This window comes from Bifidobacterium erythrocebi, assembly GCF_012932675.1.
Lineage (GTDB): Bacteria > Actinomycetota > Actinomycetes > Actinomycetales > Bifidobacteriaceae > Bifidobacterium > Bifidobacterium erythrocebi.
The window spans coordinates 287,379-515,067 of sequence record NZ_JAAIIF010000008.1 but is presented as its reverse complement, the minus strand read 5'-3'; the positions used below and the strand labels follow the sequence as shown (position 1 = coordinate 515,067).

The 227,689-nt window shown below is 61.5% G+C and carries 204 protein-coding genes, 8 tRNA genes and 4 pseudogenes (1 of these 216 running past the window's edge); 141 read left to right on the top strand and 75 right to left on the bottom strand.

The window, feature by feature from the left end; translation table 11 throughout:
* Positions 1-757: 757 nt before the first annotated feature.
* The 7 genes from G1C98_RS05875 to G1C98_RS05845 form a co-directional block, all read right to left on the bottom strand.
* Positions 758-1,774 (bottom strand): hypothetical protein, encoded by a 1,017-nt coding sequence (locus tag G1C98_RS05875; protein WP_240944918.1) that lies wholly within the window; start codon positions 1,772-1,774, stop codon positions 758-760.
* 10 nt (positions 1,775-1,784) lie between these two features.
* Positions 1,785-2,438: an RloB family protein gene (locus tag G1C98_RS05870; RefSeq protein WP_169080116.1), complete on the bottom strand. Its 654-nt coding sequence runs from the start codon at positions 2,436-2,438 to the stop codon at positions 1,785-1,787.
* Entirely contained in the window at positions 2,438-3,754 is a 1,317-nt protein-coding gene (locus G1C98_RS05865; protein WP_169080114.1) for an AAA family ATPase, read from the bottom strand. Before G1C98_RS05865 ends, G1C98_RS05870 begins: the two co-directional genes overlap by 1 nt.
* 1,522 nt (positions 3,755-5,276) lie before the next feature.
* On the bottom strand, positions 5,277-6,602 hold the full coding sequence (locus G1C98_RS05860; RefSeq protein WP_169080112.1) for an ABC transporter substrate-binding protein: 1,326 nt from the start codon (positions 6,600-6,602) through the stop codon (positions 5,277-5,279).
* Positions 6,603-7,110: 508 nt separating this feature from the next.
* Positions 7,111-9,027 (bottom strand): ferrous iron transport protein B, encoded by a 1,917-nt coding sequence (feoB, locus tag G1C98_RS05855; RefSeq protein WP_240944931.1) that lies wholly within the window; start codon positions 9,025-9,027, stop codon positions 7,111-7,113.
* Between the two features lie 152 nt (positions 9,028-9,179).
* Entirely contained in the window at positions 9,180-9,500 is a 321-nt protein-coding gene (locus G1C98_RS05850) for a FeoA family protein (RefSeq protein WP_169080108.1), read from the bottom strand.
* Between the two features lie 83 nt (positions 9,501-9,583).
* Positions 9,584-9,952, bottom strand: coding sequence for a YccF domain-containing protein (locus G1C98_RS05845; protein WP_169080106.1), 369 nt, complete (start codon positions 9,950-9,952; stop codon positions 9,584-9,586).
* A 122-nt stretch (positions 9,953-10,074) separates the two neighbouring features.
* On the opposite strand from G1C98_RS05845, the gene G1C98_RS05840 reads away from it, so the two are divergent.
* From G1C98_RS05840 to G1C98_RS09475, 4 genes are all read left to right on the top strand, one after another.
* Entirely contained in the window at positions 10,075-11,436 is a 1,362-nt protein-coding gene (locus G1C98_RS05840; RefSeq protein ID WP_169080104.1) for an MATE family efflux transporter, read from the top strand.
* A 96-nt stretch (positions 11,437-11,532) separates the two neighbouring features.
* Positions 11,533-12,453 carry a hypothetical protein gene (locus G1C98_RS05835; protein ID WP_205831898.1) on the top strand — a complete coding sequence of 307 codons (921 nt, stop codon included), beginning with the start codon at positions 11,533-11,535 and terminating at the stop codon, positions 12,451-12,453.
* 330 nt (positions 12,454-12,783) lie between these two features.
* Positions 12,784-14,238 carry a tyrosine-protein kinase domain-containing protein gene (locus tag G1C98_RS05830; protein ID WP_417852298.1) on the top strand — a complete coding sequence of 485 codons (1,455 nt, stop codon included), beginning with the start codon at positions 12,784-12,786 and terminating at the stop codon, positions 14,236-14,238.
* 257 nt (positions 14,239-14,495) lie between these two features.
* Positions 14,496-16,427 (top strand): DUF4012 domain-containing protein, encoded by a 1,932-nt coding sequence (locus tag G1C98_RS09475; protein ID WP_169080100.1) that lies wholly within the window; start codon positions 14,496-14,498, stop codon positions 16,425-16,427.
* Positions 16,428-16,443: 16 nt separating this feature from the next.
* Here the strand turns inward: G1C98_RS09475 and G1C98_RS05820 are convergent, their stop codons facing one another.
* The gene (locus G1C98_RS05820) at positions 16,444-16,710 is read right to left on the bottom strand and encodes a hypothetical protein (protein WP_169080098.1); all 267 of its coding nucleotides are present in this window, start codon (positions 16,708-16,710) and stop codon (positions 16,444-16,446) included.
* A 217-nt stretch (positions 16,711-16,927) separates the two neighbouring features.
* Here G1C98_RS05820 and G1C98_RS05815 point away from each other — a divergent pair, with 217 nt between their 5' ends.
* A complete protein-coding gene (locus G1C98_RS05815) occupies positions 16,928-17,494 on the top strand; it encodes a hypothetical protein (protein WP_169080096.1) in 567 nt (188 codons plus the stop codon).
* A 386-nt stretch (positions 17,495-17,880) separates the two neighbouring features.
* Here the strand turns inward: G1C98_RS05815 and G1C98_RS05810 are convergent, their stop codons facing one another.
* From G1C98_RS05810 to glgB, 3 genes are all read right to left on the bottom strand, one after another.
* Positions 17,881-18,867: a sensor histidine kinase gene (locus tag G1C98_RS05810; RefSeq protein ID WP_417852295.1), complete on the bottom strand. Its 987-nt coding sequence runs from the start codon at positions 18,865-18,867 to the stop codon at positions 17,881-17,883.
* An 83-nt stretch (positions 18,868-18,950) separates the two neighbouring features.
* Entirely contained in the window at positions 18,951-19,700 is a 750-nt protein-coding gene (locus G1C98_RS05805) for a response regulator transcription factor (protein WP_169080092.1), read from the bottom strand.
* Positions 19,701-19,729: 29 nt separating this feature from the next.
* A complete protein-coding gene (glgB, locus tag G1C98_RS05800) occupies positions 19,730-21,988 on the bottom strand; it encodes a 1,4-alpha-glucan branching protein GlgB (RefSeq protein WP_169080090.1) in 2,259 nt (752 codons plus the stop codon).
* Between the two features lie 146 nt (positions 21,989-22,134).
* On the opposite strand from glgB, the gene G1C98_RS05795 reads away from it, so the two are divergent.
* The gene (locus G1C98_RS05795) at positions 22,135-22,728 is read left to right on the top strand and encodes a CarD family transcriptional regulator (RefSeq protein WP_169080088.1); all 594 of its coding nucleotides are present in this window, start codon (positions 22,135-22,137) and stop codon (positions 22,726-22,728) included.
* 176 nt (positions 22,729-22,904) lie between these two features.
* On the top strand, positions 22,905-23,417 hold the full coding sequence (gene ispF, locus G1C98_RS05790) for a 2-C-methyl-D-erythritol 2,4-cyclodiphosphate synthase (protein WP_169080086.1): 513 nt from the start codon (positions 22,905-22,907) through the stop codon (positions 23,415-23,417).
* A 155-nt stretch (positions 23,418-23,572) separates the two neighbouring features.
* Here ispF and G1C98_RS05785 read toward each other — a convergent pair whose 3' ends face one another.
* The 4 genes from G1C98_RS05785 to G1C98_RS05770 all read right to left on the bottom strand — a co-directional run bounded on the left by G1C98_RS05785 (position 23,573) and on the right by G1C98_RS05770 (position 27,347).
* Positions 23,573-24,049 (bottom strand): hypothetical protein, encoded by a 477-nt coding sequence (locus G1C98_RS05785; RefSeq protein ID WP_169080084.1) that lies wholly within the window; start codon positions 24,047-24,049, stop codon positions 23,573-23,575.
* A 138-nt stretch (positions 24,050-24,187) separates the two neighbouring features.
* The gene (locus tag G1C98_RS05780) at positions 24,188-25,024 is read right to left on the bottom strand and encodes a metal ABC transporter permease (RefSeq protein WP_169080082.1); all 837 of its coding nucleotides are present in this window, start codon (positions 25,022-25,024) and stop codon (positions 24,188-24,190) included.
* Between the two features lie 84 nt (positions 25,025-25,108).
* On the bottom strand, positions 25,109-25,957 hold the full coding sequence (locus G1C98_RS05775) for an ABC transporter ATP-binding protein (RefSeq protein WP_169080080.1): 849 nt from the start codon (positions 25,955-25,957) through the stop codon (positions 25,109-25,111).
* 214 nt (positions 25,958-26,171) lie between these two features.
* The gene (locus G1C98_RS05770) at positions 26,172-27,347 is read right to left on the bottom strand and encodes a metal ABC transporter solute-binding protein, Zn/Mn family (RefSeq protein ID WP_169080078.1); all 1,176 of its coding nucleotides are present in this window, start codon (positions 27,345-27,347) and stop codon (positions 26,172-26,174) included.
* A 105-nt stretch (positions 27,348-27,452) separates the two neighbouring features.
* Here G1C98_RS05770 and G1C98_RS05765 point away from each other — a divergent pair, with 105 nt between their 5' ends.
* The 7 genes from G1C98_RS05765 to pyk all read left to right on the top strand — a co-directional run bounded on the left by G1C98_RS05765 (position 27,453) and on the right by pyk (position 37,224).
* Positions 27,453-28,337: a bifunctional methylenetetrahydrofolate dehydrogenase/methenyltetrahydrofolate cyclohydrolase gene (locus G1C98_RS05765; protein WP_169080076.1), complete on the top strand. Its 885-nt coding sequence runs from the start codon at positions 27,453-27,455 to the stop codon at positions 28,335-28,337.
* A 188-nt stretch (positions 28,338-28,525) separates the two neighbouring features.
* The gene (gene rpsA / locus G1C98_RS05760; RefSeq protein WP_169080074.1) at positions 28,526-29,998 is read left to right on the top strand and encodes a 30S ribosomal protein S1; all 1,473 of its coding nucleotides are present in this window, start codon (positions 28,526-28,528) and stop codon (positions 29,996-29,998) included.
* 125 nt (positions 29,999-30,123) lie between these two features.
* Positions 30,124-31,476 (top strand): acyltransferase family protein, encoded by a 1,353-nt coding sequence (locus tag G1C98_RS05755; RefSeq protein WP_169080072.1) that lies wholly within the window; start codon positions 30,124-30,126, stop codon positions 31,474-31,476.
* 65 nt (positions 31,477-31,541) lie between these two features.
* On the top strand, positions 31,542-32,156 hold the full coding sequence (gene coaE, locus G1C98_RS05750; protein WP_169080195.1) for a dephospho-CoA kinase: 615 nt from the start codon (positions 31,542-31,544) through the stop codon (positions 32,154-32,156).
* Positions 32,157-32,177: 21 nt separating this feature from the next.
* Entirely contained in the window at positions 32,178-34,289 is a 2,112-nt protein-coding gene (gene uvrB / locus G1C98_RS05745) for an excinuclease ABC subunit UvrB (RefSeq protein ID WP_169080070.1), read from the top strand.
* Positions 34,290-34,415: 126 nt separating this feature from the next.
* A complete protein-coding gene (locus G1C98_RS05740; protein WP_169080068.1) occupies positions 34,416-35,399 on the top strand; it encodes a TerC family protein in 984 nt (327 codons plus the stop codon).
* A gap of 379 nt (positions 35,400-35,778) precedes the next feature.
* Positions 35,779-37,224, top strand: a complete 1,446-nt coding sequence (pyk, locus tag G1C98_RS05735) for a pyruvate kinase (RefSeq protein ID WP_169080066.1) — start codon at positions 35,779-35,781, stop codon at positions 37,222-37,224.
* Between the two features lie 203 nt (positions 37,225-37,427).
* Here pyk and G1C98_RS05730 read toward each other — a convergent pair whose 3' ends face one another.
* Positions 37,428-38,051 (bottom strand): NUDIX hydrolase, encoded by a 624-nt coding sequence (locus G1C98_RS05730; protein ID WP_169080064.1) that lies wholly within the window; start codon positions 38,049-38,051, stop codon positions 37,428-37,430.
* A gap of 177 nt (positions 38,052-38,228) precedes the next feature.
* Positions 38,229-38,302, bottom strand: a tRNA-Leu gene (locus G1C98_RS05725).
* Positions 38,303-38,535: 233 nt separating this feature from the next.
* Between G1C98_RS05725 and G1C98_RS05720 the strand changes: the two genes are divergently transcribed.
* The 5 genes from G1C98_RS05720 to glgX all read left to right on the top strand — a co-directional run bounded on the left by G1C98_RS05720 (position 38,536) and on the right by glgX (position 46,663).
* A complete protein-coding gene (locus G1C98_RS05720; protein WP_169080062.1) occupies positions 38,536-39,297 on the top strand; it encodes an ANTAR domain-containing response regulator in 762 nt (253 codons plus the stop codon).
* A gap of 24 nt (positions 39,298-39,321) precedes the next feature.
* Positions 39,322-42,252: a DNA polymerase I gene (gene polA, locus G1C98_RS05715; protein ID WP_169080060.1), complete on the top strand. Its 2,931-nt coding sequence runs from the start codon at positions 39,322-39,324 to the stop codon at positions 42,250-42,252.
* 424 nt (positions 42,253-42,676) lie between these two features.
* Positions 42,677-43,627 (top strand): Nif3-like dinuclear metal center hexameric protein, encoded by a 951-nt coding sequence (locus G1C98_RS05710; protein WP_169080058.1) that lies wholly within the window; start codon positions 42,677-42,679, stop codon positions 43,625-43,627.
* Positions 43,628-43,791: 164 nt separating this feature from the next.
* Positions 43,792-44,361, top strand: a complete 570-nt coding sequence (locus tag G1C98_RS05705; RefSeq protein ID WP_169080193.1) for an NUDIX hydrolase — start codon at positions 43,792-43,794, stop codon at positions 44,359-44,361.
* Between the two features lie 181 nt (positions 44,362-44,542).
* Entirely contained in the window at positions 44,543-46,663 is a 2,121-nt protein-coding gene (gene glgX, locus G1C98_RS05700) for a glycogen debranching protein GlgX (protein WP_169080191.1), read from the top strand.
* An 880-nt stretch (positions 46,664-47,543) separates the two neighbouring features.
* Here the strand turns inward: glgX and G1C98_RS05695 are convergent.
* Entirely contained in the window at positions 47,544-48,218 is a 675-nt protein-coding gene (locus tag G1C98_RS05695; RefSeq protein WP_169080056.1) for a hypothetical protein, read from the bottom strand.
* 564 nt (positions 48,219-48,782) lie between these two features.
* Between G1C98_RS05695 and G1C98_RS05690 the strand changes: the two genes are divergently transcribed.
* From G1C98_RS05690 to aroA, 8 genes are all read left to right on the top strand, one after another.
* Positions 48,783-50,807: a SpaA isopeptide-forming pilin-related protein gene (locus G1C98_RS05690; protein WP_169080054.1), complete on the top strand. Its 2,025-nt coding sequence runs from the start codon at positions 48,783-48,785 to the stop codon at positions 50,805-50,807.
* Positions 50,808-50,995: 188 nt separating this feature from the next.
* Positions 50,996-52,672 carry a SpaH/EbpB family LPXTG-anchored major pilin gene (locus tag G1C98_RS05685; protein WP_169080052.1) on the top strand — a complete coding sequence of 559 codons (1,677 nt, stop codon included), beginning with the start codon at positions 50,996-50,998 and terminating at the stop codon, positions 52,670-52,672.
* 216 nt (positions 52,673-52,888) lie between these two features.
* Entirely contained in the window at positions 52,889-53,998 is a 1,110-nt protein-coding gene (locus G1C98_RS05680; protein ID WP_205831896.1) for a class C sortase, read from the top strand.
* Positions 53,999-55,080: 1,082 nt separating this feature from the next.
* Complete coding sequence (locus tag G1C98_RS05675; RefSeq protein WP_169080049.1) at positions 55,081-56,244, top strand: ABC transporter permease; 1,164 nt, start codon at positions 55,081-55,083, stop codon at positions 56,242-56,244.
* 141 nt (positions 56,245-56,385) lie between these two features.
* A tRNA-Pro gene (locus G1C98_RS05670) sits at positions 56,386-56,459 on the top strand.
* A 378-nt stretch (positions 56,460-56,837) separates the two neighbouring features.
* Positions 56,838-57,614 (top strand): Abi family protein, encoded by a 777-nt coding sequence (locus G1C98_RS05665; RefSeq protein ID WP_169080047.1) that lies wholly within the window; start codon positions 56,838-56,840, stop codon positions 57,612-57,614.
* A 614-nt stretch (positions 57,615-58,228) separates the two neighbouring features.
* Complete coding sequence (locus G1C98_RS05660; RefSeq protein ID WP_169080045.1) at positions 58,229-60,415, top strand: elongation factor G; 2,187 nt, start codon at positions 58,229-58,231, stop codon at positions 60,413-60,415.
* A 220-nt stretch (positions 60,416-60,635) separates the two neighbouring features.
* Positions 60,636-61,967 carry a 3-phosphoshikimate 1-carboxyvinyltransferase gene (gene aroA / locus G1C98_RS05655; protein WP_169080043.1) on the top strand — a complete coding sequence of 444 codons (1,332 nt, stop codon included), beginning with the start codon at positions 60,636-60,638 and terminating at the stop codon, positions 61,965-61,967.
* Positions 61,968-62,067: 100 nt separating this feature from the next.
* On the opposite strand, the gene guaA is transcribed toward aroA, so the two are convergent.
* A complete protein-coding gene (gene guaA / locus G1C98_RS05650) occupies positions 62,068-63,630 on the bottom strand; it encodes a glutamine-hydrolyzing GMP synthase (RefSeq protein ID WP_169080041.1) in 1,563 nt (520 codons plus the stop codon).
* A 622-nt stretch (positions 63,631-64,252) separates the two neighbouring features.
* On the opposite strand from guaA, the gene G1C98_RS05645 reads away from it, so the two are divergent.
* The 12 genes from G1C98_RS05645 to G1C98_RS05590 all read left to right on the top strand — a co-directional run bounded on the left by G1C98_RS05645 (position 64,253) and on the right by G1C98_RS05590 (position 78,334).
* Positions 64,253-66,730 (top strand): phosphoketolase, encoded by a 2,478-nt coding sequence (locus G1C98_RS05645; RefSeq protein WP_169080039.1) that lies wholly within the window; start codon positions 64,253-64,255, stop codon positions 66,728-66,730.
* 237 nt (positions 66,731-66,967) lie between these two features.
* Positions 66,968-68,647 carry a phosphate acetyltransferase gene (pta, locus tag G1C98_RS05640; RefSeq protein ID WP_335341288.1) on the top strand — a complete coding sequence of 560 codons (1,680 nt, stop codon included), beginning with the start codon at positions 66,968-66,970 and terminating at the stop codon, positions 68,645-68,647.
* Between the two features lie 334 nt (positions 68,648-68,981).
* Positions 68,982-70,208: an acetate/propionate family kinase gene (locus G1C98_RS05635; RefSeq protein ID WP_169080035.1), complete on the top strand. Its 1,227-nt coding sequence runs from the start codon at positions 68,982-68,984 to the stop codon at positions 70,206-70,208.
* 375 nt (positions 70,209-70,583) lie between these two features.
* Positions 70,584-72,575 (top strand): acyltransferase family protein, encoded by a 1,992-nt coding sequence (locus tag G1C98_RS05630; protein WP_169080187.1) that lies wholly within the window; start codon positions 70,584-70,586, stop codon positions 72,573-72,575.
* 130 nt (positions 72,576-72,705) lie between these two features.
* Positions 72,706-73,728: a ribose-phosphate diphosphokinase gene (locus G1C98_RS05625; protein WP_169080033.1), complete on the top strand. Its 1,023-nt coding sequence runs from the start codon at positions 72,706-72,708 to the stop codon at positions 73,726-73,728.
* 130 nt (positions 73,729-73,858) lie between these two features.
* Positions 73,859-73,929: transfer RNA gene (locus tag G1C98_RS05620), tRNA-Gln, on the top strand.
* Between the two features lie 88 nt (positions 73,930-74,017).
* The gene (gene glmU / locus G1C98_RS05615) at positions 74,018-75,400 is read left to right on the top strand and encodes a bifunctional UDP-N-acetylglucosamine diphosphorylase/glucosamine-1-phosphate N-acetyltransferase GlmU (RefSeq protein WP_169080031.1); all 1,383 of its coding nucleotides are present in this window, start codon (positions 74,018-74,020) and stop codon (positions 75,398-75,400) included.
* Positions 75,401-75,519: 119 nt separating this feature from the next.
* The gene (rsfS, locus tag G1C98_RS05610; RefSeq protein WP_169080029.1) at positions 75,520-75,936 is read left to right on the top strand and encodes a ribosome silencing factor; all 417 of its coding nucleotides are present in this window, start codon (positions 75,520-75,522) and stop codon (positions 75,934-75,936) included.
* Between the two features lie 188 nt (positions 75,937-76,124).
* Positions 76,125-76,823: a histidine phosphatase family protein gene (locus tag G1C98_RS05605; protein ID WP_169080027.1), complete on the top strand. Its 699-nt coding sequence runs from the start codon at positions 76,125-76,127 to the stop codon at positions 76,821-76,823.
* A 233-nt stretch (positions 76,824-77,056) separates the two neighbouring features.
* Positions 77,057-77,129, top strand: a tRNA-Ala gene (locus tag G1C98_RS05600).
* Positions 77,130-77,206: 77 nt separating this feature from the next.
* Positions 77,207-77,279 (top strand) — tRNA-Ala (locus G1C98_RS05595).
* A gap of 335 nt (positions 77,280-77,614) precedes the next feature.
* Positions 77,615-78,334 (top strand): ECF transporter S component, encoded by a 720-nt coding sequence (locus G1C98_RS05590; protein ID WP_169080025.1) that lies wholly within the window; start codon positions 77,615-77,617, stop codon positions 78,332-78,334.
* Between the two features lie 100 nt (positions 78,335-78,434).
* Here the strand turns inward: G1C98_RS05590 and G1C98_RS05585 are convergent, their stop codons facing one another.
* Complete coding sequence (locus G1C98_RS05585; RefSeq protein WP_335341293.1) at positions 78,435-78,752, bottom strand: cupin domain-containing protein; 318 nt, start codon at positions 78,750-78,752, stop codon at positions 78,435-78,437.
* A gap of 248 nt (positions 78,753-79,000) precedes the next feature.
* Between G1C98_RS05585 and G1C98_RS05580 the strand changes: the two genes are divergently transcribed.
* The 7 genes from G1C98_RS05580 to G1C98_RS05550 all read left to right on the top strand — a co-directional run bounded on the left by G1C98_RS05580 (position 79,001) and on the right by G1C98_RS05550 (position 84,443).
* Positions 79,001-79,612 carry an ATP-dependent Clp protease proteolytic subunit gene (locus G1C98_RS05580; protein WP_335341292.1) on the top strand — a complete coding sequence of 204 codons (612 nt, stop codon included), beginning with the start codon at positions 79,001-79,003 and terminating at the stop codon, positions 79,610-79,612.
* Between the two features lie 2 nt (positions 79,613-79,614).
* Positions 79,615-80,262 (top strand): ATP-dependent Clp protease proteolytic subunit, encoded by a 648-nt coding sequence (locus G1C98_RS05575; protein WP_169080019.1) that lies wholly within the window; start codon positions 79,615-79,617, stop codon positions 80,260-80,262.
* 130 nt (positions 80,263-80,392) lie between these two features.
* Positions 80,393-81,730, top strand: a complete 1,338-nt coding sequence (clpX, locus tag G1C98_RS05570; RefSeq protein ID WP_169080017.1) for an ATP-dependent Clp protease ATP-binding subunit ClpX — start codon at positions 80,393-80,395, stop codon at positions 81,728-81,730.
* Positions 81,731-81,864: 134 nt separating this feature from the next.
* Positions 81,865-81,938 (top strand) — tRNA-Arg (locus G1C98_RS05565).
* 38 nt (positions 81,939-81,976) lie between these two features.
* Positions 81,977-82,050, top strand: a tRNA-Arg gene (locus tag G1C98_RS05560).
* 218 nt (positions 82,051-82,268) lie between these two features.
* Entirely contained in the window at positions 82,269-83,699 is a 1,431-nt protein-coding gene (locus G1C98_RS05555; RefSeq protein ID WP_417852294.1) for a Na+/H+ antiporter NhaA, read from the top strand.
* 3 nt (positions 83,700-83,702) lie between these two features.
* Entirely contained in the window at positions 83,703-84,443 is a 741-nt protein-coding gene (locus tag G1C98_RS05550) for an LOG family protein (RefSeq protein ID WP_169080015.1), read from the top strand.
* Positions 84,444-84,532: 89 nt separating this feature from the next.
* Here G1C98_RS05550 and G1C98_RS05545 read toward each other — a convergent pair whose 3' ends face one another.
* The 3 genes from G1C98_RS05545 to G1C98_RS05535 all read right to left on the bottom strand — a co-directional run bounded on the left by G1C98_RS05545 (position 84,533) and on the right by G1C98_RS05535 (position 88,125).
* Positions 84,533-85,204 carry an O-methyltransferase gene (locus tag G1C98_RS05545; RefSeq protein WP_169080183.1) on the bottom strand — a complete coding sequence of 224 codons (672 nt, stop codon included), beginning with the start codon at positions 85,202-85,204 and terminating at the stop codon, positions 84,533-84,535.
* A 37-nt stretch (positions 85,205-85,241) separates the two neighbouring features.
* On the bottom strand, positions 85,242-86,177 hold the full coding sequence (locus G1C98_RS05540) for a succinate dehydrogenase/fumarate reductase iron-sulfur subunit (protein WP_169080013.1): 936 nt from the start codon (positions 86,175-86,177) through the stop codon (positions 85,242-85,244).
* Between the two features lie 100 nt (positions 86,178-86,277).
* Positions 86,278-88,125, bottom strand: coding sequence for an FAD-binding protein (locus G1C98_RS05535; RefSeq protein WP_169080011.1), 1,848 nt, complete (start codon positions 88,123-88,125; stop codon positions 86,278-86,280).
* Positions 88,126-88,256: 131 nt separating this feature from the next.
* Here G1C98_RS05535 and G1C98_RS05530 point away from each other — a divergent pair, with 131 nt between their 5' ends.
* Positions 88,257-88,604: an MGMT family protein gene (locus G1C98_RS05530; RefSeq protein WP_169080009.1), complete on the top strand. Its 348-nt coding sequence runs from the start codon at positions 88,257-88,259 to the stop codon at positions 88,602-88,604.
* A gap of 4 nt (positions 88,605-88,608) precedes the next feature.
* On the opposite strand, the gene G1C98_RS05525 is transcribed toward G1C98_RS05530, so the two are convergent.
* The 4 genes from G1C98_RS05525 to G1C98_RS05510 form a co-directional block, all read right to left on the bottom strand.
* Complete coding sequence (locus tag G1C98_RS05525; protein WP_169080181.1) at positions 88,609-89,982, bottom strand: DNA-processing protein DprA; 1,374 nt, start codon at positions 89,980-89,982, stop codon at positions 88,609-88,611.
* A gap of 73 nt (positions 89,983-90,055) precedes the next feature.
* On the bottom strand, positions 90,056-91,594 hold the full coding sequence (locus G1C98_RS05520; RefSeq protein ID WP_169080007.1) for a YifB family Mg chelatase-like AAA ATPase: 1,539 nt from the start codon (positions 91,592-91,594) through the stop codon (positions 90,056-90,058).
* The gene (locus G1C98_RS05515) at positions 91,594-92,049 is read right to left on the bottom strand and encodes a YraN family protein (RefSeq protein ID WP_205831895.1); all 456 of its coding nucleotides are present in this window, start codon (positions 92,047-92,049) and stop codon (positions 91,594-91,596) included. The genes G1C98_RS05520 and G1C98_RS05515 overlap by 1 nt, the downstream gene beginning before the upstream one ends.
* 208 nt (positions 92,050-92,257) lie before the next feature.
* Positions 92,258-93,148 carry a pyridoxamine kinase gene (locus G1C98_RS05510; RefSeq protein ID WP_169080005.1) on the bottom strand — a complete coding sequence of 297 codons (891 nt, stop codon included), beginning with the start codon at positions 93,146-93,148 and terminating at the stop codon, positions 92,258-92,260.
* A gap of 356 nt (positions 93,149-93,504) precedes the next feature.
* On the opposite strand from G1C98_RS05510, the gene G1C98_RS05505 reads away from it, so the two are divergent.
* The 4 genes and pseudogenes from G1C98_RS05505 (at position 93,505) to phoA (ending at position 100,723) form a co-directional block, all read left to right on the top strand.
* Complete coding sequence (locus tag G1C98_RS05505; protein WP_169080003.1) at positions 93,505-94,815, top strand: O-acetylhomoserine aminocarboxypropyltransferase/cysteine synthase family protein; 1,311 nt, start codon at positions 93,505-93,507, stop codon at positions 94,813-94,815.
* A 145-nt stretch (positions 94,816-94,960) separates the two neighbouring features.
* Positions 94,961-95,171 (top strand): annotated as a pseudogene (locus G1C98_RS09540) (hypothetical protein); the annotation flags it as partial.
* A 242-nt stretch (positions 95,172-95,413) separates the two neighbouring features.
* Entirely contained in the window at positions 95,414-97,963 is a 2,550-nt protein-coding gene (locus G1C98_RS05495; protein ID WP_169079999.1) for a glycoside hydrolase family 31 protein, read from the top strand.
* A 681-nt stretch (positions 97,964-98,644) separates the two neighbouring features.
* The gene (gene phoA, locus G1C98_RS05490; protein WP_169079997.1) at positions 98,645-100,723 is read left to right on the top strand and encodes an alkaline phosphatase; all 2,079 of its coding nucleotides are present in this window, start codon (positions 98,645-98,647) and stop codon (positions 100,721-100,723) included.
* 165 nt (positions 100,724-100,888) lie between these two features.
* Here phoA and G1C98_RS05485 read toward each other — a convergent pair.
* Positions 100,889-101,392: pseudogene (locus G1C98_RS05485) on the bottom strand (LuxR C-terminal-related transcriptional regulator); the annotation flags it as partial.
* On the opposite strand from G1C98_RS05485, the pseudogene G1C98_RS09535 reads away from it, so the two are divergent.
* From G1C98_RS09535 to G1C98_RS05475, 3 genes and pseudogenes are all read left to right on the top strand, one after another.
* Positions 101,389-101,505, top strand: a pseudogene (locus G1C98_RS09535) (Lrp/AsnC family transcriptional regulator); the annotation flags it as partial. The pseudogenes G1C98_RS05485 and G1C98_RS09535 overlap by 4 nt on opposite strands.
* Positions 101,506-101,637: 132 nt before the next feature.
* Positions 101,638-102,429: an ABC transporter ATP-binding protein gene (locus G1C98_RS05480; RefSeq protein WP_169079995.1), complete on the top strand. Its 792-nt coding sequence runs from the start codon at positions 101,638-101,640 to the stop codon at positions 102,427-102,429.
* Between the two features lie 41 nt (positions 102,430-102,470).
* Entirely contained in the window at positions 102,471-105,113 is a 2,643-nt protein-coding gene (locus G1C98_RS05475) for an ABC transporter permease (RefSeq protein WP_169079993.1), read from the top strand.
* A 70-nt stretch (positions 105,114-105,183) separates the two neighbouring features.
* On the opposite strand, the gene G1C98_RS05470 is transcribed toward G1C98_RS05475, so the two are convergent.
* Positions 105,184-105,930 (bottom strand): response regulator, encoded by a 747-nt coding sequence (locus G1C98_RS05470; protein WP_169079991.1) that lies wholly within the window; start codon positions 105,928-105,930, stop codon positions 105,184-105,186.
* A gap of 77 nt (positions 105,931-106,007) precedes the next feature.
* Positions 106,008-108,617, bottom strand: a complete 2,610-nt coding sequence (locus G1C98_RS05465; protein WP_169079989.1) for a sensor histidine kinase — start codon at positions 108,615-108,617, stop codon at positions 106,008-106,010.
* 166 nt (positions 108,618-108,783) lie between these two features.
* Here G1C98_RS05465 and G1C98_RS05460 point away from each other — a divergent pair, with 166 nt between their 5' ends.
* From G1C98_RS05460 to G1C98_RS05440, 5 genes are all read left to right on the top strand, one after another.
* Complete coding sequence (locus G1C98_RS05460; RefSeq protein WP_169079987.1) at positions 108,784-110,121, top strand: alpha/beta fold hydrolase; 1,338 nt, start codon at positions 108,784-108,786, stop codon at positions 110,119-110,121.
* Positions 110,122-110,208: 87 nt separating this feature from the next.
* A complete protein-coding gene (proC, locus tag G1C98_RS05455) occupies positions 110,209-111,009 on the top strand; it encodes a pyrroline-5-carboxylate reductase (RefSeq protein WP_033521518.1) in 801 nt (266 codons plus the stop codon).
* A 217-nt stretch (positions 111,010-111,226) separates the two neighbouring features.
* Positions 111,227-112,324 (top strand): redox-regulated ATPase YchF, encoded by a 1,098-nt coding sequence (gene ychF, locus G1C98_RS05450; protein WP_169079985.1) that lies wholly within the window; start codon positions 111,227-111,229, stop codon positions 112,322-112,324.
* A gap of 191 nt (positions 112,325-112,515) precedes the next feature.
* Complete coding sequence (locus tag G1C98_RS05445; RefSeq protein WP_169079983.1) at positions 112,516-113,754, top strand: tyrosine-type recombinase/integrase; 1,239 nt, start codon at positions 112,516-112,518, stop codon at positions 113,752-113,754.
* An 82-nt stretch (positions 113,755-113,836) separates the two neighbouring features.
* The gene (locus tag G1C98_RS05440) at positions 113,837-114,748 is read left to right on the top strand and encodes an LAPAL motif-containing putative phage structural protein (protein WP_169079981.1); all 912 of its coding nucleotides are present in this window, start codon (positions 113,837-113,839) and stop codon (positions 114,746-114,748) included.
* A 43-nt stretch (positions 114,749-114,791) separates the two neighbouring features.
* Here G1C98_RS05440 and G1C98_RS05435 read toward each other — a convergent pair whose 3' ends face one another.
* Genes G1C98_RS05435 through G1C98_RS05425 form a run of 3 tightly spaced genes read right to left on the bottom strand, consistent with a single transcriptional unit; the run spans position 114,792 to position 116,102 of the window.
* The gene (locus G1C98_RS05435; protein WP_335341286.1) at positions 114,792-115,190 is read right to left on the bottom strand and encodes an ImmA/IrrE family metallo-endopeptidase; all 399 of its coding nucleotides are present in this window, start codon (positions 115,188-115,190) and stop codon (positions 114,792-114,794) included.
* Positions 115,187-115,672, bottom strand: coding sequence for a hypothetical protein (locus tag G1C98_RS05430; RefSeq protein ID WP_064773818.1), 486 nt, complete (start codon positions 115,670-115,672; stop codon positions 115,187-115,189). Before G1C98_RS05430 ends, G1C98_RS05435 begins: the two co-directional genes overlap by 4 nt.
* A 37-nt stretch (positions 115,673-115,709) precedes the next feature.
* Complete coding sequence (locus G1C98_RS05425) at positions 115,710-116,102, bottom strand: XRE family transcriptional regulator (protein WP_169079979.1); 393 nt, start codon at positions 116,100-116,102, stop codon at positions 115,710-115,712.
* 127 nt (positions 116,103-116,229) lie between these two features.
* On the opposite strand from G1C98_RS05425, the gene G1C98_RS05420 reads away from it, so the two are divergent.
* Together G1C98_RS05420 and G1C98_RS05415 are read left to right on the top strand one after the other, a co-directional pair.
* Positions 116,230-116,475: a helix-turn-helix domain-containing protein gene (locus tag G1C98_RS05420; protein ID WP_169079977.1), complete on the top strand. Its 246-nt coding sequence runs from the start codon at positions 116,230-116,232 to the stop codon at positions 116,473-116,475.
* Positions 116,476-116,519: 44 nt separating this feature from the next.
* On the top strand, positions 116,520-116,759 hold the full coding sequence (locus tag G1C98_RS05415; protein WP_169079975.1) for a hypothetical protein: 240 nt from the start codon (positions 116,520-116,522) through the stop codon (positions 116,757-116,759).
* Here G1C98_RS05415 and G1C98_RS05410 read toward each other — a convergent pair.
* Positions 116,704-116,967 carry a hypothetical protein gene (locus G1C98_RS05410; protein ID WP_169079973.1) on the bottom strand — a complete coding sequence of 88 codons (264 nt, stop codon included), beginning with the start codon at positions 116,965-116,967 and terminating at the stop codon, positions 116,704-116,706. The genes G1C98_RS05415 and G1C98_RS05410 overlap by 56 nt on opposite strands.
* A gap of 77 nt (positions 116,968-117,044) precedes the next feature.
* On the opposite strand from G1C98_RS05410, the gene G1C98_RS05405 reads away from it, so the two are divergent.
* Positions 117,045-117,851 (top strand): BRO family protein, encoded by an 807-nt coding sequence (locus G1C98_RS05405; protein WP_169079971.1) that lies wholly within the window; start codon positions 117,045-117,047, stop codon positions 117,849-117,851.
* Positions 117,851-118,078, top strand: coding sequence for a hypothetical protein (locus G1C98_RS05400; RefSeq protein WP_169079969.1), 228 nt, complete (start codon positions 117,851-117,853; stop codon positions 118,076-118,078). The genes G1C98_RS05405 and G1C98_RS05400 overlap by 1 nt, the downstream gene beginning before the upstream one ends.
* A 7-nt stretch (positions 118,079-118,085) precedes the next feature.
* Here G1C98_RS05400 and G1C98_RS05395 read toward each other — a convergent pair whose 3' ends face one another.
* Positions 118,086-118,661, bottom strand: coding sequence for a hypothetical protein (locus G1C98_RS05395; protein WP_169079967.1), 576 nt, complete (start codon positions 118,659-118,661; stop codon positions 118,086-118,088).
* Between the two features lie 120 nt (positions 118,662-118,781).
* On the opposite strand from G1C98_RS05395, the gene G1C98_RS05390 reads away from it, so the two are divergent.
* Complete coding sequence (locus tag G1C98_RS05390; RefSeq protein ID WP_169079965.1) at positions 118,782-119,015, top strand: DNA-binding protein; 234 nt, start codon at positions 118,782-118,784, stop codon at positions 119,013-119,015.
* A gap of 2 nt (positions 119,016-119,017) precedes the next feature.
* A complete protein-coding gene (locus tag G1C98_RS05385) occupies positions 119,018-119,209 on the top strand; it encodes a hypothetical protein (protein WP_169079963.1) in 192 nt (63 codons plus the stop codon).
* Between the two features lie 5 nt (positions 119,210-119,214).
* Here G1C98_RS05385 and G1C98_RS05380 read toward each other — a convergent pair whose 3' ends face one another.
* The gene (locus tag G1C98_RS05380) at positions 119,215-119,838 is read right to left on the bottom strand and encodes a hypothetical protein (RefSeq protein WP_169079961.1); all 624 of its coding nucleotides are present in this window, start codon (positions 119,836-119,838) and stop codon (positions 119,215-119,217) included.
* A 29-nt stretch (positions 119,839-119,867) separates the two neighbouring features.
* Here G1C98_RS05380 and G1C98_RS05375 point away from each other — a divergent pair, with 29 nt between their 5' ends.
* From G1C98_RS05375 to G1C98_RS05215, 33 genes are all read left to right on the top strand, one after another.
* Positions 119,868-120,104 carry a hypothetical protein gene (locus tag G1C98_RS05375; protein WP_169079959.1) on the top strand — a complete coding sequence of 79 codons (237 nt, stop codon included), beginning with the start codon at positions 119,868-119,870 and terminating at the stop codon, positions 120,102-120,104.
* 183 nt (positions 120,105-120,287) lie between these two features.
* A complete protein-coding gene (locus G1C98_RS05370) occupies positions 120,288-120,548 on the top strand; it encodes a hypothetical protein (RefSeq protein WP_169079957.1) in 261 nt (86 codons plus the stop codon).
* A 1-nt stretch (position 120,549) separates the two neighbouring features.
* Positions 120,550-121,077 carry a single-stranded DNA-binding protein gene (locus G1C98_RS05365; RefSeq protein WP_169079955.1) on the top strand — a complete coding sequence of 176 codons (528 nt, stop codon included), beginning with the start codon at positions 120,550-120,552 and terminating at the stop codon, positions 121,075-121,077.
* Positions 121,077-121,823 (top strand): hypothetical protein, encoded by a 747-nt coding sequence (locus G1C98_RS05360; protein WP_169079954.1) that lies wholly within the window; start codon positions 121,077-121,079, stop codon positions 121,821-121,823. Before G1C98_RS05365 ends, G1C98_RS05360 begins: the two co-directional genes overlap by 1 nt.
* Positions 121,820-122,236, top strand: coding sequence for a RusA family crossover junction endodeoxyribonuclease (locus G1C98_RS05355; protein WP_169079952.1), 417 nt, complete (start codon positions 121,820-121,822; stop codon positions 122,234-122,236). The genes G1C98_RS05360 and G1C98_RS05355 overlap by 4 nt, the downstream gene beginning before the upstream one ends.
* On the top strand, positions 122,233-123,126 hold the full coding sequence (locus tag G1C98_RS05350; protein WP_169079950.1) for a helix-turn-helix domain-containing protein: 894 nt from the start codon (positions 122,233-122,235) through the stop codon (positions 123,124-123,126). The genes G1C98_RS05355 and G1C98_RS05350 overlap by 4 nt, the downstream gene beginning before the upstream one ends.
* 28 nt (positions 123,127-123,154) lie before the next feature.
* Positions 123,155-123,709 carry an exonuclease domain-containing protein gene (locus G1C98_RS05345; protein WP_169079948.1) on the top strand — a complete coding sequence of 185 codons (555 nt, stop codon included), beginning with the start codon at positions 123,155-123,157 and terminating at the stop codon, positions 123,707-123,709.
* Positions 123,706-123,984 carry a hypothetical protein gene (locus tag G1C98_RS05340; protein ID WP_169079946.1) on the top strand — a complete coding sequence of 93 codons (279 nt, stop codon included), beginning with the start codon at positions 123,706-123,708 and terminating at the stop codon, positions 123,982-123,984. Before G1C98_RS05345 ends, G1C98_RS05340 begins: the two co-directional genes overlap by 4 nt.
* Entirely contained in the window at positions 123,981-124,157 is a 177-nt protein-coding gene (locus tag G1C98_RS05335; protein WP_169079944.1) for a hypothetical protein, read from the top strand. The genes G1C98_RS05340 and G1C98_RS05335 overlap by 4 nt, the downstream gene beginning before the upstream one ends.
* A gap of 10 nt (positions 124,158-124,167) precedes the next feature.
* On the top strand, positions 124,168-124,497 hold the full coding sequence (locus G1C98_RS05330) for a hypothetical protein (RefSeq protein WP_169079942.1): 330 nt from the start codon (positions 124,168-124,170) through the stop codon (positions 124,495-124,497).
* Positions 124,494-124,622, top strand: coding sequence for an antitoxin (locus G1C98_RS05325; RefSeq protein WP_169079940.1), 129 nt, complete (start codon positions 124,494-124,496; stop codon positions 124,620-124,622). Before G1C98_RS05330 ends, G1C98_RS05325 begins: the two co-directional genes overlap by 4 nt.
* Before the next feature lie 71 nt (positions 124,623-124,693).
* Positions 124,694-125,452, top strand: coding sequence for a hypothetical protein (locus G1C98_RS05320; RefSeq protein ID WP_169079938.1), 759 nt, complete (start codon positions 124,694-124,696; stop codon positions 125,450-125,452).
* 155 nt (positions 125,453-125,607) lie between these two features.
* Positions 125,608-125,940, top strand: a complete 333-nt coding sequence (locus G1C98_RS05315) for a hypothetical protein (RefSeq protein ID WP_169079936.1) — start codon at positions 125,608-125,610, stop codon at positions 125,938-125,940.
* Positions 125,941-126,059: 119 nt separating this feature from the next.
* Positions 126,060-126,470 carry a hypothetical protein gene (locus G1C98_RS05310; RefSeq protein WP_169079934.1) on the top strand — a complete coding sequence of 137 codons (411 nt, stop codon included), beginning with the start codon at positions 126,060-126,062 and terminating at the stop codon, positions 126,468-126,470.
* Positions 126,430-127,887 (top strand): phage terminase large subunit, encoded by a 1,458-nt coding sequence (locus tag G1C98_RS05305; RefSeq protein WP_169079932.1) that lies wholly within the window; start codon positions 126,430-126,432, stop codon positions 127,885-127,887. Before G1C98_RS05310 ends, G1C98_RS05305 begins: the two co-directional genes overlap by 41 nt.
* Positions 127,884-129,356 carry a phage portal protein gene (locus tag G1C98_RS05300; protein ID WP_169079930.1) on the top strand — a complete coding sequence of 491 codons (1,473 nt, stop codon included), beginning with the start codon at positions 127,884-127,886 and terminating at the stop codon, positions 129,354-129,356. The genes G1C98_RS05305 and G1C98_RS05300 overlap by 4 nt, the downstream gene beginning before the upstream one ends.
* Positions 129,289-130,632, top strand: a complete 1,344-nt coding sequence (locus G1C98_RS05295) for a VG15 protein (RefSeq protein WP_169079928.1) — start codon at positions 129,289-129,291, stop codon at positions 130,630-130,632. Before G1C98_RS05300 ends, G1C98_RS05295 begins: the two co-directional genes overlap by 68 nt.
* Before the next feature lie 64 nt (positions 130,633-130,696).
* Positions 130,697-130,782: transfer RNA gene (locus G1C98_RS05290), tRNA-Tyr, on the top strand.
* Positions 130,783-130,841: 59 nt separating this feature from the next.
* Positions 130,842-131,423, top strand: a complete 582-nt coding sequence (locus G1C98_RS05285) for a hypothetical protein (RefSeq protein ID WP_169079926.1) — start codon at positions 130,842-130,844, stop codon at positions 131,421-131,423.
* 27 nt (positions 131,424-131,450) lie between these two features.
* The gene (locus G1C98_RS05280) at positions 131,451-132,407 is read left to right on the top strand and encodes a major capsid protein (protein ID WP_169079924.1); all 957 of its coding nucleotides are present in this window, start codon (positions 131,451-131,453) and stop codon (positions 132,405-132,407) included.
* On the top strand, positions 132,400-132,636 hold the full coding sequence (locus G1C98_RS05275) for a hypothetical protein (RefSeq protein WP_169079922.1): 237 nt from the start codon (positions 132,400-132,402) through the stop codon (positions 132,634-132,636). The genes G1C98_RS05280 and G1C98_RS05275 overlap by 8 nt, the downstream gene beginning before the upstream one ends.
* The gene (locus tag G1C98_RS05270; protein ID WP_169079920.1) at positions 132,633-133,022 is read left to right on the top strand and encodes a Gp19/Gp15/Gp42 family protein; all 390 of its coding nucleotides are present in this window, start codon (positions 132,633-132,635) and stop codon (positions 133,020-133,022) included. Before G1C98_RS05275 ends, G1C98_RS05270 begins: the two co-directional genes overlap by 4 nt.
* 8 nt (positions 133,023-133,030) lie before the next feature.
* Complete coding sequence (locus G1C98_RS05265; RefSeq protein WP_236028168.1) at positions 133,031-133,360, top strand: hypothetical protein; 330 nt, start codon at positions 133,031-133,033, stop codon at positions 133,358-133,360.
* A gap of 3 nt (positions 133,361-133,363) precedes the next feature.
* Positions 133,364-133,627, top strand: coding sequence for a hypothetical protein (locus tag G1C98_RS05260; RefSeq protein ID WP_169079918.1), 264 nt, complete (start codon positions 133,364-133,366; stop codon positions 133,625-133,627).
* Positions 133,627-133,992, top strand: a complete 366-nt coding sequence (locus tag G1C98_RS05255; RefSeq protein ID WP_169079916.1) for a hypothetical protein — start codon at positions 133,627-133,629, stop codon at positions 133,990-133,992. The genes G1C98_RS05260 and G1C98_RS05255 overlap by 1 nt, the downstream gene beginning before the upstream one ends.
* A gap of 13 nt (positions 133,993-134,005) precedes the next feature.
* Positions 134,006-134,590 (top strand): phage tail tube protein, encoded by a 585-nt coding sequence (locus tag G1C98_RS05250; protein ID WP_169079914.1) that lies wholly within the window; start codon positions 134,006-134,008, stop codon positions 134,588-134,590.
* 102 nt (positions 134,591-134,692) lie between these two features.
* Positions 134,693-135,007: a hypothetical protein gene (locus G1C98_RS05245; protein ID WP_169079912.1), complete on the top strand. Its 315-nt coding sequence runs from the start codon at positions 134,693-134,695 to the stop codon at positions 135,005-135,007.
* Positions 135,007-135,384 carry a DUF5361 domain-containing protein gene (locus G1C98_RS05240; protein ID WP_240944916.1) on the top strand — a complete coding sequence of 126 codons (378 nt, stop codon included), beginning with the start codon at positions 135,007-135,009 and terminating at the stop codon, positions 135,382-135,384. Before G1C98_RS05245 ends, G1C98_RS05240 begins: the two co-directional genes overlap by 1 nt.
* Positions 135,385-135,401: 17 nt before the next feature.
* On the top strand, positions 135,402-138,476 hold the full coding sequence (locus tag G1C98_RS05235; protein WP_169079910.1) for a tape measure protein: 3,075 nt from the start codon (positions 135,402-135,404) through the stop codon (positions 138,474-138,476).
* Positions 138,463-139,290 (top strand): hypothetical protein, encoded by an 828-nt coding sequence (locus G1C98_RS05230; RefSeq protein ID WP_169079908.1) that lies wholly within the window; start codon positions 138,463-138,465, stop codon positions 139,288-139,290. Before G1C98_RS05235 ends, G1C98_RS05230 begins: the two co-directional genes overlap by 14 nt.
* Positions 139,281-141,185 carry a head fiber protein gene (locus tag G1C98_RS05225; protein WP_169079906.1) on the top strand — a complete coding sequence of 635 codons (1,905 nt, stop codon included), beginning with the start codon at positions 139,281-139,283 and terminating at the stop codon, positions 141,183-141,185. Before G1C98_RS05230 ends, G1C98_RS05225 begins: the two co-directional genes overlap by 10 nt.
* Positions 141,186-141,196: 11 nt before the next feature.
* Complete coding sequence (locus G1C98_RS05220) at positions 141,197-141,430, top strand: hypothetical protein (RefSeq protein ID WP_065439089.1); 234 nt, start codon at positions 141,197-141,199, stop codon at positions 141,428-141,430.
* Between the two features lies 1 nt (position 141,431).
* Complete coding sequence (locus G1C98_RS05215; protein ID WP_169079904.1) at positions 141,432-142,226, top strand: hypothetical protein; 795 nt, start codon at positions 141,432-141,434, stop codon at positions 142,224-142,226.
* A 7-nt stretch (positions 142,227-142,233) separates the two neighbouring features.
* Here G1C98_RS05215 and G1C98_RS05210 read toward each other — a convergent pair whose 3' ends face one another.
* Together G1C98_RS05210 and G1C98_RS05205 are read right to left on the bottom strand one after the other, a co-directional pair.
* Positions 142,234-142,572, bottom strand: coding sequence for a hypothetical protein (locus G1C98_RS05210; protein ID WP_169079902.1), 339 nt, complete (start codon positions 142,570-142,572; stop codon positions 142,234-142,236).
* Positions 142,569-143,429 carry a tyrosine-type recombinase/integrase gene (locus tag G1C98_RS05205; protein ID WP_169079900.1) on the bottom strand — a complete coding sequence of 287 codons (861 nt, stop codon included), beginning with the start codon at positions 143,427-143,429 and terminating at the stop codon, positions 142,569-142,571. Before G1C98_RS05205 ends, G1C98_RS05210 begins: the two co-directional genes overlap by 4 nt.
* 85 nt (positions 143,430-143,514) lie before the next feature.
* Between G1C98_RS05205 and G1C98_RS05200 the strand changes: the two genes are divergently transcribed.
* From G1C98_RS05200 to G1C98_RS05160, 9 genes are all read left to right on the top strand, one after another.
* Positions 143,515-143,826 carry a hypothetical protein gene (locus G1C98_RS05200; RefSeq protein WP_169079898.1) on the top strand — a complete coding sequence of 104 codons (312 nt, stop codon included), beginning with the start codon at positions 143,515-143,517 and terminating at the stop codon, positions 143,824-143,826.
* Between the two features lie 263 nt (positions 143,827-144,089).
* Positions 144,090-145,055, top strand: a complete 966-nt coding sequence (locus G1C98_RS09355; RefSeq protein WP_240944915.1) for a hypothetical protein — start codon at positions 144,090-144,092, stop codon at positions 145,053-145,055.
* Positions 145,052-145,585, top strand: coding sequence for a carbohydrate binding domain-containing protein (locus tag G1C98_RS05190; RefSeq protein WP_169079896.1), 534 nt, complete (start codon positions 145,052-145,054; stop codon positions 145,583-145,585). The genes G1C98_RS09355 and G1C98_RS05190 overlap by 4 nt, the downstream gene beginning before the upstream one ends.
* Positions 145,586-145,724: 139 nt before the next feature.
* Complete coding sequence (locus tag G1C98_RS05185; RefSeq protein ID WP_169079894.1) at positions 145,725-146,168, top strand: hypothetical protein; 444 nt, start codon at positions 145,725-145,727, stop codon at positions 146,166-146,168.
* Positions 146,169-146,224: 56 nt separating this feature from the next.
* Positions 146,225-146,542, top strand: coding sequence for a hypothetical protein (locus G1C98_RS05180; protein WP_169079892.1), 318 nt, complete (start codon positions 146,225-146,227; stop codon positions 146,540-146,542).
* A gap of 69 nt (positions 146,543-146,611) precedes the next feature.
* Positions 146,612-147,850: a GH25 family lysozyme gene (locus G1C98_RS05175; RefSeq protein WP_240944914.1), complete on the top strand. Its 1,239-nt coding sequence runs from the start codon at positions 146,612-146,614 to the stop codon at positions 147,848-147,850.
* 24 nt (positions 147,851-147,874) lie between these two features.
* Positions 147,875-148,105, top strand: a complete 231-nt coding sequence (locus G1C98_RS05170; protein WP_169079890.1) for a phage holin — start codon at positions 147,875-147,877, stop codon at positions 148,103-148,105.
* Positions 148,106-148,497: 392 nt separating this feature from the next.
* On the top strand, positions 148,498-148,764 hold the full coding sequence (locus G1C98_RS05165) for a hypothetical protein (RefSeq protein ID WP_169079888.1): 267 nt from the start codon (positions 148,498-148,500) through the stop codon (positions 148,762-148,764).
* Positions 148,765-148,841: 77 nt separating this feature from the next.
* Positions 148,842-149,630 carry a class I SAM-dependent methyltransferase gene (locus tag G1C98_RS05160; protein ID WP_169079886.1) on the top strand — a complete coding sequence of 263 codons (789 nt, stop codon included), beginning with the start codon at positions 148,842-148,844 and terminating at the stop codon, positions 149,628-149,630.
* Between the two features lie 84 nt (positions 149,631-149,714).
* Here G1C98_RS05160 and G1C98_RS05155 read toward each other — a convergent pair whose 3' ends face one another.
* Positions 149,715-150,758, bottom strand: a complete 1,044-nt coding sequence (locus tag G1C98_RS05155; protein ID WP_169079884.1) for a serine hydrolase — start codon at positions 150,756-150,758, stop codon at positions 149,715-149,717.
* A 201-nt stretch (positions 150,759-150,959) separates the two neighbouring features.
* Between G1C98_RS05155 and G1C98_RS05150 the strand changes: the two genes are divergently transcribed.
* Together G1C98_RS05150 and G1C98_RS05145 are read left to right on the top strand one after the other, a co-directional pair.
* Entirely contained in the window at positions 150,960-151,943 is a 984-nt protein-coding gene (locus tag G1C98_RS05150) for a DMT family transporter (RefSeq protein ID WP_240944913.1), read from the top strand.
* Between the two features lie 581 nt (positions 151,944-152,524).
* Positions 152,525-154,600 carry a DEAD/DEAH box helicase gene (locus tag G1C98_RS05145; RefSeq protein WP_335341285.1) on the top strand — a complete coding sequence of 692 codons (2,076 nt, stop codon included), beginning with the start codon at positions 152,525-152,527 and terminating at the stop codon, positions 154,598-154,600.
* Positions 154,601-154,749: 149 nt separating this feature from the next.
* Here G1C98_RS05145 and G1C98_RS05140 read toward each other — a convergent pair whose 3' ends face one another.
* The 7 genes from G1C98_RS05140 to G1C98_RS05110 form a co-directional block, all read right to left on the bottom strand.
* Positions 154,750-155,619, bottom strand: coding sequence for an aldo/keto reductase (locus G1C98_RS05140; RefSeq protein WP_169079880.1), 870 nt, complete (start codon positions 155,617-155,619; stop codon positions 154,750-154,752).
* Between the two features lie 123 nt (positions 155,620-155,742).
* Entirely contained in the window at positions 155,743-156,294 is a 552-nt protein-coding gene (gene hxlB, locus G1C98_RS05135; RefSeq protein WP_169079878.1) for a 6-phospho-3-hexuloisomerase, read from the bottom strand.
* The gene (locus G1C98_RS05130; protein WP_169079876.1) at positions 156,291-156,911 is read right to left on the bottom strand and encodes an orotidine 5'-phosphate decarboxylase / HUMPS family protein; all 621 of its coding nucleotides are present in this window, start codon (positions 156,909-156,911) and stop codon (positions 156,291-156,293) included. The genes hxlB and G1C98_RS05130 overlap by 4 nt, the downstream gene beginning before the upstream one ends.
* A gap of 76 nt (positions 156,912-156,987) precedes the next feature.
* Positions 156,988-157,959, bottom strand: coding sequence for a sugar kinase (locus tag G1C98_RS05125; RefSeq protein WP_169079874.1), 972 nt, complete (start codon positions 157,957-157,959; stop codon positions 156,988-156,990).
* Between the two features lie 43 nt (positions 157,960-158,002).
* Positions 158,003-158,752 carry a sugar phosphate isomerase/epimerase family protein gene (locus tag G1C98_RS05120; protein WP_169079872.1) on the bottom strand — a complete coding sequence of 250 codons (750 nt, stop codon included), beginning with the start codon at positions 158,750-158,752 and terminating at the stop codon, positions 158,003-158,005.
* A gap of 89 nt (positions 158,753-158,841) precedes the next feature.
* Complete coding sequence (locus G1C98_RS05115; RefSeq protein WP_169079870.1) at positions 158,842-160,167, bottom strand: gluconate:proton symporter; 1,326 nt, start codon at positions 160,165-160,167, stop codon at positions 158,842-158,844.
* 175 nt (positions 160,168-160,342) lie between these two features.
* Positions 160,343-161,329: a LacI family DNA-binding transcriptional regulator gene (locus G1C98_RS05110; protein WP_169079868.1), complete on the bottom strand. Its 987-nt coding sequence runs from the start codon at positions 161,327-161,329 to the stop codon at positions 160,343-160,345.
* Between the two features lie 161 nt (positions 161,330-161,490).
* On the opposite strand from G1C98_RS05110, the gene G1C98_RS05105 reads away from it, so the two are divergent.
* Positions 161,491-162,555 carry a YeiH family protein gene (locus G1C98_RS05105; protein WP_169080167.1) on the top strand — a complete coding sequence of 355 codons (1,065 nt, stop codon included), beginning with the start codon at positions 161,491-161,493 and terminating at the stop codon, positions 162,553-162,555.
* 153 nt (positions 162,556-162,708) lie between these two features.
* Here G1C98_RS05105 and G1C98_RS05100 read toward each other — a convergent pair whose 3' ends face one another.
* Complete coding sequence (locus tag G1C98_RS05100; protein WP_169079866.1) at positions 162,709-164,049, bottom strand: Na+/H+ antiporter NhaC family protein; 1,341 nt, start codon at positions 164,047-164,049, stop codon at positions 162,709-162,711.
* A gap of 147 nt (positions 164,050-164,196) precedes the next feature.
* On the opposite strand from G1C98_RS05100, the gene G1C98_RS05095 reads away from it, so the two are divergent.
* The 4 genes from G1C98_RS05095 (at position 164,197) to G1C98_RS05080 (ending at position 167,235) form a co-directional block, all read left to right on the top strand.
* On the top strand, positions 164,197-165,195 hold the full coding sequence (locus G1C98_RS05095) for a LysR family transcriptional regulator (RefSeq protein WP_205831893.1): 999 nt from the start codon (positions 164,197-164,199) through the stop codon (positions 165,193-165,195).
* Positions 165,196-165,322: 127 nt separating this feature from the next.
* Complete coding sequence (locus tag G1C98_RS05090; protein ID WP_169079864.1) at positions 165,323-165,895, top strand: haloacid dehalogenase-like hydrolase; 573 nt, start codon at positions 165,323-165,325, stop codon at positions 165,893-165,895.
* Positions 165,896-166,017: 122 nt separating this feature from the next.
* A complete protein-coding gene (locus G1C98_RS05085; RefSeq protein ID WP_169080163.1) occupies positions 166,018-166,854 on the top strand; it encodes a sulfite exporter TauE/SafE family protein in 837 nt (278 codons plus the stop codon).
* Between the two features lie 144 nt (positions 166,855-166,998).
* Positions 166,999-167,235 (top strand): hypothetical protein, encoded by a 237-nt coding sequence (locus tag G1C98_RS05080; protein WP_169079862.1) that lies wholly within the window; start codon positions 166,999-167,001, stop codon positions 167,233-167,235.
* A gap of 466 nt (positions 167,236-167,701) precedes the next feature.
* Here the strand turns inward: G1C98_RS05080 and G1C98_RS05075 are convergent, their stop codons facing one another.
* From G1C98_RS05075 to G1C98_RS05045, 7 genes are read right to left on the bottom strand one after another with little or no spacing between them, the layout of a single operon-like run.
* The gene (locus G1C98_RS05075) at positions 167,702-168,628 is read right to left on the bottom strand and encodes a site-specific integrase (RefSeq protein ID WP_169079860.1); all 927 of its coding nucleotides are present in this window, start codon (positions 168,626-168,628) and stop codon (positions 167,702-167,704) included.
* Positions 168,629-168,670: 42 nt separating this feature from the next.
* Positions 168,671-169,198, bottom strand: coding sequence for a restriction endonuclease subunit S (locus G1C98_RS09350; RefSeq protein ID WP_169079858.1), 528 nt, complete (start codon positions 169,196-169,198; stop codon positions 168,671-168,673).
* A gap of 9 nt (positions 169,199-169,207) precedes the next feature.
* Positions 169,208-169,702 (bottom strand): NADAR family protein, encoded by a 495-nt coding sequence (locus tag G1C98_RS05065; protein ID WP_169079856.1) that lies wholly within the window; start codon positions 169,700-169,702, stop codon positions 169,208-169,210.
* The gene (locus tag G1C98_RS05060; protein ID WP_240944912.1) at positions 169,699-170,115 is read right to left on the bottom strand and encodes a hypothetical protein; all 417 of its coding nucleotides are present in this window, start codon (positions 170,113-170,115) and stop codon (positions 169,699-169,701) included. The genes G1C98_RS05065 and G1C98_RS05060 overlap by 4 nt, the downstream gene beginning before the upstream one ends.
* Before the next feature lie 12 nt (positions 170,116-170,127).
* Positions 170,128-170,775, bottom strand: coding sequence for a DUF3990 domain-containing protein (locus G1C98_RS05055; protein ID WP_169079852.1), 648 nt, complete (start codon positions 170,773-170,775; stop codon positions 170,128-170,130).
* Positions 170,776-170,783: 8 nt separating this feature from the next.
* Positions 170,784-172,004 (bottom strand): restriction endonuclease subunit S, encoded by a 1,221-nt coding sequence (locus tag G1C98_RS05050; RefSeq protein WP_169079850.1) that lies wholly within the window; start codon positions 172,002-172,004, stop codon positions 170,784-170,786.
* 2 nt (positions 172,005-172,006) lie between these two features.
* Positions 172,007-174,568: a type I restriction-modification system subunit M gene (locus tag G1C98_RS05045; RefSeq protein WP_169079848.1), complete on the bottom strand. Its 2,562-nt coding sequence runs from the start codon at positions 174,566-174,568 to the stop codon at positions 172,007-172,009.
* Between G1C98_RS05045 and G1C98_RS05040 the strand changes: the two genes are divergently transcribed.
* The 6 genes from G1C98_RS05040 (at position 174,557) to G1C98_RS05015 (ending at position 183,412) form a co-directional block, all read left to right on the top strand.
* The gene (locus tag G1C98_RS05040; protein WP_169079846.1) at positions 174,557-175,180 is read left to right on the top strand and encodes a restriction endonuclease subunit S domain-containing protein; all 624 of its coding nucleotides are present in this window, start codon (positions 174,557-174,559) and stop codon (positions 175,178-175,180) included. The two genes, G1C98_RS05045 and G1C98_RS05040, sit on opposite strands and share 12 nt — an antisense overlap.
* A 42-nt stretch (positions 175,181-175,222) precedes the next feature.
* Positions 175,223-178,405 (top strand): type I restriction endonuclease subunit R, EcoR124 family, encoded by a 3,183-nt coding sequence (locus G1C98_RS05035; protein ID WP_169079844.1) that lies wholly within the window; start codon positions 175,223-175,225, stop codon positions 178,403-178,405.
* A 299-nt stretch (positions 178,406-178,704) separates the two neighbouring features.
* Complete coding sequence (locus G1C98_RS09270) at positions 178,705-180,027, top strand: zinc ribbon domain-containing protein (RefSeq protein WP_205831892.1); 1,323 nt, start codon at positions 178,705-178,707, stop codon at positions 180,025-180,027.
* A gap of 163 nt (positions 180,028-180,190) precedes the next feature.
* On the top strand, positions 180,191-180,937 hold the full coding sequence (locus G1C98_RS05025; RefSeq protein WP_169079842.1) for a helix-turn-helix domain-containing protein: 747 nt from the start codon (positions 180,191-180,193) through the stop codon (positions 180,935-180,937).
* A gap of 165 nt (positions 180,938-181,102) precedes the next feature.
* Entirely contained in the window at positions 181,103-181,915 is an 813-nt protein-coding gene (locus G1C98_RS05020) for a histidine phosphatase family protein (protein WP_169079841.1), read from the top strand.
* A gap of 207 nt (positions 181,916-182,122) precedes the next feature.
* Entirely contained in the window at positions 182,123-183,412 is a 1,290-nt protein-coding gene (locus G1C98_RS05015) for a uracil-xanthine permease family protein (RefSeq protein ID WP_169079839.1), read from the top strand.
* A 135-nt stretch (positions 183,413-183,547) separates the two neighbouring features.
* Here the strand turns inward: G1C98_RS05015 and G1C98_RS05010 are convergent, their stop codons facing one another.
* Together G1C98_RS05010 and G1C98_RS05005 are read right to left on the bottom strand one after the other, a co-directional pair.
* On the bottom strand, positions 183,548-184,258 hold the full coding sequence (locus tag G1C98_RS05010) for an SDR family oxidoreductase (RefSeq protein ID WP_169079837.1): 711 nt from the start codon (positions 184,256-184,258) through the stop codon (positions 183,548-183,550).
* Positions 184,259-184,365: 107 nt separating this feature from the next.
* Entirely contained in the window at positions 184,366-185,619 is a 1,254-nt protein-coding gene (locus G1C98_RS05005) for a YhgE/Pip domain-containing protein (RefSeq protein ID WP_169079835.1), read from the bottom strand.
* A gap of 215 nt (positions 185,620-185,834) precedes the next feature.
* Between G1C98_RS05005 and G1C98_RS05000 the strand changes: the two genes are divergently transcribed.
* On the top strand, positions 185,835-186,506 hold the full coding sequence (locus G1C98_RS05000) for a TetR/AcrR family transcriptional regulator (protein ID WP_169079833.1): 672 nt from the start codon (positions 185,835-185,837) through the stop codon (positions 186,504-186,506).
* Positions 186,507-186,531: 25 nt separating this feature from the next.
* Here the strand turns inward: G1C98_RS05000 and G1C98_RS04995 are convergent, their stop codons facing one another.
* From G1C98_RS04995 to G1C98_RS04985, 3 genes are all read right to left on the bottom strand, one after another.
* The gene (locus G1C98_RS04995; protein WP_169079831.1) at positions 186,532-187,320 is read right to left on the bottom strand and encodes an ABC transporter permease; all 789 of its coding nucleotides are present in this window, start codon (positions 187,318-187,320) and stop codon (positions 186,532-186,534) included.
* Positions 187,317-188,102, bottom strand: a complete 786-nt coding sequence (locus G1C98_RS04990; RefSeq protein ID WP_169079829.1) for an ABC transporter ATP-binding protein — start codon at positions 188,100-188,102, stop codon at positions 187,317-187,319. Before G1C98_RS04990 ends, G1C98_RS04995 begins: the two co-directional genes overlap by 4 nt.
* Positions 188,103-188,164: 62 nt before the next feature.
* Entirely contained in the window at positions 188,165-190,378 is a 2,214-nt protein-coding gene (locus G1C98_RS04985) for a hypothetical protein (RefSeq protein WP_169079827.1), read from the bottom strand.
* Between the two features lie 241 nt (positions 190,379-190,619).
* Here G1C98_RS04985 and G1C98_RS04980 point away from each other — a divergent pair, with 241 nt between their 5' ends.
* From G1C98_RS04980 to gndA, 4 genes are all read left to right on the top strand, one after another.
* Positions 190,620-190,874, top strand: coding sequence for a hypothetical protein (locus G1C98_RS04980; RefSeq protein WP_169079825.1), 255 nt, complete (start codon positions 190,620-190,622; stop codon positions 190,872-190,874).
* A gap of 13 nt (positions 190,875-190,887) precedes the next feature.
* A complete protein-coding gene (locus G1C98_RS04975; protein ID WP_169079823.1) occupies positions 190,888-191,163 on the top strand; it encodes a ribbon-helix-helix protein, CopG family in 276 nt (91 codons plus the stop codon).
* Between the two features lie 193 nt (positions 191,164-191,356).
* The gene (locus tag G1C98_RS04970) at positions 191,357-191,971 is read left to right on the top strand and encodes a Type 1 glutamine amidotransferase-like domain-containing protein (RefSeq protein WP_169079821.1); all 615 of its coding nucleotides are present in this window, start codon (positions 191,357-191,359) and stop codon (positions 191,969-191,971) included.
* Positions 191,972-192,118: 147 nt separating this feature from the next.
* On the top strand, positions 192,119-193,567 hold the full coding sequence (gndA, locus tag G1C98_RS04965) for an NADP-dependent phosphogluconate dehydrogenase (protein ID WP_169079819.1): 1,449 nt from the start codon (positions 192,119-192,121) through the stop codon (positions 193,565-193,567).
* 479 nt (positions 193,568-194,046) lie between these two features.
* On the opposite strand, the gene G1C98_RS09530 is transcribed toward gndA, so the two are convergent.
* Both G1C98_RS09530 and G1C98_RS09525 read right to left on the bottom strand, forming a co-directional pair.
* Positions 194,047-194,958 (bottom strand): hypothetical protein, encoded by a 912-nt coding sequence (locus tag G1C98_RS09530; protein ID WP_169079817.1) that lies wholly within the window; start codon positions 194,956-194,958, stop codon positions 194,047-194,049.
* A gap of 935 nt (positions 194,959-195,893) precedes the next feature.
* A complete protein-coding gene (locus G1C98_RS09525) occupies positions 195,894-196,082 on the bottom strand; it encodes a hypothetical protein (RefSeq protein ID WP_169079816.1) in 189 nt (62 codons plus the stop codon).
* A 716-nt stretch (positions 196,083-196,798) separates the two neighbouring features.
* Between G1C98_RS09525 and G1C98_RS09520 the strand changes: the two are divergent.
* The 4 genes and pseudogenes from G1C98_RS09520 to G1C98_RS04940 form a co-directional block, all read left to right on the top strand.
* A pseudogene (locus G1C98_RS09520) lies at positions 196,799-197,809 on the top strand (MSCRAMM family protein); the annotation flags it as partial.
* A gap of 48 nt (positions 197,810-197,857) precedes the next feature.
* Positions 197,858-198,070 carry a hypothetical protein gene (locus tag G1C98_RS09340; RefSeq protein ID WP_240944910.1) on the top strand — a complete coding sequence of 71 codons (213 nt, stop codon included), beginning with the start codon at positions 197,858-197,860 and terminating at the stop codon, positions 198,068-198,070.
* A gap of 78 nt (positions 198,071-198,148) precedes the next feature.
* Positions 198,149-199,369, top strand: coding sequence for a prealbumin-like fold domain-containing protein (locus tag G1C98_RS04945; protein ID WP_169079812.1), 1,221 nt, complete (start codon positions 198,149-198,151; stop codon positions 199,367-199,369).
* Between the two features lie 245 nt (positions 199,370-199,614).
* Positions 199,615-200,610: a class C sortase gene (locus G1C98_RS04940; protein WP_169079810.1), complete on the top strand. Its 996-nt coding sequence runs from the start codon at positions 199,615-199,617 to the stop codon at positions 200,608-200,610.
* Positions 200,611-200,759: 149 nt separating this feature from the next.
* On the opposite strand, the gene pgl is transcribed toward G1C98_RS04940, so the two are convergent.
* The 5 genes from pgl to G1C98_RS04915 all read right to left on the bottom strand — a co-directional run bounded on the left by pgl (position 200,760) and on the right by G1C98_RS04915 (position 205,899).
* Positions 200,760-201,551 carry a 6-phosphogluconolactonase gene (gene pgl, locus G1C98_RS04935; protein ID WP_169079809.1) on the bottom strand — a complete coding sequence of 264 codons (792 nt, stop codon included), beginning with the start codon at positions 201,549-201,551 and terminating at the stop codon, positions 200,760-200,762.
* Positions 201,552-201,609: 58 nt separating this feature from the next.
* Positions 201,610-202,560, bottom strand: a complete 951-nt coding sequence (locus G1C98_RS04930) for a glucose-6-phosphate dehydrogenase assembly protein OpcA (RefSeq protein ID WP_169079807.1) — start codon at positions 202,558-202,560, stop codon at positions 201,610-201,612.
* Complete coding sequence (gene zwf, locus G1C98_RS04925; RefSeq protein WP_205831890.1) at positions 202,557-204,119, bottom strand: glucose-6-phosphate dehydrogenase; 1,563 nt, start codon at positions 204,117-204,119, stop codon at positions 202,557-202,559. Before zwf ends, G1C98_RS04930 begins: the two co-directional genes overlap by 4 nt.
* Positions 204,120-204,204: 85 nt before the next feature.
* A complete protein-coding gene (locus tag G1C98_RS04920; RefSeq protein WP_169079803.1) occupies positions 204,205-204,879 on the bottom strand; it encodes a dihydrofolate reductase family protein in 675 nt (224 codons plus the stop codon).
* Positions 204,880-205,029: 150 nt separating this feature from the next.
* Positions 205,030-205,899 (bottom strand): aldo/keto reductase, encoded by an 870-nt coding sequence (locus tag G1C98_RS04915; RefSeq protein WP_169079801.1) that lies wholly within the window; start codon positions 205,897-205,899, stop codon positions 205,030-205,032.
* 145 nt (positions 205,900-206,044) lie between these two features.
* Between G1C98_RS04915 and G1C98_RS04910 the strand changes: the two genes are divergently transcribed.
* The 3 genes from G1C98_RS04910 to G1C98_RS04900 all read left to right on the top strand — a co-directional run bounded on the left by G1C98_RS04910 (position 206,045) and on the right by G1C98_RS04900 (position 210,482).
* On the top strand, positions 206,045-206,968 hold the full coding sequence (locus G1C98_RS04910) for a LysR family transcriptional regulator (RefSeq protein ID WP_169079799.1): 924 nt from the start codon (positions 206,045-206,047) through the stop codon (positions 206,966-206,968).
* Between the two features lie 168 nt (positions 206,969-207,136).
* Complete coding sequence (locus tag G1C98_RS04905; protein WP_169079797.1) at positions 207,137-208,522, top strand: MATE family efflux transporter; 1,386 nt, start codon at positions 207,137-207,139, stop codon at positions 208,520-208,522.
* A gap of 184 nt (positions 208,523-208,706) precedes the next feature.
* Complete coding sequence (locus tag G1C98_RS04900) at positions 208,707-210,482, top strand: 1-deoxy-D-xylulose-5-phosphate synthase (RefSeq protein WP_169079795.1); 1,776 nt, start codon at positions 208,707-208,709, stop codon at positions 210,480-210,482.
* A gap of 111 nt (positions 210,483-210,593) precedes the next feature.
* Here G1C98_RS04900 and G1C98_RS04895 read toward each other — a convergent pair whose 3' ends face one another.
* The 3 genes from G1C98_RS04895 to G1C98_RS04885 form a co-directional block, all read right to left on the bottom strand.
* Positions 210,594-211,421 (bottom strand): SDR family NAD(P)-dependent oxidoreductase, encoded by an 828-nt coding sequence (locus G1C98_RS04895; protein ID WP_169079793.1) that lies wholly within the window; start codon positions 211,419-211,421, stop codon positions 210,594-210,596.
* A 454-nt stretch (positions 211,422-211,875) separates the two neighbouring features.
* Positions 211,876-212,400, bottom strand: a complete 525-nt coding sequence (locus G1C98_RS04890) for a flavodoxin (RefSeq protein ID WP_169079791.1) — start codon at positions 212,398-212,400, stop codon at positions 211,876-211,878.
* 61 nt (positions 212,401-212,461) lie between these two features.
* On the bottom strand, positions 212,462-213,265 hold the full coding sequence (locus tag G1C98_RS04885; protein WP_169079789.1) for an SDR family oxidoreductase: 804 nt from the start codon (positions 213,263-213,265) through the stop codon (positions 212,462-212,464).
* 125 nt (positions 213,266-213,390) lie between these two features.
* On the opposite strand from G1C98_RS04885, the gene G1C98_RS04880 reads away from it, so the two are divergent.
* Positions 213,391-214,287: a LysR family transcriptional regulator gene (locus G1C98_RS04880; RefSeq protein WP_169080161.1), complete on the top strand. Its 897-nt coding sequence runs from the start codon at positions 213,391-213,393 to the stop codon at positions 214,285-214,287.
* An 83-nt stretch (positions 214,288-214,370) separates the two neighbouring features.
* Here G1C98_RS04880 and G1C98_RS04875 read toward each other — a convergent pair whose 3' ends face one another.
* A complete protein-coding gene (locus G1C98_RS04875; RefSeq protein WP_169079787.1) occupies positions 214,371-215,555 on the bottom strand; it encodes a MalY/PatB family protein in 1,185 nt (394 codons plus the stop codon).
* Between the two features lie 110 nt (positions 215,556-215,665).
* Entirely contained in the window at positions 215,666-216,250 is a 585-nt protein-coding gene (locus G1C98_RS04870; RefSeq protein WP_169079785.1) for a sugar O-acetyltransferase, read from the bottom strand.
* 282 nt (positions 216,251-216,532) lie between these two features.
* On the opposite strand from G1C98_RS04870, the gene G1C98_RS04865 reads away from it, so the two are divergent.
* Positions 216,533-217,381, top strand: coding sequence for an aldo/keto reductase (locus G1C98_RS04865; RefSeq protein WP_169079784.1), 849 nt, complete (start codon positions 216,533-216,535; stop codon positions 217,379-217,381).
* Positions 217,382-217,479: 98 nt separating this feature from the next.
* Here G1C98_RS04865 and G1C98_RS04860 read toward each other — a convergent pair whose 3' ends face one another.
* Positions 217,480-218,331 carry a DUF3737 family protein gene (locus G1C98_RS04860; protein WP_169080159.1) on the bottom strand — a complete coding sequence of 284 codons (852 nt, stop codon included), beginning with the start codon at positions 218,329-218,331 and terminating at the stop codon, positions 217,480-217,482.
* 190 nt (positions 218,332-218,521) lie between these two features.
* Entirely contained in the window at positions 218,522-219,037 is a 516-nt protein-coding gene (locus tag G1C98_RS04855; protein ID WP_169079782.1) for an NAD(P)H-dependent oxidoreductase, read from the bottom strand.
* Positions 219,038-219,230: 193 nt separating this feature from the next.
* On the opposite strand from G1C98_RS04855, the gene G1C98_RS04850 reads away from it, so the two are divergent.
* From G1C98_RS04850 to G1C98_RS04835, 4 genes are all read left to right on the top strand, one after another.
* Positions 219,231-220,028, top strand: coding sequence for an AzlC family ABC transporter permease (locus G1C98_RS04850; RefSeq protein WP_240944907.1), 798 nt, complete (start codon positions 219,231-219,233; stop codon positions 220,026-220,028).
* A complete protein-coding gene (locus G1C98_RS04845) occupies positions 220,025-220,357 on the top strand; it encodes a branched-chain amino acid transporter permease (RefSeq protein ID WP_169079780.1) in 333 nt (110 codons plus the stop codon). The genes G1C98_RS04850 and G1C98_RS04845 overlap by 4 nt, the downstream gene beginning before the upstream one ends.
* A 197-nt stretch (positions 220,358-220,554) precedes the next feature.
* Positions 220,555-222,966, top strand: a complete 2,412-nt coding sequence (locus tag G1C98_RS04840; protein WP_169079779.1) for a carbon starvation CstA family protein — start codon at positions 220,555-220,557, stop codon at positions 222,964-222,966.
* Positions 222,967-223,044: 78 nt separating this feature from the next.
* The gene (locus G1C98_RS04835; protein ID WP_169079777.1) at positions 223,045-223,248 is read left to right on the top strand and encodes a CstA-like transporter-associated (seleno)protein; all 204 of its coding nucleotides are present in this window, start codon (positions 223,045-223,047) and stop codon (positions 223,246-223,248) included.
* A gap of 75 nt (positions 223,249-223,323) precedes the next feature.
* Here the strand turns inward: G1C98_RS04835 and G1C98_RS04830 are convergent, their stop codons facing one another.
* Together G1C98_RS04830 and G1C98_RS04825 are read right to left on the bottom strand one after the other, a co-directional pair.
* On the bottom strand, positions 223,324-223,998 hold the full coding sequence (locus G1C98_RS04830; RefSeq protein WP_169079775.1) for a response regulator transcription factor: 675 nt from the start codon (positions 223,996-223,998) through the stop codon (positions 223,324-223,326).
* A gap of 74 nt (positions 223,999-224,072) precedes the next feature.
* On the bottom strand, positions 224,073-225,305 hold the full coding sequence (locus tag G1C98_RS04825) for a sensor histidine kinase (protein WP_169079774.1): 1,233 nt from the start codon (positions 225,303-225,305) through the stop codon (positions 224,073-224,075).
* Positions 225,306-225,442: 137 nt separating this feature from the next.
* Between G1C98_RS04825 and G1C98_RS04820 the strand changes: the two genes are divergently transcribed.
* The 3 genes in view from G1C98_RS04820 to G1C98_RS04810 are tightly spaced (at most 11 nt apart) and all read left to right on the top strand, a layout consistent with a single transcriptional unit that may run on beyond the window.
* Complete coding sequence (locus tag G1C98_RS04820; RefSeq protein ID WP_169079772.1) at positions 225,443-226,414, top strand: ABC transporter ATP-binding protein; 972 nt, start codon at positions 225,443-225,445, stop codon at positions 226,412-226,414.
* An 11-nt stretch (positions 226,415-226,425) separates the two neighbouring features.
* A complete protein-coding gene (locus G1C98_RS04815; RefSeq protein WP_169079770.1) occupies positions 226,426-227,658 on the top strand; it encodes an ABC transporter permease in 1,233 nt (410 codons plus the stop codon).
* Positions 227,645-227,689 carry the start of an ABC transporter permease gene (locus tag G1C98_RS04810; protein ID WP_169079768.1) on the top strand. It continues 1,239 nt past the right edge of the window, so the window shows 45 of its 1,284 coding nt (coding positions 1-45); it begins with the start codon at positions 227,645-227,647; its stop codon lies beyond the right edge, outside the window. The genes G1C98_RS04815 and G1C98_RS04810 overlap by 14 nt, the downstream gene beginning before the upstream one ends.

Genomic DNA, 227,689 nt, shown 5'->3' with positions numbered 1-227,689 from the left:
GTTCCGTCTCCTGGCTTCCAATCGCGGTTTTTTGTTTTGGCGAATGAAAATCGTACACAGGACGCGGGCCATGCCCTCCTGCGTCAGGGCCGGAATCCGAAAGTGCGCAAGATTTCGGACGTTATCTTCTCGGACTGAGCTATTCGGATCCGCAGGATTTGATTGATGATTCAATTGTCCACACGGGCTATGAAATTCCATTTGCAAGGTGGCGTAGGGATCTTCATGAGGACAGGTATCGTTATGAGCTTTATTTCACTGACTCCGCAGATCAGGAGCAGCTTGAGAGGGGCGACAATCCCCGGAGCATAGTTGAGGGGATTATTGCTGGAGATTATGGAATCGGTGACGTATCACCTTTCGCTACGTGGCCGTGGGCCGATTTCGGCAATGCAATGTGCAATGATCTGATTGCTCAGAATGTTGCGCTGTATCCCGCCAAGGGGGCAGAACTCAAGCAGAGTTAGACTAAGAGCAGTGTGGCTTGCGCTGAATCTGATAGTTCTTTCTTTTCCAGGAGTTCATGCTTGTGGCGGGAGCTCGTGCGCACCGTGCAGCAGGCGTAGGGCCTGCTCATTGCGATTGGGGTCTGAGAAAGGTAAATTATGCGCAATGCTCGCAGAGTCCGTGGAGCTATGGCAAGAGTCCCTACAGGCAACATTTGAAAGCATTGGCGACACCGATATTGTGCTGGTAACGAATCAGAAGAACTGACTTGATGCAGCGCTTTGAAAATGCTGCATCAAGACAGTCCTGTCTACCAGCGTGCTGCAGCCCCGTTATCCCAGATATCTTCTTTCCCATATTCAAGTGCAGTAATGATGTCTTGATTCAATTTGCCGCGTAGGTCATCGCAGATTTCCGTTTGGAATAGTGGAATGAAGCACATATTCCATGTGAGCTTGTGCCTATCCGGATCAGGGCAAAACAATATTGCTGTGGCCTGAACCGCTTTGAGGAATTGCCGTGGTTGGGATTCGTGCTTCGCCAGTAAATCATAAACATCTTTGCTGATATCAGCTAGAGTTTTGATGAGCAAATCTTTAGAGATAGAGTTTCCATCAGCGTATTGCTTTTTACTTTCCACAGCGTCATTTTCCTGTCGCGATTTGCGTGCTTTGATTGCGTCTTTTCCATGCCTACTCCGTGATGGACCGAATCCTAGTGAGCTACGTCGTGAAAGGGTGAATGTTGCTTCGCAGGCATTGATAAACGTATCTGCAGCCGGAATCGTGTCTATGGCTTTGCTGAGTACTAATGCGATAGAAGCTACAATGTCACAAAGAACATGTGCTTGGGACAAGTACTCGCCGGCTTTAGGAGCTAAATCTTTGAAAGAATTAATGCCATGATTTTGTACACAAGTGCAGAGTTCTGATACTTGCTGGCTCGCTAGGGGATCTTCTTCTGCCCAACGGAGTATGTCAATTACTCTGCAATGATCAATAATGGGATGAGTCACATCCTCGCAAAGGAAAAGCACGCGTTCAGGCTGTTGCTGCGCGTGGATAATTGTCGTTACTTTATCATGCGGAATATCAGCAATGCGAGCTTGAACTGTTCGGACTTTGTTGGCAAGAGCCTGCTTATATTTGTCAGGCAACTTCTTACTGTTTTCGGGAGTAAGGACCATCCTGAGCAATTGGGCATGCGCGATACCTGCACATGAACAAATGCAACCGAACCCGTTTGCGAATGTGCAACTACCTTGCCCACGTCCAGTGTGAATATCTATAAAGGGATCTTTGGGATTTACTTGAATAGGCAGAGCCATTTTTCTCCTTTCAACTCTGTTTGTTGGAATATTCCAGCGTTTCGATTATCTTCGGCATATCGGTCCAAGGAGCATATTCCTGCTCATGATGTGGCACAAGCCTATCGCGCCCCTGGCTGTTTTCCTCTGTATTATGCCGGGCAGCGTTGTGTATGGCGGCATCGAGATGTTCTTTGCCAATGAGCTCGGTGTTGATGTATTTGTTACGGTTTCCGCCGACAACTTTAGCTTCTGCCGCAGCTGATTCGACATCAGGTGTCAGTGTATAGCTTGACGGGCAAGCTTTCACATAGTCGAGCAACCAGACCTCGAAGCAAGGATTGGAAATGATGAGTTCGATTCCATTGTCATTGCAGATTCCCGCTGCTTCGCCGTGGTCGTGAAAATCGTCAACATCGACCACTACCCAGATTCGTTCATAACAATCTGTAGAAGTATCTCGCTTGTCTTCCCTTTTCAACTTAACAGCGAGCTTCGCGAGCTGCTTAGGGCTATTGTTTTTCTGTTGATAGTCAATGACGACATCGTATAGGGACTCAAGCTGCTTGAAATACTGTTTTTCGGTGACCGCTCCGCCTGCCACGACAAGAAAACGTCTCTTGCGCGGTCGGCGAGACCGTGCGGCTTTACGACCATGTGCGGGAACGTTTCGCTTTTTTGACATCAGGCATCAACCCCATTCACGATCTGGGCAAAAATGGTATGGAAATCAGGCCGTGGTATGGCGCCGTACACGCCGTTGAGATAGTTCTTGCCAATGTTTTCCATATTCCGAATACCCAGATCGGTCACCGGGAACAATTCCGAAACGCCTTCCTCGTTCTTTTCCACAAGCCAGATCTGGTCGGGCTCCAGTAGACGCTTTGCCGAACCGGACTGATTAATCAGCGACACGTCATGAGTCGTGAAAATAAGTTGGGAACCGTGAGGGTTCGTTTCCGCGTCGGCATACAGTGCCACCAGCTCCTTCACCAGAGCCGGGTGCAGACTGGTGTCGATCTCGTCGATAAGCGTCACCGACTGCTTCGACAGCTGGCGAAGAGCAAGCGAGAAGAACGACAGCGCGGCGACGGTGCCCCTGGACTCATCATCAGGGCTGAATCCCGCAGAAGATGAATCGCCAGTATGAGTGAACAACAGCTGGGAAGCATTCTTGACATTGAACGTCTCATCTACCTTGCCCTCATCTATGCCAAGCTGTTTATGCATCTCTTCCTTGATCTGCGCCCAGATATCCGGAGGAACATCTACCGGAACACTCTTCACGTCACTGATGCCGAAGTCCGCATACTTGATCAATGTGGCCAGATGCTTCGAAAGCGGCGTTTCTTTCTTGAATTCCTCCAGCAACGTAGGCTGCTCCTGCTCGAAAGCGCTCGCTTCGTAATAGGCTATGCCGCTTTGGAAGAATGAAAATGCCGGCTGAATGGACTCGATGCCGGCGGCTGCGGCTGCGGAAAGCAGAAGTGCGTTCGGCCTGAGCTCTATGGTCTTGCGCACTTGCGCGCGAGGCCCCTTGAAGGAGGGGCCGAACTTCACCCCGTCCGTTGAAGAACGGGAAAACAGCAGCGATGAGTGCGTGGAAAAACGTCCTTGCAGTTTTTTGAAGAAGGTGAGTTCTTCCTCAAGGATCCGTTCATTGTCGTAGCGGAACCAATACTGGTATTTCAATCCATCGCTCGCGATGAATTCAAGGAAGAATGTGGACGGATACGAGAAAGGATCCTTTCGCAGCAGAAAAGGTTCCCTGGGAATGGGGCTGTTTGCATCCCCTTGGCTGTAGCTGTTTACCACCATGTTGCGCATAGCGCGCAGCGCCTTCAGAAAATTGGACTTTCCCGATGCGTTGGCACCATATACGGCTGTGATCGGAGACTGCGGAGACTCGTCAGACTCCATGAATCGCTTTTCGCGAGTCATGGAGAAAGACTGCTCGTCTCGGAAACTCCTGAAATTCGAAAAACTAAAATCAATCAGCATCGGGTTGCCTCGTAAATGTGTTTTGCTCCTTTGATACTGAGATTATATCCAGAAATATGCTTATTTTGCAATTTTCTGCTAAAAGTGGTGGTTTTATTGTATTTATTATTGTCGCATAAGGCTGAATTGCTTTCGAATGTTTTCGCTGAAGGTAAGCGAAAACGCTATTGGGCCATTGAGATAGCCGTAGGCGTCGGATTTCCTGTGGTTTTCTGGCGGTGACTTGTACCTGCTTCTTGTATTCCGGGAAGACGGTATAAAATTATGCATTCTTGGAAAGAAAAGTACATTTTGTGTATCTCTTTTTATACATTCGCTGATGACAACAGGGCGAACTGTCTGTAGATATTAAGTGTTCCCCGACGGTGGGGGGTATGGGAGGGGACACGTTAGCACGTTTTTAAGCGCATGCCGGTCCGGCGGAGGCAGCCGGAGCGGGGTGCCGGAATCATGTATGATAAGTCTGACGTTTTTGAGCGACGCCTTTGCGTTATCGCTGCCATACGGCTGTTCGGCCGCAAGACTAAGGGCTGGTATTTCGTATGGGGGCGCTTGTGTTCGTTGTGTTGCAGACCGTGCTGTTCTAGGCCATGCCGATTTTGTCTGAATCATTAGGGGGCGATCGGCTTTTCAGACGAGGGTATGTGCATTGTTGAATATCTGCCTACATCTGAGGACGATTCAATTCCCACATTCATCCAAGTGGCTTGTTTGTGGCATTGGTTTGCGGATATGCCGGGTATGAGGGCTGGAATTCCAACGTCTATGCCCGGCATATCGTGTTTTCGATGCCACAAATAAGCGAAGTAGTGATTCCGGGGCCGCGGAATCTGCCATAAACAAGCGGAGTAGCACTCGATTTGTGCAGTGCTTGGGCGCGCGGGGAGTTTTGTGCGAGGTTTGACCTCTGTTCAACGGTTTCTGGAAGGACAAATCGGGGTTCAACGGGGCCGTTTCGTCTTCGGCTTTTCGGATTTCGCGTGTATCTCGCTTACGTGTGGCAGATTCCATGGTTTGGCGGGATCTATCTCGCTTACGTGTGGCACTCGCTCGGCGATAATCCGCCTCCAAACGTTGAAATTGCAACGGTAAAAATCCGCATACCGGGGAATAGCTGCCACACGTAAGCGAGATACACCCGGTCCGTCTCCGGAATCTGCCACACGTAAGCGGAATAGGGGTCAAAATCATGGGCGCCCCTCAACTTCGAAGAAGAATGCTGAGACACGCACATAGTTTCGGGGAAGAGGAGTGGCATTGGCAGGGAAGGACACAGTGGTTGGCGGCTTGTCGACCGGTCAGAACGCGAGTAGGGCGGCATTGCATGAGAAGGGCGCAGACGTTTTGGGTGAAGGGCAACGCCTGCTGGCGCTATGCACTGCACCAACGCGGAAAGATGCACTCGTTTGGCAACGCCCGCTGCCACTAGGTGCTACAGCCCGGATTCACTCTGTGATTCGCCATGCGGCTCACTCTGCGTCTCGGTGCGTCTCACCGTAAAACACCGCGAATCGCCGCAAAATCAGTGCGAAGCCTCGTACTCCGTCTTCCATCCATCCACGAACGCGGTCTTGACCGCATCCCAGTCTCCGGTGCCCTGAGCGTATTCGAGCATGGCGGAACCGAGCTGGTTCTTCCATTCCTCGGAGGGGATCATGGCGGTCGGCCTGGTGGAGACCGCTTCCTTGCCGGAGTTCTGATAAGCTACCTCTGCTCGGACCAGCGGGTTGTCGGATTTGACCTTACCGAAGGACTTGAACGGCGTGGTCAGTCCCATGTCCTTGCTGATCGCGTTGATGCCGGCCTTGCTGGTGATGACCCACTTCAGGAAGTTCTCGGTGGCCTTCCTGTCGGCGTCGGATGCCTTGCTGTTGATGCTCCAGTAGGCTTCGGAATTGGTATTGAGCCCCTGGTTTTCCTCGCCTTTGACGCCCATGTAGATTGGCATCATGCCAACGTTGTTCGCCTTCACTCCGGCCTTCTGCATATCCGGCCACGCCCACGTGCCGTTCTGGTAGAAGGCGGCCTGGCCGAGCGCAAACTCGGAGTTGGCGTCGTCGCCGGTCTTGGAGCTGATCTGGGTGCGCGGGCAGGTGGAGTCCGTCAGGTACAGGTCGAAGATCTGCTTGAACTGCGGCAGGTAGGTGCCCTTGATGGTCGCCGGCTGTTCGGTGACCTTGTCGTCGCGGAATTCGAAATACAGCGGATTATCGGCCAACTGGGTCTTGAACCGCCAATCGGAGCTGGAATCGAAGCCTGCGGAGGTGAACGCGCCCTTGATGCCGAGCTGGTCCTTCTTGGCCTGCATATCGTCGGCCACGGCCTTGAGCGTATCGAAGTTGTCGATATCGTCCACGTTCTTGATCTTGGCACCGTCGGTGGCGATGTACTTGTCCAGGATGCTCTTGTTGTAGATCAGACCGTAGCTTTCCACCACATAAGGCACGCCCACCACCTTGCCATCATCCGTGAGCGCCATGGACTTGTCTTCAAGCTGCCTGTAAGGCTCGGTGTCCTTCATGTCCGCGGTGTAGCGCTTCCAGTTCTGGTAGTCGGCCACGCCGTTGACCTGGAACAGCGTAGGTGCCTCGGACTTGGCGAGCTCGGATTTGAGGGTCTGCGGATAGGTGTTGGATGCCGCGGTCTGGACCTTGACCTCGACGCCGGTCTCCTTGGTGTATTCTTTGGCCAGGGCAGTCCACTGGTCGGCCGCTTCCGGCTTGAAGTTCAGGTAGTAGACCTTGCCCTTGCCGGCGGAACCGGAACCCGAACCGCATGCTGCGAGCGCGCCGATGGACAGGGCCGTAATCGCCGCCATGCTGACGGCTGTTGTGATGGGGTGCTTCATGGGGAGCCTTTCTTCGATATGCTGCTGTTCTAAGTTTTTGACAGGGGAGCGGCCGTGCATCTTTAGTGTATTTTGGCCGAGGGTGCCGTGCGGAACGGGCAGCTGGCGCACAGTAGGGAAGTGGGGTCGGGCCGGCAGATCGTCGCGTTGCAACTGGGGTGCTGGACGGCGTGCGTGTGGATGTCCAGTCCGCGTTCTCGCGCGCGATCGAGGGCCATGTCTACGAATTCCTCCGGGACCCGCCATCGTGCGGCGATCTGTGGAACGGTCAGGCCTGCCTGGCAGTCGGCGGCGATGCTAGCCACTATGTCGTTCGGCTGGTTCGTCCCAGTCTGGGCTGCACTAGGTTCGCCTGCGTCAATTCCGTCTGTGCCAATCCCGCCGGCATCAAGTTCGCTCGTGGGCTCTCGCGTGCTCCGCTCATCAACCGGCTGTCCCGCCCTCCATATGCGCGTGAACCGCCAACCATGCGGTTTGATAAACCTTCCCGTCATGCGTGCCAAGCCGATCACCACACCAACCGCAGCACCTGGAACGCGACCACGGCGAGCGCGTAAGCCGTCAGCAGGCTTAGGCAGACGGATCGTGCGGCGACCTTCGTTCCGAATTGTCGTCTCATTTCGGCGACCGTGGCCAGGCATGGCGTGTAGGCAAGTGTGAACAGCAGGAAGGCGATGGCGGCCGCCTTGCCGTGGCCGTGCGAGGATCGGTCGAACGAGTCGCGCATCTTCTGCCCCAGTGTGCCTTCGCCGTTGCGTTGCGCGTTTGCGTCATCCGATTCGTCGGCATGGTAGGACTGCGACATGGAGCCGATCACGACCTCCTTGGCCACGAATCCCGTGACCAATGCCGCGGACGCGTGCCAGTCGTCGAAGCCGGCCGGGGCGAACACGGGGGAGATCGTATCGGCGAGCACGCCGTATACGGAGTCGTGCACGTCGTCGACATGTGCGAAACCGCCGGCGGTGGCGGTCATGGGGATGCCCTGCAACAGCCATAGCGCCATGATCATGGAAATGATGATCACGCTGGCTCCGCGAATGAACTGCCACAGGCGGATGAGTACGGAGCGGATCAGCTGCAATGCGCGCGGGCACTGGTATGCGGGAAGGGCCAGCATCAGGGGTTCGGGTTTGAGCCCGCGAAACATGGTGTGGCGCAGCAGCACGCCGATCAGCAGGATGATCGTGATCGATACGACGTACATGAGGAACACCACGACCCCGGCGTACTTGGGGAAGAACGCGTGGGCGAGCACCAGGAACACGGATAGGCGGGCGGAGCATGCGGCGAAGGGGATGAGCATGCCGGTGAGCACTCTTTGGCGCGAATCCTGCAGTGTGCGGGTCGCCGCCAGGGCGGGGAGATTGCAGCCGAAGCCGATGATGATCGGCAGGAACGCACGGCCGTCCAATCCCAGCGCTCGCATGGCACGGTCCATAACGAACGCGGCGCGTGCCATGTACCCGGAGTCTTCCAGCATCGACAGCATCAGGAACATGATGCCCATTGTCGGGATGAAGGTCAATACGGTGATCACGCCGTCCAGCACGCCGTCCACCAGCAGCGAGTACAGCCAGCTGTCGGTCGCGTTCGGCCCGAACAGGCCGAACAGCCGGTCGAGTCCTTCGGTGCACCAGGCGCGCAGGGACACGTCGAACCAGTCCTGCATGGGTGCGGCGAGCGTTGTGGTGGCCTGAAAGACGATGAACAGGATCGCCAGGAACGCTATGATGCCGAGCACGGGGTGCAGCAGTACGCGGTCGATACGGTCGGAAAGGGTGACGGATTGGTTCGGCTGCACATCTAGATCGCGCAGTATGCGGGCGGTCCAGTCGAAACGCCTGTCCGCGCGCGACTCGACCCATTCGCGCATGCTGGCGGCGTCGGCGGCGGGTCTCTTGCAATCGTCGTGCCCCGGATCGTTCGGATCGTCAAGCCCCTGCGGGATCGGCGTGCCGGTAAAGCTGCGCGCGATGGCGTCCGCCAAAGCGGCTTCCCCGGTGCCGTCGCGGCCGTCGAGCGCGACGACCGGCATGCCGTTCAGCAGACGCGACAGGCGCGCCGGGTCGATCGCACAGCCGTTGCGGGCCGCAAGATCGTTCATGGTGATCGCCACGACGGTGGGCATGCCGAGTTCCACCACCATGGACAGCAGGTATAGCGAGCGGGATATCGCGGTGGCGTCCATCACGACGACGATGAGATCCGGGCGCGGCATGCCGGACGCGCCCATGACCGCATCGACGGCCACCTGCTCGTCCGGGCTCATCGCCAGCAGCGAATATGTGCCGGGCGTATCCACGAACTGCCATGTTTGCGTGGTTCCCGGTCTTGTGTAGTGGTACTGCCCGTAGGTGACGGATACGGTGGTGCCTGGTGCGTTCATCGTGCGGGTTCTCGCGCCCAGCAGGGTGTTGAACATCGATGATTTGCCGACATTCGGATTGCCGACGAACACGACGCGTTTGGAAGCGCATCCGGCTGAATGGTCGGGCTGGCAGCATGCGCAGTGCCTGCGGCAGCTGGCAGGGGTCGTCTGATGGCAATCGCCGCCTCGTAGGGATCGAAAGCTCATTATGCGTTGGTCTTTCCGGTTGTCTTGTCCTGGACGGTCCGTACGCGGATGGCCCGCGCGGTGCTGTGATCCAGTGCGACGCGTTCCCCTCCGAGCGCGACGACACGGCCTCCGAATGCTCCCCGCTGCATGATCCTCAGTTGCGCCCCCGGTGCCAGGCCGATCTCGTACAGGCGGAAACGATGTCGCTCGTCCAGGCTGATGCTGTCGATGACGGCATGCGTGCCGCGCGGGCAGTCGCATAATGCCGTCGTGGGGGTGCCTGGCTTCGACCGCTCATGCGTCTTGCCTGTAATACCGGGGTTTTGTGGGATGGTCATACCTCCACACATAACAGGAAAACCGTCGAAGCACAAGGGTTGTGGGGAATAAGGTATTTCATGGTGCTTGGGGGAGAGGATGGCTAGTTCGCCGCGTAGATCTGCGAGCCGAATGGCCACAGGGCCAGCTTGGCCATTTTGAACGACTGGATGCCGAACGGAATACCGACGATGGTGACGCAGTTCAGCAGTCCGGCGACCACGTAGCCGAGCGCCATCCACACGCCGGCCAGCGCGAACCACACGATGTTGGCCAGCACCGATCCCACGCCGCCGCCATACACCACGGTCTTGCCGAACGGGGTGAGCGTCAGCCCCGCCATCTTGAACGCCTGTATGCCCAGCGGAATGCCGATGACGGTGACGCACAGCACCAGCCCGATCACGGCCCAGCCGATCGCAAGCATCAGGCCTCCCAGAATCAACCACAGAATATTGCCAAGAAGTCTCATACCAGCATGGTAACGGACAACAGGAAGCGGGCATGCCGGCAAACGCGCATGCGCCAGCGCCTGCCACGACGCACGCACACGGCACGCTTGTCTCGGCCGGAGTTGTACTCTCTACGCCTGTTATGGATAACGAACTGTTCGAAAAGACGCCCATTCCGCGCGCATACATGACCTTGGCCATCCCCGTCGTACTCAGCATGATGGTCACCCTCGTCTACAACACGGTCGACACCTACTTCATCGCCCACACCGGCAACACGAGCATGGTGGCCGGCGTGGCCATCGCCACCCCCGTGTTCACCGTCATGATCGCCCTCGGAGACATCTTCGGCCTCGGCGGCAGCTCCGTGATCTCCCGCCTCTACGGCCAGGGCCGCTACGACGACGGCAGGCGCCTGAGCGTCTTCTGCTTCTGGGGAGCCGTGCTCACCGGCGTCATCGTCATCGTATTGGGACTCGTCTTCCGCGGCCCGATCCTCGCCATGCTCGGCGCGGACAGCTCCACCTGGGAATACGCCTCGCAGTTCTACACGCTCATCATCATCGGCTCGCCGTTCATCATCGTGTCGATGACCCCGACCAACCTGCTGCGTACCGAAGGATTCGCCACGCCATCGGCCATCGGCTCGATCGCCGGCACCCTCATCAACATCTGCCTCAACCCGCTGTTCATCCACGTGCTCGGCTGGGGCGCGGCCGGCTCCGCGGGTGCCACCGTCATCGCCAACATCTGCACCGACGCCTACTACATCTGGTTCCTTCTCAAACGCAGCCGCAACCTGTCCATCGACCCACGCCTTATGTTCCTCGGCCGCAGACTCGACATCACCCGCCACGAAACCGGCGGCATCCTCGCCATCGGCATCCCCGCATCCGTCACCAACCTCATGCAAAGCCTCGGCATCGTCATGGTCAACCTGTTCCTCCTGCCATACGGCAACGACGCGGTCGCGGCCATGGGCATCGCCCTCAAGATCGTCATGATCGCCATCATGATCCTCGTCGCCTTCGCATTCGGCGGCCAACCGCTCACCGGCTACAACTACGGCGCCGGCAACATGCCACGCCTCAGGGCGCTGCTCAGATTCGCCTACTCGTTCCTCGCCATCCTCGCCCTCGCCATGACAGCCCTGCTCATCGCCTTCGCCCACCCGCTCATGGGCTTCTTCAGCACCGACGCGCACATCGTCGAACTCGGCGCGGGCATGCTGCGCGTCCAGCTGCTGAGCACCGTATGCGTGGCGATCGTACTGGTCACCACCTGCACCTTCCAATCCGCAGGCAAGGCGATCGGCGCACTGCTGCTCTCCATCAGCCGCCAGGGCGTGATGCTCGCCATCACCCTGTTCGCAGGGCGCGCGCTCGCCGGCTACCATGGCGTGATTGCCGCACAGGCCATGGCCGACCTGCTCACCGCGATCCTCGCGGTCATACTGTTCGTTGTGCTGCTGCCGGAGGTGCGCAAACATACGGAAACGCGGTGATTATCAGGCCAAGCCAGAACCGTCACATGCAACGCATATAACGGAAGACGGCAGGAAAACGCCCGGACGGAACAGTCGGCTGCGAGGAGGCGCACGATGACGATAACGGTCAGCGAACGGTATCTGCACGGCAAGCACGGCGACGAAACACTCGACGAGGACGGCATCTTCGTAGGGCGCACGTTCGCGGCGGTGGTCGACGGCGTGACCAGCAAAAGCCGCATGAACCTATGGACGTCATCGCCCGGAGTCGTCGCCAAGAACACGGTGATCGAAACGATCGCGGCCATGGACGTGGAAACGGACACGGGCGTAAGCGCGGAGACCTTCCTGCACGAGGACCCGGAACAGGACGGTGCAAGCGAAGAGGCATGGGGCATGCGCGCCATGCAACGCCGCATCGACAAGGCACTGCGTGCACGCTACCGCACCCACCCCACCCGCAGCGCTGACTTCTTCGCCACACACCCCGTGGAACGCCTCCAAGCCAATGCCGTCGTCTACAGCGCGGCGGCACACGAGATCTGGCTGTTCGGCGACTGCCAGGCCATGATCAACGGACAACGCATCCCCACCATGAAGAAAACGGACGAACTGCTCTCCGCACTACGCAGCTTCGTCTGGCAGGCGCAGCAACTCGAAGACAGCGGAACCGGAAACACCACAGCAGATGCCGGCCACCCCGGCACCGACCCGAGCCGCGACGCCATCATGCCGTTCCTGCGCATGCAATCGGCCTTCGCCAACCAGCGCGGCGAATACGGCTACTTCGTCTTCGACGGCTACACCGACCCCCAATACCCCATACGCGTACTGCACGTCGACCCCGGCGACGACATCGTACTCGCCAGCGACGGCTACCCATTCCTCGAACCGACCCTCAGCCAATCCGAAACGGCGCTCGCGGACCTCAAGGCCAGCGACCCGCATCTCGTACGCCGTTTCCCCTCGACCAAGGGCTTCGAACCGGGGCTCGACTCCTTCGACGACCGCTCCTACCTGCGCATCACCGTCTGACGGCGGTGCCGGCGGCGGTAGCAACGGCAGCGCCTGCAACGGCGGGAATGGCAACAGCGATGCCGGATCGGGCAGGCCACCCCGGCCCGCGACGCGTATCCATCCCACACTCCTTGTGAATTTGTTGATTCAAAATCTTAAAGTTCTCTGTGTTAATCCCCCCTTAGCCGTACACTGCGAATGATTGAGACAGTCAGACAGGAGAGAAGCGTGGCTGAGGAACAAGCTCAACAGAACAGCATTCTTATCCCCGAGAACCGTACCGACGCAGCACCGCAGACGCAGAACGTGGTTCTCACGGAACGGACCGAATCGGACGCGGACGAGGGCATGACCCTGATGGATCTGATCCGCATCGTCGGCAAGCACATGTTCACCGCGATATTGGTGTTCGTGCTCGTCGTCGTCGGCGTGACCGCATACACGCTGACCGCGCAGAAGAAGTACACGGCCACCGCCCAGCTGTTCGCCAGCTACAACAACACCACCGCCGACGCGCTCGACAGCAGCGTCAGCAGCCAGAGCACGGCAGGCACCTACATCGCCACCCAGCTCAAGAGCTACCCGGATCTGGTCAAGACCGAGGCCGTACTGCAGCCCGTGGTCGATAACTTGGGCAACAGCACCATCACCGCCGATGATCTCGCCACGATGGTGACCGCCACCAACCCCACCGACACCTATATGCTCAACGTCGCCGTCGAGGCCACCGACCCGGCGCTTTCCGCCCAGCTCGCCAACGAGATATCGCAGTCCCTGTCGAGAGTCGTGTCGTCCGAGCTGTACGCCTCCGGCAAGAAATCCATGGTGAAGCTGTCCGTGGTACAGAAAGCCAAGACGCCGGTCTCGCAAAGCTCGCCGAACACCAAGCTCAACATCGCCGTGGCCGTCGTCGCGGGCATCGTGCTTGGCATCTTCGCCGCGCTCGTGCGCGACCTGCTGGCCCGCAAGCTGCAGGACATCATGGACCTGCAGTCCATCGACCCCAACGGCAGCGTCGCCGGCGTCATCCCCAAGGACGACGCCCTCAACGGCACCAAGCCGGTCATCGTCACCAAGCCGGACGGTGCCATCGCCGAGGAATTCCGCCGCATGCGCACCAACCTTTCGTTCGTCACCTCCAAGGACGGCGACAAGGGCCGCCTGATCGTCATCACCTCGTCCATGCCGTCCGAAGGCAAGACCACGATATCGTGCAATCTGGCCGCCGCGCTTGCCGAGAACGGTGCATCCGTGCTGCTCATCGACGCCGACCTGCGCCACCCGTCCGTGGCCAAGCGCCTCGGTCTTGAAGGTAACGTCGGCCTCGCCCACGTGCTGAGCAACCAGGCCAGCGTCAAGGACGTGGTGCAGCGCTACTGGAAGCCGAACCTGCACATCATGCCTGCCGGCCCGCGCATCCAGAACGCCTCCGTGCTGCTCAACTCCCGCATCATGCACGAGCTCGTGCACCAGGCCGTGCAGCAGTACGACTACGTGATCATCGACACCACGCCTATGTCCGTGGCGAACGATGCCGCCGTGTTCGGCCAGATGGGCAACGGCGTGGTCATGGTCTCGGCACGCGGCGTTACCTACAAGAGCGCCCTGCGCGGCGCCGTCAACGAACTGCGCGAACTCGACGTGCCGCTGCTCGGCTACGTGTTCAACCTCGCCGACGAAAAGCACGGCCGCGGCTACGGCAATTACTACTACTACGGTTCGTACTACAACAAGGGCGAATACGGCAAGGAAGACAGCAAGAGCAGAAAGAAGCACAGGCGTTCACGCAAGCGCGGCAAGTGACATGCCCCGCCGTTGTGATACGGCTGATTTGCTCCGGCGAATCACACCGGTTGATGTTGGGCCCTGTCCCGTATGGAAATCCATACGGGACAGGGCCCAACTCGTATATTCGCTCGTTTTGCGAGAGGAACGGTCGCCGATTATTTCGGAAACTCAGACAACCGCGGCGACAATGCGCTTCAGCGCGCGTACCGTCTCATTATGCGCGGTGATATAGGCCTGGCGGAGGGAGACACCCCTGCTGATACAGTGGCGGCGTGGCAGAGATTGAAGATTTGAATACGGAACAGTCATACGATGACGTCGTTTACGGTAGGGGCGTGAACGAGTCAGGCAACGTGCATGGAGAGCATGGAGAGCACGGGGCGCATGGGCCGAGAAGAGCTGGCGGACGCCACAGGCACCGCGCCAAGCGTCGCGTTCGCGACATCGTGCTGATCGTCGTGGCGGTCGTGCTTTCCGCCATCATCCTGACGGGGGTGTATTTCGCGGTTTCCGCCGTTGTCGTGGCCAAGGAGGTCAAGTCGGCATCCGCCACCGTATCCTCGCTCGGCAACATAGACCTCACCAATGGCAAGGCCGCTTCCTCGCTCGGTACCACGGTGAAGGATCTCGACAAGCACATCGGCGTCGCATACGCGAACACCAACAATCCGATCTGGCGCATGATGGGCGCGGTTCCCCGGTATGGCGCGGATGTCACCGCCGTACGCACCGCCGTGGAGTCGCTGCACGATCTTTCGCATGACGCGCTGCCATTGATGGTGGACGCCGCCGGGAACATCGACCAATCGTGGTTCAGCGTCCACGATTCCGCAATCGCGATGCCCGGCATCGACAAGGTGTCCGCCAAACTCATCAAGGCGAACGCCATCGTGCAGAAGGCGAATACGAAGTTCCAATCCATCGACGGCGTGACGATTCGTGCGCTGAGGAACGCGCTCACGCCCGCACAGAAGAAGATGGACACCGTCGCCCAGACAAGCGACAGCCTGTCCCGCGCCATGAAGCTTCTGCCCAGCATGCTCGGATTGAATAACCCCAACGAGACCAGAACCTATCTCATTCTGGCGCAAGGCAATGCGGAGCTCCGTGCCACCGGTGGCGTCGCCGGCTCGTGGGGAACCGTCACCGTGCAGAACGGCAGGCTCACGCTCAATGATTTTGTGTCCGAAGGCGAGTTGGAGGGATTCGACTCCCCGGTGACCGAGCTCAGCGCGAACGAGCTCGCCCTGTATGGCGACAAGCTCGGCCGCAAGCCGCAGGACGTGAACTTCACGCCCGACTTCCAGCGTACGGGGACCATCGCCAAGGCCATGTGGGAGCAGCGTTTCGGTCAGCAGATCGACGGCGTGATCAGCATCGACCCCGTGATGCTGCAGCGGATGCTGTCCGTGGTGGGATCCGTGCAGGTGAGCTACAAGAACTATTCGCCGGTGCTGGATGGGCAAAGCACCTCGCGTGTTCTGCTGAACGAGGCATACGCCGCATTGCCCGACCCGGAGGACCAGGACGCGTTCTTCTCCCTCGCGGCCAAGGCCGCCTTCGACCGCATGCTGCACATGCAGGGCAGCCAGTCGATGCAGCTGGTCAAGCAACTGGCAGCCGCGGCCGAACAGGGGCATGCGTATGTATGGAGCGCGCACGCCGATGAGCAGGCCGTACTGACCGGCACCGACGTGAGCGGAAGCCTGATCACCGCGCAGTCGCCCAAATATATGGGAGGGACGGCCCCCAAGCAGGTCATCGGCGTGTATTTCAACGACGCTATGGGTTCCAAGATGGACTGGTATCTTGAACGCAAGGTGACCGACACCGTTGCGGAAACGTATGCGGACGGGCGTGAGAAGCATGAGATTACGATCAGCCTGCGCAATACGTTGAATGAGGCCGATGTGGACAAGGTGCCGGGTTATGTGGTCGGTGCATTGGAGAACGGTGCCCAGAAGGGCGATATTCAGCTCATCAACTACCTGTACGTACCTGCCGGCGGCGCAGTGCCGGAGTATTCGGCGGGGCCTGATGGTCAAAAGGGCGACGATTACAGCCTGCATGACGGACTGACGGTGGTCTCCAAGCAGGTGAATCTGAAGCCAGGCCAGAGCTACGAGATCACGGCCACGGTGTACACGGCCGCGGGGTCGGTGCCGGGGCAGACCGTGCTGCGCCAGACGCCGCTTTTGCAGTAGGGCGCGGCAAAAGACACTACTGCAGGAACTGCAGACCGAAGAGAATTCCGCCGGCGCATGCGCAGACGACAATGAGCAGGGCAAGATCCAGTTTGATCAGAAAACGCTCACGGCGGTGCCGGCGATGGATTCTCTCCATATGCTCCGCGCTCAGGTGGCCGCCTCTATGGCGCGACTCCTGCGGTTCCTCCACCTCGATCAGCGATGTGCTCTCATCGATTTGATGAAGATCGATAAGTGTGTTCTCGCCGGTCTGCAGACTTGGTTCCGTCGGTTCCCTCATATCGCCCCTTTTAGTTTATCTAATGAACTCACCTATATGGTGACAGCACAGCCGTCACCTGTCAAGCGACATACGTTTTCTTTCCGTCCGTTGGTGGAAGTTACGCAAAGGTTCATGGAACGTGCTACTCTGACAAAGAACGACTTGACCATATCAGGATCAGGTCGTCGGTAAAACTTTGCATGCGCGGATAACGCATGTGGGAAGGACAAAAGAGATGAGAAAGATCTCCGCTATTTTTGCGGCAATCGCTATGACGCTGATGTCCGTGTTCGCTCTGGCGCCGTCCGCGTTTGCAGATGATTATTCCGCAACCGTGAACGCCAACCCGAACGCCGATGGCACCGCGACCATCACCGTCACCCTGGACGATGCCACGTATGATGCCGGCTACCACTACGTCGGCGTGACCGTCGACGACTCCCTGGTCAGCAACGTCACCGTTGCCGCCGAGAAGACCTACGGCTGGTGGGCGGCAAGCGAGAACACCCCGCACACCGTCACCATCAAGCTCACCACCCTCAACTGCAAGGACGCCAAGGTCACCGTGGAGGCTTCCAAGTCCGCTGATGGTGCCGACGCCATTACCGTTGGCTCCCAGACCGTGAACTTCCCGGCAACCTGCTCCGTGAACGGCAACACCAATGCCGGCGCCGCAGCCGCTGGCTCCAACTCCGGCAACACCGCTCAGACCGGTGCCTCCGTGGTTCCCTACGTCATCGTCGTGGCCCTGCTGGCCATCGCCGGTGTCGCCTTCCTTGCCCTGCGCAAGAAGAGCCGCTGAATCTAACGATTAACCTGTGATTCGCGAAAGCCTCCTTCGGGAGGCTTTTTTGTTGCCGTTGTGCGTGTAGCCGTCGCGCCGGGAGTTCGCATCATTGTGATGATCAGATAGGCGGCTTGAGAAGGCGGTGAACCCTGATGTACGGTAAAGAGCCGTTTACGGCATGATCGGCGTGGAAAAGGCAGTTGTGTCGGCGCTTCATATGCGCAGGGAGAGAGCGAGGGATATGTCCCTCGGCGTGTTATGCATGTGACGTAAGGGGAGAAAGCTTCAAGGCAAAAAGAAGGTAGGGACGCCGTTGTCCCTACCGATACGGCTCGGCTAATCCGAGTGAATTTCTATGGTTCTGTTCCTACGTCCGTACTGTTTCTTCCCGAAGCACCATGCTACTCCTCGACATGGTATTTCGGCAGCACTATCTCAAAATTGGCACCTCGGGCATCGTCCACCACACGCACCGTGCCGCCGTGCAGCTGCGCCGCCCACCGCGCGATCGACAGGCCAAGGCCCGTGCCGCCCGATTCCGTGCCGGGGCCGTTCTTGCCCCGCACAAAGCGGCGGAAGATATCCGACCGCGAATCCGGGGAGATCTGGGAGCCGAAGTTCACCACATTGGTCACCACGGTGCCGTGGGGGATGTCCTCATGCACCTCCACCAGCACGTTCGTGCCGTCGGGGGAGTGCTTCAGCGCATTGCCGATGATATTGGTGAACAGCTGGCGCAAACGGTCCTGGTCGCCCTCGATGGTGATGTCGCCGGGAACGTTCACCTCGATGGTGTGCGCATGCCCGCCGTCCGCGATCTCCAACGGTTCGATCGTGTCGTCAAGGAAGTCGGCGAAATTGAACCGTTCGATATCGAGGCTGGCGGCACCGGCCTCCATACGGCTCAGATCCAGCAGGAACGCGATCAGATCGCTCAGGCGATGCGTCTGATTGAGGATGCTTTCCAGATTCGCCGGCGTCGGCTCGATCACGCCGTCCGCCATGTTCTCCACCTGCGCCTGCAATGCGGACACGGGGGTGCGCAGCTCATGGCTCACATTGGCGATCATGTCCCTGCGCATCTTATCCGCATGCTGCAGTTCGGTGGCCATCTCGTTGAAGGAACGGGCCAGCTGCTCCACCTCGTCGTGGCTGGAATCGTCGATCGGCACGCGCACGCTGTAGTCGCCGTCGGCCATGGCCTCCGCAACGTCGCGCAATTGGCGCAACCGTGCGGTCAGGCCGCGCGAGAACGTGTAGGTGAAGCCCAATGCCACCACCAGCGTGATGGGCATGGCGATCCACCAGCTCAAATCGATTTTGAGCAGAATCCAGCACATGAGGAACGCGATGGCCGTGGCGATCACGATCAGTGCGCTGAGCTCCATTTTGAGGGAGCGAAGGAACAAGATAGGGCGCACGCCAGTACGACGTGCGCCCTGAAAGCGAGGATTACGCTGCTTGGTGTTCATTACCGACCTTGGGTAGAAGCCTGTTCGCCGCCGGTTGGCGGTTCAAAGGCATATCCTACGCCGTGCACCGTGCGAATCATGTCAGGACCGAGCTTGTGTCGCAATGCCTTGACATGGCTGTCCACCGTGCGGGTGCCGGAGGCATCCACCCAATCCCACACCTCTTCGAGAAGCTTCTCGCGGGTGAGCACCGACTTCGGCTTGCGGGCGAGCGTCGCCAGCAAATCGAATTCGGTGGGCGTCAGGTGAACGTCCTTGCCGTCCAGGCTGACGGTACGCTGCGCCGGATCGATGATGAGCGACCCGAAGTCGAGGATTTTCTCGTTCTCCGCGTTCTTGGCGATGACCTTCGCGCGGTCCACGCGGCGCAGCAATGCCTTGCAGCGGGCGATGAGTTCGCGCATGGAGAACGGCTTGGTCATGTAGTCGTCGGCACCGGCTCCCAGGCCGATCACCTTATCCGCCTCGTCGTCGCGTGCGGTGAGGATGAGCACCGGCACCGGACGGTCGGCCACGATGCGCTTCGTGGCCTCAAGACCGTCCATCACCGGCAACATGATGTCCATGATGACCAGATCCGGCCTCAGCTGCGCCGCCGCCTGAACGGCGCTCGCCCCATCGCCTGCAACGCGCGCGGTCCAACCTTCGGCGGTGATGCGCTGGGCGATGGCGGTGGCCAGCGTCGGTTCATCTTCGACGACCAGCACGGTGCGGGGCTGAGCCTGCTGTTGTGCTGTTGAGTTGAGCATTTCGATAGCTGCCTTTCAGCTGGGTAATATCAGTTTTCCGGCTTCAAGAATACCGCAGCAAGCGCAGGAACGGTGATTCGTGCGGAAGCCGGGCGCGAATGGTATTCGCCGGCGTCCGCTTCGAACGTTCCGTTCGAGATGCCGGAGCCGCCGTAGATGGTGGCGTCCGTGGTCAGCACTTCCGTCCAGCGGCCGCCGTGGGGGAGCGCCACCTGGTAGTCGGACCATGCCTCGCCGGAGAAGTTCACCACGACCACGCATTCCTCGCCCTTGGTGCCGATGCGCACGAAGCTCAGTGTGTTGTGGTCGGCGTCGTCGCTGGTGAGCCACTGGAAGCCGTCCGGGGTGAAGTCCTGGCTCCAGATGGCCGGCGTCTGCTTGTACAGCTTGTTCAGGTCGGCCACGAGGCGCTGCACGCCCTCATGCTCCTTCCAGTTCAGGCAGTCCCAGTCGATGGAGTTGTCGTGGTCCCATTCGCCCCACTGCGCGAGCTCGTTGCCCATGAAGGTGAGCTTCTTGCCCGGATGCGCCCACTGGTAGGCGAACAGGGCGCGCACGCCGGCGTACTTCTGCCAGTCGTCTCCCGGCATCTTGCCGAACAGCGAGCCCTTGCCGTACACGACCTCGTCGTGGCTGATCGGCAGCACGTAGCGCTCGGAGTAGGCGTACACCATGGAGAAGGTGATCTCGTCGTGGTGCCACTTACGGTTGATCGGCGCCTCGTGCAGGTACTCCAGAGTGTCGTGCATCCAGCCCATGTTCCACTTGAGGCCGAACCCGATGCCGCCGGCGTCGGTCGGGGCCGTGATGCCCGGGTATGCGGTGGATTCCTCGGCGATCATCATGATGCCCGGATTGTTCTTGTAGGCGGTGGCGTTGGCCTCCTTGAGGAAGTCGATGGCCTCGAGGTTCTCGCGGCCGCCATAGATGTTCGGGTGCCACTGGCCGGGCTCGCGGCTGTAGTCGAGGTAGAGCATGGAGCTCACCGCGTCGACGCGCAGGCCGTCCATGTGGTATTCGCTCAGCCAGAAGCAGGCGTCGGCCACAAGGAAGTTACGCACCTCGTGGCGGCCGAAGTTGAAGATGTAGGTGCCCCAGTCGGGGTGCTCGCCGCGGGTCGGATCCGGGTCCTCGTACAGCGGGGTACCGTCGAAGCGGCCGAGCGCGAAGGCATCCTTCGGGAAGTGGGCGGGCACCCAGTCCATGATGACACCGATGCCGGCCTCGTGCAGCTTCTCGACCAGGTACTTGAAGTCGTCCGGGCCGCCCAGGCGGGAGTCGATCGCGTAGTAGCCGGTGACCTGGTAGCCCCAGGAACCGGCGAACGGGTATTCGGCCAGCGGCATGAACTCCACGTGGGTGAAGCCCATCTTCTGCACGTAGGGGACCAGCTTGTCGGCAAGCTCGCGATAGTTGTGCACGTCCTTGCGCCAGCTCAGCGCGTTGACCTCGTAGATCGCCACGGGGCCGTTGTGCGGATCGGTGGCCGCACGGCGTTCCATCCACTCCTGGTCGTGCCACTCATGCTTGGAGTCGACCACGATCGAGCCGGTTGCCGGCGGGATCTCGTGGGAACGCTCCATGGGGTCGGCCTTGTCCGTCCACTCCCAGTTGGCGTTGAGGATCTGATACTTGTATACGTCCCCGGCCTTGGCACCCGGAACGAACAGCTCCCACACGCCGGAGGAACCGAGCTCGCGCATCGCGTGGCAGCGGCCGTCCCAGCCGTTGAACGAGCCGATCACGCGCACCGCGTGCGCGTTCGGCGCCCATACGGCGAAGGAGACGCCGGTGACCTTCTCTCCCGGGGTGCCGTCCACGCCACCCATCGGGTCCTCGTATTCGCGCACATGCGCACCCAAGGCGTCCCACAGGCGCTCGTGGCGGCCCTCGCCGAACAGGTACATGTCCATTTCGCCGACGGTCGGCAGATAGCGGTAGGGGTCGTCCTGAACGGTTTCGGGAACGTCCTCGTAGGCGACCTTCACGCGGTAGTCCGGCACGGAGTACCCGCCGTCCTCGTTGGTTATGGAGGGGACGATGGCCACGAAAACGCCATTGAATTCGTGCTTTGCCGCGTACTCGCCGGTCAGCGTGACGATGGAGACCGTCTTCGCGAACGGGCGCAGAACGCGGACCGTGGTGTATTTGGCCTGATCGCCTTCGCCGAGGTGGCCGCCCAGAACGGCATGTGGATTATAGAAAGCGGCGTTGCTTACCTGATCAAGGTCGCCCTGGCTGACCGGGACGGCAACGATATCGTCATTGATTGTCGTGTTAGTGCTCATGGTCATTAGTGTACGGCTTTAATGCTTGAAAATGGAACATTTGGCGCGTCGAAGTGCAATTTTTCCGGACTTTTTTCCAAGTCCAGCGTCTATGGCATACTCGTTCAGGTTTTTTGTGTGTCCGCTCAAGCTCAATCGGAGGTTTCATGGGATACAAGGTCGGCGATATGGTCGTCTATCCGCGTCACGGCGCGGCAAGGGTTGAGGCCATTACCGAGCGGACGGTGCGAGGGGTGACCCGCAAATATCTGGAGCTTTCGGTGCTTTCTTCCGATGGCCTGGTTATTAATGTTCCGGTGGATAATGCCAAGAAGGTCGGCGTCCGAGACATCGTGGACGCCAACGAGGTGGCCAAGGTGTTCGAGATTCTTCGTACGCCGATCATCGAAAAGGAAATGAACTGGTCCAGGCGTTACAAACTGAACGTCGAGAAGATCGCGACCGGCGACGTGAACAACATCGCCGAAGTGGTGCGCGACCTGGCCCAGCGCGACGTGGACGAGCACGGCCTGTCCGCAGGCGAGAAGCGCATGCTTACCAAGGCCCGTTCCATCCTCACCTCTGAAATCGCCCTCAGCGAGAAGATCGAGGAGAGCGAAGCGCAGCGTCTGCTTGACGTGAATCTGGGCTACAGCCCCGCAAAGCCGGGTGACGAGAAGCACCACACCCAGGAGCCGGAGGAGGCCGCCAAGGATACTCTGGCCCGCGTGGAGGCTTCGAAGAAGTCGAAGAAGAAGTGATGTCCGGCCACGGTGCGCCGGCGCGGTCGGCATGATCGACCGGGTGCAGCGTGAATGGTTGAGGGAAGCCGCCAGAGGTGGCTTCCCTTTCTTGATATTGGACCGCATATCGCCGGGTCTTGCGGCCTGAGCGCCCGATGCATTCGACGGCGAACAACAAAAAGAGATAAGGATATATGGCTATGCGCATAGGGCAGGGCTTCGACGCCCATCGTTGCGTCAAGACGACCGGAGCCGAAGCGGGGGATGGGTCTGGTACAGCACGCGGGCTGTGGCTTGCCGGCCTGCCGTGGGAGGGCGAGGACTTCGTCATCGAGGGCGACTCCGACGGCGATGTGGCGGTGCACGCGCTGATCGACGCGTTTCTTGCCGCGGCCGGCCTGGGGGACATCGGCTCGCTGTTCGGCGTGGGGAAGACCTCGCGTGGTGCCGGCATGCGTGGTGCCGACATGCTGCGCGACACCATCGCCCATCTGCGCTCACATGGCTATGCGCCGCAATCCGCGTCTGTGGTGATCGTCGGCAACAGGCCGAAGGTCGGTACGCGGCGTGAGCAGGCCGCCGAGGTGCTGTCGGAAATCGCCGGATGCCCGGTATCCGTGACCGCCACCACCACCGACCATATGGGCTTCACCGGGCGCGGCGAGGGCATCGCGGCCATCGCCAACGCCTTGGTGGACGCTGCATGACGGTCCGGTTCTGAAGCTCATGCGGTCGACGGGCCCGCGCAGCATATGAGAACGCCGCGAACGGATCGGTATCCGCTCGCGGCGTTCTCATATGCGTTCCAGTAGGTCAGGCGCCCCGATCCGTTGCCGGCCGGTGCGCCTGGGAACCGTGCTTGCTACTTCTTGGAGGCCTCCACGGCGTCGACCGCCTTCTGCAGCGAAGCGGTGTGGCTCTTGTACCACGAGATCTGATCGTTCAGCTTGTTGGTGATCGCGTCGTAGTCCTTCATATTGTCGGCGGCGCAGGCGATGTATTCGGGTGCCTGGGCCTCCAGCTCCTTGGCCAGGGTCTTGACGGTCTTCGGGTCCTTGACCTGATCGGCGGTGATGCCGCTGGCATCGTTCGCGTCGGTGTTCACCAGATTGTTGTACTCGTTCATGGTCACGCGCAGCGTGTCGGAGGTCTGCGCGCAGGTCTCTTTCGCCGTGGCGAAACGATGCTTGTTCCACATGAGCCATCCGCCCGCGCACAGGCAGACCACCAGCGCCACGACCACGATGGTGATCAGCGTGCGACGATTCGCCTTGCGTTCCTGCGCTTCCTGCTGTTCCTTCTTGCCCTGCTTGTTCACGTCATGCTGCTTGTTCGTCATCGCTTGTCCTTTCTCCTCTGTCGGTCATCTGCTGTCCTGCCCGTTTCCGTTCTCTACCGTGGGCAGGCACAAGGGACATACCTTAGCAGATGCCTGAGGGAGCGCCATACGGCGCGTGGCGCGGCGATGCGTGGGCGGCTACCTGCGGCGGACGGCCCCGACGATCTTGGCGATCACCCAGAACAGCGTGGACAGGGTGACGATGATGAAGCTCGGGGGAGCGGGGAACATCGCGGAGATCACCAGCCCGCCCCAAATGGAGGCCAGGCAGAGCAGTCCGGCCACCACCATCGACCTGAACGGCGTGCCGGTGAGGATGTTCGCGGTCGCGGCGGGCGTGACCACCAGCGCGAAGATCAGCAGCGTGCCGACCGCCGGCACGGCGATCGTGATCACACCGGCCATAATGGCCATGAATGCGACGTTCATCACACCGATCGGCACGCCCTTGGCCTGCGCCACCTGCTCGTCCAGCGAGCTGAACAGCAGCGGCCTGTAGATCACGGCGAGCACCACGATCAGCAGCGCGTCGAACAGTGCGAATCCGATGAGCTGACCGGTGGTGATCGTCAGAATCGAACCGAACAGAATCGACTGCATCTGCGATGAGGCGGACGACGACAACCGCGCGAAGAACAGGCCCAGGCCGGTGGCGAACGCCAGCACGGTGCCGGTGGCGATCTCGCGTTCGGACACGCGCTTGCCCAGCGCGCCGATCACCAGCGCGCCGCCCAGCGCGAACGTGCCCAGGCCAAGGGAGACGGGCAGGCCGAGCAGCACGGCTCCGGTCGCACCCGGCAGGCCGATGTGCGCCAGGGCGTGCGCGGCGAATGTGGAATGGCGGACGATGGTGAAATAGCCCATCACGCCCGCGGCGAGCGCGATGCAGAGTCCTGCGATGAAGGCGTTCGCCATGAACGGGGTGGTGAGCGTCTCCATCCAGTTCGGGTCGAAGCTGAAATCGATGTTGGTCATGGGGTGTCCTTGGTCGAATAGGTCGTGGTCGAATAGGTCGGATGAGTGCTTAGAACGGGGAGCGTCTGGGCGCTGGCCTGTGGGTCATGCCCGGTGCTGGTGCATGCGGGCGAGTTCGTCGACGGTGTGCATGTCTTGGACGGCATCGTCCGGTTCGTCCGCCGTGGGGGTGACGAACATGTCGCCTTGCGGTGTGGTGACGACCTGCACGTTGGTGCCGTACAGGTGGGTGAGCAGGTCGGAGTCGAGCACCTGGCGCATGTCCGCGTAGTGCGGGTGCCCGTCGAGCAGGTATACCGCGCCGGTGAGGATGGGCAGCAGCATGTTGAGGTCGTGCGCCACGACCTGGATGGTCATGTCGAGGTCGCGGTTGAGTCGGTTGAGCAGGTGCACCACGGAACGCTGCGAGGCGAGGTCGAGATTGGCGAGGGGTTCGTCGAGCATCAGCAGTTTCGGGTCGGAGACGATGGCCTGTGCGATGGCCACGCGTTGGCGCAGTCCGCCGGAGAGCTCGGCCAGGCGGTATTTCGCCTTGTCTGCGATGCCGACGAATTCCATGGCCTGGTATGCCTTGGCGCGTTGGGTGCGGGTGATGGGGTGCAGGCCGAAGCGGGTACCGTTGAGTCCCAGGAGCACCGATTGTTCTGCGGTGAGGTTCGATTCGATGCCTGCGGCGTAGTTCTGCGGCACGTACCCGATGGATGCGTTGGCCTTGCCGGCGGGCGCGCCGAGGATGGTGGCGCTGCCGTGGGAGAGCGGCAGCAGGCCGAGTTCGACCTTCATCATGGTGGTCTTGCCTGCGCCGTTCGTGCCGACGATGGCGGTCACCGAGCCGGTGGGGATGGCGAAGGTGCCGTGCTGCCAGATCGTGCGTTCGCCGCGCCTGACCGCGGCGTCGTTCAGTTCGATGGCGTACCCTGGCTGGCTTTGCATGGCCGTGCCTCCTTGACGGTGCTGATGGTTTCGTATGCTTCGATTATCGCGAATGATGTTGACAATCGTTTTCAATAAGGAATGGGTCGTTGGGACAGGCGGACCGGACAAGGAAAAGGGGCGAAGAGGGGATCGGAACACAAAAAACGCCGTGGCCTGATTACAGGCCACGGCGAGATAACCAGATAGAAGGAAAACCGTATTACACGATGGCTCAGTCCCCGCTCTTGGATTTCGCGTCGTCGGACGCGGCGGCATCGCCATCGGTCGAAGCGCATTTCTTCTGTTTGGACGACGCATCGGACGACGTATCCGAATCCTTCGACCCCTTCGCGTCACCGGAGGCGTCGGCATCGGACTTGCCGGACTGTCCGGATTCATCCGACTGCGCATCCTGCGAGGAATCCTTCGAGTCGCCAGAATCCGCATCATCGGCATCGCCGTCATCCGCCACGCAACCGTACTCCGGGTCGATCGCGGTCGTGATCGAATCCACCAGCGCGCCGATCCAATCGGTCAGCGACTCGTACTCTCCTGGCATCTGCTCGGTCACATCGACAACCGGAATCTCCGCCTTGTTCGCCGTACCCGTGATCATGTTCGTCATCTCCGACGACTCCTGCGGATTATTCACCAGCACACCGGCCTTCTTCGCCTCCAGCAGCTCCTGGAACTCCTGAAGATCGGCCGGCGCGACCTCACCGCCATTCATCACCGCCTGCAGATAGCTCTGCGGCGTCACATCCTTCGCCCCAAGATCGGACATCAGATAATACGCCACCGACTCCGTAGCCGCATACGTGGCCTTCCCATGCCCCGAAGCGAACTTCTGCATCGAAGCATCCAATTGCTTCTCCTGACGCTGCCACTGCTGCAAACGCTTCTTGAAATACGCCTTCTTCGCCGGCCGCGCCTTCGAGAACGCGGCGGTCAGCTCCTTGGCCATATCCTGACGGGCATCCTTCGAAAACCACAGATGCGGATTATCACCCGTCGTCGCACCCACCGTCTGACCGGCGGAGACCACCGTCGTATCGCGCGACAACGACTTCGTGGCCCACGAATCATAATCCGCACCATTGGCCACCACGATCTCGGCCTTGCTCAACGTCGTCAGATCCGAGGTCTTCGGCTCGAAATCATGCGCATCCACACCAGTCGACGTCAGAATCGACGTCACCTTCACGCCCTTACCGCCGATCTGCGAAGCCAACGAACCCCACTGGCCAACCGAAGCCACCACACTGATCGCCCCCGTCTTCGCCGCAGGCTTGGACTGCGACGCCTCGCCGGCACGCCCCTCGCCGACACCACACGCCGCGCTCGCCAGCAACATCGCCGAAGCAAGCAACGCGGCAGCGCATTTGCCCAGTGCACGATTCGTTCGCATGGTCACATTCCGCCTTTCTCGCGGCCGCACGTCGACGCAGCCGATACGATATCTTATCGTAGTGCTCGCGAACGCGGGCGCAGGAACCTATAAGAAGGGGATGGCATGTCCATAAAACTCGACGGCAAGGCCGTGTCCGCGCGGATTAAGGAAGACCTGCGCGAACGGGTGGCGCGTTTGGCGGAACAGGGAATCGTGCCCGGCCTGGGAACGCTGCTGGTGGGCGAGGACCCTGGCTCGGTCAAATACGTCGCCGGCAAGCACGCCGACTGCGCGGAGGTCGGCATCCGCTCCATCAAGCGCGAACTGCCGCAGGACGCGACATTCGAACAGATCGCGCAGGCCGTGCGCGAACTGAACGAGGACCCGGAATGCACCGGGTTCATCGTGCAGATGCCACTGCCCAAGGGCATCGACTCCAATGCGATCATCGGCATGATCGACCCCGCCAAGGACGCGGACGGCATGCACCCGTACAATCTGGGCGAACTGGTGCTGCACGTTCGCGGCGACGTGTCCACGCCGCTGCCGTGCACGCCGCGCGGCATCATCGAACTGCTCAAGGCATACGACATCGACCTGAACGGCAAGGAGGTGTGCGTGCTCGGCCGCGGCATCACCGTGGGACGCACGATCGGACTGCTGCTGGCCAGCCGCGGCGTGAACGCCACGGTGACGCTGTGCCACACCGGCACCAAGGACGTGCACGACCACATGCGCCGTGCGGACGTGATCGTGGCGGCCATGGGCGTCGCCGGATTCGTCAAGCCGGAGGACGTGAAGGACGGCGCCGTGCTGGTCGACGTGGGCGTGAGCCGCGTGTTCGACGAGGAGGCGGGCCGCTACCGCATCAAGGGCGACATCGACCCGGCATGCCGCGAGAAGAGCGGCGCGTACACGCCGAATCCGGGCGGCGTTGGGCCGATGACCCGCGCCATGCTGCTGGCCAATGTCGTGGAAGCCGCCGAAAGGCACGCCGCCGAACGCTGACGGATGCCGGAGGGGCGAAATGCGCCACGACACGCCTAGAATTTTGGGGCTGGGTGTCTGTAGACTGAACAAATGGGTGTTTGCTGAGAAACAGCCGTATCTCAAATCGATATCGCGGGCTTTCGGCAGGCGCTCACATAACTGAAGATCGAGTAATATCCACCAACTATAAGAAACCATTTATTTATATGGCACAGAACAATAACGAAGTCGCCAAGGTCGCCATCAACGATATCGGCACCGAAGAGGACTTCATCAAGGCAGTCGATTCCACCATCAAGAACTTTGATGATGGTGATCTGGTCGAAGGTACCGTCGTTAAGATCGATCACGACGAGGTGCTCCTGGATATCGGCTACAAGACCGAAGGTGTGATTCCTTCCCGCGAGCTTTCCATCAAGAAGGACGTGGATCCGGACGAGGTCGTCAAGGTTGGCGACACCGTCGAGGCCCTTGTCGTCACCAAGGAGGACAAGGAAGGCCGACTGATTCTTTCCAAGAAGCGTGCACAGTACGAGCGCGCTTGGGGCGACATCGAGAAGATCAAGGAAGCCGATGGCGTTGTCGAAGGTACCGTCATCGAAGCTGTCAAGGGCGGCCTGATCGTGGACATCGGTCTGCGTGGCTTCCTGCCGGCATCCCTGGTCGAAATGCGTCGTGTGCGCGATCTCTCCCCGTACATCGGTCAGAAGATCGAAGCCAAGATCCTCGAACTCGACAAGAACCGCAACAACGTCGTGCTGTCCCGTCGCCAGTACCTGGAAGAGACCCAGTCCGAAGTTCGCGAGACCTTCCTCTCCCAGCTCAAGAAGGGCCAGATCCGCGAAGGCGTCGTGTCCTCCATCGTCAACTTCGGCGCATTCGTCGATCTCGGTGGTGTTGACGGCCTGATCCACGTTTCCGAGCTTTCCTGGAAGCACATCGATCACCCGTCCGAGGTCGTCAAGGTCGGCGATAAGGTCACCGTCGAGGTGCTCGACGTCGATCTCGACCGTGAGCGCATCTCCCTGTCCCTGAAGGCGACCCAGGAGGATCCGTGGCAGCGCTTCGCCCGCACCCACGTTCCCGGCCAGATCGTCAAGGGCAAGGTCACCAAGATCGTCCAGTTCGGCGTGTTCATCTCCGTCGAAGACGGCATCGAGGGCCTGGTGCACATCTCCGAGCTCGCCAACCGTCACGTCGAGAACCCGGAGACCGTGGTCAAGCCGGGCGAGACCGTGTTCGTCAAGGTGATCGACGTCGATCTCGATCGTCGCCGCATCTCCCTGTCCCTCAAGCAGGCCAACGATTCCGTTGACCCGGCTTCCGAGGACTTCGATCCGGCTCTGTACGGCATGCCGGCAGAGTACGACGAAGAGGGCAACTACAAGTACCCCGAAGGCTTCGACCCGAACACCAACGAGTGGCTTGCCGGTTACGAGAAGCAGCGCGAAGAGTGGGAATCCCAGTACGCTGCCGCTCACGACCTGTGGGAAGAGCACAAGGAGTTCGTGGCCAAGGAACTCGAGCACGCGGAGGAATCCGCCGCTGCCGACGGTCAGGGCGCTAAGGAAGAGAAGGTCGAAGAGGTGTCCAACTACTCCTCCGAGAGCACTTCCAACGGCACCCTCGCCGACTCCGACCAGCTTGCCGCCCTGCGCGACCAGCTGCTCGGCGAGTGAGCTGATCGCAGCCACTGCACGGTAATAACTGCAGAATAAGTTGCAACGCATCAGCTATTAGCTGAAACGAGAGCCCGACCGGTTATCCGGCCGGGCTCTCGTTGTCTTTCCTGAATCGGCTCTGCATGGGCGCAGAGCCTCCCGCCCTGTCTCCATGTCCCATAAGGTTTCATCGGCTAGTCCGCGATTTGGCTGGAAGCATGCCGAATGCCGTGTTTTATGACATTCTTGGGAAGGATTCTGCCGGATACGCGCAAGGGGAAGAGCGCATTGACGGCGTTGGGCCAAGGCTCATCGTCGTATGCTTCATATGCCTTGGCCAGGGAAGAGACGGGAAGATGGGAAAAGAGACGACACGAAACTCGAACTTCGAGTTCCTGCGCATCGTAGCCATGCTTGCGATTACGCTATGCCATTTCGTTGCACGCAAATACATATTGAGCGGTGATATTCCGATCCGCTGGATCAGCGTTATGCTCGTCGATTTCTGGGGTCTGGGGGATTGCCTCTTCTTCGGGATCACCTCATGGTACCTGTGTATGTCGAACCCGACGGGCAAAAAGGCCTTCCGCCGTGTATGGCAGCTGGAAAAGCAGCTGTGGTTCTACGCCATCGGCATATTCGCGGTTCTTGCGATTCTCCAGTTCGGCTTTGGCCTCTATCCGTTCTTCGCTTCCAAAGGCGCCTTGGCCAAGGCGGGCCTCTCGTCCGTCGCTCCCGTGATTTCGGAGTTATGGTGGTATCCGACGGCATATGTGCTGTTCGTGCTGCTCCATCCCTTCATCAACGCCTGCCTGCGTGCGTGTGGCGAGCGGATTCATCGTGGTCTGGCCTTGAGCGCATTCGCCATATGGGGCGTGATTCCCTTCTTCCCGCTTAATATGAAGTTGAGCGTGTTCCTCTTCCTGTACCAGTACGTGATGCTTTCCTACGTGCGCTGGTATCACGACGATCTGCTGCGTTCCCGCCGGTTGAAGACCATGCTGCTTGCCGTTGGTCTGGGCGTCGGCATCTGCTTTGACAGTGTTATGGCCGTGGCCGGGGCAATCGGAAAATTGGGCCGTAACTACACGTACATGAGCCAGCCGTGGAGTTTCCCTTCGCTGTTCGTGGCATTGGGTCTGCTGATGTGGGCATATCAGCGTGAGGAATCCCATTCCAAGGCGATCAACATAATGGCCTCCGCCACATTGGCTCCCTATGTGATCACCAAGTACACGCCGCTCACGCTTGCCGTGAAGCATTGGATCGACGAGCTGACCGCAGGCATGAATGCGGGGTTCGGGCTGATGCTCAATGTCGTGCTCATCCTGGTGATGTTCATGCTGTGCATTGCGATCGATCTCGTTCGTCAGGCGCTGTTCAGGGTCACCGTTGACAGGAAACCCGGCGCATGGTTTGCGGTCGTATGGGATTGCATGGAGAACAGGGCAAAGCCGGCCATCAGCGAAAAGTGGGCGCGGATCGTCCAAGGCTGATTGCATCTGTGTTCCGTATGCCGCTGCCCGAGTACCGCAGGCGGTACGATACCGGTGTGCATGGTATGAGAATCGGATTGACGGGCGGCATCGCCGCGGGCAAGAGTACGGTGGCGGCACGGCTGGCCGGATTGGGCGCGTTCCTGATCGACTACGATGCGTTGGCGCATGCGGTGGTCGAGCCCGGCGGTGCCGCGCTGCCCGAAATCGTCGGGGCGTTCGGCGCGGATGCTCTGAACGCCGACGGCACGTTGAACCGTGCATGGATGGCCGAGCATGTGTTCGGCCCCTCCGCCGCACCGGGCGCACGCGAACATTTGGACGGTATCGAGCATCCGCTGATCTACCGCGAGGCAGAACGATTGGAGCAGCAGGAACGAGCATCGCGCCCGCATGCGGTCATCGTGCACGACATCCCGCTACTTGCCGAGGTCATCGACTCCATACCGTTCCGTTTCGACCGTATCGTCACCGTCGAGGCCCCGGAAGAGACGCGCATCGAACGCATGATCGAGACGCGCGGCATGACCAGACGGCAGGCATGCGACCGCATCCGGCATCAGTCCAGCGAAGCGCAGCGACGCGCCATCGCCAACGACGTCATCGACTCCGATCAGCCGTTGGAACAAATGTTCGAACAGGTTGATAGGCTGTATAGTCAATGGAACGAGAAAGCGTAGAAGCTCGGCAGAGGGGTTGCGATGGGATTCAACATTGAACGCACGAACAAGCCGTTTGTAGTCAAAGCACCGTACAAGCCAAGCGGCGACCAGCCCAAGGCCATCGACGAGCTCGCCACGCGCATCGAGAACGGCGAGAACGATGTGGTGCTCATGGGCGCCACCGGCACGGGCAAGACCGCCACCACCGCATGGCTGATCGAACGGTTGCAGCGCCCGACGCTCATCATCGAGCCGAACAAGACCCTGGCTGCGCAGCTGTGTGCCGAATTCCGCGAGCTCATGCCCGACAACGCGGTGAGCTATTTCGTCAGCTACTACGACTACTACCAGCCGGAAGCCTATATTCCGCAGACCGACACGTACATCGAGAAGGACTCCAATATCAACGACGACGTGGAGCGACTGCGCCACGCCGCCACCGCGAACCTGCTGACCAGGCGCGACTGCGTGGTCGTGGCCACAGTCAGCTGCATCTACGGTTTGGGTACGCCCGAGGAGTATGCCGGGCGCATGCTGTTCCTGCACGAGGGCGACCAGATCGAGCGCGACGATCTGCTGCGCACCTTCGTGGACATGCAGTACAAGCGCAACGACATCGCGTTCACCCGCGGCACGTTCCGTGTGCGCGGCGACACCGTCGAGATCATCCCCGTGTACGAGGAACTGGCCATCCGCATCGAGTTCTTCGGCGACGAGATCGACCGCATCTCCACGCTGCACCCGTTGACGGGCGACGTGATCTCGCACGAGACCGAAGTGCACATCTTCCCGGCGTCGCATTACGTGGCGGGTCCCGACCGCATGGCCCGTGCGCTGAAAAGCATCCGCGCCGAGCTTGACGACCGTGTGGCCGAGCTGAAGAACCAGGGCAAGGATCTGGAGGCGCAGCGTCTCTCCATGCGAACCACCTACGATCTGGAAATGCTCAGCCAGGTGGGCGTGTGCTCGGGCATCGAGAACTATTCGCGGCATTTCGACGGACGTGCTCCCGGCACGCCGCCGCACACCCTGCTCGACTTCTTCCCCGACGATTTTCTGCTGGTCATCGACGAATCGCATGTCACCATACCGCAGATCGGCGCGATGTACGAGGGTGACGCGTCCCGCAAACGTACGTTGGTCGAACACGGGTTCCGCCTGCCTTCGGCGATGGACAACAGGCCGCTGAAATGGCCCGAGTTCCTGCAGCGGGTGGGCCAGACCGTGTATCTTTCCGCCACGCCCGGCGACTATGAACTGGGACTTTCCGACGGCGTGGTCGAGCAGATCATCCGTCCGACCGGTCTGGTCGACCCGAAGATCGAGGTGCGGCCCATCGAAGGCCAGGTCGACGATCTGCTGGGCGAGATCAAGGCCCGTGTGGAACGCAACGAACGCACGCTGGTCACCACGCTGACCAAGAAGATGGCGGAGGATCTGACCGACTACCTGCTGGAACGCGGCATCAAGGTGGAGTACCTGCATTCGGATGTGGATACGTTGCGGCGCGTGGAGCTGCTGCGCATGCTGCGCGAGGGCAAGATCGACGTGATCGTGGGCATCAACCTGCTGCGCGAGGGCCTTGACCTGCCCGAGGTGTCACTGGTGGCGATTCTGGATGCGGACAAGGAGGGGTTCCTGCGCTCGTACCGCTCTCTGATCCAGACCATCGGCCGTGCCGCGCGAAACGTGGACGGCACCGTGCTCATGTATGCGGACAACATCACCGAGGCCATGCACGAGGCCATCGACGAGACGAACCGTCGCCGTGAGATCCAGATCGCCTACAACAAGGAGCATGGCATCGACCCGAAGCCGTTGATCAAGAAGATCAGCGACGTGAACGACATGCTCGCCAAAGAGGACGTGGACACGCAGACCCTGCTTGACGGCGGGTACCGCAATGCGGGCAAGGCCGGCAACACGCACCTGGGCGTGCCGACCCTGGACGAGAGGGAAGCGGACAAGCGCCACGAGGACCTGCTCAAGGCCGGTCTGCCGGCGCAGGATCTGGCCGATCTGATCCGTCAGCTTTCGGAGCAGATGCACACCGCCGCCGAGCAGCTGCAGTTCGAGCTGGCGGCGCGTCTGCGCGACGAGATCCGCGATCTGAAGAAGGAACTGCGGCAGATGACCGAGGCCAGCAAGTAGGACGACCGGTACATGCCATGCCCGATGTGCGCTGCCGGGCATGGCATGCGGAGCGGGGGAGGGAGCGTTCGTCTCCCGCAGAATGGCTCCGTCGAGCCGTCAGAGCCAGTCCGTACCATGGTTCGCATGGCTGAAACACCCCTTGCATTTGAAATCACCACGTTTGTGGTGCTCGCGCTGTTCTTCATCGTCGACCTGTTCATCATCGGGCGTAAGCCGCACGTCCCATCCACCAAGGAGTGCGTGCGGCACATCGCGTTCTTCGTCGTCATGGCGTTGATCTTCGGCGGTCTGATCTGGTTCTTCGCCGGGTCCAAGCCGGCCATCGAGTTCTATTCCGGCTGGCTTACCGAATACTCGCTGTCCATCGACAACCTCTTCGTGTTCGTCATCATCATGTCGAATTTCGCCGTCCCCAAGCAGATTCAGAAATACGTGCTGAGCGTGGGCATCACGTTCGCCCTGATCTTCCGTGGCGTCTTCATCCTCATCGGATCGGCGCTGATCAGCCGTTTCACCTGGATCTTCTTCATCTTCGGCGCGTTCCTCATCTATACCGCCGTCAAGCTCGTGGTGGGCGGCGACGATGACGACGAATACAAGGAGAACGGCGTGATCCGCACGCTGCGCAAGGTGGTGCACATCACCGACGAATACGATGGCGAGAAGCTGCGTACCACCCGTGGAGGTGTGCGCTACTGGACGCCGATGATGATCGTGTTCCTTGCCATCGGCACCACGGACGTGATGTTCGCCTTCGATTCGATCCCCGCGATCTTCGGCCTGACCAAGGACCCGTTCATCGTCTTCACCTCCAATGTGTTCGCGCTGCTCGGCCTGCAGCAGCTGTACTTCCTGCTCGGCGCGCTGCTCGACAAGCTCGTGTATCTGCCCGCCGGTCTGTCCATCGTGCTCGGCTTCATCGGTGTGAAGCTGGTGCTGGAGGCGCTGCATGAGAACACGCTGCCGTTCATCAATGGCGGCAATCCGGTGCCGTGGGCGCCGGAGATCCCCACGTGGATTTCGCTGGCCGTGATCGTCGTGGCCATCGGCGGCGCGGCGCTGCTGTCCGTGCTGAAGATGCGCAAGATGGAGCCGGAAGCCAAGTAACGGCTGATCGGTTCGGCGTTGTGCGTATGGCGGGTCTGAGTGTTTCAGACCCGCCTTGTGCTATGTGGAGGCACGCGCTTGGGGCGTGGGGGAGCGGCGGCAATCCGGTGCCGTCCTGCACGCCGACCGTGTTTTTTCATGTGGGAACCAATTTGTTTGTCGGGCGAACCATTGCGTGCAACATGCTTTTGAAAATGCTGGAATTCCAGGGATTGTGGCACAGCATGAAGCGAGTGGACTATAATTGTGAGCGCTAACATAAAAATTCGGCCAAACGGTGTTTATCGCACAACCCGCGAGTAGACTGACCCGTGGAAGACAAGGTTGTCGACCTTGTCCGTTGCAATACAACCGCAGAAGAAGTTAAGGAATAGGCAATATGCGTAAAGCCAAGATCGTAGATACCATCGGTCCCGCTACCGAAACCCTCGAAGGTATCACCAGCCTTGTCGAGGCCGGCATGGATGTGGCTCGTCTGAACCGCTCCCACGGCACCCCGGAAGATCACCTCAAGGTCTACAACAACCTGCGCGCCGCCGCCAAGGCCACCGGTCGCAACGTTGCCGCCCTCGTCGATCTGCAGGGTCCGAAGATCCGCTGCGGTTGGTTCAAGAAGAACGCCGACGGCGAGGATAAGGTCCAGCTGACCGAAGGTCAGGAATTCATCATCACCACCGACGACATCGAGGGCGACGAGCACATCACCTCCACCACCTTCAAGGGTCTGCCGGGCGACTGCCATGCAGGCGACCCGATCCTGATCGACGACGGCAAGGTCCGCCTGGAGGTCACCAAGGTCGAGGGCAACAACGTGTACACCAAGGTCGTCGTGGCCGGCCCCGTGTCCAGCCACAAGGGCATCAACCTGCCGGGCGTCGCCGTGTCCCTGCCGGCACTGACCGAGAAGGACGAAGAGGATCTGCGTTGGGCCATCCGCACCGGCGCCGACATCATCGCCATGTCCTTCGTGCGTTTCGCCACCGATATCGATCGCGCCCACGAGATCATGGACGAGGAAGGCCGCCGCATCCCGGTCGTGGCCAAGATCGAGAAGCCGCAGGCTCTGGAGAACCTCGAAGCTATCGTGAAGGCCTTCGACGGCATCATGGTCGCCCGTGGCGATATGGCCGTTGAGTGCCCGCTGGAAGAGGTGCCGCTGGCTACCAAGCGCTGCATCGAGCTGGCTCGTCAGTACGCCAAGCCGGTCATCGTGGCCACCGAGGTCCTGGGCTCCATGGTGAACTCCCCGGTCCCGACCCGTGCAGAGGCTTCCGACTGCGCCAACGCCGTCCTCGACGGCGCCGACGCCACCATGACCTCCAACGAGACCGCCGTTGGCAAGTACCCGGCAGTCACCGTGAACACCATGAGCCGCATCTCCTCCTTCGCCACCGAGCACGGTTTCGACCGTATCCCGCAGCTGAAGAACCTGGATATGTCCTCCACCGGCGCTGTGTCCTCCGCTGCCGTCGACCTGGCCGACAAGCTGAACGCCAAGGCCATCGTCGCCTACACCCAGACCGGTTCCACCGTGCACCGCGTGTCCCGCGAACGCCCGGCCGTCCCGATCTTCGGCATCACCAACAACGAGCACACCTACCACTGGCTGGCTCTGAGCTGGGGCACCGAATCCTTCCTGGTCGACGAGGACTACCACGACAAGTCCCGCCGCGACCTGATGGAATACACCGACAAGGTGCTGAAGGAAGCCGGCAAGGTCGCCGATGGCGACAAGATCGTCGTGCTGAGCTCCGCTCAGGGCGAGCACCAGCCGGGCAGCACCGACAGCATCTACGTGCACACCGTCGGCTTCAGCCAGGAGTGAACCGCTGAGCGGACTCCGGAACGTCAGGACGGATGGGTCCGGTCGGCTTCGACCGGCTCATCCGCTTAAGGCGTGACTGCAGTCGGCGCATCGGCGTAAGCGTATAACGTAATGTGGGTGGCCACCTTTTTGAAGGCGGCCACCCACATTCGTATTTATGCGCTGTGTACGCGCGTATGTGCGCGGCTATGACGATCAGCCGATCAGTTCTCCGGCATCTGGTCGCCGGCTTCGTCGCTATGATTCAGCAGTCCGTCGTGCAGGCTCAGCAATGCGACCAGCGACTTGGCGTCGAGAATCGTGCCGTTGACCACCAGCTGATGCGCCTCTTCGGGCGTCACCAGCCGCAATGCCGGCCTGGGGGTCTCGGGGCCGAAATCGGACACCTGCGCGGGTGTCAGGTCGGTGGCATAGAACAGCGAGGTGTACTGGGTGGAATAGCCGGGCATGTCCATGATGCGCGAGAACTGTCGAATCTTGCCGGCGCGGAACCCGGCCTCCTCCTCCAGCTTCTGCCGTGCGATATCCATGGGTCGATCCAGGTGGGACGAGCCATGGCCGCCGGGAATCTCCAGCGTCCAGCGGTGCGTGGACAGACGGTACTGCTCGACCAGCGGAATCCTGCCATCGTCGGTGATGGCAAGCACGCCGACGGTATCCCCGTGCTTGACATGAATGAAGTCGCGCTCGAACGGCTTGCCGCCCAATGAATCGAACGTCACATGGTCGATATTGAAGCAATGCGTGCGCAGTGTTTCCTTGCGTGACATTTCCTGGACCGGGGACGTGCGCCACGGGTCGAACTGCCGATATGTTGTGTTGCCCATACGATCCTCCTTGCGTGAGCGAACACTTTCATTTTAAACCGAAAAGGGCGGATCGTCGTGGAGCGAAAAGCCGGGTCGTAGCGGGTCCGCATGTATGCGGGGCGCGTGTGCAGGGTGTGGGGGATAGGCGTTGATGACAATAAAAAAATCCCGCTGTTTCCAGCGGGATCTAGCCGGTGCCCCCGGTGGGACTCGAACCCACACTGCGCAGATTTTGAGGCTGCTTCCTCTACCAATTGGGATACAGGGGCGTATCCAAACCTTGAGTAGTCTACAACACAAACGCGATCGAGTCCAATGCCGTGTTGCGAATGGCCGCCGCGCACGCCGCATATCGGCCGGATGGATGGGCGCGTGGAACCCGTCTCATAATATGAATCAATGGTTTGACGCAACGCTGCCGGCTGAGCCGGCCATTGTGTTATTGTGGTGGTTTGAGAGTTACATTTAGAGCGTTATCGTGCCTAGAAACGAGGTTGATGTAATGGTGTCTAGCAATGGTGAAGAAGGAATGGAGCCTGTACTGACCGAAGAGGAGCTGCAGGCCGCCGCCCGTGCCGAAGAAGCCCCCGAGCGTGACGAGAACCGCAAGCGCACCGTCGTGGTCGCCGAAGACGAGTCCGTGAATCGTATGGATCTTGTCGGCATGCTTGAGGACAACGGCTACGAGGTCGTCGGCGAGGCCGCCAACGGCGAGGAAGCCGTGGAACTCGCCCGCACCAAGCGCCCGGACGTGGTGTGCATGGATGTCAAGATGCCGCGCATGGACGGCATCACCGCCGCAGGCATCATCTGCGACGAGAACATCGCCCCCGTGGTCATGCTGACCGCATTCTCCCAGCCTGATCTGGTCAAGAAGTCCACCGGCGCCGGCGCCATGGCATACGTGACCAAGCCGTATGAGGAATCCAAGCTTATCCCCGCTCTGGAAGTCGCCATGGGCCGCTTCGCGGAGATCAACGATCTGCTGGACAACGTGGAGCGCTCCGAAGCCAAGCTCAAGGCCACCGAGGACGAGCTCGCCAAGGCGCAGGCCGATCTGCAGAAGGCTCAGGAGACGCTGGAGGAGCGCAAGCTCATCGACCGCGCGAAGGGTCTGCTGATGGACAAGGCCGACTTCTCCGAGCAGGGCGCGTTCCGCTGGATCCAGAAGACCTCCATGGATCAGCGCATCCCGAAGAAGCGCCTGGCCATGGCCATCATCGAAAAGTACGGCGATCCCAAGCCCGCACGCGACGATCGCTGAGCTGAACATAGCTGAACCGAACTCATGATTGATACCGTATCCGACGAAACGCGCGGAACGCTGCTGGTCGTTGATGGCCATTCGCTGGCGTTCCGCGCGTTCTTCGCTCTTCCCGTAGAAAACTTCTCCACCTCGTCCGGCCAGGCCACCAATGCGGTCTGGGGATTCGCCACCATGCTCGCCCAAGTGATCGAGGCGGAGAAACCGGACCATCTGGCCGTCGCATTCGACGTCAAGGGCGGCACCTTCCGCAACACCATGCTGCCGCAGTACAAGGGCACGCGCGACGCAGCCCCCGAAGACCTGCTCAGCCAGCTGCCGCTCATCCAGCAGATGCTCGACGCGTTGGGCGTCACCTACATCGAAAAGCCCGGATATGAGGGCGACGATGTGATCGGCACGCTTGCCACGATGGGCGAGCAGGCGAAATACAAGACGCTCGTGCTGTCCGGAGACAGGGACGCGTTCCAGCTTGTGGACGATTGGGTCACCGTGCTGTACCCCGGCCACCACTTCAAGGACCTGAAGCACATGACGCCCGAAGCGGTGTTCGCCAAGTACAAGGTGACGCCCGCGCAATACCCGGACCTGGCTGCGCTGCGCGGCGAGACAGCGGACAATATTCCCGGCGTGCCGGGCGTGGGCGACGGGTTCGCCGCCAAATGGATCAACCAGTACGGCTCGCTCGAAGGCATCTGCGAGCATGCCGACGAGATCGGCGGCAAGAAGGGCGAATCCCTGCGCGCGAACCTCGATCAGGTCAAGCTCAACCGCAAGGTCAACGCGCTGGTACGAGACATCGACCTGGGCGTGACCGTGGACGATCTGACCTTCGGCCAATTCGACGCCAGCAAGCTCGACGAACTGTTCACGTCCCTGGAATTCGGCTCGCGCACCAAGTCCCGCATCCTCAAGACCTTCAACGGAGGCGAGGCACCGAAACTCGACCATGCCGGCACCGATGCGGCCAAGGAACGCCCGGCCATCGAAGTGACGGACGTGCAGCATGCGAACGACGCCGAAACCCTGAACGCATGGGCGGCGGAGCATCTGCCGGCCGCCGAGAGCGAGACTGCGACTGCGGTTCCGAGCGGCGAGACGGACGACATCGGCAAGCAGTTCTCTATCGACCATTCGATGCGCTGCAACGGTGCGATCGACCATTCCTGGGTCATCAACGCCAGTGGCACCGCCAGGCCGGGCAAGGTCAAGGCGACCGCCATCACGCTGCAGTACGGCGACGCCGCGCTCATCATCGACATCCCCGCGAACACGGCGGACGGCACTGAACACGTTGCGCACGATACGGCCGACACCGCAGCCGATGCGCCGCAACTGGAACCGGGGATGCGCGAAGCGCTCGATGCTGTGCTCGCCCAGTACGCCTCCACCATGGTCGTACACGGGTACAAGGAGCAATTGCATCTGTTCGCTTCCCTCGGCGTCACCCTGCCGCAACCGCTGTTCGACACCAAACTCGCCGGCTACCTCGTGCAGCCCGACTTCCACGCGGACACGCTCGAACAGGCCGCCGCACGATTCCTCGACATCCATGTCGAGGAGAAGACCGAGGAGGCCACGCAGGGGCTGCTCGACCTGGACGATGGCGGCGACGCGGACGAGGATCAGGCATCGACCCTGCTGCAGCATGTGACCATCATCGCGCAGCTCGCCCGCACGCTTGCCCCGCAGATCGACCAGCGCGAACAGTTCGGCCTGCTGCAAAGGCTCGAACTGCCGGTTTCGCGCGTACTGTACGGCATGGAATCGCAGGGCGCGAAGGTCGACATGCGTCGTCTCGCCACCATGCGCGACACGTTCGCCGCCGACGCGCGTCAGGCGCAGGAGATCGCCTGGGATTACGCCGGCACCACGGTGAACCTGCAAAGCCCCAAGCAGCTGGGCAAGGTGCTGTTCGAAGACATGGGCCTGAAGCCCACGAAGCGCACCAAGACCGGCGGCTACACCACCAATGCGGACGCGCTGCAGAAGCTCTACATCACCTATGCGGACGACGAGCGTGCCAGCGGGTTCCTCGGCGCATTGCTCAGGCATCGCGAGACGAACAAGCTCAAGCAGATCGTCGCCACGCTCATCGACGCCGCCAACCCCGCCGACGAGCGCATCCACACCACGTTCGAGCAGACTGTGGCCGCCACCGGGCGATTGAGCTCCGTGGACCCGAACCTGCAGAACATTCCGAACCGCAACGCCGCCGGGCGTGAGATCCGGTCCGCATTCGTGCCGGGAGAAGGCTTCGAATCGCTCATGAGCTGCGATTACTCGCAGGTGGAGCTGCGCATCATGGCGCACCTGTCCGGCGACGAGTCGCTGATCGAGGCGTTCAAGAGCGGCGCCGACTTCCACAAGTACGTGGCGAGTCTGGTGCACGGCGTGCCGGTCGACCAGATCACGCCCGACCAGCGCAGCCATGTGAAGGCCATGAGCTACGGCCTGGCATACGGGTTGAGCTCGTACGGCCTGGCGCAGCAGCTGAAGATCCGCCCGGGCGAGGCCGAAGCGCTCAAGGAGAAGTATTTCGCCACGTTCGGCAAGGTGCACGACTTCCTGGAATCCTGCGTGAGCGAGGCACGCAAACGCGGGTACACCGAGACGATGTTCGGCCGCAGACGGTACTTCCCGGCACTGAAATCCACGAACCGCGCCACACGCGACGCGGCCGAACGCGCCGCACTGAACGCGCCGATCCAGGGCAGCGCGGCCGACATCATGAAGATCGCGATGATCCGTGCACAGCGCGCGCTGGCCGAGGCCGGGGTGAAGAGCCGGATCATCCTGCAGATTCACGACGAACTGGTGGTGGAGATCGCGCCGGGCGAGACCGAACAGGTGACGGCGCTGATACGCGACGCCATGGAGAACGCCGTGCACCTGGACGTGCCGCTGAACGTGTCCACGGGCGTGGGCGCGGACTGGCAGCTCGCCGCACACTGACCGACATCACTGCCGCATTTGCCGGGTATGCGGAATCGCGTGCGGCCGATCCGGGGCCAGACTCGGATAACGGCCGCATATGGCTCCACTAGTAGGCGGCGGGCGCGGCCTTGCATGGACGAGACCCGCATATGGCCACGGGGAGAGGCTCTCGTATGGCCATATGCGGATACGATCCCCGTAAGGCCACGCTGACGGGCATCAAGCGGGGCCAAACGCGGATACGAACCCAAGATAACTACGCAGGGATATGCCCTGGCGTGGCCGGATCCGGACGGCACCGGCAGCCTGCCACGGAACGGTACCATAAGCGAGGCCATACGCGGGTGCGACCCATGAACGGCTGCACCCAAAGGCGAACACCGGCGGAACACATGGCATCCAATGCCAACGAAGGCAACGACAACGCAGGAAAGGACAGACAATGAGACTCAAGCAGGTCGTGGACGTACTGGAAACGCTATACCCGTTGCGATACGCGGAACAATGGGACGAACCGGGGCTCATCGTAGGCGACCTGACCCAGCCCGTCACGCGCATCGCCTTCGCCGCCGACCCATCCAGCGCCATCATCGACCAGGCCATCGCATGGGGCGCGGACCTGCTCATCACCCACCACCCGCTGTTCTTCCGCTCCGTACACCAGGTGTCCGGGCTCGGCTTCCGCGGCAACCTCGTCACCAAACTCAACCGCGCCGGCTGCGCCCTATGGGTGGGACACACGAACGCCGACGCGGCATGGCGAGGCGTAGGCCAGGCCGCCGCCGACTACTTCGGACTCATCGACCAAAAGCCACTCGTCCCCATCAACGACCCCGACACCGAACACCCCGTAGGCCTGGGCCGAATCGGCCGACTGAGCAAGCCCACCACACTGGGCACCTTCGCCCAACACGTCTACACCCAGGTCACCACCCACGGCATGGCCACAGCACTCGGCATCCAGATGTGCGGCGACCCGAACACCCTCATCTCCACCGTCGCGATCCTGCCCGGCTCCGGAGACTCCCTCTTCGACGAGGTCCGCGCCACCGGAGCGGACGTGTACGTGACCAGCGACCTGCGCCACCACCCCGTCACCGACGCCATCGAACAGGCACGATACGAGGCGGCCATGCGCGCCGAAGGCATCATGCTCGGCCACGGCGAACCGGGCCAGAGCGAACCGCACGTACGCCCATGCTTCATCAACACGCCCCACGCCGCCATCGAATCCATGTGGTTCAACTACGCCATCGAAGACATCCCCTCGGCGCTCGCCGAAGCCACCGGCGAACAGGTGGAGACCAACTGGATCCGCACCACCACCGACCCGTGGACCTGGCTGATCAACGAGGCGGGCACGGCCAGCGCCACCGGCCGTGTGGATGCATAGCGGGAAACACGGGACGCACGGAAGGAAACGCAGGGAGGAACGTCATGGAAACAGAGAGCACGGAACCGCTGAACGCGGCGGACAACGCCAACGAAACTGGCGAAACCAGCGAAACCGCGGCGCAGGTGGACGCACGTCTCGCCGCCCACGGCGACGACATCGACATGAGCGTGCCTGCCAAACTGCTCGAAAGCCACGAAGTGTACCGGGGCGCGATCTTCCGCGTGGAAGACACGCTCGTAGGGCTGACCACCACCAGCGGCAACATGGTCACCATCCGCCGGCAGGTATTGCGCCACGCGCCCTGCGTGGTGATGCTCGTGCACGACACGGCGACGGACCGCTACCTGATCGAACGCGAATACCGCATCGGCAACGACTCCTTTGCCTACGGTCTGCCGGCAGGGCTGATGGACAACGGCGAGGACGTGCGCGAGGCCGCATTGCGCGAACTGCGCGAGGAAACCGGCGTTACGCCGATCTCGCCGGAACGCATGCGCATCGAACATGTGACGGACTGCTATTCGTCCGAGGGCATGACCGACGAGCTCGCCCACATCATGGTGATCCACCTGGACGGATACCGCCAGGGGGAGCGCCACTTCGACGCCGACGAGCACGTGGAATCCGCATGGGTGAGCTGGGCAGACCTGCAGGCCATGCACGTGACCGCCAGCAACTCCATCATCGCCATCCAGCACGAGCAGATCCGCAGACTCACCGCAGGCGAATAACCCGCCAAACCCCGCCGAATCAACACCCAAAACCCCGGCCAGCCGCACGAACAACCACACGCAGCAACCCTCCAACAACGTAAAACGATTGAGGGCATCTTGTGGCGAACCGGCCACACCGGGGCCAAGGGGCAGGGAACGTGGGATAATGAACCATATGATGCATATACGACCGGGATCCATGTATCCGCTCGGTGCCAGCTACGACGGCGCCGGCGTGAATTTCGCCCTATTCTCCAAAGTTGCCGAAAAGGTCGAACTGTGCCTCTTCGATGAAGAAGACCACGAAACCCGAATCGAGATGACGGAGCAAAACTCCTACGTCTGGCACAACTACATCCCAGGACTGCAACCAGGCCAACGCTACGGCTACCGCGTCTACGGACCCTACAACCCGGCACAAGGACTGCGCTGCAACCCCTCGAAACTCCTCCTCGACCCATACGCCAAAGCCATCGAAGGCAACATCGACGACGATCCGAGCCTCTTCTCCTACGACATGTCCAAACCAGACGACATCAACGCCGTCAACATGCAGGACTCCGCCGCACACACCATGAAGTCCGTCGTCATCAACCCCTACTTCGACTGGGGCAACGACCAACACCCCAACATCTCCTACCACGACTCCGTCATCTACGAAGCCCACGTACGCGGCATGACCAACCTCAACCAAGACGTACCGCCGGACATCCGCGGCACCTACGCCGGCCTCGCATACCCATCAGTCATCGACTACCTCAAAAAGCTCGGCGTCACCGCCATCGAACTCATGCCCATCCACCAGTTCGTCAACGACTCCTTCCTCCAGCAAAAAGGACTGAGCAACTACTGGGGCTACAACACCATCGGCTTCTTCGCACCCCACAACGCCTACTCCAGCGTCGGCGAACGCGGCCAACAGGTCAACGAATTCAAAGCCATGGTCAAGGCCTACCACCACGCAGGCATGGAAGTCATCCTCGACGTGGTCTACAACCACACCGCCGAAGGCAACCACATGGGCCCCACCCTCAGCTTCAAAGGCATCGACAACCAGGCCTACTACCGCCTCGTAGACAACGACCCCTACCACTACTTCGACACCACCGGCACCGGCAACTCACTCCTCATGCGCTCGCCGCACGCCCTCCAACTCATCACCGACAGCCTGCGCTACTGGGTCACCGAAATGCACGTCGACGGCTTCCGCTTCGACCTCGCCGCAACCCTCGCACGCCAATTCCAGGAAGTAGACAAACTCTCCGCCTTCTTCGACATCGTCGAACAAGACCCCGTCATCAGCCGCGTCAAACTCATCGCCGAACCATGGGACCTCGGCTCCGGCGGCTACCAAGTCGGCGGCTTCCCCTCCAGCTGGTCCGAATGGAACGGCCGCTACCGCGACTGCGTACGCGACTTCTGGCGCTCGCAGCCATCCACGCTGCCGGAGTTCGCCTCGCGTCTGATGGGCAGTTCCGACCTGTATGAGATAAACGGGCGCAGACCCGTGGCATCGGTGAACTTCATCACCGCGCACGACGGGTTCACGCTTAACGACCTGGTGAGCTACAACGAGAAGCACAACGATGCGAACGGCGAAGGCAACCGCGACGGCGAAAGCAACAACCGCTCGTGGAACTGCGGCGTGGAGGGCGAGACCACCATCCGCGACGTGAACGAGCTGCGCCACCGCCAGATGCGCAACATGTTCGCCACGCTGCTGGTGAGCCAGGGCATCCCCATGATCTGCGGCGGCGACGAGGTGGCACGAACCCAGCAGGGCAACAACAACGCGTACTGCCAGGACAACGAGATCTCGTGGACGCATTGGGATCTGGACGACGGGCGCAAGAACCTGCTGGCGTTCGTCTCCAAGCTGATCCATCTGCGCCTGAACCACCCCGTGCTGCACCGCCGCAGGTTCTTCACCGGCCGCACCGCCGACGATGAGCCGGGCGCGATTCCGGAGGTGGAGTGGTTCGACCACACCGGTTCCATCATGGATATGAACGATTGGCAGAATACGCATGCGTTCTCCATGATGGTGTACCTCAATGGCTCGAATATTCCGGAAATGGACTATTACGGCAACCCCACGGTGGACAACGACTTCATACTGATCTTTAACGCGCATTACGAGCCGATCCAATTCACGTTGCCGGACGAGAACTATGGCAGCAAGTGGAAGCTGGTGGTGGACACGTACAATCCGAACGGACCGGAGCTCAACTATGAGGCCGGTTTCGCGATCACCGCGCAATCCAGGAGCTTCATGCTACTGATGAGCGAGGATAAACCTGAGTTGCGCCACCTGTTCTGAGTTTTGGGCAGGTGCTGATTCGGGAACGGGCTCTGGTGCGGGCCGCAACGCTGGTTGTTGGTTGAGCGTTGCGGGCTGCGCCGGGGTCCTTTTTGCTGTACTGCGCATTGTATATATGACAGAAATGATGCGATTCGTTGCTTAAATGCAACGGTGCTGCTCTGAATGTGCCGAGGATTCGGCGGCCTGGCTGCTAGAATCGCGTCCGGCGGGACTCTCGATACCGGGAAAACGTTGGAAGGCCGGCGTTTCGTGATGTCTTTCGTCGATTTTCGTGGTCGGTTTCCCGGCATTGGATATTGACCGACACGCCGATGTGCACGGCAGGGATATGTATTGATCCCATGACGGCGGGGAAGGGGGAGACCCCCGTGTTTGTAACGTTCACATCGGCACAATGCAAGGTATTGCCGGTCGGCCGATGCCGTCGGAGTTCCTTCGGGCATCTGGGAATGCGCGCAGCGAATCGTATGCTCGTTAAATTAAGTCATGCGATTTGATGTCACAAGAGCCATCTATAAAAGAATCATGCATTTGTGCGCCGTGCACCGGATTGGTACACGGATATAAATGAAAATAGGAAGAATCAGAGGCAAAGCCTCCTCGTATCTTTCGCGTGGAAGGCCATTGCTTACGCATTTACGGGAACAACCGCCAAGGGGGGATTCCCCGATGCGAACATGTTGGGCTGAAGACAGCGGCCCGATGTGGGATGACGAATCCGATGCTGCTGCGCTACATAGGGAAGTGTCCGTCGCTTGGACGGTTGGCTTGCATGGCAAGGCAGAGGAGAAGGAAAAAGATGAGAAAACCTGGAAATATCGCGGGGGGGGGGCAGCGCCTCTCAGCATCGCTGAAGAAACCTCTATTTAAAACGTTTTTAGGGTTTGCGATTGCGGCCTGCACTATTCTTGCCCCAGCAACAACGGCATATGCGGCCGAAGGCGCCACGGATTCGCAGGACACCCAGGTTGCAGCCGGGCAGGTGGAAGCCGGCAACGGCGATGACACCAAGCAGAGCAGTGAGAATGCCAACGGCGATACGGCCAGCAGCGATGCCGCAGCAGCCGATACCTCCCAGAACGGCGATGCCGATGATTCGTCCAAGACGGAGAACACCGAGACCAACAACGCGGATCAGGCCGCCAACAGCGACTCCCAGAATCAGGCTAACGATGATTCGCAGCAGCAGAAGGTTACGGCTGCACAGAGTTCCACGCAGAGCAATGATTCCAGCAATGTCACCGGAGACCCCAAGCTGCCGGTGACGTGGAATGACGACATGGCTCAGTATTTCCCCGATGTCGTTCTTCGCAAGCTTGTTGATCGCGAAGTCAAGGACGAATTCCAAGGCAAGGATTACAGCTCCAGGACCACCGATCAGGTGCTTCGAATGGTGTCTGGTGACAATCATTCCTACACGTGGAATGTGTATAACGCCTATGTTCGAGCCAAAGCCAGTGGACTTATTGGGCAGAATGATCGTATTAGATTGCTCAACGGTATTGAAAAATTGAGCAGGATAACAAAACTTGGTTTCTCGAGTTTTGGTCAAGGCATAACTGAGGGCGTTGGTCTGCAGACCTTGGCCTTTCCAGGTTTATCCACAAGCACACTTATTCCGGATCTTGATCTGAGCTACAATAATTTGCATATTTTCCCTAATCAGCTATATCCCAAGGCGTCTGGTCTTGATGCTTCTTTGCCTACCACCTATAATGGCGCCATTTCGCTGGATCAGAATATGTTCCATCACACAGCTGTAACGTATGTACGAGATGGTAGCGGCAAGCAAATTGAATTTATTACAGGTATTTATAAGTTATGCGATACCGCTGATGACATGCTCACCATGGGCAGAAGCACTTCGGATAGTCTTGATGTGTGCAAAGTGCCGATTTTCAATCAGAAATCCTCGGATGTTGCAAAGTACGCCATTAATACCAATAACCTGGCTATTGGCAGTGATACGGATACTGGCTTTACCATACGTACGCAGGGGGAAGACGCCCGTGAGGGCCAGATGTATCGACAAGTTTTGTATAAGGATGTTGTCACAAATATGGATGGTCGTGGCGCTCCTGATACATATTCCTTCAACTATGGCTATGAAGTAACCATGAACTATCTGAGTACGGTCAAGCAGCAGAGCAGGACCAAGGTACTCGGCGATTTCAAGTTCAAAAAGACCAGCAAGACAAACCCCGATATCTTTCTTAAGGGTGCGAAGTACGTCGTCAAAACCACCGATGGCAAGTATCTGACTGGTACACAGCAGAAGGACGGCACCTATCTGGTCGCCACTGATGCCAAGACCGGCGAGCTGATCACCACCACGGATCGTGATAAGGCGCTTCAGCCCGTGACCGACAGCAAGGGCGGATTCACCGTGCGCGGTGTGCCCGGTTCCAAGGATGGCGTGGAATACAAGCTCACTGAGATCGAGACTCCGTCCGGCTATGCACGTTCCACCGGTGATGTAACAGTCAAGGTGCGTGTTGCCAAGGATCTCAAGACCAAGGTGGATGGCGGCGAAGGCACCAGCGCGACAGTAACGAAGTCATCTATCAAGGCCGATGCCTCGTCCAGTAAGCAGTGGCAGCATGCACAGAATCGCGTCTACTTGGCAGATGACGTTAATCCCAATCCTGAACATGATGACATAGACTATGCCGCTTCCGGTGATGCTCTAGCGCAGGAAGCCGAGGACGGAAGCGCAGCCAATGAGGTTAAGAACGCATCCGACTATGACGGCGGCGCCGATCTGTTCATTAAGAACGGCGGCAATAAGGTGACCTTCTCCACCGTTGCCACCGACGATTCCGCACTGCCTGCCGGCTATCAGCTGGAGCATCAGACCTCCACCCTGACGGATGGTACCGGCAAGGAACTGCTGAAAAGCAGCGACAAGAACGCGCTCGCCAAGGTGAGCGATCATGTCAACACCATCATCGGCGAGTCGGATATGAAGAAGACCACCGACTACTACGACGTGAACACCGAAGCCGTGTACCACGACACTACCAGCGCCGACAATCTGAACAACTACGTCGTCTCCGAAGACGGCAACGGCGATCAGAACGTGCAGCGCGATGTGGTGCTGCCGGTGTCTGTGAAGCTCAACGCCACCAAGAAGCTGCTCAAGAACGGTGAGAAGGAACCGGTGAAGGCCGGCGAATTCAAGTTCAACATGAAGCCCGATGCCGAGTCCGCCGCAGCGGGCGCGCCCCAGCTGGCGAACCCCACCGTGGAAGTGGGCAGTGACGGACTTGCCACGTGGGATGCTCTCGACTTCACCGCCGACTGGTGGGACAGCGTGAAGAAGGACCACGGCACTGCCGACTTCACCTACGACATGACCGAGGTGGACACCGGAAGCAAGAAGTACGACTACGACTCCAGCACTTACAAGATCAGGTTCAAGGTCTCCGAACTCGATGAGCACAGCGAGGGCGTGACCAACGGCCTTACCTTGCGCGTATATGTGAACGGCAAGCTGAAGCTGACCACCACCAGTGATGACCAACAGCAGGAAGCAAGGCAGAAGAAGAACATCCCGACCGTGGAGGTGCGTTCTGACAAGGACCCCGAATCCACCTTCATCAACACGGAGAAAGTGACCGACTTCAGCTTCACCAAGAAGAACGGTGAAACCGGCGATGCACTAGAAGGCGCGGTGTTCCAGCTGTACCGCCACGACGGTGACTGCGACGCCGCTTGCAAGGCCGATGTGCTTGATCCTCTCAACCCCAAGCAGTGGGTGAAGATCGACACGCAGACCAGCGACAGTGACGGCAAGGTGACCTTCGCCGATCTGGCCAGCGACACCTACAGGCTGATCGAATCCAAGGCCCCCGACGGGTACACCAGGCCCAGCGGCCAGTGGAACGTGGTCGTGGACCTGAGCCAGAAAGACAAGGACCAGCAGATCACGATCACCGAAGTCGAGGGAGGCAACAAGCCGCCCGCATTCAAGCATGAGGAGGACGGCGGCCTGTCCGTGGCGAACTACAAGGCCAAGACCATCCCGTCCACCGGCGGGCGAGGCCTGATCGCCTTCAGCCTGATGGGCGCGGTGCTCGTGCTCGGCGGTGCGTTCGTGCTCAGCAAGCGCGTGCTTGGCGAAGACCCGTTGAACGTCTAACAGACGGATGACGGTTGAGCCGGTGGCTCTCGGATAGTCCGGGAGCCACCGGAGGCAGCCCGCCTGACACGTATCAATTCAAACCATCCCAATTCAAACCATCCCAATTCACAATCAAGATTTTGGCCATGCCGAACATGGCACGACCGCAGATATTTCCGAAAACCAAGGAATCAGAGGAGAACATCATGTTGGAAAAGCTCAAGAAAGGCATCGTCGCCGCAGTGGCCATAGCCACAGCAGCAACGGTCGGCAGCTTTGGCCTTGCATCCACCGCGAACGCGTTGGACAGGAACGCCACCGGCAGCATCACCATCAGCAACCTTGCCGAAGATGGTGAAACCGTTGACGTGACCGCCAAGGCCTACAAGATCATCGACGTGAACTACGACTACAACGCCGACCAGCCTGAATCCCCGGAATTCACCTGGAACAGCGCGATCGCCGCATGGGTCAAGGCGAACTACCCGGAGTACATCGGCAATGGCAACATCGTGACCGACAAGTACGAAGGCCTGCCGAACGTCGAAGGTGAAACCACCTCCGGCATCGAAAACAACGTGACCACCGGCGACATCGCCAAGTTCTTCGACAAGCTCGGCAGCAGCAACCTGCTGACCAAGGTCGCCGGCTCCGCCAAGAACAACGGCAACAGCGTCACCATCAACAAGCTGGAACTCGGCGGCTACTACGTCGAAGTCACCAACAACAACGGTTCCGACTCCACCGCCAACGGCATGTACGTGTACCGCGCGGTCGGCGCGAACGTGCTGCCGAAGTACGTCGACAAGCAGTGGGTAGTGGAGGACGCCAACATCGTGGCCAAGCGCTCCAAGCCGAGCATGGACAAGTCCATCAACGAGCAGCGTAAGAGCGACAACATCAACACCGGTCTCGACAAGCGCGACGAAGGCTCCGACACCGCAGCCGTCGGCGAAGCCGTCAACTTCAACCTGCGCACCGACATCCCCGCTTACCCGTCCAACGCCATCAACAAGAAGTACTGGATCTCCGATGCCATGGACAAGGGCCTGACCTTCAACGACGACATCACCGTGTACGGCGTTAAGAGCACCGGTGCCGAAACCAAGCTGACCGAAGGCGACGCCTACACCAAGACCCTCAACACCAAGGACATGGACGGCCACGACGTCACCTTCCTGCTCGACTTCAACTACGAGAAGATCCGCTCCTACGCCAAGATCCACGTGAAGTACACCGCCACCGTGAACGAGAATGCCGTGGTCGGCGAGCCCATCTACAACCACGCCAAGCTGCAGTACAGCAACAACCCGTACCGTGGCGAAGGCCACCGCACCGAAGAGGATAAGACCAAGGTCTATGTCTTCGGCATCAAGGTGAACAAGGTCGCGGCAGGCACTCAGAAGCCGCTGCCGGGCGCCGAGTTCAAGCTGGAACGCAAGAACGTCAACGAGGCGTTCCTGTTCGTCAAGCTGCAGTCCGGTGTGTACCGCAAGGCCACCAGCGACGAGATCAAGGCAGGCAAGGCCGACGGCACGCTGCAGGTCGACGACAACGGCAAGCTCACCGTGTACGGCCTCAAGGGTGCCGACGACAACGGCAACCCGCTGACCTACCTGCTCACCGAGACCAAGGCTCCGGCCGGCTACAACAAGCTGTCCGAACCGATCGAGGTCGTGCTGGATCCGGTCCAGGACGAGAAGAAGGACTACACCGGCGCTGTGGAAGGCAGCACCGAGGTCGGCTACGTGAGCAAGACCGTCGAGAACAAGATCGGCAAGCTGCCGAAGACCGGCGGCATCGGCACCATCGTGTTCAGCGTGCTCGGCGCGCTCATGATCGCCGGCGGCGTGATGCTGCTCGCCTCCCGTAAGAAGGCCTGAAGTCAACGCCAACCCCATGATTCCGCAATGACAGGCCTCAGGCTTCATTGAGGAAACCATGAATGATCGAAGGGCCGCATACGGTGCACGTATGCGGCCCTTCGCCATGCGCGGCATTACAATATCCACGGCGTGGCTCTTTCACGTACGTCCGCGTCTCGCCGACCTATCCATCCCATACCCATCCCACATCCATACCGACAGAAGGCTCCACCAATGGCCGCACCCGACCCCATGCGCACAACGCCCGATGAACCGGAACACACCAGCCCGGAAGTCGCACGGAAACCCAAACGCAGCGGTATCTGGGTCAACGTGCTGGCCGCGCTCCTCGTCATCGGCGGCATCGCCATCTTCGCGTACCCCTCGGTAGCCGACATGCTCGCCACGCACGAGCACACCACCGTGGTCAACGACTACCAGAAGAAAACCGCCTCCATGCCCTCGGAAAAGGTCAAAGCCGAACTCGGCGCGGCGCGAACCTACAATGAGAACCTGGCCGGAGACCCGGTGCACGACCCGTTCGTCAGCGACAGCGGATACGTGCTGCCCACCAACTACACTAGCGTGCTCAACGTGAACCACGACGGGGTGATGGGGTACCTGTGCATCAAGAAAATCTCGCTGAAGCTGCCGATCTACCACGGCACCTCGGAAGACGTGCTCGCCAAAGGCGTGGGGCACATGAGCCAGACATCGCTGCCGATCGGCGGCAAAGGCACGCACGCCGTGCTCACTGGGCACAGGGGACTGCCCTCGGCGGAACTGTTCACGCGCCTGGGAGAGATGCGTAAGGGGGACCTGTTCTGGATCGAGGTGCTGGGGCGCAATGTCACCTACAAGGTAACGGACATTAGCGTTGTGGAGCCGAACGAGGTGGACAAACTCAGGGTCGAGCCGGGGCGCGACCTGGTGACGTTGCTGACCTGCACGCCGTACGGGGTGAACACGCAGCGGCTGCTCGTGACGGGGGAGCGCACGGCGAACGTGCCGGACTCCGAGGACGGCGGCGGGTCGGCGCAGTTGCCCACCTCGCCGGACTGGTGGGTGCGGATGTGTCTGCTTATCGGTGGCGCGGTGCTGTTCGGGGCGTTGGGGTTCGCCGCATGGTGGAAGCGGCATAAGGCCAAGGCGCGTGCTGTAGCGGCTGTTGCTGCTGGTGTTAGCGGTGCTGGTAGTGCTGGCGCGGGCGGTCTTGGGCTGAGCGATTTGGACGGATTGGCCGCAGTGGCCGACCCGGCCGACGACAACGACAAGGTCGTGTTCACCGGCGCGATGAACAAGGCATCTCGCGCTTCGCGCTGGCGGCGGCCGTTCCGGCGCTGAACAGCCCCTGCGAGAGTAAGCGGCACCCCGACCGGGTGCCGCTTACTGTTTTTTTGGGGGGGGGCTTGTGACTGGTGGTGGGGAACAGGTGTGAAGCGGCCGGGCAGGGGCTAACCCCGCTATTTGTGGCAGATTTGGCATACCCGCCATACCTAGTTGGCTTATTTATGGCACCGAAATCGAAATGCCGCGAGTATGCGCGTTGGAATTCCAACGCCTGTACTTGTGGTTTAGCGAAATCGGTGCCATAAATAAGCCACTTAGCGTTTTTGGAACACTCGTGCGGGATGTCTGACTGGAATAATCCGTCGTTTTGCGGGGTATCTCCGTTACGTGTGGCAGATTCCGGCGCACGGCGCGATGTATCTGCCTTACGTGTGGCAGATGTTCGCCGGTAATGCGGCTGTTGCCGTTGGAAATACGCCCTTCCCGCTCGGAGTATGCGGCATCACGTGCCACACGTAAGGCAGATAGATCCGGTCATGGCGTTGAATCTGCCACACGTAAGCGAATTACAGGGCCGATTTACGTATGGCCGTATAGCAGCGGGCAAAACATCCAGCGATATGGTGGTTATGCCGCGCTGGGGGTTTGCCCTGGTGCGTGGACCGCTCTAGTGATGTGGGCCTGCCTCAGTGATGTGGGCCTGCCCTTGTGATGTGAATTCGCCCCAGTGATGTAGTTCCCCCGTGATGGGGAGCGATAGGCCGCGCCAGGTCCTCCGGTGTATGCCGGTGTGGCCCCGCCTAGCGATGTGGAAACTACGCGGGCAGCGGGAAAACAGGCAATCGACCTGCACACGCATGCTATGAACGTAGAATCGAAGCAGCGATCCAACACCGTGTTCTCGCTCGGCATCCGCGAACGCTTGCATAAACCTGGGTAACCTTACACAGGTACGGGCTCGTGCAGGCCTACGTGGACTCGCGTAGGCAAGGCGCGGACTATGCTCGTGCGTGTGCGAACGGTGGCAAACGGCAAAGCCCGGCCGCCGCTGCTCGCTTCCGAAGCGTTGTAATCGCAGTCGGACAGTGACGGAAGCGCGGACACGCGCAGACAGGACAGACAGAGGAGGGACGACCATGAGACAGGGGAGTCACCAGCGTGCGGAAACCGGCGGGCTGATCTCATTCATCATCTGCGCCGCCGTGGGTGCCATCGCCATGAACATCTATCTCACCTATGCGTCCGCCATTTGGCAGCTCATGCTCCGCCGCTTCATCGTCTGCTCCGGCATCGCGGCCGCCTGCGCGGTCATCTCCTTCCTCGTCGGGTACCTGAGCCATTCGAGATCCATGAACCTCAAGCACGGGTGGCTCGTCATGGTGCGCCGGCTGTTCGAATCGCTCGCATTGTCCGCCGTATACGCGTCCACCATATTCCTCACCTCGTTCGCCCTGCTCAGCATCGTGAACGAAGTGATGGGCCCCAAAGTGTTCGTGGGCTACATGGCCGCCATCTGCGCCACGATCTCCGGCGTGGTGGGATACATGACCTTCGTGCAGGCACGCATGATGAACGCGAAGACACTGGCCTCGCTGCTGCCGTTCTTCATCATCTCCGGAGTCTGCGTGGCGGGCATGACCACCGACGACCCGTACTGGTACCACAACAACTTCTCGCAGCTCGGCGACCGCACCACCTTCGCCGCCACCATGTTCAACTCCACGCTCATGCTGGGCGGCCTGTGCATCATCATTATCAGCTACTTCGCCATCTCCGAGCTCGTGACCACCGAACGGCTCACCAGACTGCGCCACGACCGCACCGCCGACGACCCGAACCACGGCTACGGCATCCCGCACTATCGCCTACGCACCACCATTTTGAGCGTGATGCTCACCCTGTCCGGCATCGCCTTCATCGGCATCGGCGCGTTCCGTTACACGCCGCACCCGATTCTGCACAACGTGTTCGCCCGCGGCCTGCCGGTGCTCATGCTCATCCTGTTCCTGCTGCTGCCGTGGATCGCCCCGCGCCTGAGCCGTACTGTGATGGTGATCTCCGACCTGATGCTGCTGGTGTGCGCGGCGTTCGGCATCGACTGGCTGATGGGCAACGTCACGCTGACGAACGTGGAGGCGTTGGCATGCATGGTGTACCTGGGGTGGTTCATCGTGTTCTCGCGGCAGATCGCCGCGCTGGAGGCCGACAGAATCGCGTTGCAGCTTGCCCAGGCGCAGATCCAGCCTGCGGCGAGCGAGCAGCTCAAGCAGCTCGAATCGCGTCTTGCCTCGGACCGGTGACGCTGCTGGCATGGTCGCGGGTGCTTCGTTTGGCATGGTCATATACAGGATGAACGGCGGAAGATGCGTGCAATCGCGAGTGTCGCGTGTTCGATAGGTCGGATGCTCATGTACAATGGCTGATGTTGCCTTTTCGGGCAGCGGGCTGTAGCGCAGCTTGGTAGCGCGTCTGCTTTGGGAGCAGAATGTCGCAGGTTCAAATCCTGTCAGCCCGACCGGATCCCTTGGAAACACTAGCTTTCCAAGGGTCTTCTTGTATCCGCTGTGACAGTCCGCATACAAATGCATACAAACGCCGCAGGATTTCTATGCTTGGTCACCCCCTAGTCCGCGCTCGCGGAAAACTCGATCGTGATCGAGCTGATGAACATTGAGAGGACTGTGTGGCGCTGGGACTGAAACATGGGCGGCTCGGCGATTCCCTCATAGGATGAGAATCAATAAAAACACGCCATGAGTGTTATGAGCCGCAGGTAGGGTAACGCAGTGTAAGTTTATGTGCCGAAAAAACAACCGGCCCCTCTTGTGAGGGGCCGATGAGAGCACAGGCAGGACGGAACCTACCCAGGTATTTGACAGGTTATCATTGCCGTATGACTGAAGACAAGGGACTTGAGCTTGCAAGGAAATTCTGCGGTATTGCGCGTTTTGATCGCTACCTGACGGATACGGGTGGGGATTTCGGCATGGCGCTGTCTTTGTGCAAGTGGAATCATCGGTTCGCGGGTGTATTGCATGAGCAGATCGGGTACGTGGAGATCTGTGTGCGCAATGCCATCGACCGTCAACTGAAAAGCCTTGCTTTAGCAGAAACCGGTTATAAGGATTGGACCAATCCGCAGCATATGCCGGATCTTGTCAGTAAAACCGTCAAAGGACAGATTCGCCAGGCTCGTGATCTGGCTCAACAGGAAAAGGGAACTTCTCGCCGGGAAATCACACATGACGACGTGGTATCGAAACTCATGTGGGGCACATGGTCCAAAATCGTCGGCAATGCCGAAACCACTGAAAAGACCGAACAGCAGCAGGCATTGTGGCGGGCGGCTGTCAGCGGAGCTTTCCCGAATGCCCCGCAAAATGAACAGGGACGACTGTCGGTCGCGAGAAATCTCGCGTACCTGCGTTCAGCGAGAAACAAGGCTGCCCATTTCGACAATCTTTCAACCGTTTCCAAGCACAAGCGGCGTGTTATCAACGCGTCGTTCTATCTGTTATCCAGCGTGGATAAGTCCTTCACTCACGGATGGTTCGACGCATCCGTATTGCGAGCCATGTCACGAGAGCGACAGTCGATACTTCAGCAGTGCCCGAACGAAGGAAACGTCATCGACGATACGTCAAGGGAATCGGCGAACAATATGGTCTGACTCAAAGACAATCCGTTGACGATGCACGTCACGGTGAGCCAATCCGGCCATTTAGCAAATGACTGTCAAAGACAGAAGTCTGAAGCTTCAGTGTTTCCAACGTTTTGGATTCTGGATTTTTGCTGCTCTTGTATGCGCTGGGGGGGCGGTGCTGATGACTGCCGGCGTGCTTCCTCGTTTGTGCTGGCGTGCGTATCAACGAAGTGTTCACCCTGCAGATTCAGGGTCTCGACTTCAGAGACCGCAAAGCCCGCATCCGCAGCACATGGCCCGATGACGGAGAAGACGGGATGCAGCTCGGAACGTTCAAAACGGTGAGACGAGAGCCATCGCTCTGTCGCCGTCTCTCATTCTTCAAATGGAGGGGCAGGTTGCCTGGCAAAGCAAGAAAGAGTTCCTGTTCCGAGCCCAACGCGGCGGGATGAATACATGACCACAGTTGGAGGATGTGCATTTGGTATCCCAACTGGAACCCTTGGAAACATTAGTTTTCCAAGGGTCTTCTTGTATCCGGGCGTAGAGCGCAGGTACAAAAAGGTACAATGACTGCACAACTTTCACCGGAGCGCGCCACCAATCCCGCCGCCGTCACACGCGCTGGTAGGGTAGCAACCATGAAGCGCATCGTAACCGGAATCCTCGCACATGTCGACGCAGGCAAAACCACCCTCTCCGAAGCCATCCTCTACGCCACCGGCCAACTGCGCAAACCCGGCCGCGTGGACCACGGCGACGCCTTCCTCGACACCAACGCCATGGAACGCGCCCGCGGCATCACCATCTTCACCGAACCGGCCATCATCCGCACCGGCAACACCGCCATCACCCTCCTCGACACTCCAGGCCACGTCGACTTCTCCGCCGAAACCGAACGCACGATCCGCGTCCTCGACTACGCCATCCTCGTCATCTCCGGCACCGACGGCATCCAAGGCCACACCGAAACCCTCTGGCGACTCCTCGCACGTTACAACATCCCCACCATCATCTTCATCAACAAAATGGACGCGCCAGGCGCCAGCAAAACCCACGTCCTCGACCAACTCAAACACAGGTTCGGCGACGGATGCATCGACTTCACCACCATGACCGGCACCACCACAGACGCCGCTGTCGGCACCACAACCGGCACAACACCCGCCGTCATGGAAGAAATCGCCATGCAATCCGAACCCGCCATGAACGAATACCTCGAAACCGAACACGTAGGTAGCGACACCATCCGAACCATGATCGAGCGCCGCGAACTCTTCCCCTGCTTCTTCGGCTCCGCACTCAAAATGGAAGGCATCACCGAATTCATCAACGGCTTCGAAACCTACACCCAAGAACCCCAATACGGGAAGGAATTCGGCGCCCGCGTCTACAAAATCTCACACGACAGCCAAGGTAACCGCCTCACATGGCTCAAAACAACCGGCGGCGAACTCCACGCAAAAGCACTCCTCAACGGCGACACATGGAGCGAAAAAGCCGACCAAGTACGCGTATACTCCGGCGCAAAATACACCACCGTCGAATCCGTACCCGCAGGCACCATCTGCGCAGTAACCGGCCTCACCAACACCCACCCAGGCGAAGGCCTCGGCAACGAACAATCCGCCAAAAACCCCATCCTCCAACCAGTACTCACCTACACACTCCTGCCAGGCACCAACGACACCCACAAATGCCTCACCGCCCTACGCGAACTCGAAGACGAAGACCCCCTCCTCCACGTCGCATGGCACCCACGACTCCAAGAAATACACCTCCAACTCATGGGCGCAATACAACTCGAAATCATCCAACAAATGATGCACGACCGCTTCGGACTCGACGTAACATTCGGCCCCGGCGCAATCCTCTACAAAGAAACCATCACCCAACCCATCGAAGGCGCAGGACACTTCGAACCACTCCGCCACTACGCAGAAGCACACATACTCCTCGAACCACTACCAGCAGGCAGCGGCATACAATACGCCACCACATGCCCCGAAGACACCCTCGACCGCAACTGGCAACGCCTCATCATCACCCACCTCAAAGAACGCGAACACCTCGGCACCCTCACCGGCTCACCAATCACCGACATCAGACTCACCCTGGTAACCGGGCGCTCGCATCTGAAGCACACGGAAGGCGGCGACTTCAGGCAGGCCACATACCGGGCGATCCGCCAGGGGCTCATGGAGGCACGCGCCGGGGTACCGACCGAGGCCAGCGCATTCGATGTGGCGCAACGATTCGCGGGCGACGACACCGACCACGGCGTTGACGGTGCCGTCGCTTCGCAAGGCGGCGACAAGACCGGCGAGGGCGATGCCGCTTCCGCCGAGACGCCGCAGTGCCGCATCAAGGGCATGGGCAACTGCAGGCTGCTGGAACCCTGGTACCGGTTCCGGTTGGAAGTGCCGCAGGATATGCTCGGCCGCGCCATGAGCGATGTCCAGCGTATGAGCGGCAGTTTCGAGACGCCGCAAACCGACGGTACCGGCGACGGCGAATACGCCATACTGAACGGCACCGCGCCGGTCAGCGAAATGCAGGACTATGCCATGGACGTGAACGCATACACGCACGGCCGCGGGCACTTGAGCTGTGTTTTCGCGGGGTACCAGCCATGCCACAACGCCGAAGAAGTGGTGGAACGCGAGAACTACAATCCCGAAGCCGATCTGGACAACACGCCTGATTCGGTGTTCTGCGCGCATGGTGCCGGCTACCCGGTGAAATGGTACAAGGTGCCGGAATTCATGCACTTGGATTATGCGTGGAGCGGCATGCGTGCCGGCGAGGGTGAGGCTGCGGGCGAGTAGCTGTTGCGGCGGCAGCCCCATCTCAACCATTCTGCGCTTGGCAACGTGAATGACGATACGACTGACAAATGAGAAAACAGAGCCGATTATCGCCAACAGGCAATAAGGTGAAAACGACACAGCCGCTACCGTGACGCGACCCAAGCAAGGAACTAAGGCAGAACCGCCAGGGAACGCCACGAACAGCGGCACGCGCATACCGCACAACAGAGGAAACCACATGAACACCACCATCTGGCCCGCCCCTACGGCCACCAGGCCGCTCGACGCCACCGTCGAAATCCCCGGAAGCAAATCCCTATCGAACCGCTACCTCATCCTCGCGGCCCTCGGCACGCAGCCAGTGCGACTGACGGGCCTGCTGCGCTCGCGCGACACCGAACTGATGATGGGTGCGTTGCGTGCGCTCGGCGTGCGCTGCGATGTCGACGAGCAGGTGGACACCACGGTGACGGTGACACCGCCTGCCGAAGGCCGCTTCCACGGCAACACGAAAGTATTCTGCGGACTCGCCGGCACGGTGATGCGTTTCGTGCCGGGATTCGCGATGCTCGCGGATGGGCCGGTCGACTTCGACGGTGACGAGCAGGCATACGCCCGCCCGATGAAACCGGTGCTGGACGGGCTCGAACAGCTCGGTGCCACCATCGAATACCACGGCGAAGAGGGCCGACTGCCCTTCACCATCACCCCGCCGGCATCGGCAGGGGAATGCACTTCGCCAAGCGTGGTGAACATCGATTCCTCCGGCTCATCGCAGTTCATCTCCGGTCTACTGCTCGTCGGAGCGCGCGTGCCGGGCGGCCTTGAACTGCACCATGTGGGGGAGAAGACCCCAAGTCTGCCGCACATCCGCATGACCGTGGCCGATCTGCGCGCCGCCGGCGTGGATGCCACGGCCGACGAACAATCGCATGTGTGGCGCGTGCAGCCGGGAACAGTGCAACTGCCCGGTTCCGTGACCGTCGAACCGGATCTGTCGAACGCCGCGCCGTTCCTGGGGGCGGCGTTGATCGCGGGCGGTACCGTGCGCGTGCCGAACTGGCCCGAGACCACCACACAGCCGGGCGGTCTGCTGCCGGGATACCTGGAACGGATGGGCGCCAAGGTCTCCTTCCCCGTGGAGAACGGTACGCGCTACTGCGAGGTCGGCGGCGATGGCCATATCAACGGGCTGGGCGATTTCGACCTGACTGCGGCCGGTGAGATCGCGCCATCGCTCGCGGCGATCCTGGTATTCGCCGACGCGCCGACCAGCATGATCGGCATCGGCCACCTGCGCGGGCATGAGACGAACCGCCTGGAAGCACTGGTCAACGAGATTACGCGCGTCGGCGGCAAGGCGCACGAGCTGGCGGACGGCATCGCCATCGAACCGGTACCCGCCGGCGAGCTGCACGGCGCAGAAATGGAAACATATGCCGACCACCGCATGGCCACCTTCGCCGCAATGCTCGGTCTGCGCATCGAGGGCGTGACCGTACGCAACGTGGAAACCACGCGCAAGACGCTGCCCGACTTCGTGGGCATGTGGACCGGCATGCTGGGCTGAGCGCCGACCTGAACGTGGATTTGATATGGGAATGCCCCTGAACGATATTCGTCCAGGGGCATTCCCGCATAACGCGATTACCGCAATGCTGCGGGGACCGTCACTCCCATTCGATGGTTGCCGGCGGCTTGGAGGTGCAGTCGAGCACCACGCGGTTGATCTGACGGCATTCGTTGGTGATGCGCGTCGAGATGGTGGCCAGCACGTCGTACGGGATACGGGACCAATCGGCGGTCATGGCGTCTTCGGAAGACACCGGGCGCAGCACGATCGGGGAGCCGTAGGTACGCTCGTCGCCCTGCACGCCCACGGAGTGCACGTCGGCCAGCAGCACGACCGGGCACTGCCAGATGTCGCGGTCAAGGCCGGCCTTGGACAGTTCCTCGCGCGCGATGGCGTCGGCCTCGCGCAGCACGTCCAGGCGCTCCTTGGTGATCTCGCCGATGATGCGGATGCCCAGGCCCGGGCCCGGGAACGGCTGACGCCACACGATCTCGTCCGGCAGGCCGAGCTCGGTGCCGATGGCGCGGACCTCATCCTTGAACAGCGTGCGCAGCGGTTCGATGAGCTGGAACTTGATGTCCTTCGGCAGGCCGCCCACATTGTGGTGGGACTTGATGTTGGCCGCGCCGTCGCCGCCGCCGGATTCCACCACGTCCGGGTACAGGGTGCCCTGCACGAGGAACTTGACTTCCTTGCCGGAGGCGCCGGCCTCTTCGATGACCTGGCGCTGCGCCTTCTCGAAGGTGCGGATGAACTTCTCGCCGATGATCTTGCGCTTCTTCTCCGGCTCGCTCACGCCCTTCAGCGCGGTGAGGAAGTCTTCGGAGGCGTCCACGGCGATGAGCTTGATGCCGGTGGCCTTGACGAAGTCATGCTTGACCTGCTCGGCCTCGCCCTTGCGCAGCAGGCCGTGGTCCACGAACACGCAGGTCAGCTGATCGCCGATGGCCTTGTGCACCAGCGCGGCCGCAACGGCGGAATCAACGCCGCCGGACAGGCCGCAGATCACCTGTGCGTCGCCGACCTTCTCGCGGATCTTCGCCACCTGGTCGTCGATGATGCTGGAGGCGTCCCAATCGGAGTCGAGGCCCGCGCACTGGTGCAGGAAGGTCTCGATGAGCTTCTGGCCCATCGGGGTGTGCTTGACTTCCGGGTGCCACTGCACGCCGTACAGCTTGTGTGCCGGATCCTGCATGGCGGCCACCGGCGCGCCTTCGGTGTGGGCGAGCACTTCGAAGCCTTCCGGAGCCTTCTTCACGGCGACGCCGTGGCTCATCCACGTGTTCTGCTCGGCGGGGGAGCCCGCAAGCAGACCCTCGGCGTGATCGATCACGGTGTCGGTCTTGCCGTATTCGCCCAGCGCGGCCTTGTCGACGTCGCCGCCGAGCTCATGGGCCATCACCTGGAAGCCGTAGCAGATGCCGAGCACCGGAACACCGGCGTTGAACACCTTCGGGTCGATGGTGGGGGCGCCGGGCTCGAACACGGAAGCGGGGCCGCCGGACAGGATGATGGCCTTCGGGTCTTTGGCGAGCATTTCGTCGACCGGCATGGAATGCGGTACGAGCTCCGAATAGACATTAGCCTCGCGTACACGGCGGGCGATGAGCTGCGCGTACTGGGCTCCGAAATCAACAACGAGCACAGGGCCTTTTGCCATTGGTTGTCTCCCTTGGATTCATGGGTAGCGGATCGGATCTCCTCGCGCTGCCGTACCGGTTCGGTGCAGTTCCGCCGCAGTCCTTATATAAGGAGCACCACGGTTTCGTGTGCGCCGGCACATATCTGTGCGTGCATGTGCGGCGCGCGGGAAAACAATACCTATGATTATGGCCGCGTTCGCAGACATTGGGGCGTGTGCGGGGCGTGTGCCGAGCGTCTTGCGGATTGGGGCAGAGAGATAGCCGGAGAAGTGCAAACGTATTCCGCCGGAACGAAACATTTCCTCTCACAACCAAGACAACACGCCGATTATAGATATGCACAAAACGAACGTGCCATAAACGCCGCTTATATAGAAAACCCTTGGAATTCCGCCATTTTCAGAAGATTAACTTCCATTAACCCGATTCACAAATCGCACAGTAAAACATTACAAAACGTTTCATTTAGCTTACTTTTACGAACACACACGAAAAAAACCGGCCAAAACGTCGAACGCTGCTCGTAGCATAAATACCGATTGGACGCGAGGGTCCAGGGGTTGAGAGGCCTGCGGAAACCGCGCGACCGAATGTAATAATCAATCGCACAACACTTGTGCAGGAGTTACAGGAGTATACATGACGAATCCTGTTATTGGCACCCCTTGGAAGAAGCTCGACGCTCCCGTTTCTGAGGAAGCCCTTGAAGGCGTTGACAAGTACTGGCGTACCGCTAACTACCTGTCCATCGGCCAGATCTACCTTCGCAGCAACCCGCTGATGAAGGAGCCTTTCACCCGCGAAGACGTCAAGCACCGTCTCGTGGGCCACTGGGGCACCACCCCGGGCCTGAACTTCCTCATCGGCCACATCAACCGCTTCATCGCTGATCACCAGCAGAACACCGTGATCATCATGGGACCGGGCCACGGCGGCCCGGCAGGTACCGCTCAGTCCTACCTGGACGGCACCTACACTGAGACCTTCCCGAAGATCACCAAGGACGAAGCTGGCCTGCAGAAGTTCTTCCGCCAGTTCTCCTACCCGGGCGGCATCCCGTCCCACTTCGCTCCGGAGACCCCGGGCTCCATCCACGAGGGTGGCGAGCTGGGTTACGCTCTGTCCCACGCTTACGGCGCTGTGATGAACAACCCGTCCCTCTTCGTCCCGGCCATCGTCGGCGACGGCGAAGCTGAGACCGGCCCGCTGGCTACCGGCTGGCAGTCCAACAAGCTCATCAACCCGCGCACCGACGGTATCGTGCTGCCGATCCTGCACCTCAACGGCTACAAGATTGCCAACCCGACCATCCTGTCCCGCATCTCCGACGAAGAGCTGCACGAGTTCTTCCACGGCATGGGTTACGAGCCGTACGAGTTCGTCGCTGGCTTCGACGATGAGGACCACATGTCCATCCACCGTCGTTTCGCCGAGCTCTTCGAGTCCATCTTCGACGAGATCTGCGAGATCAAGGCCACCGCTCAGACCGACGATGTGCATCGTCCGTTCTACCCGATGATCATCTTCCGCACCCCGAAGGGCTGGACCTGCCCGAAGTTCATCGACGGCAAGAAGACCGAGGGTTCCTGGCGTTCCCACCAGGTGCCGCTGGCTTCCGCCCGCGATACCGAGGCTCACTTCGAAGTCCTCAAGAACTGGCTCGAGTCCTACAAGCCGGAAGAGCTGTTCGACGAGAACGGCGCTGTGAAGGAAGACGTCACCGCCTTCATGCCGAAGGGCGAGCTGCGTATCGGTGCCAACCCGAACGCCAACGGTGGTGTGATCCGCGAAGAGCTCAAGCTCCCGAAGCTTGAGGACTACGAGGTCAAGGAAGTCAAGGAGTACGGCCACGGCTGGGGCCAGCTGGAAGCTACCCGCCGCCTGGGCGTCTACACCCGCGACATCATCAAGAACAACCCGGACAACTTCCGCATCTTCGGACCGGACGAGACCGCTTCCAACCGTCTGCAGGCCGCTTACGACGTGACCAACAAGCAGTGGGATGCCGGTTACCTGTCCGAGCAGGTCGATGAGCACATGGCTGTCACCGGCCAGGTCACCGAGCAGCTGTCCGAGCACCAGATGGAAGGCTTCCTCGAGGGCTACCTGCTGACCGGTCGTCACGGCATCTGGAGCTCCTACGAGTCCTTCGTCCACGTGATCGACTCCATGCTGAACCAGCACGCCAAGTGGCTGGAAGCTACCGTCCGCGAGATCCCGTGGCGTAAGCCGATCTCCTCCATGAACCTGCTTGTGTCCTCCCACGTGTGGCGTCAGGATCACAACGGCTTCTCCCACCAGGACCCGGGTGTCACCTCTGTCCTGCTGAACAAGTGCTTCAACAACGACCACGTGATCGGCATCTACTTCCCAGTGGATTCCAACATGCTGCTGGCCGTCGCCGAGAAGTGCTACAAGTCCACCAACAAGATCAACGCCATCATCGCCGGCAAGCAGCCGGCCGCCACCTGGCTGACCCTGGACGAAGCTCGCGCCGAGCTCGAGAAGGGTGCTGCCGAGTGGAAGTGGGCTTCCAACGCGAAGTCCAACGATGAGGTCCAGATCGTGCTTGCCTCCGTTGGCGATGTCCCGACCCAGGAGATCATGGCCGCCGCCGACAAGCTGGACGCCATGGGCATCAAGTTCAAGGTCGTCAACGTTGTGGATCTGGTCAAGCTGCAGTCCGCCAAGGAGAACAACGAGGCCCTGTCCGACGAAGAGTTCGCTGAGCTCTTCACCGAGGACAAGCCGGTCCTGTTCGCTTACCACTCCTACGCTCGCGACGTGCGTGGCCTGATCTACGATCGCCCGAACCACGACAACTTCAACGTCCACGGCTACGAGGAGCAGGGCTCCACCACCACCCCGTACGACATGGTGCGCGTCAACAACATCGACCGCTACGAGCTCCAGGCTGAAGCTCTGCGCATGATCGATGCCGACAAGTACGCCGACAAGATCAACGAGCTCGAGGCCTTCCGTCAGGAAGCCTTCCAGTTCGCTGTCGACAACGGCTACGATCACCCGGATTACACCGACTGGGTCTACTCCGGCGTGAACACCGACAAGCAGGGTGCCGTCTCCGCTACCGCCGCAACCGCTGGCGATAACGAGTGAGCCTAGAAGCCTAGTGCTTGCATCAGAGCCGCGTAAACGGCGCTGAGAACGAGGGGTCCGAGGAATATTCCTCGGGCCCTTTTCGTGTATTCGTCTCGTATGCCTGTTCGTTCGTCCATCAAAAATGCGGCAAATCACGTGGATGAAACGGCATTCGCGCAAATCGGCATTACAATTGGTAGCGATTACAGCGGCGTGGCAACGCGACGCCGAAACCAACAGTACATAGGAGACAACGTGAGTCTTACTACCGTCACCATCATCAGCCCGGAAGCTGCAAACGGCCGCAATGTCGCGGCGCTCGGTGTGGTCAGGGCCCTGGCAAGTGCCAAGAGGACCGGTGTGTTCCGTCCGGCCGTATGCAAGAAGGAAGCATTCACCAATACGCTGCTTGATGCAGCCAACATCGGCGAGACCATCGAACAGGCCAGAGGCGTATGCCCGAAACGCGCACGCCACGACAAGGGCGATGCCCGAGCCGATATCGTCGCAGCTTATGAAACCACCGTCGCCGAGCTTGAACCCGAGGCCATGGTGGTCATCGGCACCGATCGCAGCTCCGTCAACGATCCGGAGGGCTTCGCCTTCAACGCCGATGTCGCCGCCGACCTGCAAACCCCGGTATTCCTTGCGGTATGCACCATCGACCGCACGCCGGAACAGGTGCGCGAGACCATCGACGCATGCACCGCCACTGTGGAAAACCATGGCAGCGCCGTGCTCGGCGTGTTCGTCACCGGTGCCGAAGAGGACCAGATCGAGGGATTGAAGGCGTTCTTCGCCGGCGACGAGGCCGACAAGCCGGTCTGGGTATTGCCCAAGGTCGACTTCGCACAGGAAGATGCTGCAGCCAAGGCCGCCGAGGCATTCGACAGGAACGTTCCCGCCGGCGAGGTGCTTGCCGCGCTCGACGCGCCGTTCAAGGCCCCGGTCACGCCGTACGCCTTCCAGTACAGCCTGCTGGGCAAGGCCAAGGCCGACAGGAAGACCATCGTACTGCCCGAGGGCGTGGAGGACCGCATTCTCAAGGCCGCCGATTACCTGCTCGAACGCGATATCGTGGACCTGATCATCGTCGGCGAGAAGGATGCGATTCTTGCACGCGGCAAGGAACTCGGCCTCGGCTCGCTAGGCAAGGCGAAGTTCCAGGCCATGGACGATGAGGAAGTGCTTGCGCCGATGGCCGCCAAGCTGTGCGAGCTGCGTGCCAAGAAGGGCATGACCGAGGAGCAGGCACGCAAGCAGCTCACCGACGCCAGCTATTTCGGCACCATGCTGGTCGTATTGGGCAAGGCGGACGGTCTGGTGTCCGGCTCCATCAACTCCACTGCCAACACCGTGCGTCCGGCGCTGCAGGTCATCAAGACCAAGCCGGGGGCATCGCTGGTGTCCGGCTCCTTCCTCATGTGCTTCAAGGATCACGTCGCCGTGTTCGCCGACTGCGCCATCAACCTCAACCCCAACGCCGAGCAGCTGGCCGACATCGCCATCCAATCCGCGCAGACCGCAGCGGCGTTCGGCATCGAGCCCAAGGTCGGCATGCTGTCGTATTCCACGCTCGGTTCCGGCAAGGGCCCGGATGTGGATCTGGTCGAAGAGGCGACCGCTTTGGTTCGTCAGAAGGCTCCCGATCTGCAGGTGGTCGGTTCCGTGCAGTTCGACGCCGCATGGTCGCCGAGCGTTGCGGCCACCAAGGCGAAGGGCAATGATGTGGCCGGCCATGTGAACGTGTTCGTGTTCCCCGATCTGTGCGCGGGCAATATCGCTTACAAGGCCGTGCAGCGTTCGTCCGGTGCCATCGCCATCGGCCCGGTGCTGCAGGGGCTGAACAAGCCGGTGAACGATCTGTCCCGTGGCGCAAGCGTGCAGGACATCATCAACACCGTCGCCCTGACCGCCGTCGAAGCGCAGCAGTGACGATGATGAACAATCGTTGACGTTCTATCGGCAGACGTCGATAGGCGCAGAACAAGGCCGGGAATCGGTCGGGTATTCGCAAGGATGCCTGATCGATCCCCGGTCTCGTTTTTCCCGGGCGCGGCCGGGATAGGGGAGGGGAAACACCGTGCAACGGTGAGGCCGGAGTGCAAAACGGTCATAGGAAATCGTCGGGCTGCGCAACGGGCATGAACTTCGTGCCGCGCGTCTCGAATCGACGGGAATACACAGGACTTTGTAGGACGCAAAGAGTAATCTGGGCAACGGTAAATCCGTGTGTGCGGAACAGTACAACAATTGGAGGATGCCCACAATGGCAAAAACCGTCCTTGTTATCAATTCCGGCTCCAGCTCGATCAAGTACCAGCTGGTCGACCTCGAATCCGGTGAAGGTATCGCTTCCGGCCTCGTCGAGAAGATCGGCGAGCCTGTCGACGGCCACTACAAGCACGAGTACAACGGTGAGAAGCACGAGCTCGAAGAGCCGATTCACGATCACGAGCAGGGTCTGAAGCGCGTTCTCGGCTTCTTCGACGAGTTCGGCCCGAAGCTGTCCGACGCCGGCATCGTCGCCGTCGGTCACCGCGTGGTCCAGGGCGGCTCCATCTTCCCGCAGCCGGCCCTCGTCACCGACAAGACCATCAACCAGGTCAAGGATCTGGCCGTGCTCGCCCCGCTGCACAACGGCCCGGAGGCCAAGGGTGCCGAAGTCATGCGCGCTCTGCTGCCGGATGTCCCGCAGGTCTTCGTGTTCGATTCCTCCTTCTTCTTCCAGCTGCCGAAGGCTTCCAGCACTTACGCGCTGAACAAGGAAGTCGCCGATCAGTACCACATCCGCCGTTACGGCGCTCACGGCACCTCTCACGAGTTCATCTCCTCCGTGGTGCCGTCCGTCATCGGCAAGCCGGCCGAAGGCCTCAAGCAGATCGTGCTGCACATCGGCAACGGCGCTTCCGCCTCCGCCGAGATCTCCGGCAAGCCGATCGAGACCTCCATGGGCCTGACCCCGCTGGAAGGCCTCGTGATGGGCGGCCGTACCGGCGACATCGACCCGGCAGTCGTGTTCCACCTGATCCGCAACGCCCACATGAGCGTCGACGAACTGGACACCCTGTTCAACAAGCGTTCCGGCATGATGGGCATGACCGGCTACGGCGATCTGCGTGAAGTGCATCGCCTGGTTGCCGAAGGCAACGAGGACGCCAAGCTGGCTCTCGATGTCTACGTCCACCGCATCGTCGGCTACATCGGCAACTACACCGCTCAGCTAGGCGGCGTCGACGTGATCACCTTCACCGCAGGCGTCGGCGAGAACGACGACGTGGTCCGCAAGATGGTGTGCGACAAGCTCGCCCCGTTCGGCGTCAAGCTGGACGAAGAGAAGAACGCCACCCGCTCCAAGGAACCGCGCATCATCTCCACCCCGGACTCCTCGGTCACCATCTGCGTCATCCCGACCAACGAAGAGCTGGCCATCGCCCGCAAGTCCGCCGCCATCGCAGAAGCCGGCGAGGACTACTACGGCGCCAAGGTCGCCTGAGCCCCAACCCGGTAGGCTACAGCGCATGAAAGCGAGCACTGCAGGAACACGACGTTTCCCGTAACGGTTCCCGCAGAACCCGCAACAGGCAAGGCCCCGACACACACGTGCCGGGGCCTTTTCCTATGCCAAAAACACCCGAAACAAGCCTGCGCAAAACAGCCCCCGAACTACAAACCATCGGATATCATACAGGTTTGCAACGAACAGGTCGCATACCGAAAACAGGAACGCCGAATTAGGGGATACCAACAGTATGATTAGCCCTGTTTGCATAACGCACGAATACGATCACCGCTCCACGGTACGGAGAAGGCACCGGCATTCGCAACGCCGCATCCCGTACGGATGGGAAGAAGAGGAAACCCGCGCATGATGAAGAAGTTCGTCGGACTAGACGGCATCAAAGGCCTGGCATTAGTGGCCATCGTCGCATACCACTGCGCCCAGGACAAGCTCCCCGGCGGATTCTACGGCGTCGACGTATTCTTCACCGTAGCCGGCTTCGTCATGGCCGCAAGCATGTTCCGCAAACTCTTCCGCAACGGCAAAATCAACCTTGCCCGCTACGCGCAACGACGACTGGCACGCCTCTACCCGGCCCTGCTGCTCGCGGTCACAGCCATGGTAACAACCGCAGGACTCCTCGACCGAGACGCCCTGGTGAACATCTCAGGACAAGTGCTCAGCTCACTGACCGGCTGGTACAACTGGCACGCCATCATAGGCGGCCAAAGCTACTTCGACCAGATGAACCCCCAACTCTTCCGCCACCTATGGTTCGTAGGCCTACTCATGCAGTTCTACGTACTACTGCCCATCATCGTATGGATCATGTGGAAAATACGCTCCACACGATTCTCAGTCGCAGTACCACTTGCGCTCGCCGCGGTCAGCGGCACGCTGATGTGGATGCTGTACGAGCCCGGCGGCGATCCCACCCGCGTGTATTTCGGCACCGACACCCATTCCGTCGGCCTGATGCTCGGCGTGGCGTTCGCATGGTGCGTGTGCACGTACGAATACAACCATTACCGCCCGGTCACCAAGATAGGTGATTTGGGATCGGAAACCTCCGCCGAACCGGGGAAGCGGATTCCCCCAAGCGCACAGACCACATTCGCCGTGCCGTCGCACCTGCAGCCGCCGCAGCCGCCATCTGGCCCCGGCATCGTCATCGCGCCGGCCATGGCCTTCGCCGCGCTCATCGTGCTTTTCGCACTGTGCTTCTGCGGCAAGCAGGACGATTTCGCCTTCCGTGGCGGCATCATTCTCGCCAGCGTATGTTCGGTGATCCTCATCGCGGGAACGATCAGCGCGAACTCGTGGATGCGCGACCTCATGCTCTTCAAACCGCTGGCCGCCCTCGGACGCCACTCCTACGGCGTGTACCTGTGGCATTGGCCGCTGTGGATCATCGTCTCCGCGCTGATCGGCAAGGGCAATCCGCGTAACGGCGGCTGGGTGCTCATCGTGACCCTGGCACTGACCGCGGTGTGCTCCGCCATCTCGTGGTACCTCCTTGAGCAGCCGATAGCACGCCACTCCGCGTCCTACGCGATTTTCCCGTATCCGGTCAGCCCCGAAGAGAACAAGACCGTGCAGATCCTGCGTGCGGTGGTCGCAGACGTGCTGATCGTGGCCGCCATGATCGGCTGCGCCCGTGCAATCAACGATGCCCCCTCAAAAACACAGATGCAGGTCCAGCTCGAACGCCAATCGGACAAGCTCAAGCACCCACAGCCCGGCCAGCCGGTCAAGCCGGACCAGTCCAAGCAGCCTTCGCCGCAGGCACACCCCGATCAGGCCAAGCCCAAGCCCGCAGATCAGAAGAAAGCCGCCAATGCGAAACCGGCGGCACCCAAGCACACCGCGCCAGCCGGCAATCAGATGACAGCCATCGGCGATTCCGTCATGCTGGCCAGCAGCGACGGTCTTGCAGCGGTCTTCCCGGGCATCGACATCAACGCCGAAGTGTCCCGTTCCATGGCCGTGGCCTCGCAGATCGCCCAAGCGGACGCGGCTGCGAACAACCTGCGCCAATGGGTCGTGGTCGGCCTGAGCACCAACGGTTACGTCACCGTCGAACAGCTCGACCAGCTTCGCCAGCAGATGGGCGACGACAGAATAATGGTATTGGTCAACGCGCACGGCGATCGTGCCTGGATCAGCGTGAACAACCAGATGTTCGCCGACTATGCCAACAGCCACGCCTCCAATACGGTGCTGGTGGATTGGGACGCGATGGCCAACCAGCATCTCGACCAGCTCTCATCAAGCGACGGCATCCACCCGGCCATCGGCAGCGACATCTACGCGCAGGCCGTCAAGCAGGCTATTGACGGCTGGATCGCCGCCGGACACTGATTCCCGCGCCTCCGGGAAAGAACGGCCAGCGTGAGCGTGAGCGGGTAATCGCCGGGGGAGTGTTGCGGTCGGCGTAGGTCGCTACACTTAGGGCTTACAAGCCCATGACTAACAAAACTTTTGGGAGATAATGGTGAGCGCAATCCTTGAAGGGAAGCCAGATAAAAACCTCATTCTCGTAACGGGAAGAGTTCATCCGAAACTTGCTCAGGATGTTGCCGATCAACTCGGCATTGACGTACTCGAAACCACGGCATACGACTTCGCCAACGGCGAGATGTATGTGCGCTACACCGAATCCGTGCGCGGCGCCGACGTCTTCGTACTGCAAAGCCATTACCAGCCGATCAACAAGGCGATCATGGAACAGCTCATCATGATCGATGCGCTCAAGCGTGCCTCCGCCCGCTCCATCACCGCCGTGTGCCCGCTGCTGGGCTACTCCCGCCAGGATAAGAAGCACCGCGGCCGCGAGCCCATCTCCTGCCGTCTCATCTTCGACCTGCTCAAGACCGCAGGTGCCGACCGCATCATGTCCGTCGATCTGCACGCCGCACAGTCTCAGGGCTTCTTCGACGGCCCGGTCGACCATCTCATCGCCATGCCGGTGCTCGTCGACTACATCCGCGATCGTTTCCAAGGCCAGCTCGACAACGTCGCCGTCGTCTCCCCGGACGCCGGCCGCATTCGCGTGGCCGAACAGTGGGCTCAGCGCCTCGGCGGCGGCCCGCTCGCCTTCGTGCACAAGACCCGCGACATCACCCGTCCGAACCAGGCCGTCGCCAACCGCGTGGTCGGTGACGTCGAAGGCAAGGACTGCGTGCTCGTCGACGATCTGATCGACACCGCGGGCACCATCGCCGGCGCATGCAACGTGCTGAAGGAAGCCGGAGCCAAGTCCGTGACCGTGGTCGCCACGCACGGCGTGCTCTCCGGACCGGCCGTCGAACGCCTCAAGAACTGCGGTGCGCGCGAGGTCGTCCTCACCGACACCGTTCCGATTCCGGATGAGAAGCGCTGGGACGGTCTGACGGTCCTGTCCATCGCGCCGCTGCTGGCCAGCGCCATCCGCGCCGTGTTCGAGGACGGTTCCGTCGCCGAACTGTTCGACACGTACCCGGAGCATCACGGCAAGGGATTCCTCTTCGCCTAAGGTGCACTGCGGGGCCGCGAGGCTTCGTGCACCTTCCGGAATACCGGAACGATAACTAAAAACGCCACACCGACGCGTCGCACGCGAAACGTGTGGCATAATAAACACTTGGCGGGCTTACGCTCGCCGTTCCCCCATGGTGTAATGGCAGCACACGGGTCTTTGGAACCCTTTGTCTTGGTTCGAGTCCAGGTGGGGGAGCCCATGAAACGGCCACCCGGCTTTTTTGGCCGGATGGCCGTTTGTCGTTTCATCCGTCATGGCACACATAGACAGGAGAGCAAACAGAATGGCATTGTCCGCTGCAATTATTCTCGCCGCGGGTGAGGGCACCCGCATGCGTTCCAACAAGCCGAAGGTGCTGCACACTTTTGCAGGGAAAACCTTCCTGAACCGAGTCATGGACTCCGTTTCCGCGCTGAACCCCGGCACCCTTGCCGTGGTCGTTCGCTTCCAGGGCGAGCGTGTGGCCGAGACCGCGCGTTCCTATAACGAGAACGTCACCATCGTCAATCAGGACGACAAGCCGGGTACCGGCCGTGCCGTGCAGTGCGCCATGGATGAGCTTACCGCCAATGGCGAGCTCACCGGTTCCGTGCTCATCGCGGCATCCGACATGCCGTTGCTTGATTCCGAGACCCTTGGCGCGTTGCTTGACTTCCACAACAAGAGCGGCAACGGCGCCACCGTGCTCACCACCGTGCTCGATGATCCGACCGGGTATGGCCGCATCATCCGCGACAGCGAAGGCAACGTGCTGCGCATCGTGGAACAGAAGGACGCCAACAGCAGCGAACTGGCCGTGCATGAGGTGAACACTTCCGTGTACGTGTTCGATGCCGCCGTGCTGACCAAGGCGATTGCCGGCCTGAAATCCGACAATGCACAGGGCGAGTTCTACCTGACCGACGCGCTGGAGACCGCCAAGCAGGAGAGCGCGGTGGGCGCGTTCGCCGCACCCGATCCACTGAGCGTGGAGGGCGTGAACGACCGTGTGCAGCTTGCCGCCCTTGCCAAGGCGCATAACATTCGCGTGTGCGAGCAGTGGATGCGTGCCGGCGTCGATATTCTCGATCCGCAGACCACGTGGATCGAGGATGACGTGCAGATCGGCCGTGACGCTGTGATTCTGCCGGGCAGCTTCCTGCAGGGGCATACCGTTATCGGCGAGAATGCCGTAGTGGGCCCGTACACCACGCTGATCGACGCCGTGGTGGATGACGACGCCGTGGTGGAGCGTTCCCGCGTGCAGGAGTCCCATATCGGCCGTGGCGCGAACATCGGCCCGTGGACGTATCTGCGCCCGGGCAACGAGTTCGGCGAGGGCGCGAAGGCCGGCGCGTTCGTGGAAATGAAGAAGGCGCATATCGGCAACGGCACCAAGGTGCCGCACCTGAGCTACGTGGGCGACGCCGAACTGGGCGATCACACCAATATCGGTGGCGGTACCATCACCGCCAATTACGATGGCGTGCACAAGAACCGTACTAAGATCGGTGCCGGCTGCCATGTGGGCGCGGGCAACCTGTTCGTCGCCCCGGTCGAGGTCGGGGACAATGTGACGACTGGTGCCGGTTCTGTGGTTCGCCATGAGGTGCCGAGCGATTCCATGGTGTACTCCGAGAACACGCAGCACAACGTCGAAGGATGGAAGCCCGCCTGGGAGCGCTGAGCCCCCTGATAACCCTAGGCGTCACAATGCAGAAGCCCGGAAGGGCTTCGCTCGCCTCACCACATACACCCATACACACTCTGCATACAGCAGGAATCGAATAACCGGGAAGGAAACCCATGCCAGCTTTGCAATCCTCCATCGACGACATCCGCGTTGCCGCGGCGGCCGCCGATCGTATGAAGGCCACCGACATCGTCGCCTTCGACGTGACCGTGCCGCTCGGCATCACCGACATCATGATGGTCGCCACCGCCTCAAACGAGCGCCAGGTGCTTGCCGTGGCCGAGGAGATCGAACGCGATCTGTACCTGAAGTGCGGCAAGCGTCAGCCGCGTGAACGCGAGGGTCTGACGGAAGGGCAGTGGGTGCTGCTCGATTACGGCGATTACGTGATTCATGTGATGCACACCGAATCGCGCGAATACTACAACCTGGAGCGTCTGTGGCGTGATTGCCCACAGATCGACCTGCAGCTCGAACACCCGGAAACCAGCGCGGATAACGCCGACACGGCCGATTCCGACGCCGAGTGAGCCGTAGCCGCATGATTGCGTGAGACCAGGGCCTGCGGCCGCGAATACCGTATACGCATCGCATATACGGTTCGCGGCGGCGGGCCTTTGCCATATTCGGCCGTCACCGGAACGCAGTCACCGGAGCGCGGTCAACAGACTGCAATCATCGGGAATAGTCATCGGAACTGAGAAAAAGAAAGATTCACATGCCACAACACGTTCGTTCCATTTTCCTCGTCCGCCACGGACGCACCTCATACAACGCGGCACACCGCCTCCAAGGCCAGGTGGACATCCCCTTGGACGCCGTGGGGCAGTGGCAGGTCAGGCAAACCGCCCTTGCCCTAAAGGATCTGTATGTGGACAGGCGGCCGCAGGTGAGCCACCAGCTGATCGTCTGCTCCGATCTTGGGCGCGCGAGGGCCACCGCACAGGCGTTCGCCGACGTGTTGGGTGGAGCCGAACTGCACCCGGATCCGCGCGTGCGCGAACGCAGCTTCGGCCAGTGGGACGGCCATGCGGTCTCCGAACTGGCTGAGCGTTACCCTGAGGACTTCAAGCTTTGGGTCGATCACAAGGACGGCGAGATGAAGTATGGCGCCGAAGCGAAAAGCGCCGTGGGCGCACGCGGCGTTGCGGCGATCAATGACTGGTCCACGCGTGCCGGCGACGATACCGACCTGTACATCTTCTCCCATGGCGCATGGATTTCCCAGACGTTGCAGACCTTGCTGGGGCTTAACCAGGTGGATCCGACGTTTGCCAGCGTGCTATCCATGGGCAATGCGCACTGGGTGCGGCTGATTCCGATGGATACCGCCGAGGGCGATCTGCGCTGGAGGCTGATGGATTACAACCATGGCCCGGCCATCGCCGATACGGACGAGTGGGAGCGCGAACGCTGACATGCGGGGCTCCTGTTTGCTGTTAAGGCAGGGGAGAGCGGAACACGTTGAGATTTTTCGAGGGCAGCGGTGCCGGCATCGCCGCCCTTATCTACGCTCGGCGTGTCGCGTAAAAACGGCGGAATTCCAACGAAAATCTGCTTCTTGTTGGCATGTGCGACACGCCTCGTTTGCGTATTTAGACATTCCGTCGTATTGTATTCGAGGTTCGCAAAGAACGGATAAATGAAAACGGGGCTATGGCGCAGCTGGTAGCGCATCTCCATGGCATGGAGAGGGTCAGGGGTTCGAATCCCCTTAGCTCCACGATGAGGTGCTTGATTTAAGTATCTCTCCCTGATTCAGTCGGGCGGCTTCGCTCGCTGGGTCAGATAAATGAAAACGGGGCTATGGCGCAGCTGGTAGCGCATCTCCATGGCATGGAGAGGGTCAGGGGTTCGAATCCCCTTAGCTCCACAGGTGAATGAAACCCCTTGCTCCGGCAAGGGGTTTTCTTGTATCTGGATGACGTAACGGTGTGGGCGTCGCAACGCAATGATGGGATGGTCGCAAGTCTTGCTTGTCGCCCAAGACATGACGGCATGGGTCCTATGAAACGTGGTCTGAATCGGTGCGTATCGGTGTGTATAGTGGTCGGCGGCGTCTCCGCCCGTGCCGCGCAGGTCAAGGGGCGCCCGGAAAGCCAGCTCGGTTTTTGGGGTATGCGCCCCTCGTTCATGTACGTATGAAACCGTGCCGCTGGCCCCGAACGAATCGCTGTGCGCGGCCACACCAGGAACAGGAAGCGTCGTATGTCTGCACAGTCGACCAGCGCATCATTGGATCATAAGAACGCACAGCCGAAGGGGAATGGCCCCGCAGCGAACGGAAACGGGCGGGGAAGCGAACGTGGCAACCGCAAGGCGACGAGCAGGCGTCTGCGCTGGGCTCCCGCCGACATAGCGGTCGGCGCGGCCATCGGCGTTGCCTGCGGCGTGATCTTCCAGGGCTTCAATTTCGTCTATCCTGCGCTCTCCGCGCTGCTCGGCGCGGTGCTGCCCGGTCTGGCGAGCCTGTTCCATGCCGTCTGGTACGCCTCCGGCGTGTTCGCCGTGCTGGTGATCCGCAAGCCGGGTGCCGCCATATACGTCAATCTGGTCGGCTCGTTCGCGGAAATGGTGATCGGCAACCAGTACGCGTTCGGATTCGTGGTGATTTCCGCCGCCCTGCAGGGCCTGTGCTCGGAAATTCCCTTCACCGCGACCCACTACCGTCGCTTCACGCTGCCTCTCGCCGCGCTGGGAGGGGCGCTTACCGGCCTGGAATACGGCATATACCTGCTGCTGTTCCGCTATGCCGGCGTGGCGCTGCTCAGCCCGCGCGGCATCACGCATATGATCTGCGAGGTGATCGGCGGCGTGCTGATCGCCGGCGTGGCGAGCTGGTTCCTCTATGTGGCGCTCGCCAAGACCGGCGCATTGGACAAGTTGGCATCCGGGCGTGCGATGCGCGGTGAAGCCGTAGCCGATTAAATCGGCATGCGAGGGGGCTCGACGCCCCGCAGTCGAATACGAAAACGCCCGCAGGTCCGTCAAAGGCGGCCTTGTGGGCGTTTTCTGCTACCGCGCCGGTTCAGCTCTTGGAACCGGTCATCATGGTGAGCATCATCACGCTCGGTTCGAGCGCACGGATCGCGTGGGGCAGACGGGTGGTGAAGTGCACGAGTCCGCCAGGCACAAGCTCGACGGTCTCATCGCCGCCGGTCACCTCCAGCCTGCCCTTGAGCACCTGCACGAACACCGGCATCGCTGCGGTGTGCTCGCTCAGCTCCTGCCCCTTGTCGAAGGTGAAAAGCACCACGTTCGCACCCTCGACGCTCATCACCGTGCGTGAGACGGTGGCCTCCTCCTGAATCTGCACCAACGGTTCCAGCTGGTCGATGAAGCTCATCGCATTGGTCGGGGTTTCATGTTCTGCCATGTCGGCTCCTTTCGGATGTTCTGTGCACTGCCTACTGTACAGGGCCGAATGAGGTGGGGCAGGGGCCGGACGGGTTTGCCTGAAACGCCCATGAAGCGCGTGCGGCGGGTACGCGGGGAGCTGAAAAGACGGCAAAAGGGCGTAAAAATGGCCATCCGTCTCTTCGGGGCGGTAGTCTGAGAAATGTTGAAGAATATGTAATTCGAATGGAGAGCATGGTGAACAACACTTTTGCAACCCTTCCGGTCATGGCTGGCGAGGATGCGCCCGCCGGTCCGGTCGATCCGATTTTCAATCGACTCCTCAAGGATCGCATCATCTGGATGGGCGAGGAGGTCAAGGATGAGATGGCCAACCGCATCAGCGCGCAGATGCTGATGCTGGCCGCCGAGGATCCGAAGAAGGACATCTGGCTGTACATCAATTCCCCGGGCGGCTCGATCACCGCAGGCATGGCCATCTACGACACCATGCAGCTCATCGAACCCGATGTGGCTACGGTCGGCCTGGGCATGTGCGCCTCGATGGGTCAGTTCCTGCTGAGCTCCGGCACGAAGGGCAAGCGTTATCTGACGTCCCATGCCCGTGTGCTGATGCACCAGCCGTCCGGTGGTATCGGCGGCACCACCACCGATGTGCGCATCAATGCCGAGCTCATCATGGATATGAAGAAGACCATGAGCGAGCTGACCGCAGAACAGACCGGCCACACCGTCGAGGAAATCTACCGCGACAACGAATACGATCACTGGTTCACCGCGCAGGAAGCCTTGGATTACGGCTTCGTGGATAAGATCATCACCACGCGCGACAGCATGAGGGGAGAGTGAACATGGCTAGCGAGGAAGCGCAGTTCGTAGCCCGCGCCCAGCGTCTTGCCGGGCCGACCAACCGTTATGTCATGCCGCAGTTCAGCGAGAAGACGCCGTACGGCATGAAGACCATGGACGCCTATTCCAGGCTGTTCGAGGATCGCATCATCTTCCTCGGCGTGCAGGTGGACGACACCTCCGCCGACGACATCATGGCGCAGCTGCTGGTTCTGGAAAGCCAGGATCCGAACCGCGATGTGATGATGTACATCAACTCCCCGGGCGGCTCGATGACCGCCATGACCGCCATCTATGACACCATGCAGTACATCAAGCCCGACGTGCAGACCGTGTGCCTCGGCCAGGCTGCCTCCGCGGCGGCCATCCTGCTGGCCGCCGGTGCCGAGGGCAAGCGCCTGATGCTGCCGAACGCCCGCGTGCTGATCCACCAGCCGGCCATCGACCAGGGTTTCGGCAAGGCCACCGAGATCGAGATCCAGGCACGTGAGATGCTGCGCATGCGCGAATGGTTGGAGAACACGCTGGCCAAGCACACCGGTCAGCCGGTCGAGCGCATCCGCAAGGACATCGAGGTCGACACCTTCCTCACCGCCCAGGAGGCGAAGGACTACGGCATCGTCGACGAGGTGCTCGAACACCGCCAGTGATGCGGAAGGCGTGAGGGGCTGAACCCCGCCACGTCTTGGAATCCTTACCCATACCCCCGCCCCAAGATACGGGCGGGGGTATGGTGTTTGATGGAACATAATCGATTCGCGCATTTGCAGGAGGGGCCGCATGGGACGTGTAGTGGACTATAACGACGAAATACCGAAGTGCACGTTCTGCGGCAAGACCGAGCATCAGGTGCGCAAGCTGGTCACCGGCCAGGGTGCCGCCATCTGCGACGAATGCATCGAGCTGTGTGCGAACATCATCTCCGACGAGCGCATCAAGGACGTCGAGGTCAATGCGCTCACCCTGCCCAAGCCCATGCAGATCAACGAGTATCTCGACCGGTACGTCATCGGCCAGCAGACCGCCAAACGCGCTCTTTCCGTGGCCGTATACAACCATTACAAGCGTGTCAACATGGAACTGTGCGAAGCGGCCGGCCAGGTCGGCCCTGCGACAAGGGGCGATGACGATTCCCCGTCCGACCCGTTGCGCGACGTACAGGTGGCCAAATCGAACATCCTGCTCCTGGGTCCCACCGGCGTGGGCAAGACCTATCTGGCCCAGACGCTCGCCAAGGTGATGAACGTGCCGTTCGTCATCACCGATGCCACCACGCTCACCGAGGCCGGCTATGTGGGCGACGACGTGGAGACCGTGCTGCAACGGCTGCTGCAGGCGGCGGACGGCGACGTGTCCAAGGCGGAGCACGGCATCGTCTATATCGACGAGATCGACAAGATCGCGCGCAAGTCGGGGGAGAACACCTCCATCACGCGAGACGTCTCCGGCGAGGGTGTGCAGCAGGCGCTGCTCAAGATTCTGGAGGGCACCATCGCGTCCGTACCGTCCGAGGGCACGCGCAAGCACCGTGAGCAGGAGACCATTCAGGTCGATACGCGAGGGATCCTGTTCATCTGCGGCGGTGCCTTCGTGGGATTGACCGACATCATCAAGAATCGACTGGGCGCGAGGGAAAGCGGTTTCGGTGCCAAATGGCATGACCATGAAGTGCCCGACGAGGAACTGCTGCAGCAGGTGTGCGCCGACGATCTGGCGGAATTCGGGCTGCTGCCGGAGTTTATCGGTCGTCTGCCGGTGGTCAGCGTGCTGCAGGAACTGCGGGAGGATGACCTGGCGGCGGTACTCACGCAACCGTCGAACGCGCTGATCAAGCAGTACATGAAGCTCTTCGCGGTCGATGGCGTGACGCTCACCTTCACCGAGGATGCGATTGCGGCGATCGCGCGCACGGCGATACGACAGGGGACCGGCGCGCGAGGATTGCGTTCGATCATCGAACGCACGTTGCAGGATACGATGTTCCGCCTACCCAGCATGGACCATGTGATCGAAGTGGTCGTGGACGGTGCCGCGGTCGAAGGCAAGGGCAGCCCGCGCATCATTCGCGACGAGGAGAACGTGGACACGCAGTCCATGCCGAGCCTGAACGCCATGTGAAGCGCCGGGCGTGCGCGTTGGAGTCGTCTGGTCGCGGTGCCTTGACGCAGCTTCTCCGACACGCGCGACATGCCGTATTTGCATTATGAAATGAAGTGGGTAATATAAGTCGAGTTGTTTGAAAGAACAACGTTGCGCGAGTAGCCCAGCGGATTAGAGCAGCTGACTACGGATCAGCAGGTCGCAGGTTCGAATCCTGTCTCGCGCACTACCACGGGTCATCACGTGGTGAAAGAAGATGACGTTGCGCGAGTAGCCCAGCGGATTAGAGCAGCTGACTACGGATCAGCAGGTCGCAGGTTCGAATCCTGTCTCGCGCACCCGGTACCCCGTTGCAGTGCAGCGGGGTTTTCTTGTATTCGCAGGCGATCGCCGTGCAGGAGTGGACGGTGTGAATCGGTGGTCCGCGAACTGATACACGGGTGTCTCATGGCTGATGCTCAGGGCATAAATCGTTCATAATCGTTCGCTAGTGTGTATGAGGATATACACGACAACCATGCCCCGGCGTCGGGCGTCATGGTGGTAAGGAGAGCCGATGGCCGAGACACAAGCGCGCACACCGAATAGATTCTGGATGGGGGTTAGGCGGGTCGCCGCATCGGATCGACTTTCCGGTCTGATCATGCTGGCCTTCGCACTTGCCGGTCTGATCCTGGCGAATCTGCCGGCCACCGCCCATCTGTTCGAAACGATCGCGGAAACGCATATCGCCATTCCGCGCACGAACATCGATCTTCCGATCGGGCACTGGGCCCAGGACGGTCTGCTGACGGTGTTCTTCCTTATGGTCGGTCTTGATCTGAAGCAGGAACTCACCACCGGTTCGCTCGCCAATCCCAAGGCGGCCGCGGTGCCCATGCTGTGCGCCGTGGGAGGCATGATGGTGCCGCCGGTGCTGTTCCTTGCGGTAACGGCCCTGTTCGCGCGTTTCGCGCCTCCTGGACCCGGATTCGAGACCATCGCCTCCGGCGAGGTGTACTCCTATTCGGCCATCGCCCACGGGTGGGCGGTCCCGACGGCCACGGATATCGCGTTCTCCCTGGCCGTGCTCGCCTTGTTCGCCATGGCCCTGCCCGGATCGATCCGCGCGTTCCTCATGACCCTGGCCACCGTGGACGATCTGCTCGCCATCGTGCTTATCGCCCTGTTCTTCTCCTCCCTGAACGCATGGTACTGGTTCATCGGCATTGCCGTGTGCGCCGCCGCGTGGGCCTTCCTCGTGCGCAGAAAACGCATCCCATGGATCGTCGCAGGCATTGTAGGCATCCTCGCATGGGTGATGATGTTCGAAGCCGGCGTGCACCCCACCCTGGCCGGCGTGCTGGTGGGCCTGCTCACCCCATCCCGCGAAATCTACGGCGAGAAGACGCCTCGCGCCGCACGCTACCATGACAAGCTGCAACCGCTGTCCGCGCTCGTCGCGCTGCCGATCTTCGCCCTGTTCGCCACCGGCGTGCACTTCGAATCGCTCACTCTCGCGCTGGTCGTCTCACCCGTGGTGGTGGGCATCATCGTCGCACTGGTAGTCGGCAAGCCGGTGGGCATCATGCTCGTCGCCTGGCTGAGCACCCATGTGGGCGGGTTGAAGATGCCGAAGGGTCTGCGCGTGCGTGACCTCTTCCCGGCGGCGTGCGCCTGCGGCATCGGCTTCACCGTATCGTTCCTCATCGCATCGCTGGCATACAAGAACCCCGAGCTTTCCGCCGAGGCGCGATTCGGCGTGCTGCTCGCCTCCCTGATCGCGGCATCCATCTCCGGTGTGCTGCTCAGCCGTCAGTCGAAGCGCTACGCCGCACTGAACGCCGCCAAGGAAGCGGCCGGCGAAGGCGACGACGAGATCGAGATCGAGGAACATTCCGTGCTGGACGACGGAACCCAAAGCGTCAGCGTGAAGGCGTTCACTCCGGAATGGCTCGCTACAATGAAGGCCCGTAGGCAGGAACGTCAATCCAGGAAAGACGAGTAGCACATGAACAACAAGCCGTTCGACCGCACCTATCGCCGTGGTTCGGAGATCCTGCGCGGCAAGCTCATCCCCAAGGACAGCTCCACCGCAACGCTGCTGAAAGCCGAACAGTCCTCCGACTGGCTCCATATGGACCCCTGGCGGGTGCTGCGCATCCAATCCGAATTCGTGGACGGATTCGACGCGCTCGCCGATCTGGGGCCGGCCGTGAGCATCTTCGGCTCCGCACGCGTGAAGGAAGACAGTCCGTACTACCGCGCCGCCGAGCGCATGGGGCAGCTGATCGCCGAGCAGGGGATCGCCGTGATCACCGGCGGCGGGCCGGGCATTATGGAGGCCGGCAACCGCGGTGCCGCCCTGGCGGGCGGAACATCCGTGGGACTGGGTATCGAACTGCCGCATGAACAGGGCATCAACGATTACGTGAACCTTGGCATGACGTTCAGGTACTTCTTCGTACGCAAGACCATGTTCGTCAAGTATTCGTCGGGCATCATCGTATGCCCCGGCGGTTTCGGCACCCTTGACGAGACCTTCGAGATCCTGACGCTGGTGCAGACCCACAAGGTGGACAAGAAGCCTGTGGTGCTGTTCGGATGCGAGTACTGGCAGGGACTGTTCGATTGGCTGAACGGCCCGGTGAAGGGCAACGGCATGATCTCCGGCGTGGACCCTCAGCTGGTCACCATCACCGACGATCCGGAGGAGGCGGTCAGCGTGGCGACCGGCACCATCGGCAAATAGACAGGCGAGCCGCACCACATGCTTCGGGCCCCGAACGGATGCGTTCCGTTCGGGGCCCGAAGCATATCCGGCTTACCGGTGCCGGCGCGTCAGCGTTTGACGGCGATCAGCAGACCGGTGCCGGTGGCCGTCAACGCGGTGTCGAAACCCTCATCCGCTTCCACGGTTTCCAGCAGCTCACGCATGGCCGTGGCCTTGGGGGAGCGGTCGGCGGGGTTGATCACACCGCCGTTGGCGTCATCATGCTCCAAAGCGAGCATATCCGTGAACACGATCGTGCCATGGGGGCGAAGCAGCCTGGACGCCTGCTCGAAGCTTGCGGCATAGTTGCTGGCGTCGCCGGCCACGACGATCAGATCGTACACATCGGCGTTCAGGCGAGGCAGGAACGTGCCCGCCGTGGCGTTCACCGCACGCAGCGTGGTGTCGGTCTTGTCCTGAATGCGATCGAACGACTTGCGGATCAGCGCGATGCCCTCCGCGGAGGAATCCACGGCCGTCAGCTGGCCCTCGCCATCCAGGCCGCGCACCAGCTCCAACGTCTCCACCAGCGAGCCGGTGCCCACGGCGATGACCGACTTGGCGTTCGTCAGCCTCACCAGCAACGCGAGCAGTGCGGCCTGCATGGCCGAACCCTGCGGCATGCCGGCCTCCTGGGCCTTGACCCGCAGTTCGGCGAGATCGGCGGACTGACGTGCCGCGGCATGCTCCTCCACATAATCCCACGCCTTCGCCAGATTCTCATAAGTGGTGTGATTCATCATCATCTCCTTCGACTCTTCCAGCCCGTGCGTGCGATTAGCGTTCCCGGACCTTGGCCACGATCTGCCACATCTCCTCGCCGACATCGATGCCACGCGGGCACTGGCGGGAGCATGCGCGCACCGACTGGCATGCGGCCACACCGTCCGCGGTATCGATGGCATCCATGCGTTCGGCGGCCTTGGTATCACGCGAATCGTTGATGAAACGGCTCGACCAGATCAGCGCCGCAGGGCCGATGAACGCGTCGCCGCCGGCGAACACCGGGCACGAGCCCTCGCACACGCCGCAGGCGATGCAGTTGGTCAGGCGCTCGTACTGCGCAAGCTGATCGGGATTCTGGAGGTATTCGAACACATCGACCTTGCCGTCCTTCGTGGTGGCCAGAACGCCGTCGGCCTGCAAGGCGGGCTTGAGTTTCTTCAGCTGGTCGAGCATCGGGTCGATGTCCGCGATGAGGTCGCGCTGGACGGGGAATCCCGGAAGCGCGGCAAGCTCGATGACGCCGAGACTGGAACCGTTCGCATCATCCGTGTCGTTCAGCGACGACGCCTCATCGGAGGCATCCGCACCTTCGGTATGGCGGAACCCTTCGTCGTCCGTCTGCACGGCGGTATTGGCCGGCTTGGCCCAATCCTTCACCGTGGCCGTGCACAGCAGGGTGGGCGTGCCGTTGATGGACACCGCATCCGAACCGCACATGCCATGCCCGCAGGAATAACGGAACGCCAGCGTGGGGTCCACAGTGCGCTTGATGGTCAGCAAGCAGTCGAGGACGGTGTCTTCCGGACGCGCCTCGATCACATAATCCTGCGTCCACTGCTTGCCGCGCGGGCGCCTGCGCGCCGGAGCCTCGGACGATGAGCCGAAAGGCGAGCTTTTCCGGGCGAACGGGCTGCCGCCCCTATCGCGATTGCGTTCCGGGCGCGGAGCGAATCGATTCACTCGCAATGTCACCGTGGTGTTCGTCATGCGCGTGCCTCCTGTTCGTAAAATCCAGCAAGATATTGTGTCATAAGGCATCGCCCTGCCTGGGGCGTGATGGTCGTCGTTCCGATTTTCATGCGGAGCATCAGTATTCGCGCTTCTTCGGAGGCATGTCGACGATGTGCACGGGCTGCCAGGAGACCTCGTGCGCGGCATCCGTCATGGAATGCGCCAGGAAATGCTCGTCGTCGCGTTCCGGGAAATCGGTACGCTTGAGCGAGCCGCGGGATTCATGGCGTGCATCGGAGGCGGTGAGCACCGCCTGGGCGAGCGTGATGAGATGGCGCACCTCCCAGATGGCCGTGACCTCCTGATTGAACGTGGCGGCCTTGTCGTGCGCGGCAAGCGCCTGGGCGCGCGGGGCCAGATCGTTGTCGATGGTTTCGAGAGCCGTGGCAAGGGACTGCGCGTCGCAACGCACCGCGGCGGCACGTTCCATAACCGACCCCAAGTCGGCCATCAGCTGGTAGGGGTTGCTGCCGGGAGCCTCGTCCGGGTTGCCGGCGAGCAGGGTATCAAGCTCGCCCTGGCGTGCGGCGCGTGCGGCCTCCGTGGCCTCCGCCAAAGCGGGATCGACGGCATCGGATTCGCCGGACGCCTGCAATGCTGCGATGCGCGCCGCAAGAGCACGGCCGGAACGCGTGCCGAACAGGCAGGCGTCAAGCAAGGAGTTGCCGCCCAGGCGGTTCGCGCCATGCACGGACACGCAGGAGCATTCGCCCGCCGCATACAGACCTTCCACGATATGGCGCTCGCCGTTCTGCCAACGGTACACTTCGCCGTCGGTGGTGATGGGGATGCCGCCCATGGTGTAGTGGGCGGTGGGCTTGACGGGAACGAAATCATGCGTGGGATCGATGTTCGCGTACTTGCGGATGGTTTCGGTGACCTGGGGGAGGGCCTGTTCCATATGCTCCGGGTCGATGCCGGTCATATCGAGCCACACGCAGTCCTTCGGGCCATTGGGATCCTTCGGGTCGGCGACACCACGGCCGGCGTCGATCTCGGCCATGATGGAACGGCTCACCACGTCTCGGGCGGCCAGGTCGCCGTGGCCCGGCGCGTAGCGTTCCATGAAGGCCTCGCCGTCGGCGTTGCGCAGGACGCCGCCTTCGGCGCGGGACGCCTCGGACAGCAGGATGCCGGTGTGCGCCAGACCGGTGGGATGGAACTGCACGAATTCGCAATCCTCAAGCTGCAGGCCCGCGGCGAGCGCGAGCGCCATGCCGTCGCCGGTGAGGTCCCAGGAGTTGGAGGTGGTGTGGAACAGGCGTCCGGCGCCGCCGGTGGCGAAGAGCACGTTGTGTGCGTTGACGGCGTGGGTTTTGCCGGTGTGGGTGTCGAAGGCGACGACGCCGGCGGCCTGGGTGTGCTCCTCGTTGAGGACCAGGTCGGTGACGTACCATTCCTCGGCGAATTCGATGCCGTTGGTGACGCATTGCTGCCAGAGGGTGTGCAGGATCTGGTGGCCGATGCGGTCGGCTGCGTAGGCGGCGCGGCGGACGGGCTTGCCGCCGAAGTCGCTGGTGTGGCCGCCGAAGCGGCGCTGTGCGATATGGCCGTCTGCGGTGCGGGAGAACGTGACGCCTTGGCGTTCCAGGTTGATGACGGTTTCCGGGGCGTATTCGGCGAGCAGTTTGGCCGCGTCCTGGTCGACGAGCCAGTCGCCGCCCTTGACGGTGTCGTAGTAGTGCCAGTGCCAGTCGTCGTGTTCCACGTTGCCCAGTGCGGCGGCGATGCCGCCTTCGGCGGAGCCGGTGTGCGAGCGCAGGGGCTGGAGTTTGGAGATCACGAGGATTTTCGGTTCCTGGCCGTTGGCTTTCATTTCCTTGATTGCGTCGGATCGGAGCAATCCCAGTGCCGCGGACAGGCCGGCTGCTCCGGCGCCGACGATGACCGCATCATATATATCTTCCAAGTGCTTCGGACTCATACTTGTTATTGTCACACAAGGGGTGACTTGTCTCGTATGCTGGGAGACGAGGAAGGTTTGCTGCTTGTGCAGGTGTCTTAGCGGGTGACTTGGAACGTTGGGTTGCCGACTGCCGTGAGCATAATGGGAGTATGGCTGAAGACGAGTCGTTCAACGAGCATGTGTATGCGGTGGTGCGTGGGATTCCGCGGGGCATGGTCGCCACGTATGGGCAGGTGGCGGCGCTGATCGGGGCGCCGCGTTGCGCGAGGCTGGTGGGGTATGCGTTGCACGGCAATCCGCAACAGGGCGTGATCCCGTGCCATCGTGTGGTGTTCCGTGACGGTTCGTTGGCTCCCGGTTTCGCGTTCGGCGGGCCTGATGCGCAGCGCGAGCTGTTGGAGGCCGAGGGCGTGGTGTTCGTCCCGCCGAAGCCGAACGGCAATGCCGGTGATGGCGGCTGGCGGGTCGATCTTGAGCGTTGCCAGTGGAAGGCGTAGGGGTCTACTGGCGTTTTGCCAGTGTGGCGACGCCGTCGTAGCGGAGCAACCCCAACGTTTCCAGCGCGCCGATGTCGGCCATCACCTGGCCGATGCCGACTGTGCCAGCGCCTGCCGCCGTTTTGCTTGCCGCCGTGTTGATGGCCGCCAGCAGCGCGTCCGGCGTGGCGCGTATGCGCCGGCGGTTGCATGAGCGGATCGCGCGGATCAGATTGCGTTGCGAGTCGGTCAGCTCCGGCCCGCTCGTCTCGCCGGTGCCGGCGGATTGGGAAGGGCCCGATGATGCTGGTTTAGCACGCAGGGACTGCGGTTCGTGCGGCGCATGGCAGAATTCGCCGATGCCGGTCGTGCTGGTGAGGATGATCGACTCGTTGTGCGCGATGAGTCGATTGCACCCGGCGTTATGCGGCACGGTGATGTCTCCCGGCGCGGCCAGCACCACGCGGTTGAGATCGTTGCCCCATCCCGCGGTGTTCAACGCGCCCGACCGCAGGCGCGCCTGAGCCACTACCACGGTGGACGCCAATGCGGCTATGATGCGGTTGCGCAGCAGGAACCGCCTCGCTTCGGGAATGGTGTCCGGGCACATCTCGCTGACCAGCGCGCCGCCGTTCGCCCGGATAGCCTCGAACAGGCGCAGATTCGAGGACGGACCGATATGGTTCAATCCTCCGGCGAACACCGCCACGGTCCTGCCTGCCGCGTCGAGCCCACGCTGGCGCACCGCGTCGAGCGCGCCCCAATGCGCCGCGGCGTCCGCGCCCATCGCCCCGCCGGACACGACCAGATGCCCGTCGGCCGCCGCGCGCATCGCCACCTCGCGGGCCACGCTGCGCCCGTAATCGGTCACGCCGCGCGAGCCGACCACCGCCACCGGCGACTGGCAGCTCGTCAACGCATCCACGCTGCCCACGCCCCACAGACACAGGGGAGCGGCCCAATCCTTATGCGTCGACAGATCCTCCAACTGCGCCGGCCATGCGGCATCCCGAGGGCCGATAAGCCACTGCACGCCGTCCATGGTGAACCAGCCATCCAACCCATGCCAGTCCAACGACGGCAGGCATCGCAGCCGCGCATGCCATCCCGCCACGGAACGGCGGAACACCTGCAACGCCCGATTGCCCGGCTTGCGCCCCCATCGGGAAAGCCCGGTGAGGAACACGCCCTCAAGCTCGCGCATCGCGGCATCATGGTCCGCGGCCTCCGGCCGGGACTCGATGACGAGCCGCAACGCCTCGGCCGCGCCCCGGGCGCCCTTGATCGTCGCATACATCAGCGCATCGGCACCATCAAGACAGAACGTCAGCACGGCACGCGCCAACGTATCCTCCGGCACCTGCCCGCCCATAGACGGCCTCGCCGGCGGTTCGATCATGGTATTCACAACGGCTCCTTACCTCGTACCCTCAGATGACTTGATACGCGCATGCGCCGGGCTCCGCGAACCCTCATAGATGCGTGCGCAGGGCGATGCCCTGCATGACCTCGTCGCGCCCGGGACTGGTCAGCCCCTTGAGATCGGCAAGCGTCCACGCCAGACGCATGGCCCGATCGGCACCGCGCAGACTCAACCGCTGCGACTCCAACGCCTGATTGACGGGCTCGAGCGCGGTGGGGGACAGATGTTCGCGCATCCACGTGCCCGAAGCCTGCGCATTGCACGTCCACCCCATGTCGGAGAAGCGCTCGCGGGCCGTATCGCGCGCGGCGACCACGCGGGCTCGGATCTCGGCACTGCCCGGCCGGGGCTCAAGCACCTCCTCGCCAAGAGCGATGCGGGAGACCGGCGGCACTTCGACCTGGATGTCGATGCGGTCGAGAATCGGACCGGAAAGCCTGGCGAAATACCGTTGCCGTTCGCGCTGCGTGCACGTGCAGCGCTCGCCGGTGCCGTACGACATGCCGCACGGGCAGGGATTCGCGGCCATGACCAGCTGGAACGCGGCCGGATAGTAGGCCGTTCCCTTGGAACGTGACACCGCCACATACCCTGATTCCAACGGTTCACGCAGGGTCTGTAACGACCGTGCGGAGAATTCGGGGGCCTCGTCCATGAACAGCACGCCGCGATGCGCCTTCGTGATCGCGCCGGGCACGGCCACGCCCGAACCGCCTCCCACAAGCGCCGCAGTGGACGACGTGTGGTGCGGCGCCTCGAACGGAGGCACGTCGCTGATGCCGTAGGCGGGCAGCGTGCCGCACAATGAGCGGACCGTGGCCACCTCAAGCTGCTCGGATTCCGACAGCGGGCACATGATGCCCGGCATGCGCGAGGCGAGCATCGTCTTGCCCGAACCGGGAGGACCGGTCATGAGCAGATGATGCCCGCCCGCCGCCGCGACCTCCATCGCCCATTTCGCATACTCCTGCCCGACCACCTCGCTCATATCGCCGATCACCGGGGTGACAAGCCGGCTGGCGCCATCCTCGCCCCCTCTGCTTGTGAGAATCTCATCGGGCAGACGGTAGCTCGCCTCACCGCCCATCATCTCGATGAGCTCGCCCACATGGCGTACGCCTCGCGTATCCAGCCCGTCGATCAGCCCGGCCTCATCCATGTTCGCTTGGGGCACGATTACCCGTTCCACGCCCTGCTCGCGGGCATGAAGCAAAATCGGCAGCAGACCATTCACCGGCAGCACTGTGCCGTCGAGGTTCACTTCGCCGACCACCACCGTGGACAGCAGGCTTTCAGGGGGTATCGTTCCCGCCGCGCTCAGCACCGCCGCGGCGATCGCCAGATCATAGGACGAGCCGCGTTTGGGCATCGACGCGGGGGAGAGATTCACCGTCACACGGGTCTGAGGCCAGGTAAAGCCGCTCGCCTGGCACGCCGACTTCACCCGTTCGCGTGCCTCGGACAGCGAGGTGTCGGGCAGGCCGATGATGGAGAAATAGGGAAGTCCGGGGCTGATGAACGCCTGCATCGTGACGGTGAACGCCTTCAGGCCGATGAGTCCCACGGACAGTGCGCCGCCGATCGCCATCAGAACGCCCCCGGAATACGGTGCACGGCGACCTGACCGTCATGCACGCTCACCGTGACCACGTCGAAGCGCATGCCGTCATGTCTCAGCTTATGGCCGTCCTTCTCCAGCCATTGCAACGCCGCACGGCGCAGATTCATCTGTTTGGCCGTCGTGACGGCCTCCTGCGGGGTGCCGAACCGCGTGCCCCGCCGCGTCTTCACCTCGACGAACACGACGCGGCGTTCAGGACTCAACGCGATGATGTCCAATTCGCCGTATCGGCACCGCCAGTTGCGGACGAGCACAAGCCAGCCCAGCCCCTCCAACCATGCCGCGGCATATGCCTCGCCGAGCTCGCCCACCTGGCGGCTGGAGACCGACGTGCCGGCAAGACGGGATTCGATGGCGTGCATCGCCTCGATGCGGGCGGAATCGGAGGAATAGGTTTGCTCAACAGTGTAGATATCGCTCATGCCACCACTGTGCCGGGGCGGCTTGGGCGCGGGCAATCCATGCGGGCATTGTGGACGGAACCCCACGCGCCGGGCGTGTCGTGGATAGTGTGTGGACAATTCGCCGTTATCCACAATCCGCAGACCCGCGGGTCCATGGCGTTGAGAACGCAAAAGGGCGGCGCGGCCACCATGCATGAGGCCGCGCCGCCCAAGGCGACGTAGGGGTTCAGCGACGCACCAGGTTCGTCAGCTCGCCCAGATTCAGTTCGAAGCTCACGCCGCGCTCGTCATGATGCGGCTGGTACTGCGTGCTTTCCATGGCATGACGCACGAATTCGCCTGCGATGCGGGCGGACTCGGCCAACGGCCTGCCGGCCATCACCGCGCCGCACAGCGCCGAGGCGAACGCATCGCCCGTGCCGTGCGTCATGAACGGCAGCTTGCCGTGCGCCAGCTCCTGCTTGCCGGCCGCGCCGGTGGCGGCGGACGCCACATAGTTGCGGATCATGCCGTCGCCACGGTCGATGCCCTTGAGCACCACATGCTTGGCACCCAATGCCAGCAGCGCGTCGAGCATATCGCCAACCTGCGCGTCGTCGAGATCCTGTCCCGGGTATTCGCGGCCGGTCAGAATGGACGCCTCGGTCAGATTCGGCATGAGTACATCCGCGCCGTCGACCAGCGTGCCCATCGCCTCGCACAGTTCGGGGGTGTACGTGGGGTAGGTCTTGCCGGCGTCGCCCATCACCGGGTCGACCAGGCGGAGCGCCTTCGGATACTCGCGGTACAGGCGCTTGATGATCGCGACCTGTTCGGCCGAACCGAGGAAACCGGAATACACGCCGTCGAGCTCCACGTTCTCCTTGCTCCAGGCGTCCAGATAGCCGTCCAGAATCTCGGTCGTATCGTGGAACGTATACACGGCGTAGCGCGTATGCGCCGAGAACAGCGCCGTCGGCACCGGGCACACGTCGCATCCGGCGGCGGACAGGATCGGGATCGCGGCGGTCAGCGAGCACTTGCCGTAGCCGCACATGTCGTGCACCGCGGCCACGCGGGGAATGTACTTCGGATCGCGGTCGAACAGAACCTCATCGCTTGCAGTCTCATCACTCATAACAGCAACCTTTCTTCTAGGAGTATCTGCCCCTCGGTTTACTGATGCCGCTTGACTACCCGTTTCCTCAGGGCGGACGGATTCGCGCGGCCGTGGTCACGCGGCATCGCGGCCTGGCCGGCGGTTCGGCGTGTCGCGCCTGTTATCCAAGGTTTTTCGCGCACCGCCGGAACCCGTGACGTCAATGATTCCAACGGTTGATAAAGGGGTATAGGCAAGTGCGATAACGCTCGGCTTGCGCCACGCTTGCCGGCCGGCCTATTGTCACTACCAACACCTGGCCAACCGCACTGCACATCAGGACGGACGGCCGGACAAGATAGGCATCGAACCACTTCCCCCAAAGGAGCCACACCATGGCAAACAAGAACTACCGCTTCGAGACACTGCAGCTGCACGTCGGCCAGGAGCAGGCCGACCCGGCCACCGATTCCCGCGCGGTGCCGATCTACCAGACCACCAGCTACGTCTTCCATAACTTCGACCACGCCGAGGCGCGCTTCGGCCTGGCCGACCCGGGCAACATCTACGGCCGCCTGACCAACTCCACCCAGGGTGTGTTCGAGGACCGCATCGCAGCCCTCGAAGGCGGCACCGCGGGTCTGGCCGTCGCTTCCGGCGCGGCCGCCGTGGAATACGCGGTGCGCAACATCACCCAGTCCGGCGACCACATCGTCGCTGCCAAGAACGTGTATGGCGGCACCTTCAACCTGCTGCGCCACACCCTGCCGCGTGACGGCGTGAACACCACCTTCGTCTCCGCCGAGAACCCGCAGGAGTTCGAGGACGCCATCCAGGAGAACACCAAGCTCGTCTACTTCGAGACTTTCGGCAACCCGAACGCCGATCTGCCGGACTTCGAGGCCATCACCGCCATCGCCCACAAGCACCACCTGCCGGTGATCGTGGACAACACCTTCGCCAGCCCGTACCTGTTCCGCCCGCTGGAGCACGGTGCCGACATCGTGGTGGAATCCGCCACCAAGTTCATCGGCGGCCACGGCACCACCCTGGGCGGCGTGATCGTGGAAGGCGGCAAGTTCAACTGGGCCGAGGTGCCGGGCAAGTTCCCGACCCTCACCGAGCCGGATCCCTCCTACCATGGTCTGAACTTCTACGAGGCCCTGGGCGGAACCGCCTTCGTGACCCGCGTGCGCGCCATCCTGCTGCGCGACACCGGCGCCACCCTGTCCCCGTTCGCCGCGTTCCTGCTGCTGCAGGGCACCGAGACCCTGTCCTTGCGCGTCGAGCGCCACGTGCAGAACGCCCTCAAGGTCATCGACTACCTCAAGACCGTGCCGGAGGTCGAATCCATCTCCCACCCGTCCATCGAGGGCCGCAAGGACAACGACCTGTACAAGAAGTACTTCCCGAACGGCGGCGGCTCCATCTTCACCTTCGACATCAAGGGCGGCAAGGACGCGGCGCGCGTGTTCATCGACAACCTGCACCTGTTCAGCCTGCTGGCCAACGTGGCCGACGCCAAGAGCCTCGTGATCCACCCGGCCTCCACCACGCACTCCCAGGAGACCCTGGAGGAGCTTGAGGATCAGGGCATCCACCAGGGCACCATCCGCCTGTCCATCGGCCTGGAGAACATCGACGACATCATCGAGGATCTCGAGGGCGGCTTCAAGGCCCTGCGCGAATCCGGCCTGGCCAAGTAAGCCGGCTCAGGCACGGCGGCGATCAGAGGGGGCCGAACGCCGCCGGTCTATGAAAACTGCACGCTTACTCGCTGGGGCTCGCATCACGGAACACGTGATGCGAGTCCTTTTTCTATGGTCAATTCCTACAGCCAACGGCATAATCGTGTGCGGTGTGATACTGGGCACGTTGTTCGGCTGGCTTGGCGCATATGTGACCTTCGGGTTGTACGCGGATAAGACGATGCTCCCATTCGACTGGGGTACCAACGGCATCCTGCTCTCCGTGGCCGCGATCGCCGCACTGCCGGCCAGCGTGTTCCCCGCTCGTCGCGCGGTGCGCACCCCTTCCGGTGAAAGCGCTTACCGAAGCCTGACGACGCGCCGGACGAGTCGCATGATGGTGCCTGCGATGCCAGCACATGGTGATGCCGGCATCGCAGGCGCCTTGCCATTTCGGCAGGTTGCTGCTTCGATAACCGTTGTGACTATTGCGAATCGGGCATTTGGCAAAACCGCCCGAAACTTGATCGAGGATGATGTGTCGCAGGGTGTACGGTCTGGGTATATATTTGTAGGGAGATTTGGAACGTTCTGAGCACCTGTGGAAGAAACCCATATGACTGACACCGCTTTCACCGACTTCGTGTGCAACGCGCACCCACAGCCTGATTCCGCCAACATCATCCAAGGCGACCGATGGCGTATCTGCCTGCTCACCGATGCGCTCGTGCGTTTCGAATGGTCCGACACCGGCCATTTCGAGGATCATGTCACCCAGACCGTACTCAACCGCGATTTCGGGCGACATGTGGAGCGCACTGTGACGCAGCGCGACGGCCGCATCGTCATCGACACCGAGCACCTGCACATCGATTACGACGGCAAGCCGTTCAGCAAGGAAGGCCTGTGCGTGGTCGTCAAGCACATCTCCAGCACCCAGTTCAACACCTGGCATTACGGCGACAAGCCGAACGGCAATCTCAAAGGCACCGCGCGCACACTCGACGAGGTGAACGGCAGCAGGAAATTCGGCCAGCCGCTTGAGATGGACGACGGAGTGATCTCGCGTGACGGCTGGGCGGTACTCGACGACTCCACATCGAATGTGATCGTGCTCGCCGACGAGGTGAACGGCAAACCGAATCCGTTCGGCTCCTGGGTCTCACCGCGCGACAAGGGGTGCATCGACCTGTATTTCTTCGGCTATGCGCACCGCTACATCGAAGCCGTGCAGGACTTCTACAGGCTCACCGGCCCGCAGCCGCTGCTGCCGCGTTTCGCATTCGGCAATTGGTGGAGCCGCTACTACCGGTACACGCAGTCCGAATACCTGGCGCTTATGGACCGCTTCAAGCGTGAGGGCATTCCGTTCACCACGTCCGTGATCGACATGGACTGGCATCTCGTGGACGGCATCGACCCGAAGTACGGTTCCGGATGGACCGGCTATACGTGGAACAGCGACCTGTTCCCCGACCATGTGGCATTCCTTGACGAGCTGCACCGCAAGGGCCTCAAGACCACGCTCAACGTGCATCCGCGTGACGGCATCCGCGCATTCGAAAGCGCCTACCCGAAGGCCGCCAGGCGCATGGGCGTCGATCCGGCAAACGGTGAGAACCTCGAATTCGACCTGACCGACCCGGACTATATGGACGCCTATTTCGCCATGCACCACGATCTGGAGGCCGAAGGCGTTGACTTCTGGTGGCTCGACTGGCAGCAGGGTGGCGTGACCCGCCAGCCCGGACTCGACCCGCTGTGGATCCTCAACCACATGCACTACCTTGATTCCGGACGCGACGGACGCTGGCCGCTCACCTTCTCGCGCTATGCCGGCCCCGGCTCGCACCGCTACCCGGTCGGCTTCTCCGGCGACACGGTGATCACCTGGGAATCGCTCGCATTCCAGCCTCAGTTCACCGCCACCGCGTCCAACATCGGCTACGGCTGGTGGAGCCATGATATCGGCGGCCACATGTTCGGCTACCGTGACGACGAGCTTGAAGCCCGCTGGTACCAGCTTGGCGCGTTCAGCCCGATCAACCGCCTGCATTCGAGCAACTCGCCGTTCTCCGGCAAGGAGCCGTGGAACTACACGGGAGACGTGCGCGCCTCGATGACCGCCTCGCTGCGTCTGCGCCACGCGATGCTGCCGTACCTGTACACCATGAACTACCGCGCCGCATTCGAAGGTCGGCCGATTGTGGAACCGATGTACTGGCAGTCTCCCGACACATGGGCCGCCTACGAATACCCCGACGAGTTCCGTTTCGGCACCGAACTCATCGTGGCGCCAATCGTCAGTGCCGCCGACCGTAAGGTTGCGCGGGGACGTGCGGACCTGTGGCTGCCGCAAGGCGAATGGTTCGACTTCTTCGATGGCCGACGGTATACGGTCCATGGTGCCGAGGGACGTGCCGTCACCGCCTGGCGTACGCTTGAGCGCACACCCGTATTCGCCAAGGCCGGCGCAATCGTGCCGATGCAGCGGCTGGGAGACGGGGATGCCGTCAACTCCATCGCCAATCCGACCGCGATGAACGTGCTGCTCTTCCCGGGGGCATGCGGCGAATTCGTGATGCGTGAGGATGACGGCGTGTACGCGCATGCCTCGGCCGGGCGCACGGCCGATACGGAACTCGGTTGGCAGTGGCGGGGGAGCGATGCGGATGCCGTGTTCACCGTCGCCCCGGTGCGCGGCGACGGTGCCGATGCGGCTCCCCGGTCGCGCGATTGGACGCTCACCGTGCGCGGCGTTGCACGTCCCGAGATTGAACAGCTGGACTCCGCCGTTCGGGTGGACGTCGGCGAGACCGTAGTGGCGCTGGATGCGCGCGACATCAGCTATGACGAAGCCACGATGAGCCTTACCCTCACCGTGCATGGCGTGCCGACCGACAGGCAGCTGCGTGTGACGTTCGTAGGCGGCCTGCCGATCGCTGCCAATCCGGTGGAACGCGACTGCTACGACATTCTGCTGCACGCGCAGATCCAGTTCTTCGCCAAGGAGAAGGCACTGAACGCGATCCGCGAGGAGGGCGTGCGCGCCATCGGATCGTTCGCGGCGCTGAACAAGGGGCCGCGGTTCAACGGCGACTTCCTCACCGTGGATCTGCCCGAATCGGTGGTGTCCGCTCTGGAAGAGGTGCTGCTGAGAAGCTGAAAGTGATGAGGTCGCGTACGTCCGCTGCACGTTGGTGCTGCGGCGTGTGCTGCGAGCGGTGATATACGGATGATGCCCGGTTTCGGACATGCCCGGCTGGTGCCTGGCGTGGCGATTCACGGGCATCGTCCGTATACGGCCACGCTGGTTGCCCGCAAGTGCGGTCATATACGGAATCCATCCGGATCATGCAACGGCAACAAGCGCCGGGCACGGTCGCACGTGGGTATCATCCGGATTCCGCAACGGTGACAGGTCCCGGATATGGTCATCTGCGGGTACTGTCCGGGTCTTGCCACGCTGGCGGATGCCAAGCGAGCGCATATGGGGATGCCGTCCTGATTCCGCTACGCTGGTGTGCATTGGGATACGGCCATTTACGGGTATCGTCCGGATTCCGCCACGATGACGGGTGATTGGCGGGGCTGATTTCGGGCGATGCCCGTATTCCGCTGTACTGGAGGAGAAAAAAGGAAAGACCCATGCAGGCTGGTATTGGCCGAGCGGATCACGCATCTGGCTGCACGCCGTCTACGAGCGTTCACCCAAAAGACACCGAGGTTCACGTGGATTTCTCCTACGGGCCCACTGCCGTACTTTCGCGCGGCATAGCGTGTGCATTGGCATCGCAAGATCCAACACACAACGCGGGAAGGTCCCGTGCGGAAGAAAGAAGAACACATGAACAAGCACAAGGCGCTCAAGGGCGCTGTTGCAGCATTCGCATCCGTCGCAGCACTCGGCGCGATGGCGGCACCGGCATACGCCGCGGACGGCACGTACAGCCCCAACGGCAAGACCGTCTCCGAACTCGCCAAGCATGGCGGCGCACAGCGCATCGCCTCGATCGGCAACGAAAAGGCCAAGAACGTCATCCTCTTCCTCGGAGACGGCATGGGCGACTCGGAGATCACCGTCGCACGCGACTACCTCAAGGGCGTCAACGGGCATTTCGAAGGCCTCGACGCGGTCGGCCAGCCCGGCGCGCTCGGCGACGCCAAGGCCGGAACCGGCCAGTACACCACCTTCTCTCTGGGCAACGGCAGCAAGGACAGCGCTGTCGGCAAGGACGGGGACGGCAAGCTCGTCGCCAACCCGAACCCGGGCAGGATCACCCCGGTCACCGACTCGTCCGCCTCCGGCTCTTCCTGGGCCACCGGCACCAAGACCTACAACAACGCCGTGGACGTTGACGTGTACGGCAACCCTCAGCTCAACCTCTTCGAACTGGCCAAGGCCTCAGGCAAGGCCACCGGCAACGTGACCACCGCCGAAATCCAGGACGCCACCCCGGCCGTGCTCGAATCGCACTCCACCGAACGCTCCTGCTACGGCCCGCAAGGCAAGACCGACGGCAGCTCCAACGACGCGTTGAAGCGCTGCCTGGCCAACCAGCTCAAGGAGAACGGCGGCATCGGCTCCATCTCCGAGCAACTGCTCGACACCCGCGCCGACGTGACCATCGGCGGCGGATCCAAGTACTTCCGCCAGACCGTGCAGGGCGGCGAATACAAGGGCAAGACCGTGTGGGAGCAGGCCCGCGAGATGGGCTTCCAGACCGTCGAGAACGATCCGGCCGCCATGAACGCCCTGCAATACAAGGACAACCAGCCGGTGCTCGCCCTGATGAGCGACGGCAACATGCCCACCAAGTTCAACCCGTCCAAGGCCACCGCCAAGGATCCGGCCAAGGACGCCAACCCGACCGTGTGCACCCCGAACGCCGACTGGCTCGGCAACCAGGGCTCCTCGCTCAAGGACATGACCAAGAAGGCGCTTGACCTGCTGAACGCCAACCCGAACGGTCAGAAGAACGGCTACTTCCTGCAGGTCGAAGGCGCGTCCATCGACAAGCAGGACCATGCCGGCAACGCCTGCGGCCAGATCGGCGAGACCGATGACTTCGACCAGGCCATCGCCTACGCGCTGAAGAACGTCGACCTGAACAACACGCTCGTGATCGTCACCGCCGACCACGCCCACACCTCCCAGATCCTCAACGCCCAGCCGACCTACGCGCTGTCCACCGTGCTCAAGACCGCCGACGGCGAGAACATGGTCGTCTCCTACGGCACCGCGCAGGACGACTCCCGCGACGAGGACGGCGGCTACAACGGCGGCTCCATGGAACACACCGGCACCCAGCTGCGCATCGCCGCATCCGGACCCGGTGCCCAGCGTGTCACCGGACTGACCGACCAGACCGACAACTTCTACACCATCGCCGGTGCGCTCGGCCTCGCTACCTCCACTGAAGCCCAAAGTGCACTCTCCGCCGACGCCGAAGTCAAGGTCAACGCGAACGACGGCGCCTACACTGCCGAAGCCACCGGCTTCAACGGCGACGCGGTGCTCTCCTACGAACTCAAGGACAAGGCCACCGGCAAGACCCTGGCCGCATCCGACTCCAGCACCCCGGTCTCCGGCGTACGCGTGAAGACCGCGCAGACCACCGGCATCGCCCTTGACGGTATCACCGAAGGCGGCGAATACACGCTCACCGTGGCCGGCCGCCAGTCCGGCAAGACCGTCAGCTTCGACTTCCAGGCACCCGCACAGGGCTCCTCCGCCAACACCAAGGGCAACGGCGGCTCGAAGGCCAACGGCACCATCGCCTCCGGCAAGGCCGCCCAGAGCACTGACCGCAACGCGCTCGGCACGACCGGCACCGCGGTGCTCGCCATCGCACTGGCCGCCGCGCTCATGGCCGCCGTCGCGATGCTGATCCGGACCGCCAAGGCCACCAGGAACGAGCACTGACCGCAGCACCGAACCCTAAGCCCTGCCGATAGATAAACGCGATCGCCGCCCGACCCGTTCACCAGGGAACGGATCGGGCGGCGATCGCGTATTCGTATGGGCATCCAGGCACTCGCGCCTCGGCTCGACATGGTCTGCCCGCGAGCAGGGGAGAGACCGGGCGGCCTAGACCAGATGATTCTCGTAGGCGAACACCACGGCCTGCACGCGGTCACGGGCGTTGATCTTCTGCAGAATATGCGCCACATGCGTCTTCACCGTCGGCAGACCGATGAACAGCTTGTCCGCGATCTCCTGATTCGACAGACCCTGCGCGATTTCGATCAGCACCTCGCGCTCGCGGTCGGTAAGCTCATCGAGTTTCGGATCGGTGTATGCGGGCTGGGCCGGGGCGGCCGTCAGACCGGCACCCGTGGTCATCCTCTCGATCAGGCGTTTGGTGGCGGATGGCGCGATGATCGCATTGCCTTGGTATACCGTGCGGATCGAGCTCAGCAGCGTCTCCGGTTCGGTATCCTTCAACAGGAACCCCGAAGCTCCGGCATTGATCGCCGCCATCACATATTCATCCAAATCGAACGTCGTCAAAACAATCACCTTGGTACGGGCGACTTCTGATTTCGTGCCATCGGCAGCGAACCGATGCTGCAACGCGCTGATCTGCCGAGTCTATTCGACCATTGCCAGGCGCGGAACAGACCTGGTGGGCCTCCACCGTCAGTGTGGAAAAAGAGTCGTATTGGCTTGAGCCTCCCCGTGACGGTGTGCTTCTCGACGATTGATGGATCAATGGTATTATGCGCCTCGTCTTTGCTCATTCTCAAGGATGAGATGATAATTCAGACCAACGCATGATATCTGAATCAGCTGTTTTTCCGTAGTTTTGGAGGTAATCCGAAGAAAGGAATGACAGCATGGATATCAGGGACACCATCAAAGCTACCAATACGGCCATTGCAACCGTGGATCTTGTGAAGGACTACGGTTCCGGGAATAACACGGTGCATGCGTTGCGTGGCGTCAACGTCGCTTTTGAAAAAGGAAAATTCACGGCGATTATGGGACCTTCTGGTTCCGGCAAATCCACGTTGATGCACACGTTGGCAGGACTGGATTGCGCAACCGGCGGGCACATCATATTCAATGGCGACGATCTGACTCGCATGAACGACAACCAGCTTACGTTGCTGCGCCGCCACGACATCGGATTCATCTTCCAAAGCTTCAACCTGCTGCCGATGTTCACCGCCGAACAGAACATTCTCATGCCATTGACCTTGGCTGGAGCAAAACCCGACCGACAGTGGTTGCGTCTGCTGGTGGAAACGCTTGGCCTTAAGGAACGTCTCAATCATCGTCCGAACGAACTATCGGGAGGCCAACAGCAGCGTGTGGCCATCGCACGAGCATTGATCACCAAACCGAAACTAGTATTCGCAGACGAGCCCACCGGCAATCTTGACTCCGTATCAAGCGCCGAAGTGCTGAGCTTCCTGAAACGTTCCGTCAACGAACTTGGCCAAACCATCATCATGGTCACGCATGATGCGGTCGCCGCGTCTTACGCCGACCGTGCGCTCGTGTTTGCCGACGGCCAGATTGTGGCGGACGTGAACAAGCCGACAGCAGACCAGATGAGTGAACTGTTGATGAAGGAACGCGAAGCCGCCACAATGAATGCGGCTTCCGCGAGACATTCCCACTAAACGCACTGTAGAAGCATTCGAAGAAGGGAACAGAATTCACCATGTGGTCCATCACTTTGAAACTCATGCGAAAAACCAAGCGCATGCTCATACCCGCAGGCATCGCCATCATGATCGGCACGGCGTTCATCGCCAGCACCTTCCTGTTCGGCAATGCCATGAACGACTCCCTGACGCGGCGGCTGACCGCTATGTTCGGAAACGCCAACTATGCGGTGACCGTCAACAGCTCCGACCTGAGTGATGAGGAACTCAACGAAGCGTATTCCAGCACTGTCGGCGACTTCCATCTCGACCAGATCGCCGGCATCGAAGGGGTCGACGGCGTCCGCGCTTCGGTGGAAACCGGCGCCAGTGTTTCCAAGGGAGACAGCACCATCAGCGGTGAGATCATCTCCACCGCGGCACAGAAGAACATGCTCCCCGTGAACATTACGGAAGGGGACCAGCCTAAGGACTCCAACGAAGTCGCACTGCCGGAAGACATGGCGAAACAGCTGAACGTCGGCATTGGCGACACTGTAAGCCTGACCTCCCGATATGAGGTAGGCGCCGATGGCAAAGCCAAAGCGGACAACGTGCGCGTGGTCGGACTCACCTCCGATCCAAACGGTGCCTATTCGTACTATGGCGGTGCGATTGTAGGATCCAACAATCTGCTTGCCGCAATGCAGGGAACAGGCGATTTCAACACCACCGGAACAACAACGGTATACCTCGATCTTGCCTTGGATGGAAACAGCGCATCCGCAAAAACCATCAACAGTGTGAAAGCGTTGCTGCCAAAGCATTTCGATTTGATGCCGCGACAGCAGGTCAGTGACGAAAGCATCAAATCCTTAACCGGCAACCAAACCAACATCGTCACCACATTCCTCATGTGCTTCGGCGTGCTTGCCATGTTCGTGGCGGCACTGGTGATTGCCAACACGTTCCAAGTGCTCGTGGCACAACGCCGCCGCACACTCGCCTTGCTGCGCACCATCGGCGCGAAGAAAGGCCAGCTGTATGGTTCCGTGCTGTTCGAAGCGGCAGTGCTTGGCTTCGTCGCATCCGTGCTTGGCGTGGTGCTGGGAAGTCTGCTCATGTGGGGCATGTGCGTCAGTGACATCATGCAAGAGGGTATGCGATTCAATTTCTCTTGGCAGGCCGCCGTCGTACCTATTCTCTTCGGTATTGTGGTGACGGTGCTCGCATCCTTGGGATCCGCACGTTCCGCTACTGCGGTGACGCCATTGGAGGCATTGCGCCCGATTGAACTGACCGACAACCGTCGTTCCAGCCTCACTCGAGCCATAATCGGTATTCTGATGGTGGTGGTCGGTATCGCCATGGCAGTATTTTCCATCTGGCAGGTACAAGCCACCAATGGCGGCGAGGAAGCGAACAGCGATCAATTCACGATGATTCTGCTCATAGCCATCGCCGGCGCTGCACTGGTGTTCCTCGGCATGGTGGTCACCGCGGTGTTCTGGATGCCGACCCTCATGAAGGGCGCTGGAGCGTTGGCCTCACTGACAGGATCTTCCGCAACAGTTGCACACGCCAACATTCAGAAGAATCCGCGACGCATCGCAGCAACCGGCGCCGCTCTGCTCATCGGCGTCACCTTGGTTTCCACCATCGCAACCGGTGCCGCTAGCGCCAAAGGGACTATGAATGGTGCGCTCGCCACCCGTTATAGCGTCGACATCGTGGCCATGGGCGATGACATCAGCCAGCAAATGGCCAAGGATGTAGCCGACATCAACGGCGTGTCCGACACGTTGTATGCGCCGGCGGTTTCCGTGACCTTGAAGAAAGCGGATGGAACCCGGCCTACGTCCGCATTGCTGGTCGGTGTGAAGAACATCGATCAGGTCAAGCAGGTCATGCGTGCCAACTTGGGTAACGCCTCCATCGACAGTGATAGCGTTCTCATGCCAACATACAATGCGCAAACCGGCAAGAAGCTGCAGTTCGCCAATGGCACGGCTGATTTCTCCACCAAATGGAACCAGGACGGCGACGCTACGCGTTCGCTGACATTGCAAGCAAACCAAGCCGACTACCGTCGCGTATCCGCACAGTATGAAGCTGTCGGATTCGTGGATGAAAGTCATTTCACCAATGGTGACCTTGATGCCGCCACCCATGTGTTGCTGGTCAAAGCAGATACTGACAAGTCGGGAGTTTCCGTCGACGGCATCTACAACGACATGCAGGCCGCATTGGAAAAGAGCACTGATGCGACAGTGACCGGACCGATCGCCGAACGCATCACCTGGGCGCAGATGATCGACTCCATGATGATGCTTATGGTGGGACTGATCGCCGTGGCGGTACTGGTCGCCTTGATTGGCGTGGCCAACACACTGTCCCTATCGGTGATCGAACGCACCCGCGAATCGGCCACCCTGCGAGCCATCGGCATGACCCGCGGCCAGCTACGGGCGTCACTCGCCATCGAAGCGCTGATCATCTCCGTGGTATCCGGCCTTGCCGGCATTCTGCTTGGCACATTGTTCGGCTGGCTGGGCGCATACGTGGTGTTCAGTCTGTACGGCACCGTGGTGTTCCCGTTTGAATGGGGAATCAACGGTATTGTGCTTGCCGTGGCGGCTGTGGCAGCATTGCTGGCCAGTGTCGCGCCCGCCCGCCGCGCGGCCAAGGTGCCGCCGGTTGAGGCGCTCGCGGAAGCCTAGATCACTAAATAAAATGCTCCTTCGGAAGAAGGAGCATTTCTTGTTGCCTGAATGCGTTTTTATGAGGGTTTTATACGAGATGGTTTTCATAGGCGAACACGACGGCTTGGACGCGGTCTCGCGCATTGATTTTCGACAGAATATGCGCCACATGCGTTTTCACCGTCGTCAGGCTGATGAAAAGCTTGTCGGCAATCTCCTGATTCGACAATCCATGCGCGATCTCAATAAGCACTTCGCGCTCGCGATCGGTCAGTTCATCTAATTCCGGATCGGTATACGTCGAATCAGAAGTGGAAGAAGCAGTGGAATTTCCATGTGCACCAACATTCGCAGCCATGAAATCGCCTTCCATCATTTTCTCGATAAGACGTTTCGTGGCGGACGGCGCAATAATCGCATTGCCCTGGTATACCGTGCGAATCGAATTCAACAACGTTTCCGGTTCCGTATCCTTCAACAGGAACCCCGAAGCTCCGGCATTGATCGCCGCCATCACATATTCATCCAAATCGAATGTCGTCAAAATAATCACCTTGGTACGGGCGACTTCTGATTTCGTGCCATCGGCAGCGAACCGATGCTGCAACGCGCTGATCTGCCGAGTCGCTTCAATACCATCCATGCCTGGCATACGCACATCCATCAACACCACGTCAGGATGCAGTGTTTTCGCCAACGCCACAGCCTCTGCACCATCGCGAGCCTGTGCCGCGACCGCCATATCAGGTTGGGACCCGATCACCATAGCAAAACCGGCACGTACCAATTCCTGATCATCGGCAATGACCACACGAATCTTCTGTTCTTCACTCATACTCTCCACCTTATCGGCATTGTTCCGCTCACAGTGCAAAATAAACCCTTACATCTCCCTGAAAACCCCTGAATCGGTTATCGGGGTATGTGCTGCAACTGTTCATCCAACGATGCGACCGGTCGCAATTGCAGTTCATTCGAGCCATCGGCGTGGAAACTATCACTGAAACCGGTTTCACGCAGCACACCAAGCAGTTCGCGCATACGTTTGAGCGCGGCACGCCCCTGCTCGCCGATCGCTTTGAACGCTGCGGAAATCTCGTCGGCGGTAGGCTCCTTGCCTTGAGCTTCGGCATCATCCAACATGCGAATGCCATCGACGGCTTGATTGATCACACTGTTCAATGTGGCAGTGACCTCAGCCTGAATATTGGCGCTGATACGGTCGCGCTCCATATTCGCCGCGAGAATGCGTTGCTTCTCCTGCTCGGCCATCAGCGCTTCCTCTCGCGACTGCAACACCAGTGCGTTTGAATCACTGGAACGAGCCCAACGTGCCCACGCCATAATGCCGGCGCACAGCATCAACACCGCAACCGTATACATAACGCCGGTAAAGAACGCTGCACCACTACTTGCCGTGGCTGAAACCGGTTTTGTCAAGCCCACGGAAGCGGCGATGGCGTCGAACAAGGTAGTGTATCCATGTTGGTCGGCTGCGATTTTCAAGCCCATCAGAGCCGAACAGGTGACAGCGGCAAGACCGGTCCAACGCCATGCGTGTTCACGCCCATACAATACGGCTGAATACAGTGCGCACAGCGACGCTACGATGTGCCCGACCTCAATCGATCCCAAAAACACCAATTGCACAACCGACAATACGAGCACAATAAGCGCGCAAGTCTCGGGGAACCTGCGGCGAAGAGCCAGCGCCAGCAAGCAGCATGCGGCGATCGCATGTGAGAGCTGCGCATGAGATGAACTATCAAAAAAGAGCGTGATCGACATGCGATTCAGCAGCGTGACCAATGCCACGGCACCAACGGTATCCATGAGCACATAATGATGCTGCGTCCACGCGGAAACACGTTCCACCCAATTCAGCCCTCGCGAATTGGATGTATTTGCAGGTTCCACGGATTTCAGTTTCAACGATTTGAGCAAATCATGCAGATTGGGTGCGGTGATGCGCAAATGTTGCCGGGCATTCGAACGATGATCGCGACCGGTCGGTTGGTTGGTTTCCTGCGTCTGCTCCGATGGCTGATCTGGGATTCGCGCCGATATGTTGACGACTGTGTGAGGTGCGATTGCTTCGTCGGATAATTTCGCTGTGCTGGATATGGCAGTTGTGTTGCACGATTCGGACTGTTCCGAGGCATACTGTTCGCCGGTTTCGTCTGTCACCTGTTCGTTACCGCCGTAAGGCAGGGTGGCCATGACTTCGAAGCCTCCGCCGAGTCGGGGCCCAGCCTGCAATGAGCCTCCGGCCGATTCGATGCGTTCTTTCATGCCCAGCAGGCCGTAACCTGGCGTATGCCCATCGATATTGGCCGCCGCGCCATGACCATTGTCGGTGATGGTCACAGTGAGCAAACCGTTGTTCCATAACTCTTTAATATGTACATCGACGTGCGGCCCCGCATACTTGCGGATATTCGTCAGCGCCTCCTGCACTACATGGTAGGAAGCTATTGAGGCTTGTTCGCTGAGTTGTTCTGGGCTGGCGGTGCCGGTGATATTCCGTCGGATTCGAATGTCGGGGGAGACGTTTTGCGCTTGTTCCACAAGATTGCCGATATCGTTATAATCGGCGTGCGGTGAACCCCCGAATACTCCCAGAAGACGTTGCATGTCATGCAGTGCGCGTTCCGATTCGTGTCGAATCGTCTCCATGGTGTTTCTGGCCACCGCGGGATCATGCGTGCCTGCATAGCGACCGCCGTCAGACTGCACGATGATGATTGACAGGGTGTGCGCCACCACATCGTGCATGTCACGTGCGATGCGTGCGCGTTCCGCCAACGCGGCGATATCGCGTTCATTCTGGTCTCGCGCGGCGATTGCCTCATTGCGTTCCCGCATCATGCGAATGGTTGCCAGACGGGCACGCTGCCAGAACGCTACAATGACGGTGGAAATAATGCATACTTCGAAAATCGGCGTCAGTACCAGCATGTATTGCGCCATCATGTCGGTGACTTTCGACATGGATGTTCCTGTGTAGATGGAACCGAGAGTGTCTTCCGTGACCATAATGTCATTCGGATCTGAGCCGTTCCAGCTGCTCCATGTATGCACTTTGCCTCCGGTGAGCAGTGGTCCATTGGTCATGGTCCATGCCACCAGCGCCGAAGCCAGAAGACCGATGGTCAACGCCAGAATAATGAAGGCTTTCGTGTTTTTGGGATTGCCGTAGACGATCACTGAATACAGCATGAACAATGCCAGAATATCGGCGCCCAATAGGCAGGGGCCGAATATGAGATGCGCCAAGGTCAATGCCACGCAGAGCAACGCTCCGGTCTGCGGTCGCCATCGACGAATCAGCAGCGGAATAAGCATTGCCGCTTCCCATGCCATCTGCGTGGAAGACTTAAGGTCGAACAGCAATCCCGGATTATAGGTGATGCTGCCGGTCACGCCGAACAGCAGAACACCTATAACAAGCGTGATGATGAGATCGCCGGCGAAAACATGGCCATGCATCCATGACAAGAGACGCTGCTTGAGATTCGACATACGTTCCACCCTAGCGCCAGATATGCTGTGACGCCATCATGCGTGGGAATGAAATAGCGGTAAGATAAAGCCGCTTTTGTGAGGTAAGGTTGTCTCCGCATGTGGGTGAGATGGACGTTACCAATCGCATTGAACATGCCGATGACGCCAAGGGAAAGGTGAATGCATGACGTTGCTGAGCGAATACTACGTGCCCGGATTGCATATTGAGGATCGTTCCATCAAGGTGCCGTTGGATTGGGCCGGTCATGAGCCGGGGCATGGGTTCGATGGCGAATCGATCAGCCTGTTCTACCGTGTGGTCACCGCTCCCGAACATGTGCATGATGATCTGCCGCTGCTCGTGTTTTTGCAGGGCGGTCCCGGTGGTTCCGGCCCGCGTCCGCTCAGCCCAAGTTCTGACGGGTGGATTGAAGAGGCCGTCAAGCATTTCCGTGTGGTGCTGCCTGACCAGCGTGGCACCGGGCGTTCCTCCCGCGTCGACACCCACATCATGAACCGTATGGACGGCACGCAAGGCGCCGCATATCTTAAGCATTTCCTCGCGGACTCCATCGTGCGCGACTTCGAACATCTGCGTCGCACCGAATTTGGGGGCGCACGTTGGGTCACGCTTGGTCAAAGCTATGGCGGATTCCTGACGTTGACGTATCTTTCGCTGTTCCCGGGCGGCGTGACCGCCGGCTTCACCACCGGCGGCATTCCGCACGTCCCCGCCGACGCCACCGACGTATACCGCCACACCTTCCCGCGCATGGCCCGCAAAACCGCGCAATTCTACAAGCGCTACCCACAGGACGTCGAGCGTGCGGCCATCATCGCCGACAGGCTCGCCGCCGAACCCGTGAGCCTGCCCAACGGTGATCCGCTCACCGTCGAACGCTTCCAGATGCTCGGCTCCGATTTCGGCATGAAACCAAGCTTCGAACGCGTCCACTGGATTCTTGACGACGCCTTCCTTGACGGCGACGGCTCCGCATCCGCCGATTCCGAGCTCTCCGACGAATTCCTCGCCAAGGTCATGGACGCCACCGCCTCCCGCCCGTTGTACTGGCCGCTACAGGAGTTCATCTACGCCAACGGCGAACTGGAAACGCCGATTCGTTGGGCCGCGCAGCGTGTACGTGACGAGCATCCGGAATTCGATGCGGGGGAGCGTCCGCTCAACTTCACCGGCGAAGCGATGTTCCCATGGATGTTCGAACAGGAGGCGGCACTCCGCCCCTTCAAACCGGCCATGGACGTGCTGATGGAAAGCACGCATTTCGGCACGATCTACGACGCGGACCAGCTGGCAGGCAACGAGGTGCCACTGCAGGCCGCCGTATACTTCGACGACATGTACGTCGACTCCGGGCTGCAACTCGACACCCTCTCGCGCGTGGGCAACTCGCACTACTGGACCACCAACGAATTCGAACACGACGGACTACACGGCAGCACGGTGTTCAAACACCTCTACACGGAAGCGCTGAACCGCGGCGACCTGGAAGAACTGTTCTAACCCCCTTAAGCACACAACCCGCTGCCGAACCGGCGGACACAACACGAACCATTGCTTCCTGCAACAGGAAGCAGGGAAGGAAACCCCATGAACAACCACACCATCGGATTCATCGGATACGGCAACATGGCGCAGGCCATCGCACAAGGCATGGTGGACGCCGGCGTACTGGACGGCGAACACATCGTCGCCTGCGCCGCCCACTACGACAAACTCGAACGCAACGCCGCCAAATTCGGCATCCGAGCCGTACACACCGCCGCGGAAGTAGCCGACGCCGCCGACGTGGTCGTCATCGCCATCAAGCCCTACCAGATCGAAGACGTAATCGGCCCCATCGTCGCCAAGCTCGCCCAAAGCAGCAAATTCGTCGTCTCCATCGCAGCCGGCTGGGATCTCAACAAATACCGTTACCTATTCGGCGAACAGTTCGACGCCGTGCACATCCAATGCACCATCCCGAACACGCCAATGGCCGTAGGCAAAGGCGTGCTCGTCACCGAATCCGACAACACCCTTAGCGAGACGCAGACCGAAACATTCGAACAGCTGTTCGCGCCGATCAGCCTCATCGAACGCGTCGACTCCGCACACATGGGCATCGCCATGTGCGTGGCCGGATGCGCGCCCGCCTTCACCGACATGTACATCGAAGCGCTCGCCGACGCCGGTGTGAAATACGGTTTGCAACGTGCCACGGCATATCGTTTGGCTGCGAAGATGGTGGAAGGTGTGGGTGCTCTGTATCTCGCCACGGAAACACACCCGGGTGCCATGAAGGATGCCGTATGCTCGCCTGGCGGCACCACCATCAAAGGTGTCGCCTCGCTGGAGGAGAGCGCGTTCCGTGGCGCGATCATCAAGGCCGTCGACGCGATCGAACAGTGACGGTGGCCGTTACCACCCCGTTCAGCAAGGAATCCGGTGCCGCTCATTCGCCAGATCGGGCATGAGACGCGTTCTGCAGGTCGGATAGGGGAATTCGACAAGGAACCGACTCGAGATCGGGCGGTGCCGGATACGGCCATCATTGGTCTGCCGGCACAACACGGCAGCGGCTCGGTGCGAACAGGTTCATAGGCCGGTGGTTGTATGGTTGGGAACCATGTCTCTTACTATCGGAATCGTCGGACTGCCGAACGTCGGCAAGTCCACCATGTTCAATGCACTGACCCGCAACAACGTGCTTGCGGAAAACTACCCGTTCGCCACCATCGAGCCGAACACCGGCGTCGTGCCGCTGCCGGACAAGCGTCTTCCCGTGCTGGCCAAGCTCGTCCACACCGAGAAGATCGTGCCCGCCACCGTCACCTTTGTCGACATTGCAGGCATCGTCAAGGGTGCCTCCGAAGGCGAAGGCCTGGGCAACAAGTTCCTTGCCAACATCCGTGAGGCCGATGCGATCTGCGAGGTCGTGCGAGCCTTCGAAGACGACGACATCGTGCACGTCAACGGCAAGGTCGATCCGGCCGACGACATCGACACCATCAACACAGAGCTCATCCTCGCCGATTTGCAGACCATCGAGAACGCGCTGCCGAAGCTGGAAAAGGATTTGCGCGGCAAGAAGATCGAACCGGCATACATGGATGCCGTCAAGCAGGCCAAGGAGATTCTCGAAGCCGGCGAGACGCTCGACAAGGCCGCCCGTGAAGGCCGTTTCGACAAGGACTCCGTGTACGACCTGCATCTGATGAGCGCCAAGCCGTTCATCTACGTGTTCAACGTGGACGACTCCGAGCTGCAGAACGACGAGCTCAAGGCCAAACTGTCCGCCACCGTCGCTCCGGCTCCGGCCATCTTCCTCAACGCGCAGTTCGAAGCCGACCTGACCGAGCTGGACGAGGACGACGCCCGCGAAATGCTCGCCGACGCAGGACTGGAGGAATCCGGTCTCGACCAGCTGGCACGCGTCGGCTACGACACCCTCGGCCTGTCCACCTTCCTCACCGCAGGCGAGAAGGAAGTGCGTGCATGGCAGATCCACAAGGGTTACACCGCCCCTCAGGCCGCCGGCGTGATTCACACCGACTTCGAAAAGGGCTTCATCAAGGCCGACATCGTTTCCTATGACGATTTCGTCGCCGCTGATGGCTCCATGGTGACCATTAAGGAGGAAGGCAAGCTCCGCCAGGAAGGCCGCGACTACGTCATGCAGGACGGCGATATCGTGGAATTCAAGTTCAACGTTTCCAAGAAGTGATGCCGACCGCCTGAGAACGGCCTGTTTCCAACGGTTCCGGGTGTCCGAACCGTTGGGAACAGGCCGTTTTTGAATGCGCGGGAAACGGCGGTTCTTGCCACGTCTCGGGCGGCTGTTGCCAACGCTTGAGTGCTTTTAGAGTGCTCTTGCGAGGGCATGCGAAGGCACTCCCTCAACGAAGGGAGACCATCATGGCCACGAGAAAAAGAACGCCCGGATCCGGCAGCGTGTTCAGGGACGGGAAGGGCGTCTGGCGGTTCCGCAAAGACCTGGGGAAGGATCCGGCCACCGGCAAGCGGCGCATCCTCGAAGCGAGGGGGCGCACGAAGGCCGATGCCAGGGCGCGCTTCAATGCGAAGCTCGAGGAGCTGGAGCGCACGGGCCTGCTGCCCGGCGGGAAGAGCCCGTACCTGGCCGACTACGTGGAGCGCTGGCTGGCCGACTACCGCACGCGCGTCAAGCCGACCACCTACCGCACCCGCGCCGGAAGGCTCAAGGCGTGCTGCGACGTGATCGGCCGCGTGCGCCTGAAGGACCTCACGCCCGAGCACATCCGCCGCTGCATGCGCGTGCTGGGGGAGCGGCTCGCGCCCAGCACCCTCAAGGACCACTACGTGAGCCTCAAGATGGTGCTCGACCAGGCCGAGCTCGAGGAGCTCATCCCCATCGACCCATGCAGGCGCGTCAAGCCGCCGAGGGTCGAGCGGCGCGTGGTGGACGTGCTCGGCCCCGACCAGCCCAGGCGCATGATCGAGGCCGCGGCCTCCATGCCGCAGGCCAGACGCGGGCCGCGGCGCACGGAGGAGGACCTCGAGATGTGGGCCCTCCTGTTCGAGCTCGCGTTCGAGACCGGCATGAGGGAGGGCGAGCGGTACGCGCTCATGCCGTACGAGCTGGAGCTGCGCGACGGCCAGCCCGGCATCCACGTCCGGCAGCAGATCCAGCGCTACGGACGGCCGGGCGAGGTCGAGATCCCCAACTGGCTGGAAGCGACCCACCTCACCGGCTCGCTGTGGCTCACCACCCCGAAGACGCCCGCCGCCGAACGGTTCGTGCCCGTCAGCGGCGGCCTGTGGGAGCGCCTGTGGAAGTGGATCGGGGACAACGGCATCGGGAGCCGGGAGCTTGTGTTCACGTCCGCGCGGGGCAACCCCGTCTGCTCGAGCACCGAACGCTACCAATGGTGCAAGGCCCTGAAGGCGGCCGGGCTCCCGCAGGTCAGGATCCACTCGGCCAGGCACTGGATGGCCACGATGGCCGCACGGGCGAACATGCCGGACGACGCGCGCATAGCCGTCATGGGCCACACCAGCATGCAGATGACCATGCGCTACACGCACCGCGACGCCGCATCCCTCGGCCGCCTCATGGCGCAGGCCATCCCCGACCTGGGCGGCGAGACCGTGGAGGCCGAGGTCATCGACGAATAAGGCAAGGCCCGGCCGCCTGCATGCCGCGGTCGGCCGAGCCCCCCCATTTCTCCCCGAAACTCCCGAAGGATAGAATACGAGTATGAGCCTGCTGAAGAGAAAAACGCGCGAATCGGAAACGCAGTCCACGACCATGGAGGTCTACTTCTCGGGACCGTCCGTCGACGAGCACTCCATGAGCGTCCGAGACCTCGCCCCGGCGCTCATCGGACTGGCCGACGCCATAGACAGATACAAGGAGCTCTCCTGCCCGTTCGCCGACCTCGACGTGCGCATCACGGCCACCAAGGCCGGCTCCTTCGACGTGATCCTGCAGATACTCGGAACCGCAATCAGCCTCGGCCAGGGCGGCGAGACCATCGACGTGGTGAACCTCGCCTCCGGCATCATAGACGTGCTCAAGATACTCCTCACCAGACACGAGCAGACCGGAACCGTCAAACCCGGCGAACACGAGGTCGTGGAACAGCACGAGACGCAGATCGACCTGCAGATAGGAAAGGCGAAGCTCAGCGCGAGCCGCAGAAGCTACCGCGCCGCATGCGACGGCAAGATCATCAACGACCTGGGCGCCGCCACGAAACCCGCATCCGAGGACGGATACGACCCAGTGCGCTTCATCCACAAGGACAGCGGGAACGATGCGACAGTACCGGGAGACGCGTCCGAATCGATGACCGACCTGACACTCTCCGATCAGCCGATCGAACCATCCGCCGAAACCACCACGCTGCAGATCGACACCATCCAATTCCAGTCACGCAAATGGAAATTCTCTAAGGGCGACGAGAAATTCTGGTGCGAGATCGCCGATGACGGATTCCTCGCAAGACTCAACCGCCACGAAGAATCGTTCTGCAGCGGAGACCTGCTCAAGGTAAACCTGGAAACGGAACAATACGTACGCGACGGACGCCTCGAAACCGGACACAGAAGAATCACCAAGGTAATCGAACACATCCCCATCGAACAGCAGCCGACACTCGGCATATGACAGACCCCGGCGCTCGCGGTATGCGGACGGCCGGGGTCTTTTTTTATTGCACGCACACGCCGGAATCATAAAGCAGCTGCCGGTAGTCGTTCAACACCTGGATGGTGACACCCAATTCCACTGCCATCATCCACGCATTGCCCTCGTACACCGTCTCGGCCATGCCGTAATCCACCGGCGAGATCAACGCCAGCGCGGTCTCCCTACGGCAACGGCGCTCGCATTTCACCCCATACTGCGTGCCGCATCCGGAATCGTGGTATTTCGCGTGGATGAGTTCGTGGCACAGTGTGCAGCGGCGTTGGAATCCGGCCAGCCGTTCGTCGATGATGATGAGGCGGAGCGGATCGTAGTAGATGCCGCACCTGTCTCCGGCCAGCCGGCGTTCCTCCACGCGCACGCCCAGCGTCTTCGACCAGGACGTCAATGTGGCGTCGTTCACTGCTTGGCGGTCTTCACCACTGTGGTGGTGCCCATCGCGGTGGTCTCCCAGCTGACGCCGTCCGCCTTGGTGTAGGTGAAGTCCTTGGTGGCGTCCTGCGAGCCGAGCAGGGACGCCTGCATCGCCGCGGTGTCTCCCTGGCTCGTCCACTTCCAGTCGCCGGCCTTGTCCGGCGCATTGTAAGAGCCCTTCCAATACAGGCTCTTCGTATCGCCGTTGTCGCTGACCCACTGGACGGTGATCGTGTCGGCCGTGATCTCGGCCTCCATCCAGGAATCCGTGCTGCCGGAGTTGGTCTGCTTCCACGTGCCGGTCAGATCCGCAGGCTGTTCTACCGGCTTCTTCTCTGCCGGCTTCTTCGTCGTCTGCGATTGGCTCGTGCTGCCGGCGTCGGCGGTTTTGGCGTCACTGGCGTTGCCGCATGCGCCAAGCCCGAGAATGAGCAGACCGGCAACGGCCGTTGCGATTGTCTTCCTGTACATGGTTTCCTTCTTTCCTTGGTTGATTTGCATCAAAAATTCAATCTCTTGGCGTTTCCGCTTCGAGAGCCTTGCTCGGATCGTCGTTGGCAGCAACGCCGAAATCCTCCGGACGGGAAGCGATACGATCAACCAGATCATCCGTGACCTGGAACTCGCGCTCGCGGGCGGCGTAGGCTCGTGCGGCATCGCTGCCCAGGGCGCGGGTGTAGATGTCGAGGCTGGTGAGCCCGAATGTGGAGGCGATGTGCTCCACGTCGGACGTGTTCAACGGCGCCTCATAGCGCATGCGTTTGTACCAGTAATTGTTGCTCAATCCGCTGGAATCGAAGAATTCATCTATCGTAATGCCGCTATTTTTCAACAGTTGCCGACATACATCGATGATTCTTTTGCTGTCTTCGGTGACTTCGTTTTTAGATCCTCGTGCCATGCCTGAAGTCTATCTAAATAAGTAGATTTTGTAAAGAACCTATATAGGTAGATACATTGAATCACCTAAATAGGTAGATTGAGAGTTGTCGCAAGGGAACGGACCAACCAGAAAGGAGCGGCAACCAATGAGCGAAACGGAAACCATCGCACGAAACCTCAGCGGCGAACTCGCACGACACCGCAAGACGCAGGCCGCACTCGCCAAGGAGCTTGGTGTGAGTGAGCAAAACATTAGTAAGCGATTGCAGGGCGAGGGTTCATTCACTACCGAACAACTCGAGAAAGCCGCCGGAATGCTCGGCATGAGCCTCTACCAGCTCATGATCAAGCTCCTCCAGCCGATCGACGGCATCAACCAGATCAGACCATGAGCAGTCGGCGCTCGCCGACCCATGAATCGAAAGGAGAATCCGAAATGAGCATCAATATTCCGGCCGAGACGCCGGACGAATCCACGAACCCGATCTCCGTCGAGGAGTTCGAACGCCTGCACCCGGCGATGCTGGGCGCGATAAGGAAAGCCGTCCGCAAGGAACTGGAATTCTTGCACGCGGACGGCGATTCCGAAAATGGCCAGAGAGCTTTTAAAAGAACTGTTCTTAGCTCCTCAAATGTTTCACGCACGCTCGATAAGCGTCGGAACCATCATCGATGACGTCGAGGCTCATTGTGGTACCACAATGCAGAGAAACGGTGATGATGTTCTCTTTGCCATCGTCAGTGCTCGCAATGAAGGTTTTGCGTTTGCGCTCACCGGGTTTCATTCCTCTCAGAATCTCCTCGATTTCGTCGAACTGCTCGACAAGAAAATCAGGAGCACCAGGAAGAACAACCCCGTCAATTTTAAGAATGCTCTTATCCATTTCACCTCCTTTCACGCTCGTATTGAACATCACAAGCATATGCAAAGGAGCGATGAAAAAAACCAAGGAGAATCCAAATGAACAACGAAATACAGAGATTCGATTTCAAGGGCGCCGCGCTGCGCACCCTGACCGACGAGGCGGGGGAGCCCTGGTTCGTCGCCAAGGACGTGTGCTCAGTCCTTGAACTCAACAACGTCAGCCAAGCCTTAACGCGCCTTGACGACGATGAGAAAAGTTCCATCACTTTAAATGATGGAACTCCCGGTAGTCCGAACAAGTCGATTGTTTCCGAATCCGGTCTTTACGCTCTCGTCCTTGCATCACGCAAGCCCGAAGCACATGAGTTCAAACGTTGGGTGACGCATGAGGTGCTTCCCCAGATCCGAAGGACCGGCGGCTACATCCCGACCTCGGACGCGGACGACGACATGACCATCCTTGCGAAGGCCGTGATGATCGGCCAGCGCACCATGGAGGAGCAGAAGCGGAGGATCGCCGCCCAGCAGTCGCGCATCGACGAGCTCCAGCCGAAGGCGTCCATGTGGGACGAGTTCGTCGACATCCCGGACGTGCTCTCCGTGGGCGACAGCGCGAAGCTGCTCAGCAACCTCGGGCGTCCCATCGGCCGCAAGACCCTGTTCGCATGGCTCGAAGGCAACGGGTGGATCTACCGCGAGAACGGGCATTGGGTCGCACGCCAGAAGCGCGTCGACGCCGGCCACCTCGTCATGGTCCCCTCGAAATCCCACGGCACGCACAGGGACGGCAGCCCGTTCGCGTTCCCGCCGACCGTGAAGCTCACCAGGAAGGGGCTCGGCCTGATCGCCCGCCGGTTCGGCGAGGAGACCCTCCGGCTCGAATACCCGAAGGCTGGCGCGTGATGGGCGGGAACAGGTACGTAGGTTTCAGCATTACCGACCTCTCGCAAGGAGAGGCTGACCGTATCGCCTCCTACCTCTTCGCGCATTCCGGCAAGTGGATTGCGGAGCTGGCGGGCAACCCGATCAAGGTCGAGATGATCGGCGACGGGAAGGCGATCGTGACCTTCCCCGCTATCGCGGAAGTGGACGTGAGGGAGTTCATGTCGATGTTGGGAAGTGAACGATGAGCTCGGTCTACTTGATGTTCTGCCGTGAGGTGGTGTGCTCCTCTTCGTCACCCTCCCAGCGCCAGACGATCTCGATGTCGGGCGTGCCGGTCTGCAAGGTGCCGAAGGCCATGTACGAGATTCTGGAGTTCGGCTCGCACGTGAAAGGCGGTTGCTGGTCGAAAGACATCAGCCCGTCGAGTTCCTCGTCGGATGCCGAAAGCCTGACGACGTCCACGTTCCTCGAGCTCATGTTGCGGATGGTGAATTGCGCTCCGTGCCCGGTCCATTCCGGATCACCCCATGGGACCGATGTGAATGGATTGGCATCGTCTGCTATGCGGTTGGCCTCCCTGAGCTGCTCCACCTGCGCTCGTAATGCCGCGGCGGATTCCTGCGCCGCTTCGAGCTGCGATCTAAGCGTGGCGTTCATCTCGTCGGCACGCTTCGAGTCGGCCGTGTACTTCTCCCGTGCCGCCTTCGCGCTCTTCGAGTCCTTTCTCGCGGTGATAACCCATCCCACGATGGCGATGACAAGTGTGACGCCCCAGCCGATGACGACCAGCGTGGTCGACAGGGTCCAAGCCCACGGATCCGTATTCATTGATTCTTCTCCTAACTGTTCGGCCCGCATGTCGGAAATGCGGGATGACACCGAGTTTAGGAGAGGGCCGGGCGGTCCTCCTAACGCCGCCCGACATCACACACGCAAAGGAGGCGCGCGATGAGAGCCCAATCCGAATACAAGGACCCGAGCCGCGTCCCATTGGGGGAACGGCTCGCCTGGAGCCCCGAACAGGCCGCCCAAGTGTACTCGCTCGACCCGCGCGGCCTGCGCCACGCGATCGACACGGGAGACCTCGACAGCTTCCGCGCACCCACCAGGGAAGGCAAGCCCGGACGCAGGAAAGTCAGCAAAACGGCAATGGAACGCTGGATCAGATCAATGGAGGAATAACCATGAACAGCAACATCGGAAGGAAATGTGTCGAGGCCGTCATAGAGGACATGGGAGATCCCGCAGGCGACACAATCACGGCGGCGAACATCGAGGTCAGGCCCTCGCTGGGCACCGTGCACGCCGACGACGCGGACATCGACATCGAATCGATCGTGGCCATCGTCATCGACGTGATCAGGGGGGAGCTGTGATGGATTCAATGCCTTTTGCCGTTGGTCAGGCGCTGCTCGACTTCGTCGTTGCGTCTCGCGCCGAGCTCCGTGGTGTAGGCGACGTGGACCGTCACGCGGCAGGATCCACGTCCGAGGTAGGCGAAGCCGGGCTGGGCGTTCAGACGGTCGATGCCGGCCTGGTCTTCGAGTATCTGCTGGGAGAAGAACTCGCTTTCGAGCGCGATCTCTCCGAACGGCGCAACCTCGTCGACGCGCCGCTTCGCAACGGTCTGGTCTTTGAAACGGACGAACGCGGCCACGTCTCGTGCCGTATTGGGGCAATCGTTGACGAGGAAGACGGTCGAGGTATCTCCATCGTATTCGACCCGCCACTTGTGGACCGTCTGGTCGGCGGTGACGGACAACGCCCGCTGGCTGATCGAGTTCGCGTCTGCAGCTATCTCGTTCGCCTTTCCTGCAAGGCCGTTGGCCCGCTCGGCGACGAGCTTCGATTCGGCGGCGATCCTGTTGGCTTCCTCAGCCGAGCCGTTGGCCTCCTTCGAGAGCTTGTTGCCGCGGCGCGTCTGGAGCAGGGCGACGCATCCGGTGACGCCGCCGGCCACGCCCGTGACGGCGCCCACGACGCCGGTGATCACATTGATGTCCATGCCATGGATTCTACGAACGGAGGCGAACGATGAGACACGCGGACACGCCCAGGCCCCTCACCGAGGCGCAGCGCACGCAGAAGACCGTCTGCTGCATCATCCTCTCCGCCCTCACGGCCGCCATCGGCATCTGGGGCGTCCTGTGGACCCTCGCCGCGCTCCTCGACGGCGCGCTCAGCATCCTCCACATCCTCGCCGCCATCACCGGCGGCATCCTCTCCGTCACCTTCCTCGACATCGCGGAACACGAGACGGAAGGCAAATGAAGACCCGCCCGCGCTTGTCGTCATGGGCGCGGGCGCCCAGGGGCGGATGCACGGTTCGCCGCACGCCGAGATCGCGCGACTTCCTTCCAACCATCACATTGGGCGCGGCAAAGGCGTGCGCCCGGTCCGAATCCGGGCCGCCCCACGAAACACAACCATCCACCATCAACGAAAGGAACACCGATGCCACACGACTCCAACGACATCGACACCAGGGACATCACCGACCAGATCGGCCTGTGGACCATCCGCAGGGACAGCCTCGGCTCCACCATCCGCATGCTCACCGCCATCGTCGGCGAATTCGACCAGCAGCCGAATACCGGCAGCGACCCCTACCGGATCGCCTGCGCAGCCGCAGACAGCCTCATCCGACTGTCCAATGAGATCGACTGGAAGCTCGAACGGCTCCAACAGCTCCTGAAGGAAAAGGACGGCGAGTGACATGGCAGGGGAGACCGTCATCACCATCATCGGCAACCTCACCGCCGACCCAGAACTGCGCACCACATCCACCGGGGCAAGCGTGTGCGGCTTCACCATCGCCAGCACCCCACGCACCTGGAACCGCCAATCCGGCCAGTACGAGGACGGCCAGCCGCTCTTCCTCCGCTGCTCCGCCTGGCGCGATCTCGCCAACCACTGCGCCTCCAGCCTCGCCAAGGGCATGCGCGTCATCGCACAGGGACGACTCCAGCAACGCTCCTACCAGGCACAGGACGGATCCAACCGCACCGTCTACGAGATGCAGGTCGACGAGATCGGCCCATCCCTCAGATACGCCACCGCCCAGGTCAGCCGCACAAGCCACACGCGCGGCCAAGCCGGCAACACCGGCAACGGATACGCGGGCGGCGCAACCGGATTCGCCCCCGCCGCACCCACGCCCGGAAGCCCCGAGGACCCATGGGCGTCCAGCGGCCCCGCATTCGGGGCGCCCGGCACACAAGCCGAGGAGGAACCCGAATTCTGATGGGCGTCTACAACACCATCCTCCACGACCCCGCGCTCGCCGCCGAGATGAGACGCGCCCAAGCCAGGACCGACTACCGCAGCGCACTCGCCGACAACCCGAAACCCCAGAAAACCAAGCCGAAAACCACGAAAGGAAAAACCGCCATGCCACGCAGAAGCAACCAGGAACTCACGGAACTCTCCGAACGCAAATGGAGCGGCCTCACCCCCGGCGAACGCAAAAGCGCCCGCACATGGATGCGCAGGCAGCACGACGACGACACCGCCCTCGACCTCGAAGCCATCGACCTGCTCGAACACAACCAGCACATCAGCATCGCCCGCGCCTACGCCATCCTGCGCACCGTCGCCGACCACGAACCCACGGAAACCTCCAAGTCCGAACCCGAACCACTGGCCACGGCCACCGAAGCCGCAGCCGAACACGGGAAGCCCGCCGACGAACTCCAGGCGCTCGCCGGCGAGAACGGCATCCGATGGCTCGACGAATGGCCCGAGGACGCGAGCACCGCCCACATGGCAGTCGGCCACTGGCAGGGCGTCGCCGCCGCCCTCCGAAGGACCGGCAGGCCAGCGGTCATCGCCGAACACGTGCCCCGCAAACGAGCCATGGGACTCGCCCGCACGATCAACAAGGGGCTCAGCGGCACATGGAGCCCCAGGGGCGCGTACAGGGCCGCGCTGCGCCACGGCGAGGACGGGGAGCAGGTCATCGCCCAATACATCGGGGGAGCGGAATCATGAGCACGCCCGACATCACCATCCGCAGGACCATCACCATCCGCATCCCCGGGGCCGAATGGTGGACGCAGAACAGGCGCGGCCACTGGCGCGCGAAATACCGGCGAACCAGCGCAGTCAGACGCCGCGCCCTCATCGCCGCACGCGACGCCGTCAACAGAGGCTCCCTCGACACGCCGACCGCATGGCCCGTCCGCGTCATCGCCACCATCCACCCGCTCACCCACGGGCGTTTCGACCCCGAGAACGCCGCCCCCATGGTCAAGGCCATCATCGACGCGCTCACCGACGCCGGCATATGGCCCGACGACGACAGCACCCACATCACCGGCCCCGACTACCGGGGCGGCCAACCCAGCGAAGAACCCGGCTGGTACCGGATCGACATCACTATCACCGAAGGAGAAGCATCATGAGCATGAAGGCACTCGAATGGGCCATGTACGAAGTGCCCGCCGAAATGGTCAAAGGCGCGCTGCTGCGCATCCTGCTCACGCTCGCCGACCACGCCGACACCAGAGGCGAAGGCGCGTTCCCCTCGCAGAAACGGCTCTGCGCCCTCACCGGCTACAGCCGCCGCACCATCCAGAACGGCCTGCACGACCTGGAGGACGCCGGCCTGATCGTCAAGGGAGACCAGCGGCTCACCGAACACTACGGACGCCACCGCCCAATCGTCTGGAACCTCAGCATGAAGGACTTCAGGGGCGCAAAAACTGCGCCCCTAGAAAACGGCGAATCCGAGGCGCAGCATACTACGCCTCAAGCTACTTTAGGGGCGCAATTAGGGGCGCAAAAAACAGCCGGTAGGGGCGCAATAAGGGGCGCAACATCATTACGCCCAAACCTATATAAGGAAGAAAGTTATATAGAACCGAGAGAGAGTAACGCGCGCGAGGCAAAAACGATAGGCGACTGGAAACCCACACCCGAACACCGTGCGCTCGCCGCCCGGCTCGGACTCGACTGCGAGGCCGAAGCGGCCAAATTCGTCGACCAGGCACTCGACCAGGGAACCCTCAGCGCCGACTGGGACGCACGCTTCCGCAACTGGCTCCGCCGCGGACACGAACTCGGCATCACCCACACCAACACCACCGGCACCGGCAACAGCCACCAACACACCTGGAAATGCCGCCACACCCTCCAACTCCTCCACCGCAGCGAACCCGACGCCATCTGCGACGCGCTCGCCTGCACCGTCGCCACCGCCCTCAACGAGGGGGCCGACCCGCAGACCATCACCCGGGCCGTACGCGACGGCGACATCGGCCGACTGCGCGACCTCACCTGGGAACCCGCATAAACCACACGAACCACACGAAAGGAAAACCATGAACGAACTCAAACCCGACGCGCTCCTCTGGATCGACGTCGAGACCACCGGCATCGACCCCGAACACGACCAGCTCCTCGAGATCGCCATCCGATGCACCAGCACGGACGCCGGGACCGACATCGCCGCCTGCCACAGGATCATCCGCCCCGAACGGCTCGACCTCACCGCCATGGACCACACCGTCTTCACCATGCACACCGACAACGGGCTCCTCCACGCCATCCTCGACGCCGACCCGCAGACCCACAGCCCGCAGGCCGCACGCAACGCCATCGAGGAGACCATCGAAAACCTAGCCGACCGGTTCCACCTCATCCCCGCAGGCACCAACCCCGCATTCGACCTCGCCTTCACCCGCAAGGCCGGATACCAAATCGACGGCCTGCTCGACTACCGCGCCCTCGACCTCAGCACACTCCGCTGGTGGCGCAGATTCCACCACCGGCCCGACCCATGGGCCGACCACCACGCCACCAGCCACCGCGCCCTCGACTGCATCCAACGCGACATCCGGGAATACCGCCACTACCACCAGGAGGAAGACCAATGAGAAACACCACCACACGCGCCGCGCTCGCCGCCACGATCCTCGCCACAAGCATCGCGCTCGCCGGCTGCGCCGCCACCGGCACGACCGGCACCGCCGCACCCGCCCAGACCGCATGCCACAGGCTCAACACCGGCAACAGCGACCCCATAATCACCCAATGCGACCTCACCCTCGAAGACACCCGCCACGTCACCTGCATCACCATCGGCGTCCAGAAAGGCATCACATGCGACTGGGCGCACGCCAGCGGAACCGACAAGGAGCCCGCACGATGACCGAACAGGAGAAACACGACGCCATCCAGGCATTCAGCCGCATCTGCACCGACTGCGCCACCACCGGCATCACCGCCGCCCGCACAGGAGACGCCGAAACCGTCATCCACGTCGCCGAACAGATCATCGGCCAGGGCCGACGCATCATCCGACTCATCAACACCGCCGACTGAAAGGAGCCAGATGAAAAACATGCTCGACACCATCCGGCAAACCCTCGCATTCGCCACAGCGCTCGCACTCATCACGGCCATCTGGATCCTCGACCTCATCGAACAGCACGCCAAACCAAAGGAAACCAAAACAACGAACACCACATTCATCACCATCAGCCACCGAACCCTCGCCATACGAACCACCCGCAACACACTCGGATGGACAGGCGAACTCCTCAACCCCGACGGCCCCACCACATGGAAGATCGCCGTCACCCACAGACCCACCCGACAAGCCTGCATCAGACACCTCACCCGCATCGCGGGCCGTCACACCACACAAAAGGAAACACGATGAAACAAACCATGAAAGACCTCATCCTCAACTGGCACCACGCCGGCTACACCATCGACGAAATCGCACCCCTCATCCCGCAAATCCCACCAGACGAAATCCAAGCCATCATCACCCACCAGGCATAAAAAAGCCCCACCCGACACCGAGCAGAGGCACACCCAAAACCCATCATAGCGAGGAACGGAATGGCGAACAAATGTTCGAACACAACAACAGGACACCACACCACAGCCACCACAGCCGCCAACAAGCCAAACTCAAGCAGGCGCTCGCCGCCATCCACGACGGGGACGAGGCGCTGCTGGCCATCGCGCGCAAGCAGTGCCGCATCACCGCCGGATCCTCCGGCCACGGCGTGCGGACGGTCGCGCCGCTGCCGATCAACCTCGGCGCGTGGCAGCTGTCGCAGGACATCGACGCCTTGGTGCTCCGGCTGGCGAGGGCCGTCGGCCTGCCGACCGGGGAGCGCGACACCGTGTGGCTGTCCTGGGCGCTGGGACAGCCGTGTAACATCGAACGTTTGTTCGAACGCCCGGACGCCGCGGCCATCGTCGCGCTCGTGGACAAGGCCGCGCGGCGCATGGGGCGGTTCCTGGAACCCGAGCCGGACCGCACCATGATCGGCCGGTGCCTCGGATGCGACGGCGACCTGTGGGCCGAGCAGGCGGACATCGACGGCGGGTGGATCGTGTGCGAATCCTGCGGGCGCGAGCAGCGGGTGAGGGACGTGGCCGAGGCGCGCGTGCTCAGGCTCGCCGCCTGCGGAGCCACCGGCACCGCAGCCGAGCTCGCCGCCCTGCTCGGCAGGTGCGGGGTGCGGGTGAGGCGCGGCACGATCAGCAAGTGGAAGAGCCGCGGGATCATCAGGCCGGTCGGCGATGAGGGAGGCAAGCCGACGTACCTGCTGTGGGACATCTGGAAGGCCGTCGACAGGGAGGGCTTCAGCGCGAGTTGACAAACCCGCACTGTCGACGTATAACTAACTAAGTTGGATTTTTTCATATCCGCAGGGAGCCACGGGCCGCACGGTTCGTGGCTCTCCGCGTATCAGGGGGAGGCGTCTTCCAATGGGTGAGGGGCGCACTGTTCTGGCTTATTGGAGATCATGACATGAGCAACCCGCGTTATCGCAACGGGTATCGTCGGCGCGAGGTCCAGGCGTACTACCGGTCACGCAAGTCCGACTGCTACATCTGCGGCAGGCCCATCGACTACACGCTCCGCCCGCCACACCCATGGAGCTTCGTGGTGGACGAGACCGTGGCCATCGCCAACGGCGGCCGCGTCTGCAAGGCGAACAGCGGCCCGGCCCACCGCTGGTGCAACGCCGTCAAGGGAACGCACACGCTCGCATGGGCAAGAGCCGAAGTGAAGCGGCGGCTCTCCGGCGGCAAGCCATCGGTCGCGATGAAGCCGAGCGATTTCGAGGCCGTCGACTGGTGAACCCCAGGGGAGGATACCCCCATCGGCGGCTCGGCGGCGACCTCGGGTGCAGCGCCTATCCCTCTCCCCGTGAAAAATAAATCGTCACCGCCGATGGTGTCGGCGGACAAGGAGACGCCATGCCGATCCGAACCTGCGCCCAATGCGGCCATGCAATCCCGAAAAACGCCAGCGCCAAGCGGAAATACTGCTCCGACAACTGCCGCAAACTCGCCAGCAAGCACCGGCGATCGCCGCAAACGGAAACGTCGCTCATACCGTCGCTGCACGACGAGCCGTCGCCGCAACCGACCGACGCGCCGGCCACATACCGCGACATGCTCGAAGTCAGCCGCGCCGCGCTCATGCGCAACCTCAAGGACTCACACTGTCCGGCCACGGCCGTCGCCGGACTGAGCAAGCAGCTGCTCGCCGTCGGCAAGGAACTGCTCGAAATGGACCGCGAGAGGGAACCGGACCCGATACTCGACGACCCCGAGGAGATGGCAGATGGCAGCGGAGACGACCCATTCGACGCCGAAGCTATCTGACGCCGCCCGCGTCCTGAACATCCCCGACGGCATCGCCACCACCGGCTTCGGCCGCGTCCGCCGCGTCGCCGATCGGATCGGCATCCACTTCGACCGATGGCAGGAGGGCATCGGAACGCTCATGCTCGCCAAACGCGCCGACGGCACCTACGCCAGCTCGGTCGGCGGCATCGGCATGAGCATCTGCCGGCAGACCGGAAAGACCTTCACCGTCGGCACCATCATCGTCATCCTGTGCCTGACCACGCCGAACCTCAAGGTCATCTGGACGGCTCACCGCACACGCACCTCGGCCGAGACCTTCAAATCGATGCAGGCCCTCGTCAAACGCCCGGGACTGTCACGCCACTGCAAGGCCATCCGGCAGACCAACGGCCAGGAGGAGATAGCCTTCGCCAACGGCAGCCGCATCCTCTTCGGCGCGCGCGAACAAGGCTTCGGCCGAGGCTTCGCCGCAGTCGACGTCATCATCTTCGACGAGGCGCAGATCCTCACCGAGAAAGCCCTCGAGGACATAATCCCGACCGCCAACGCCGCGAAGAACCCGCTCATCATCCACATGGGCACCCCGCCCCGTCCGGTGGACCCTGGAGAAGTGTTCACCGACCGCCGGGCGGCCGGCCTCGCGCACGACCCCGACAGCACATGGATCGAGTTCGGGGCCGACCGCGACTGCGACACCGCCGACCCCGACGCGTGGGCCCAGGCCAACCCGAGCTACCCGCACCGCACCACGGCCACGGCCATGCTCCGCATGCTCAAGAACCTCGGCGAGGACAGCTTCCGCCGCGAAGCGCTCGGCATCTGGGACCAGGACACCGAGCACACGGCCATCGACCCCGAACTCTGGGCTCAGGCCGCCACGCCGGAACGCGCGCCCGGCGGCTGGACCGCCATGGCCATCGACATGCCGCCGCACCGCGGATGGATCACCATCGGCGCATGCCAGGCATACGAGGACGGCACCGCATACATCGACATCGCCGCGCTCAAAGGCGTCAGAAAACACGGCACCAAATGGCCCGTCGACTTCCTCGTCCGCCGATGGCCCCGCCTCGCGGCCGTCGTCATCGACGCGCAATCGCCCGCCACCGTGCTCATCCCGCCGCTCAAGGCCGCCGGCGTCGACGTCACCGTCACCAGCGCGAGCGACATGGGCAAGGCGTGCGGCCGCCTCCTCGACATGCTCCAATACCACGAACTGCGCCACAAGCCGGACGTGCGCCCGCTCGAACAGGCCGTCGCCGGCGCGACCGTCCGCAAGATCGGCGTCGAGGGCGCGTTCGGATGGAACAAACTCGGATCCGACGTCGACATCAGCCCGCTCGTCGCCGCGACGCTCGCCCTGCACGGCGCGGTCACCAGCACCCGCAGGCCGGGCGACGAACCAGAACAAAGGATGATCGAACTGCCATGACACTCCTCGAACCGATGCCTGCCACCATCGCCGGGCTGACCCCCGACGAAGAGGACGCCTTCCGCCGCCTCACCGCCAAAATCATCCGCCATCGCACCCGCAACCGCATCCGCACCGTCTACTACAACGGCCGCAACGAGCTGCACGACCTCGGCTACAGCCTGCCTCCCATCGCCAAAGACGTCGAAATCGTCGTCGGATGGCCGGAAAAGGCCGTCGAGGGGCTCGCCAACCGCGTCGTGCTCGACGGCATCACTACCCAGGACGGCAGCGACCTGAGCAAACAGGTCAGCGACCTGCTCGACGCCAACGACCTCGCGCAGACCGCGGAAAACGCGCACACCGACGCACTCGTCCACTCATGCAGCTTCGTCGCCGCGCTCCAGGGCATGCCCGACAGGGGAGAGCCGGCGGCGATCATCCAGGAGTTCCCAGCCGACGTGGCCACGGGCACATGGGACAGCCGCATCCACGGTCTCACCGAAGCCCTGCTCTACGACGTCGACGAGGATGAGACCTATGGCCGGCAGATCCGCGCATGCTACCTCATGCTCCCCGGCAAACTCGTCGGATGCGCTAGGCAGGACTGGCAGTGGAGCGTGTACGCGCGCGCCGAATGGCAGGGCCGACTGCCCGTCGAACTGCTCGCATACCGGCCGGACAGCAAACGGCCGTTCGGCCGATCGCGCATCAGCCGTACCGTCATGAGCCTGACCGACAGCGCCGTGCGCACCTTCCTGCGCTCCGAGGTGCAGGCCGAACTCTACAGCGTCCCGCCCCGATACTTCCTCGGCGTCACCGAGGACATGTTCCGCGGCAAGGACGGCAACCTCAAACCACGATGGCAGATCATGCTCGACCAGGTCCTCGCCCTGCCGCGCGACAAGCAGGGCAACCTGCCGCAGGTCGGCACGTTCACCCAGGCGAGCTTCGAGCCGCACGCCGCGCAGCTGCGCCAGACCGCCTCGATGTTCGCCGCCGCAACCAGCCTGCCGCCCGACTCGATGGGCGTGCTCACCGATAACCCGAGCTCGGCCGAGGCGATCGACAAGGCGGTCAAGGAACTCTGCCTCAACGCGGAAAGCTGCCAACGCCGCTTCGGTCCAGCATGGGAACGCATCATCGCCACCGCCGCCCGCATCGCCGGAGACGGTCAGGCCACGGCTGTGTCCAGCCAATGGCGCAACCCCGCCACGCCAAGCCGGGCCGCTGCGGCCGATGCCGCCGTGAAACTCGTCGGGGCCAACATCCTCCCCGCCGACAGCGACGTCACCTACGACATGCTCGACCTGAGCGACCGGCAACGACAGACGCTCAGGCGCGAACAACGCGCCAAACGCGCCCAGCAGGCGCTCGACCGCATCGACCAGACCATAGCCAACCAGCAGCAAGGAGCCGACAATGCAAACGGACAGCCAGCTGCCGGATACGCAGAAAGAACTGGACAAACGGCTCGACCAACTGCATGACGCCTATCTCCGGCGTCTCGAACGACTCAAGCTCGAATCGGGATGGAGCCTGGATTCGATATGGGGAGATGACCACTGGTTCCCGAACGACGAAAGCCGATGGGAAGCCGCCTGCGAAGAAGTCGAAAGCTACAACGACAAGGCAGCGCAGGCCGCCGCCGACTACTTCGAGCAGATCCGAAGCGAATGGTCGAAGTATCTCGGCACCGACCTGCCGGACTTCGACCGCCAGCCGCTCCCGGACGCCAACCGCGCGGTCTGGAAAATCGCCGGTGGATCCAACAACACCGACTATCCAGGACTCAGATACGAAGACGTCATCCCAGACGCCGATGGCCAAGTCCACAACAAATACGGCCTGCGCATCGAAGATCTCTGGCCGAAACACGCCGACCTCGACCAGTGGAAGACGTACCTGCAGCGCGTCGTCTCCACAAGCAGCCGCATCGGCATGCTCGACCGAATCGGATCCGACCCATCGAAACCACGATGGGCCCGCGTGCCCAAAGGGAAGACCTGCGAATTCTGCGTCATGCTCGCATCCCGCGGCTTCGTCTACCTGACACGCGAGACCGCCAGCCTCGGCGGCAGCTTCCACAACGGCCGATGCGACTGCGACATCGTCCCGTCATGGGGCGAACGACACATCGCCGGCTACGACCCGGAAGCGCTCTACAGGCAATACAAGGCATGCGCCGACACCATATCCGCCCTCACCACGCAGGACAAGTACAAGGAATACCTGTCGACGCTCTCCAACGAAGAGAAGGCCAAAGCCCCCGAATACAAGAAATGGAAACGAGACCTCGAACTCGCCGAGATGCGATGGCGCGACCGCACATGGCTCAACACCGGCACACCACCACCAGTCGGATATAACCCTCCGGAACTCCAGAAGGAAATATCAGACATCCGCCCGCATGAAATGCGAACGGCGCAGCGCCTCGCCGACAACGGAGTAAAGGCAACCTTCAAGATCGACGTCAAAAAGGTCCCCAACGAAAACGGCAAAGGAACACACGACGTAGGATATGCGGACCTCGAAAACGGCATCGAGATCAAGACGCTGAAAAACACATCATCCGCAAACACCATCAACTCGCATCTGAAGTCGGCATCGAAGAAGCCGGACGCCAAAACGGTCGTCATGGACAACAGCGAAAACGACGGAATGTCAGATGAAGAGCTCATCGCCTGCATCAAAAGATGCCTGGCCTTCCGCGACGGAAAAGTCTACATCATCCGCCACGACGGAAAACTCACCAGAGCACGATAAAGGCCTCAATGTCACCAAATGGTGTCAATGAGACCTTTACCAACATCAATCATAACACAGCCAAGGCTGGCTACCGAAGAGGCCGAACGGAGCCGACTGTAAATCGGCCGCGCCACGCGCGCCACGCAGGTCCGAATCCTGCGCCAGCCACTCACCGCGGACCCCGCACGCCGCGTCGCTAACCGTGCGCAAAAACCAAAGGAGCACCAATGCACTACGCCACCCACCGCCGCAACCTCATGCGCCACCTCCGCCTCATCGAAGGCGGAGACCCGCAAGGAGGCGAAGGCGAACCGCCAGCAGGCCAGAACACCGACGGCGAAGGCGACAACGCGAAGAACACCACGGCCGACAACGCCAAGGAATTCAGCCACGCGCTCGCCGCCCGCGTCGAAGAGGAAAAGGCGAAGCTCGAAGCCAAATACGCCGGATACGACGAATACAAGGCCAAGGCAGCCAAATACGACGCCAACGAAAGCGACAACGCCTCGAAGCTCGAAGCCGCCGGCAAGAGGATCGAATCGCTGACGAAGGAGATCGCCGCGCTCAAGGCAACCGCCGAACGCGAGGCCCTCATCGACCAGATAGCCAAGGACACCGGCCTCGGCCGAGACGTCATCTCCAGGCTCAAAGGCGACGGCGACGAACTCAAGGCGAACGCGAAGGCGCTCAAGGACAGCCTCAAGCCAAACCTCGGACTGCCCACCCCGCCGGCCGGCAAACCGGCCACCGGGACCACCGGCGGCATGACGCCGCTGCAGCTCCTCTCGCAGGCCTACGCGGCCAAATAACCGACAACCAGAAAGGAAACCACAACCATGGCACTCAACCTCACCGAGGCCGCGAAGCTCTCCACCGACACCCTCGCCAAGGGCGTCCTCGAGACCTTCGTGCAGGTCAGCCCGATCCTCGACCGCATCCCGCTCATGAACATCGACGGCAACGCCTACGCCTACAACGAGGAGGCGACCCTGCCCGGCGTCGCGTTCCGAGGCGTCAACGAGTCCTACACCGAGTCCACCGGCACCTTCAACCAGAAGAGCGAGAAGCTCGTCATCCTCGGCGGCGACGCGGACGTCGACAGGTTCATCCAGCAGACCCGCAGCAACGTCAACGACCAGCGCGCCGAACAGACCACGCTCAAGGTCAAGGCGATCAGCTACAAGTACCAGGAAACCTTCTTCAACGGCGACTCCAGCGTCGACACCAAGAGCTTCGACGGCCTCAAGAAGCGCCTCGCCGGCAAGCAGGTCATCGACGCCGCGGAGAACGGCCTGCCGATCCTGGGCGAATCCAACGCCGACATCCACAAGTTCCTCGACAAGCTCGACGAACTGCTCGCCGCCGTCCCGGGCATCAACTCCACCAACGGCGCCATCTACGCCTCCGCGGCCATCATCCGCAAGATCGCCAGCGCCATGCGCCACATCTCCTACGACACCACCCTCCAGCAGGACATCGTCGGCAAGCGCGTCATGCAGTGGAACGGCATCCCCCTGCTCGAGGCCGGTCAGACCGCCGCCGGCAAGGAGATCCTCGACAATGACGAGACGCAGGGCACCAACTCCACCACCACCAGCATCTACGCCGTCAAGTTCGGCGCGAGCGAGGGAGACCAGGGCGTCACCGGCCTGACCAACGGAGGCGTGCAGGTCGAGGACCTCGGCCAGCTGCAGGAAAAGCCCGCCTACAGGACCCGAATCGAGTTCTACTGCGGCCTCGGCGTGTTCTCCGGAAAGGCCGCGGCGCGACTGAAGGGAGTCATCAATGGCTGACAGGAAGCTCGACGTCACCCCGCAGGAACCGGACGAGGAGATCGGCGACGACACCCCAACGCAGCCGGAGGAGCCCGCGCAGGCCCCGGATCCGCAGCCGGAGGAGCCCGCGCCGTTCCCGCCCGCGGGCCACCGCTCAGAACGGTTCGACGCGATCCGCCCGGACGGCACGCGCGTGACCGTCACCCGCGACATCGACACCGGCGAGCAGCGCGTCACGGAGGCATGACCATGGCGTGCGCCTTCGCCGCCATCCCCGATCTCGAGGAGGTCTGGCGGGTCCTCGACGAAACTGACAGAACCAAGGCGGAACGCCTCCTCGACGCCGCAAGCCGCAAGATCCGCCTGCAATGCCCGTCATGGCGGCAGGCGGAGGAGGCCGAGCCGGGCATCTGCAAGGACATCTGCTGCGCCATGGTCAAACGCGCAATGCTGGCCTCCGACGACACGGCCGGCGTCAGCCAGCACACCGAGACCGCCGGATCCTACTCCGAAAGCTACAGCTACGCCAATCCGACTGGCGACCTGTACCTCACCTCGGCCGAGCGTTCCGACCTCGACTCGGCAGGTGCGGGCCATATGTTCACCGTCTCCATGACGGGAGGCGCCGGATGATACGGGGCATGACCGTCACGATCATCGGCCGCACGCAATCCGGCCTCGACCCCGGCGGAGACCCCATCTGGACGGAGACCGAGGAGCGGGTCGACGGAGTGCTCATCCAGGATGGCACGCAGGCCAACGGCACCGCGTCCACCAGCCCGGAAGGCATATCGGTCGACCGCACCATCCACATGCCGCGCTCATGGCCCTACCACAGCCTGCGCGGCAGCCGTATCCGGCTGCCGGACGGCGTCGAATACACGGTCATCGGCGACCCGCTGCCATACGACGGCGGGCTCGCGCCGACCAGATGGAACCTGACCGTCCAGCTCCACGACGAAAGGGGATAGACGATGACGAAGGTCAAGCTCAACCTCGAAGGCTTCCGGCAGGTGCGACGCGCGGCCGCACCGGCAGTCACCGCACAGGCCGAATCAATCGCAACGCGCGCCAACGGCATGGTCTCCACCAAGGGGGCCTCCTACCAGGCCCTCCCGGCGGTCTCGACGCCGGAGGGATGCGTCGCGCTGGCCACAACCGGGCATGGAACCGCAGCCTCCGTCAAGGCCATGGTCGACAACGCCAGACACAACACGCTCGCCAAGGCGGTCGGCTGATGGACATCGAGACCGCCATCGTCCAATGGCTCAACACCGCACCGGAACTCGACGGCATACACGCCTCCCTCAGCGTCCCACCGGACAGGCCAGCCCGGTTCATCACCGTGGAACGCACCGGAGGCATGGAGGGCCCCTACCGGTCCACGCCCATCGTCGCCATCCAGGCATGGGACTCGGAAGGCCGATACAAGGCCGCCCGGCTCGCCGAAACCGTCAAACGGCGGCTCATGCGCCTGACCGACATCGACCGCGTCGCCGACATCTCCATCGAATCCGTCACCCACCTGCCCGACCCCGGACCGCCGTTCACGGAACGCTACCAGATCCTCACACAAATCACAGTCGCCTCCATGGAGGCGTGAAAGGAAAACCACCATGGCCACAAACAGCAACAACAAGGAGAACGTCAGCCTCGGCAAGCCGAAGGCCAGCGGCTTCATCTACAGGGCACCCGCCGGCACCGACATCCCGAAGGACGCGACCACCGACCTGCCGCAAACCTTCAAATGCGTCGGATACGTCGGCGAGGACGGCGTTACCCAGTCCGCCGACGTCGACAAGACCGAAGTCAAGGACGCGGGCGGCGTGACCGTACTATCCGTCATCACCAGCTACGCCGAAACCTACCAGTTCGTCATGCTCGAACTGAACGAGACCAGCGCCACCATCCGATACGGATCCGACGCGGTCAAGGCCACAGACAACACGATGACCATCACCCACAAAATGCCGTCCGGCGAATCCGCAGTGTTCGTATTCGAACTATTGTGCACCGGCAACAAGGCACGCCGCATCGTCGTACCCGACGCGACCCCGAACGACTTCGGCGACACCCAGTACCACATCGGCGATGCCGTGGCCTACGACGTGACACTCGCCGCGAACCCATCCGACAAGATCGACGGGGGAACCAGCGTCGAATACATCGCACCCATCACCTCCCCGCAGAAGTCCGACTGACCGACACCCCGCCACACGCCCCGCCCACGCGATACAAGGTCCGCGCGGACGGGGCGCTCGCATGCCACGAGGCCTTGAGAAACAAGATAGGAAGCACCGGAAATGAGCGAAAAGAAGACGCCGCAGGACCATCTGCAGCCGAAAGACAAGCCGAAGCATGTGGAGGTGCGCGGCATACAGCTCGACATCGACCCGAAACTCTTCGACGACCTCGAAATCGTCGAACTGGTCGCCGCGGTCAACGACGGCACCCCGCAGGGGAGTCTCGCGATCGTACCGCTGATAAAGCGCATCACCGGGAGCAGATACCAGGACGTCAAGGAGACGCTGCGCGACCCGGAAACCGGCCGCGTGCCGCTCGAGGCGGTCAGCGAATTCATCAACGAGCTCATGAAGGAACTGGCCCCAAACTCCTGATGCTCGTGGCGATGCTCGACAGGGCGCCCGACAAGCTCCGGGCCGACCTGCAGCGTTACTACGGGCTCGACCTCGACGAGCTCGGCCTTTCCATCAGATGCAGGCGAATGGCCGACCTCGCCGCGAACCTCCCGCAGGAGGCGCGCATCTGGCAGGCGATCGACCCGCGCGCCGAATGGACCGACCGCGAATACCTGCTCGCCACAATCGCCGACAACACCGGCTTCCTCGCATGGAGCCAGACCAAGGAAGCCCAACATGCCAACGCCAAATGGCATGGTCGAATCCCGCGACCGGGCGAGCATGCCGCGACGCCCGACGTCGTCGCCGTGGACGTGGACGAGCTGGGGAAGATCCTCTCGCGGCCGAGGGGATGACGGAAGGAGCCGGAATAATGGCGATCGAAATAGCGACCGCATACGTGCAGATCGTCCCATCGATGAAGGGCGTCGGCACGGCCATCGTAGACGCCTTCGCCGGCGCGGCCGGCAAGGCCGGCTCCCAAGCGGGGAACACGGCCGGCGAAACGATGCGCGGCGGACTGGCCGCGAAGACCGGCGCGATCATGGGAGCCGTCAGCACCATCACCAGCAAGGTCGGCAACGTCATCGGCTCCAGCCTGAGCAGCGCCATCAGCCGCGCCGACCAGATGAACAACTTCCCGAAGGTCATGCGGAACCTGGGCTACAGCTCCGAGGACGCCGCGGCCAGCATCAAGAAGATCAGCCAATCCCTCGACGGCCTGCCGACCACGTCATCCGCGATGACGGGCATGGTCCAGCAGCTCGCGCCGCTGACCAGCAGCCTCGACGAGGCCACGAACATCAGCCTCGCCTTCAACAACGCCATGCTTGCGGGCGGGGCATCGACCATGGAACAGGAGAACGCGCTCGAACAGTACACGCAGATGCTCTCCGCCGGCAAGGTCGACATGCAGGCATGGCGGTCCATCCAGGCGGCCATGCCCGGACAGCTCAACCAGCTGGCGCAGGCGCTGCTCGGTGCCGGCAAGAACGGCAACGACCTGTACGACGCGATGAAGGACGGCACCGTCTCGTTCGACCAGTTCAACAAGGCCGTCGTCAAACTCAACAGCGACGGATTCGGGCAATACGCCTCGTTCGCCCAACAGGCCAAGGACGCGACCCAAGGCATCGGAACCGCCATGGAGAACGTCAAGAACCGCGTCGCCAAAGCCGTGCAGAAGGTCATCGAAGCCATAGGCACCGAACAGATAGCAGGGGCAATCAACTCGTTCTCAAGCCAGTTCGGCAGGATCGGCGACATCGCCGCCGACGCCACGACCGCCGCCAAGAACTCCATCGCAGACCTGTGGAACAAGATCGGACAGACCGACGCCATCAACGGGCTCAAGACCAGATGGGCCGGTCTGGTGGCGACGTTCCGGAACATCGACTGGTCAGGCCTGCTGCCCGGAAAGGACATCGAGGGGCTGCAGTGGACCGTCGCATCGGTAACGGCCGACATCATCGACAGGATCGGCGACCTTCTCGGCATCGCCGGCCGTTGCGCCTCCGGCATCGCAGAACTTGCCAGGGGATTCACCCAGACAGCCGCCATCGCCTCGTTCACCGACCTCATCGGTTCGGTCGCCGACCTCATCCGAGACCTATGGTCCGCCATAGGCGACGTCATCGGCAGGATGACCGGGCTGGCCGGTGCGGCGGGAAGCGCCACCACCTTCGGACAGGCCATCGGCAACGCCTTCAGAACGGCGATCGACGCGATCAGACCCGTCATCAATCTCCTCGACGACCTCGCCAACTGGTGCGGGCAGCACTCCGGCGCGGTCGCGACGGCGCTCTCCGCGATAGGAGGGGCGTTCGCCGCGTTCAAGACCGCGCAGGCCGTGACCGCCGCAGTCGCACATCTCAAGGACCTTGGAGCCGCGGCGAGCCTTGCCTCCGAGGCGATGAAAGGAGGAAAGGGCGCGTTCGCCGCGATCAGCGAATCCATCAGCGCGCTCGGAACCGACGCCGGAGGAATCACCTCCGCCATCGGAGGACTCGCAGGCAGACTCGCCGGCCTGCAAGCCTCCGCAGTCAAGGCCGGCGGCGGCATCAAGGGGCTGAGCGCGGCCCTCGGACTCGGCCCGTGGGGACTCGTCGCCGCGGGCATCGCCGCCGTCGTGGCCGGACTCGTCTGGTTCTTCACGCAGACCAAGACCGGACAGCAGCTCTGGGCGTCGTTCACGTCGTTCCTCTCGTCAGCATGGCAGTCGGCCGTAAGCACGGTCGTCTCCATCGGCCAGACCATCGCCTCGTTCTTCACGTCCACGCTCCCGTCGGCCATCCAAAGCGTCGGGCAATGGTTCCAGCAGCTGCCCGGCAGCATAGCCTCGTGGCTCGCCGGGGCCGCGTCGGCCGTCGCCGCATGGGCTGTGAGCCTTGGCCAGTCCGCGTTGCAGGCCGGCCAGCAGTTCATCACGAATCTCGCCAACGCGATCATGAACCTGCCCGAGACGATCGCCTACTGGCTCGGCTACACCGTCACCACCATCGTCCTGTACGCCGCCGCGTTCGGCGCGCAGGCCCTCCAGATGGGCAGCCAGTTCGTGCAGAACGTCGGCTCTTTCCTCACCCAGCTGCCCGGCAACATCGCCTCCTGGCTCGCCTCGGCCCTGGCCGCGATCGGCGCATGGGCCATCCAGACGGCCATGCAGGCCATGCAGGCCGGCAGCCAGTTCCTCGCGAACCTCGGAAACTTCCTCTCCCAGCTGCCCGGACGCGTCCAGGCATGGGTCGCCGGCGCGCTCGCCGCCGTCGCCGGCTGGGCGATCCAGATGGCCGCCAGGGGACTGCAGGCCGGCAGCCAGTTCGTACAGAACACCGGCACGTTCCTCTCCCAGCTGCCGGCAAGGGTCGGGACATGGCTGCTGTCCACCATCGCGCGGGCCGCCAGCTTCGCCAGCCAGATGGGCTCCAAGGCTGTTCAGGCCTCGACCCAGTTCGCGTCGAACCTCGTCAACGGGCTCACCTCGCTGCCGGGAAGGATGCTCAGCATCGGCGCGAACATCGTCGACGGCATCGTCAACGGCATCCAGAGCAAGATCGGCAGCGTCGCATCCAGCCTGCTCAGCGGCGTCAACAACGCCATCGACGCGGTCAAGAGCAAGCTCGGCATCAACTCGCCGTCCAGGCTCATGCGCGACGAGGTCGGCGTGATGATCGGCCGCGGCCTGGCACTGGGCATCGACGATTCCGCTGCAGTGGTCGACCGGAGCATGGACTCGCTCGTCTCCTCGATGAGCCTCGACGGCACGGACTGGTCGAAGACCGGACGCCTGAACGTCACCGGCGTCGCCGGCGGCACGACGGAAGGCGACATCCGTGAGCTCATCGCCGCGGTCGAATCGCTGCACGACGACCTCGGCCCGATCATCGCACGGTACGCGCCGACCATCAGCGACCGTGACTTCGCAAGGAAGGTGAGGAATGCGATCGCTTGAATACGTGAGCACGGCCACCGGCGGGAGCATCGGATTCGAGGGCCCGCTGTACGGCGAGACGCTCACCGGCCTGCGCGGCCGCGCATGGGACTACAGCCTCTCATCGCGCGGCCTGACGGGCGTCACCCGCAAGACCCGCGAGGAGACCGTCACCGTCAAGATCCACGATTCGCCGGCCACGCTCGACCTGCTCGCCCGCCTCGCCGACGCCGACATGGCCGCCGGCAGCCCCGGCACGCTCGTGGCCGACGGCGAATGGGAGACCCGCGCGTGGATCGCGAAGAGCGACCCGCAGTCCATCACGCCCACGATGGTCGAGACCCAGCTGACCGTAGTGCTCCTGGACGGCGTATGGCGGCGAGAGACCACCGCACACCACGACCCGCGGACCGACAAATCCGACAGCTGGCTCGACCACCCGTACGACTACCCGCACGACTACAGCGGAATGAGCATCCTCGACACGGTCGCCAACCCGGGCGGCACTCCGCTGCCCATCCGCCTCACGGTCTTCGGCCCCTGCGTCAACCCGTACATCGTCATCGGATCCAACCGGTACGAGGTCGACGCGACCATCCCGGCCGGCAGCCGTCTCGAGATCGACGCGACGGCCGATGCCAGGACGGTCGTCATGATCTCCGGCACCGGCCTGCGCACGAACCTCTTCGCCAAGGCCGTGCGCGGCACAGGCCGCGGATCCGGCACCTACATCTTCGAACCGCTGCCGACCGGCACGAGCACGATCAGCTGGGCCGGCGGCTTCGAGTTCGACCTGACCGTCATCGAGGAGAGGAGCGAGGCGCCATGGACCTGATCGTCACCGACCCGGACGGCACACCGACCGGCTCGTACGCCTCGTGGACGCTCGACCTCGCATACGGCAGCGGGGAGAACGACTTCGACCTCCAATGCCCCGCACGGCTGAAGCCCGGCTGCCGCTGGTGGGTCGACGGGACAGGCTGGGGCGGCATCGTCGACGACGTGAAGACCAGCGTCACCGGCGGCGAAGGCGAGCTCACCTACCACGGGCGCGACTGGCACGGCCTGCTCGCATCGAAGATCCTCGAACCCGACAAGGGCAAGGACTACCTGACCATGAGCGGCACGATCGGAACGCTCCTGCGCACCGTGATCTCCCGCATCGGACTGCAGAACCTCCTCACCGTCACCGAGAACACCACGAAGACCGCCAGCTGGCGGTTCGACCGGTACTGCGACGCATGGAGCGGCCTGTCGAAGATGCTGCGCGGATCCGGCCTGCGACTGCGCGTCGCCGCCGCGCAGAACGGCGTTACAGTCGACGCGCCGCCGATCACGGCCGCCGGGGACAGCATTGACTCCGACCTCATCGACTTCGACGCCACCCTCGCCTCGCATCCGATTAACCACCTGATCTGCCTCGGCAAGGGCGAACTCAAGGACAGGATCGTCGTCCACTGGTACGCCGACCAGAAAGGCACGCTCAGCCACACGCAGACCATCAAGGGGGCGGACGAGCGCACAAGCGTGTATGAGCTCAGCAACGCCGACGCCGCCGAACTCGAGACCAAAGGCAAGCAGAAGCTCCTGGAACTGCGCGACAGCGGCAGCATCGACGTGACCGTTGCGGACGGGCTCGACCTCGACGTGGGCGACACCGTGACCGGCCGCGACAACACCACCGGTCTGCAAGTCACCGCCGAAATCACCAAGAAGATCGTCAAGATCTCGGACGGCCTGCCGACCATCACCTACGAGGCGACCACCGCATCTACGGAATCGACCGGCGAGACCGGCGGCGGTGGATCAAGCTCCGGAGACGGCCACGCCTACTACGCCGGCAGCGGCCTCACCCTCTCCAACTGGACGTTCAGCGCCGACGTGACCACAAGCGACCTCGAAGCAGTGCGCAGGACCGCCACCGAAGCCAACAAGGCCGCAAGCGATGCCGCCGCCGAAATCGCCGGCGCACGAGACCTCGCCACCCAGGCGGACGGCAAGGCCGACAAGGCGCAAACCACCGCTGATGCGGCGAACACACTCGCAGCCCAGGCGAAAGACACGGCACAGGAGCGGGTGAAGACCATCGCCGCCGGCACAGGCGTCACCGCCACCCGCGCCGGAAGCACGGTGACCCTGACCGCGCCGAACACGCTGCCCGCGCCCACCAGACTCACCAGCACCGACCTCAACACGCTCAAAACCGGCTGGGGCGCCTACTGGGCTGGCGGCGGCAACACCTGCTCGCACAAGCCAAGCGGCGTCGGACACTTTGGCCTGATCGTGCAACGCACCGCACTCGGCTGGACCACCCAACTCCTCACCGACCCGCAGACCGGGAAGATCTGGCGTCGCACCTGGAACTCCAACAGCTGGGACGAATGGAAGGCGCTGGCCGAGGACCGGGACGCGACCACGACGATCCACGGCCTCATGAGCAGCGGAGACAAGAAGAAGCTCGACAGCATCCAGGACGGAGCGAACGCCTACACTCTGCCCGTGGCCGCAACGGATACCATCGGCGGCGTCAAACCCGACGGCAAAACCATCACCATCGGCGAGGACGGCACCATCACCGCACAATCCAGCGCGACAGCGGCATCCTTCCTCGCCGCACACCCAATCGGCTCGCTCTACTGGTGCGTCACCGGCAACCCCACCGACCAGGGCGGCACATGGAAGGAAATCCCCACAATCATCGGAGGACACGTCTGGCAAAGACTCGCCTGAAAGGAGCCATCATGGCAAAAACCACGAACATCACCAAATACACATGCGACCGCTGCCACGACAGCGCATACCTCACCGACGGAGATCCGCGCACGTCGAGCGACTGGCACCAGATCAAACACACCACCGCGGACGGAGTGACGCAGGAGGCGCTGGCATGCACCTCATGCCAGCAGGAATTCAAGAAACTCGCCGCCACGCAGGACGCGGCCTACACGGCATGGCTTACCGAGGGAAAGGACTGACATGACCACCACGCTCATCACAGGCAAGGGCGGCACACCGCACATCACCAGCGGCGACATGGGCGCCATGCAGGCCGGAATCATCGGCAACGGCAGCTACCTGCTGCAGGGCAGCGACGGCACTTTCCCCACGGTGACCATGCAGGATGCGAATCACGCGCTGATCCCCGTCCTCAACCTCGTGGTCGAAGGACGATACGCGCGAGTCACCGAGGCCGAGACCGCGACCATCGAAAGCGGCGTGAGCGGCCAGAACCGCAACGACCTCGTCTGCCTCAAATACACACGGAACAATCAGAACATCGAGACCGCTGCCATCGCCGTGCTCAAAGGCACGCCAAACACCAGAACGGCCGCCGACCCGACCGTCCCGTCGGGCAGCATCCACTCGGCCTCCGGCACGGCGTGGATCCCGATCGCCCGCATCCCGATCAGCGGGATCACGCCCGGCACGCCGGTCATGCTCATCAAACAGCTGCCTCCCATGTCGAAGCTGTGGGATTCCGTAACCCTGTACAACGCGAAGGGCTTCACGGTCATCCGCACCGGCATGATGATGCTCGTCAAATATTCCGGCAATATCGGTAAGGGCAGTTGGGATTCAGCGCAATGCGAATACGTGCTGCCCGCCGAACTGCGCCCGCCTGTCGAGGTCAATGCGATGGTGTGCGTGTCGAACGGGCAGACGGCGAGAATGCTCATCGTCAAGCCGGACGGAACCATCCGATGCTCGAACATGGGAGCCGCGGGCAGCAATCAGGGTTGCGTCGGCTCGCTCTGCTATCCGGTCGTCTGATCGACGGTCAGAGCGGCACCGTGATGCAGCCCTCGACCCAACCGCCTTTGCCGATCGTCATCTTCGCGGACGAACGAAGGGCGATGGAGTTGCCAGCGGCCTGCACATCGACGCCATGAAGCCCCACGCTCGAATTGGACACCGCGGCGCAATGCACCTCGAACGCGGCCTCCAATCCAGCCGGAAGCGTGAAAAGCTGGGACATCTCCCACTCCTTCGCGGCATTCCAGCTCGTGTTGAGCCGGATGGCATGAAACGCGACGATCAACATCCCGCCGACAAACGCGGTGCGATAATTCACATCCCAGTTAGCGTTTGGTTTCGTGAGGGTTACGGAATCCCTCATCGCATGATTGCCTTCTCCCAGAGCCTTTGCGCGTCCTTTAGCACTGTCACGTCAGGCCGCAGGTAATAGCGGGCCGTGGTCTCGATGCTCGAATGCCCCAGGGCGCGGCTCACCACCGCCACATCCACTCCGGCAGTCAAAGCGCTCGTCGCCCACGAGTGACGCAGGTTCTCCCTGGGCACGAAAGGGAGCCGCTGCTCACGGCACCATCGTCTGTAGCGGCGGTCCACCTGCCCGGGATTCAGGCTGCCGACAAGCCTGCCAGACCCGCCGTGGCGGATCAGCCGCAGACGAAGCACCGCGAATCGGGGGAGCGCGAGCTCCCTAGCCGACAGATCGGTCTTCGGCTCGACAACGACCTCGTGGCCAGATATCCATTGCACACCGCGCCGGATCCGCACCAGTCCGCCGCGCAGGTCGATGTCCGACCATTCGAGGCCGAGCGCCTCCTCCGGCCTGAGTCCCAGCGTAACGCTGCAAATCAGCCACGCCTCGAGCTCATGCCCCCAGAACCCACGCAGCAGTGCAGCGATCTGCCGTGCGTCGAGCACGCGTGGCTGGTGATCCGTCCTCTTCGGTCCCCTGACGCGCGTGGTCACGTCCACACTGCTCACGCCCCACCTGAGTGCCTTGCGGAGCATCGCCCGGAGCACGCCCCATGCCTTGCGCGCCGCGCCGCGCGGCATGCCGGCCATCCACGTCTCGATCATGCCGGCAGTGATCGAATCGATCTCAAACCCGCCGAAAGCGTCCACGATGTGGCATCGCCACGCGCTCTCATATCCGACCATGGTGCATTCCCTCAGATTCGCGCACGACGGCAGCCACACCTCGTCATGGAAAACGGACAACAGCATCTTTTAACCTCCAAATCCCACACGCCACAGCGGCCTGTCCGCGACGATCGCCGTGTGGGATTCCAAGCCTAGAAAAGAGGCCCGCATGCAACTGCTCGATCAGATCGTCGCATGGCTCGTGCCCGCCATGTGCGGCGGTGCGGTCACGGTCGCCGCCATGGCGGCGAGATACGGTCATGCGGTGATCCACGGGCTGCGTGTCCTGCTTCGCGCCGAGATCATCCGGATCCATCGCGAATACGTGCAGTCCGGCCGACCGATACCCGTCGAGGTGATGGACGAGGCCGACGACGCGTACGACGCGTACAGCGCGCTCGGCGGCAACGGGACGGGAACGAAGATGCACAACGAGATCATGGCCGCGCATAACGGCCCAACAAGGAAGGAGCACTCATGACATTGGTGCATTTCCATCTGGCCGACGCCGAGGGGCGTGGACTGGATGGCAGCGTGAGCCTCGTGCCCACGAGGCGCGTCACGGTCGCCGATGCTATCCGTCTGCCGGTCGCACAGACCGTCAAGCTTACGGCGGGCGAGGCCACGGCGGAGGTGATGCCCTCGACGACCCAGTGGGCGTGGAGGGCGTCTGAGCTCGTGGCGGGCGGAATCGTGCGATACGTCGAGGTGCCCGACAAGGAGTCGGCGGAGTACTCAGGGCTGGTGGACGTGGACCCTAAGACCCTGGACCAATCCTCGGAGACCGTGGCCGCGTGGGAGACCGTGACCCGCGCTGCGCAGGGCGTGCTCGGGCAGATCGGATCGATCGACGACAAGGTGCAGGCCGCCGAATCCTCGGCAGGGAAGGCCAAGACCTCGGAGGATAGCGCCGCGCGGGAGAGCGCGAAAGCCGCCGACAGTGCCGCCAAAGCGCAGGCGGCTCAGGCGGAGGCCGCGAAGAGCGCCGCCGCGGCCCACGAGTCGGAGACCACCGCCAACGGCCTGATCGGCGAGGCGCGCTCCATCGCCGCGCAGGTGCAGGCGGATGCGGCCACCGCGACCGCCAAGGCGACCGCCGCAGGCCGGTCGGCCAGCGATGCGAAGGGGTATTCGGATACCGCCGCCGCATCAGCCTTGGCCGCGACCGACGCGAAGAATGCGGCCGAAGCCGCCGCCGGCAAGGCGAAGGCCAGCGAATCGGCGGCCGCCGAATCCTCCGATGCGGCTGGGCAGAGCGCCAGTGCCGCGCAGGCGTCCGAGACCGCGGCGGCGAAGTCGGCCGAGAGCGCCGGACGATCACAAGCGGCGGCAGCGGCATCCGAGACAGGCGCCGCGCAATCCGCCCAGGCCGCGGCGGGCTCGGCCGATAAGGCCAAGGCGAGCGAGACAGCGGCCAGTGCCAGCGCGAGCAGCGCGAAAGCCGACGTACAAGCGGCCGAGAGCGCAGCCCAAGCCGCCGCGGCCAAGGCCTCGGAAGCCGCCACATCAGCGGACAGCGCGAAGACCTCGTCGACGGCTGCGAAGGCATCCGAATCGGCCAGCGCGAAGAGCGCGTCCGCCGCGGCCGAGAGCGCCGCCTCCATCCCGAAGTGGATACAGTGCGCGGACGCGGCCGATGCGGCAGCGAAGAGCGCCGCCGACCCGAACAATTTCTACTGGTGGCCAAGGGAGACGGAGGCGTCGTCGTGAGCGGCATCGGCATCACCGGCAAACAGGTCGACGGCGCATACATGGGTGGCCGGCGGGTGGGTCTCTCGCATTCCGGAACGCGCCTGCTGCTGCCGGGCGCATCCGACAATCTCATCGTCAATCCAGGTTTTGAAGCCGGCCTGACCGGCTGGCGGCAAATAGGCACCGGCGGCGCCATCACGTCCTCGACCTCTCTCATCAACGCCCCGCACAGCGGAACCGCGTGGTATCAGAGCACTGAAAATGAAGGCGGCGTGTCGCAGACCGTGACGGTCTGCCCCGGATCCCGCTACCGGCTCGCCTTCTGGCACGCGGTCGGACAGGCGAACAGCTTTCGCACGGCCACAGCGAAGATCACCGCCGGCGACAGTACGATAGCCACATGCGAGACGCCGAACCGCCCGGACACCACGTGGCACGAGGCCACGATCGACTTCACCGCGCCACCTGACCGCACGAGCGTCACCATCACCATCACCGAGAACTCGTGGCTCCGCCTCGACGACGTGAGCCTCGTTGAAATCATCTAAGGAGAGATCATGACCGATTATCCGCTCCGGGGGGGGGGTAAGCATCCACGGCCTCCCGGTCGCCGGCGTCTACCACGCCGGCGACCGCGTGGGACTGACACGGGGAAATAGCCTGATCGTGCCGAGCGGGAAGAACCTCATGGCATACGCTGCCGCAGACCACAAAAACGGATTGATATCATCGTCAATCATGACGGATGGCGGTATGCGGCTCGTCGCACGAGCCGGGCTTAAAAAATGGGTCGGGTTAGTCTGGAGGACAGAAATCCCATCCGATGCGGTCCAAGGCGACACCTTCACCCTGAGTGTGGCTGACGGTGACGTGCTTTCCCACGGATTCTGTATGAACCTCAAGATAATGGATTCCGCTATATCTATGGTCGGCCAGCACACCGCGTGGGGTTCTGACAGGAGTTCCGTCTTCAATCTCCCGCAGGCCGCCTCGTTTTTTGATTTCACTTTCTTCTCCAATACGCAATTGGAAGAAGATGTCGAGTTTTTCCTTCACCCTCAGTTGGAGCGCGGATCCGTGCGCACCTGCTGGGAGCCGCCCGCAATCCTCGCGGGGGGGGGGGCAGCCTAAGAGACCTTAACCTCGCACCGGATTGGAGGCCCAAGCCGAACAACACCATGCCGGACATGAGCTGGCAGGCCGATGGTCGCACCATGAGCATCAGTTTCACGCCCAAACCGGCATGCGGCTGGATCACATGGTATTCCGACCGCGTCGTGCTGCCGGCCGGCACATACACGGTGTACGGCATCGGCAGCGGCTGGGACGCATTCACAATCTACGACGACTCGGGGTTGCTTGCGCGAGTCGACAAAGGGAAAGCGCTGCTGAGACTCCCCGAGGAGAAGCCCATCATACTGCACATCGGTTTCGACAATAGCTATTTCAAGGGTTCCGCCACATGCGAAAGCGTCATCATCGAAGGCGATTGGACGACCATCTGAACAATTTTCCAAACCAACCAAAAAGCCACCCATCGGGGGTGGCTTTTCTCATATAGAAAGGAGAGGAATTTGAACATCCTCAACAAAGGCAAGCCGGCACACAGGCACGCGCGCATCCCGCGCAGGATCCGCACGCCGTTGACCGCGCTGGCGGTGGCCGTCTGCATGGCGGCAGCACCCGCGGCCAGCGCGAACATGAACATCATCGACGTGTCCGGTTGGCAGAGCTCCGACGTGACCCGCGTGGTCGACGCGGACGCCGCGATCGTGAAGATCACGGAAGGCGTCGGATACATGAACCCGCACTGGCGCTCCCAGATTGACTGGGCGCGTTCCACAGGCAAGGCGTGCGGAGGCTACCACTACGCCGACGGCGGAAGCGCCATGGCCGAGGCGGACAGATTCGTGTCCGTCTTCGGCTCCTATGTCGGGCAGTGCGTGCTCGCCCTCGACTGGGAGGGCGGCGGCAACGCCGCATGGGGCAACGGCGCGTGGGCTCAGGCCTTCGTGCAGCGCGTCTACGACCGCACCAAGGTGTGGCCCATCGTGTACGTGCAGGCCAGCGCAGTCAACCAGATCACCGCGTACACCAGACAGCATTGCATGCTGTGGAAAGCGCAGTACGCTTCCATGAACGCCACCGGCTGGCAGTCCACGCCATGGAATGCCGGGAGCCATGGAGAAGGCATGGTCCAGTACTCCAGCACCGGCTACCTCAACGGCGTCGGTCCGCTCGACCTGAACCTGTTCTTCGGCGAACGCGACGCATGGCAGAAGATCGCGAACGGTGATCGCGGCAAGACGAATGCCGAGGTGAGGCATGATCCGGTCAGGCCGCAGGTCACCGCCGCACCGGACTACGACGCCATGGCCACCAGGGTCATCCGAGGCGACTTCGGCAACGACCCGCAGCGCAGACAGGCGCTGGGCGGAGCCTACGCTGCGGTGATGGCCATCGTCAACCGGCGTCTGGGCGGCGGAACCGCCTCGACCGGCGCGAATTGCGGCAGCGTATGCGTGACGGTGCGTTCCGGAGACACACTTGGTTCCATCGCCGCCCGCAACGGCGGCACCTGGAGCCAGTGGACCGGCTACCGCAGCGGCAATCCGGACCTCATCTACGCGGGCGAGACCGTATGCCGACGGGCAGCCGGCTCCTCGACCGCCATCGCCTCCGCAGCTGGAGGCCATGTGGTGCGTGCGGGCGAGAGCCTGTGGAGCATCTACGGCACGGGATGGCAGGCGGCGGCGCAGCGCAACGGCTTGCATGCCCCGTACACGATCTATCCCGGCCAGCATCTCCGCTGACCTCGGTGCTTAAGGAGGTGAAAAATGGATGAATCCAATGAAACGCCCGGCTATCTGCTGCCGGACAAGGCGTATCAGGTGCTCAAGTGGCTCGCGCTGATCGCCCTGCCGGCCATCGCGGTCTTCACGCAGGTCGTCGGCCCCGCATGGGGCCTGCCGTACGTCGACCAGATCGTCGCCACGATCGACGCGCTCGGAGTGCTGATCGGCGCCCTGATCGGAGTCAGCGAGATCAAGGCCAGGCTCACTGCCTGACACATGCAATGCGCCCCTCTCCCGACCGACACGGCCGGGGGAGGGGCGCTTTTCTGTTTTGACGGTTATGATATCCATAAAAACGGAGTGCCTTTTGAGTGCCCGACAGTGCACGGAAGACTCAAAACCGTTGAAAACACTTGAGACATGGAAATGTAGCAGAGTTCAAGTTCAACGTTTCCAAGAAGTGATGCCGACCGCCTGAGAACGGCCTGTTTCCAACGGTTCCGGGTGCCCGAACCGTTGGAAACAGGCCGTTTTTAAATGCGCGGGAAATAGCCGTTCCGTGCACGTTTCCAGCCGTTTGTCACTCGGATAAGGTGCCCGCGTAAGGTGCCCTTTGACGGGAACGGCTGGGGTAGGGCTTTGGAGGTTTGAGAGAGGTGAAACTGATGATGGGCGGTTACTGCAATACCCAACAAGTCGATCACTGCCCCGAAAGCTTCCAAGACATGTTGCGGGAGATTATGCTGCTGGCATGGGTGTTCAGCCCGCTTCTTCTTACCTGTGCCCTGCTGTTGCTATGGCCATTGATTCATGCGGCGCGGCGTGCAAAGGGGCGTAGGCGCATCATATGGATTGCAATGTTGACGTTTGACGGCTTACTCGCGGTACTGTTCCTGCTGCTGGCTGTGAGCTTTGTGAGCATACCTCGTTAGACTCTGCTTGTCGGAGGTGTATTTTTCGGCGGAGACAACCGCGGTACGCGCCAGGGCAGGGCAATAGGATGGGAGCCATGGAAATAACCGATGCGGGCATTGATGGGGGAACGGCATTCGACTGGGGGCGTACGTCCGAGGATTATGCGCGGTTCCGTGACATCTATCCTCCGGAATTCTATGAGCGGATCATACGGCTCGGACTGTGCACAAAAGGGCAGCATGTGCTGGATCTCGGCACCGGCACCGGGGTGCTGCCCCGCAACATGGCCCGCTACGGTGCCCGTTGGACCGGCACGGATATATCGCCCGAACAGATTGCCCAGGCACGAAAACTGTCCCAAGGATTAGTCAACGTCGATTATCTTGTCAGCGCGGCCGAAGATGTGGACTTTCCGGACGAAACCTTCGACGTGATCACCGCCTGCCAGTGCTTCTGGTATTTCGATCATCCGCGCATCATGCCGAACCTGTGGCGCATGCTCAAACCCGGCGGCAGTCTGCTGGTGTTATACATGGCGTGGCTGCCCGACGACGATCCCATCGCCGGTGCCAGCGAACGCCTGATACTCAAGTATTCGCCGCAATGGAGTGGTGCCGGCGAATGGATGCATCCCATAGAGATCCCCGCCTGCTATGACGCGCATTTCAGCCGCGTGCTGCATGAGGAATGGCCGCTCGATGTGCATTTCACCCGTGAGAGCTGGAACGGAAGGGTCAAGGCATGCCGCGGCATCGGCGCATCGCTTCCACCCGAGCGTATCGCCGACTGGGAAGCGGAGCATAGGGCATTGCTGGAGGCCATCGCCCCGGAGAAATTCGATATCCGCCACTATGCCGCGCTGGCGTGGCTTCGCAAACGCTAACCGCAAGCCCGCGGATTCCAAGGATCTACACGTTCCGGGCGGAGACCCGTCAAAGGCTGCCTGACAAGGGCACGATGACGGCGTTCAGCTTTGGAATGCCGTCCACGCGGTCGAGGCGATGGAACGGATCGTGGCCTGTGCGGTGGCGGAATCGCTGATATCCGTATTCATCACGACCAGCACGAAGGGATGCGCACCGCCCAGCACCACGGCGGCATCGTTCTCCGTTCCCGGAATCTCGCCGGTCTTGTTGCCCACCTGCGTGCCGTCGGGCAGACCGGCCGGAATCTTCGAACGGCGCTGCTGCTGGCACAGCAGGTCGATCATATGCTGGGACGCGTCCTTGGATACCAGGGTCCCGCGGTACGCCGCCGCGAGCAGCTTGCCCGCATCCTGCGCGGACGTGAGTTTCTTCATCGGACTTCCCGGCCCCGAATCGTACAGCAGATCATCCATGCTCGTCTGCGTGAACCCGTAGCGTTTCGCCGTCTCGTTCACCTTGGCGAGCCCCTGCTGCGCATCGCCGCCGCCAAGCTTCGTGACCAGATCGTTGGTTGCCTGATTCGAGCTGACGGTGATCATCTGGGTCATCAGCGGCTCGATGGTGCCGTCATCGGTGAGCGTGCCGTCGGCGATGCTCTGGTACACGGCGAGCATCACATACAGTTTGATATCGCTGGCCGCCTGCTGGGAATGGTTGTTGATGTTGAACGATTCGCCGCTGCCCAGATCCTCCACATACACCTGCCAGGTGCCGTCGGCGGACGCCAACTGCTGCTGAATCTGCGTGTTCAACGGGTCGAGCCGCCCACGGGCCTCGGCTTTGGCCTCTTCCAGCGCCTTGTCCTCAGCCTTCTTCTTTTCCGCGGCGGCGCGCCTTGCCTTGGAATCCTTGGTATTACTCGTATTGCGTTTCGTCGCACTCGCCGAAGCCGCAGTGGCGTTCGCGGCGGCGTTGACGCGATGATGCCCGTATGCCCGGACGGCCAGCGTTCCCAGAACAACGGCAACGGCTACGATCGCGATGACGATGGTGACGACGATTCTGCTGCGATTGCGTCTGCCGTTCGCGGTCTTGCTCGCTTCGTTCGTGAGATGTTGCGGTTCGTGTTCGATGTGCTTGCTCATATCTCTATCTGTTATCTGTGTGTCCGTGTATTCCTTGGATGCCAGTCAGTTACGACACAGTAGTACGAGGAACGGCCGAACGGTGGAAGACTGAACTGCACCGCAATGCGGGCATGCGTGTTGCCTGGGCGTTGCACGGGTGGTGCGGTGCGTACAGTATCCCGTGGCGGGAACCATCGAGAAGAAAGGGAGCCGACTTCAATGGACGAATCGCTGCGGAACGCTCAAATGGGGGAGACCTCCGTGCACGATAACGCCGTGCGCGACGGGGACGATTCCTCACATGAAGGCATGCGCGTTTCCAAGAACGTTGCGCGCCTCATGATGCTTGTCAGCGCGGCCGTGTGGGGGTCGGGGTACACCATGCTCAAGCATGTGCAGGGCGTGATGACGACCCAATGGATGATGTTCTTCCGTATGGCTGCGTCGGTCATCCTCATGTCGTTGGTATTCCTGCCGCACCTGCGCAAAATCAGGATCAAGCGCTATATCGTGCCCGGTCTTGTGCTTGCGTTGACCTATTGGCTCGGTTTCCTATTGCAGCTCAAGGGCCTGGAGACCACTTCGCCCGGGCGCAACAGCTTCTTCACCGACACGTATTGCGTGATGGTGCCGTTCGTCATCTGGGCTCTGACGCGGAAACGCCCCAGCGGCCAGCATATCGCCGCGGCATTCGTGTGCGCGTTCGGCATAGGCTTGGTTTCGTTCAGCGGCGGCGGTCCGGAGCTTGGCGGATTGAGCACCGGCGACGTGCTGACGATCATCGGCGCATTGTTCTACGCGGTGAATCTGGTGGTCGTGGGCATGATGGGCAGGAAGTTCGACGCGGTGGCGCTGATGCTGGCTGAGTTCGCATGGTGCGCGATCTTCTTCGGTGTGGGCGCGGTGCTGTTCGACGGCGCCCCATCTGCATCGTGGGTGCGTATGGATGTGGTGCTGTGCCTTGCCTATCTGGTGATCGGATCGACGATCATCGCACAGATCTTCCAGACCATCGCGGTGCAGAATCTGCCGGCCACGGAAGGATCGGTGATTCTGAGCACGGAATGCATCTTCGCCATGGTGATCGCCGTGATCTTCACCGGGGAGAAGCTTACCGTGCCGTCCGTGTGTGGATTCGCGGTGATCTTCGTGGCGATCCTGCTTTCGGAGGTGCAGTTTCCGGGGCGGCATAAAACCAAGTAGCGCATTGGCTAACTGATGTTCGCTTTTGTTTCGGGCTGCGTTCGACGTGGCTAGGGTCGGGCAACATCCGATTCCTGACATGCTGGCGGTGGCCGGGCGTGGCTGGTTTGGGATGATATCCATAATCCGCCACAGTAGTGTGTAGCGAGCGTGCCTGGTTCCAGGCGGAGTTCGGATATCGCTACGCTGAGGGTTGTCAAGCGTGGCGAAAACCGGATGATGACCGGGGCTGGGCATGCTGGAGAACGGTGTGCGGGGCGTTCCTTGGATGGCATCCGAGGAACGCTGTGGTGCTGGTTCGTGGGCGTGACGATACTGGGAGAGCGCCCGAATCCGATCACGCTGGTGGTTGCCGAGCGTGGCGATATCTGGATGGTTGCCGGGGCCGGCCACGTTGACGAAATCACCAACGTAGCGGTTCCCGGATGGCACCCGCAACCGGATGCACACGAAACGAATCGCGATAAGCGTGGCGGCACGAGCAAAGCGGGGCATGACATACGTCCACGCCGAAAGTGGACGCCATGGGGTACGGTAGGGTAGTTTGCGCAAACGGCGCAATACCTGAACGAAAGGCCACTGTGCCCAATATCGATAATTCTTCCGAACTTTCCGAACAGGCCATCGAAACCGAGGCCGCTCCCACCTTTACCGAACTCGGCGTACCGGGCGCTCTTGCACACGTGCTCGCCGCCGACGGCAAGCGCACCGCGTTCCCCATCCAGGCCGACACACTGCCCGACTCTCTTGCGGGCCGTGACATTCTTGGCCGTGGACGTACGGGCTCCGGCAAGACGCTCGCCTTCTCCATCCCGCTGGTAACGCGTCTGGGCAGCAGCGAGCACGATATCGCGGCCATCGAACGCGAAGCCGAGCGCCGCAGCGGTGCCAAGGGCAAGGGTGCGGCCAACCTGCCGCGTCCGCGTGCCCTTGTGCTCGCGCCCACCCGCGAGCTTGCCAAGCAGATCGACGAGGTGCTGCTGCCGCTCGCCCAGGTGTACGACATGAGCACCACCACCGTGTACGGCGGCGTGAAGTATTCCCGCCAGATCGCAGAACTCAAGGCCGGCGCGCAGATCGTGGTCGGCTGCCCGGGCCGACTGGAGGATCTGCTGCGCCAGAACGCGCTCACCTTGGACAGCATCGAATGCGTGGTGCTGGACGAGGCCGACGAGATGGCCGACATGGGATTCCTGCCGGCCGTGGAACGTCTGCTCGACCAGATTCCGAGCGACGCCCAGCACATGCTGTTCTCCGCGACGCTCGATCATGGCGTCGACAAGGTGGTGGAGCGCTTCCTGCACGACCCCAAGGTGCACAGCGTCGACGACGCCACCAGTCCGGTCGACGAGATGACGCACCACGTGTTCGAGATCACCAAGGGCGACAAGCCCGAGATCGTACGTACCCTGGCATCCGGCGCGGGCAAGCGCATCCTGTTCACCCGCACCAAGTTCCAGGCGAAGAAGCTTTCGCAGAGCCTCACCAAACAGGGCATCCCGTGCGCGCAGCTGCACGGCAACCTCAACCAGAACCAGCGCGACCGCAATCTCGCCGCTTTCGAGAACGGCGAAGTGAACGTGCTTGCCGCCACCGACGTGGCCGCGCGCGGCATCGACGTGAGCGGCGTCGAGCTCGTGGTGCAGGTCGAGCCGCCGGAGGATCCCAAGGCGTTCCTGCATCGTTCCGGCCGCACCGCGCGTGCCGGCAACCAGGGTGACGTGGTTACGCTCGTGCTGCCCGAGCAACGCCGCGAAACCAAGTTCATGCTGCGTAAGGCCGGCATCAAGGTCAAGCCCATCGCAGTGACGGCCAAGTCCCCGGAAGTGCTGGAACTGGTGGGCGAGCGCGCCGAGAAGGTCGACGGCTGGGAGCTTGCCCCGCTGCAGAAGAAGACCAAGCCGTTGCCGAAGAAGGGCAAGGGCAAGGGGCGCAACAAGCGTGGCGAGGATGAGCAGTTCGCCGCGAAGCGTTCCGATGCGTCGAAGCGCAGGAAGAAGAAGGGGCAGGCCGACCGCTTCGAGCGCGCCGAGCGTTTCGATCGCTTCGATGATGCCGAGTACATGGATTACGACGAGCGCAATACGCGCGGTCGTGGTGGTTACGACGGCTACGACGAGTGGTCGGATGATCGCGACTTCGATAGGAAGGGCAAGCATCATAAGCGCACCAAGCGTGATCGTTACGATTGGCAGGAGCGCGACGAGCGCGGCAGCCGTGACGGTCGCAAGGGCCGTAGGAATCGCGGTGACCGCTATGACGACCGGTATGATGCGGTCGGTCGCGTGATCGACGAGCTGCGCAAGGGCGGCAAGCGCGTGCATAGGAAGCCGATTCGCGTGACCGAGGATCTGCGCGGTGAGGACGCCAAGCGCCGTGATCGCCGTGTGAACGCCAAGAAGGCGAAGTATGATGATCGCCCGTCCCGTAAGGGCGGTAAGCGTAACGGCGAACGTCAGCGTTACGACGGCGAGCGTCGTGATAACAACCGTTACGATGAGCCGCGCCGCGACCAGCAGCGTCGCGACCGGTCCCGCCGTGACGAGCCGCGCCGCGATAACAGGAAGCGCGCCGATGGCGGCAATCGCCGTTCCGCGCAGGGCTTCCGCAAGCACACCAAGACGAAGCGCACGCCGTTCCGCAACTCGCATCGCTGAGTCGGTGTGAGCCGGTGACTTACATGGTGCCGATGCCGTGGGTTCGGCACCGGCACCGGAACGCATCGGGGCCTGTCTCCCGCCATATGGGCATATGCCCGGTTATGGCAGGAGACAGGCCCCAACGCATATGTGTGCTGTTTCCCGGCTTACATCTCTTCGTGCCAGTGCGGATCCAAAGCCTTGCAACGACCTTCAGGATTGTCCAGCAGCGCAATGTCGTTCATGTCCTGTTTGTCCAACACGAAGCCGGCGATGTCCAGGTTCTCGCGCTGGCGTTCCGAATGCAGTGATTTCGGAATCGACACGTCTCCGATCTGCATATGCCAGCGGAGGATGGCCTGGACCTCGGATACACCGTGCTTATGGGCGATGCGGCGTATCGTCTCGTCTCTCAGCATCTGATTGGCCCGTCCCAGCGGGCTCCATGCCTCGGTGATGATGCCGTGCGCATCGTCGTAACGGCGCTGATCGATCTGCTGGAAATAGGGATGCAGCTCGATCTGGTTGACGCTAGGCGTTACCCCCGTGGCGCGAATCAGCATATCGATGTGCCCGGGCAGGAAGTTGCTGACGCCGATATGCCGTACCAGCCCCTCCTTCTGCGCGTCGATGAGCGCCTGCCAGGCCTCCACGTATCTGCCTTGGGAAGGGTTGGGCCAATGGATCAGATACAGGTCGATGTAGTCGAGTCCGAGTCGTCCCAGACTTTCCTCTATGGCTATGCGGGCCTTGTCGTATTGATGGAATCGCCCGGGGAGCTTCGAGGTGACGATGATGTGTTCGCGGGGGACCGAGGACATTCGTATCGCTTTGCCCACAGTGCCTTCGTTCTCGTAGTTCACCGCGCTGTCGAGCAGACGGTAGCCGTTGTCCAATGCCATGGCGATGGCCTTGGCGCCGGCAAAGCCGCAGACTTGGTATGTTCCGAATCCTTGGGCAGGGAGCTCAAGTCCGTCGTGGGCTGTGCGCGTAGGCATGGATGCCGTGGCATCAGTGCCGTCGAAATCGTTGTTCATGATGCTGTACTCCTTATGCAGGTCGGGTGGCGGTGATGTTGATGATGATATGACGGATGGGCGGCAAGACGATGGTGGAATGTCTTGCCGCCCATCATGGGACAGATGCCTTGATGCCGGTGTTCACTCCACGTTGGCATGGTTGGCGTTCGCATCGGCGTCCGACACGTTGTCGCGACGCGACAGCATCAAGCACAAAGCGTCCAATGCGATGTGCACGGACTGGTCGAACAGCGAGCTGAGCAGCTGGATGGAGCCTGCCGCCTCACCCTTCACACGTCCCGGCACCACGATTACGGCGTCGGCGGCGGCGGCCAGGGGGGAGTCCGGCTTGGATGTCACGGCGATGACCTTCACCCCAAGCTTCTTCGCGGCTTCGGCATCCTCGACCGTGCGACGGGTCTTGCCGGAGCCGGAGATGGCCAGCAGCACATCGCCTTCGTGCATGGACGGGCAGATGGTTTCCCCCATCATGTAGCTCGTGTATCCGATGTGCATCATACGCATGGCAAAGCTGCGCGCCTGGAATCCGGAACGGCCTTCGCCGGTCGCGTAGATGCGGGAACCTTTGGTGATGAGTGGCATGGCCTGCTCGAGGTCATGCTCGTCCATCTTGGCGATTACTCCCTGCACTTCCTCGACGATCTGGTCGAGAATTCGCTTGTTGTCTGTCATTTCATTTCCTTCCTGCATGCCTGGCATGCTGCTGTGATGTCTTCGGCCTTGGTAATGGCCGATCCCATGATCACGATATCGATGTTCTCCTGCGACAGGTCGGTGAGCTGCTGCTGTTTAATGCCGCCAGCAATCGCAATATGGCGGATCTGTGGGAAGCGCGTCTTGAACGCACGCACCTGCGTGACGGGGTCGGCGGTGGCTCCGGCATCCACGGAGGTGTGCAGGCAGTACACCGCATCCGGGAAACCGCTGATGCGTTCGATGCGTTCCTCGTCGCATTCCAGCAAATCGATCATCATCGTGCCGCCATGCGTTTCAGCGGATTGTGCGCACGCCTCCAACGTGCCCATCGATGCCGATCCCATGACGGTCAGGTATTCGAAACCGCTCTCGAAACCGAGATCGAACTCGTACTTTCCCTCGTCGCAGGTCTTGATGTCTCCGAGCACTTCAGTGCCTTCCGCCGCTTCAAGAATGGGAGAGAGCGAACGGAGACCGAATTCCTTGGTCAGGGATGTGCCGATCTCGATGATGTCGGCTTGGCCGTCGAGCGCCTGCACGATGTGTACCGCCCGATCCACGGATACGCGGTCGATGGCGACTTGCAGCTTCATGATGTTCCTTTCTGTTGTTGTACGGACTGATATGGACGTTACGTGACTGGATGATTCGCTGTATGCTGCGTCTGCGTTACAGCGAAAGCTTTTTGCGCGGGGCGGACGCGATGAACGCGCGAAGCTCTTCGGCGGTGGGCAACCCCTCGGAATCGGAGACGCTGGTGACCTGGATCGCGCCCACTGCATTGGCGCGCTCGAGCAGATGCTCGGAATCGAGTCCTTCGAGCAGCGCGGTGATGACGCCGGATGCGAACCCGTCACCCGCGCCCACAGTGTCGACCACATCGACGGTGAAGCTCGGAACCGCGGTCTGTCTGATACCGCCGTTGTCGTCCCGCTCGAAGAGCGCCGACCCCTCGTCGCCGAGTTTGATGATGACCTTGCCGACGCCCATATCGAGATAGAACCTCGCAATATCACGCGGGGCTGAAACCCCGGAGAACAGTTGCCCCTCTTCCAGTCCAGGCATGAACACGTCGCATTTGGCCGCCAGCCTGTTGGTCGCCTCGATCATGGCTTCTCGGCTTGGCCACAGGGTCGGTCGCGGATTCGGGTCGAAAAGTACGGTGACGCCATGTGCGTGTGCCGCATCCATCAGTCTGCTTACGGTGCTGTACGTGTTGTCGGTGAGTGCCGAGAAGATGCCGGTGACGTGCAGTATCCTCACACCGTCGAAGTCGATGCCGTCCACAATATCGGGTGCGGTCTGCGAAGCGGCCGACCCCGAACGGAAGTAGACGACCTTCGGCTCGCCGTCGCTGGAACGCACTTTGAGCTGATAGCCGGTCGCGGCCCCGGAGGTGCGTCGGATATTCGACGTGTCGATGCCGATCCCCCTCATATAGTCGAGGATGAGATCACCCTGCCAATCCTGGCCGAGCGTGGTCACGTAGCTGACGGAATGTCCCTGTCGGGTGACGCCGATGGCCACGTTGAATTCGGCTCCGGCCATCTGCCTGGGCAGGGTGCGTGCCTCAAGATAGGTTTCGTTCGAATCGGCGATGAGATTCACCATTGGTTCGCCGATGGTCATGACTTCTGACATTGGTGTTCCTTGTGATTGTGATTGGATGGAATTGGGGGATGGCTCAGCGGTTTGCGACGGCACGGCGCACGATATCTACCTGTTCGGCGACCTGCGTCGTGGGGATGGGGAATTCCAGGAAGACGGGGACGGTGCTCGGCAGTCGTTGCAGCATGGATTGCCAGTCGATGACGCCGTCCTGCAACATGGTGGTGGCAAGACGGTTCTTGTCGGGGGAGCCGTTGACGTTCTTCAGATGGAATACGGTGATGCGCTCCAGCAGCCGGTCGAATGCGATCCGAGGATCCTCATCGCGCCAATACCAGTTACCCAGATCGAAGGTGTATCCGACGGCGGATCCGTTTGCCGCGATGTGCTCCAGCGAGGCGGATGTGCAGGCGAAGGTGCCGTTTTCCGGCGTCTGGTCGTTTTCGATGGTCAGCGTGACGCCATGTTCCGCAGCTTCTTTGTCGATGAGACGAAGCGTCTGTGGGGCGACTTCGCGAATGTCGCCTTGGTTGAACTTCACATTGGAGACGTGCATGCGTTCCGCCTCATCGAGGAACTGGCGGAATCGTGGATTGACATTGCCGTCGATGGTGATTGATTCGGGGACCGAGTAGAACAACGTCAGCCGGTTGCGTGCGGCGGCGCTGGCGATGGCGTCGTATTCGGCGTCGTCGGCGATGTATTCGCGTCGCACTTCGGCGAGTGTGATGCCGTGGGAGACGATGGTGTCCAGTAGTTCGGACTGGGGCGTGCCGTTGTGCAGCGCGTCCATGTAGACGAGGGTGTTGATGCCGATGGTGGTCATGATGTGGTCCTTAGGGTTTCATGTTTTGATGAATGTCATGTGTGTGGTGCCGGCCGCCGCCGGAAGGGGAGCGGCGGCCGGAAGTTCGGTTAGAACAGCAGGATCGATGCGAGGCCCATGATGGGGAAGGAGCACAGCCAGTAGACCGGAACGCCGTTCTTCAGGAAGGTCTTCGGTTCGAGCTCGTTGTATTCGACGGCCCACATGTTCCACGACTGGGTGACGCAGCTGGAGATGCAGGTCATGGACGGTACCACGAGCAGGGCGAACAGGAACCATGCGTTGAATACGCCCATGCCCATCAGGATGCTGATGACGGCGGAGCCTGCGCCGTAGAGCTCGAGCGGGCCGCGGAACAAGGCCAGCGGCGCGAGGATGCATACCGCGATGGCGAGGATCATCTCGTTGTTGGGGACCACGGAGGTCAGCGCCGGGCCGAAATCGGCCATCACGGTGACGGCGGCATGCTGGAAGAAGCGCAGCACCAGCAGCATGATGATCAGGCTGCCAATGTCTCCGATGGCCGTCTTCGCGGTGGAGTTGAGGATATTGACGAAGCCCTTGTAGGTCTTCATATGGCCGGTGCCGAGGAAGGCGATGATGGAGGCCAGGAAGAGCGCCGGAACGGCGTCCCATTGGAAGATGATGCTCAGCGCCACCGGCACGATCGGCAACACGTAGGTCCATACGGGCACCTGCGGGATTTCGGCGGTCTGCTCGCTCGGGTCTCCCACCTCATAGGGCTTACCGTTCTTGATGGCCTTGGCGTTGATGAGGATGAAGATGATAACGCCGATCATTTGCACGATCATTGCGGCGATACCGAAGCGCAGGTAGTGGTTGCCCCATTCGATGACCTGTCCATCCGGGGACTTGTAATCCTGGTAGAAGGCTGCGAACTGTACGAAGAGCACGCTGTTGATCCACATGGCCGCGCCGATGGAAAGGGTGAACACCGGCACCGCGATGCGCTTGGGGACGCCTAGGCGGCCGAGGATGGGGAAGAGGATCACGCCGATGGCGATGGCGGAGCCGACACCGTAGGCGCTGGTGAAGATGAGACAGGTGACCAACGCCATGCAGATGGTGGCCAGAACGGGGCTCTTCTCGCCGACCTTGGCGGTGCGGTAGGAGATGGAGGCGGCGATGCCGGTGTCGACCAGCACGCGGCCGAACCATGCGCCGCAGATAATCTGGATAATGGTCGATCCGTAGGTCAGCGCGGGTTGGGCGAACGTCTCCTCAATGACGTTGAAAGGTTTGCCTATGCCAAACGGTACGCCGAGGAAATAGACCAGCGTCCACACGATGGTGAGGATGAAGAATCCGATGGTGAGGTTGCCGCCCTTCATTGCGTAGATGACGAAGCAGATGAAAGAGGCGATCAGCAGTATGCCCATGACCCAGATGATCATGTTGCTCCTCCTTGAGCCGTTGTTGGTTGATGTTCATGCTACCGGTCGATGTTGACCGATTTAGTTTACCGGTTACGTTTATCGGTTAACAAAGAGCGTACACCAAAACATGTGTACCGGTTAACTACGGCGTGTCCCTGAAGATTTCAGGGGCTTGTGAATCGTGATGTGCGAATCAGATCAGCGTCGATGCGAACACGCATAGCCGCGTAGGCAGCTCGTCCACCGAGCATGGGCCCTTGGCCCCGTCGTAGACGCGGGAGAACAGTTTCCTGGCGGCGGTACGTCCCATGAGCACGGGATTCTGATCGAGACAGGTGATGCCGAATCCGCTGTACTTGGCCCACTGCTCGTCGGCGAATGCGCAGATGCCGATGCCGCCACGAGTCCTGTCGGAAGTCGCCTCGAGTATGTCGCGCATACTCTCCTCGTTATTGGCGAACAGGCAGATCTTCTCGCCGTCGTGGTCGGCAAGCAATCTGCCGATTCCGGTGCCCAGATCGCGCGCTCCGGAATCATAGACCAGCACATCGCCCTCGACGGCATGGGCGTGCAGATACTTCTCGAATGCGATGCGGCGCGTGGTTCGGGTGCTGATGCCCTTGCCAGGTCTGGTGACGAACACGATATAGGTGAATCCGCGCGATACAAGATGATCGAGCATCGATTGCACGGCACCGGCGTTGTCGCTGGCTACGCTGTCGTATGTCAGGGGCGTCATGATGCGGTCGAGCATGACTACAGGCTTGCGGTTCTTTCTGCCGTGGAATTCCGAGAGCCAGGCATCGTTGTTGCCTACGGTATTGACGATCAGCCCGTCGACTTGGGCATCCAGCAGCGACTCGATATTGGCGCGTTCGAATTCCGGACTGTTGTTGGAATCGCTGACAAGCAGCTGCACATCGCGTTCCCGGCACTCCTCCTGTATGCCCTTGATGAGCAGCGAGCTGAACGGATTGCCCACGTCGGCGATGCTCACGCCCACCAAATGGCTCACCGTGGCCTTGAGCCCCTGGGCCATCCTGTTCGGGCGATATCCGAGCTCATTGATGACCTGCTCTATCTTCGCTTTGGTCTCCGAGGACATGTAGGCGTATTCCCCATGCAGATACCGCGAGATCGTGGTCTTGGAAACACCTACGGCCTCGGCCACGTCACCCATGCTCGGTTTTCGGTTCGTCTTACTCGCGTTCACATTCCACCCCCGGGATTCTCCGATACTTGCCAACTCTTCCAATAACAATAGCGTGCCATGCGGCGTATGGTTTGCCGTTTGTCCGGCAACGACGGAAAACTGGACATCTTATGAGAGTTTTGAGAGCTATAAGAGATTTCTGCACGACATGGTGGCGGCGCATCGCCACCCGAGACATGGCCTTCATAGGCATCCTGACCCTGCTCGCATCCTGCGTGGCCTCCTGGCTGAAGCAGTTCCCGGGCTTCTCCCTGTTCGGCGCGCTCATCATCGCGCTGCTCATCGGCATGGCGGTCCAGTTCCCGATCCGTTCCCGGTACGTGGGCGCATCCGGCGAGCGGAAGGCGGGTGTCAAGGACGCCGCCGGGCTCATCTCCAACAAGCTTCTGCGTCTGGGCATCATTCTGCTTGGCTTCAAGCTCAACCTGCAGGTGCTGTTCACCCAAGGCGTCAAATGTCTGCCGATCGCCGCGGTGGTGGTCACGCTCACCATCATCGTGTGCTATGCCATCGCCCGCAGACTGGGCGTGGACCCGCAGCTCGCCATCCTCGTATCGGGCGGTACGGGCATTTGCGGCGCCGCGGCCGTCATGGGACTGTCCGGTTCCATCAAGGTGCCGCCGGAACAGGAGGACGAGAAGGCGGACAGCGAGGTCATGGCCGTTGCCATCGTGGCCATCATGGGCACCGTCTTCGCGCTTGTGGAGATCGCGCTTGGCCCGTTGACCGGCTTCACCGCAACGCAGCTGGGCATCACCGCCGGTGCCTCCCTGCACGAGATCGCGCACGCCGTGGCGGCGGGTGCTGCGTTCGGCGCCGTCGACATCGCCACCATCATGAAGCTGTCCCGAGTGCTCATGCTGGTGTTCGCGGCCATTGTCATCGCCATCTGGTGGGACAGAAACCATTCCACCGTGCCTGCCGACGGCAAACGCAAGGTCGCGTTCCCGTGGTTCATGCTCGGCTTCATCGGCGCGTCCGTGATCGGCACCTTCGTGCCGTTCGTCGCATCGATCGCCCCGCAGCTGGTCGACGCGGCCTATATCGTGCTCGGCATGGCCATGGCGGCTCTCGGCATCAACGTGAACTTCAAGGCCATCGCCAAGAGGGGACGCAAGGCGCTGCTCGCCAGTTTCCTCACGTCGGTGCTGCTCATGTGCTTCGCCGCGGGCATAGCCGCGCTGTTCTTCTGAACCGGATCCGAGCAGAGCCTGAGTCAAACCTAAGCCGAACCGCACTACCTGGCAGCTGAACGACGAATCGTTACGGCAGGCCCTTCCGCCATATCAATCGAATGGCGGAAGGGCCTGCCGTTTTTCGTTTCCGCATTTTCACGGCGAAGGTCGTTACGCGTCGACGCTCGTATGCCGTTCGGATTCTTCCGCACCACCGTGCCTGCGATCCCACAGCGCGCGGACAAGCCGGCACAACGGCAGCAGATACAGGAAGCAGGCGAACAGTATGCTCGCCGTCGGCGCGCCGACCGAGGACAGCGGCACGGCGCCGGCGATCGACCAGGGGATGAGCGGTGCGACCACCACGGCGGTGTCTTCCAGATTGATGGCCTTGCGTTGGCGGTCGGATTCGACGTTTGAGCACAGCTGACTCGTCAGCATGATCGACAGCGTCTGGTTGCATGCGACGGCGCTCGCGACCAGCGATGTCGCCAAAGTGGCGCCGAACGGCGTGACGTGGCTGGCCAGCGCGGCGATGACGCGGTGCACGCCGTCCAGTAGGCCGGTCTCCTGAAAAATACCGGAATATGACGAGGAAATGCACACGATGAGCATCACCTTGACCATGGAGACAAGGCCGCCGCCGTCGATCAGCGGAGCCACACGGGCGTCGGTGCAATGGAAGCCGAACACGAGCGCCTTGCCGAGCGTGGCCCAATCCATATGCTGTACAAGGATGCATATCGGTAGTGCGGTGAGGATGCTGACGCTCATCGTGACGCGCACATCCACCCGCGCGACGGCCAGCACCACCAGCACCGCCGCCGGCAGGATCACCACCCAATGCAGATTGAACGCCCCGGCGAACAATCCCCGCACGTCCATCGAACCCGCGGAAGGGTGCGTGCACAGCGCCAGCGCGGCATAGGCGGCGCAGGTCAGCGCGAAGGGAATGGCCGCCGTGTGCAGCATGAGCCGGATGTTCTCGAAGATGTTCGTATGGGTCAGCGTCTTGACCAGCTGGGCGCTGGTGGAGACCGGCGAGCACCGGTCGCCGAAATAGATGCCGGACAGCATCGCGCCGCCGAGCAGTACGGGGGAGACCTGCATGGACGTGCCCAGGGTCATGGTGATCACGCCCATCGTCGCGGCCGAGGCGAACGAGGACCCCGTCAGCAGCGACATCAGGCAGTTGAGCAGGAACGTCAGCAGAATCACCACGTGTGGGCGGATGAGCGCGGTGGCGTTCGCCACGATGAACGGCACGGTTCCCGCCGCACGCCACAAGGTGGTCAGCATGCCGATCAGCACGAAGGTGACCACTATGATGCTGGCCGCGCGCATGGTGGCGAGTCCTTTGCGGATCATCGCGCCCCAACGGTGACCCGTCAGACGTCCGTGGACGAGGAAGATGATCACGCCCGCGGCCAGGGCCGGGACGATGGAGACGCCGGTGGCGATGCAGGTGACGAGCGCCGCGCAGAACAGCGCCACGGTGATGATTTCTGGCATGCGAACTCTCTCTTATCGTGCTGAGGTATGTGCGATGTGTATGCAAGGCCTGTATCGGTTCTTCCAGGGGCTAGCAGAGGAACCGTGATTACTGTAACAGTGGAAATACTGAACACTCTGGTAACTATTACAGGTAAAGTACTGTGCATGAACTTCCTGAGCATGGACTACTTCATCATGGTCGCCAAGCAACGCAGCTTCACCAAGGCGGCCCAACGGCTGGGCATCACCCAGCAGACGCTCAGCGCGCATATCGCCAACCTCGAACGCGAGATCGGCTGCGAGCTGTTCGTGCGGCATGTGCCATTGGAACTCACCTATGCCGGCGAGACGTTCCTGCGGTACGCCACCGGCTTCCAACGCGAGCACACCATGATGATGCAGGAGTTCGACGATATAGCCCATGACGAGTCTGGCGTGCTGCGCGTGGCGGTCGGCCACACCCGCGGGTTGGCCATCATGCCGCGCATCATCGCCGCATTCCAACGCAAGCGGCCCGGCATCGCCGTCGAGATGATCGAGGGCGTGAACGAGACGCAGGCCCGGCGCCTAGTTGACGGCGAAGTGGATCTTTCCATCGCGCATTTCCCGCGTGCACTGCCCGGCGTGGAGCTGCTCGACTTCTACGAGGAGGAGATGCAGCTCGTCATGCCGAGATCCCTGTGGATGGACGTGGTCACGCGCTCGCCGAAGGACGCCGAGGAGCGCATCGCGCGGGGCGACCTTACGCCGCTGGAACATTGCCCGTTCGTGCTCGGTCATGCCAGCGACATCGACGGTCATATCGGCGAGCAGCTGTTCCGCCGCGCCGGGTTCCGCCCCATCGTCAAGGCGCGGTCCGACAACATGCAGACCCTGCTGGCGCTGACCAGACTGGGTGTGGGCGCCAGTCTGGAGGTGCGCCAGTTCATGCATGAGATGCTCAGCGACGAGCAGATGCGAAGCCTCAAGGTGCTGCCGCTCGGGCCGGAGGCACGGTATGCGATCAGCATCGGCGTGGCCAGGCAACGCTACCGGTGGAGTGCGGTCGACATGTTCATCGAGGTCGCGCGTGCCCAGATGGCGGCGAACAGTGCCGTCGATGCGAGCGGTGAGACATGCGGCAACGCGAACGCCGATATGGATGCCGATATGAACAATGGGTGAATGCGCGATGGCATGTGACAACAGCTGTTCCTGCCGCGGCGCCGATGCACTAAGGTAAGTGCGGGAAGGCGCGTGCGTGAGAGTGCGCACCGACAATATCCGACCAGGGGAGAGGAAAGCATAGCGGATGCGCGTTTTCGATTTTGACGGCACGATCTATGACGGTGAAAGTCTGTTCGACCTGTACCTCTTCTCCCTCAGGTACGAGCCCAAGGCACTGCGCTTCATCGCACCGGTGCTGCGCTATGCCGTCAAATACAAGCTCGGCAGGGCGTCCTTCGAACAGATGGAACGCGGCGTGCGCGGGCTGTGCGACGACTATCTGCGACTGGTGGCGCGGTCCGTGGATTTGGACCGGCTGGTCGCGGCGTTCTGGACACGCAACATGAAACGCATCAAGCCTTGGTACGAGCCGCGGCCCGACGACGTGATCCTCACCGCATCGTTCGATCTGACCGTGGGGGAGGCATGCCGCAGGCTCGGCATCGACCATGTGATCGGCTCCGTCATCGACCCGGAATCCATGGCCGTGGAATACCTGAACTTCAACATCAACAAGCCGAAACGATTCCGCGAACTGTACGGCGAAGGCGTCGTCATCGACGAGTTCTACACGGACAGCCGTTTCGACCAGCCGATGATCGACATCGCGCGTCACGCCTACATGGTCAAGGGCAACAAGGTGACGCAGGTGAAGTGACGCCGGCGCAGCAGCCCCCTGACCGATGCGGCCCTGTCACGTTCTGAACATTCGCACCCGGTCGAAGCCCAAGTCGATAGACTGGGCTCTCGTCATGTTCGGGAGGGAAAGGAGCCGCCATGATGATCGCCGGGGTATCTATCGTCACATTGCTGCTGGTGGTTGTCGCCGGAATCGGCGCAGGGTTCATTGGGTATGCGGTCGGCGCCTCGTCGCTGATCTCCTACCCGGCGCTGCTGGCGTTCGGCATCCCGCCGGTATTGTCCAACACCACGAACACGGTGGGCGTGCTCGGCACCGGCATCGGCGGTCTGCTGTCCGCGCGCAAGGAACTTACAGGCCAGGGTAAGCGCGTCGCGGTCTACGCCTGCATCGGCCTGATCGGCGGTATCATCGGCGGTCTGCTGCTTCTTGAGCTGCCGGCGAAGGTCTTCGAATTCGCGGTGCCGCCGCTCATTCTGTTCAGTGCGCTGATCATCGCGCTCAACCCGCGCAAGAAGGCTGCCGCGCGAGATGCCGTGGCGCAGGCGTTGCCGCAATCGCATCAGGGCATGCGTGCCGCGCAGATCGCGGATAAGTCGGCCGCCGGCATGCGTAGCGATCCATGGTGGCTGTGGGTCGGCGTGAGCTTTGTCGGCATCTATTCGGGGTATTTCGGTGCCGCTGCCGGCACCCTTGCCCTGGCGATCCTCGACCTCGGCAAGATCGGCCCGTTCCACCAGATCAACGCGCTGAAAACCGTGGTCGGCTTCGGCGCGAACATCTCTGCCGCGATCATGTTCATCATCCGTGGCTCCGTCTATTGGCCGTTCGCCATCGCGATGTGCCTGGGCTGCATCATCGGCAGCTCCATCGCACCTCCGGTCACGCGTCATATTCCCGAGAACATCATGCGTGCCGCCGCCGTGCTCACCGGCATCATCCTCGCCGTCAAACTCGGCTGGAGCACCTACCTGTGACGGCAACCCCGTTCTGATGCGCAGCATGATGCCTTGCCACTTGTGTGGTCGGTTGCGTAAAGCTCTTAGGATTTCGTCAACTGAGAAACTAGAGGTCCCGCATCGTGTTTCTATAGAATGGTGAGAGACGAAAGGTGGTGTGTTATGGCTTCTGCAGATAACGTGTTCGTGCAGGATGGCATCAAAACCGAATGGGATAGTAATACCATTACCGTTACCGAAGTGGGCTTTGACCATACAGCAACGTTTGACAACGAGGGCAACGTACTGTTCTCCACGTTTACGGATGCGGGCGAGCCGTTTCTGAAAAAATATTTTCAGAAAATCGTCCCAATGGTAAATGGTCTGCGCGCCATTGATCGAGAGTACGCCGATGCCTGAAGTATTCAGTCTTGGCGGCTATGCCGTGTATGAAGTAGTGCGTACGCTTATGGATTCATGAAAGCCAGGGGCGATCTTTTCGATTATGTGACGCAGCCATTCCCGGCAAGATTCTATTCAGCACAATGATGTGGCTGAGCGCGGTGGAGAGTCGGGGCTGCCTGGTTGTACGTGCTGAGCCCTGCTTTGTGTGGGAGTTTGTTGGGTTTGCGGTTATGAGGTATTCCGTAGGTGGTTTTCGCTTCTGTAGGTGATAGACGGAGGAAAGGCGTTTTGGAAACGGCCTGAATTAGGCCATTTCCAAACGCCGATACCGAGGTCAACCACCTACGGAAGTTGCAAACCACCTATGGAACCGGTCTGGCAATGACGCCTGCTGCTTTTACCTGGGGATTACGAAAACGCCATATGCTGTTTCAGATGATTTTCGGCTTTTTCCGAATACTTGGAAGAGCCGGAAGTCCCATCAGATGAGTGTGGACAGCGCTCGCATGACGATATCCACGTCCTTGTTTTCTAATTCGCGGATGACATGCAGATATGTTTCCTGAGTTGTGGTCATGCTGGCGTGGCCAAGACGCCGTGATACGCTGGCGATCGATACGCCGGCGAACAGCAGCAGCGAAGCGTGCGTGTGACGCAGACCATGGATGGAGATGACCGGCACATCCACGTTTTTGCAATGTTTCGCAAGTACGTCGTTGGCTGTGGAGTTATAGACCTTGCCGTGCACGAAAATAGGCTTGTCATGCGGAAGATCCTTGAGTAAGCCAGACATTTGCATGATGAGTTGCCAGTCGAGTTGCACTTTACGCACGGATGATTCGTTTTTAGTGGGCACGAAGCCGCCGCCGTTCTTATAGTCCCAGGTTTTGCTGACAGAAAGGGTCTGGTGGGCGAAGTCGAAGTCGTCAGGCGTGAGACCAAGCGCCTCGGAGAATCGGAGTCCGGTTTTCGCGATAAGAAGGATGAGCCAATCCCAGCTGGCTTCGGCACCAAGATCAAGGTCCGCGAGCATGGCATGCAGTTCGAATTGGTTGAGATACTTCATTTTCTTAATGCGTGGCTGCTTGCCTTTGATGATGACTTTGCGCGTAGGGTCACGGGGGATGAGCCCCTCATCGACGGCATCGAGAATGGCACCTTTGATCTGATGGTGAAAATCCATGGTGGTTTGGCGCTCATGATGCTGCGCGTAACCATTGATGAGCTGCTGATAGGCGGTTCGATCCATATCGATGAGCTTCAGTTCGGGAATGAGCTTGTTGAGCCAGGACTGAGTAAGACGGTATTTGCCCATGGTCACGTCGCGAATGGCTCCCTCTTTGTAAGTCTTCACCCACTGGGCGTAATAGTCGCAGAACAGCGATTCTGTCGTGATGGTTTCCTGCATGAGATGCGCCTTTCTGAAAAATAGGGGATTGGCGCAGCCATCTTACTTACGCTGATGAAGGGTGATGAGCGAGTCCAGACGGTCGAAGAACGCTCCGATGAGTCTCTGCTCAGCAACACCTGGCATCTGAATTTCGCTTTGTAAAAGCTTATCGAAAAAGAAGTAGAGTCTAACCCCACCTTCTTGTAGCATCTCAATCTGCTTCATGAACAACGGCGATTTGAACCAATGCCAAAGGAATCTGTCATCACAGGTCTCGTTAGTCTGAAACACCTCATAAAGCGAACTAACAATAACGCTTTCGTTGGCTTTCAGATATCCAATCGAACCAACGTTAATTCGTGCTGGGTTATACGCAAAGGAACCCGGCTCAACAATCCAGTATGCGCTCTTGTCAGCGTCATGCATGGTGCCGCCATTTTCAAATTGCTCGTCTTGCGGCACGAATCCTCGGTCGTTCGAGACGGAATAACTACGCAATGGCAAATTATCTTTATTCTTAGTCCCGGATGCTACTGCAAAATCAGAGAACTTACGCTGTTCCCAAGCGGGAGCGATTAAGGCCAGCAAACAGTCGTGTTACCGCCAATTTGTGCTGCTGAGTTTCCTCCGAGTGAGCATCAACGCATATCCAAGCAGGTTTTGGCCACGCCATTTGGCCGGATCGAATCTAGCCGGATCATGCATCGACAGGCCGATGCCCCAGATGCGGTCTTTGACAGCACATTCCGCCAGCACTGCATTGCCTGTTGTCTCAAGCTGCGCCCCAAGTTCGGCATTCTGACCGAACTTGGCAAGCAATCCTTCATAGACTTCGACCTGACGGACGCCGTTCCATACGTGCTCGTCATAACCGGCCACCAATCGGCCAAGTCGTTTGATTTCAGCCACATCATTGGTTTCGAGGATTCTCGCGGCCGTTTCGACATCGTTAAAGTAGCAGGCCTTGCGGTACATCATGTACTGTTCCATCGAGGAGAACTCGATGCCATCCATAGTGAAGCGTGACAAATACCAGTTGCTCAGATACCCATTTTCCTCGTCAGGGTTGTGAAAGCAGATAATCTCCGTCATTCCTCGCCGACTTTCCGCACGGCAAGCTCCAGATCGAGGTCATGAAGTCCGAAATACGCTTTTTCCAGGAAATCCAGCGGAACTTGGTCGATCACCTTGGCACTGGGGATACCGTAGAACCACTGATAGTAGGCGTAGAATTCGCCGATCCAATCAGGCATGAATCCTTCGAGCGCCCTGCCATCCTTCAGCTGGTAGCCTTCCGTTTCCGTAAAGTACTTCCACAGCTCACTCGCATCCATCGTATTGACATAGGCCTGGGCCTCATCGATGCTCTTACGCGTTTTACTCGCCATATATGCAGTGATGAAATCCTCCGTGCTCTTGCCTGGAAACGACTGTGCCACATAGTCGAAGAGCTTGCCCTGACTCTCCACCACATCATCCCGATAGACTTCCGGATATGCTCGCATGGTCATCACCTTCTAGAGCAACGTACTGAACACGTTGGTCACTGTGTTGGCGTCGGAATCGATAAGATCGCGCATACTCTGGCGCGCTTCAACATCCCGTTTATTGTATTTGTCATTGAATTCGCTGTAGCTGACGGAAAGCAGACCACTTGGAATCTCTCGCAATTGGGCGTATGCCTTCTCGCTTTTGACGCAGTATTGGATGCCCAGACCGCCCAGCGACAGCAGTTCCTCCAGGATGTCGACGTCCACATTGTCGCGCACGAATTCCTTGGCGATGTAGAAATACGAGGCGTTCGCGCGCCAGCCCTTGATGACGTCATACCCATTGGTGTCGATGCCGTATTTGGCGATGAACTTTGCGGCCAGTACCCGATAACGCTTGGAATCGGCGGCATCGCGGTGCTTCATCAGCTCGGCAAGCCATGTGAGCACGCTATGCTCCTGGAAATTCAGAATTTGCAGGCCTTCCGTATCCAATTCATATTGGTGAACCCAACCGTTGGACTCATCCGGTCTGCATACGGCCCATTCCTTGGCAAGCTCGACACTTTCGGTCAGATAAAATCCGCGACCGTAATCATGCTTGTCGTTGCCCAAACCGTACTCGGGGGCTACGGATTCGTACGGGGAACCGTGGAATAGAGTGATAGTTGCCATAACACCCCCTATACGAACATCCTGTCAAGCATGGATTTCTTAATATTCCGCAGTAATTCGAGCTTACGCTGATGAAGGGTGATGAGCGAGTCCAGACGGTCGAAGAACTCTGAAATAATGACCTGCTCTTCACGGCTAGGGAATGTGACCACTCCTTTCAGGGCATTCTCCGCAGTGACCTTCATGTCATTCTTTGCCCCTTTGTTGACCAAGGGATGCATGTAATTATTCATTCGCTCGTGCTGCTCAAAATACACTTGAATGAAATTGGTATGAACATTATCCTGCGGTCGATAAACCGCATATAGGGTTGAGACAATGCCCGGAATTCCTTTGTTTACTTTGATAATTCCGTACGGATTCGAATTCAATGGTGATTTCGTGTACACGATGTCGCCAGTATTGACAACTCCGTAATTCAGAACAGATGATCCAGCAAATGAACGTCCCTGGAATGCAATTTGATTTACTATGCCATACTCGCCGGAGACGGATAAAACATCTTCCTTATTGAATCTGCCGTCAAAATTTTTGGCGGTTGAGACAGCAACGTAGTCCTCCAGCTTACGCTGTTCCCAAGGGTCAGTGAAACCAGCAAAACGAATTTCCGGATACAGCGAACCCCCTTTAGGGAACATCTTGTCGAGCATGGATTTTTTCAGTACGCAGAGCTTGTCATACTTACGCTGATGAAGGGTGATGAGCGAGTCCAGACGGTCGAAGAACGCGCCGATCTGATGCTGCTCAGCTAGATTCGTCCATGGGATGAATATCGTTTTCATTCCTTCGATGTCGATGCTACGTCCATCGCGAATCCCATAAACATGAGGCTTCAGATCTACATCAATAAAACGCTTCGACCTGAAATAGAGATAATAGAAATTGGAATCGACGTTCTTGCCTTGGAAAATATGATATGCGGGACTAACCAAACCACAAGATGTAGCCTTTTCGAGACCTCCTTCAAACGAACGAAGATGAACAATGAAATCTCCTGTGTTGACAACTTTGTAGTTTGAAAGACTGCTCCTATCAAACTGGAGATTTCGATTGGATTCATCGCGACGAACTGTGCCGCCGCCTTGAATGATTGTAAGAGCTGGCAAGTCATCTCGATCTTTTTCGGAATGTTCCTCAAATAGCTCACCCAGCTTACGCTGTTCCCAAGGGTCAGTGAAACCAGCGAAACGAATCTGCGGAACTAGTGTTTTTCCATGCTGTTCGACCATAATTATTCACCCCCGAGCAGTGCTTTGAGCTCTTCCAAGCCCGCCATATCACGAGCATTGCCGGTCAAATCGCCAAGCATTCCGGCCAATTCCTTCTCCGCTTCATCGATTTGGCCGCATACATCGGCATATGTGGTGGCGTACTTGTTCTTCAACACGTTCACTTTGCCAATGAGCTCGTCGATCACGGCATTCGGCAGTTCTTCCAGCTGCTTCTGTAATGGCGTAATCCACTTGGCTTCCAGCAATCGCCTGGCTTCCTCGTCGGTCAACGCCTTAATCGTGTTGCAAGTCTTCTCCTCCAATGCGTTTCGCTTGGTCTTGATACCAGATTTCAGCTTCTTCGTCTCATCGAATAGCTTCTGAGCCTGCACCAAGCCACGCTCGAAATCGGAAGCCGGATTCTTGCCGATCGCCTTGACCGCCCTCTTCAGCTCGGCGGCCACGAAGGCGTCACCGTCCTGATTGATCGCATCGCTGTTCTGCTTGTCATCCTCATCGAAACCTTCCAAAATGGTTTCAACCTCGGAATCGATGTCTTGCACACGGCGCTCGTCCGCCTCAATCGCAGTCAAATCATCGTGCAACAGCTCGCGCTGAACCAGGTCGAACGGCAGAACGTGGCCAATCCAGCCGTCCTGCACTTCCACATCTTTGCCGCCTTTTTTCTTGACAACCATATTCGGGTCCACGGCTCTTACCGCATCGAAGCCCTCGGACCCCAACACTTCCAAATCAATGGAAATGCCGCCCCATGCGTCATCGAGCTTCTGATAGGCGTCATAGGGGTCGACCAGTGGGGTTCCGGCAATCATCGCGTCCAGTTCTTTGCCAATGGCGGTCTCTTGGGCAAGCGCATCCACTTGTTCAGGATGTTCTACCAAACGGGAACGCAAATCAGCAGGCAACTTGGAAATGGACCGCTCATACGAGGCGATGAATATCTTCACGTCGGAATTATTGCGAACCGCTGCGGCGATGTCATCGTGATCGCAGGCGTAGCAGGCACCATTGTCGCGGAACAATTCGGCTTTCAGACTCGGCCAAGCAGTCCAGTATTCCTTGAGCTGGTCTACCTCGTTCTTCGGAACGCCGCCGAACATCGAAGCGTACACATCCCATGTCTCCGCTTCCTCGGATGAATCGACATACCGCGGAATGTTGAGGTTGTAATCGTTATCCCGAATCTCGTCAATGGATACCAAGCGACTGAACTTGGGCACCGTGCGATTGTTCGACACCACATCGACAATGCGTTTGATGTCGGAGGCACGCAGCTTATTGTTCTTGCCATCCTTGACGAAATGCTTGGAAGCGTCGACGATGAGCACCCTGTCATCATCACGTTTCTTACGCAGCACCATCACGATGGTGGGAATGCCCGTACCGAAGAAAATGTTTGCCGGAAGCCCGATGATCGCCTGAATATGGCGGTTTTCAATCAGGTTCTTACGAATCTGCCCTTCCTCGCCGCCGCGGAACAGCACCCCATGCGGCAAAACGATGGTCATAATGCCATCGGCACGCAGATGGTACAGATCGTGCAGCAGGAAGGCGTAATCGGCTTTGGATTTCGGAGCTATGCCGTAGCTGAAGCGCGGATCGATCTCCTTGTCAGTGGGATCCCAGTTCTGCGAATACGGAGGATTGGAGACCACTGCGTCCACAAACAGCGGATTGTAGGTTTCCTCCTTGTTCTCCAACGTGTCGAACCATGGCCAGTCATCCTCCAGAGTGTCACCATTACGGGCGGCGATATTGTCGGGAAGAATGCCACGCATCACCAGATTCATACGCGTGAGGTTATAGGTGTTCTCCTTAAGCTCCTGCGCGTAATACATGATGGAATCCGGATTGCCGTTGCGCCGAGCCACCGCCTGGCCGATATGAATCAGCAGAGAGCCGGAACCGGAAGTCGGATCGTAGATCTTGATCTGTTCACGCCCCTGCAAATGCCAGGCGACAATTTCGCTCATCAGCTGAGAGACTTCGGAAGGCGTGTAGAACTCACCAGCCTTCTTACCCGCGTTGGCGGCGAAATTACTGATGAGGTATTCGTAGATGAAACCGAGCACATCATAGTCCTGACGGCCATCCATCGGAATGTCTTTGATGAGGTAAATCAGGTCTCGTGCCGCTTTGGACTGGCTTCTCGCGTCGGTGCCAAGTTTGGAAAGCCCGGTCTGCAAAGTGTCAAAAATGCCATCGAAGACCTTCTTGTGCGCCGGGCTGATATTGCGGGAAAACGCCGAAAGAGCATCACGAACGTTGGAAATCTCAAAATCATTACCCTTTTTGATCCATGTGGAGAACAGATTGTCATAGGCAATGAAGTAGCCACACTCACCCTGCACGAATTCCACAATGTCCGGATTATCCTCCGTGAGCTGCGGCAGCTGATCATCGGTGAAATCGCTGGCTTTCAATCGCATCAGCTCGGTTTCGGAAAGAAACTTGTAGAAGATGAAACCAAGAATATAATCCTTGTATTCGTTCGCCTCAATCTTGGAACGCATCTTGTTGGCGGACTCCCAGATTTTCGAAGCGAGCTGTTGCTTGTTCATCTATCCCTCCTCATTGCGGTGCCGGCAAAATGCGCGGCTCCACGAGCGACTGCACATCTTTCACAAGAATACCGCACCCCCGCTTGGGAACAGCGTAAGCTGGGTGAGCTATTTGAGGAACATTCCGAAAAAGATCGAGATGACTTGCCAGCTCTTACAATCATTCAAGGCGGCGGCACAGTTCGTCGCGATGAATCCAATCGAAATCTCCAGTTTGATAGGAGCAGTCTTTCAAACTACAAAGTTGTCAACACAGGAGATTTCATTGTTCATCTTCGTTCGTTTGAAGGAGGTCTCGAAAAGGCTACATCTTGTGGTTTGGTTAGTCCCGCATATCATATTTTCCAAGGCAAGAACGTCGATTCCAATTTCTATTATCTCTATTTCAGGTCGAAGCGTTTTATTGATGTAGATCTGAAGCCTCATGTTTATGGGATTCGCGATGGACGTAGCATCGACATCGAAGGAATGAAAACGATATTCATCCCATGGACGAATCTAGCTGAGCAGCATCAGATCGGCGCGTTCTTCGACCGTCTGGACTCGCTCATCACCCTTCATCAGCGTAAGTATTGGTGTTGCTCCTTGGCTGTTGGAGGGTGCCGCTCGTAAGATTGACCTCAGAAAGTGACGGTGCATTCGGGGAGGTAGAGCGTGTTCTACGACAAGGAATCGGATTTCGAGGACGATCTGGTTGCGGTGCTGAAACGTCACGGATGGGCCGACGGCATATTGGAGTATCCGACCGAACAGGATCTCATCGACAATTGGGCCAATATTCTATTCGACAACAACAAAGGCATTGACCGATTGAATGGGAAGCGTCTTACCAAGGGTGAGATGGCGCAGATCCTCGAGCAAATCGAAAACTTGCGTACTCCGCTAGCGTTGAATTCCTTCATCAACGGGAAAACTGTGTCCATCAAGCGAGACAACCCCAAAGACGAATTGCACTTCGGCAAGGAAATCAGCCTGAAGATCTACGATCGTCAGGAAATCGCAGCCGGGCAAAGCCGTTATCAAATCGCAAGGCAGCCTGTTTATCCGGCGAAAAACAAGATGTTGAACGATCGTAGGGGAGACGTCTGCCTGCTTATCAACGGCATGCCGGTCATTCATATCGAGCTGAAGAAGAGTGGCATTCCCATAAGCCAAGCCACCAATCAAATCGCGAAATATGCGCATGAGGGCGTATTCACCGGACTGTTTCGGCTTGTGCAGGTCTTTGTGGCCATGAATCCTGATGATGCCGTGTACTTCGCCAATCCGGGTGAAGGCGATTTCAATAGCAATTATTTCTTCCACTGGGCCGACTACAACAACGAACCCATAGCGGCGAACAAACATGTCGGACAGGACGAATGGAAACGCTTCACCTCGGATCTGCTGTCCATTCCTATGGCTCACCAACTTATCGGTTTCTACACGGTCGCGGATTCCGCGGATGGATGTCTCAAAGTGTTGCGTAGCTATCAATACCAGGCGGTGAACGCCATTTCCGACCGTGTGCGCACCTGTAAATGGGACGAGCCTGTGCCAAGCGGAACTCCGGGGCGGCTGGGAGGCTATGTGTGGCATACCACCGGTTCAGGCAAGACCATGACCAGTTTCAAGGCGGCACAGCTTGTCGCCGATTCGAAGGACGCAGACAAAGTTGTCTTCCTCATGGATCGTATTGAACTGGGTACGCAGTCATTGCTTGAATATCGGTCGTTCGCCGACGATGCCGATGACGTGCAGGGCACGGAGAACACGGACGTGCTCAAGGCGAAATTGGCCAGCGTCGATCCCAAAGACACGCTTATCGTCACTTCCATTCAGAAAATGAGCAACATCAAGGCTGGCGAGGGGCATGTCACCGAAGAAGAAGTGAAGAAGCTCGCTAATAAACGCATCGTGTTCATCATCGACGAATGCCATCGTTCCACGTTCGGCGAAATGCTGCAGGATATTCGCCATTCCTTCCCGAATGCGCTGTACTTCGGGTTTACCGGCACTCCAATCCATGAGGAGAATCGTAAGAGTGGAGCCACTACGTCAATGGTGTTCGGTGATTGTCTTCACCGGTACAGCATCGCCGACGGCATCCGTGACGGCAATGTGCTCGGATTCGACCCGTACATGGTGTTGACATACCGAGACAAGGATGTTCGCCAGGCGGTCGCGTTGGAGAAGGCGAAGGCCTCAACGATTGAGGAGGCTCAGGCGGATCCAACGAAATCCAAAGTGTTCTACCATTACATGGATCCGAAGCAAGTGCCGATGGGCCCCATGGAAACGCAGGCCGGAGAACGCATCAAAGGCATCGAGGATTATCTGACCTCGGCTCAATACGCGCAAAGCACTCCGCACGAGGGCAAGGTCGTGGAGGATATCCTCGATCAGTTCCCATTGCTGAGCAGGGGTAACAAATTCCATGCCATGCTTGCCACGAGCTCCATTCCCGAGGCCATCAGCTACTACCACCTGTTCAAGGAACGCGCGCCACAGATGCATGTGACCGCGTTGTTTGATCCCAATGTCGACAATTCCAATGGCGCTATCCTTAAGGAAGACGCGCTTAAGGAAATTATCGGCGATTACAACGAACTGTTCGGCAAGGATTTCATCATCCCCACATGGCCGAAAATGAAGAAAGACATTACTGCCAGACTTTCCCACAAGCGTCCGTACTTGACGGTCGACCAGCATCGTGAGGAGCGCTTGGACTTGCTGATCGTGGTCGACCAGATGCTGACCGGCTTCGATTCCAAGTGGGTCAATACGCTGTATCTTGACAAGATCATCGACTACGAGAACATCATTCAGGCGTTCAGCCGCACGAACAGATTGCTCGGGACGGACAAGCCTTTTGGAACGATACGCTACTATCGCAAACCGCACACGATGAAGGGATATATCGAAGCTGCGGTGAAACTATATTCCGGAGATAGGCCGCTTGACCTGTTCGTGCAGAAGCTGCCGGAAAACGTGCGTCTGATGGATGCGCGTTTCGAAGAAATAGCTTCTGTGTTCCGTACCGAAGGCGTGGATGACTTCATGCGGCTGCCGGCTTCGGTGGAGGCGTGCCGTAAATTCGCGAAACTGATCGTGGAGCTCAACGATTTTCTGGAGGCTGCCAAGGTTCAGGGATTCACCTGGGAACAGCGGGAATATTCCATCGTCCATGATGATGGCTCCGTGGAGGTCGTGCGGCCAAAACTCGATGAACGGACATATCTGATTCTCGTGCAACGGTACAAGGAAATGTTCAGCAGTGGCGAAGGACCCGGCAGTGGGCCGGAAGCCCCGTATGAGCTTGACGGCCATATCACGGAGATAGATACGGGATTGATCGATACGGATTACATGAATGCCAACTTCACCAAATGGCTCAAAGCACTCGGTGGGGGAGACCCGTCCTTGCTGGCGTCGGCCGAGGAGGAGCTGCATAAGTCATTCGCCTCGCTCAGCCAAGAAGAACAGCGTTACGCCGAACTGTTCATGCACGATGTGGAACGTGGTGAGGTCGAGCTGGAGAAAGGCAAAACACTGCGCGATTACATTACGTGCTATGCGAACAGTGCAAAGAACAGCCAGGTGGAGAAAATCACCAAGGCGCTTGGTGTGGATGGCGCGTTGCTCGATGAAATGATGCGACTTGACCTTACCGAAACAACTCTGAACGAATTCGGGCGGTTCGATCGGCTGAAAGCATCCATCAATAAACCTTTGGCGAAGGAGTTCTTCGACAAGCCGGACAGTCCGGTCACCCAGTTCACGGCGAATATCCTCGCGACTAAGCTGCTGAAAAGCTTTATCCTTGAAGGCGGTTTCGATGTAGATGATCAGAGATGACGGAAGACGATAGCGACAAAGGTGCTGTACTTGGTCTTTGACGGAGAGGTATTTTGAAGCCAAATCGTTTTCCGGACGAGTCGGCCATAGGAATTCATACGAATGATGCAGCAACGGGATAAGCCACTTGGGCGAGCCATGTGCGGCGCGCCGGTATGTTACGGGGCGCAGGTAGGTTGGTCTAGGCATCGTTTCCGGTTGCGCAGCGGGCGCCGTATGGGGAGATTCCTATGGTTTCACGGCCCGCGTGGGCGGATTCGACTGATCGGCAATACCAGTCAAACAAGCAAGGGGAATATATGAAGCAATGCACGCACTGCCAGTTCGGCAATCCCGAAGAGGCGCGATTCTGCCGCCACTGTGGCAACCCGTTCCAGGACATGCAGCCAGCCATACCGCAGAACGGCCCGGAACCCGTTGAGCATGCAGCTGCGACTTCGGCTGTTGCCGATGGAAATGCCGAGAGCGTCGCCCCGACCATGGCTTTCGAGGCCGTGCCCGGTGAACCCGAGAACAATGCGGACGCCGACCAGACGCCGCAGGATGACGCAACCGAAACGACCGACGCAACCGAGACGACCGATGAGTCTGTCGAGACCGTCGAGTCCGTCGCCGCCATCGAGGATCCGGACGCCACAGTTGCCATCGAACAGACCGCCCAGGAGGAAGGCCAGCTGGCCACCAGCGTCATGCCGCAGGTGGCGGCCTCTGCACAGGAGACCCAGCCGTTGCCGCAGCAGCCTAACCAGCAGCCCATCCAGTCTATCCAGTTCACCCAGCCCATGCCGCAGCCGCAGGCCGGCCAGCCGTATGCGTCGCAGCAGTACGCTACCCAGCAGCCCCAGCAACCCGTGCAGCCCCAGCAGCCGATGGCCCAGCCCGCCGCGCAGGGAGCCCAGCCGCAGTTCCAGAACGGCGCCCCCATGCAGCAGCCCGCCTACCAGCAGCAGTTCCAGGGTGCTCCGGCCACGCCTCAGCAGCCCTCCGCATTCGAGGCGGAAAGCCGCACGTTCTTCAACTGGCTGAAGGAAGCCCTGCTCCACCCCTCCCAGGACAAGCCGATGAAGAAGTGGTACAGCTGGGTCGTCACCGCGTTCCTCACGTTCATGATCTCGGCGAACATCACGCTGTGGGTCGCCCAGGGCGCGTCCTTCGCCGATTCGCTGATCGGCTCGACCCGCTACTACAGGTCGGCGCTGCCCTCGGTGCTGGTCGTTATGTGGATCGCCATGTTCCTGATGCTCTACGCCTACATCCTCTTCGCGTTGCTCGGCCGCAGGGTGCTTGGCGACACCAAGAAGTTCGCAAGCTTCCACGACGAGTATGCCCGCCGCCTCATGCCATGGGTCATGCTCGAACTGCTCGTGTTCGTGCTGAGCCTTGTCCGCCTGCATATCCTCGCCGTGCCGCTGCAGCTGCTCGGCCTGGGTCTGTTCTCCATGTGGCAGCCCGTCGTCGTGGCTCAGGGCAAGTCCACCGCCAAGCGCGACCCGCACTGGGGCTGGATCCTCGCCATGATCGTGCAGATGGTGACCACGCTGCTGGCCATCGTGCTGATCGTCGGGCTGGTGCTCGGCGGTTTCACCGCGTCGCTCGCCAGGATGTCTTACGGCATGTACTGATGCGCTGAACCGGATGCGCTGAACCTCGTTCCATATGGGTGCCGCTGTACTCGGCCCCGCACCCGACAGCCGGCCACGTCGTTTCGCCTTACGCGAGTCGACGTGGCCGGTTGTGTATAATCGTCGTGTTGTGCCGAGGATTGTACCAATGGAGGTCTGTCATATGGCGGTCGTCAACGAGGCGAAACTTGGGTATCTCGACTTTCTGTCGCGTGAGGACAGGGTCCGTCACCATCGCTATGTCGAGGAGATGAAGCAGTACGACATGATGCGTTCCGGCGACATCAACGCGATCGCCGAAAGCACCAGGCTGTGGGATTCCGGCCTGTACGGTCACCTGTCCGACAATCCGCTGCTCAATGTGAAATACCGTTTCGTCACCACGATCACGCTGGCCACCCGCTTCGCCATCGAAGGCGGCATGGACGAGGAGGACGCCTACAACGCGTCCGACCTGTACATCCAGGATCTGGAGAAATGCAAGACCCCGGACGACGTGCGGCGTCTGCACACCGATATGATGACGTTCTTCACATGGGCCATGGCCGACATGCAGAAGACGGAGACCCATTCGAAGGCCGTCAACGAATGCATGGACTACATCCACTATCATCTGCACGAGCGGATCACCGTGCCCATCCTCGCCGAGCATGTGCACCTGAACCCCACGTATCTTTCCGAGCTGTTCGCTCGCGAAACGGGCACGACGATCTCCCATTACATCACCGACAAGCGCATGGAGGCCGCGGAGAACATGCTCAAATATTCGGAGTACGGGTTCGCGCAGATCGCCCGCATCCTGGCCTACCGGTCGCAGAGCCATTTCACCAAGGTGTTCAAGAAGCACACCGGGATGACGCCGGGGGAGTACCGCAGAAAGTATGCGCAGAACGGCATCTGGCCCGAATAGCCGCACCCGGCCGGGCGCCCTACTCGGAGCCGATGATGAACGCAGTGCGTCGCTCCGGCGAATTCTTCGCTCGGGGCGCAACAATACCGCCGATCAACGGCGTTATCGGTTACGGTAGAGATATTCAACGACGAACACGATTATTGAGGTAAGGAATACACGATTATGGGAATGCCATTGGATCTGTATGTGATTCGCCACGGCGAGTCCGAAGCGAATGTGATCATCAACGCGGGCGAGCAAGGCGACAACTCGCTGTATACGCAGGATAATGTGACGGTGCCGGACCGGTCCTGGAGACTTACGGCCACCGGGCGCAAGCAGGCCGACTGCATCGGGCGCTGGCTGGTGGCGCAGCAGGAGCTGTTCGACCGATATCTCGTCTCTCCGTACGTGCGCACGCGCGAGACGGCGGCCACCATGGCCCTGCCGAAGGCGAAGTGGGAGGAGACGCGCGTGCTGCGCGAACGCTCGTGGGGCGAGGTCAGCACCATCACCAAGGAGGAGTTCCGCACCAACTACAAGCGCAACTGGCTGTTCAAGAACACCGATCCGCTGTACTGGTGCCCGCCCGCCGGCGAATCCATCGCCGATGTGGCGGAGAACCGCGTGCACAACCTGCTCACCTCGCTGAACCGCAAGTCCGACGCGGAATCCGTGGTCATGGTCAGCCATGGCGATCTGATGCTCGCCCTGATGCTGACCTTGGAGGATCTGTCCGACGAGGAATTCATGCATCGCGCCGACTCACCCGACTGGCGGATCACGAACTGCACATGCCTGCACTATTCGCGCAGGGACCCGCAGACGGGCCGCACCTGCAAGCGTTTCCGCTGGGAGCAGACCGCCCGCCCGGTGCTGAACGAGCAGACCGGCAAGTGGGAGGTCCAGGTGGAGCCGTGGCGCGAGTTCAAGCGCCCGCTGCTGTCCAACGGCGATCTGGTGGACGTGGTGCACGCCGTCGACCCGCATCTGTGATCCCGCATCTGTGATTTCCTCTCACGTGACGGGAGGGATGCGGCATGGCGGCGACTGGTACCGGTGTGGTTTGGCCGGGAGCCTTGCCCGCCAAGTGTTTCGGAAGGGTTTCCGGCCCGGAAATTGCTCTGACAACGCCTCGATTACAATGGACGCTCAGTGCGCGGACGGCAAGAGCCGCGCCCTGATCCTCGATTGAGAGAAAAGATGAGCAATATTTTCCAATGGAACCTTCATGGCGACGGCAAGACGCTGCTGCCGGACGAGGTCGTCGAACCCGATGAGCGCCTGACCTGGCCGCGTACCGCGGAAATCGGCGCACAGCACGTGATCGCCATGTTCGGCGCCACCTTCCTGGTGCCGATCCTGACCGGCTTCGACCCGTCCACCACCCTGTTCTTCACCGCCATGTCCACGGCGCTGTTCCTGCTGATCAACAAGAACGTGCTGCCGAGCTACCTGGGTTCGTCGTTCGGCTTCATCGCCCCGATCACCGCGGTCACCACCGCGCACAAGGGCATCGCCGTCGCCTCCTTCGGCATCATGGTCACCGGTCTGCTGCTGGCTTTGATCGGCGTCGTCGTGCACTATGCGGGTGCCAAGTGGATCGACATCATCATGCCGCCGGTCGTCAACGGCGCCATCGTCGCGATCATCGGCTTCAACCTCGCTCCGAGCGTGTGGAACAACTTCAAAGTCGCGCCCGACACCGCCATCGTCACCCTGCTGGCCGTGCTGCTGGTGGCCGTGCTGTTCAAGGGTCTGCTGGGCCGTCTGAACATTCTGCTCGGCGTGATCATCGGCTACATCTACGCATGCTGCCGCGGCCAGGTCGACTTCTCCGCCATCGGCAAGGCCGCATGGATCGGCCTGCCTCACTTCCACACCCCGCAGGTCGACTTCTCCATCCTGCCGATGTTCATCCCCGTGGTGCTCGTGCTGGTCGCCGAGAACGTCGGCCATGTCAAGTCCGTCTCCCAGATGACCGGTCGTGACTATGACGACCAGATCGGCACCGCCCTGTTCGCCGACGGCCTGGGCACCACCATCGCCGGCTTCGGCGGCGGCTCCGGCACCACCACCTACGGCGAGAACATCGGCGTGATGGCTGCCACCAAGGTGTATTCCACCGCGGCCTACTGGTGCGCGGCCGGCTTCGCCCTGATCCTGTCGCTGTGCCCGAAGTTCGGCGCGATCATCAACACCATTCCGGCCGGCGTGCTCGGCGGCGTGACCACCCTGCTCTACGGCATGATCGGCATGATCGGCATCCGTATCTGGGTCGAGAACAAGGTCAACTTCGACAAGCCGATCAACATCATGGTGGCCGCCATCACCATGATCATCGCCATCGGCCAGTTCGCGTTCACCGTCAACGGCATCTCGTTCAACGGCATCGCCATCGGCACCGTCGTGGTGCTCGTCGCCTACCACGGTCTCAAGGCCATCGGCAAGGCCACCGGTACCATCGCCAAGGATGATCCGGACGTGCTGTGACGCGCGCTGTGGCACCGCGACGCTGATGCGGTGATACGGCAATATGACCGCATAGCTAAGTGCGTATAACGCCAAACAAAAACCCTTTCCCGTGTTTTCGGGAAAGGGTTTTTTCTTGTTAGCGGTGTCGAAGCGCTACCGGTAGTTGCGTTCGATGAGGATGTCGGAGACGGTGAGGTTCGCCTCGTTGACGAGATTGAACAGGATCACCTCGGCAAGTTCGGCCGGGCTCATGAAGGAGTGCTGCTTGTCGAGCGACACGTAATCGTGGCTGTCGCGGTAGAAGTCGGTGTCGATGCCGCCGGGGTAGACGCCCACCACCTTCACGCTCGTGCCCTTGTAGGCGGCCTTCAGGCTCTGCGTGTAGCCCTTCTCGCCCCACTTGGTCGCGCAGTATACGGATTCGTTGGCGTTGCCGCGCGTGGCGGCGGTGCTCATCACGTTGGCGATTTTCAGATCCTGCTCGCCGCATGCCTTCAATGTCGCCACGCTCCACAGGATCATGCCCTTGAGACCCTTCAGGCACTTATCCACGTCGGCCGCGACGTAGCCGGTCGGCACCTTGAACGACGGTTGGCCGGCATTGTTGATCAGCAGGTCGATATGGCCGAGCTTCGCGATTTTGGCGATGGCGTCGTTCACGAAGGTCTCGTCGGAAACGTCGCCGACGAACGCGCGATAGTTGTCGGAACCGAATTGGTCGGCAAGTTCGGCCTGGCGTTCGGCGTTGAAGTCGATGCCGGCCACCAACCAGCCCTTGCCGATGAGTTGACGTGCCAGCTCGTAGCCCAGACCCAGGGCGCTTCCGGTGACGATCGCGATGTGCTTTCCTTCGGCTGTTGCCATGTTTGGCTCCTTTGCTCACTTGTCGGATGTCGTCTCGCGTGACGTTTCCTCGAAACGTTTGACGTTCGACTTCATCATATCCCCATAGCCGTCGGCTGCATGTCGCTTCAGCCGCGCGCCGGTGCCTTCCTGCCACATTGCACGGCCATGCCGATGCCGGCGGCGACCAGACCAATTGCAGCGCACACCGCAAGCGGGACCAATGTGGAGTTGAACGCGCCCTGGCCGAGGAAGACGATGGATCGAATGCCGTCCGCGATATAGCGTGCCGGCGTCCACGGGTAGATCCAATCCTGCCAGAATGCCGGCAGCGCCTCGAACGCGGTGTACCCCGTGCTCATCGTGAACATGACGGTCAGCATCGCAAGTGCAGCCAACGGCAGGACGATGGTGGCCATGCCGAGCACCAGCAGCATCAGGCAGAAGCTGCAGATCCACAGATACGGCAGCACCGCGCCGACCGGGATGGTCATGCCGCCCACAACGGTGATCAGGAAGCAGGTCGCGCCGGCCACGCACAGCGACAGGACGGCCGCATAGCATGCCTGGACGCCCACAGTGATCAGACGTTCCTTACGGGAGGCGTTCTTGCGTGGCTTGGTCATCAGATACATGATGAGCGTGCAGACGGCGGACATCAAAACGGTTGGCGCCACGGTGAGCTGGGCCAGCATGGCCGAGCCGGATGCGTTTCCCAGACCATAGTCGTGCACGGCCGAGGTCTTGACGTTCACTCCAGCCTGTTTCAGCGTGGAGGTGATTGAGGCGGTAATGTTCTGGGTGACGGTCGGGTTCTTTGCGCTGTTGGTGATGATGGTGACGACCGGCATGTCCTTTGTGGCGGTCGTGGACTGTGCCAGCGCGGAGGGAGATGGGGCTGCCGTGGATGTGCCGTTCTGGGCCGTGGCATTCGGAGCGACACCCTGTGCCTGGGCTTGGGCTTGTGCCTTCATCTTGGCTTCCATCTGCGCCTGCACCTGCTTGGCGATGGCCTGCGTCTGGGCCTGCTTCGCGGCGACCTGCTTGGCGGTGAAGTCCTTGGAGATGACGACCGCGGCGTAGTAGTCGTTGTCGTCCATGGCCTTGTCGAGTGCGTTCCTTGTCTTGAATTCGGTCCATGCGATCGGGGAGTCGCCATCGCTCGCGGATGTTGCCGAGGTGATCTTCTGCACCATCGTCTTGCCGGCGTTCACCGTCCCTGCGGCTGTCTTGGCACCCTTGTCGAGCGAGAGGATGGCGAACGGGATGTTCTTCGGGGTGGCGTGCAGCATGGGGTAGAACATGCAGCTCCAGAGCGTCAGGAGCACGCAGATCACGCCGAGCGGCGCGAGGGCCTTCGGGTTTTTCAGTTGCTTGGGCATATGACTGCCTTTCGTATGGGTCGTATGAATGCCGGGAACGCCCGGCTGCCAAGCAAGGAATCTATTCATGTGCATTGCATGCCACAATGGACATATTGGCATAAAGCATTGCTTAATACACAGAATGTATATTATTGTGGAGAAATTCTTGGAATTCTCACATTCGGTGTCGGTGCCGCACCGAATGAGGAAAGCTGGAGGACGTCGTGAAGGAAATGACTGACAGGTCGAACAGCGGGTATGCGGATGCGACCGTGACGAGCGGAAGATTCACAGGCAGGAAGGATCTGCGTGTGCTGAAGACCGACAGGTTGATCCGCGAATCGTTCATCACGTTGCTCGGGGAGAAGTCCTATGAGCGCGTCACTGTGCAGGACATCCTCGACCATGCGATGATCAACCGCAAGACCTTCTACAACCATTACCGGGACAAGGACGATCTGGCGGTGCGGATGATGGACGGCCTTGCGGACCAGCTCATCGCCGGCGCGGAACGGTTCCGGCAGGATCCCACGCAGGAGCACTTCACGATGCTGTGCAATGCATTGCTTGGTCGCAGGAACGAAGTGCTGGCATTGTGGGAGGTGCATACTTCGGTCGGGGGATTCAGGGACAGGCTGTTCGATCTGCTGGTCGGCTTCTACAAGCGTCTTGCCATGCCGACGGGGCAGGACCCGGCGGACACGGAGCGTCAGGCCGTGATCTATTTCAATCTTGCCACGGCGCAGATGCATATGGTTCTGCAGTCGGGCGGCGAATTCACCGTTCCCGAACTCATGCGGGACGTGCAGGCGGTGTTCCGCGTGCTGCAGTCGCAGACGCGCCTCTTCGAAATGACGGTGCCCGCTGCCAAAACGGCAACGGGCACCGAGGAAAGGCCGGAATAACGGTCGGCGGACGGCGGTTATATCGTCACTTCGCGATCGGCTGATACTGGTCGAGCGAGGTGAAGCACTTGCGATACGCCATCGCCATGATGATGCTGTCGGTCAGCAGCGTGAGCGCCGCAATGGACGCCAATACCATGAACTGGTATTTCGCCGCATCGATCGGATCGCCGCCCGCGATGATCTGACCGGCCATCATGCCCGGCACCGTCACGATGCCTGCCGACGCCAACGACGCGGTGGTCGGCATCAAGCCCAGACGGATCGACGACACCATGCTCGGCCGTGCCGCCTCCCACGCGGTGGCACCCAACGCCAGCAGCGTATCGACCTCGTCGCGGCGCTCGCGCATGCTTTCGAAGAAACGGCTCAACCCCACGGCCGTCGCGGACACGGTGTTGCCCAGCAGCATGCCGGTCAGCGGCACCACCAGCTGCGGCGCATACCAAGGGTGCGGGCGGATCACCAGTTCGGTGACCAGCGACATCATGATGAGCATGGTGAGCACCAGACTCAGCAGCACCGGGCCGGCGAGTCCTTTCGGCACGCCCTTGGCGCGGGAGAGCGTGATCTGCACCGCCGCGATGAGCATGAACGCGATGAGCAGCAGCACGAACCACGGGTTGCCGGAATGGATGACGAAGGCCATGATGAAGCCCATCGCACACAATTGCAGCAGCGCACGGCAAGCCGACCACAAGAGCGTCTTGCCGATGCCCATACGCATCAGGCCGGAGATACCGGCCGCCACGGCCACCATCGCCAGCGCGACGAGCAAGCCCCAGATGTCGATCGAATAGTAGTTGCCGCTCATGCCCTTGCCTCCTGGGCGTTGTGCCGGTCGTTCCCCTGGCCGGTCATGTACATTTCGGCGAGCGTGCCGCCGTCCAATGTGATGATCCGCGAGGCTCGGCCGTCCGGCGGTCGGTGCCTGATGCGGATGATGGCCATGCCGCGGGCCGCGGATTGCGCCATGATGGTCGCGACCTTGTCCGCGTTCTCGTCATCGAGCCCGGCGTCCACCTCGTCGGCCAGCAGCACTTTAGGATCGGTGAGCAGCGTGCGCGCAAGGCTCACACGTGCCGCCTGGCCGCCGGACAGATCGTGCGGGGCGCGATCGAGGTCGATGTCCTCGCAGCCGATGCTGTCGAGCGTGGCGCGGATGCGCTCATCGGGGAGCATCGTTCTCGCCTGGGCGTCGGGGGACTGGCGGGAGAACAGGCGACGCAGGCGGGAGGAACGGTTCGCGCCAGCATCCGTATTGCGGATGCGCAGCGTCCATGGCAGACGGATCGCCTCGGCCACGGTGGAACCGGTAAGCAGTGCCTTCTGCGGCAAATACGCCACCTGTCTGCGCCACTGCTGCGGCGTGAACTCGTCTGCCGCGCGGCCATCCAGCTTCATGGAGCCACGCGCATGCGGATTCAGCTGGGCGAACGCGGTAAGCAGACTGCTTTTGCCCGAACCGGACGGGCCGACAAGATCGACAATCTCGCCACGTCCGATGGCGAATGACAATCCCTCGAATATCGTCTTGAACGAATCGGCTTCCGGCACCTCGCACGACATATCGGAAGCCTCGAATACATACTGCATGGGCTCCACCATACTCGCCTATGGCGGGGAGGGATTTGAAGCTGAATCTTCCTGATTTGGACCTACCGGAGTTCGGCGTCGTGCGTGCCGACGGATCTGAACGTGACGTGATGGGCAGCATCGTGCGTGTAGTGCAGGCGGTACTGGCCATGCACGTTCACCCGGTAGATGTAGTTGCCATGCTCGTCCAGGCGGTCGGCATCGTCGCCGCCGCTTCCCTCACGCAGGCGATGCGCCCTGGCGCCATTGAGATCATCGCGCCCCATGAGCACGAACAGCATGGTTCTCAACAGCGACATGCGAGACATGTCGCCATGCTCGCATTCGGCCAGCGAATCGAAGAAGTCGGGCGCATACGACCAGTCGTCCAGCGGGTGTGCAAGCCGTTCCGCAACGCTGAACTGCAGCAGCGACTGCGCACGCAACTGCCAATCGATCTCCTCACGGATCGAGGGGAACAATCCCGTGAACGGGGCAAGCGGGCTCGCATCATCCTGAGCCTTCGCGTAATCGCGATTGTTCCTGCGCAGATTGCCGTTGCTCTTACGCAGGCTTTCGTTCGCCGAATCCAACTCGCGATTCAACTGCTCCGCATCGCACAACTGCGCATGCAATGCGCGGATAGTGCTTCTGGCCGCATCCATCGAATCGACCGAATCAAGCAGGTCGTCCACCGGCACCGTAGCCAGCGAACGATTCTCACGTAACCTCGCCAGATAATCCAACGCACCCGTGGAATCAAGCCATTGCGGGCCACCCTCCATCAGACTCGCAGGGCGAACCAGCGCGGCATCGCTGGCAGGCAGGGAGAACAGCCAATCGCCACCTGCGCGCCCCTCGACATGCAAAGCGATCGGATGGCCTTTCGTTACGCTGCGGCGCAGATCCGTATGAATATCAATGCCGCTGCCAGCCAACAGTTCGGGCCCATGCACACGAACCTCCACCGCCGGCGCATCCTCCAACGCAGGGTACAGCATGACCACCAGCAGATCCGCATACACGGCGGCAGCCAAGCCCACAACCGTGGAACCCTCCACGTATTCGGCCAAAGCGCGTGCGGCCGGAACCCACCGCGGCACCAAGGCAAAATCATCACCGCCGACAATGTTGCCCTGCACAACCTGGCCCCGGCACACCAGCCGATCCGCCGCAATACCGGACTGCTCGGCCAGTGCAGACACATCGGTCCTCAATATCGAACCATCGCCGGCCCGCACATACGCGACATCGCCGAACAGCCTTTCCACGGTCGCGCTCGCCATCGGCTCCTGCGCGGAACGCGCGTGCTTTGTGCTGCCGGCGGCGTTGGCCGGGGTGTTGGCGGTGCTGGGATTGCCGGCATTGTTGGTATTGCGGGTATCGGCATCGCCGCCGACGGTGTAGCCGTCGCGGTATGCGGCGTTCAAGACCAGTTCGGAGAGCACGGCCACGGCTTGTGGGCTGCTTTCGGGGGATTCCAGTCTGCGGAGTCTGGCGCCCGCGTTCGACGCGTGGGGTGGCAGGAACCGGCATGCGCCGTCGTATGCCCTCGCCCATGAGGGAAGCCATGCGTTGAGCAGGTCGCTGGTCTTTTGATCCGTGATCTCCAATACGGCGGCATCGTCTTCGATCTCGTCCAGCAGCTCGTTGATGTCGAGGTACGGCCTGGCCTCGCCTTCCGCTTTGGAGACCAGGATGCAGGGGATCTCGCGGGATTTGCTCAGGATGAAGTCCCGGCACAGTGCGGCATGTTCCGCGTCGATGCGATACAGCTTGTATGCGCCGCGCACATCCGCCAGGCTTGGTCGTTCCGGTTCCATGGCGGCTTCATTGGGCGCGGCGGTCCGGCGGCTTGATGCCTTCCATGAGCCGGCAGGCACGGATTGCGGTGCCTTGGGGGAGGGCTGTGCCGCCTTCTCCGCCATGATGTTCAGCTGCTCGTCGATCGATTCCAGGAATTCCGTGGGCGACAGGTCGCTTCTGATGAACCGGACGAGACGCGGATCGTGCGTCCACTCATCTCCGGCGGGGAAGACGCGTATTGCGCCGTGGTAGGCGTTGAGAGTGCCGAGCTGGTTCCTGGCGCTGTGCTGGACGGTGTTCGACAGCAGGACTGTGGCCGCACGCGCGCCGACGGTTTTGCGGATCCCGTCGATTGGCACGACCGGCTTACCGTCCTGCTTCTGCGAGACCAGCACGCATGCCTGGTCGCGCGACGATCTGCGCAGCCATGATGTGAATTCGGCCAGCTGCAGCATATCCGAAATGGTTGCCCCGTCGAATGAGTTCGCCATATCGTCCCCCTAGCTTTCCCAACGTTGGTATGTCCATTCTAGGGGATGGGCGTGGGGTGATGGGACTCGTTCTCAAGTGCGGTTTGTGGGTATCCGGAATGGATAACTTCGCATCCAATGTTCAGTGCATTGGAGGCGCGGATTGGGAAAAGCGAGCGATTTCGCCATAACGACATCTATGCATCTTACGATATCATGTTACAATAAAGTAAGACAATTAAAACTGGCATATGGAGGGTCATTGGAGGGCGAGATCACGATTCTGTTCCGTGCATTAAAGCACGGGCTGTCGGAAGACGACATCCGATGCGCGTGGCATAACGCTATGGCGGTTAGACGCCGTAATTTTGACATCCCCTGTATTTATGCGGCGGCCGGACCCGACGAATCAGGCAACCTGATTGAACTGTTGCTGGCGGAGCAGGAAAACGGAGGATTCATTGTCTACCACGCTATGAGACTCACCAAGAAGATGGCAAGGGAACTGGAGCTCTAGAAAGGAGTCCAAGATGGAATACAAGCTCAAGGGCGGTGTCACGCTTAGTGATGAGGATTTCGAACGCATGGCCGATGAGGCCGAACGTGGCGAATACCCCGGAACTCCGGGTGAATGGGTCGTGCGCCCGCAGGGCAGGCCCTCGCTTGACAGCGAAGAATTGGTAAGCGTCACATTCAAGATGACGCGAGCCCAGAGGGATGCGCTGGACGCACGTGCCGAAAGCCGTGGTGAGACGCGCAGCCAAATCATGCGTGATGCACTGACGCGCGAACTTGCTTTTGCGTGAGCACGGATTACGCACGCTCTTCTGCCGCTTGCCAGATAAAGTTGGAACATATTTTTCTGAGATTCAGCCCAGAGCCACACGCCCAGAGTTCTATAAGGAGAAGCCGCTAGCGTGAGGGGCACATAGGCAATCCACGCAGGCAATCCCGCCGCCGCACACGAGCCGTGGCGGCGAACCGACGAGGGGAGGGGCAATGGGCAAGCTGATGCTGGCATCCACGTTCGGGCTGGTCAGTCACAGGCTCGAACGCATCGAGCCGGATCTCAAAGGCAAGACGGTCACCTTCATCACCACCGCAAGCAAGAAGGATTCGGCTGGCTTCTTCAACCGCATGGCCAGATGGAAGCTCCGCGCCCTCGGCCTCAACGTGCGGGAGATCGACGTGGCCGTCGCCTCCTACCACGACATCAAAACCACCATCGCCTCCAGCGACATGATCTACGTGACCGGAGGCAACACCTTCTACCTCCTGCAATCCCTACGCTATTCCTCCGCGGACGCGATCATCACCCAAGCCGTGCAGGAAGGCAAGACCTACATCGGCGAATCGGCCGGAGCCGTAGTGGCCGGGCCGAACATCGAATACATCAACCGCATGGACAGCGAAGACCCCGCACCATACCTGGAGGACTACACCGGCCTAGGGCTCGTGGACTTCAGCATCGTGCCGCACATCGCCGGCCCCGCACTCGGCGAATCGGCCGCCGACATCATGCGCCACAGCGACGGCACCCGCCGCATGATCCCCATCCGCGACGACCAGGCCATACTTGTCAACGGACCGAACGTCGAACTCATCGAACGCTGAACCGGCCCACGGCATCGAACCTCGTCCTCGCACCGCCCGGATCCGTGCCGCTCGCACGATGAAAGCGAGACGCCAACCCCCAATGGGCAAGCGGGGTTATAGACTAAGGAACGTTTGATTTACGCCTCGCTCAATGGAAGGTAACGCATGTCAGCTGAAGCAAACGTCGGCGTCGTCGGCTTGGCCGCAATGGGCGGCAGCCTCGCACGTAATCTCGCACACCACGGCAACAAGGTCGCCGTGTTCAACCGCACCTACGCCCGTACCGAAAAGCTCATGAACGAGCACGGCACCGAAGGCGAATTCTACCCGGCCAAGACGCTCGAAGAGTTCGTCGGCAGCCTCACCAAGCCGCGCACCGCCATCATCATGGTCAAGGCCGGCGCACCCACCGACGCCATGATCAACGCGCTCGCCGACCTCATGGAGCCCGGCGACATCATCGTCGACGCAGGCAACGCCTACTTCCCGGACACCATCCGCCGCGAAAAGGAAATCAGCGCGCGCGGCCTGCACTTCGTGGGCTGCGGCGTCTCCGGCGGCGAAGAGGGCGCCCTGCTCGGGCCGTCCATGATGCCCGGCGGCTCCGATGAATCCTGGAAGACCCTCAAGCCGATCTTCGAATCCATCGCGGCCAAAGCCGAAGGCGAACCGTGTGTGACCCACATCGGTCTCAACGGCGCCGGCCACTTCGTCAAGATGGTGCACAACGGCATCGAATACTCCGACATGCAGCTCATCGCCGAAAGCTACGACCTCATGCGCCGTGGCCTGGGCATGACCCCGGCCGAGATCGGCGACGTGTTCGAGGAATGGAACAAGACCGAACTCGACTCCTACCTCATCGAAATCACCGCCGAAGTGCTGCACCAGGTCGACAAGAAGACCGGCAAGCCGCTGGTCGACCTCATCGTGGACCACGCCGGCATGAAGGGCACCGGCACCTGGACCGTGCAGACCGCGCTGTCCCTGGCCGTGCCGGTCACCGGCATCGCCGAAGCCGTGTTCGCCCGCGGTCTGTCCTCCGAGGCGGATCTGCGCGAGGAAGCCCAGAAGCAGGGCTTCGCGGGCCCGAGCGGCGAGTTGAACCTGAACGACGAGGAGAAGAAGGCCTTCATCGAAGATATCCGCCAGGCCCTCTACGCCTCCAAGATCGTCGCCTACGCCCAGGGCTTCAACGAGATCACCACCGCCGCCAAGGAATACGGCTGGGACATCGACCTGGCCGCCGTGGCGCGCATCTGGCGTGGCGGCTGCATCATCCGCGCGAAGTTCCTCAACCGCATCTCCGAAGCGTTCGAATCCGGCGAGGCCAACGTGTCGCTGCTGTTCGCCCCGTACTTCAAGAACGCCATCGAGACCGCCGAGAAGTCCTGGCGCAACGTGGTGGCCCAGGCCGCCATCAACGGCCTGCCGACCCCGGCGTTCGCCTCGTCCCTGTCGTACTTCGACGGCCTGCGCTCCAAGCGTCTGCCCGCCGCACTGATCCAGGGCCAGCGCGACTACTTCGGCGCCCACACCTACCAGCGTGTGGACCAGCCGGGCGCGTTCCACACCCTGTGGGCCGAGCCGGGCCGCGAAGAGATCGAAGCCTGATCTTTCCGCAGTACGAGCAGTACAAAGCTAGGAAGCTTTAGCCAAAAGGCTTCGTGATGCCTTGCGGCCATACCCCGACTATTGAACCGAAGCGATTCCGGTTCGATGACCGGGGCGGCCGACACTCGCATCGCGAGGCCTTTTTGCATGCCCATGCGTGTGGTTCTTGTTCCGTAGGCGGTTATTGGCTTCCGTAGGTGGTTGGGGCTGGATACCCGCCGCGAAAAAGGCCGGAAACCAGCCTTTTCATATTCTCGATACTTGGAGCAACCACCTACGGAAACGCCGAACCACCTACGGAAGCAGCGTCTGGCGGAACATCATGCGCTGGAGCGGCCAATGGCGGTCCCGGAGGGGGATTACGCGGCTCTGCCGATGGGGGATTGCAGGCCGCCACCGAACCCGCCAGCCACCGTGGCTGCGCCTTAATGAGAGCAATCTCACATTTCCTGGATGTTTGTCTATTTAACCTTTTGCAATTATTGGGTTTTTGACGGAAATGCGATTTCCGTTAACTTCCGCGAACCGTCCATAGTGATTCCACATAATGAGACGGCAATGGGGTCCACTATTCGCGGCATTAGTATCGGGGGCTCAGAAGGGCGTGCCCCGTGTAGGGACGGGTGCACGGTGCGGATGGATTCTTTTTTGAGGGGCATGACTCCATCTTGTTGATCCACCGCATTTCGATTGCTTGAATGTGAAGGGCGGCAGGCATGATCGCACGGTTGGCTTCGCTGATGCTCGCGGCTGTGATGGCCGTCGGCATGAGCGTACCCTCTTCCACGGCCTACGCCGTGGGAGGGAAGACCGCACAGACCACACAAGTCGCACAGGCCGGGCTGGGCATGCAGACCAAGCAGGCCGCCGAACAGGGGAGCGCCGCCCAGGCACCCGTATGCGGCCAGCCGTGGAATCAGACGGATGCGGGCGCCGCCGTCGATCATGGCAAGCCCGCCGGTCGACTCGTCGGATGCATCTCCGGCAGTGCGGTCCAATACCGTCTGCAGAACTCGACGCAGTGGCTGAATGTGCAGGCGGACGCCAACGGGCACGTGTCGTTCGACTACACCACGAAAATCGCCCAGTTCCGCTTCGACGCGCAATTCAACATCCCCAAAGGAACCATCAGCGCGACCAACCGTACGTTCCACTACCGCATCGCGGGATTCAAGGGCACCGGCAGCACGATGTCCGGCATCCTGAACGACGGGCTGGGCGCGTACACGATCAGCGCCGACGGGCTGGTGACCATCACGTTCAGCGACCAGGCCATCGCAAGCAACGCGAACGCGCCGCTCGACAACGGCCGTCTCTACATCGAGGCGGATCGCAGCAAGGTGACCGGCGGCAACCCCGGCCAGACGATCCTGGACTTCGGCAACGGGCACGTCACCACCATCGACATGTACCGCAAAAGCGGTACGCCAGCGAAGCAGGCCGTCGGCACGCCCACGCAGAAGCCGGACGGCACATTGCGCGCCACGTGGCGGATCTCATACGCCAATACGGGCACCATAGACCAGCCGATCGTGAAGATCGAGGATTGGATGGCCTACGAGAACGTTTCCGGCGACGGCTCCAGCGCACCCGGCAGGGGATGGTATTCCGCCGATGACATCGCGAGCCTGTACCAGACGCTCACCGCAACGATGGGAGCCGGAACATTGGACGTATACCCCGTGACAGTCTCCGGCACCGACTACAAGACGAGCAATAAGGCCGCACGTTGGCAGCCCGGAACCATGCAGAACGGTACCTATTGGAAATGGGTGTTCCAACCGAACTCGTACGTCGTCAAGCCCGGCCAGACACTGGAACTCCAATACGATTCGACCTTCGCGAACAGCGCGCTCCACCCCGCCTCGAAGAACACCTCGCGCTTCTACCTGTCCGACAAGAAGGGCGACTACTACACGAAAAGCGCGGTCGTATGGAACTCGCTGCGGCCGCGGATCACCCTTGCCAAGACGGCCGGCAGCCAGCGGATTCCCTCCGCGGACGAATGCCGTACGTTGGGCGTGGGAAACGGCAGCTGCGCCCTGGCCTCATGGAACGTCACGGTCGGCAACTCCGGCAAGGGCGATCTTCCCGTCGGATGGATCGTGCAGGACACCGGCAACGGCGTGTGGTACACGAAGAATCTGCTGCGCACGAGCCTGAAGGTCGCCGTCAACGGTATGGCGGTCACCGGAACGATCCAGGTGTCCTCCAACGGAGGCAAGAACTGGACCGACCTCGACCAGGCCGGCGAAACCACCCGCTACACGTCGTTCCGCTTCATCGCTGGCAGCGTGCTGGCCCCCGGCGCGAACGCCTCGGTCACCTACGAAAGCCTCTTCGACCCCGCCGGCACGTCGGTGCGCAGGAACTCGGCGACCGCGGGAACCGGCGTCGGCGGCTCCTTCGCCAACACCGTCACCGCCAACGTGCAGGCGGCATCCCTGGTCAAGGACGGCTGCTCCGACCCCATCACCACGGCCGGAGCACCGAAGTTCACCTCATGCGGCGCCAACGGCGCCGACTACACGATCAACGCGGGTGGCGACCCCGAAACCTCCCTGCGCGTCGGATGGCGCATCAGCGCCCACGTGACCGACAACTGGCGCAAGTCGCCGCTCGTCTTCGACGAGACCCTGCCCGAGGGATTGCGCGACGTGAGATTCGCGTTCTCCGACTATGCGAACAACAAGAAATGGCTCGGCGTGGGCGAAACGACGTTCACCAACATCAAGGGCGTGCAATACCGCGTGACGCTTGAAAAGACCGGCGACCGGACCTACCGGATCACCATCCCGCAGCAGGCGAGCGACCTGATGAACGCGGGCAACGTCTACCTGTATGTCGCGGCGAAAGGCCCCGACGTCAACGACGGCGCATACTGGACGGAAGGCAGATACGACAGCAAGAGGGGCTGCGTCGCCGATTCCGCGCTACGCGCCGGCACTGGCGACTGCCTGGCGATCGGATACCACAACACGGTCTCGATGCGCTCCGGCACCATACCGCCCGTCTCCACATCGGAAACCGTCACCACCAACTTCCGCAAGACGAACTCCGGTGTGGGAGACAAGCAGAACGTCGACTCCGACTGGGCCGCCGACGGCAAGAGCTTCACCAGAACCTACTACGTGCGCGCCAACCGGTACGGGCTGAACATCGACCCCAGCCACAAGACGCACAACGGCACGGCCGACCCCGACACCCTGCCCATCAGGGACGTGCTCACCGGTGCCGGCCGCGCCGGACGGCAGCAACCCGCAGGTGACGTTCCTGGGGCACGTCACCGTGTGCCTGGCCTGGATCGGCAACGGCCAGGCCTGCCCCGCCGGCAAAACCTACCAGCCGTCCCCGGACGCGATCGTCTACCGGGAGAACGACGCCAAACTCGGCGGCACGCTCACCGTCTACGTGCCGGACTCCACACCGGTGACCATCAGCTACCGGTACGGCTTCAAGGGAAGCGCCGGATTCGACCTGAAGAACACCGCGCAATTCACCGATACGCCATGGACGGACGCCGGCAAGGCCAACGCCAGCAGCGCCGCCATCAGCAGCAGCGGCGTCAGCGTGACGACATCGACGATCCTGCTGCACAAAACCGACGACAACGCCTCCGGTTACCGGGACCTCGCCGGCGCCACATTCGAACTGCTCGCATGGAACGGCCACGACTACGCCTCGGCCACGCCCAGGCCGATCACCGCGGTGACGGACAGGAACGGCATGATCGTCGTCGGCAAAACGCAGGGGCTGCAATGCGGCACGGCCTACCGGGTCAAGGAGGTCAAAGCGCCGACCGGCTACGAGATCAACACCAAGACGACCGACTTCTACCTGACGAACTGCGGTGCCGGAACCTACTACGGACCGGTCGACGCGCAAGGGCAGCCGGACCCATCCGTGCACCGGTGGGGCGGCGGCTACACCATGACGGTACGCGACAGGAAGATCACCGGATCGGTCACCTGGAGCAAGGTGGACCACAGCCGGCCCGAGGAATACCTGACGGGCACCACATGGCGGCTCGAACGGAAAAACAGCGCCGGCGCATGGGAGAAGGTCAACGACTCCCTCAACAACTTCGCCGACTGCACGGCAAACGGGGCATCCGCCTGCGCGGGCGCCGGCGACAAGGACCCAGCCGCAGGCAGGCTGACGGTCGACAACCTCGACTGGGGCACCTACCGGTTGACCGAAATCACCGCGCCCGGCGGATACCAGCTGCCCGACAGCGCCAGCACGTGGGCCGAATTCACCATCAGCCAAGCACATCCCAAGGCGCAGACCGTGCTTAAAGGCCACGGCGAATGGTCCGGCATACACGGCAACCGCCTGACCAACCGGCCCGAACCGGTCTCCGCGCTGCCCATCACCGGGCATGCCGAAGCCCTGCTGCTCACGGCTGTGGCAATCGCCGCAGGCGGGGGATCCGTGCTCGCACTGGCCGTGGCGGCGTATATCAGAAAACGTGCGTACGGGGATTCTCCCATGGATCCGTAAACACAACGAACCCACGGGAGAAAACCCATACGAACCCGATAAGGAACTGTTCTTTACCAGATCAGAATGGAGAAGACAATGAGAACAACAACATGGATCGCAGGATTCGCGGCGGCGGCAACGCTGTTCGCGGCCATGGGAACCGCCGGCAGCGCATTGGCCGACGAAACCGGCACCAAGCCAGCCGGGGATTGCGCGGCCACCAGCAACACCATCACGCTCAAGGGCAGCGACATGGACGCCTTCAAGACATGGGACGGCAAACAGTCGACCGGCACCCGCACGTTCAGCGCGGCCAAGGTCGCCGACTACGAGATCGGCAACGGTCCGACCGGGGGATCCGTGCACCTGCAGACAGTGGAAGCGTCGAAGACCGCGATCATCAACGCGCTGGGAGACATCAAGGACAACTCCGGCAACAAGCTGTACGACAGCGAAGACAACCAGGGCGACCCCATGAACTGGCTCGCCAACACCCGCAACGACACGTTCATCCGCAACTACGCCAACGACCCCGGCGTCACCGGCACGCCGCTCTCCACGGTGAAGCTTGACGAGGCCAACAAGACCGTGACCCTGGACGTGAGCGAACCCGGACTGTACGTGATCTTCGACACCACGAACCCGAAGAAGCAGATTAAGGACACCGGCGACACCACCGTCGAATACGACGGCTTCGCGAACATGCTGGTCGGTACGCCGCTGCCCGACAGCTGCGGGGTGACGAACAACTCCGGCACGATCGACCTGACGCAGGCCGTCAACGCGAAGACCGGATCGTCCACCACGGTACGCGGCGGATTCACGTTCACCAAGGTCGGCGTGAAGGACGACCGCACCGGACTGGCCGGCGCGGAATTCACCCTGTACTCCGACAAGGACTTCAACACGCCGGTGAAGGACGGCAACGACAAGCCCGTCGTGGCCACCTCCAACAGCGGCGGCCTGGTCGACTTCTCCCAGTTCAAGCTGAACGCCGGCACCTACTACCTCAAGGAAACCAAGGTGCCCGCCACCTATTGGGCCGGCTCCGCAGGCAAGCTGAAGATCACCATGATCAAGAACGACAACGGACAGATCGTCCTGGGCTCCATCGAAGACATGTCCCTCCCGTCCAGCGGCCTGCTGACCAACGGCACGAACGGCTACGTGTACCACAACGTCAAGAGCATCGTCCAGCTGCCGCTCACCGGTGCCATGGGCATGGCGCTCCTCGGCATCGTGGCGCTGCTGTGCGCAGGCGGCGCGGCGATCATCGTGATCCGCGCACGTAAGACGAAGCGGGAGCTCGCCGCCTGAACCGGCGAGCGACAGACGTGAGCACATCCGATGCACACGTCTGATAGCCGGGCTCTCCGGTAAGTGCCGGCCTGCCCGAAACACGCAAATCGGCGGAACCATGCGACGCGTACCACGGGTACGCCGTACGGTCCCGCCGACTTGCCGTCTTACGACCGAAACCACGATAGGTATACGGTACTGATCGCACTGACCGTGCTGACCGCACTGATCGCACTGACGAAACCAGAGGGGAGGGAAGATACATGGCATATTCGCCGCAACCATTCGACCAGCTGATCGGCGGCACGAATGCATCGCGCACGCGCACGCGGGCGGAACGACAGCTGCGCATCATGTACGGTGCCGCTGCCATACTCGCCGCCGTGGCGCTCGCCTGCACGGTGATCCCCGTGCTGATGCAGCTTTCCTCCAGCTCGTCGATGGCCGGGTCGGCGTCTTCGGCCGAGGAACGGGTGAGCCTGTGGCCCAAGTCCCGGGTCGGCGACGAGCTCAAGGCCGCACGGGCCTACAACCGACAGTTGGCACAATCCGGTCAGCCGGTACTGGGCGAGGCGATCGACCCGTTCACCGATCAGGGCGGCGGCTTCTCCCGTTCGTCCAAGGACAGGCGGTACAACGCGCTGCTGAACGAAGGGCATGGCGTGATGGGAAGCGTGATCATACCGAAGATCTCGGTGAACCTCCCCATCTACCACGGTACGGGCAATCGGCAATTGTCGCTGGGCGCCGGCCACCTGTACGGCAGCAGCCTGCCGGTCGGCGGGCGCAGCACGCACGCGGTCATCACCGGGCATCGCGGCATGGTGAAGGCGCAGATGTTCACCAGACTGGACGAGATGCGCGAAGGGGATTTCGTCTATATCAGGACGATGAACGAGACGCTCGCCTACGAGGTGGACCATATCTCGGTGATCGAACCGAACGACACCACGCAGCTGCGCATCGTTCCCGGGCAGGATCGTCTCACCCTGATGACCTGCACCCCGTACGGCATCAACTCCCACAGGCTGCTGGTCTCCGGGCATCGGGTGAGCATTCCCGTGCCCGCGCCCGATCCGACTGACCTGCACGACGGGCGTACCGTCGGCGGGTGGGTGTTCCTGGCTGTGGCGGTCTGCGGGTGCGCGGGCGTCATGGCAGCCAGGCGGACTCGCCATGACGCGGGGGAGCCCATGCGTCACGCCACGCGAAGGTATGGCGGTTCATGCCCGAGTTCGGCTTCGAAGCCGGTTCCGTAGGCGGTTGTTGGCTTCCGTAGGCGGTACGGAAGCGACGCTTGGTGGAATATCATGCGTCGGCTAAAAACAAGCAAAAAAATGGGGTGTTCCCACGGTTATTGACCGTGGGAACACCACATTTGACGTTTCGAATGGACTCCGGATGGGCCTCACAGCTCGGAGGCGGCACCCTCGTCGATGAGCCAGAGCAGTTCCTCGCCATCGGCATAGGAGCTCGGCGCATGCGGGTTGTTCCGCCGGGCGAACGCGGCCTTGACCGCGCCGGCCTTGCGCTCTTCGGAGGTGAACACCCACGTGTGCCTCGAACGGGCGATCATCGGCACGGTCAGCGTCAGGCGCAGCGGCGGCGGCTTCGGCGAGTCGCGCACGCCCGCGACCAGCACGTGCGGGTCGCTGATCTCGGCCTCGCCATGGTCGGGGAACAGGGAGGCGAAATGCGCGTCCGGGCCCATGCCGAACATCGCGATATCCAACGCCGGCTCGTCGCCCAGCTGCTCGATGAGCTCTCGCTGGTACTCCGCGGCGGCCTCGGCCAGCACCGCATCGGTCTGCTCGGGGGAGGCGGCGGCCACCAGCTCGGCATCGCGCGTGTCCGCCGGCATCGCATGGATGTTCCCGGCCGGCATGAGCCCGCTCTCCACAAGCGCGCCGTACCAGGCTTCGCGGGCCTGCTTCGCGTTGCGGTCGTCGTCATCGGCCGCCACGAAGCGCTCGTCGCCCCACCACACGTGCACGCGGCTCCAGTCCACGGCATCGTTCAGCGGGCTCGCGTTCATCGCGGCGAACACGCGGTTGCCGTCGGTGCCGCCGGTCACGGCGATGTCCACGCGGGTTCGGCCCGGCTCGGCCAGCAGGTCGATGATGGTCAGCAGCGTGCGGGCGGCCACGGCCTCGGCCAGCACCTGCGGGTTCGGATAGACGATGGTCTTGCGTTCTGTCACATTCGTTCCTTCGGTAAGCGTTCTTTCATGTATGGCGGCAACGATCCGGTGCGGTCGGCTACCGCTTCGGCTTGACGAGATCCAGGCCTTGCGAGACGACCTCGCTGTAGATCTCGTCGGGGTAGAGGCGGCCAAGCTCCTCGCTCAGGCATTCCTCAAGCGTTCGCGCGGGCACGCTGATGGTCTGCGGCGACTGGCCGGGCACGCTGATCACGGCGAACCCGTCGTCGGTGGAGGGACGTTCCAGGCTCAGCACGCCGTCGCCGCGCGTCAGGTACACGCCGGTGACGGCCGTGGCGTTCGGGTCCTCCTCGATCATCACCGGCACGTTCAGGCGCAGGCGCAGCCATGCGGCCAGCAGATCCAACGGCAGGTAATCCTTCTGCCCGGTCACGCGCACGTTGCTCACCGGCAGGTGCGGCGGCTGGTCGAGCATGGAGGCGATCATCGCGCGCCATACGGTCAGACGCGTCCACGACATGTCCACGTCCTTGGAGGAACGGTTGCGGCGCAGATCGTCCATCGTGCGCTGCGGGTTCGAGGAATGCATCGCGTCGGTGATGCGGCTGCTGGCCATGGAGCCGAGCAGATCCTTGGACAGGTTCGCGGGCGCCTCGTTCGGCCACCACGCCACCACGGGCGCGTCGGGCACGAGCAGCGGGATCACCAGAGTGTCGGCGTGGCGGACCAGGCCGCCGCGCGGGCGCAGCACGATGATCTCGCCGGCCCCGGCGTCGGAACCGAAGCGGATCTCGGCGTCGAGGAAGGTGGGGCGCTCCTCCTCTTCCGGATTGACCTTGCGGCTGCTCGGCGCGACGGCGATCACGCGGCAGGGGTGCTCGCGGCTCGCGTTGTTGGCGACTTCGAGGTCATGTTCGAGCGCGGCCTCGTTGGTGGAGATGAGCAGGGTGAGCACGCGGCCCAGCGCGGCCTCGCCGCGTTCCTCGTGCAGTTCGTCGATCTTCGCCGAGATCTCGCGGGTCTCGGTATCTTGCATGGTAATGATCACGGCATCCTCCAACGGTGTCCATCGCGGGCGAGCATTTCAACGGCCTCCTGCGGCCCCCACGTGCCGGAACGGTACGGCTGCGGCTGGCCGAGCGTCGACCAGAACTCCTCGATCGGGTCGAGGATCTTCCACGAGAGGTTGACCTCCTCGGTGGTGGGGAACAGCGGCGGGTCGCCCAGCAGCACGTCGAGGATCAGACGTTCGTAGGCTTCGGGCGAGGATTCGGTGAACGAACGGCCGTAGCCGAAGTCCATCGACACGTCGCGCACCTCCATCGAGGTGCCGCCCGGCACCTTCGCGCCGAAGCGCATGGTCACGCCCTCGTCGGGCTGCACGCGGATCACGATGGCGTTCTTGCCGAGCTCCTTGGTGGCGGTCGATTCGAACGGCAGGTGGGGGGCACGCTTGAACACCACGGCAATCTCCGTGACGCGCTTGCCCAGGCGCTTGCCGGTACGCAGGTAGAACGGCACGCCGGCCCAACGGCGGGTGTCCACGTCCAGGCGAATCGCGGCGTAGGTCTCGGTGGTGGATTCGGGGTCGATGCCCTTCTCGTCCAGGTAGCCGACCACCTCGTGCGAGCCCTGCCAGCCGGCCGCGTACTGGCCTCGCGCGGTATGCGCTGCCAGGTCCTTGGGCAGACGCACGGCGGAGAGCACCTTCGTCTTCTCGGCGGTCAGGTCGGAGGCGGAGAAGGAGACCGGCTCCTCCATGGCGGTCAATGCCATGAGTTGCAGCAGATGGTTCTGGATGATGTCTCGCGCGGCGCCGATGCCGTCGTAGTAGCCGGCGCGACCGGCCACGCCGATGTCCTCGGCGTGCGTGATCTGCACGTGGTCCACGTAGTTGTTGTTCCAGATCGGCTCATACATGGCGTTGGCGAAGCGCAGCGCCAGGATGTTCTGCACGGTCTCCTTGCCGAGGTAATGGTCGATGCGGAACACGCTCGACGGGTCGAACACCTCGGAGACCACGCGGTCGAGCTCCTTGGCGCTGGCCAGATCATGGCCGAACGGCTTCTCGATGATCACGCGGCGCCATGCGCCCTTATCGGATTTCGCCAGACCGCAGTCGGCTAGCTGGCGGGAGACCTGCGGGAATGCGCGCGGCGGCACGGACATGTAGAACGCGTGGTTGCCGCGCGTGCCGCGGTCGCGGTCCAGCTCGGCCACGGTGTCGGACAGGCGTTCGAACGCCTTGGGGTCGTCGAAGGTGCCCTGCACGAAGCGGATGCCCGCGGCGAGCTGTCTCCAGGTCGATTCCTTGAACGGCGTGCGGCAGTGCGCCTGCACGTTCTCCTTGACGAAGTCCTTGAAATGGTCCTCGGTCCAATCGCGGCGTGCGAATCCCGTCAGGCCGAAGCTCGGCGGCAACAGGCCGCGGTTGGCCAGATCGTAGATGGCGGGAAGCAGCTTCTTGCGGGACAGGTCGCCGGTCACGCCGAAGATCACGATGCTGCACGGGCCGGCGATACGCGGCAGGCGCAGGTCGCGGGGGTCGCGCAGCGGGTTCGTCCACGCGCCGGCCGCATTGGATGCGGTTGAAACGGTTTCACTCATGCGTTTCATACTAACCCCATAGCCGCACAGCGCGGCGGCGCGTATCCATACTCCCGCTTCGATTCTGCTTATAGCCGGTTCCGGCTCACTTGCCGAGCGAATAGCGCAGCCAGACCGCGCCGTCCTCGTACGGGGTGGCGGATTCGAGCTTCAGGGCGACGGGCCTGCGATCCATCGGCAGGCCGTCGAACGTGGAGGCCATGCCCTTGCGGCCGTCGATGCCGGGGCCGATCAGAATGCTCACCTCGTCAAGCAGCCCGGCGTCGAGGAATCCGCCGTTGATGGTGCCGCCACCGACCACGGCCATGCGCTTGACGCCGAACTCATCATTGAGGATTTCGCTGGCACGCTTGAGGTCGATGCGGTCGCGGCCTGTGGCGATCCACGAGATATTGCGTGAATCCAGGAACTCGAGGTAATCCTCGCCCACCTGCTCGCAGGTCAGGATGACCAGAGGTTTGGCGCTGCCGGAATCGTCCGGCCAACTCAACGTGCCCTTGGTGTCGGGAATTACGTTGTATCCTTCAGCGTCGGCCTTCTTGGAGAAGGCTTCGTGACCGAGCGGGCTGCCGGTGGCGTGGAATTCGCCGGAGGCCATCTCCAGCTGGGCGGTGACGCGGCCGCTCACGCGGGTCGGGGCGTCCAGCGCCGCCAGCGTCTCGTAGTATTCGGCGTTGCCCGCCAACTGCACGGTCATGCCGCAGTCGATGCGACCGTCGATCGACATCATCATGTGACATACGATATAGGGCTTGCTCATGGTTTTGCATTCCTTTCTGCATGTACACCGCGAGCCTATGCCGAAACGCTTTGCATATCCAATGCCTATGAAACATGGAAAAGCATGCAGGAATGTGCTGCGATTCCGATATGACGGGGAAGTGGCGGACGGGCGGCGGGCACGCGGCTCTCAGACGTCGTAGTCCATGGCCTGCTCGAGGAAGGCGTGCACCGCCTCGCCGGTGTCGCGCGGCGAGAAGCAGGTGTGCCCGGTGTCGAGCGTGGCGATGGCGGCCATCTCGTCGTCGGACAGCGTGAAGTCGAAGACGGCGAGGTTCTGACGCATGCGGTCCGGGTTCGCCGACTTGACGACCGGCACGATGCCGCGCTGCATGAGCCATCGCAGCACGACCTGCGGCACCGATTTGCCATGGGCGGCCGCGATATGGGAGAGCAGGTCGTTGCCCAGCAGTTCCGCATGCCCCGCGGCCAGCGGCGACCACGCCTGCATGGCGATGCCATGTTCGTGCAGATAGCGCCTGTCGACTTCGCGCTGGTAGAACGCGTTGCACTCGACCATGTCGACCGCCGGCTTGCGGTCGTTGAAGAACAGGAAGTCGGCCATGCGGTCCGGGGTGAAGTTGTCCACGCCAATGGAACGCACCAGCCCCTCGTCCTGCAGCTCGCCGAGCGCGCGCCACGCGCCGTAGTAGTCGTTGTACGGCTGGTGGATGAGCAGCAGGTCCACGTAATCCATGTCGAGCCGTTCCAGGGAGCGCTCCACCCCCTTGCGTGCGCCATCGTAGCTGGTGTCGGTGATCCACAGCTTGGTGGTGACGAAGATCTCGCTGCGTGCCACACCGCTGCCGCGCACGGCGGCCCCCACCGCGCGTTCGTTGCCGTAGGCGGCGGCCGTGTCGATGAGGCGATAGCCCGCCCGAATGGCCTCGGCCACCGCGTTCTCGCATACGTCCGGATCGGTCATGCGGAACACCCCGTAGCCGATGCGCGGCATGCGGTTCCCGTCGTTCAGCGTCAGATAGCGGTCGTTCGTGTCCATTGATGCTCCTTGCCTTGTGTGTGCTTCTGTCTGATTGCGATGTGCCGCCGGGCATTGTATGGACGCCGCCGCGGCAATGGCAAATAGCTATGATTCATCGATTGCTAGAGCTGATGGGAATAGTATGGTGGGAAGCTTGGCGCGCATGCCAGGCAGGAAGGGGCTGATGATGGATGTTCGCGTATTGAGGTATTTCCTTGCCGTCGCCAGGGAGGAGAGCTTCACCGGCGCCGCCGAGGCGCTGATGATGTCGCAGCCGACATTGTCCAAGCAGATCGCGCAGCTTGAACACGAACTGGGCAAGACGCTGTTCGAGCGCGGCGGCCGGCGCGTCACCTTGACCGAGGACGGCATGCTGCTCTACCGCCGTGCGGAGGAGATCGTCACGCTGGTCGACAGAACCGAACGCGAGCTCAAAACCGACGAGCACGACGTGACGGGGGAGGTGGCGGTCGGCGGGCATATCCCCGGGTTCCTGCTCAGGGCCGCGGCCCGGACCCACAAGGCGCACCGGGGCATCCGCTTCTACTGGCACAACGGGGACGCCACCGACGTGTCGGAACGGCTGCAGCACGGCACGCTCGACTTCGCGGTGCTGCTCCAGCCCGTGGACGTGGTGCGCTACGACTTCGTGCCGTTGCCGGACGTGGCGCGGTGGGGCGCCCTGGTGCCCGCCGGCGGCGAGCTGGCCGGCAGAAGCGTCCTGACCGTGGACGATCTGAAGCATATGCCGCTGGCCGTCCACCACCGCGAGGGGCTGCAACGGGAATTCAGCCTGTGGGCGGGCGCGGATATGGACGAGTTCGACGTCTCCGCCACGTACAACGTGCTCAACGGCAGTCCCTCGCCCTTCGTGACCAGCGGTCTGGGATGCGTGCTCACCACGGACGATCATCTCGACGGCGGCGAATCCGCCGACGTGCGCTTCCTGCCGCTCGACCCGCCTTTGGAGACGCGATGCGCGCTGGTGTACCGCCGGCACGCCGCGCTGTCGAAATCCGCGGCCATATTCCTGGACCAGGTGAAGCAATCGCTGCAATCCATGCACGAAGGCAATGGGAAGGAATAGCGCATAGCTATTTGCTATCGCATGACGGCGATCCTACAATCCCCATTCGGGACGGCACCGGGGCACGGTGCGGCAGACCCGGAACGCGGCGCATGAGGCATGCAGGACGCGCAAAGCCGCAAGGGAAACAGGGAACAAGAATACGGAAACAGCGGAGGAGCGAGAACCATGGCAAGAGGCAAGGCGGGGAACAACCAGGAAATAGACATGCTGCACGGCCGTATCTGGACCAAGGTCCTGCGCTACGCGCTGCCCGTGGCCGCGACCGGTATCCTGGAACAGCTCTTCAACGCGTCCGGCATCATGATCGTCGGCAACTTCTCCCAAGGCGACGGCACCGCCGCGGTCGCCGCCGTCGGCTCCAACGCGCCGGTCACCGGGCTCATCCTTAACCTGTTCATCGGCATCGCGCTCGGCGCGAACGTCGTCATCGCCAACGCCATAGGCCGCGGCAGCCGTGACGCCGTGCGCAAGGCCGTGCACACCTCCATCGTCACCGCCCTGATCGGCGGCGCGGTCGTCGCCGTCATCGGGGAGCTGCTCGCCGGCCCGCTCCTCGGCATGCTCAACGTGACCGACGAGGTGTTCCCGCTGGCGCTCACCTATCTGCGCATCTACCTGCTCGGCATGCCCGTCATCCTGCTCTACAACTTCGAGGCCGCCATCTTCCGCAGCGTCGGCGACACCCAGGCGCCGCTCGCCGTGCTCGCCGTCTCCGGCGTACTCAACGTGACCATGGGGCTGATCCTCGTCATCCTGTTCCATCTGGGCGTCGCGGGCGTCGCCACCGCCACCGTCATCGCCAACATCGCCAGCTCCATGATCCTGCTATACCGGCTCGTCCACACCGACGCTGCCATCCACGTGAACCTGCGCGAACTCGGCATCGACCCGCTCACCCTGCGCCAGATCATGCGCATCGGCCTGCCCGCCGGCGTGCAAAGCGCCGTGTTCGCCGTGGCCAACATCATCATCCAGGCCGCCATCAACAGCCTCGGCACCGTCGTCATGGCCGCATCCAGCGCCGCGTTCAACATCGAGATCATCGCCTACTACGTGCTCAACTCCTTCAGCCAGGCCTGCGCCACCTTCACCGGACAGAACTACGGCGCCAGGCAGATCGGCCGCTGCAGGCGCGTGCTCGGCATCTGCATCCTGGAGGACTTCATAGCCACCGCCTCCACCATCGCCGTCGTACTGCTCTTCGGCCACAGCCTGCTCGCCCTGTTCGACGCCACCCCCGAGGTCATCGCCGTCGGCTACACCAGACTTGTCATGGTCTTCTCCGCCTACACGTTCAGCATGCTGTACGAGGTCATGTCCGGCTACCTGCGCGGCTTCGGCATTTCGCTGGCACCCGCCCTGCTCACCGTGGCCGGCGTGGTCGGCGTGCGCATCACCTGGATCGAATTCGTGTTCCCCATGCACCGCACCTTCGAGACCATCATGATCGTCTACCCGATCAGCCTCGCCGCCACCGCCGTGCTCATCGGCATCGCACTGCTGTGCTACAGGCCGTCCAAACGATTCGCAGGGCAGCCTGCCAACGCATAGACGGCAACCCGCCACAGGCAAACAACCCACGGACAACCCCCGCGGTTTGACTTCAAGCCGACTTGAAGCCCTACAGTGAGCATGTGCCAGCCCGCCACCATGACGACGTGACCGGCGAGCGCGGCACACGACACAACGGCACACACGATACACACCGACACAGGGAAGGAACGGAACCACAACCATGACGCACTACCTCGACACCATCAACGGGCCAGCCGACCTCAAGAAGCTCGACCGCAGCCAACTGCCGGCGCTCGCCGACGAGATCCGCCAGGCCCTGATCGCCAAGGTCACCGCCGTCGGAGGGCACATGGGCCCGAACCTGGGCGTGGTGGAGGCGACCATCGCCATGCACTACGTGTTCGATTCGCCCACCGACAAGATCATCTGGGACGTGTCCCACCAGTCCTACACGCACAAGATCCTGACCGGCCGCAAGCAGGCGTTCCTCGACCCTGCCCACTACCACGACGTCACCGGCTATACGAACCCGAAGGAAAGCGAGCACGACCAGTTCGTGGTGGGCCATACCGGCACCTCCATCTCCATGGCCGTGGGCATGGCCAAGGGACGCGACCTGTGCGGGCGCAAGGAGAACGTCATCGCCTTCATCGGCGACGGTTCGATGAGCGAGGGCGAGGCGTTCGAAGGCCTCGACAACGCGGGCGAGATGGACACCAACCTCATCATCATCCTCAACGACAACGAGATGTCCATCGCGCCGGACCACGGCGGCATCTACAAGGGGCTCGCCGAACTGCGCGCCACCAACGGCGCCTGCGAGCACAACCTGTTCCGCGCCTTCGGACTCGACTACCGCTATGTGGCGGACGGCAACGACGTGGACGCGCTGATCGACGCGCTGCAGGAGGTCAAGGACATCGACCATCCGGTGGTCGTGCACATCCACACCGACAAGGGACTCGGCCTCGAATGGGCGCACGAGGACAAGGAATCCGGGCATTGGACGCTGCCCGCCGCGGCCATCGAGGCAATGGCCGAGCACCCGGTGGAGGATTACGCCACGCTGACCTGCTCGTACCTGCTGAACAAGATGAAGCAGGACAGGCGCGTGGTGGTGCTCTCCGCAGGCACGCCGGGCAACGGCGGCTTCGGACCGGAACAGCGCCGGCAGGCCGGCGACCAGTTCGTCGACGTCGGCATCGCCGAACAGCATGCGGTGGCAGAGATCTCGGGCATCGCCAAGGCGGGCGGCAAGCCGGTGTACGAGGTGGCCTCCACGTTCCTGCAGCGCGCCTACGACCAGCTGCAGCAGGACCTCGCCCTGCAGGGCAACGCGGCCACCATCATCGTCGCGGGCTTCGGCGACGCCATCGGCCCGGACGACAACACGCACGCCAACGTATTCGACATCGCCATGACGAACACCATCCCCGGCCTGACCGGTCTCGCGCCGGCCACCAAGGAGGAATACTTCGCCATGCTCGACTGGGCCATCGACCATGCCGGCCGCCCGGTCGTGATCGCCGAACCCGGAACCCTGACCTACGAGGCCGACCTGAACATCGAACCCGCGCAACCGGCGGCCGTGCCGTTCACCGCCAATGACCTGGACTACCGCCTCATCGCACGCGGCTCCAAGGTCGCCATCCTCGCGCTCGGCAACTTCCTGCCCCTGGGACTCAAGGTGCGCAAGGCGCTCGCGAAGCAGGGCATCGACGCCACGGTGATCGACCCGCGCGTCTACTCCGACCTCGATACCGCCACACTCGAATCGCTCAAGGCCGGCCACAGCGTGGTCGTCACCCTGGAGGACGGCGCGCTGGTCGGTGGCTTCGGCGAGCGCATCGCCGCCTACTACGGCCCCTCCGGCATGAGGGTGCTCGCCTACGGCGCGCATAAGGAGTTCACCGACCGCGTGCCCACGGAGACGCTGTACGAGCGGTACCGCCTGAACCCCGATCAGATCGTGCAGGACGTGGTCGCGGCGTTGTAATCGCGGCGGTTCCAAGCGATACGATATGCGAGCGGCCTGTGCCGGCGAATATGTGTTCGCCGGCACAGGCCGCTCGTTTTGGTTCTTGTCCGCCTTGCGGTCCCCGCGCGGTTAGCGTGCGCGCCGCTTGCCGGATGCGCCCCGTTGTGCGGTGCGCCGGGTCGGGTCGCCGCCATTCATGAACGCGGCCATGGCCCGGGTCGCCGCGCGGGGGAGCATGCGCTCGGCGAACGCGCCGGCCTTGGTGAGCGGACCGTGGTAGGCGAGGGTCGAGCCGCGCATCATCCTGCGGTAGGCGAATGCCGCCAGCTGGCGTGCGGTGGCCGGTTTGGTCATGGTGAAGAAGTTGCGTCCGCCCATCCTGGCGGCCTTGGCGAACCCGGTGGTCGTCGGCCCCGGGCATACGCAGGTCACCGTCACGCCCGTGCCGCGCAGCTCATGGGCCACGGCCTCCGACAGCGAGCGCACGAACGCCTTCGTGGCGAAATACATCGCCATGTACGGGCCGGCCATCATCGAGGCGACCGAGGAGACGTTGAGGATCCTGCCATGCCCGGCGGCGCGCATGTCGCGCCCATACCGGTAGGTGAGTTCGGCGAGCGCCTCCATGTTGAGCCGCATCATCCGCCGCTGCCGGTCCCAGTCGGCGTCGAGATAGCCGGTCCAATCCGCGAATCCCGCGTTGTTGGCCAGGTATTCGATGGCGATCCCGTGCGACGTGGTGAAGTCGTGCAGCCATTGCGGCGCGTCCGGTTCGCTCAGGTCGATGGCGAACGGCACGACGCGCACATGGTAGCGGCCTTCCAGCGCGTCCCTCACGGCGTCGAGCCGCGTCCGGCTGCGCGCCGTGATGACCAGATCGTGGCCGTTCGCGGCGAACAGTGCCGCCAGTTCGCGTCCGATGCCGCTTGATGCCCCGGTGATGAGTGCGTATGACATAGTAACCTCGCTCTGCCTTGCCGTCGGTCATTGCCTATGTCCAGTGTATGGCCGTCTTTCGGCCGCAGCGTAGCGGTCGGCGATGCGGGATGTGCGCCGGCAAGGTGTGATACGGATGGTATGCGGGTATGGTCGCTCTGCCGGGTGCGGAGCGTGGTCACCCCGGGAGCCAGCCAGGGTATGGCCCCGTCAGGGATCGCCAGCGTGGCGAAATGCGGATGGCGGGCGGGTATGGTCGCGCCGGAGGGTGTGTGGGCGTGGGTTTTCCAGGGGCGTATCCGAAAACGGCCACGCCGAACATGTGTCGGCGTGGCCGGATGATGCTGCTACCCCGGGATGGCTATGCGGGAAGAGCGCTGACGTGTCCTGACGGTTCCGTCGTCCGCATATCGCTACGCCGGGGGCGATGCGAGTGTGGCGGAATAGGGATGACGCCCGAGGCCAACCACGGCGGCTACTGGGCGAGCCAGCTGTCCACGGCGTGCCGGGTCGCGTCGGCGTCCTGCTGCGCGGTGGTGCCGCGCACCGCCAGGCCGTTCTCGACCTTCGCGCCGTGTGCAGCCTTGGCGATGTTGCCGGGCGTGCCGCCGAGGCCGCTGCCCTCATGCGTGCAGAACGGGTAGATGGTCTTGCCGTTCCAATCGCGGCCTTCCAGGAAGGTGTAGACGGGCATCGGCGCGTCGCCCCACCACATCGGGTAGCCGAGATAGATGGTGGTCGCCTTGTCGAGCGCGTCGATGTCGCCCTTGAGGGTGATGCGCGGACGGGCGTTCGTCCGTTGCTCCTGTTGCGCCTCGGCGGTGGTCTCGTCATAGCCTGCCGGGTACGCCTCGTCGCGTGTGATCTCGACGATCGGCGCACCGGCCGCCTGTGCGATCGCCTCGGCCAGTTTCGCCGTATTGCCGGTCCTCACCGTGCCCACGCCGTAGTTCTCGCCGGCGCGGGAGAAGTACACCACTGCCGTCATATCCGTTGTCATATCCGTTCCTGTCTTTCTTCTCTGTGTCGCGTTTCGGGATTCCCGTTCGGAGGCGTTGCCCCTATCCGGCCGCCGTGCCGCCCTGTGCGAGGGAGGCGATGACGCGAAGGTCCTCGATGACGCGTTTCGGCTGGGATCGCAGCGGGAAGTTGTCCTCGTCGCGCACGCCGTCGAGCGAGCCTGCCGGATCGGGGTCGAGCGCGGCGAACAGGGGTCTGAGATCGGGCTGCATGGGCCCGCGCTCCGCGACCAGCTCCAGCGTTTTGTTCGCCGCCTCCTCGCAGCCGAGCGATGCGACCAGCACCTGCGCGATCTGCCGGCGCGAGATCACCCCGTCGCGCGGATCGGCGTATCGGTGCGTGTCGCCCTGCAGGAAGACGAGCCGCTGCTGGCCGGGATCGTTGTAGTCGAACCAGCCGGGGCGCACGATGGTGTACTCGTTGCCGCTGGCGCGCACCAGCCGCTCCGAACGGCGCTTCCAGTCGTGGGCCTGCGAGGCGAGGTTGTAGCGCGAATCCATGCAGGTCACGCCGATGGCCGTCATGAGCGCGATGCGCGCCCTGCGTCCCTCCAACGCGATCAGCGTATTGCGCACCGCACCGTAGTCGACCTTCTCGATCATGCTCGGCCCGTCGTGCGCGCCCATGGTGAACACCACGCCGTCGATGCCGGCGAGGGCGCCGCGCAGCGACTCCACGTCGGTCAGATCGCCCTGCACGACCTCCACGCGCGGGTCGAAGCACGCCCGGCCCGCGTCGCGCACCAATGCCCGGGCATGGTAGCCGCGTTCGACGGCCTCGCCCACGGCCAGGCGTCCGATGCTGCCGGTCGAGCCGATGAACAGCACCCGTGTCGGTCTCGTCATATCCGCCCCCGTCGTCGTTCCCGTAGTTCCGCCGCCAGCCTAGAACCGAAGGGAAAAGATAACAAATACAGATATGCGATAGCATGGAATACGTAAAATGCATGTACTGGAAAGTGGGGAAACGCATGGAGATCAAGGTGCTGCGTCATTTCATCGCGGTGGTGCAGGAGGAGGGCGTCACCGCGGCCGCCGAGGTGCTGCGCATCAGCCAGCCGGCCCTGTCCCGCCAGATCAAGGATCTTGAGGGGGAGATGGGCGCGACCCTGTTCGTGCGCGGCAACCGCGGACGCGCCCTGGAACTGACGCATGAAGGGCAATTGCTGTACCGGCGCGCATGCGAGATCGTGGAGCTTGCGGACCGTACCAGGTCGGAGATCGCCTCGGGCGAACAGGTCGAGGGCGACGTGCACGTGGCGGCCGCCCAGACCGCCGTGATGGACGTGCTGGCCAAGGCCGCGGTGCACGTGCGCGAGCTGCACCCCGGCGTGCGCATCCAATTGCACGACGATTACGGGGAGAACATCATGGAACGGCTCAACAACGGGCTCGCGGACTTCGGCGTGCTGGTGCAGCCGGCCGACATGAGCCGCTACGACCACCTGCCCCTGCCCGGCGGCGACCGCATGGGACTGATCATGCGCCCCGACCATCCGCTCGCCGCGCGAAGCGGCGTGCAGCCGGCCGACCTGCAGGGCTTGCCGCTGATCGTGCCCAAGGGGGCGCTCGCCAGGCGCGACCTGTCCGGCTGGTACAGCGGGAGTCTGCGGCCGTTCGACATCGTCGGCACCATGAACCTGACCTACAACGCCAGCCGGTTCGTGCGCGCCGGCTACGGCTGCGCGCTGTCGCTCGAAGGCCTGGTCGACACCGGCGAGGGCAGCGGCCTGACGTTCCGCCCGCTCGAACCGACGTTGCGGGCGTCGCTGAGCATGGCGTGGAAGAAAAGCCAGCCGCTCACCCCGGCCGCGCGGGCGTTCCTCGACTGCGTGCGCGAAGTGGTGGGGGAGACGGCCCGGTCGTGACATCGACCGGGCCGCACGAATCCGGGCAGTGGCCTTGGCATCGGCCATTTTGCGCATCGGATGAATGAAACGGTTCGGCCCGCTCAGTCGCGGTAGTCGCGCAATCCCGCAAGGAAACGCGTCAGCCCCTCGACCATGCGCGAGCGCGGGCATGCCACGTTGATGCGCACGAAATCATGCCCGTCGCCCCCGTATTCGGAGCCTTCGGAGAGCATCACCCTGTGCTCGCGCCTGAGATGGTCGCACAACGCGTCGGTGTCGTGCGTGATGGCCGAGCAGTCGACCCACATGAGGTAGGTGGCGTGTCCCTCGATCAGGATGATGCGACGGTCCGCGGGCACGGAGGCGTTGTATTCGTCGAACATCGCACGCGCGGCGGCCTTGTTGCCGGCCAGATAGGCGCGCAGCTCGTCCAGCCAGGGGCCGCCCTCGTTGAACGCGGCCAGCGTGGCGTCCATGGCGAACGCGTTCGGCTCGGCCACCTCGTCGGTGTTCAGGGCGCGCCACACCTTGTGGCGCAGCACGGGGTTCGGGATCATCACCGCCGCCGAGTTGAGGCCCGCGATGTTGAACGCCTTGGTCGGCGCCATGCAGGTCACCGAGTTCATCGCGCAATGCTCGCCCGCGGAGGCGAACGGCACGTAGCCGAAGCCCGGATCGGTCAGATCGCAGTGGATCTCGTCGCTGATCACCGTCACATGATGCTCCCAGCACAGTTCGCCGATGCGCGCCAGGGTTTCGCGATCCCAGATGCGTCCGATCGGATTGTGCGGATTGCATAGGATCATCAGCGTGGTCTGCGGGTCGGCGAGCTTCGCCTCCAGGTCCGCCCAGTCGATCGCGTAATGCCCCTCGCCGTCGTAGACGAGCGGGGATTCGAGCACCCGGCAGCCGTTGTTGAGGATCGAATTGAAGAAGATGTTGTAGACCGGCGTCTGGATGAGCACGTTCTCGTTCGGCGTGGTGAGCTTGCGGACCATGCTGGAGATCGCCGGCACCACGCCGGTGCAGAACACCAGCCACTCCGGGTCGATGGCGAGATCATGCCGCCGGCCCCACCAGTCCGCATAGGCCCGGTTCCATTCGGGCGGCACGATCGAATAGCCGAACACGCCGTGCTCGACGCGACGGCGCAGCGCCTCGCGGATCTCGGGCGCGGTCTGGAAATCCATGTCCGCCACCCACATGGGCAGCGCGCCGCCAGACTCCTCCCACTTGAGCGAATACGTGCCGGAACGGTCGATCGGGGTATCGAAATCGTAGGTCATGTGTCCAAACATAGGAATCCCGTGCAGACGAAGTCAAATACGCCGGCCCCGCTTGGCGGCGCTCGCCATCCATGCGCCGACCGGCGGGGCCGGGTCCCGACGAAGCGGGGCTACTCCGTCTGCTCGTTCGGATCGAGCGTCTTGATGACCCTCGCCGGCGAGCCGACGGCCACCGCATAGTCGGGGATGTCGCGCGTCACCACCGCGCCGGCGCCGATCACGGCGTACTCGCCGATGGTCACGCCCGGGCAGATCGTCACGTTCATGCCGATCCACGCGTTTTTCCCGATGGTCACCTTGCCGTAGGTGTAGATGGAATGACGGGCGTTGAAATCATGGTTGATGGTGGCGATGCGCACGCCCGGCGCGACCTGCACGCCGTCGCCGAACTCGATGCCGCCCGAGGCGGACAGGATGGCCGAATGGTTGATGAACACGTTGCGCCCGAAAGTCACACGGTTGCCGAAATCGCAGGTGAACGGCGTCAGGATACGCACGTCGTCGAGCTTCCTCGCGAACAGCTCCTCAAGATAGCCCACATAGGACGGGTCGTCCGGCAGGACCTGGTTCGCCCTCGCGCACAGCGTACGCGAACGCGTCATCTCATCGACCGCCTCCCTGAAATACGGTTCGCGGTTGTCGGTCGGACCACCCTGGTCCATCAGCTCGTACACATAGCCCTCGCGGTACTCCACGGTATGCTCCTTGTCTTCATAACGATCGATGTCGTGACCATTATGAAGCCGTGAGACCGGCGAAGCTAATGCGCGGATTGAACAAAACTCCATGCAGGACGAACATGCGGTTTCCCGTAAGGATAATTTCCGTTATGCAATAGGGGAGTGCGACAGTCCGATGGCGCTCGCCATCCATGCGCCGCGTGCATGGCGGGGCATCGACGTGTTGCATTGTACCGGCGCGGCTCGGCGGACGATAATCGTTGGGGTAGGGACGAATACGCCGCCAAAGGAGGAACGATGCAGAGCTTCATCATGAACAACGGGCTGAAGATCCCGGCCGTCGGCTACGGGGTGTTCCAGATGACGTCGAAGGAGGTGCTCGAGCATCTGCCGCAGGCGTTGGACGCCGGATACACGCATATCGACACCGCCAACGCGTACTTCAACGAGGTCGCCGTCGGTCAGGCGATCCGATCGTCCGGCGTGGCGCGCGAACGGCTGTTCGTCACCAGCAAGCTGTTCCCGCAAAGCTACCCGTATAAGCAGTGCGTCAAGGACATCGACGAGACCCTTGCAAGACTCGGCATGGACTATGTCGACCTGCTGCTGTTTCACCAGCCCTACGGCGAATACGTGGAGGGTTGGAAGGCCATGGAGGAGGCCGTCCGGGCCGGCAAGGTCAGGTCCATCGGCCTGTCGAACTTCCCGATGCACAAGATCCAGGAGATCCTCGACGTCGCCGAGATCAGGCCGGCCGTCCTGCAGGTGGAGATCAACCCGTACTGGAACCAGCATGAGCTCAAACGCCAGCTCGCCGGCACCGGCATCGTGTTCGAAGGCTGGTATCCGCTCGGCCACGGCGACCGCGCCCTGCTCGAGGAGCCGGTGTTCGCGAGGCTGGCGCGCAAATACGGCAAAACCAGCGCGCAGATCATCATGCGCTGGCACCTGCAGGAGGGCAACGTCGTCTTCCCCAAGACCCTCAACCCGCGGCATATGAAGGACAACCTCGACATCTTCGACTTCGCGCTGGAAGACGAGGAGATGGCCGAGATCAACAGTCTGCCGCAGCGCCCGTACTACCAGGTGCCCGACGAGCCGCCCGCATTCGTGCTCACCCACAACGACTACAGCCGTCAGGCCTGAACGACGGCCCGCGAACCCGGCAGGGCGGCGGATACGGCAAGGCCGGCCACGAACAATGGTGGCCGGCCTTCGCTTCGTTCAGCTGGCTTTGGTCTCGCTCAGTCGGCGTTGCCGCCGGTGAGCACGACCCTGACCTTGCTCGGGTCGATCCGTTCCGGGTCGAGCGTCAGCTTGCCGATCGCATCGGCGCGGATCGTGCCCGCACTCGGATTGAGCACGCTGTCGATCGTGCCGTGAACGTCCGCATCCACCGTGGAATACTCGAACGCCAGCGTCGTATTGATCAGCCGGCAGTTGCGCAACACCAGGTTATCCACGTAGCACAGGCCCTGCAGGCTTTCGATCGTACAGTTCTCGAACGTCACGTTCCGCGAATTCCACGCCAGATACTCGCCCGAAACGAACGAGTCGCGCACCGTCACGTTCTCGCAGTTCCAGAAGCAATCCTTCGAGATCAGCCGCGAATTCGAGATCTGCACGTTCCGCGCCCCATCGAACGGATAATTGCCCACCAGACGCAGATTATCGGCCTTCACGTTCTCGCAGTTCATCGCCAGATAATCGCCATGCGCGCTCACATTATCCAACGTCACGTCACGGCAGGACCACAACGTCTCCTCGGCATTGGGGAAATCCACGTTGCGCAACGACACGTCATGCGCACGACGGAAGTTCTTCGGCGCCTCGATCGTCGAATCCTCCACCGTGATATGGTCCGTATACCATACGCCCGCACGCCCCATCTCGAACCACGTGCAGTTCCTCGCCCTCACATTGCTGCAATACCACAGCGGATACTTCCACTTGAACGAACTGTCCACCAATTCGATATCGCGCGCATGCTTCAACGGCGACTCGCCATCGGCGAAAATAGTATCGACATACCGGCGGTCCCTGGCGAAGAACTCCGCGCGCTCGCCGGTGAGGAACGCCTGACGGACCTCGACCATGCCATCGGCATCAGAGGTATCAGTGGTGTCTTGGATGCTGTTCAACATGTGCTCCTTCTATGCTCCGTTGCACAAGATAGGAACTTCGAGTACTCGAAGTCAAACGGGGAGTCACGTTCGCTGCAAGATGAACGCGGCTCCCCGTTGCGTATTATCGGCGTCGACATGCCGAGGACGCCGGGAACGACGGTCAGGCGGTCAGCGCCTCCGGGTACTTGGCCACGGCGGCATCGATCTGCTCATCGCTGGCGGTGGCAACGCCCTGGATGAGGAACGGCTTCAAATACGTGGCATGTACATAACGGACCGTCTCCGCGAACGGGAAAAGCAGCTCCTCCATGGTGCGCAGATGACTGCCCTCATGCGTATACGAGTCGGCCGGAGAGCCGGTGGACACCGCCAGCATGAACTCCTTGCCCTCCAACGCGCGGCCGCCGGCATACGCCCAGCCGGACTTCAGCACCATATCCTCCCACTGCTTGAGCAGCGCAGGGGAGCTGAACCAATAGAACGGGAACTGCAGCACGATGCGATCATGCGTCTCAAGCAGCTCCTGCTCATGCTCCACGTTGACCCTGAAATCAGGGTACGCGGCGTACTCGTCGACCACCGTCACATCCCCGGTCTCCTCGGCGATGTCCATAAGCCTGCGATTGACCCGCGATTTCTCCAGATGCGGGTGGAATACCAGAACCAGCGTTTTCATCCATGCTCCTTCTCGATCCAAGATGTCCGGTACGCAGACATGATAGCCCACCACAACCCGCTCCGGGCGTAACCGGCCATAACCGAAGCCGATACCGCCAAAGGCATTTGACACAGAACCACGATAGTAAGATGGCCGATGCCAGAAGGAACCAGCCGCACGGGCACGGCGGAACACGGAAAGGAACACACGCTTGGCACCGAACACGCGACACAGAAGACAAGCCATCGCCAAAGCGTTCACGACCGCACTGCCCAGAACACTGCCGGTCTGCATCAGCTTCTTCTTCCTGGCCATGTCATATGGCGTGCTCATGGGCACACGAGGCTACTCGTTCCTATGGCCCATGTGCATGAGCACATTCATCTACACCGGCTCCATGGAATTCGTCACCGTGGACCTGCTCGTCTCCGCATTCAACCCGCTCGCAGCCCTCATGCTCGCCATCATGCTCGGCACCCGCCACCTGTTCTACGGCATCTCCATGCTCGGCCGATTCACAAACATGGGAGCGAAAAAGCCATACCTCATCTTCTCACTATGCGACGAGACCTTCGCCATCGACAACGGCACCACCATCCCCACAACCGTCGACCGCGGATGGTTCTACCTCTTCGTCGCCCTGCTCAACCAACTCTCCTGGGTATCCGGAGCCACACTCGGCGGCATCATCGGAGGACGGATCACCTTCAGCACCACAGGCCTCGACTTCGTCATGACCGCCATGTTCGTCGTCATCTTCATAGACCAATGGATGACCACAACACACAAAAGCCACATGGCAGCACTCACCGGCATCGCCATACCAACCATCTGCCTCAGCATCCTCGGCCCCGACAACTTCATGATCCCCTCACTGATCGCCATGCTCATCATGTTCATCGCACTACGCCCATACCTCGAAGACCTCAACACCACAACCACACCCACCAACACCGACACCACAGACTCCACAGACACCCCCACAACCAAGGAGAACCACACACGATGACCATGACCACCTGGCAAGGCATCATCACCATACTCATGGCAGTACTCGGCACCATGCTCACACGATTCCTCCCCTTCATACTCTTCCCCGAATCCAAAGAACCACCACGCCTCATCACCTACCTCGGCACCGTACTGCCATACGCCATGACCGGACTACTCGTCGTCTACTCGCTCAAAGGAACACAACCACTCACCGGCAACCACGGCATCCCCGAAGCACTCGCCATCATCGCCATCATCCTGCTCCACCTATGGAAAAAGAACATGCTGCTCTCCATCGCAGGAGGAACCGCCATATACATGGCACTCATCCAACTCGTCTTCTAACCCGCAAACCCAAAACCCGCAAACACGCCGCCGCGCTCGCCGCCAACCATACACAATCCGCTGAACCCGCCTATCCAAACTGTGAGAATTAACGCAGCGCTTCGATTAGCCGACCTACGCTGTTGCCTAGCCATAGGAGAAGAGCCTTCACCAAAGGCATGGCTACAACAACAATCAGCCAATCGAGAGAGAACACAATGACAAGTGCAACAGGCACAGCCGGCGCTCGCATACCCGCGCCCGGCAAACTGGAATTCACGGACGATTACACGCCCGCCGAGGAGGAACGCGTCATCCGCAATTCGAAGGGGCTTCCCGTCGGTGTGAAGCCGAAGATGGTGTGGACCTGGCCGAAGGCCGTCGTCTGGGCCGTGGTCGCGATCGTATGCGCCATCGGCTGGTCCGTGCTGGCGGTATCGCGCGGCGAGGAGATCTCCGCCATCTGGTTCGTAGTGGTGGCCCTGTGCTCCTACGCGATCGCCTACCGCTTCTACGCGTACTACATCCAGATCAAGATCATGCGCACCAATGACGCGAACGCCACGCCGGCCGAGCGCGTGCACGACGGTGCCAACTTCGAGCGCACCGACCGTCGCGTGCTGTTCGGCCAGCACTTCGCCGGCATCTCCGGCGCAGGCCCGCTCGTCGGCCCGATCCTTGCTGCGCAGATGGGCTATCTGCCCTCCACCATGTGGATCATCCTCGGCGTGATCTTCGCCGGCGCCGTGCAGGACATGCTCATGCTGTGGATCTCCGCCAAGCGCCGCGGCCGTTCCTTCGGCCAGATGGCCACCGATGAGATGGGCAAGTTCGGCGGCACCATCCTCTCCGTGTTCCTGGTGGTCATGACCGCCATCGCCATGGCGTTCCTCGCCCTGGTCGCAGTCAAGGCCATGGCGTCCTCGCCGTGGGCCGTGTTCTCCATCGGCATGACCATCCCGATCGCCCTGATCATGGGCTGCTATCAGCGCTTCCTGCGTCCCGGCCGCGTGATCGAGACCACCATCCTCGGCTTCGTGCTGCTCGTCATCGACATCGTCGCCGGCGGTTACATCGCCGACTCCCCGGTGCTCGCCCCGATCTTCACGCTGACCGGCAAGCAGCTCGTCATCGCCCTGGTGATCTACTCCTTCGCCGCCGCGGCGCTGCCGCACTGGCTGCTCGTCACCCCGCGCGACTACCTGTCCACCCTGATGAAGATCGGCACGCTGATCCTGCTGGTCATCGGCATCATCATCGCCAACCCGATGGTCAAGGTCCCGGCCATCACCGAACTGGCCGGCGTCTCCACAGGCCCCACCTTCTCCGGCAACCTGTTCCCGTTCCTGTTCATCACCATCGCCTGCGGTGCCTTGTCCGGTTTCCATGGCGCGGTGAGCTCCGGCCTGACCCCGAAGGCCCTGGAGAAGGAGAACCAGATCCGCATGATCGGCTACGGCTCCATGCTGGTCGAATCCTTCACCGCCATCATCGCCCTGATCGCGGCCATCACCGTCTCCCAGGGCGTGTACTTCTCCACCAACATGTCCGCCCTGCAGATCAGCAAGGCCTCCGGCGTAACCGTCTCCGCGACTTCCACCCCGAAGCAGCAGGCCGACGCCGCCGTCAAGGCCGTGAACTCCATGAAGGTCAGCAATATCAAGGGCGAGCAGATGAAGGTCACCTGGGATTCCGTGGACGACAACGGCAACGCCAAGACCTACGAAGGCTCCGAAGCGCTTGAAAAGGCCGCCTCCGACATCGGCGAGAAGACCATCGTCTCCCGCACCGGCGGCGCCACCACCTTCGCCATGGGCATGGCGAGTTTCCTGAAGTCCTTCCTCGGCGGTCACAACGCCATGGCCTTCTGGTACCACTTCGCCATCATGTTCGAAGCGCTGTTCATTCTCACCACCGTCGACAACGGCACCCGCGTGGCCCGCTACCAGATCGGCGAACTGCTCGGCAACGTGCGCAGGCTCAAGAGGTTCGCCGACCCGACCTGGAAGATCGGCAACGTGATCACCACGCTGATCGCCGTGGCCCTGTGGGGCTCCATGCTGTGGATGGGCGTGGCCGATACGAACGGCGGCATCAACGCCATGGTGCCGATCTTCGGCATCTCCAACCAGCTGCTCGCCGCGGCCTGCTTCGTGCTCGTAACCGTGTGCGTCGCCAAGCTCGGCTACAAGAAGTACCTGTGGATTCCGATCGTCCCGCTCGTGTGGGATGTGGCCGTGACCTTCACCGCCGACTTCCAGAAGATCTTCGGGCCACTGAGCTACTTTACTGTGGCCGCGAACTACAAGACCCAGATCGCAAGCGGCGCGCTGAGCGGCGAGGCCCTGACCAATGCCAAGGCCGCGCTGTCCAACGCCTACCTGGACGGTTTCCTGTCCGTGTTCTTCATGGTCATGATGGGCGTCTTCGTAATCGTCGGCGTGGTTCAGGTCGTACGGATCCTGGCCCGTGGCAAGTTCGGCGTCGAGACCACCAGCGAGGAGCCGTTCGTCGAATCCGAATGGTTCGCGCCGAGCAGCCTGGTCGCCACCAAGCTGGAGAAGAAGGTGCAGCGCGAATACAGCGCCAAGCTGCAGGAGCTGCGCCAGGCCGCACAGGCTACCGCCTGATAGCCGGTCATAACGATTGAGTATCGTCGTTCCGAGCGTTCACCCGTTCGGAACGACGATTTTTCATAAGGACACGATATGGATATTGCCGACAAGGCCAGGAAGATCTGGCAAGGCATCGTCTGGTACATGCGTGAGATCAGTGGGGAAGCGAGATACGACCATTATCTGGAACGTTTCGGCGAGGAACACCCCGGCGAGACGCCCATGAGCGAAGTCGAGTTCCTGAGGGCCAGGGAGGAATACGACAAATACCATCCCAATACCGGTTGCTGTTGCTGAATCCGTTTTCGCCCTTGCCTGCAACGGGTGGCATCCCACGATGCCAGGCATGCCGGTACTTGACGGCCGGCACGGTCAATGAGTCTGATCTGCTTCGGCATGCAGCCAAGTGATGGCCAGCTGCGTGCGGTTGTCAAGCGCCAGCTTGTCGAGTATGCCGCTGATGCGGTTGCGCACCGTACCCTCGCTCAGGAACAGCCGTGCGGCGATCTGCCGGTTATCCAATCCCTGCGCGACCAGCCGCGCGATGTCGCGTTCGCGGTCGCTCAGTGCATCCAATGCCGCTGCGGCCGCGTCATCCGCATGAGGCCGGGCACCATGCTCGCCCTGTTCCTTCATCGAATCGGTGAGTTTGCCGAGCACTTCCGCACCCAGTACGATCTGGTCGGCCATCACCGCCTGCACCGCAGGGCATATCGACGCCACATCCTGCTTGATGAGATATCCTCGCGCGCCAAGCGTGACGGCCTGCGCGATGTACTGGCGATCGGCGAACGTGGTGAGAAACAGGATGCGCGCCGCCTTGTCGAATTCCAGGATCCTGCGCGCCGCCTCGAGGCCGTCCATGCCGGGCATCTGCACGTCGACGAGCAGTACATCCGGGCGGTTCGCGGGGCCGGACATATAGCGTTCGCACGTCTCCTCGCCGGTATTGGCCGTCCATAGCACATCGGCCGTTCCGGTGGCCGTCAGAATCGTCTGCAACGACGAGCATACGATCGGGTCGTCATCGGCTATCGCGACTTTCATACACGCTCCTCCCATATGCCCTAATCCTAGACCCTGCAGACTCGCATACCCGGTGCCGCCACGAGTTGCCTTGCCTAGGATGTGTGCGCCGCACCGAAACCCGCCTTGGGGATGGACGCGAATACACGCCAGCCGTTGCCATACGGGCCGTACGTACAGGTGCCGTCCAATGCATGCACACGATCCTCGATGTCGGCGAGCCCCATGCCGCGCCCGCTCTCCGGGTCCTGCCTCGGAGCGCCGGCGCTTTCGGTGTCTGCATGATTCCCGCCATCGTCCTGCACGACGATCTGCCAGAACGCCGGGAAATCACGCAGGGTGACCTCGGCATGGGTGGCGCTGCCGTGATGGACGGCATTCGCCAGCGCCTCCCGGATCAACGCGGAGCAGCAGCGCGCCACCGGTGCCGGCGCGTCCTCGACACCATTCGTCACCCGTACCCGCAGGGAGGGTGAGGATTGTGCGGCGGCTTCGATCATGGCGGCGAAGTCGGTGCCGTCATCCGCAAGATCATGCACCGAACGGCGCATCACCGTCATCGCCTCATGCAGTGTGGTCCCGATGCCCTCCAGCGAACGGACCGCGGCCTCGTCGTCGCGCATTCGCGCCACGACCTTGGACGCTTCGGTCTGCATGATGGCGCGGGTGAGCAGATGCCCCACATTGTCGTGGATATCACGCGCTATGCGGGTCCGTTCGTTCAGCGTCGCCATGCGTACGGCCACGCCGCGCTCCTCGGCCGAGCACGACAGTCTGGACGTCAGCTCGCGCATCATGGCGCGATGCTCGTCATGCGCATGCCGCAGGGCCCGCGAGCGGCGGGACAACCCGAGTCTGGCATATCCAAGCATGCCGGCAACGGCGCACAGCATTCCCATGGCGCACAGCATCGCCATTCCACAAGGGTGCGATTCCGAAATGGGCGGCGTGCCGTACATGCTCTGCGCAATCAGACGGATAACGGCCGGAACCCAAGGCAATGCCATACACCACGAGAACGCCTGATACGCCAGCGACGGTATGCGAGATGAGGGAAACGCCGATGGGCACGGCATGCATCGGAACGTACGTGCGCCCGCATATCCGGCGGCGGGCAACGCCACGAACAGGGGAGGGAAGGCGAGTGCCGCCAACCCCAGGAACAGGGACGGAACCCATGCCCATGCGGTGCGGGACAACAGCAGCCACTGTGTCAAACCCGCGCAGCATATGGCCAGCAACGTTCCGGCCACGCTGCCGGGCGTCAATCCGCCGTCATATGCCACCGCCAGCAGCACGGACAAGGCCGTGAGCGCCAGTTGTTCCATGATTTCCTGCACAAGCCGAGTCTACTTCACCGGCAATCGTGACGAATGTCACCATGCGCGCCCCCGGTGGTGACGGAGCTCACCGGTATGCCGCAGCCGGTGCCTGAGAGAATGGTGATAACGGGAAAGGAGCCATCATGAGCGATACGAGCGACAACAACGCGGTGCATGTGGAGCATCTGGTCAAACGGTATGGCGACATGCTCGCGCTCGACTATTTCGACCTCGACGTGCGCCGGGGAGAGATCTTCGGACTGCTCGGCCCCAACGGTTCGGGCAAGACCACGGCGATCAACTGCATCCTGGCATTGCTCACCTACAGCGAAGGCAGCATCCGCGTATTCGGCGAGCAGCTGACGCCCACCAGCTACGAGCTGAAACGATGCATCGGCATCGTGCCGCAGAACGTGGCGGTATTCGACGAGCTCACCGTGAGGGAGAACATCGACTATTTCTGCTCGCTGTACGTGCAGGACCGCAAACGTCGCGCAAAGCTGGTCGACGAGGCCATCGACTTCGTAGGGCTCGGCGAGTTTCGCGGATTCCGTCCGAAAAAGCTTTCCGGCGGCCTGCTCAGGAGACTCAACATCGCCTGCGGCATCGCGCACAAGCCGGACCTCATCTTCTTCGACGAGCCCACGGTGGCGGTCGACCCGCAAAGCCGCAACGCCATTCTCGAAGGCATCCAGCGGCTCAACGCCGAAGGCGCCACGGTGGTATACACCAGCCATTACATGGAGGAGGTGGAGCAGATCTGCGACCGCGTGCTGATCATGGACCACGGCAGGCATCTCGCGCTCGGCACCTGCGAGGAGCTGAAGAACATGATCGAGCTCGGCGAACGCATCAGCGTGGAGACCCTTGACCTCGGCGAGCAGGGGAGAAGCGCCGATCGGATCGTCGAGCGCATAGCGGCACTTGATGTCGTCATCGAAGCCGAATACGACGGACGCGAGCTCACCGTGCGATGCCGGCGCGGAGAACACAATCTGCTTGACATCCTCGGCATCCTCGAATCGGAGAACGTCACCATCGGGCATCTCACCTCGCGCCCGCCCACCCTTAACGACGTGTTCCTGGAACTCACCGGAACCGCTCTGCGCGACTGAAAGGCACCGTCATGCGGAACAGCATCCTGGTCTACCTCAAAACGAGCGTGCGGTCCAAAGCCGGACTATTCTGGCTGCTTGCCTTCCCGCTGATCCTCGCGACGTTGTTCAACGCGATGTTCAGCCACCTCAACGAGACATATCAGCTCGATTCCCTCGATGTGGCCGTGGTGAACGACGATACATGGAAGCAGAATCCCTATTTGGGCACCTTCATCGAGGGCATCGGCGGGCTCGACGCCGATGGCGGCGACAATGCCGATAGCACAGACAGCAAACTGATCGTCGCCCATACCGTCGCCACCATGGCCGAGGCCGAACGGCTCATGGGCGAGCACACCGTGGTAGCTGCGGTCAATGCGACCGCCGACGGCAAGCTTCATCTGTCGGTCAGCGGACAGGCGGCGGCCAAAGCCAACCCGGCCACGGGAACCAACTCGCTGCAGATATCGCTGACCGTGCTGCGCAATCTCATCGCGCGCTACAACGCCACCGATTCCACCGTCAGACGCATCGTCGCCACGAATCCACGGGCGCTCGGCGATCCCGGAACCCTGGCAGATCTCGGCGCATACGGCTCATACAGCGATGAGATCACCCTGACACACTTCAGGCCGGACGCCACGGCGCGGTTCTTCTACGCGCTGTTCGGCATGGTGAGCCTCATGGCCATGTCGTTCGGCATCACCATCATCGCCGGCATGCAGGCCAATCTCTCCGCGCTCGGCCTTCGCCAGACCGTCAGCCCCACCCCCAAATGGAAGCAGGCGACGGCGGCGTTGCTCGTCAGCTGGCTATGCACCTTCGCCAGCATGCTCATCCTCATGCTGTACATCCGCTACGTGTGCGGCGTCGGCATGGGCGGGCGCGAGCCGATGGCCGTGCTCGGCATAGCCGTCGCGGCGTTCATGTCGAGCGCGCTCGGCCTGTTCATCGGCGCACTGCCCAAGCTTGGCGCGAGCGCCAAGACCGGACTTTCCGTGGCATTGGCGTGCTTCTGCTCGCTGTTCGCCGGATTGTACGGCACCTTCGCCATGGACCTGTCCGATCTCATCGACCGCGAGGCGCCGGTGCTCAGCGTGCTCAATCCCGCCAAGCAGGTGACAAACCTGTTCTACGACCTCATGTATTTCGACAGCTACCGTCCGTTCTTCCAAACGGTCGGCATCCTCGCCGCGTTCGGCTTCGTGTTCCTTGCCGCGGCGGCATTTCTGCTCAGGAGGCAGCGCTATGACTACCTTTAGAACCGGTTGGCGCATCATAGCCGCGCACAAA

Coding starts and splice junctions, on each gene's coding strand:
- G1C98_RS05140 (WP_169079880.1), bottom strand. CDS start 155,619: ATGAACAACGATTTCGACGGCACTGATGCCACGGCATCCATGCCTACG.
- glgB (WP_169080090.1), bottom strand. CDS start 21,988: ATGAGCACTAACACGACAATCAATGACGATATCGTTGCCGTCCCGGTC.
- G1C98_RS05315 (WP_169079936.1), top strand. CDS start 125,608: ATGAGCAACCCGCGTTATCGCAACGGGTATCGTCGGCGCGAGGTCCAG.
- aroA (WP_169080043.1), top strand. CDS start 60,636: ATGAACACCACCATCTGGCCCGCCCCTACGGCCACCAGGCCGCTCGAC.
- G1C98_RS05300 (WP_169079930.1), top strand. CDS start 127,884: ATGACACTCCTCGAACCGATGCCTGCCACCATCGCCGGGCTGACCCCC.
- G1C98_RS04880 (WP_169080161.1), top strand. CDS start 213,391: ATGGAGATCAAGGTGCTGCGTCATTTCATCGCGGTGGTGCAGGAGGAG.
- G1C98_RS05350 (WP_169079950.1), top strand. CDS start 122,233: ATGAGCATGAAGGCACTCGAATGGGCCATGTACGAAGTGCCCGCCGAA.
- G1C98_RS05660 (WP_169080045.1), top strand. CDS start 58,229: ATGAAGCGCATCGTAACCGGAATCCTCGCACATGTCGACGCAGGCAAA.
- G1C98_RS04890 (WP_169079791.1), bottom strand. CDS start 212,400: ATGACAACGGATATGACGGCAGTGGTGTACTTCTCCCGCGCCGGCGAG.
- G1C98_RS04895 (WP_169079793.1), bottom strand. CDS start 211,421: ATGTCATACGCACTCATCACCGGGGCATCAAGCGGCATCGGACGCGAA.
- G1C98_RS09270 (WP_205831892.1), top strand. CDS start 178,705: ATGAAGCAATGCACGCACTGCCAGTTCGGCAATCCCGAAGAGGCGCGA.
- G1C98_RS04875 (WP_169079787.1), bottom strand. CDS start 215,555: ATGACCTACGATTTCGATACCCCGATCGACCGTTCCGGCACGTATTCG.
- G1C98_RS05075 (WP_169079860.1), bottom strand. CDS start 168,628: ATGCAGGAAACCATCACGACAGAATCGCTGTTCTGCGACTATTACGCC.
- G1C98_RS05410 (WP_169079973.1), bottom strand. CDS start 116,967: ATGGATAAGAGCATTCTTAAAATTGACGGGGTTGTTCTTCCTGGTGCT.
- G1C98_RS04920 (WP_169079803.1), bottom strand. CDS start 204,879: ATGAGCAAGCCCTATATCGTATGTCACATGATGATGTCGATCGACGGT.
- G1C98_RS05225 (WP_169079906.1), top strand. CDS start 139,281: ATGGACCTGATCGTCACCGACCCGGACGGCACACCGACCGGCTCGTAC.
- G1C98_RS05150 (WP_240944913.1), top strand. CDS start 150,960: ATGGACGAATCGCTGCGGAACGCTCAAATGGGGGAGACCTCCGTGCAC.
- G1C98_RS05415 (WP_169079975.1), top strand. CDS start 116,520: ATGAGCATCAATATTCCGGCCGAGACGCCGGACGAATCCACGAACCCG.
- G1C98_RS05095 (WP_205831893.1), top strand. CDS start 164,197: ATGAACTTCCTGAGCATGGACTACTTCATCATGGTCGCCAAGCAACGC.
- G1C98_RS05515 (WP_205831895.1), bottom strand. CDS start 92,049: ATGAGCGATATCTACACTGTTGAGCAAACCTATTCCTCCGATTCCGCC.
- G1C98_RS05605 (WP_169080027.1), top strand. CDS start 76,125: ATGCCACAACACGTTCGTTCCATTTTCCTCGTCCGCCACGGACGCACC.
- G1C98_RS05090 (WP_169079864.1), top strand. CDS start 165,323: ATGCGCGTTTTCGATTTTGACGGCACGATCTATGACGGTGAAAGTCTG.
- G1C98_RS05775 (WP_169080080.1), bottom strand. CDS start 25,957: ATGCAAAGCCAGCCAGGGTACGCCATCGAACTGAACGACGCCGCGGTC.
- feoB (WP_240944931.1), bottom strand. CDS start 9,027: ATGTTCAACACCCTGCTGGGCGCGAGAACCCGCACGATGAACGCACCA.
- G1C98_RS05680 (WP_205831896.1), top strand. CDS start 52,889: ATGGCCGCACCCGACCCCATGCGCACAACGCCCGATGAACCGGAACAC.
- G1C98_RS05510 (WP_169080005.1), bottom strand. CDS start 93,148: ATGAGTGATGAGACTGCAAGCGATGAGGTTCTGTTCGACCGCGATCCG.
- G1C98_RS05080 (WP_169079862.1), top strand. CDS start 166,999: ATGGCTTCTGCAGATAACGTGTTCGTGCAGGATGGCATCAAAACCGAA.
- G1C98_RS05575 (WP_169080019.1), top strand. CDS start 79,615: ATGGCTAGCGAGGAAGCGCAGTTCGTAGCCCGCGCCCAGCGTCTTGCC.
- hxlB (WP_169079878.1), bottom strand. CDS start 156,294: ATGACAGACAACAAGCGAATTCTCGACCAGATCGTCGAGGAAGTGCAG.
- G1C98_RS05285 (WP_169079926.1), top strand. CDS start 130,842: ATGCACTACGCCACCCACCGCCGCAACCTCATGCGCCACCTCCGCCTC.
- G1C98_RS05345 (WP_169079948.1), top strand. CDS start 123,155: ATGAACGAACTCAAACCCGACGCGCTCCTCTGGATCGACGTCGAGACC.
- G1C98_RS05465 (WP_169079989.1), bottom strand. CDS start 108,617: ATGTCGAATCTCAAGCAGCGTCTCTTGTCATGGATGCATGGCCATGTT.
- G1C98_RS05645 (WP_169080039.1), top strand. CDS start 64,253: ATGACGAATCCTGTTATTGGCACCCCTTGGAAGAAGCTCGACGCTCCC.
- G1C98_RS05385 (WP_169079963.1), top strand. CDS start 119,018: ATGAACAGCAACATCGGAAGGAAATGTGTCGAGGCCGTCATAGAGGAC.
- ychF (WP_169079985.1), top strand. CDS start 111,227: ATGTCTCTTACTATCGGAATCGTCGGACTGCCGAACGTCGGCAAGTCC.
- G1C98_RS05430 (WP_064773818.1), bottom strand. CDS start 115,672: ATGTACAGGAAGACAATCGCAACGGCCGTTGCCGGTCTGCTCATTCTC.
- rsfS (WP_169080029.1), top strand. CDS start 75,520: ATGCCAGCTTTGCAATCCTCCATCGACGACATCCGCGTTGCCGCGGCG.
- G1C98_RS05325 (WP_169079940.1), top strand. CDS start 124,494: ATGAAACAAACCATGAAAGACCTCATCCTCAACTGGCACCACGCCGGC.
- G1C98_RS05770 (WP_169080078.1), bottom strand. CDS start 27,347: ATGCGAACGAATCGTGCACTGGGCAAATGCGCTGCCGCGTTGCTTGCT.
- G1C98_RS05050 (WP_169079850.1), bottom strand. CDS start 172,004: ATGGTCGAACAGCATGGAAAAACACTAGTTCCGCAGATTCGTTTCGCT.
- G1C98_RS05230 (WP_169079908.1), top strand. CDS start 138,463: ATGCGATCGCTTGAATACGTGAGCACGGCCACCGGCGGGAGCATCGGA.
- G1C98_RS05320 (WP_169079938.1), top strand. CDS start 124,694: ATGTTCGAACACAACAACAGGACACCACACCACAGCCACCACAGCCGC.
- G1C98_RS05730 (WP_169080064.1), bottom strand. CDS start 38,051: ATGGGCAACACAACATATCGGCAGTTCGACCCGTGGCGCACGTCCCCG.
- G1C98_RS05425 (WP_169079979.1), bottom strand. CDS start 116,102: ATGGCACGAGGATCTAAAAACGAAGTCACCGAAGACAGCAAAAGAATC.
- G1C98_RS04845 (WP_169079780.1), top strand. CDS start 220,025: ATGACCATGACCACCTGGCAAGGCATCATCACCATACTCATGGCAGTA.
- G1C98_RS05160 (WP_169079886.1), top strand. CDS start 148,842: ATGGAAATAACCGATGCGGGCATTGATGGGGGAACGGCATTCGACTGG.
- G1C98_RS05275 (WP_169079922.1), top strand. CDS start 132,400: ATGGCTGACAGGAAGCTCGACGTCACCCCGCAGGAACCGGACGAGGAG.
- G1C98_RS04865 (WP_169079784.1), top strand. CDS start 216,533: ATGCAGAGCTTCATCATGAACAACGGGCTGAAGATCCCGGCCGTCGGC.
- G1C98_RS05130 (WP_169079876.1), bottom strand. CDS start 156,911: ATGAAGCTGCAAGTCGCCATCGACCGCGTATCCGTGGATCGGGCGGTA.
- G1C98_RS04855 (WP_169079782.1), bottom strand. CDS start 219,037: ATGAAAACGCTGGTTCTGGTATTCCACCCGCATCTGGAGAAATCGCGG.
- G1C98_RS05785 (WP_169080084.1), bottom strand. CDS start 24,049: ATGACGAACAAGCAGCATGACGTGAACAAGCAGGGCAAGAAGGAACAG.
- G1C98_RS04885 (WP_169079789.1), bottom strand. CDS start 213,265: ATGACGAGACCGACACGGGTGCTGTTCATCGGCTCGACCGGCAGCATC.
- guaA (WP_169080041.1), bottom strand. CDS start 63,630: ATGGCAAAAGGCCCTGTGCTCGTTGTTGATTTCGGAGCCCAGTACGCG.
- G1C98_RS05705 (WP_169080193.1), top strand. CDS start 43,792: ATGAGCGTGCCTGCCAAACTGCTCGAAAGCCACGAAGTGTACCGGGGC.
- G1C98_RS05375 (WP_169079959.1), top strand. CDS start 119,868: ATGAGACACGCGGACACGCCCAGGCCCCTCACCGAGGCGCAGCGCACG.
- G1C98_RS05250 (WP_169079914.1), top strand. CDS start 134,006: ATGGCCACAAACAGCAACAACAAGGAGAACGTCAGCCTCGGCAAGCCG.
- G1C98_RS04905 (WP_169079797.1), top strand. CDS start 207,137: ATGGCAAGAGGCAAGGCGGGGAACAACCAGGAAATAGACATGCTGCAC.
- phoA (WP_169079997.1), top strand. CDS start 98,645: ATGAACAAGCACAAGGCGCTCAAGGGCGCTGTTGCAGCATTCGCATCC.
- G1C98_RS05625 (WP_169080033.1), top strand. CDS start 72,706: ATGGTGAGCGCAATCCTTGAAGGGAAGCCAGATAAAAACCTCATTCTC.
- uvrB (WP_169080070.1), top strand. CDS start 32,178: ATGGGATTCAACATTGAACGCACGAACAAGCCGTTTGTAGTCAAAGCA.
- G1C98_RS05260 (WP_169079918.1), top strand. CDS start 133,364: ATGACGAAGGTCAAGCTCAACCTCGAAGGCTTCCGGCAGGTGCGACGC.
- G1C98_RS05870 (WP_169080116.1), bottom strand. CDS start 2,438: ATGTCAAAAAAGCGAAACGTTCCCGCACATGGTCGTAAAGCCGCACGG.
- G1C98_RS05340 (WP_169079946.1), top strand. CDS start 123,706: ATGAGAAACACCACCACACGCGCCGCGCTCGCCGCCACGATCCTCGCC.
- G1C98_RS05365 (WP_169079955.1), top strand. CDS start 120,550: ATGGCAGGGGAGACCGTCATCACCATCATCGGCAACCTCACCGCCGAC.
- G1C98_RS05215 (WP_169079904.1), top strand. CDS start 141,432: ATGACCACCACGCTCATCACAGGCAAGGGCGGCACACCGCACATCACC.
- G1C98_RS05815 (WP_169080096.1), top strand. CDS start 16,928: ATGAGAAAGATCTCCGCTATTTTTGCGGCAATCGCTATGACGCTGATG.
- G1C98_RS05445 (WP_169079983.1), top strand. CDS start 112,516: ATGGCCACGAGAAAAAGAACGCCCGGATCCGGCAGCGTGTTCAGGGAC.
- G1C98_RS05765 (WP_169080076.1), top strand. CDS start 27,453: ATGTCCATAAAACTCGACGGCAAGGCCGTGTCCGCGCGGATTAAGGAA.
- G1C98_RS05045 (WP_169079848.1), bottom strand. CDS start 174,568: ATGAACAAGCAACAGCTCGCTTCGAAAATCTGGGAGTCCGCCAACAAG.
- G1C98_RS05305 (WP_169079932.1), top strand. CDS start 126,430: ATGGCAGCGGAGACGACCCATTCGACGCCGAAGCTATCTGACGCCGCC.
- G1C98_RS05865 (WP_169080114.1), bottom strand. CDS start 3,754: ATGCTGATTGATTTTAGTTTTTCGAATTTCAGGAGTTTCCGAGACGAG.
- G1C98_RS05740 (WP_169080068.1), top strand. CDS start 34,416: ATGGCTGAAACACCCCTTGCATTTGAAATCACCACGTTTGTGGTGCTC.
- G1C98_RS05205 (WP_169079900.1), bottom strand. CDS start 143,429: ATGCTGTTGTCCGTTTTCCATGACGAGGTGTGGCTGCCGTCGTGCGCG.
- G1C98_RS05630 (WP_169080187.1), top strand. CDS start 70,584: ATGAAGAAGTTCGTCGGACTAGACGGCATCAAAGGCCTGGCATTAGTG.
- G1C98_RS05360 (WP_169079954.1), top strand. CDS start 121,077: ATGGGCGTCTACAACACCATCCTCCACGACCCCGCGCTCGCCGCCGAG.
- G1C98_RS05400 (WP_169079969.1), top strand. CDS start 117,851: ATGGGCGGGAACAGGTACGTAGGTTTCAGCATTACCGACCTCTCGCAA.
- G1C98_RS05480 (WP_169079995.1), top strand. CDS start 101,638: ATGGATATCAGGGACACCATCAAAGCTACCAATACGGCCATTGCAACC.
- G1C98_RS05850 (WP_169080108.1), bottom strand. CDS start 9,500: ATGACCATCCCACAAAACCCCGGTATTACAGGCAAGACGCATGAGCGG.
- G1C98_RS05535 (WP_169080011.1), bottom strand. CDS start 88,125: ATGAGTCCGAAGCACTTGGAAGATATATATGATGCGGTCATCGTCGGC.
- G1C98_RS05525 (WP_169080181.1), bottom strand. CDS start 89,982: ATGATCGAACCGCCGGCGAGGCCGTCTATGGGCGGGCAGGTGCCGGAG.
- G1C98_RS05875 (WP_240944918.1), bottom strand. CDS start 1,774: ATGGCTCTGCCTATTCAAGTAAATCCCAAAGATCCCTTTATAGATATT.
- G1C98_RS04945 (WP_169079812.1), top strand. CDS start 198,149: ATGAGAACAACAACATGGATCGCAGGATTCGCGGCGGCGGCAACGCTG.
- G1C98_RS05720 (WP_169080062.1), top strand. CDS start 38,536: ATGGTGTCTAGCAATGGTGAAGAAGGAATGGAGCCTGTACTGACCGAA.
- G1C98_RS05505 (WP_169080003.1), top strand. CDS start 93,505: ATGGCAAACAAGAACTACCGCTTCGAGACACTGCAGCTGCACGTCGGC.
- G1C98_RS05380 (WP_169079961.1), bottom strand. CDS start 119,838: ATGGACATCAATGTGATCACCGGCGTCGTGGGCGCCGTCACGGGCGTG.
- G1C98_RS04915 (WP_169079801.1), bottom strand. CDS start 205,899: ATGGACACGAACGACCGCTATCTGACGCTGAACGACGGGAACCGCATG.
- G1C98_RS04995 (WP_169079831.1), bottom strand. CDS start 187,320: ATGAGCGGCAACTACTATTCGATCGACATCTGGGGCTTGCTCGTCGCG.
- G1C98_RS05330 (WP_169079942.1), top strand. CDS start 124,168: ATGAAAAACATGCTCGACACCATCCGGCAAACCCTCGCATTCGCCACA.
- G1C98_RS05060 (WP_240944912.1), bottom strand. CDS start 170,115: ATGCGAGCATATCCGGAAGTCTATCGGGATGATGTGGTGGAGAGTCAG.
- G1C98_RS05860 (WP_169080112.1), bottom strand. CDS start 6,602: ATGAAGCACCCCATCACAACAGCCGTCAGCATGGCGGCGATTACGGCC.
- G1C98_RS05200 (WP_169079898.1), top strand. CDS start 143,515: ATGCAACTGCTCGATCAGATCGTCGCATGGCTCGTGCCCGCCATGTGC.
- G1C98_RS05495 (WP_169079999.1), top strand. CDS start 95,414: ATGACTGACACCGCTTTCACCGACTTCGTGTGCAACGCGCACCCACAG.
- G1C98_RS05005 (WP_169079835.1), bottom strand. CDS start 185,619: ATGCCCAAGCAACTGAAAAACCCGAAGGCCCTCGCGCCGCTCGGCGTG.
- G1C98_RS05795 (WP_169080088.1), top strand. CDS start 22,135: ATGGGATACAAGGTCGGCGATATGGTCGTCTATCCGCGTCACGGCGCG.
- G1C98_RS05170 (WP_169079890.1), top strand. CDS start 147,875: ATGGATGAATCCAATGAAACGCCCGGCTATCTGCTGCCGGACAAGGCG.
- G1C98_RS05585 (WP_335341293.1), bottom strand. CDS start 78,752: ATGAGCTTCATCGACCAGCTGGAACCGTTGGTGCAGATTCAGGAGGAG.
- pyk (WP_169080066.1), top strand. CDS start 35,779: ATGCGTAAAGCCAAGATCGTAGATACCATCGGTCCCGCTACCGAAACC.
- G1C98_RS05100 (WP_169079866.1), bottom strand. CDS start 164,049: ATGCCAGAAATCATCACCGTGGCGCTGTTCTGCGCGGCGCTCGTCACC.
- G1C98_RS04830 (WP_169079775.1), bottom strand. CDS start 223,998: ATGAAAGTCGCGATAGCCGATGACGACCCGATCGTATGCTCGTCGTTG.
- G1C98_RS05440 (WP_169079981.1), top strand. CDS start 113,837: ATGAGCCTGCTGAAGAGAAAAACGCGCGAATCGGAAACGCAGTCCACG.
- G1C98_RS05240 (WP_240944916.1), top strand. CDS start 135,007: ATGCTCGTGGCGATGCTCGACAGGGCGCCCGACAAGCTCCGGGCCGAC.
- G1C98_RS05085 (WP_169080163.1), top strand. CDS start 166,018: ATGATCGCCGGGGTATCTATCGTCACATTGCTGCTGGTGGTTGTCGCC.
- G1C98_RS05405 (WP_169079971.1), top strand. CDS start 117,045: ATGAACAACGAAATACAGAGATTCGATTTCAAGGGCGCCGCGCTGCGC.
- G1C98_RS05235 (WP_169079910.1), top strand. CDS start 135,402: ATGGCGATCGAAATAGCGACCGCATACGTGCAGATCGTCCCATCGATG.
- G1C98_RS04825 (WP_169079774.1), bottom strand. CDS start 225,305: ATGGAACAACTGGCGCTCACGGCCTTGTCCGTGCTGCTGGCGGTGGCA.
- G1C98_RS05845 (WP_169080106.1), bottom strand. CDS start 9,952: ATGAGACTTCTTGGCAATATTCTGTGGTTGATTCTGGGAGGCCTGATG.
- G1C98_RS05540 (WP_169080013.1), bottom strand. CDS start 86,177: ATGACGAACACCACGGTGACATTGCGAGTGAATCGATTCGCTCCGCGC.
- G1C98_RS05835 (WP_205831898.1), top strand. CDS start 11,533: ATGACGATAACGGTCAGCGAACGGTATCTGCACGGCAAGCACGGCGAC.
- polA (WP_169080060.1), top strand. CDS start 39,322: ATGATTGATACCGTATCCGACGAAACGCGCGGAACGCTGCTGGTCGTT.
- G1C98_RS05310 (WP_169079934.1), top strand. CDS start 126,060: ATGCCGATCCGAACCTGCGCCCAATGCGGCCATGCAATCCCGAAAAAC.
- G1C98_RS05685 (WP_169080052.1), top strand. CDS start 50,996: ATGTTGGAAAAGCTCAAGAAAGGCATCGTCGCCGCAGTGGCCATAGCC.
- G1C98_RS05665 (WP_169080047.1), top strand. CDS start 56,838: ATGACTGAAGACAAGGGACTTGAGCTTGCAAGGAAATTCTGCGGTATT.
- G1C98_RS05690 (WP_169080054.1), top strand. CDS start 48,783: ATGAACTATCTGAGTACGGTCAAGCAGCAGAGCAGGACCAAGGTACTC.
- G1C98_RS05020 (WP_169079841.1), top strand. CDS start 181,103: ATGGGAATGCCATTGGATCTGTATGTGATTCGCCACGGCGAGTCCGAA.
- G1C98_RS04975 (WP_169079823.1), top strand. CDS start 190,888: ATGGAATACAAGCTCAAGGGCGGTGTCACGCTTAGTGATGAGGATTTC.
- gndA (WP_169079819.1), top strand. CDS start 192,119: ATGTCAGCTGAAGCAAACGTCGGCGTCGTCGGCTTGGCCGCAATGGGC.
- G1C98_RS04820 (WP_169079772.1), top strand. CDS start 225,443: ATGAGCGATACGAGCGACAACAACGCGGTGCATGTGGAGCATCTGGTC.
- G1C98_RS04990 (WP_169079829.1), bottom strand. CDS start 188,102: ATGCAGTATGTATTCGAGGCTTCCGATATGTCGTGCGAGGTGCCGGAA.
- G1C98_RS05185 (WP_169079894.1), top strand. CDS start 145,725: ATGGCATACGCTGCCGCAGACCACAAAAACGGATTGATATCATCGTCA.
- G1C98_RS05055 (WP_169079852.1), bottom strand. CDS start 170,775: ATGGCAACTATCACTCTATTCCACGGTTCCCCGTACGAATCCGTAGCC.
- G1C98_RS04840 (WP_169079779.1), top strand. CDS start 220,555: ATGACAAGTGCAACAGGCACAGCCGGCGCTCGCATACCCGCGCCCGGC.
- G1C98_RS05295 (WP_169079928.1), top strand. CDS start 129,289: ATGCAAACGGACAGCCAGCTGCCGGATACGCAGAAAGAACTGGACAAA.
- proC (WP_033521518.1), top strand. CDS start 110,209: ATGAACAACCACACCATCGGATTCATCGGATACGGCAACATGGCGCAG.
- G1C98_RS05780 (WP_169080082.1), bottom strand. CDS start 25,024: ATGACCAACATCGATTTCAGCTTCGACCCGAACTGGATGGAGACGCTC.
- rpsA (WP_169080074.1), top strand. CDS start 28,526: ATGGCACAGAACAATAACGAAGTCGCCAAGGTCGCCATCAACGATATC.
- G1C98_RS05125 (WP_169079874.1), bottom strand. CDS start 157,959: ATGTCAGAAGTCATGACCATCGGCGAACCAATGGTGAATCTCATCGCC.
- G1C98_RS05830 (WP_417852298.1), top strand. CDS start 12,784: ATGACCCTGATGGATCTGATCCGCATCGTCGGCAAGCACATGTTCACC.
- G1C98_RS05155 (WP_169079884.1), bottom strand. CDS start 150,758: ATGAGCAAGCACATCGAACACGAACCGCAACATCTCACGAACGAAGCG.
- G1C98_RS05675 (WP_169080049.1), top strand. CDS start 55,081: ATGAGACAGGGGAGTCACCAGCGTGCGGAAACCGGCGGGCTGATCTCA.
- G1C98_RS05420 (WP_169079977.1), top strand. CDS start 116,230: ATGAGCGAAACGGAAACCATCGCACGAAACCTCAGCGGCGAACTCGCA.
- coaE (WP_169080195.1), top strand. CDS start 31,542: ATGAGAATCGGATTGACGGGCGGCATCGCCGCGGGCAAGAGTACGGTG.
- G1C98_RS05820 (WP_169080098.1), bottom strand. CDS start 16,710: ATGAGGGAACCGACGGAACCAAGTCTGCAGACCGGCGAGAACACACTT.
- G1C98_RS04985 (WP_169079827.1), bottom strand. CDS start 190,378: ATGGCGAACTCATTCGACGGGGCAACCATTTCGGATATGCTGCAGCTG.
- G1C98_RS04860 (WP_169080159.1), bottom strand. CDS start 218,331: ATGGTCGAGGTCCGTCAGGCGTTCCTCACCGGCGAGCGCGCGGAGTTC.
- G1C98_RS05265 (WP_236028168.1), top strand. CDS start 133,031: ATGACCGTCACGATCATCGGCCGCACGCAATCCGGCCTCGACCCCGGC.
- G1C98_RS05210 (WP_169079902.1), bottom strand. CDS start 142,572: ATGAGGGATTCCGTAACCCTCACGAAACCAAACGCTAACTGGGATGTG.
- G1C98_RS05220 (WP_065439089.1), top strand. CDS start 141,197: ATGGCAAAAACCACGAACATCACCAAATACACATGCGACCGCTGCCAC.
- G1C98_RS05180 (WP_169079892.1), top strand. CDS start 146,225: ATGAGCTGGCAGGCCGATGGTCGCACCATGAGCATCAGTTTCACGCCC.
- clpX (WP_169080017.1), top strand. CDS start 80,393: ATGGGACGTGTAGTGGACTATAACGACGAAATACCGAAGTGCACGTTC.
- G1C98_RS04970 (WP_169079821.1), top strand. CDS start 191,357: ATGGGCAAGCTGATGCTGGCATCCACGTTCGGGCTGGTCAGTCACAGG.
- G1C98_RS05635 (WP_169080035.1), top strand. CDS start 68,982: ATGGCAAAAACCGTCCTTGTTATCAATTCCGGCTCCAGCTCGATCAAG.
- zwf (WP_205831890.1), bottom strand. CDS start 204,119: ATGAGTGAAACCGTTTCAACCGCATCCAATGCGGCCGGCGCGTGGACG.
- G1C98_RS05840 (WP_169080104.1), top strand. CDS start 10,075: ATGGATAACGAACTGTTCGAAAAGACGCCCATTCCGCGCGCATACATG.
- G1C98_RS05475 (WP_169079993.1), top strand. CDS start 102,471: ATGTGGTCCATCACTTTGAAACTCATGCGAAAAACCAAGCGCATGCTC.
- G1C98_RS05390 (WP_169079965.1), top strand. CDS start 118,782: ATGAGAGCCCAATCCGAATACAAGGACCCGAGCCGCGTCCCATTGGGG.
- G1C98_RS05460 (WP_169079987.1), top strand. CDS start 108,784: ATGACGTTGCTGAGCGAATACTACGTGCCCGGATTGCATATTGAGGAT.
- G1C98_RS05810 (WP_417852295.1), bottom strand. CDS start 18,867: ATGGAGCTCAGCGCACTGATCGTGATCGCCACGGCCATCGCGTTCCTC.
- G1C98_RS05270 (WP_169079920.1), top strand. CDS start 132,633: ATGACCATGGCGTGCGCCTTCGCCGCCATCCCCGATCTCGAGGAGGTC.
- G1C98_RS04940 (WP_169079810.1), top strand. CDS start 199,615: ATGGCATATTCGCCGCAACCATTCGACCAGCTGATCGGCGGCACGAAT.
- G1C98_RS05355 (WP_169079952.1), top strand. CDS start 121,820: ATGAGCACGCCCGACATCACCATCCGCAGGACCATCACCATCCGCATC.
- G1C98_RS05520 (WP_169080007.1), bottom strand. CDS start 91,594: ATGGCGATCGGCGGCGCACTGTCCGTGGGACTCATCGGCCTGAAGGCG.
- G1C98_RS05015 (WP_169079839.1), top strand. CDS start 182,123: ATGAGCAATATTTTCCAATGGAACCTTCATGGCGACGGCAAGACGCTG.
- G1C98_RS05115 (WP_169079870.1), bottom strand. CDS start 160,167: ATGATCATCTGGGTCATGGGCATACTGCTGATCGCCTCTTTCATCTGC.
- G1C98_RS05335 (WP_169079944.1), top strand. CDS start 123,981: ATGACCGAACAGGAGAAACACGACGCCATCCAGGCATTCAGCCGCATC.
- G1C98_RS05555 (WP_417852294.1), top strand. CDS start 82,269: ATGGCCGAGACACAAGCGCGCACACCGAATAGATTCTGGATGGGGGTT.
- G1C98_RS05710 (WP_169080058.1), top strand. CDS start 42,677: ATGAGACTCAAGCAGGTCGTGGACGTACTGGAAACGCTATACCCGTTG.
- G1C98_RS04900 (WP_169079795.1), top strand. CDS start 208,707: ATGACGCACTACCTCGACACCATCAACGGGCCAGCCGACCTCAAGAAG.
- G1C98_RS05280 (WP_169079924.1), top strand. CDS start 131,451: ATGGCACTCAACCTCACCGAGGCCGCGAAGCTCTCCACCGACACCCTC.
- G1C98_RS05395 (WP_169079967.1), bottom strand. CDS start 118,661: ATGAATACGGATCCGTGGGCTTGGACCCTGTCGACCACGCTGGTCGTC.
- G1C98_RS05120 (WP_169079872.1), bottom strand. CDS start 158,752: ATGACCACCATCGGCATCAACACCCTCGTCTACATGGACGCGCTGCAC.
- G1C98_RS04910 (WP_169079799.1), top strand. CDS start 206,045: ATGCCAGGCAGGAAGGGGCTGATGATGGATGTTCGCGTATTGAGGTAT.
- ispF (WP_169080086.1), top strand. CDS start 22,905: ATGGCTATGCGCATAGGGCAGGGCTTCGACGCCCATCGTTGCGTCAAG.
- G1C98_RS05370 (WP_169079957.1), top strand. CDS start 120,288: ATGCCACACGACTCCAACGACATCGACACCAGGGACATCACCGACCAG.
- G1C98_RS05065 (WP_169079856.1), bottom strand. CDS start 169,702: ATGACGGAGATTATCTGCTTTCACAACCCTGACGAGGAAAATGGGTAT.
- G1C98_RS05025 (WP_169079842.1), top strand. CDS start 180,191: ATGGCGGTCGTCAACGAGGCGAAACTTGGGTATCTCGACTTTCTGTCG.
- G1C98_RS05755 (WP_169080072.1), top strand. CDS start 30,124: ATGGGCGCAGAGCCTCCCGCCCTGTCTCCATGTCCCATAAGGTTTCAT.
- G1C98_RS04835 (WP_169079777.1), top strand. CDS start 223,045: ATGGATATTGCCGACAAGGCCAGGAAGATCTGGCAAGGCATCGTCTGG.
- G1C98_RS05010 (WP_169079837.1), bottom strand. CDS start 184,258: ATGGCAACAGCCGAAGGAAAGCACATCGCGATCGTCACCGGAAGCGCC.
- G1C98_RS05245 (WP_169079912.1), top strand. CDS start 134,693: ATGAGCGAAAAGAAGACGCCGCAGGACCATCTGCAGCCGAAAGACAAG.
- G1C98_RS05165 (WP_169079888.1), top strand. CDS start 148,498: ATGATGGGCGGTTACTGCAATACCCAACAAGTCGATCACTGCCCCGAA.
- G1C98_RS04815 (WP_169079770.1), top strand. CDS start 226,426: ATGCGGAACAGCATCCTGGTCTACCTCAAAACGAGCGTGCGGTCCAAA.
- G1C98_RS05550 (WP_169080015.1), top strand. CDS start 83,703: ATGAACAACAAGCCGTTCGACCGCACCTATCGCCGTGGTTCGGAGATC.
- G1C98_RS05470 (WP_169079991.1), bottom strand. CDS start 105,930: ATGAGTGAAGAACAGAAGATTCGTGTGGTCATTGCCGATGATCAGGAA.
- G1C98_RS05110 (WP_169079868.1), bottom strand. CDS start 161,329: ATGGGTGACGTGGCCGAGGCCGTAGGTGTTTCCAAGACCACGATCTCG.
- glgX (WP_169080191.1), top strand. CDS start 44,543: ATGTATCCGCTCGGTGCCAGCTACGACGGCGCCGGCGTGAATTTCGCC.
- G1C98_RS05590 (WP_169080025.1), top strand. CDS start 77,615: ATGTCTGCACAGTCGACCAGCGCATCATTGGATCATAAGAACGCACAG.
- G1C98_RS05545 (WP_169080183.1), bottom strand. CDS start 85,204: ATGAATCACACCACTTATGAGAATCTGGCGAAGGCGTGGGATTATGTG.
- G1C98_RS05530 (WP_169080009.1), top strand. CDS start 88,257: ATGGCTGAAGACGAGTCGTTCAACGAGCATGTGTATGCGGTGGTGCGT.
- G1C98_RS05805 (WP_169080092.1), bottom strand. CDS start 19,700: ATGCTCAACTCAACAGCACAACAGCAGGCTCAGCCCCGCACCGTGCTG.
- G1C98_RS05000 (WP_169079833.1), top strand. CDS start 185,835: ATGACTGACAGGTCGAACAGCGGGTATGCGGATGCGACCGTGACGAGC.
- glmU (WP_169080031.1), top strand. CDS start 74,018: ATGGCATTGTCCGCTGCAATTATTCTCGCCGCGGGTGAGGGCACCCGC.
- G1C98_RS05255 (WP_169079916.1), top strand. CDS start 133,627: ATGGACATCGAGACCGCCATCGTCCAATGGCTCAACACCGCACCGGAA.